The organism is Actinoplanes sp. L3-i22 (assembly GCF_019704555.1).
Taxonomy (GTDB): domain Bacteria; phylum Actinomycetota; class Actinomycetes; order Mycobacteriales; family Micromonosporaceae; genus Actinoplanes.
Window position 1 is genome coordinate 8853045 of record NZ_AP024745.1, and the last position, 229201, is coordinate 9082245.

Annotated in this window: 196 protein-coding genes, 22 tRNA genes and 1 riboswitch (2 of these 219 only partly in view); of the genes, 94 read left to right on the plus strand and 124 right to left on the minus strand. The window is 71.7% G+C overall.

Annotation, left to right across the window (positions count from 1 at the left end; all coding sequences use genetic code 11):
• On the plus strand, window positions 1–244 hold the 3' portion of the coding sequence (locus L3i22_RS39710) for a 4-oxalomesaconate tautomerase (RefSeq protein WP_221322608.1). It extends 833 nt beyond the left edge of the window; the window shows 244 of its 1077 coding nt (coding positions 834–1077); its start codon lies beyond the left edge, outside the window; its stop codon occupies window positions 242–244.
• Window positions 237–1202, plus strand: a complete 966-nt coding sequence (locus L3i22_RS39715) for a VOC family protein (RefSeq protein WP_221322609.1) — start codon at window positions 237–239, stop codon at window positions 1200–1202. Before L3i22_RS39710 ends, L3i22_RS39715 begins: the two co-directional genes overlap by 8 nt.
• Before the next feature lie 4 nt (window positions 1203–1206).
• Here L3i22_RS39715 and L3i22_RS39720 read toward each other — a convergent pair whose 3' ends face one another.
• On the minus strand, window positions 1207–1833 hold the full coding sequence (locus tag L3i22_RS39720; RefSeq protein ID WP_221322610.1) for a GntR family transcriptional regulator: 627 nt from the start codon (window positions 1831–1833) through the stop codon (window positions 1207–1209).
• A gap of 226 nt (window positions 1834–2059) precedes the next feature.
• Here L3i22_RS39720 and L3i22_RS39725 point away from each other — a divergent pair, with 226 nt between their 5' ends.
• Complete coding sequence (locus L3i22_RS39725) at window positions 2060–3382, plus strand: aromatic acid/H+ symport family MFS transporter (protein ID WP_221322611.1); 1323 nt, start codon at window positions 2060–2062, stop codon at window positions 3380–3382.
• Window positions 3383–3746: 364 nt separating this feature from the next.
• Window positions 3747–5423, plus strand: coding sequence for a tannase/feruloyl esterase family alpha/beta hydrolase (locus L3i22_RS39730; protein WP_255657519.1), 1677 nt, complete (start codon window positions 3747–3749; stop codon window positions 5421–5423).
• A gap of 78 nt (window positions 5424–5501) precedes the next feature.
• Here the strand turns inward: L3i22_RS39730 and L3i22_RS39735 are convergent, their stop codons facing one another.
• Complete coding sequence (locus L3i22_RS39735; RefSeq protein WP_221322612.1) at window positions 5502–6266, minus strand: alpha/beta fold hydrolase; 765 nt, start codon at window positions 6264–6266, stop codon at window positions 5502–5504.
• Window positions 6267–6338: 72 nt separating this feature from the next.
• Between L3i22_RS39735 and L3i22_RS39740 the strand changes: the two genes are divergently transcribed.
• The gene (locus tag L3i22_RS39740) at window positions 6339–7295 is read left to right on the plus strand and encodes a LysR family transcriptional regulator (RefSeq protein ID WP_221322613.1); all 957 of its coding nucleotides are present in this window, start codon (window positions 6339–6341) and stop codon (window positions 7293–7295) included.
• On the opposite strand, the gene L3i22_RS39745 is transcribed toward L3i22_RS39740, so the two are convergent.
• Entirely contained in the window at window positions 7279–8076 is a 798-nt protein-coding gene (locus tag L3i22_RS39745; protein WP_255657520.1) for an SDR family oxidoreductase, read from the minus strand. The genes L3i22_RS39740 and L3i22_RS39745 overlap by 17 nt on opposite strands.
• A gap of 64 nt (window positions 8077–8140) precedes the next feature.
• Here L3i22_RS39745 and L3i22_RS39750 point away from each other — a divergent pair, with 64 nt between their 5' ends.
• Window positions 8141–8722: a TetR family transcriptional regulator gene (locus L3i22_RS39750; RefSeq protein ID WP_221322615.1), complete on the plus strand. Its 582-nt coding sequence runs from the start codon at window positions 8141–8143 to the stop codon at window positions 8720–8722.
• Here the strand turns inward: L3i22_RS39750 and L3i22_RS39755 are convergent.
• From L3i22_RS39755 to L3i22_RS39795, 9 genes are all read right to left on the minus strand, one after another.
• Window positions 8719–8997: a hypothetical protein gene (locus tag L3i22_RS39755; protein ID WP_221322616.1), complete on the minus strand. Its 279-nt coding sequence runs from the start codon at window positions 8995–8997 to the stop codon at window positions 8719–8721. The genes L3i22_RS39750 and L3i22_RS39755 overlap by 4 nt on opposite strands.
• A 108-nt stretch (window positions 8998–9105) precedes the next feature.
• Window positions 9106–10266: a VWA domain-containing protein gene (locus L3i22_RS39760; RefSeq protein ID WP_255657521.1), complete on the minus strand. Its 1161-nt coding sequence runs from the start codon at window positions 10264–10266 to the stop codon at window positions 9106–9108.
• A 13-nt stretch (window positions 10267–10279) separates the two neighbouring features.
• Window positions 10280–10960 (minus strand): SRPBCC family protein, encoded by a 681-nt coding sequence (locus L3i22_RS39765; protein WP_221322618.1) that lies wholly within the window; start codon window positions 10958–10960, stop codon window positions 10280–10282.
• Window positions 10957–11835 (minus strand): MoxR family ATPase, encoded by an 879-nt coding sequence (locus tag L3i22_RS39770; protein ID WP_221322619.1) that lies wholly within the window; start codon window positions 11833–11835, stop codon window positions 10957–10959. Before L3i22_RS39770 ends, L3i22_RS39765 begins: the two co-directional genes overlap by 4 nt.
• Window positions 11832–12407, minus strand: coding sequence for an NTP transferase domain-containing protein (locus L3i22_RS39775; RefSeq protein ID WP_221322620.1), 576 nt, complete (start codon window positions 12405–12407; stop codon window positions 11832–11834). Before L3i22_RS39775 ends, L3i22_RS39770 begins: the two co-directional genes overlap by 4 nt.
• Window positions 12407–13351 carry an XdhC family protein gene (locus L3i22_RS39780; RefSeq protein WP_255657522.1) on the minus strand — a complete coding sequence of 315 codons (945 nt, stop codon included), beginning with the start codon at window positions 13349–13351 and terminating at the stop codon, window positions 12407–12409. Before L3i22_RS39780 ends, L3i22_RS39775 begins: the two co-directional genes overlap by 1 nt.
• Window positions 13312–15675 (minus strand): aerobic carbon-monoxide dehydrogenase large subunit, encoded by a 2364-nt coding sequence (locus tag L3i22_RS39785; protein WP_221322621.1) that lies wholly within the window; start codon window positions 15673–15675, stop codon window positions 13312–13314. The genes L3i22_RS39780 and L3i22_RS39785 overlap by 40 nt, the downstream gene beginning before the upstream one ends.
• Complete coding sequence (locus tag L3i22_RS39790) at window positions 15672–16142, minus strand: (2Fe-2S)-binding protein (protein WP_221322622.1); 471 nt, start codon at window positions 16140–16142, stop codon at window positions 15672–15674. Before L3i22_RS39790 ends, L3i22_RS39785 begins: the two co-directional genes overlap by 4 nt.
• A gap of 4 nt (window positions 16143–16146) precedes the next feature.
• On the minus strand, window positions 16147–17049 hold the full coding sequence (locus tag L3i22_RS39795) for a xanthine dehydrogenase family protein subunit M (protein WP_370644283.1): 903 nt from the start codon (window positions 17047–17049) through the stop codon (window positions 16147–16149).
• A 131-nt stretch (window positions 17050–17180) separates the two neighbouring features.
• On the opposite strand from L3i22_RS39795, the gene L3i22_RS39800 reads away from it, so the two are divergent.
• A complete protein-coding gene (locus tag L3i22_RS39800; protein ID WP_221322624.1) occupies window positions 17181–18245 on the plus strand; it encodes an XdhC family protein in 1065 nt (354 codons plus the stop codon).
• A 308-nt stretch (window positions 18246–18553) separates the two neighbouring features.
• Here L3i22_RS39800 and L3i22_RS39805 read toward each other — a convergent pair whose 3' ends face one another.
• Window positions 18554–19096, minus strand: a complete 543-nt coding sequence (locus L3i22_RS39805; protein WP_221322625.1) for a YciI family protein — start codon at window positions 19094–19096, stop codon at window positions 18554–18556.
• Window positions 19097–19153: 57 nt separating this feature from the next.
• Here L3i22_RS39805 and L3i22_RS39810 point away from each other — a divergent pair, with 57 nt between their 5' ends.
• A complete protein-coding gene (locus L3i22_RS39810) occupies window positions 19154–20032 on the plus strand; it encodes a hypothetical protein (RefSeq protein ID WP_221322626.1) in 879 nt (292 codons plus the stop codon).
• Window positions 20033–20041: 9 nt separating this feature from the next.
• Entirely contained in the window at window positions 20042–22261 is a 2220-nt protein-coding gene (locus tag L3i22_RS39815) for a cation-translocating P-type ATPase (protein ID WP_221322627.1), read from the plus strand.
• Window positions 22262–22461: 200 nt separating this feature from the next.
• On the opposite strand, the gene tuf is transcribed toward L3i22_RS39815, so the two are convergent.
• From tuf to L3i22_RS39830, 3 genes are all read right to left on the minus strand, one after another.
• Window positions 22462–23652: an elongation factor Tu gene (gene tuf / locus L3i22_RS39820; protein ID WP_221322628.1), complete on the minus strand. Its 1191-nt coding sequence runs from the start codon at window positions 23650–23652 to the stop codon at window positions 22462–22464.
• Window positions 23653–23916: 264 nt separating this feature from the next.
• Window positions 23917–25317 (minus strand): stress response protein, encoded by a 1401-nt coding sequence (locus L3i22_RS39825; protein ID WP_221322629.1) that lies wholly within the window; start codon window positions 25315–25317, stop codon window positions 23917–23919.
• Between the two features lie 204 nt (window positions 25318–25521).
• Complete coding sequence (locus L3i22_RS39830; RefSeq protein WP_221322630.1) at window positions 25522–26304, minus strand: hypothetical protein; 783 nt, start codon at window positions 26302–26304, stop codon at window positions 25522–25524.
• A gap of 95 nt (window positions 26305–26399) precedes the next feature.
• Between L3i22_RS39830 and L3i22_RS39835 the strand changes: the two genes are divergently transcribed.
• Window positions 26400–27005, plus strand: a complete 606-nt coding sequence (locus L3i22_RS39835) for an exonuclease (RefSeq protein ID WP_221322631.1) — start codon at window positions 26400–26402, stop codon at window positions 27003–27005.
• Between the two features lie 10 nt (window positions 27006–27015).
• Window positions 27016–27972, plus strand: coding sequence for a DUF1152 domain-containing protein (locus tag L3i22_RS39840; protein WP_221322632.1), 957 nt, complete (start codon window positions 27016–27018; stop codon window positions 27970–27972).
• Here L3i22_RS39840 and L3i22_RS39845 read toward each other — a convergent pair.
• The 7 genes from L3i22_RS39845 to L3i22_RS39875 all read right to left on the minus strand — a co-directional run bounded on the left by L3i22_RS39845 (window position 27969) and on the right by L3i22_RS39875 (window position 36461).
• Window positions 27969–28520 (minus strand): DinB family protein, encoded by a 552-nt coding sequence (locus tag L3i22_RS39845; protein ID WP_221322633.1) that lies wholly within the window; start codon window positions 28518–28520, stop codon window positions 27969–27971. The two genes, L3i22_RS39840 and L3i22_RS39845, sit on opposite strands and share 4 nt — an antisense overlap.
• On the minus strand, window positions 28517–30151 hold the full coding sequence (locus L3i22_RS54460; RefSeq protein WP_221322634.1) for an ABC transporter ATP-binding protein: 1635 nt from the start codon (window positions 30149–30151) through the stop codon (window positions 28517–28519). Before L3i22_RS54460 ends, L3i22_RS39845 begins: the two co-directional genes overlap by 4 nt.
• A complete protein-coding gene (locus L3i22_RS39855; protein ID WP_221322635.1) occupies window positions 30148–31137 on the minus strand; it encodes an ABC transporter permease in 990 nt (329 codons plus the stop codon). Before L3i22_RS39855 ends, L3i22_RS54460 begins: the two co-directional genes overlap by 4 nt.
• On the minus strand, window positions 31134–32048 hold the full coding sequence (locus tag L3i22_RS39860) for an ABC transporter permease (protein WP_255657523.1): 915 nt from the start codon (window positions 32046–32048) through the stop codon (window positions 31134–31136). The genes L3i22_RS39855 and L3i22_RS39860 overlap by 4 nt, the downstream gene beginning before the upstream one ends.
• On the minus strand, window positions 32045–33739 hold the full coding sequence (locus tag L3i22_RS39865; protein WP_221322636.1) for an ABC transporter substrate-binding protein: 1695 nt from the start codon (window positions 33737–33739) through the stop codon (window positions 32045–32047). Before L3i22_RS39865 ends, L3i22_RS39860 begins: the two co-directional genes overlap by 4 nt.
• Window positions 33740–33825: 86 nt before the next feature.
• A complete protein-coding gene (locus L3i22_RS39870) occupies window positions 33826–36051 on the minus strand; it encodes a family 43 glycosylhydrolase (protein ID WP_221322637.1) in 2226 nt (741 codons plus the stop codon).
• Between the two features lie 65 nt (window positions 36052–36116).
• Window positions 36117–36461, minus strand: a complete 345-nt coding sequence (locus L3i22_RS39875; protein WP_221322638.1) for a nuclear transport factor 2 family protein — start codon at window positions 36459–36461, stop codon at window positions 36117–36119.
• A 267-nt stretch (window positions 36462–36728) separates the two neighbouring features.
• Here L3i22_RS39875 and L3i22_RS39880 point away from each other — a divergent pair, with 267 nt between their 5' ends.
• The 4 genes from L3i22_RS39880 to L3i22_RS39895 all read left to right on the plus strand — a co-directional run bounded on the left by L3i22_RS39880 (window position 36729) and on the right by L3i22_RS39895 (window position 39485).
• Entirely contained in the window at window positions 36729–37358 is a 630-nt protein-coding gene (locus L3i22_RS39880; protein ID WP_221322639.1) for a DUF4360 domain-containing protein, read from the plus strand.
• Window positions 37359–37397: 39 nt separating this feature from the next.
• Window positions 37398–37754 (plus strand): PadR family transcriptional regulator, encoded by a 357-nt coding sequence (locus L3i22_RS39885; RefSeq protein WP_221322640.1) that lies wholly within the window; start codon window positions 37398–37400, stop codon window positions 37752–37754.
• Entirely contained in the window at window positions 37754–38299 is a 546-nt protein-coding gene (locus tag L3i22_RS39890; RefSeq protein ID WP_221322641.1) for a hypothetical protein, read from the plus strand. Before L3i22_RS39885 ends, L3i22_RS39890 begins: the two co-directional genes overlap by 1 nt.
• Window positions 38300–38435: 136 nt before the next feature.
• Window positions 38436–39485 carry a glycoside hydrolase family 26 protein gene (locus tag L3i22_RS39895; protein WP_255657524.1) on the plus strand — a complete coding sequence of 350 codons (1050 nt, stop codon included), beginning with the start codon at window positions 38436–38438 and terminating at the stop codon, window positions 39483–39485.
• A gap of 608 nt (window positions 39486–40093) precedes the next feature.
• Here L3i22_RS39895 and L3i22_RS39900 read toward each other — a convergent pair.
• On the minus strand, window positions 40094–40903 hold the full coding sequence (locus tag L3i22_RS39900) for a hypothetical protein (protein ID WP_221322643.1): 810 nt from the start codon (window positions 40901–40903) through the stop codon (window positions 40094–40096).
• Window positions 40904–41114: 211 nt separating this feature from the next.
• On the opposite strand from L3i22_RS39900, the gene L3i22_RS39905 reads away from it, so the two are divergent.
• From L3i22_RS39905 to L3i22_RS39930, 6 genes are all read left to right on the plus strand, one after another.
• The gene (locus L3i22_RS39905; RefSeq protein ID WP_221322644.1) at window positions 41115–41693 is read left to right on the plus strand and encodes a copper resistance CopC family protein; all 579 of its coding nucleotides are present in this window, start codon (window positions 41115–41117) and stop codon (window positions 41691–41693) included.
• A 51-nt stretch (window positions 41694–41744) separates the two neighbouring features.
• Window positions 41745–42482 carry a GntR family transcriptional regulator gene (locus tag L3i22_RS39910; RefSeq protein WP_221322645.1) on the plus strand — a complete coding sequence of 246 codons (738 nt, stop codon included), beginning with the start codon at window positions 41745–41747 and terminating at the stop codon, window positions 42480–42482.
• A 168-nt stretch (window positions 42483–42650) separates the two neighbouring features.
• Entirely contained in the window at window positions 42651–43493 is an 843-nt protein-coding gene (locus L3i22_RS39915) for a CDP-alcohol phosphatidyltransferase family protein (protein WP_221322646.1), read from the plus strand.
• Between the two features lie 260 nt (window positions 43494–43753).
• Window positions 43754–45973: a carbohydrate-binding module family 20 domain-containing protein gene (locus L3i22_RS39920; RefSeq protein ID WP_221322647.1), complete on the plus strand. Its 2220-nt coding sequence runs from the start codon at window positions 43754–43756 to the stop codon at window positions 45971–45973.
• A 99-nt stretch (window positions 45974–46072) separates the two neighbouring features.
• Window positions 46073–46369, plus strand: coding sequence for a hypothetical protein (locus L3i22_RS39925; protein ID WP_221322648.1), 297 nt, complete (start codon window positions 46073–46075; stop codon window positions 46367–46369).
• Between the two features lie 52 nt (window positions 46370–46421).
• Window positions 46422–47009, plus strand: coding sequence for a TetR/AcrR family transcriptional regulator (locus L3i22_RS39930; protein WP_221322649.1), 588 nt, complete (start codon window positions 46422–46424; stop codon window positions 47007–47009).
• Between the two features lie 77 nt (window positions 47010–47086).
• Here L3i22_RS39930 and L3i22_RS39935 read toward each other — a convergent pair whose 3' ends face one another.
• Genes L3i22_RS39935 through L3i22_RS39945 form a run of 3 tightly spaced genes read right to left on the minus strand, consistent with a single transcriptional unit; the run spans window position 47087 to window position 51130 of the window.
• Window positions 47087–48784, minus strand: coding sequence for a glycerol-3-phosphate dehydrogenase/oxidase (locus L3i22_RS39935; protein WP_221322650.1), 1698 nt, complete (start codon window positions 48782–48784; stop codon window positions 47087–47089).
• Window positions 48784–50301 carry a glycerol kinase GlpK gene (gene glpK / locus L3i22_RS39940; protein WP_221322651.1) on the minus strand — a complete coding sequence of 506 codons (1518 nt, stop codon included), beginning with the start codon at window positions 50299–50301 and terminating at the stop codon, window positions 48784–48786. The genes L3i22_RS39935 and glpK (L3i22_RS39940) overlap by 1 nt, the downstream gene beginning before the upstream one ends.
• Entirely contained in the window at window positions 50294–51130 is an 837-nt protein-coding gene (locus L3i22_RS39945) for an MIP/aquaporin family protein (RefSeq protein WP_221322652.1), read from the minus strand. The genes glpK (L3i22_RS39940) and L3i22_RS39945 overlap by 8 nt, the downstream gene beginning before the upstream one ends.
• Window positions 51131–51260: 130 nt before the next feature.
• Here L3i22_RS39945 and L3i22_RS39950 point away from each other — a divergent pair, with 130 nt between their 5' ends.
• A complete protein-coding gene (locus L3i22_RS39950; RefSeq protein ID WP_221322653.1) occupies window positions 51261–52016 on the plus strand; it encodes an IclR family transcriptional regulator in 756 nt (251 codons plus the stop codon).
• A gap of 12 nt (window positions 52017–52028) precedes the next feature.
• Window positions 52029–53522 (plus strand): glycerol kinase GlpK, encoded by a 1494-nt coding sequence (gene glpK / locus L3i22_RS39955; protein WP_221322654.1) that lies wholly within the window; start codon window positions 52029–52031, stop codon window positions 53520–53522.
• 8 nt (window positions 53523–53530) lie between these two features.
• Here the strand turns inward: glpK (L3i22_RS39955) and L3i22_RS39960 are convergent, their stop codons facing one another.
• Window positions 53531–53758: a zinc ribbon domain-containing protein gene (locus tag L3i22_RS39960; RefSeq protein ID WP_221322655.1), complete on the minus strand. Its 228-nt coding sequence runs from the start codon at window positions 53756–53758 to the stop codon at window positions 53531–53533.
• 41 nt (window positions 53759–53799) lie between these two features.
• Here L3i22_RS39960 and L3i22_RS39965 point away from each other — a divergent pair, with 41 nt between their 5' ends.
• From L3i22_RS39965 to L3i22_RS39975, 3 genes are all read left to right on the plus strand, one after another.
• The gene (locus L3i22_RS39965; protein ID WP_221322656.1) at window positions 53800–54489 is read left to right on the plus strand and encodes a hypothetical protein; all 690 of its coding nucleotides are present in this window, start codon (window positions 53800–53802) and stop codon (window positions 54487–54489) included.
• A 248-nt stretch (window positions 54490–54737) separates the two neighbouring features.
• A complete protein-coding gene (locus L3i22_RS39970) occupies window positions 54738–55403 on the plus strand; it encodes an NADPH-dependent F420 reductase (protein WP_221322657.1) in 666 nt (221 codons plus the stop codon).
• A gap of 326 nt (window positions 55404–55729) precedes the next feature.
• Window positions 55730–56590 (plus strand): hypothetical protein, encoded by an 861-nt coding sequence (locus L3i22_RS39975; RefSeq protein WP_221322658.1) that lies wholly within the window; start codon window positions 55730–55732, stop codon window positions 56588–56590.
• 168 nt (window positions 56591–56758) lie between these two features.
• Here L3i22_RS39975 and L3i22_RS39980 read toward each other — a convergent pair whose 3' ends face one another.
• Complete coding sequence (locus tag L3i22_RS39980; protein ID WP_221322659.1) at window positions 56759–57259, minus strand: hypothetical protein; 501 nt, start codon at window positions 57257–57259, stop codon at window positions 56759–56761.
• A 93-nt stretch (window positions 57260–57352) separates the two neighbouring features.
• Here L3i22_RS39980 and L3i22_RS39985 point away from each other — a divergent pair, with 93 nt between their 5' ends.
• Window positions 57353–57955 carry a lipoprotein gene (locus L3i22_RS39985; protein ID WP_221322660.1) on the plus strand — a complete coding sequence of 201 codons (603 nt, stop codon included), beginning with the start codon at window positions 57353–57355 and terminating at the stop codon, window positions 57953–57955.
• Here L3i22_RS39985 and L3i22_RS39990 read toward each other — a convergent pair.
• Window positions 57952–60627 (minus strand): S8 family serine peptidase, encoded by a 2676-nt coding sequence (locus L3i22_RS39990; RefSeq protein ID WP_221322661.1) that lies wholly within the window; start codon window positions 60625–60627, stop codon window positions 57952–57954. The genes L3i22_RS39985 and L3i22_RS39990 overlap by 4 nt on opposite strands.
• Before the next feature lie 204 nt (window positions 60628–60831).
• Window positions 60832–61956 carry a GNAT family N-acetyltransferase gene (locus L3i22_RS39995; protein ID WP_255657525.1) on the minus strand — a complete coding sequence of 375 codons (1125 nt, stop codon included), beginning with the start codon at window positions 61954–61956 and terminating at the stop codon, window positions 60832–60834.
• Window positions 61957–62026: 70 nt separating this feature from the next.
• On the opposite strand from L3i22_RS39995, the gene L3i22_RS40000 reads away from it, so the two are divergent.
• The 13 genes from L3i22_RS40000 to L3i22_RS40060 all read left to right on the plus strand — a co-directional run bounded on the left by L3i22_RS40000 (window position 62027) and on the right by L3i22_RS40060 (window position 79263).
• The gene (locus L3i22_RS40000; RefSeq protein ID WP_221322662.1) at window positions 62027–62797 is read left to right on the plus strand and encodes a polysaccharide deacetylase family protein; all 771 of its coding nucleotides are present in this window, start codon (window positions 62027–62029) and stop codon (window positions 62795–62797) included.
• A complete protein-coding gene (locus tag L3i22_RS40005; RefSeq protein WP_221322663.1) occupies window positions 62790–63938 on the plus strand; it encodes an aminotransferase class I/II-fold pyridoxal phosphate-dependent enzyme in 1149 nt (382 codons plus the stop codon). Before L3i22_RS40000 ends, L3i22_RS40005 begins: the two co-directional genes overlap by 8 nt.
• A 6-nt stretch (window positions 63939–63944) precedes the next feature.
• On the plus strand, window positions 63945–65153 hold the full coding sequence (locus L3i22_RS40010) for a glycosyltransferase family 4 protein (RefSeq protein ID WP_221322664.1): 1209 nt from the start codon (window positions 63945–63947) through the stop codon (window positions 65151–65153).
• Between the two features lie 12 nt (window positions 65154–65165).
• A complete protein-coding gene (locus L3i22_RS40015; protein WP_221322665.1) occupies window positions 65166–66671 on the plus strand; it encodes a polysaccharide biosynthesis tyrosine autokinase in 1506 nt (501 codons plus the stop codon).
• On the plus strand, window positions 66664–67935 hold the full coding sequence (locus L3i22_RS40020; RefSeq protein WP_255657526.1) for a lipopolysaccharide biosynthesis protein: 1272 nt from the start codon (window positions 66664–66666) through the stop codon (window positions 67933–67935). The genes L3i22_RS40015 and L3i22_RS40020 overlap by 8 nt, the downstream gene beginning before the upstream one ends.
• Window positions 67932–69143, plus strand: a complete 1212-nt coding sequence (locus tag L3i22_RS40025) for an O-antigen ligase (RefSeq protein WP_221322666.1) — start codon at window positions 67932–67934, stop codon at window positions 69141–69143. Before L3i22_RS40020 ends, L3i22_RS40025 begins: the two co-directional genes overlap by 4 nt.
• Window positions 69140–70285, plus strand: coding sequence for a hypothetical protein (locus L3i22_RS40030; RefSeq protein WP_221322667.1), 1146 nt, complete (start codon window positions 69140–69142; stop codon window positions 70283–70285). The genes L3i22_RS40025 and L3i22_RS40030 overlap by 4 nt, the downstream gene beginning before the upstream one ends.
• Window positions 70286–70295: 10 nt before the next feature.
• Window positions 70296–71318, plus strand: a complete 1023-nt coding sequence (locus L3i22_RS40035) for a GNAT family N-acetyltransferase (protein WP_221322668.1) — start codon at window positions 70296–70298, stop codon at window positions 71316–71318.
• Between the two features lie 12 nt (window positions 71319–71330).
• Complete coding sequence (locus L3i22_RS40040) at window positions 71331–72539, plus strand: FAD-dependent monooxygenase (RefSeq protein WP_221322669.1); 1209 nt, start codon at window positions 71331–71333, stop codon at window positions 72537–72539.
• A gap of 25 nt (window positions 72540–72564) precedes the next feature.
• Window positions 72565–73578, plus strand: coding sequence for a GNAT family N-acetyltransferase (locus tag L3i22_RS40045; RefSeq protein WP_221322670.1), 1014 nt, complete (start codon window positions 72565–72567; stop codon window positions 73576–73578).
• A gap of 45 nt (window positions 73579–73623) precedes the next feature.
• Complete coding sequence (locus L3i22_RS40050; RefSeq protein WP_221322671.1) at window positions 73624–75075, plus strand: GGDEF domain-containing protein; 1452 nt, start codon at window positions 73624–73626, stop codon at window positions 75073–75075.
• Window positions 75076–75082: 7 nt separating this feature from the next.
• Window positions 75083–78313 (plus strand): hypothetical protein, encoded by a 3231-nt coding sequence (locus L3i22_RS40055; RefSeq protein WP_255657527.1) that lies wholly within the window; start codon window positions 75083–75085, stop codon window positions 78311–78313.
• 140 nt (window positions 78314–78453) lie between these two features.
• Window positions 78454–79263 (plus strand): intradiol ring-cleavage dioxygenase, encoded by an 810-nt coding sequence (locus L3i22_RS40060; RefSeq protein ID WP_221322673.1) that lies wholly within the window; start codon window positions 78454–78456, stop codon window positions 79261–79263.
• A 58-nt stretch (window positions 79264–79321) separates the two neighbouring features.
• On the opposite strand, the gene fdhA is transcribed toward L3i22_RS40060, so the two are convergent.
• Complete coding sequence (gene fdhA / locus L3i22_RS40065; protein WP_370644284.1) at window positions 79322–80518, minus strand: formaldehyde dehydrogenase, glutathione-independent; 1197 nt, start codon at window positions 80516–80518, stop codon at window positions 79322–79324.
• 166 nt (window positions 80519–80684) lie between these two features.
• On the opposite strand from fdhA, the gene L3i22_RS40070 reads away from it, so the two are divergent.
• Both L3i22_RS40070 and L3i22_RS40075 read left to right on the plus strand, forming a co-directional pair.
• Entirely contained in the window at window positions 80685–81590 is a 906-nt protein-coding gene (locus L3i22_RS40070) for a WD40 repeat domain-containing protein (RefSeq protein WP_221322675.1), read from the plus strand.
• 1 nt (window position 81591) lies between these two features.
• Window positions 81592–82575: a magnesium transporter CorA family protein gene (locus tag L3i22_RS40075; protein WP_221322676.1), complete on the plus strand. Its 984-nt coding sequence runs from the start codon at window positions 81592–81594 to the stop codon at window positions 82573–82575.
• Between the two features lies 1 nt (window position 82576).
• On the opposite strand, the gene L3i22_RS40080 is transcribed toward L3i22_RS40075, so the two are convergent.
• Entirely contained in the window at window positions 82577–83416 is an 840-nt protein-coding gene (locus L3i22_RS40080; RefSeq protein WP_221322677.1) for a chlorophyllase, read from the minus strand.
• Between the two features lie 324 nt (window positions 83417–83740).
• Between L3i22_RS40080 and L3i22_RS40085 the strand changes: the two genes are divergently transcribed.
• From L3i22_RS40085 to L3i22_RS40095, 3 genes are all read left to right on the plus strand, one after another.
• Window positions 83741–84181, plus strand: a complete 441-nt coding sequence (locus tag L3i22_RS40085; RefSeq protein WP_221322678.1) for a hypothetical protein — start codon at window positions 83741–83743, stop codon at window positions 84179–84181.
• Window positions 84178–86130 (plus strand): M48 family metalloprotease, encoded by a 1953-nt coding sequence (locus L3i22_RS40090; protein WP_221322679.1) that lies wholly within the window; start codon window positions 84178–84180, stop codon window positions 86128–86130. Before L3i22_RS40085 ends, L3i22_RS40090 begins: the two co-directional genes overlap by 4 nt.
• A gap of 208 nt (window positions 86131–86338) precedes the next feature.
• Entirely contained in the window at window positions 86339–87520 is a 1182-nt protein-coding gene (locus tag L3i22_RS40095; RefSeq protein ID WP_221322680.1) for a PQQ-binding-like beta-propeller repeat protein, read from the plus strand.
• A 63-nt stretch (window positions 87521–87583) separates the two neighbouring features.
• On the opposite strand, the gene L3i22_RS40100 is transcribed toward L3i22_RS40095, so the two are convergent.
• From L3i22_RS40100 to L3i22_RS40120, 5 genes are read right to left on the minus strand one after another with little or no spacing between them, the layout of a single operon-like run.
• Complete coding sequence (locus L3i22_RS40100; protein WP_221322681.1) at window positions 87584–88819, minus strand: hypothetical protein; 1236 nt, start codon at window positions 88817–88819, stop codon at window positions 87584–87586.
• 37 nt (window positions 88820–88856) lie between these two features.
• A complete protein-coding gene (locus tag L3i22_RS40105; protein WP_255657529.1) occupies window positions 88857–89993 on the minus strand; it encodes a hypothetical protein in 1137 nt (378 codons plus the stop codon).
• Window positions 89983–90642 (minus strand): sugar transferase, encoded by a 660-nt coding sequence (locus tag L3i22_RS40110; RefSeq protein WP_221322682.1) that lies wholly within the window; start codon window positions 90640–90642, stop codon window positions 89983–89985. Before L3i22_RS40110 ends, L3i22_RS40105 begins: the two co-directional genes overlap by 11 nt.
• Window positions 90643–90653: 11 nt before the next feature.
• Complete coding sequence (locus tag L3i22_RS40115; protein ID WP_221322683.1) at window positions 90654–91910, minus strand: nucleotide sugar dehydrogenase; 1257 nt, start codon at window positions 91908–91910, stop codon at window positions 90654–90656.
• 59 nt (window positions 91911–91969) lie between these two features.
• The gene (locus tag L3i22_RS40120; RefSeq protein WP_221322684.1) at window positions 91970–93910 is read right to left on the minus strand and encodes a nucleoside-diphosphate sugar epimerase/dehydratase; all 1941 of its coding nucleotides are present in this window, start codon (window positions 93908–93910) and stop codon (window positions 91970–91972) included.
• Between the two features lie 400 nt (window positions 93911–94310).
• On the opposite strand from L3i22_RS40120, the gene L3i22_RS40125 reads away from it, so the two are divergent.
• A complete protein-coding gene (locus L3i22_RS40125) occupies window positions 94311–95435 on the plus strand; it encodes a glycosyltransferase (protein ID WP_255657530.1) in 1125 nt (374 codons plus the stop codon).
• On the opposite strand, the gene L3i22_RS40130 is transcribed toward L3i22_RS40125, so the two are convergent.
• The 3 genes from L3i22_RS40130 to L3i22_RS40140 form a co-directional block, all read right to left on the minus strand.
• Window positions 95368–95931, minus strand: a complete 564-nt coding sequence (locus tag L3i22_RS40130) for a VanZ family protein (RefSeq protein ID WP_221322686.1) — start codon at window positions 95929–95931, stop codon at window positions 95368–95370. The genes L3i22_RS40125 and L3i22_RS40130 overlap by 68 nt on opposite strands.
• 271 nt (window positions 95932–96202) lie before the next feature.
• The gene (locus L3i22_RS40135; protein ID WP_221322687.1) at window positions 96203–96808 is read right to left on the minus strand and encodes a response regulator transcription factor; all 606 of its coding nucleotides are present in this window, start codon (window positions 96806–96808) and stop codon (window positions 96203–96205) included.
• Window positions 96809–97730: 922 nt separating this feature from the next.
• Complete coding sequence (locus tag L3i22_RS40140) at window positions 97731–98345, minus strand: CPBP family intramembrane glutamic endopeptidase (protein WP_221322688.1); 615 nt, start codon at window positions 98343–98345, stop codon at window positions 97731–97733.
• Window positions 98346–98589: 244 nt separating this feature from the next.
• On the opposite strand from L3i22_RS40140, the gene fusA reads away from it, so the two are divergent.
• Window positions 98590–100500, plus strand: coding sequence for an elongation factor G (gene fusA / locus L3i22_RS40145; protein WP_221322689.1), 1911 nt, complete (start codon window positions 98590–98592; stop codon window positions 100498–100500).
• 56 nt (window positions 100501–100556) lie between these two features.
• On the opposite strand, the gene L3i22_RS40150 is transcribed toward fusA, so the two are convergent.
• Complete coding sequence (locus L3i22_RS40150) at window positions 100557–101540, minus strand: hypothetical protein (RefSeq protein WP_221322690.1); 984 nt, start codon at window positions 101538–101540, stop codon at window positions 100557–100559.
• A 196-nt stretch (window positions 101541–101736) separates the two neighbouring features.
• Between L3i22_RS40150 and L3i22_RS40155 the strand changes: the two genes are divergently transcribed.
• Together L3i22_RS40155 and L3i22_RS40160 are read left to right on the plus strand one after the other, a co-directional pair.
• The gene (locus L3i22_RS40155; RefSeq protein WP_221322691.1) at window positions 101737–102915 is read left to right on the plus strand and encodes a sensor histidine kinase; all 1179 of its coding nucleotides are present in this window, start codon (window positions 101737–101739) and stop codon (window positions 102913–102915) included.
• A complete protein-coding gene (locus L3i22_RS40160; protein ID WP_221322692.1) occupies window positions 102834–103508 on the plus strand; it encodes a response regulator transcription factor in 675 nt (224 codons plus the stop codon). The genes L3i22_RS40155 and L3i22_RS40160 overlap by 82 nt, the downstream gene beginning before the upstream one ends.
• A gap of 296 nt (window positions 103509–103804) precedes the next feature.
• Here L3i22_RS40160 and L3i22_RS40165 read toward each other — a convergent pair whose 3' ends face one another.
• The 24 genes from L3i22_RS40165 to L3i22_RS40280 form a co-directional block, all read right to left on the minus strand.
• Window positions 103805–104227, minus strand: coding sequence for a hypothetical protein (locus L3i22_RS40165; RefSeq protein ID WP_221322693.1), 423 nt, complete (start codon window positions 104225–104227; stop codon window positions 103805–103807).
• A 284-nt stretch (window positions 104228–104511) separates the two neighbouring features.
• Window positions 104512–104584, minus strand: a tRNA-Arg gene (locus L3i22_RS40170).
• A gap of 180 nt (window positions 104585–104764) precedes the next feature.
• A tRNA-His gene (locus tag L3i22_RS40175) sits at window positions 104765–104837 on the minus strand.
• A 2-nt stretch (window positions 104838–104839) separates the two neighbouring features.
• Window positions 104840–104911: transfer RNA gene (locus L3i22_RS40180), tRNA-Val, on the minus strand.
• Window positions 104912–104951: 40 nt separating this feature from the next.
• Window positions 104952–105036, minus strand: a tRNA-Ser gene (locus tag L3i22_RS40185).
• A gap of 41 nt (window positions 105037–105077) precedes the next feature.
• A tRNA-Glu gene (locus L3i22_RS40190) sits at window positions 105078–105152 on the minus strand.
• A gap of 5 nt (window positions 105153–105157) precedes the next feature.
• A tRNA-Val gene (locus L3i22_RS40195) sits at window positions 105158–105229 on the minus strand.
• A tRNA-Met gene (locus tag L3i22_RS40200) sits at window positions 105230–105308 on the minus strand.
• Window positions 105309–105310: 2 nt separating this feature from the next.
• Window positions 105311–105383, minus strand: a tRNA-Lys gene (locus tag L3i22_RS40205).
• Window positions 105384–105388: 5 nt separating this feature from the next.
• Window positions 105389–105477: transfer RNA gene (locus L3i22_RS40210), tRNA-Ser, on the minus strand.
• 11 nt (window positions 105478–105488) lie between these two features.
• Window positions 105489–105563, minus strand: a tRNA-Pro gene (locus L3i22_RS40215).
• A 40-nt stretch (window positions 105564–105603) separates the two neighbouring features.
• Window positions 105604–105678, minus strand: a tRNA-Pro gene (locus L3i22_RS40220).
• A gap of 4 nt (window positions 105679–105682) precedes the next feature.
• A tRNA-Ile gene (locus tag L3i22_RS40225) sits at window positions 105683–105756 on the minus strand.
• Between the two features lie 6 nt (window positions 105757–105762).
• Window positions 105763–105855 (minus strand) — tRNA-Ser (locus L3i22_RS40230).
• A gap of 4 nt (window positions 105856–105859) precedes the next feature.
• A tRNA-Asp gene (locus L3i22_RS40235) sits at window positions 105860–105931 on the minus strand.
• Between the two features lie 67 nt (window positions 105932–105998).
• Window positions 105999–106072: transfer RNA gene (locus tag L3i22_RS40240), tRNA-Ala, on the minus strand.
• A gap of 11 nt (window positions 106073–106083) precedes the next feature.
• Window positions 106084–106157, minus strand: a tRNA-Leu gene (locus L3i22_RS40245).
• Between the two features lie 19 nt (window positions 106158–106176).
• Window positions 106177–106249: transfer RNA gene (locus L3i22_RS40250), tRNA-Thr, on the minus strand.
• A 12-nt stretch (window positions 106250–106261) separates the two neighbouring features.
• Window positions 106262–106335: transfer RNA gene (locus L3i22_RS40255), tRNA-Gln, on the minus strand.
• Between the two features lie 18 nt (window positions 106336–106353).
• Window positions 106354–106426 (minus strand) — tRNA-Gly (locus L3i22_RS40260).
• A gap of 4 nt (window positions 106427–106430) precedes the next feature.
• Window positions 106431–106505: transfer RNA gene (locus L3i22_RS40265), tRNA-Glu, on the minus strand.
• Between the two features lie 44 nt (window positions 106506–106549).
• Window positions 106550–106622, minus strand: a tRNA-Arg gene (locus L3i22_RS40270).
• 98 nt (window positions 106623–106720) lie between these two features.
• A tRNA-Trp gene (locus L3i22_RS40275) sits at window positions 106721–106792 on the minus strand.
• Window positions 106793–107344: 552 nt separating this feature from the next.
• On the minus strand, window positions 107345–108781 hold the full coding sequence (locus L3i22_RS40280) for an MFS transporter (protein ID WP_221322694.1): 1437 nt from the start codon (window positions 108779–108781) through the stop codon (window positions 107345–107347).
• A 74-nt stretch (window positions 108782–108855) separates the two neighbouring features.
• Between L3i22_RS40280 and L3i22_RS40285 the strand changes: the two genes are divergently transcribed.
• Window positions 108856–109416, plus strand: a complete 561-nt coding sequence (locus tag L3i22_RS40285; RefSeq protein ID WP_221322695.1) for a TetR/AcrR family transcriptional regulator — start codon at window positions 108856–108858, stop codon at window positions 109414–109416.
• 364 nt (window positions 109417–109780) lie between these two features.
• Here L3i22_RS40285 and L3i22_RS40290 read toward each other — a convergent pair whose 3' ends face one another.
• From L3i22_RS40290 to L3i22_RS40310, 5 genes are all read right to left on the minus strand, one after another.
• Window positions 109781–111373 carry a YncE family protein gene (locus L3i22_RS40290; RefSeq protein ID WP_221322696.1) on the minus strand — a complete coding sequence of 531 codons (1593 nt, stop codon included), beginning with the start codon at window positions 111371–111373 and terminating at the stop codon, window positions 109781–109783.
• On the minus strand, window positions 111348–111833 hold the full coding sequence (locus L3i22_RS40295) for a lysoplasmalogenase (protein ID WP_255657531.1): 486 nt from the start codon (window positions 111831–111833) through the stop codon (window positions 111348–111350). Before L3i22_RS40295 ends, L3i22_RS40290 begins: the two co-directional genes overlap by 26 nt.
• Window positions 111834–111971: 138 nt before the next feature.
• On the minus strand, window positions 111972–112793 hold the full coding sequence (locus L3i22_RS40300; protein ID WP_221322697.1) for a sterol desaturase family protein: 822 nt from the start codon (window positions 112791–112793) through the stop codon (window positions 111972–111974).
• Window positions 112790–113473 carry a FadR/GntR family transcriptional regulator gene (locus L3i22_RS40305; RefSeq protein WP_221322698.1) on the minus strand — a complete coding sequence of 228 codons (684 nt, stop codon included), beginning with the start codon at window positions 113471–113473 and terminating at the stop codon, window positions 112790–112792. Before L3i22_RS40305 ends, L3i22_RS40300 begins: the two co-directional genes overlap by 4 nt.
• Window positions 113474–113523: 50 nt before the next feature.
• On the minus strand, window positions 113524–114594 hold the full coding sequence (locus L3i22_RS40310; protein ID WP_221322699.1) for a hypothetical protein: 1071 nt from the start codon (window positions 114592–114594) through the stop codon (window positions 113524–113526).
• A 114-nt stretch (window positions 114595–114708) separates the two neighbouring features.
• Between L3i22_RS40310 and L3i22_RS40315 the strand changes: the two genes are divergently transcribed.
• Both L3i22_RS40315 and L3i22_RS40320 read left to right on the plus strand, forming a co-directional pair.
• The gene (locus tag L3i22_RS40315; RefSeq protein ID WP_221322700.1) at window positions 114709–115914 is read left to right on the plus strand and encodes a hypothetical protein; all 1206 of its coding nucleotides are present in this window, start codon (window positions 114709–114711) and stop codon (window positions 115912–115914) included.
• Window positions 115915–115922: 8 nt separating this feature from the next.
• Window positions 115923–117614, plus strand: coding sequence for a carbohydrate-binding protein (locus L3i22_RS40320; RefSeq protein WP_221322701.1), 1692 nt, complete (start codon window positions 115923–115925; stop codon window positions 117612–117614).
• 96 nt (window positions 117615–117710) lie between these two features.
• Here the strand turns inward: L3i22_RS40320 and L3i22_RS40325 are convergent, their stop codons facing one another.
• The 5 genes from L3i22_RS40325 to L3i22_RS40345 all read right to left on the minus strand — a co-directional run bounded on the left by L3i22_RS40325 (window position 117711) and on the right by L3i22_RS40345 (window position 123516).
• Window positions 117711–118820, minus strand: coding sequence for a hypothetical protein (locus L3i22_RS40325; protein ID WP_221322702.1), 1110 nt, complete (start codon window positions 118818–118820; stop codon window positions 117711–117713).
• Window positions 118821–118961: 141 nt separating this feature from the next.
• Window positions 118962–120503: a glycoside hydrolase family 43 protein gene (locus tag L3i22_RS40330; RefSeq protein WP_221322703.1), complete on the minus strand. Its 1542-nt coding sequence runs from the start codon at window positions 120501–120503 to the stop codon at window positions 118962–118964.
• Between the two features lie 6 nt (window positions 120504–120509).
• Entirely contained in the window at window positions 120510–121334 is an 825-nt protein-coding gene (locus L3i22_RS40335) for a carbohydrate ABC transporter permease (RefSeq protein WP_221322704.1), read from the minus strand.
• Window positions 121334–122221 carry a carbohydrate ABC transporter permease gene (locus tag L3i22_RS40340; protein WP_221322705.1) on the minus strand — a complete coding sequence of 296 codons (888 nt, stop codon included), beginning with the start codon at window positions 122219–122221 and terminating at the stop codon, window positions 121334–121336. Before L3i22_RS40340 ends, L3i22_RS40335 begins: the two co-directional genes overlap by 1 nt.
• Window positions 122218–123516 (minus strand): ABC transporter substrate-binding protein, encoded by a 1299-nt coding sequence (locus L3i22_RS40345; protein ID WP_221322706.1) that lies wholly within the window; start codon window positions 123514–123516, stop codon window positions 122218–122220. The genes L3i22_RS40340 and L3i22_RS40345 overlap by 4 nt, the downstream gene beginning before the upstream one ends.
• Window positions 123517–123627: 111 nt before the next feature.
• Here L3i22_RS40345 and L3i22_RS40350 point away from each other — a divergent pair, with 111 nt between their 5' ends.
• A complete protein-coding gene (locus L3i22_RS40350) occupies window positions 123628–124647 on the plus strand; it encodes a LacI family DNA-binding transcriptional regulator (protein ID WP_255657532.1) in 1020 nt (339 codons plus the stop codon).
• On the opposite strand, the gene L3i22_RS40355 is transcribed toward L3i22_RS40350, so the two are convergent.
• Entirely contained in the window at window positions 124552–126828 is a 2277-nt protein-coding gene (locus L3i22_RS40355; protein WP_255657533.1) for a bifunctional diguanylate cyclase/phosphodiesterase, read from the minus strand. The two genes, L3i22_RS40350 and L3i22_RS40355, sit on opposite strands and share 96 nt — an antisense overlap.
• A gap of 61 nt (window positions 126829–126889) precedes the next feature.
• Between L3i22_RS40355 and L3i22_RS40360 the strand changes: the two genes are divergently transcribed.
• Window positions 126890–128392 (plus strand): GGDEF domain-containing protein, encoded by a 1503-nt coding sequence (locus tag L3i22_RS40360; RefSeq protein ID WP_221322708.1) that lies wholly within the window; start codon window positions 126890–126892, stop codon window positions 128390–128392.
• A gap of 3 nt (window positions 128393–128395) precedes the next feature.
• On the opposite strand, the gene L3i22_RS40365 is transcribed toward L3i22_RS40360, so the two are convergent.
• Window positions 128396–129268 carry a helix-turn-helix transcriptional regulator gene (locus tag L3i22_RS40365; RefSeq protein WP_255658751.1) on the minus strand — a complete coding sequence of 291 codons (873 nt, stop codon included), beginning with the start codon at window positions 129266–129268 and terminating at the stop codon, window positions 128396–128398.
• A 20-nt stretch (window positions 129269–129288) separates the two neighbouring features.
• Window positions 129289–129519, minus strand: coding sequence for a hypothetical protein (locus L3i22_RS40370; protein WP_255657534.1), 231 nt, complete (start codon window positions 129517–129519; stop codon window positions 129289–129291).
• A 323-nt stretch (window positions 129520–129842) separates the two neighbouring features.
• Between L3i22_RS40370 and L3i22_RS40375 the strand changes: the two genes are divergently transcribed.
• Together L3i22_RS40375 and L3i22_RS40380 are read left to right on the plus strand one after the other, a co-directional pair.
• Window positions 129843–130061, plus strand: coding sequence for a hypothetical protein (locus L3i22_RS40375; RefSeq protein WP_221322710.1), 219 nt, complete (start codon window positions 129843–129845; stop codon window positions 130059–130061).
• 42 nt (window positions 130062–130103) lie between these two features.
• Window positions 130104–130367, plus strand: a complete 264-nt coding sequence (locus L3i22_RS40380) for a hypothetical protein (protein ID WP_221322711.1) — start codon at window positions 130104–130106, stop codon at window positions 130365–130367.
• Here the strand turns inward: L3i22_RS40380 and L3i22_RS40385 are convergent.
• Both L3i22_RS40385 and L3i22_RS40390 read right to left on the minus strand, forming a co-directional pair.
• Window positions 130322–130990 carry a response regulator gene (locus L3i22_RS40385; RefSeq protein ID WP_221322712.1) on the minus strand — a complete coding sequence of 223 codons (669 nt, stop codon included), beginning with the start codon at window positions 130988–130990 and terminating at the stop codon, window positions 130322–130324. The two genes, L3i22_RS40380 and L3i22_RS40385, sit on opposite strands and share 46 nt — an antisense overlap.
• Window positions 130987–132552, minus strand: a complete 1566-nt coding sequence (locus L3i22_RS40390) for a sensor histidine kinase (RefSeq protein ID WP_221322713.1) — start codon at window positions 132550–132552, stop codon at window positions 130987–130989. Before L3i22_RS40390 ends, L3i22_RS40385 begins: the two co-directional genes overlap by 4 nt.
• Before the next feature lie 85 nt (window positions 132553–132637).
• On the opposite strand from L3i22_RS40390, the gene L3i22_RS40395 reads away from it, so the two are divergent.
• The 3 genes from L3i22_RS40395 to L3i22_RS40405 all read left to right on the plus strand — a co-directional run bounded on the left by L3i22_RS40395 (window position 132638) and on the right by L3i22_RS40405 (window position 136047).
• Window positions 132638–134065 carry a cation:dicarboxylate symporter family transporter gene (locus L3i22_RS40395; protein WP_221322714.1) on the plus strand — a complete coding sequence of 476 codons (1428 nt, stop codon included), beginning with the start codon at window positions 132638–132640 and terminating at the stop codon, window positions 134063–134065.
• 180 nt (window positions 134066–134245) lie between these two features.
• A complete protein-coding gene (locus L3i22_RS40400; RefSeq protein WP_221322715.1) occupies window positions 134246–135229 on the plus strand; it encodes an ATP-binding cassette domain-containing protein in 984 nt (327 codons plus the stop codon).
• A complete protein-coding gene (locus tag L3i22_RS40405; RefSeq protein ID WP_221322716.1) occupies window positions 135226–136047 on the plus strand; it encodes an ABC transporter permease in 822 nt (273 codons plus the stop codon). The genes L3i22_RS40400 and L3i22_RS40405 overlap by 4 nt, the downstream gene beginning before the upstream one ends.
• Here the strand turns inward: L3i22_RS40405 and L3i22_RS40410 are convergent, their stop codons facing one another.
• The 3 genes from L3i22_RS40410 to L3i22_RS40420 all read right to left on the minus strand — a co-directional run bounded on the left by L3i22_RS40410 (window position 136048) and on the right by L3i22_RS40420 (window position 141903).
• A complete protein-coding gene (locus tag L3i22_RS40410; protein WP_221322717.1) occupies window positions 136048–139515 on the minus strand; it encodes a BTAD domain-containing putative transcriptional regulator in 3468 nt (1155 codons plus the stop codon). It lies immediately after the preceding gene.
• A 610-nt stretch (window positions 139516–140125) separates the two neighbouring features.
• Window positions 140126–140788 carry a response regulator transcription factor gene (locus L3i22_RS40415; protein ID WP_221322718.1) on the minus strand — a complete coding sequence of 221 codons (663 nt, stop codon included), beginning with the start codon at window positions 140786–140788 and terminating at the stop codon, window positions 140126–140128.
• Window positions 140785–141903 (minus strand): sensor histidine kinase, encoded by a 1119-nt coding sequence (locus L3i22_RS40420; RefSeq protein ID WP_221322719.1) that lies wholly within the window; start codon window positions 141901–141903, stop codon window positions 140785–140787. The genes L3i22_RS40415 and L3i22_RS40420 overlap by 4 nt, the downstream gene beginning before the upstream one ends.
• 90 nt (window positions 141904–141993) lie before the next feature.
• Between L3i22_RS40420 and L3i22_RS54015 the strand changes: the two genes are divergently transcribed.
• On the plus strand, window positions 141994–143205 hold the full coding sequence (locus L3i22_RS54015; protein ID WP_255657535.1) for an alkaline phosphatase family protein: 1212 nt from the start codon (window positions 141994–141996) through the stop codon (window positions 143203–143205).
• Entirely contained in the window at window positions 143166–143984 is an 819-nt protein-coding gene (locus tag L3i22_RS54020; RefSeq protein ID WP_255657536.1) for a phospholipase domain-containing protein, read from the plus strand. Before L3i22_RS54015 ends, L3i22_RS54020 begins: the two co-directional genes overlap by 40 nt.
• An 18-nt stretch (window positions 143985–144002) precedes the next feature.
• On the opposite strand, the gene L3i22_RS40430 is transcribed toward L3i22_RS54020, so the two are convergent.
• The gene (locus L3i22_RS40430; RefSeq protein WP_221322720.1) at window positions 144003–145295 is read right to left on the minus strand and encodes a hypothetical protein; all 1293 of its coding nucleotides are present in this window, start codon (window positions 145293–145295) and stop codon (window positions 144003–144005) included.
• Between the two features lie 184 nt (window positions 145296–145479).
• Here L3i22_RS40430 and L3i22_RS40435 point away from each other — a divergent pair, with 184 nt between their 5' ends.
• Both L3i22_RS40435 and L3i22_RS40440 read left to right on the plus strand, forming a co-directional pair.
• Window positions 145480–145698, plus strand: coding sequence for a PLD nuclease N-terminal domain-containing protein (locus L3i22_RS40435; protein WP_221322721.1), 219 nt, complete (start codon window positions 145480–145482; stop codon window positions 145696–145698).
• 68 nt (window positions 145699–145766) lie between these two features.
• Entirely contained in the window at window positions 145767–146192 is a 426-nt protein-coding gene (locus L3i22_RS40440; protein WP_221322722.1) for a PRC-barrel domain-containing protein, read from the plus strand.
• Here L3i22_RS40440 and L3i22_RS40445 read toward each other — a convergent pair.
• From L3i22_RS40445 to L3i22_RS40465, 5 genes are all read right to left on the minus strand, one after another.
• Window positions 146180–147901 carry an ABC transporter ATP-binding protein gene (locus L3i22_RS40445; RefSeq protein ID WP_221322723.1) on the minus strand — a complete coding sequence of 574 codons (1722 nt, stop codon included), beginning with the start codon at window positions 147899–147901 and terminating at the stop codon, window positions 146180–146182. The genes L3i22_RS40440 and L3i22_RS40445 overlap by 13 nt on opposite strands.
• Window positions 147898–149451, minus strand: coding sequence for an ABC transporter ATP-binding protein (locus L3i22_RS40450; protein ID WP_255658752.1), 1554 nt, complete (start codon window positions 149449–149451; stop codon window positions 147898–147900). The genes L3i22_RS40445 and L3i22_RS40450 overlap by 4 nt, the downstream gene beginning before the upstream one ends.
• 186 nt (window positions 149452–149637) lie before the next feature.
• The gene (locus L3i22_RS40455) at window positions 149638–150165 is read right to left on the minus strand and encodes a GNAT family N-acetyltransferase (protein ID WP_221322725.1); all 528 of its coding nucleotides are present in this window, start codon (window positions 150163–150165) and stop codon (window positions 149638–149640) included.
• 14 nt (window positions 150166–150179) lie between these two features.
• Window positions 150180–151550: a pyridoxal-dependent decarboxylase gene (locus L3i22_RS40460; protein WP_221322726.1), complete on the minus strand. Its 1371-nt coding sequence runs from the start codon at window positions 151548–151550 to the stop codon at window positions 150180–150182.
• Window positions 151551–151611: 61 nt separating this feature from the next.
• Window positions 151612–152034 carry a hypothetical protein gene (locus L3i22_RS40465; RefSeq protein ID WP_255658753.1) on the minus strand — a complete coding sequence of 141 codons (423 nt, stop codon included), beginning with the start codon at window positions 152032–152034 and terminating at the stop codon, window positions 151612–151614.
• 111 nt (window positions 152035–152145) lie between these two features.
• Here L3i22_RS40465 and L3i22_RS40470 point away from each other — a divergent pair, with 111 nt between their 5' ends.
• Window positions 152146–152832, plus strand: coding sequence for a response regulator transcription factor (locus tag L3i22_RS40470; protein WP_221322727.1), 687 nt, complete (start codon window positions 152146–152148; stop codon window positions 152830–152832).
• Complete coding sequence (locus L3i22_RS40475; RefSeq protein ID WP_221322728.1) at window positions 152829–154088, plus strand: HAMP domain-containing sensor histidine kinase; 1260 nt, start codon at window positions 152829–152831, stop codon at window positions 154086–154088. The genes L3i22_RS40470 and L3i22_RS40475 overlap by 4 nt, the downstream gene beginning before the upstream one ends.
• Window positions 154089–154292: 204 nt before the next feature.
• Here L3i22_RS40475 and L3i22_RS40480 read toward each other — a convergent pair whose 3' ends face one another.
• From L3i22_RS40480 to L3i22_RS40490, 3 genes are all read right to left on the minus strand, one after another.
• On the minus strand, window positions 154293–154862 hold the full coding sequence (locus tag L3i22_RS40480) for a hypothetical protein (RefSeq protein ID WP_221330390.1): 570 nt from the start codon (window positions 154860–154862) through the stop codon (window positions 154293–154295).
• A 212-nt stretch (window positions 154863–155074) separates the two neighbouring features.
• Window positions 155075–155740: a response regulator transcription factor gene (locus tag L3i22_RS40485; protein ID WP_221322729.1), complete on the minus strand. Its 666-nt coding sequence runs from the start codon at window positions 155738–155740 to the stop codon at window positions 155075–155077.
• Window positions 155728–157029, minus strand: a complete 1302-nt coding sequence (locus tag L3i22_RS40490) for a sensor histidine kinase (RefSeq protein WP_255657538.1) — start codon at window positions 157027–157029, stop codon at window positions 155728–155730. The genes L3i22_RS40485 and L3i22_RS40490 overlap by 13 nt, the downstream gene beginning before the upstream one ends.
• 177 nt (window positions 157030–157206) lie before the next feature.
• On the opposite strand from L3i22_RS40490, the gene L3i22_RS40495 reads away from it, so the two are divergent.
• The 4 genes from L3i22_RS40495 (at window position 157207) to L3i22_RS40510 (ending at window position 163046) form a co-directional block, all read left to right on the plus strand.
• Window positions 157207–157722, plus strand: coding sequence for a PadR family transcriptional regulator (locus L3i22_RS40495; RefSeq protein WP_221322730.1), 516 nt, complete (start codon window positions 157207–157209; stop codon window positions 157720–157722).
• Entirely contained in the window at window positions 157719–159092 is a 1374-nt protein-coding gene (locus L3i22_RS40500; RefSeq protein WP_255657539.1) for a DHA2 family efflux MFS transporter permease subunit, read from the plus strand. Before L3i22_RS40495 ends, L3i22_RS40500 begins: the two co-directional genes overlap by 4 nt.
• A gap of 181 nt (window positions 159093–159273) precedes the next feature.
• Window positions 159274–160092 (plus strand): triacylglycerol lipase, encoded by an 819-nt coding sequence (locus tag L3i22_RS40505; RefSeq protein WP_255657540.1) that lies wholly within the window; start codon window positions 159274–159276, stop codon window positions 160090–160092.
• Window positions 160093–161183: 1091 nt separating this feature from the next.
• Entirely contained in the window at window positions 161184–163046 is a 1863-nt protein-coding gene (locus L3i22_RS40510; RefSeq protein WP_221322732.1) for an ABC transporter ATP-binding protein, read from the plus strand.
• A gap of 47 nt (window positions 163047–163093) precedes the next feature.
• On the opposite strand, the gene L3i22_RS40515 is transcribed toward L3i22_RS40510, so the two are convergent.
• From L3i22_RS40515 to L3i22_RS40525, 3 genes are read right to left on the minus strand one after another with little or no spacing between them, the layout of a single operon-like run.
• Window positions 163094–164290: an FAD-dependent monooxygenase gene (locus L3i22_RS40515; protein WP_221322733.1), complete on the minus strand. Its 1197-nt coding sequence runs from the start codon at window positions 164288–164290 to the stop codon at window positions 163094–163096.
• A gap of 37 nt (window positions 164291–164327) precedes the next feature.
• The gene (locus L3i22_RS40520) at window positions 164328–164975 is read right to left on the minus strand and encodes a VC0807 family protein (RefSeq protein ID WP_221322734.1); all 648 of its coding nucleotides are present in this window, start codon (window positions 164973–164975) and stop codon (window positions 164328–164330) included.
• Complete coding sequence (locus tag L3i22_RS40525) at window positions 164972–165568, minus strand: TetR/AcrR family transcriptional regulator (RefSeq protein WP_221322735.1); 597 nt, start codon at window positions 165566–165568, stop codon at window positions 164972–164974. Before L3i22_RS40525 ends, L3i22_RS40520 begins: the two co-directional genes overlap by 4 nt.
• Before the next feature lie 138 nt (window positions 165569–165706).
• Between L3i22_RS40525 and L3i22_RS40530 the strand changes: the two genes are divergently transcribed.
• Window positions 165707–166144: a nitroreductase family deazaflavin-dependent oxidoreductase gene (locus L3i22_RS40530; protein ID WP_221322736.1), complete on the plus strand. Its 438-nt coding sequence runs from the start codon at window positions 165707–165709 to the stop codon at window positions 166142–166144.
• Between the two features lie 27 nt (window positions 166145–166171).
• On the opposite strand, the gene L3i22_RS40535 is transcribed toward L3i22_RS40530, so the two are convergent.
• Window positions 166172–166627: an LGFP repeat-containing protein gene (locus L3i22_RS40535; RefSeq protein WP_221322737.1), complete on the minus strand. Its 456-nt coding sequence runs from the start codon at window positions 166625–166627 to the stop codon at window positions 166172–166174.
• Between the two features lie 171 nt (window positions 166628–166798).
• Here L3i22_RS40535 and L3i22_RS54465 point away from each other — a divergent pair, with 171 nt between their 5' ends.
• A complete protein-coding gene (locus L3i22_RS54465; RefSeq protein WP_304523440.1) occupies window positions 166799–168496 on the plus strand; it encodes a serine/threonine-protein kinase in 1698 nt (565 codons plus the stop codon).
• A gap of 40 nt (window positions 168497–168536) precedes the next feature.
• On the plus strand, window positions 168537–169322 hold the full coding sequence (locus L3i22_RS40545) for a GGDEF domain-containing protein (protein WP_221322738.1): 786 nt from the start codon (window positions 168537–168539) through the stop codon (window positions 169320–169322).
• Between the two features lie 3 nt (window positions 169323–169325).
• Here the strand turns inward: L3i22_RS40545 and L3i22_RS40550 are convergent, their stop codons facing one another.
• From L3i22_RS40550 to L3i22_RS40575, 6 genes are all read right to left on the minus strand, one after another.
• Window positions 169326–171335 (minus strand): alpha/beta fold hydrolase, encoded by a 2010-nt coding sequence (locus L3i22_RS40550; RefSeq protein WP_221322739.1) that lies wholly within the window; start codon window positions 171333–171335, stop codon window positions 169326–169328.
• A 69-nt stretch (window positions 171336–171404) separates the two neighbouring features.
• Window positions 171405–172058: a PepSY domain-containing protein gene (locus tag L3i22_RS40555; protein ID WP_221322740.1), complete on the minus strand. Its 654-nt coding sequence runs from the start codon at window positions 172056–172058 to the stop codon at window positions 171405–171407.
• Window positions 172059–172140: 82 nt separating this feature from the next.
• Complete coding sequence (locus tag L3i22_RS40560; RefSeq protein WP_221322741.1) at window positions 172141–172677, minus strand: hypothetical protein; 537 nt, start codon at window positions 172675–172677, stop codon at window positions 172141–172143.
• 44 nt (window positions 172678–172721) lie between these two features.
• Complete coding sequence (locus L3i22_RS40565; protein WP_221322742.1) at window positions 172722–173909, minus strand: aminotransferase class V-fold PLP-dependent enzyme; 1188 nt, start codon at window positions 173907–173909, stop codon at window positions 172722–172724.
• The gene (locus tag L3i22_RS40570; RefSeq protein ID WP_221322743.1) at window positions 173896–175212 is read right to left on the minus strand and encodes a pyridoxal-phosphate dependent enzyme; all 1317 of its coding nucleotides are present in this window, start codon (window positions 175210–175212) and stop codon (window positions 173896–173898) included. Before L3i22_RS40570 ends, L3i22_RS40565 begins: the two co-directional genes overlap by 14 nt.
• Window positions 175209–176639 carry an alanine racemase gene (locus tag L3i22_RS40575; protein WP_221322744.1) on the minus strand — a complete coding sequence of 477 codons (1431 nt, stop codon included), beginning with the start codon at window positions 176637–176639 and terminating at the stop codon, window positions 175209–175211. The genes L3i22_RS40570 and L3i22_RS40575 overlap by 4 nt, the downstream gene beginning before the upstream one ends.
• 182 nt (window positions 176640–176821) lie before the next feature.
• Between L3i22_RS40575 and L3i22_RS40580 the strand changes: the two genes are divergently transcribed.
• The gene (locus L3i22_RS40580) at window positions 176822–178006 is read left to right on the plus strand and encodes an MFS transporter (RefSeq protein WP_221322745.1); all 1185 of its coding nucleotides are present in this window, start codon (window positions 176822–176824) and stop codon (window positions 178004–178006) included.
• A gap of 478 nt (window positions 178007–178484) precedes the next feature.
• Here the strand turns inward: L3i22_RS40580 and L3i22_RS40585 are convergent, their stop codons facing one another.
• Window positions 178485–179513, minus strand: coding sequence for a pectinesterase family protein (locus L3i22_RS40585; protein WP_221322746.1), 1029 nt, complete (start codon window positions 179511–179513; stop codon window positions 178485–178487).
• A gap of 219 nt (window positions 179514–179732) precedes the next feature.
• On the opposite strand from L3i22_RS40585, the gene L3i22_RS40590 reads away from it, so the two are divergent.
• A complete protein-coding gene (locus L3i22_RS40590; RefSeq protein WP_221322747.1) occupies window positions 179733–180422 on the plus strand; it encodes a hypothetical protein in 690 nt (229 codons plus the stop codon).
• Between the two features lie 82 nt (window positions 180423–180504).
• Window positions 180505–181728 carry a cytochrome P450 gene (locus tag L3i22_RS40595; protein ID WP_221322748.1) on the plus strand — a complete coding sequence of 408 codons (1224 nt, stop codon included), beginning with the start codon at window positions 180505–180507 and terminating at the stop codon, window positions 181726–181728.
• Between the two features lie 19 nt (window positions 181729–181747).
• Here L3i22_RS40595 and L3i22_RS40600 read toward each other — a convergent pair whose 3' ends face one another.
• From L3i22_RS40600 to L3i22_RS40625, 6 genes are all read right to left on the minus strand, one after another.
• Window positions 181748–182977 carry a beta-ketoacyl synthase gene (locus L3i22_RS40600; protein ID WP_221322749.1) on the minus strand — a complete coding sequence of 410 codons (1230 nt, stop codon included), beginning with the start codon at window positions 182975–182977 and terminating at the stop codon, window positions 181748–181750.
• Window positions 182974–183270 carry an acyl carrier protein gene (locus tag L3i22_RS40605; protein ID WP_221322750.1) on the minus strand — a complete coding sequence of 99 codons (297 nt, stop codon included), beginning with the start codon at window positions 183268–183270 and terminating at the stop codon, window positions 182974–182976. The genes L3i22_RS40600 and L3i22_RS40605 overlap by 4 nt, the downstream gene beginning before the upstream one ends.
• 74 nt (window positions 183271–183344) lie before the next feature.
• Window positions 183345–184364, minus strand: coding sequence for a sulfotransferase (locus tag L3i22_RS40610; RefSeq protein WP_221322751.1), 1020 nt, complete (start codon window positions 184362–184364; stop codon window positions 183345–183347).
• Between the two features lie 198 nt (window positions 184365–184562).
• A complete protein-coding gene (locus tag L3i22_RS40615; protein ID WP_221322752.1) occupies window positions 184563–185006 on the minus strand; it encodes a DUF6114 domain-containing protein in 444 nt (147 codons plus the stop codon).
• Window positions 185007–185008: 2 nt separating this feature from the next.
• Window positions 185009–185614: a DUF6230 family protein gene (locus tag L3i22_RS40620; protein ID WP_221322753.1), complete on the minus strand. Its 606-nt coding sequence runs from the start codon at window positions 185612–185614 to the stop codon at window positions 185009–185011.
• 140 nt (window positions 185615–185754) lie between these two features.
• On the minus strand, window positions 185755–186486 hold the full coding sequence (locus tag L3i22_RS40625) for a TetR/AcrR family transcriptional regulator (RefSeq protein ID WP_221322754.1): 732 nt from the start codon (window positions 186484–186486) through the stop codon (window positions 185755–185757).
• Between the two features lie 173 nt (window positions 186487–186659).
• Here L3i22_RS40625 and L3i22_RS40630 point away from each other — a divergent pair, with 173 nt between their 5' ends.
• Both L3i22_RS40630 and L3i22_RS40635 read left to right on the plus strand, forming a co-directional pair.
• Window positions 186660–187556 carry a hypothetical protein gene (locus tag L3i22_RS40630; RefSeq protein WP_221322755.1) on the plus strand — a complete coding sequence of 299 codons (897 nt, stop codon included), beginning with the start codon at window positions 186660–186662 and terminating at the stop codon, window positions 187554–187556.
• A 15-nt stretch (window positions 187557–187571) separates the two neighbouring features.
• The gene (locus tag L3i22_RS40635) at window positions 187572–188228 is read left to right on the plus strand and encodes a Tat pathway signal sequence domain protein (protein WP_221322756.1); all 657 of its coding nucleotides are present in this window, start codon (window positions 187572–187574) and stop codon (window positions 188226–188228) included.
• A gap of 219 nt (window positions 188229–188447) precedes the next feature.
• Here L3i22_RS40635 and L3i22_RS40640 read toward each other — a convergent pair whose 3' ends face one another.
• Window positions 188448–189236 carry an SAM-dependent methyltransferase gene (locus L3i22_RS40640; RefSeq protein ID WP_221322757.1) on the minus strand — a complete coding sequence of 263 codons (789 nt, stop codon included), beginning with the start codon at window positions 189234–189236 and terminating at the stop codon, window positions 188448–188450.
• Window positions 189237–189314: 78 nt separating this feature from the next.
• Window positions 189315–189608, minus strand: a complete 294-nt coding sequence (locus L3i22_RS40645) for a hypothetical protein (protein ID WP_221322758.1) — start codon at window positions 189606–189608, stop codon at window positions 189315–189317.
• Between the two features lie 296 nt (window positions 189609–189904).
• Here L3i22_RS40645 and L3i22_RS40650 point away from each other — a divergent pair, with 296 nt between their 5' ends.
• The 3 genes from L3i22_RS40650 to L3i22_RS40660 all read left to right on the plus strand — a co-directional run bounded on the left by L3i22_RS40650 (window position 189905) and on the right by L3i22_RS40660 (window position 193010).
• Window positions 189905–190588, plus strand: a complete 684-nt coding sequence (locus tag L3i22_RS40650; protein WP_221322759.1) for a hypothetical protein — start codon at window positions 189905–189907, stop codon at window positions 190586–190588.
• Between the two features lie 200 nt (window positions 190589–190788).
• Window positions 190789–191643: a hypothetical protein gene (locus tag L3i22_RS40655; RefSeq protein ID WP_221322760.1), complete on the plus strand. Its 855-nt coding sequence runs from the start codon at window positions 190789–190791 to the stop codon at window positions 191641–191643.
• Window positions 191613–193010 carry a glycoside hydrolase family 43 protein gene (locus tag L3i22_RS40660; protein ID WP_255657541.1) on the plus strand — a complete coding sequence of 466 codons (1398 nt, stop codon included), beginning with the start codon at window positions 191613–191615 and terminating at the stop codon, window positions 193008–193010. Before L3i22_RS40655 ends, L3i22_RS40660 begins: the two co-directional genes overlap by 31 nt.
• 859 nt (window positions 193011–193869) lie before the next feature.
• Here the strand turns inward: L3i22_RS40660 and L3i22_RS40665 are convergent.
• Window positions 193870–196869, minus strand: coding sequence for a LuxR family transcriptional regulator (locus L3i22_RS40665; RefSeq protein ID WP_255657542.1), 3000 nt, complete (start codon window positions 196867–196869; stop codon window positions 193870–193872).
• A complete protein-coding gene (locus L3i22_RS40670) occupies window positions 196863–197318 on the minus strand; it encodes a VOC family protein (protein WP_221322761.1) in 456 nt (151 codons plus the stop codon). The genes L3i22_RS40665 and L3i22_RS40670 overlap by 7 nt, the downstream gene beginning before the upstream one ends.
• A gap of 350 nt (window positions 197319–197668) precedes the next feature.
• Window positions 197669–197847: riboswitch (cyclic di-AMP (ydaO/yuaA leader) on the plus strand.
• Between L3i22_RS40670 and L3i22_RS54470 the strand changes: the two genes are divergently transcribed.
• Window positions 197848–198390 (plus strand): transglycosylase family protein, encoded by a 543-nt coding sequence (locus tag L3i22_RS54470; protein ID WP_221322762.1) that lies wholly within the window; start codon window positions 197848–197850, stop codon window positions 198388–198390.
• Window positions 198391–198405: 15 nt separating this feature from the next.
• On the opposite strand, the gene L3i22_RS40680 is transcribed toward L3i22_RS54470, so the two are convergent.
• A complete protein-coding gene (locus tag L3i22_RS40680; RefSeq protein WP_221322763.1) occupies window positions 198406–199470 on the minus strand; it encodes a hypothetical protein in 1065 nt (354 codons plus the stop codon).
• A gap of 82 nt (window positions 199471–199552) precedes the next feature.
• On the opposite strand from L3i22_RS40680, the gene L3i22_RS40685 reads away from it, so the two are divergent.
• The 6 genes from L3i22_RS40685 (at window position 199553) to L3i22_RS40710 (ending at window position 210007) form a co-directional block, all read left to right on the plus strand.
• Entirely contained in the window at window positions 199553–202423 is a 2871-nt protein-coding gene (locus L3i22_RS40685; protein ID WP_221322764.1) for a GH92 family glycosyl hydrolase, read from the plus strand.
• A gap of 97 nt (window positions 202424–202520) precedes the next feature.
• Entirely contained in the window at window positions 202521–202916 is a 396-nt protein-coding gene (locus L3i22_RS40690) for a PadR family transcriptional regulator (protein ID WP_221322765.1), read from the plus strand.
• Window positions 202913–204112, plus strand: a complete 1200-nt coding sequence (locus tag L3i22_RS40695; RefSeq protein WP_221322766.1) for a hypothetical protein — start codon at window positions 202913–202915, stop codon at window positions 204110–204112. Before L3i22_RS40690 ends, L3i22_RS40695 begins: the two co-directional genes overlap by 4 nt.
• Before the next feature lie 387 nt (window positions 204113–204499).
• A complete protein-coding gene (locus L3i22_RS40700; RefSeq protein ID WP_221322767.1) occupies window positions 204500–205135 on the plus strand; it encodes a hypothetical protein in 636 nt (211 codons plus the stop codon).
• Window positions 205136–205632: 497 nt separating this feature from the next.
• Window positions 205633–205932, plus strand: a complete 300-nt coding sequence (locus L3i22_RS40705; protein WP_255657543.1) for a CU044_2847 family protein — start codon at window positions 205633–205635, stop codon at window positions 205930–205932.
• Between the two features lie 7 nt (window positions 205933–205939).
• Entirely contained in the window at window positions 205940–210007 is a 4068-nt protein-coding gene (locus L3i22_RS40710; RefSeq protein ID WP_221322769.1) for a trypsin-like peptidase domain-containing protein, read from the plus strand.
• Window positions 210008–210173: 166 nt separating this feature from the next.
• Here L3i22_RS40710 and glpK (L3i22_RS40715) read toward each other — a convergent pair whose 3' ends face one another.
• On the minus strand, window positions 210174–211667 hold the full coding sequence (glpK, locus tag L3i22_RS40715) for a glycerol kinase GlpK (RefSeq protein WP_221322770.1): 1494 nt from the start codon (window positions 211665–211667) through the stop codon (window positions 210174–210176).
• A complete protein-coding gene (locus L3i22_RS40720; RefSeq protein ID WP_221322771.1) occupies window positions 211664–212425 on the minus strand; it encodes an IclR family transcriptional regulator in 762 nt (253 codons plus the stop codon). The genes glpK (L3i22_RS40715) and L3i22_RS40720 overlap by 4 nt, the downstream gene beginning before the upstream one ends.
• A 109-nt stretch (window positions 212426–212534) precedes the next feature.
• Here L3i22_RS40720 and glpK (L3i22_RS40725) point away from each other — a divergent pair, with 109 nt between their 5' ends.
• Both glpK (L3i22_RS40725) and L3i22_RS40730 read left to right on the plus strand, forming a co-directional pair.
• A complete protein-coding gene (glpK, locus tag L3i22_RS40725) occupies window positions 212535–213998 on the plus strand; it encodes a glycerol kinase GlpK (protein ID WP_221322772.1) in 1464 nt (487 codons plus the stop codon).
• A 12-nt stretch (window positions 213999–214010) separates the two neighbouring features.
• Window positions 214011–215726 carry a glycerol-3-phosphate dehydrogenase/oxidase gene (locus L3i22_RS40730; protein ID WP_221322773.1) on the plus strand — a complete coding sequence of 572 codons (1716 nt, stop codon included), beginning with the start codon at window positions 214011–214013 and terminating at the stop codon, window positions 215724–215726.
• Between the two features lie 5 nt (window positions 215727–215731).
• On the opposite strand, the gene L3i22_RS40735 is transcribed toward L3i22_RS40730, so the two are convergent.
• Window positions 215732–217198, minus strand: coding sequence for a GGDEF domain-containing protein (locus tag L3i22_RS40735; protein WP_221322774.1), 1467 nt, complete (start codon window positions 217196–217198; stop codon window positions 215732–215734).
• A gap of 56 nt (window positions 217199–217254) precedes the next feature.
• On the opposite strand from L3i22_RS40735, the gene L3i22_RS40740 reads away from it, so the two are divergent.
• Window positions 217255–218031 (plus strand): NYN domain-containing protein, encoded by a 777-nt coding sequence (locus L3i22_RS40740; RefSeq protein ID WP_221322775.1) that lies wholly within the window; start codon window positions 217255–217257, stop codon window positions 218029–218031.
• 22 nt (window positions 218032–218053) lie between these two features.
• Here L3i22_RS40740 and L3i22_RS40745 read toward each other — a convergent pair whose 3' ends face one another.
• Both L3i22_RS40745 and L3i22_RS40750 read right to left on the minus strand, forming a co-directional pair.
• The gene (locus tag L3i22_RS40745; protein WP_221322776.1) at window positions 218054–218470 is read right to left on the minus strand and encodes a hypothetical protein; all 417 of its coding nucleotides are present in this window, start codon (window positions 218468–218470) and stop codon (window positions 218054–218056) included.
• Between the two features lie 25 nt (window positions 218471–218495).
• Window positions 218496–219086: a PilZ domain-containing protein gene (locus L3i22_RS40750; RefSeq protein ID WP_221322777.1), complete on the minus strand. Its 591-nt coding sequence runs from the start codon at window positions 219084–219086 to the stop codon at window positions 218496–218498.
• Between the two features lie 153 nt (window positions 219087–219239).
• Between L3i22_RS40750 and L3i22_RS40755 the strand changes: the two genes are divergently transcribed.
• The 3 genes from L3i22_RS40755 to L3i22_RS40765 are packed head-to-tail and all read left to right on the plus strand — an operon-like array spanning window position 219240 to window position 221095.
• A complete protein-coding gene (locus L3i22_RS40755; RefSeq protein WP_221322778.1) occupies window positions 219240–219932 on the plus strand; it encodes a Panacea domain-containing protein in 693 nt (230 codons plus the stop codon).
• On the plus strand, window positions 219907–220569 hold the full coding sequence (locus tag L3i22_RS40760; RefSeq protein ID WP_221322779.1) for a hypothetical protein: 663 nt from the start codon (window positions 219907–219909) through the stop codon (window positions 220567–220569). The genes L3i22_RS40755 and L3i22_RS40760 overlap by 26 nt, the downstream gene beginning before the upstream one ends.
• A 46-nt stretch (window positions 220570–220615) precedes the next feature.
• Entirely contained in the window at window positions 220616–221095 is a 480-nt protein-coding gene (locus tag L3i22_RS40765; protein ID WP_221322780.1) for a phosphoribosyltransferase, read from the plus strand.
• Here L3i22_RS40765 and L3i22_RS40770 read toward each other — a convergent pair.
• Window positions 221082–221864, minus strand: a complete 783-nt coding sequence (locus tag L3i22_RS40770; RefSeq protein WP_221322781.1) for a polysaccharide lyase family 7 protein — start codon at window positions 221862–221864, stop codon at window positions 221082–221084. The two genes, L3i22_RS40765 and L3i22_RS40770, sit on opposite strands and share 14 nt — an antisense overlap.
• A gap of 352 nt (window positions 221865–222216) precedes the next feature.
• Window positions 222217–223152, minus strand: coding sequence for a hypothetical protein (locus L3i22_RS40775; protein ID WP_221322782.1), 936 nt, complete (start codon window positions 223150–223152; stop codon window positions 222217–222219).
• Between the two features lie 188 nt (window positions 223153–223340).
• Between L3i22_RS40775 and L3i22_RS40780 the strand changes: the two genes are divergently transcribed.
• The gene (locus tag L3i22_RS40780; protein WP_221322783.1) at window positions 223341–224717 is read left to right on the plus strand and encodes a glucose-6-phosphate dehydrogenase; all 1377 of its coding nucleotides are present in this window, start codon (window positions 223341–223343) and stop codon (window positions 224715–224717) included.
• 111 nt (window positions 224718–224828) lie between these two features.
• Here the strand turns inward: L3i22_RS40780 and L3i22_RS40785 are convergent, their stop codons facing one another.
• On the minus strand, window positions 224829–226742 hold the full coding sequence (locus L3i22_RS40785) for a potassium transporter Kup (RefSeq protein WP_221322784.1): 1914 nt from the start codon (window positions 226740–226742) through the stop codon (window positions 224829–224831).
• A gap of 22 nt (window positions 226743–226764) precedes the next feature.
• A protein-coding gene (locus tag L3i22_RS40790) for a LuxR family transcriptional regulator (RefSeq protein WP_221322785.1) crosses the window boundary here: on the minus strand, window positions 226765–229201 show its 3' portion. 170 nt of this gene lie beyond the right edge of the window; only the last 2437 of its 2607 coding nucleotides appear in the window; its start codon lies off the right edge, out of view — the gene reads right to left on this strand; its stop codon occupies window positions 226765–226767.

Here is a 229201-nt window from a genome sequence, read left to right on the forward strand (position 1 = left end):
CGGGGTGCTGGCCGCGGTGAGTGTGGGGACGGCTGCCGCCGTACCGGGAAGCGTCTGTTTCTTGAAAGATCTTCCGGAGACGATCCGGCTGGAACATCCGACCGGCTTCTACGACGTGGTGATCGACGTCGACGCGGCCGGTGCCGAGATCACGGTCGGTCGCTCGGCGATCGTGAGCACCGCCCGCCTGCTCCTCGACGGGCAGGTCCACCCCCGTACGCAGGAGGAATTTGATCATGGGTGAAAAGCTTCGCGACGTCGCGCACGTCTCCGCGGTCGAGCTGTTCACGCCGGTGCTCGACGAGACCGTGCGGTTCTTCACCGACCAGATGGCGATGGAGGTGGTGGACCGTCGCGGCGACAGCGTCTACCTGCACACCTGGGACGACTACGAGCGGTTCTCGCTGAAGGTGACCGCCGCGGGCACCTCCGGCATCGGCCGGCTGTGGCTGCGCGCGCGCAGCCCGGAGGCGCTGGAGCGGCGGGTCGCCGAGATCGAGCGCGCCGGGCTCGGCGAGGGGTGGAGCAAGGACGAGCCGGCGTACGGGCCGGTGTACCACTTCACCGATCCGGACGGCCACCGGTTCGGGCTCTACTGGGAGACGCAGCGCTACGTCGCCTCCGACGAGACCCGGCCGTCGCTGAAGAACCAGGCCGCGAGGTTCCCCGGCCGCGGTTCCAACGTGCGGCGCCTGGACCACGTCAACTTCCTGGCCCGGGACGTGCCGGCGAACGAGACGTTCGTCAGCGAGGTGCTCACCGGGCGGGCCAGCGAGCAGATCGTGCTGGACAGCGGGGTGAAGGCGGCGATCTGGTACACGTTCAGCGACAAGTCCTACGACGTCGTCTACACCCGCGACTGGACCGGCTCGACCGGGCGGCTGCACCACATCGCGTTCGCCACCGACACCCGCGAGGACATCCTGCGGGCCGCGGACGTGTTCCTGGAGGCCGGCGTGCACATCGAGACCGGGCCGCACAAACACGCCATTCAGCAAACCTTCTTCCTGTACGTCTATGAGCCCGGCGGCAACCGCATCGAGCTCTGCAACGCCGGTGCCCGTCTGCTGCTCGCCCCGGACCACGAGGTGGTCACCTGGACCGAGGCGGAGCGGGCGAAGGGCCAGGCCTGGGGCCTGAAGACGATCGAGACGTTCCACACGCACGGGACGCCGCCGGTCGCCGAGGCGGAGTGGGCCTGATCCGCTAGGGCATGTCGTCGAGGCTGGTCAGGACCTCGATCACGCTGGCGATGTGCGCCCGCATCGCCAGCTCGGCGGCCTTCGGATCCCGCGCCCGGATCGCCGCGACGATCGCCTCGTGCTGCGGCAGGGACTGCTGCGGGCGGCCCGGCACCAGCGCCAGCATGATCTGGTGGCGCGCCTGCTGGGCCTTCAGCGTGTCGATCAACCGGTCCGCGGTGCCGTGCGCGGCGATCGTCCGGACCAGCGCGTGCAGCCGCTGGTTGAGGTCGCTGTAGCGGCGGTGCTCGCCGGTCTCCACCGCGCGCCGCATCAGCAGGGCGATCTCGTCCAGCTCGGCGGCCTGCTCGGCGGTGACCCGCTCAGCGGCGTGCGCGGCGACCAGGCCCTCCAGGACCATCCGCACCTGGGTGATCTCGATCGTCTCGGCCAGACTGATCTTGCGGACCACCGCGCCCCGGTTGCGCTGGATCTCCACCAGGCCCTCGGCGGCCATGTCCTGCAGCGCCAGCCGGACGGTGAACCGGCTCGCGCCGAGCCGCTCGATCAGCTGGGCCTCGACCAGCCGTTCGCCGGGCAGGTAGGCGCCGGTCAGGATCGCCTCGCGCAGGGCGTCGCGCGCGCTGGTCATCGGTCCCCCGTTATGGATTGCACAGCCGGAGCACAGCCGGCGGCCTCGTCGTGACCGGTACGATACCGCGCCCCCGCCAGCCCAATTCAAATCGTCAACAATCGCTGTGCCGGCAAGGCATGCTGGGACACAGGCTGGACTTACGGCCGAAACTGATTGTTGACAATCCTGCGAACAACCAGCACGATCCGGTGACGCGCACCACTCCCCCGAGAGGAAGCCCCGGATGTCCTCCAGTTCCGTCATCACCGCCGGGCGCGGCAACCGGCTCGCCCGGCTGGTCGTCGCCATCTGCTGGCTCGTCGTCCTGTTCGACGGCGTCGACCTGTTCATCTACGGCGCCGTGCTGCCCGGCATGCTCGACGACCGGTCGCTCGGCCTGACCCCGGCGATGGCCGGCGGGCTGGGCAGCTACGCGACCTTCGGCATGCTGATCGGCGCGGTCGCCTCCGGGCCGCTCACCGACCGGCTCGGCCGCAAGGCGATCATCATCGCGGACACCGTGATCTTCTCCCTGGCGTCGGTGGCCTGCGCGGTCGCGCCCAGCATCGGTGCGTTCGGCTGGGCCCGGTTCGTCGCCGGGCTGGGCCTGGGCGGCCTGCTGCCGATCGCGCTCACCCTGGTCGCCGAGTACGCCCCGACCGGCCGGCGCAACCTGATGATCGGCTCCCTGATGACCGCCCACCAGGTCGGCGGCATCGTGGCCGGCAGCCTCGGGCTCTACCTGCTGAACAACCACGGGTGGCGCTCGGCGTACTGGGTCGGGGTGCTGCCGCTGTTCATCGCGGTGCCGCTGATCGCCAAGTTCCTGCCCGAGTCGCTGAGCTTCCTGGTCGCCCGCGGCCGCACCGAGGAGGCCCGGGCGCTCGCCGCCCGCTACGAGGTCGACGTGCCGGACCCGGCGGCCACCCGGACCGGCAGCAAGCTGGACAGCGTCATCGACCTGTTCCGCGAGGGCCGCTGGCGGCCGACCCTGCTGTTCTGGATCACCTCGTTCGGCGGGCTGCTCCTGGTCTACGGCGTCAACACCTGGCTGCCGACGATGATGCGCGCCCAGGGCTACAACCTCGGCTCGTCGCTCGCCTTCCTGATCGTGATCAACCTGGGTGGCGTGCTCGGCATGCTGATCGCCGGCCGGGTCGCCGACCGGTTCGGGGCGGTGCCGGTCGCGGCCGTCTGGTTCGCGCTCACCGCGGTCGGCGTCTACCTGCTCGGCGTGCACACGCCGCTGGCGGTCACCTACGCGGTGGTCTTCCTGGCCGGCGTCTTCCTGTTCAGCGCGCAGACCATGGTGTACGCCGCGGTCACCGCCCGCTACGGCGACGCGAGCCGGGCGACCGCGGTGGGCTCGGCGGCCGGGATCGGGCGCTTCGGCGCGGTCTTCGGGCCGTGGCTCGGCGGGCAGCTGGTCGCCGCCGGGAACCAGGGGTGGGGGTTCACGGCGTTCGCCGTCACCGCCGTGCTGGCCACGGTGTTCGTCCTGCTCGCCGGTGCGGCGAGCCGGAACGCGGTGACCGCCGGCGCCGGCGCCCCGGTGCCCGTGCACTGATCGTCGTGCCCGCCGGCCCGCTTCGCGACCGCGCGAGGCGGGCCGGTTCGGTTCGCCGTACCGTCGCAAGCCCGAACCTCAGGAAAAAGCGGCCCGGCGGCGCGGCGGATTGTCGGCACCGAGCCCACCCCGCGCTGCACTGGATCATCGACAATCCAGCACGCACGGCCAACGAGAGTGGATCAAGCTGGCGCTTCGCGTGATCTGGATTGTTGACAATTCTGGTCGCCATCTTGTTTCCGGGGTGTATCGAGACTTATCGTTTGGCACACCTCCTGGCGCCAGGGATGTCATCAACGTCGATCGACGGGAGCTCCCGCATGTCCTCTGCGACCAACCCCACGCCACTCCGCCGGCGGTCCCGGTGAGGCCGGCGGTCCCGGTGATCCGGCCGGTCCGCACCCTCGCGCTGATCGCGGCCGCCCTGCTGGCCCTGACCACGCTGGTGCCCGGCGGCGCGACCGCCGCCCCGCGCGCCCGCGAGCTCGCCCCGCTGCTGCCCGTCATCGACTGCGCCGCGGTCCCCGGACTCGATCTGACCGGCGTGACCGACGCCCCGGTCACCATCAAGTCGGCGACCGTGACCAGCGCGAACGCGCCCGCGCCCTACTGCGCGGTGACCGGGACGATCGCCCCGGCGGACACCTTCGTGATGCGCCTGCCGGTCAACGGCTGGACCCAGCGCTACCTGCAGACCGGCTGCGGCGGGCTGTGCGGGAGCGCCAACATCGGCTACACCCAGGCGGCGAGCTGCGAGCCGGTCGCGGACGGGACGATCGCCAGCGCCACCACCGACATGGGTCACCAGGGACTCAACGACGGCTCGTGGGCGGCGGACAACCCGCAGGCGCTGATCGACTTCGCGTACCGGGGCGTGCACGTCACCTCGCAGGTGGCGCAGGAGCTGATCAAGCGGTTCTACGGGCGGTCGGCGGCGTACAGCTACTTCGACGGGTGCTCGGACGGCGGGCGCGAGGCGCTGATGGAGGCGCAGCGGTACCCGGACGACTTCGACGGGATCGCGGCCGGGGCGCCGGCCAGCAACATCGTCGTGCAGAACACGTACCACCACGCGTGGAACGTGCTCGCCAACCAGGACGCGAACGGGAACTACCTCCTGCTCGCCGACAAGCTGCCGCTGATCCACTCCGCCGTGCTGCACCAGTGCGACAGCCTGGACGGGGTGGTCGACGGTGTGCTCGACGACCCGCGGAACTGCCGCTTCGACCCGCGGACGCTGGTCTGCGCGGACACCGCCAACTGCCTGACCGCGGCGCAGGCGGCGGTGGTCGAGCGGCTGCACGACGGCGCGACCGACGGGCACGGCCGGCGCCTGGAGCAGGAGATCTCCCACGAGTGGGGCTCCGAGCTGGACTGGACGCTGTTCGTCCCGGCGAAGCAGGGCGACGTGACGTTCAGTGAGAACATCGCGCTGTCGTTCCTGCGCTACCTCGCCTACCGCAACGTGGCGAACCCGTCGTACCAGCTCACCGACCTCGAGTTCACGATGGCCTCGTTCCGGAAGACGGTGCAGACCTCCGACTACCTGTCCGCGACCGATCCGGATCTGAGCCGGTTCCGGCGCGGCGGCGGGAAGCTGCTGCTCTGGCACGGCTGGTCCGACCAGCACATCTCACCGCAGGCGACGCTGAACTACTGGGACGCGATGCGGCGGACGATGGGGTCCCGGGCGGTGGACGGCTTCGCCAAGCTGTACCTGCTTCCCGGCATGGCGCACTGCGGCGGCGGGCTCGGGCCGAACAGCTTCGACGTGCTCACCCCGGTGATGAACTGGGTCGAGTCCGGCACCGCGCCCGGGAGGATCGTCGCGTCGATGACCGGACGGACCCGGCCGGTCTTCCCGTATCCGCAGGTGGCCCGCTACGACGGCACCGGCAGCACCGATGACCAGGCGAACTTCGTGGCGGTGACGCCGCGGCGGGAGTCCACGGTCGGGTATGCGTGGGCCGGGGCCTGGCTCTACTCGCACGGCTACCAGAAGACGTGCCGCGCGGTGAACGGCAAGCTCGTCTGCGGTTAGCGCCTTCGGCAGGATCAACATCATTGGTGGGTACGGGCGTGCGCCGCGGCCGTACCCACCAATGCGGTGAGCCCGGCGTCAGGCGCCGAGGAAGCCGGTGAGGGTGGGGATGAACGTCGGCGCGCGCAGCGCCGACATGTGATCCCCGGGAACCGTGTGCAGCACCGCGCCCGGGATCGCGCCGGCCAGGACCGCCGGGCGGGTGGCGAGCGGATCCGACTCACCGGCCAGCACCAGGGTCGGCGCCTTGATCATCTCCAGCGGGATCGGCGCGGCGTGGACCGCGGCCGCCTGCGCGGCCAGGGCCAGCCGGTCGCCGCCGACCGCCTCGACGAACTGCCGGAAGCCGGCCGCCGCCGGATCGGTGACCGACGACGGGTCGTCGGTGCGCAGCGCGTGCAGCAGGCGGTCGCCGCCGATCACCCGGGTGTCCAGCCCGCCGACCTCGACCACCCCGGCACCGACCCCGCCGACGACCAGGCGGCGGACCCGCGGGTCGCGGATCGTGGTGAGCAGCGCGACGATCGCGCCCATCGAATAGCCGACCAGATCGACCTCGGTGATGCCGAGCAGGTCCAGCAGCGCGATCACGTCGCCGGCCATCCGGGACTCGCCGTAGAGCGCCGGGTCGTGCGGCTTGCCGGACCGGCCGTGTCCGCGCGCGTCGATCGCGACCACCCGGCGGCCGGCCCCGGTCAGCGCGGCGACCACGCCGGGCAGCACCCAGTTGGTCCGGCCGTCGGCGATGAAGCCGTGGTGCAGCAGCACCGGCGGAAGATCGGACGGGTTCTCCCAGAGCTCGTAGAAGATCTCCACGCCATCGGCGGATCGGAAGGTCGACATGCCGAGATCATTCCGCATGTGCGCTAGATTTCGGGAGAGCTTCCGGTCACTCCATAGGGGGATGGCAGGGTTGTGACGCCCACCCAGTTACGTGCGTACTCCGCGGTCGTCCGCCTCGGCTCCGTCAAGCTGGCCGCCGCCCACCTCGAGGTCTCCGAGGCGGCCGTCTCGCTCCACATCGGACAACTCCGCAAGGAGCTCGGCGACCAGCTCTTCACCCGTACCTCGTCCGGGCTGGCGTTCACCCCGGGCGGGCTGCGCCTGGCCAGCCGGGCCGCCGAGCTGCTCGGCCTACAGGACATCACGGTGCTGGAGGTGAGCGCGGCCGGGCGCGGGCGGCGGCTGCTGCGGGTCGGCGCGTCCAGCCTGTTCGCCGAGCACGCCGCGCCCGGGCTGATCGAGCTGTTCGCCGGGCGCGCCGCCGACCTGGACGTGGAGCTGAGCGTGCGCAGCCCGGCCACGTTCGCCGCGCTGCTGCAGACCCGGACCATCGACATCGCGATCGGGCCGGCCCCGAGCCTGCCGGACGCCACGGTCAGCGGGCGACCGGTGATGAACTACCGGATCGTGCTGGTCGCCGGGCCGGAGCACCCGCTCGCCGGGACCCGCCCGTCGGCCGGGCAACTGCGCGAGCAGACGTGGCTGCTCGGGCCGTCCGCGGCGGCCGACGGCGGGGCGATCCGGACGCTGCTGCGGCGGCTGGCGGTGCCCGACGAGCGTCAGCAGATCTTCCAGAGTCATGCGGCCGCGCTCGAAGAGGCGAAACGGGGGCGTGGGGTGGCCGCGGCGCTCTCGTTCACGGTGGCTCCGGAGGTTCGGCAGGGGCGGCTGGTGCAGTTCAGCGGGCCGTGGACCGCGGTGGATCAGGTCTGGCACGCGTACACGCTGAGCGAGCGGGGGGCGCCGGCGGCGGCCGCGGAGCTGGCCCGGTTCGCGGCGACACCGCGGGCGCTGCAGGCGATGATCCGCGGGGCCGGGGTGCACGTGGGGCGTTTCCGGCCCTCGGTGCACGTCACACTCTGGAGCTGACTTCGGTCGCTGCCCAGGATCGGTCCATCATCATGCCGACCACCCGGGTGACCAGGCGCCGGCTGGCGAATCGGCCGGCGAGCGCGGACGCCTTGTTCAGCGCGCCGGTCACCACGACCGGCGGCGGGTTGCGCCGCTCCACCGCGCGCAGCGCCCGCTCGACCACCTGGTCGGCCCGCATCCGCCGGGTGCCGCCGTCCGCCCCCTGGCCGGCGACCTCGAAGAACTCGGTCTCGGTCGCGCCCGGGCAGATCGCCAGCACGCGCAGCCGCGAGTCCCGGTTCTCGTACCAGAGCGCCTCGGTGAAGCTCAGCACGAACGCCTTCGTCGCGGCGTAGACGGCCATCCGCGGACTGGGCTGGAACGCCACCACGCTGGCCAGGTTGATCAGGAAGCCGTCGCCGGCCCGGAGCCGGTCGAGGAACGCGTGCGTGATGCTGACCAGGCTGGACACGTTCAGCATGACCTCGGCGTCGACGTGCGCCGCGTCCCGCTCGTGGAACAGCCGCTGGGCGCCGAAGCCGGCGTTGTTGATCAGGCTGGTGACGGTCACGCCGGCCGCGTCGACGGCGGCGCTGAGCTTGGCGCCGGCCTCCGGGACGGCCAGGTCCATGGCGATCGTGGTCACCCGGACGCCGGTCAGCTCGGCGGCCAGCCGCTCCAGCCGGTCGGCGCGGCGGGCGACGAGCACCAGGTCATCGCCGCGGGCGGCGAGGCGGCGGGCGAACTCGGCGCCGAGGCCCGCGCTCGCACCGGTGATCAGAACGGTCTGCTTCTTCATGGTCGGCATCGTATGCCTACTTGGCACTCAGTGCCAACCAGTCACCGACTGCTAGGGTGGGGGCATGACGCTCTGGAACCGCACCCGCCAGGCGGTCTACGACGAGATCGCGGGCACGGCGATGGAGATGTTCCTGACCCGCGGCTTCGAGGCGACGACGATCGACGACATCGCCCGGGCCGCCGGGATCTCGCGGCGCTCCTTCTTCCGGTACTTCGGCACCAAGGAGGACATCGTCCTCGGCGACGTGGCCGGCAAGGGCGAGCTGGCGGCCCGGGCCCTCGCCGACCGGCCGGACGGCGAGGATCCGTGGACGGCGCTGCGGAACGCGTTCCACGTCAGCAAGGACGCGGCCTACGACCCGGCGACCATGCTCAAGATCTTCACGATGATGTATGAGACGCCCTCGCTGCGCGCCCGGCACATCGAGAAACACCTGCAGTGGCAGGCCGCGCTGGTCCCGGAGCTGCGGCGCCGGCTCGGCGCCGATCCGGCAGACCCCTTGGACGTCCGGGCGGAGGCGCTCGTCGCCTGCGCGATCACCTGCCTGGACGTGGCCGGCGAGGCGTGGACCCGGTCGAAGGGCGCGGTCCCGCTGGAGGACCTGTTCGACTCGGCGGCCGACGCGCTCCGCCCGGGCCCCTAGTACCAGGTCGAGACGTCGATCCCGAACCCGTGGACGACGGCGGCCAGCGCGATCGCGATGACCAGGGCGGCCCCGATCAGCACGCCGACCGAGACCAGGGCCGCGGTCAGGGCCTTGCCGATGCCGCCCAGCTCGCCCGCGAGCACCTGTGCGGTGGTCGGGCGGGACCAGGTCATCGGCGGGTAGGTGGCGCTCGGACCGACTCCGGCCGGCCGGGTGATGTCGCCCCGGATCCGGGCGCGGGCGGGGGTGGCGGGGGTCTGCTGCTGCTCCATGACGGCGCCTCCTTGGCAACCAACTTGCTCTACTCGGAGCATGCGCCGCCGGCGCCCCGAACGTCTCGTGCGTTCGGTCATAAAATGTCGTCTCAAATCGTGCAATAACTACAGAGCCAGCGTCGCCCGGACCGCGGTGGTGAGATCCCCGAACGTCGCGGCCGGAAGCATCAGGTCGCAGAACGGCAGCGCCGCCGACATCCCGGCCACCGCCGGGGCGAATCCGTGCGTGCCGGCCCGTGGATTGAGCCACACGACCCGGTGCGCCCGGCGCCTCAGCCGGGACATCGCGGCGGTCATCTGCTCGGGTGGGTCGCTGTCCCAGCCGTCCGAGGCGATCAGGACCAGGGCGCCGCGCACCGTGTCGCCGTGGTGCGAGTCCAGCAGCGCGACGAGGTTCGAGGCGATCCGGGTGCCGCCGAACCGGTCGGTCGCCGCCGACGACGCGCGCTCGATCGCCTCCCGCGCCGACGGCCGGCGCAGCGCCGGGGTCAGCCGGGTCAGCGTCGTCGCGAACGCGAACACCTCGGCCGCGGTGACCGTGGTGAACGCCCGCATCAGGTGCAGGTAGGCGGCGGTCTGCGCGCGCATCGAAGCACTCACGTCGCAGAGCAGCACGGCCCGGCGCGGCCGTCGCACCGGACGCTCACGGACCAGCGTGACCGGCTCGAACGCGGTCCGGCGGGACTGCGCGACGGTGTGCCGCAACGAGATCCGGGGACCGCGCGCGTCGACCGCACGACGACGGCCGCGCCGGTGCGGCCAGTGGTGCAGCTCGGCGGCCAGGGCCCCGGCGAGGGCGTCGAGCTGCGCGGAGTCGAGTTCGTCGAACGGCCGCTCGGCGAGCGCGGCAAGAGCTTCCGGGCGCATTTCCGGTACGGCCGGCTCCTCGCCCCCGACCTCATCCCGCGCCGCCACCGGCGTCGGCAGCATCGCCCACGGCAACCCGCCGTCCGCACTGCCCCGGGCCGTCGCGCCGGGCAGCGGCAGCTGCACCTCGTCCTCGCGCCGCGCGCCCGGCGCCGACTCCCGGGTCAGCGGCAGCGGCACCGCGTCGTCGAACACGGCGGCGAACACGCCCTCGAACGCGGCCAGGTCGGCCTCGCGGCGCACCAGCGTCACCCGGGCCACCCAGTAGATCTCCGCCCGGGAGCCGGCCGGGACGACCCCCAGCCCCCGGATGAGATCGTCGGTCTCGGTCAGCCCGGCCGACAGCCCGGCCCGCCGGCACCGCGCCACGAAGGCCACCGCGAAGGCGGCCCGGTCCACCCCGCGCAGCACCTCAGCGACGGCCCACCAGCCAGACCACTACGGCGACGGCCACCACCGCGCCGACCGCCACCGGGATGAGGCGCTTGTAGACCGACCCGCCGGCTACCGCGAGCAGATCAAGCGGCGCGTCGTCCGAAGCGACCGCCGGAACAGCCGCGGCGGGCGCGACGGGAGCGGGAGCCGGAGCCGGGGAGTCGGTGACCCCGGTGGTCACCGGAACCGGGGTGGTGACGGTGGGCGAGGGCAGATCAGCGGCCAGCTTCGCCTCCAGATTCGCGGCGAACTGGGTCAGCAGCTTCGCCGAGATCTCCTTGATCATGCCGCTGCCGAACTGGGCCAGCTTCCCGGTGATCTTCAGGTCGGTGTCCACGCTCACCCGGGTGGCGTCGCCGTCCGGGGTCAGCACCGCGGTGACCACCGCCGCCGCGTTGCCCGCCGAGCGCGGGTCCCGGCCCTTGGCGTCGATCACCGCGCGGTAGCCCTCGGCGTCCTTCGCGGTGAACCGGGCCGTACCGGTGAACTCCGAGATCACCGGGCCCACCTTGACCTTCACCTTGCCCCGGTAGTCGTCGCCGTCGACCCCGGTGAGCTGGGCGCCCGGCAGGCAGGGGGCGATCCCGGCCAGATCGGTCAGCACCTCCCAGGCCCGGTCGATCGAGGTGGGCACGGTGAACTCGTTCGTGATCTTCACGGTTGTTCTCCAAGCGGAGCGGCGGACGGAGGGAGGGCGGCGACGACGGCGCGCCGGTCGGCCGGGGTCTTCGCGATGGTGCCGATGGTCTGCGGGACCAGCGGCTCGACCAGCTCGGTGACGCCGAGCGCGGCCAGCGCCGACACCCAGTCGATGGTCTCGGCGAGGCCGGGCGCCTTGTCCAGGTCGAGCCCGCGGACCCGCCCGACGAACGCCGTGGTGTCCCGGATCAGCGGCTCGACCGCGCCCGGCACGGCCCGCCGGACGATCGCCGCCGCCCGCGCCGGCCCGGGGAACTCGATCCAGTGGTAGAGGCACCGCCGGCGCAGCGCGTCGTGCAGGTCCCGGCTGTGGTTCGAGGTCAGCACCACGACCGGCGGGCGGGTGGCGGCGAACGTGCCCAGCTCCGGGATGGTGATCGCGGCCTCCCCGAGGAACTCGAAGAGCAGCGCCTCGAACTCGTCGTCGGCCCGGTCGATCTCGTCGATCAGCAGCACCGGCGGCCGCGGCCCGGCGTGCCGGACGGCCCGCAGGATGGCCCGCTCCTGCAGGAAGTCGGCGGTGAACAGGTCCGCGTCGTCGAGCCGGTCCCCGCGCGCCTCGGCGAGCCGGATCGCGAGGAGCTGCCGCTGGTAGTTCCACTCGTAGAGCGCCTCGGACGCGGTCAGGCCCTCGTAGCACTGCAGCCGGATCAGCGGGGTGTCCAGGGCGAGCGCGAGCGCCTTGGCCGCGGCCGTCTTCCCGACCCCGGGCTCCCCTTCGAGCAGCAGCGGCTTGCCCAGGCGCAGCGCCAGGAACACCGCCATCGCCAGCCCGTCGTCGACCAGGTAGTCGACCGCGTCGAGCCGGGCGCGGACCTCCTCGTACGAGTTCACCGCCGGTCCTCCCCGAGCAGCCGCTCGTAGTCCTCGCGGGTGTCCACGTCGATCGGCACCGGGCCGTCGACCGGCACCTCGGTCACCGCGAAGCGCCCGGAGTGCAGCAGCTTCCACACCGCCTTGTCGCCGTGCAGCCCGGCCAGCTCGGCGAAGACCGGCCGCTGGAACAGGAACGGGTGCCCGAGCCCGTCGGCGTACCGGCACACGCCGATCGGGGTGTCCACGGCGGCGACCCGGCGGGCGTCGGACGGGCGGACCCGGGGCTGGTCGCCCAGCAGGAGCAGCAGGCGATCGGTGGTCACGAACGGGACGGCCGACCGGATCGACGACCCGCAGCCGGTGCCGAAATCCGGGTTCTCGATCACCCGTACGCCGGCAAGGTCCACCGTGGCCCGGATCGCCGCCGCCGAACCGCCCAGGGTGACCAGCAGCTCCGCGCAGCCGCAGGCGCGCGCGGTGTCCAGCGTCGCGTCGAGCAGGGTCCGCCCGCGGAACGGCAGCAGCTGCTTGGCCTCGCCGAGCCGCCGGGAGCCGCCCGCCGCCAGGACCAGCGCGGAAACCGGTGCCATCAGGCCGCCGTGTGCTTCTTCAGGCAGCCGGGGCAGCAGTACCAGAAGTCGGCGCCGCCGACCACGGCGTGCGGGGTGTCCGGGCCGATCAGCACGGTCATGCCGCAGATCGGGTCCACCGCCTGCCGCGAAGCCTCGATCTCCTGCGGCACGGGGGGACCTATGGAGAGAAGCTCCGCGGCAGGGGCCGCCGGAGACGCGGGGGCGGCCAGGCCACCGGTCCGCATCTCCCGGACGATCTCGGCGAGGACCGACAGGGCGATTTCTTTCGGGGTACGGGCACCGATGGCCAACCCTGGATGAGTACGGATCCGGGCCCGCTCCGGATCGGTGAGCTCCATCGCATCGAGCACCACCGCGCCCCGCTTGTGGCTGGCGATCAGCGCGAGGTACGGCACCCCGGCATCCAGCGCGCCGCGCAGCGCCGCCTCCTCGTCGCGCCCGAGCCCGGCGACGACCGCCGCGGTCACCCCGCCGAACCCGGTCGCGGCGACCTCGAAGTCGAGGAACGCGGCGAGCTCGCGAATCGCCGTACCGATCGGAGTTGATCCTTGAACCGCGACCAACGGGCGCGGAAGGACCGGCCGCAGGAAGATCTCCACGGCGCCGCCGGAGTGGCAGGGGTTGACCGCGATCCGCGCGCCGGGCGCCTCCGGGAACGCCTCGGCATCCTCCGGCAGCACCCTGAGCAGCAGACTGTTGCCGTCCTTGAGGGTGTCGAGGGCGGCGACGCGGACCGAGGTCTCGGCGCAGACCCCGCCGACGAAGCCCTCGATCGAGCCGTCGGCGAGGATCACCGCGTCGTCGCCGGCCCGGGCCGAGGTGGGTTCCTGGGCCCGGACGACGGTGGCGTGCACGAACGGGAGCCGGGCCGCGGTCAGCTGGGAGACGCGTTCGGCGAGCATCAGATCGGCGGGGTCGAGCGGCCGCGCATGGCCTCCCACACGCGCGACGGGGTGAGCGGCATGTCGGCGTGCCGGACGCCGTACGGCTTGAGCGCGTCCATCACCGCGTTGACGATCGCCGGCGGCGAGCCGACGGTGGCCGACTCCCCCACCCCCTTGGCGCCGATCGGATGATGCGGCGACGGGGTGACGGTGAACCCGGTCTCCCAGTCCGGCACCTCCAGCGCGGTCGGGATCAGGTAGTCCATCAGGGACGCGCCGAGGCAGTTGCCGTCCTCGTCGAACGCGATCATCTCCATCAGGGCCATCCCGACGCCGTCGGTGAGCCCGCCGTGCACCTGCCCCTCGATGATCATCGGGTTGATCCGGGTGCCGCAGTCGTCGACCGCGATGAACCGGCGCACCTTCACCTCGGCGGTGCCCGGGTCGATGTCGACGACGCAGAGGTACGCCCCGTGCGGGTAGGTCAGGTTCGACGGGTTGTAGCAGATCTGGGCTTCGAGCGCGCCCTCCAGACCCTCCGGCAGGTCGCCGGCGCCGTGCGCGCGCATGGCGATCTCCTGGATCGTGACGGCCTTGCCGGGGTCGCCCTTGACCTGGAAACTCCCCTTGATCCACTCCAGGTCGGCGACGGTCACCTCGAGCATCGACGACGCGATCAGCTGCGCCTTGTCGCGGACCTTGCGGGCGACCAGCGCGGCCGCGGCGCCGGAGACCGGGGTGGAGCGGCTGCCGTAGGTGCCGAGCCCGAACGGCGTGTTGTCGGTGTCGCCGTGCACCACGTCGATGTCGTCCGGCGGGATGCCCAGCTCCTCCGCGACGATCTGCGCGAACGTCGTCTCGTGGCCCTGCCCCTGGGTCTGCACCGACAGCCGGACCACGGCCTTGCCGGTCGGATGGACCCGCAGCTCACAGCCGTCGGCCATGCCCAGGCCGAGGATGTCCATGTGCTTGCGCGGGCCGGCCCCGACCGCCTCGGTGAAGAACGCGATGCCGATCCCCATCAGCTCGCCGCGGGCCCGCTTCTCGGCCTGCTCGCGGCGCAGCTCGTCGTAGCCGGCCATCTCCATCGCCAGGCGCATGGTCGGCTCGTAGTCGCCGGAGTCGTACACCCAGCCGGTCTTCGTCGTGTACGGGAACTGCTCGGGCCGGATGAAGTTCTTCAGCCGCAGCTCGGCCGGGTCCATGCCGAGCTCGTCGGCGAGGCAGTCGACGATGCGTTCGACCAGGTAGACGGCCTCGGTGATGCGGAACGAGCAGGCGTACGCGACCCCGCCGGGCGCCTTGTTCGTGTAGACCGCGGTCATCTTGCAGTACGCGGCCTCGATGTCATAACTGCCGGTGAACACGCCGAAGAAGCCGGCCGGGTACTTGACCGGCGCCGCGGTGCCGTTGAACGCGCCGTGGTCGGCCAGCACGTTCGTCCGGATGGCCAGGATCTTGCCCTCGCGCGTCGCGGCGATCTCGCCGCGCATGATGTAGTCGCGGGCGAACCCGGTGCTGATCAGGTTCTCCGAGCGGTCCTCCATCCACTTCACCGGCTTGCCGGTGACGATCGAGCCGACGATCGCGCAGACGTAACCGGGGTAGATCGGCACCTTGTTGCCGAAGCCGCCGCCGATGTCCGGCGAGATCACCTGGATCTTGTGCTCGGGGATGCCGGCCACGATCGCGTAGAGGGTGCGGTGCGCGTGCGGCGCCTGCGTCGTCGACCAGAGCTTGAGCCTCCCCTCGACCGGATCGAAATCGGCCACCGCGCCGCACGTCTCCATCGGGGCGGGGTGCACCCGCGGGTAGACGATGTCCTGCTGGACGACCACGTCGGCGGCGGCGAAGACCCGCTCGGTCTCGTCGGCGTCGCCGGTCTCCCAGTCGAAGCAGTGATTGTTCGTCTTGCCCTGCAGGTCGTCGCGGATCAGCGGCGCGTCCGGTTCGAGGGCCTTGCGGACGTCGATGACCGGGTCCAGTACGTCGTACTCGACGTCGATCAGTTCGAGGGCGTCCCGGGCCCGGTAGCGGTCCTCGGCGACCACGACCGCGACCTCCTGGCCCTGGAAGCGGACCTTGTCGGTGGCGAGCACGGCCTGCACGTCGTTGGAGAGCGTGGGCATCCAGGCCAGGCCGAGGCCCGCCAGCGTCTCGCCGGTGATGACCGCCTTGACGCCCGGGGACGCCTCGGCCGCGGTGGTGTCGACGCTGACGATCCGGGCGTGCGCGAACGGCGAGCGCAGGATCGCCATGTGCAGCATGCCCGGGAGCTGGACGTCGTCGGTGTAGTGGCCACGGCCCCGCAGGAATCGAGGATCCTCTTTGCGGAGCATCCGGCCGTAGCCGATCGGCTTCTGATCATTGGTGGTCGTCATGCCTTCACCGCCTCCGCGGCCGCGGCCCACCGCACCGAACGGACGATCGACGCGTAGCCGGTGCATCGGCAGATCTGCCCGGAGATCGCCTCCCGGATCTCGCCCTCCGACGGATCCGGATTGCGGTCCAGCAGCGCCCGGCAGGTCATCAGCATGCCCGGCGTGCAGAAGCCGCACTGCAACCCGTGGCACTGCCGGAACCCCTCCTGGATCGGGTCCAGCTCGGCGCCCTTGGCAAGACCTTCGACGGTACGGACCTCGTGCCCACCCGCCATCGCGGCGAGCACCGTGCACGACTTGACCGGCTCGCCGTCCAGCCACACCACGCAGGTCCCGCAGTTGCTGGTGTCGCAGCCCCAGTGCGTGCCGGTCAGGCCGAGCGTGTCCCGCAGGAAGTGCACGAGCAGCAGCCGGCCCTCGATCTCCCGGGTGACCTCGGTGTCGTTGACGATCATGGTGACCTGCATGGACTCAGCCCCTAGCTCGTTCGACGGCCTTGCGCAGGGTTCGTTTGGTGAGCTCGTGCGCCAGGTGACGCTTGTAGTCCTCGGTGCCGCGCTGGTCGGTGACCGGGTCGCAGGAACGGGCGGCGATCGCCCCGGCCGCCTCGTACAGCTCCTCGGCCGGCTCGTGACCGCGCAGCGCGGCGCTGATCTCCGGGATGCCGGTGGTGTTCGGCCCGACCGCGGCCAGGCCCACCCGGGCGTCCACGATCGTCCCGTCGTCACCCAGCCAGACCGCCGAGCCGGCCGAGACGACCGCCCAGTCGCCGGCCCGGCGCTCCACCTTCGCGTACGCGCTGCCGCACCGGTCCGGCTTGAACGGGAGCCGGATCTCGGTGAGGATCTCGTTCTCCGCGACGGCCGTCTCGTACGGCCCGACGTGGAACTCCTCCATCGACACCACCCGCTCGGCGCCGCCCGGCCCGCGGATCACGCAGCTCGCGTCGAGCGTGGTGCAGACCGCGGACAGATCCTCGGACGGGTCCGCCTGGCAGAGCGAGCCGCCCAGCGTGCCACGGTTGCGGACGACCGGGTCGGCGATCACCCGCTCGGCGTCCCGGAAGATCGGGAAGACCGCGGCCAGCTCGTCCGACTCCAGCAGCTCGCGGTGCCGGGTCATCGCGCCGATCCGCACGTGACTGCCGTCGAACCGGAGATAGCCCAGCTCGGCGTGCAGATCGTTGATGTCGATCAGGTACTCGAAGTTCGCCAGCCGGAGCTTCATCATCGGCAGCAGACTGTGCCCGCCGGCCACCAGACGGGCCGACCCGCCGAGCCGTTCCAGCAGGTCGATCGCCTGGTCCACGCTTGTCGCACGCTCATATTCGAATGGAGCCGGCACCTGCACGCCGCACCTCCCCCTTCCAACCACCCGTGATGCGGAAGAGAACCTTTCCAAATTTGCCGAAAACCTCTCGCGCCCCGCGTCCAAAGTCAACAGTCACCTAAGCGATCTATTAATCAGCCGTTGACGATTGTTGCGGGCTCAAGCAGTGTTCCGGCATGCGCGACATCGTGGACGGTCTGGCCGCCTGGCGTGCCGCCGGGCGAGAGTTCGCGGTGGCCACCGTCGTGCGCACGTGGCAGTCCGCGCCGCGCCCGCCGGGAGCCGCGATGGCGGTCGACGAGCACGGTTCGGTGCTCGGCAGCATCTCCGGCGGCTGCGTCGAGGGAGCGGTCCACGAGGCCGCCACAGAGACCATCAAAACCGGAAAACCACAATTGCTGACGTACGGCGTGAGCGACGGCGACGCCTTCACGGTCGGCCTCACCTGCGGCGGCACGATCGAAGTCCTGATCCAGCCGAGCAGCGCCCTGACCGACCTCGACGCCGTCCTGGCCGACATCGCAGCCGGCCGCCAGGTCGCCACAGCCACCATCCCCGGCGCCCAGGTGACCATCCGCCCCGGCGTGACCGACGCCGTACCGCGAGTCTCTGGAACCCTGGGCGAAGCGGACCTGGACCGGGCCGCGTCTCTGCAGGCCGCAGGCATGTTGGCGCAGGGCCGCACCGGTCTAGTGCAAGCCTGCGACCGCGAGGTCTTCGTCCAGTCGTTCACGACCCCGCCCCGGATGATCGTCTTCGGCGCGATCGACTTCGCGGCGGCGGTCGCCCGGATCGGCAAGTTCCTGGGCTACCGCGTGACGGTCTGCGACGCACGCCCGGTGTTCGCCACCCCGGCCCGCTTCCCGGAAGCCGACGAGGTGATCGTCGACTGGCCCCACCGGTACCTCGCGTCCACCCGGATCGACGCCCGGACCGTGCTCTGCGTACTCACCCACGACCCGAAGTTCGACGTCCCCCTGCTGGAGGTCGCCCTGCGCACCCCGGCCGCCTACATCGGCGCGATGGGCAGCCGCCGCACCTGCGCCGACCGCATCGACCGCCTCCGCGCGAACGGCGTCACCGAGCCCGCCCTGTCCCGCCTCCGCGCCCCGATCGGTCTCGACCTCGGCGCCCGCACCCCGGAGGAGACCGCGATCGCCGTCGCCTCCGAGATCATCGCCCTCTCCTGGGGCGGGTCCGGCTCCCCTCTCACCACCTTGACCACCCCGATCCACGGGTAGCCGACCGGCCGTGAGGAGCGCCTCCACTGCCCGGTGGCGCTCCTCACGACCTCGCCACCCCGGACCGCCGCCCCACCCCGGACCGCCGCCCCACTCCGGACCGCCGCCCCACTCCGGACCGCCGCCCCACTCCGGACCGCCGCCCCACTCCGGACCGCCGCCCCACTCCGGACCGCTGCCCCACCCTCACGCCAGCACCCCCTCTCCAAGCCCCGCGGCCACCCCGCTCTCACCCCTGCCCCCAGCTCCAAGCCGAGCGGCCACCCCGCTCTCACCCCGGCACCCCGCTCCAAGCCGGGCGGCCACGCTCACCCCGGGCGGCCGCCGAAGGTCCACGTGTGCACCTCGACGGCGGCGTACCGGCCGGCGGTCAGAATCTCGCGGGCCTCGACCGGCGAGGCCGCACTGACCAGCGCGGCCGTACCCAGCCACTGCGAGCCGTCGTCCGAGAGCAGCGGGCCGTAGGCGATCAGCGCGGCGCCGGCCGGCGGGTCCAGATCCGCGGCCGGACCCGCGGACAGACCCAGGACCAGGAAATACGGCCCACCGTCGCGGCCGGGCGGGAAGTCCCACATGGTCCGGCCGAGGCGGTTCTCCCAGCGGCGGATCAGCACGTCCCGATACGCCCCGGCCTGGTAGCCCGGCTCGTCGAAGGCGAACGCGCGGGCCGCCGCCGCGTCCGGCAGGGTGAGGACGTGCAGGCTGCCGGTCAGCGTGTCGCCCTCGAACGTGGGACCCCGGGCGATCATCGCGCCGGCGAAGCCGTCCATATACCCCCAGTGCGCCTCTCGCAGGGCGAATCGCAGGTCACCCGAGCCGGGCCGGTCACGGTGGTAACAGAGGAACTCCACGGCGGCGATCATATCCGGCTCATTGGTACCCCCCAGGGGTATGTGTATGGTGGAGGTATGAAGACTTCGGTGCGGCTCATCGCGTACGCCACGGGATTGATCGTGGTTTTCGCAGGCGCCGCGGGTGCCGGTCGGGCCTTCGGGCCGGCGGGGAAACCGGCGCCGGCGCACACCGAGGCGCACGCGGTCGCCGACGAGCACGCCGGGCACGAGGCGACCGTGCTGCCCGCGGGGTTGCAGGTCACCCAGGCCGGATACACATTGAGTCCGCTGACCACATTGTTCATGTCAGGTAAGACGCAGACGTTCGCGTTCCGGATTCTCGGACCGGACGGACGTTCCGTGACGCAGTTCACCCCCGAGCACGGAACCGAGCTGCACCTGATCGTCGTCCGGCAGGACATGAGTGGCTATCAGCATCTGCACCCGGTCCGGGCCGCCGACGGCACCTGGTCGGCGCCGGTGACCATTCGCGAGCCGGGGGCCTATCGCGCCTTCGCCGACTTCACGCCCCGCGCCCGCGCGGAGAACATGGTGCTCGGCGTCGACCTGACCGCCCCCGGTGACTACCAGCCCCGCCTGCTGCCGCAGCCCACCTGGGAGACCACCGTCGACGGCTACACCGTGACCCGGGCCGGCGAGCCCCAGTCCGGCGCCGCCTCCTGGCTGACCGTCTCGGTGAGCAGAAACGGTCAGCCGGTGACCCTGGAGCCCTATCTGGGCTCGTTCGGCCACCTGGTCGCGCTGCGCCAGGGCGACCTCGCCTACCTGCACATGCATCCGCAGGCCGGCACCCCCGCCGGGCCGGACGTCACGGTGAACGCGGACGTGCCCTCCACCGGGGCCTATCGATTGTTCTTCGAGTTCCAGCACGGCGGGAAGGTGCATCTCGCCGAGTTCACCGCCGTCACCGGCGCCGGCCACACCCACAACTGAGGATCCGCGATGATTGTCGAGCTTGAGATCGGCGGGATGACCTGCGCGTCCTGCGCCTCGCGGATCGAGAAGAAGCTGAACCGGATGGACGGCGTCAGCGCCTCGGTCAACTACGCCACGGAGAAGGCTTCGGTGACCGCGCCGGCGGGCGTGACCGTGGCCGACCTGATCGCGACGGTCGAAAAGACGGGCTATACAGCCGCGCTGCCGACCGCCGAGCCGGAGCAACCGGAGACGTCGGATCCGCTGCGGACCCGGCTGCTGATCTCCGCCCTGCTCAGCCTCCCGGTGATCGTGCTGGCCATGGTCCCGGCCTGGCAGTTCACCTACTGGCAGTGGCTGTCGCTGACCCTGGCCGCCCCGGTCGTCGTCTACGGAGGCTGGCCGTTCCACCGAGCCGCCTGGACCAACCTCCGGCACGGCGCGGCCACCATGGACACGCTGATCTCGCTCGGCACGCTCGCCGCGTTCGGCTGGTCGCTGTGGGCGCTGTTCCTGGGCACGGCCGGCGAGCCGGGCATGACCCACCCGTTCCGCCTGGACATCGCCCGCACCGACGGCGCCGGCAACATCTACCTGGAAGCGGCCGCCGGCGTCACCACGTTCCTGCTGGCCGGCCGGTATTTCGAGGCCCGGGCCAAGCGCCGTGCCGGCTCCGCGCTGCGCGCGCTGCTGGAGATGGGCGCCAAGGACGTCGCGGTGCTGCGCGAGGCGCACGAGATCCGGGTCCCGATCGACAGCCTGGCCGTCGGTGACCGCTTCGTGGTCCGCCCGGGGGAGAAGATCGCCACCGACGGCGTCGTCGAGGACGGGTCGTCCGCGGTCGACGAGTCGATGCTGACCGGCGAGAGCATGCCGGTCGAGGTGGCCCCGGGCGCCACCGTGACCGGCGGCACGGTCAACGCCGGCGGCCGCCTGATCGTCCGGGCCACCCGGGTCGGCGCGGAGACCCAGTTGGCCCAGATGGCCCGGCTGGTCGAGCAGGCCCAGACCGGCAAGGCCAGCGTGCAGCGCCTCGCCGACCGGATCTCCGGCGTCTTCGTCCCGATCGTGATCGGGCTCGCGGTCGCCACGCTGGGCTGGTGGTTCGGCACCGGCGCCGGCTGGACGTCCGCGTTCACCGCCGCGGTGGCCGTCCTGATCATCGCCTGCCCGTGCGCCCTGGGCCTGGCCACCCCGACGGCGCTGCTGGTCGGAACCGGTCGCGGCGCCCAGCTCGGCATCCTGATCAAGGGACCGGAGGCGCTCGAGTCCACCCGCCGCGTCGACACGATCGTCCTGGACAAGACCGGCACGGTGACCACCGGGCAGATGGCCCTGGCCGCCGTCCGCCCCACCTCCGGCCAGGATCCGGCCGAGCTGCTCCAGCTGGCCGCGGCGGTCGAGTCCGCTTCCGAACACCCGATCGCCAAGGCGATCGCCACCGAGCTGGCTGCGCCGGTCACGGTGGGCGATTTCACCAGCTTCGCCGGATTTGGGGTACGTGGTGAGGTAACCGGCCGCGACGTCCTGGCCGGCCGGATCGCCCTGCTGGAGCGGGCGGGCTGGACCATCCCGGCCGAGGTCACGGCGGCCGTCGACGCAGAGGAGTCGGCCGGCCGGACAGCGATCGTCGCCGGCTGGGACGGCGCGGCCCGCGGCGTCCTGGCGGTCGCCGACACGGTCAAGCCGACCAGCCGGGCGGCCGTCGCCGGCCTGCGGAAACTCGGCCTGACCCCGATCCTGCTGACCGGGGACAACGAGCGGGTCGCCCGGACGGTGGCCGCCGAGGTCGGGATCGACGAGGTGATCGCCGAGGTCCTGCCGGCCGACAAGGTCGCGGTGATCGAGCGCCTGCAGAAGTCCGGCAAGGTGGTCGCGATGGTCGGCGACGGCGTCAACGACGCGGCCGCGCTGGCCCAGGCCGACCTGGGGCTGGCCATGGGCACCGGCACCGACGTGGCGATCGAGGCGTCCGACCTGACCCTGGTCCGCGGCGACCTGACGGTGGCGGTCGACGCGATCCGCCTGTCCCGCCGGACGTTGCGCATCATCCAGGGCAACCTGTTCTGGGCGTTCGCCTACAACGTGGCCGCGCTCCCACTGGCCGCCGCCGGCCTGCTGAACCCGATGATCGCCGGCGCCGCGATGGCCTTCTCCTCGGTCTTCGTCGTGGCCAACAGCCTCCGCCTGCGCACCTTCACCCCGGCCAGCGCCCGCCTGGCCCTCACCGCCACCTCCGAGCACTGACAAACGCGGCACGGCGCCGGCCCATCGTGCTGCGGACCGGCGCCGCGCGACGTGACGGCGCGCGACGGGATGGCGCGCGACGGGATGGCGCGCGACGGACCTCGCGCCATTTGTGCGGGACGTGGAAGGCCCGGTCTCGCAACGTGCTGCCGGGACGCGGAAGGCCCGGTCCCGCAACGTGCTGCGGGACCGGGCGTTTCCTAGTCGAGCAGTTCGGTGACGGTGCCGGCGGCGACCGTGCGGTTGCCCTCGCGGACCGCGAAGCCGAGGCCGACCTCCAGCGCGACCGGCTTGCCCAGCCGGACCGTCACGGCGTCCAGCGTGTCGCCCGGCATGACCAGGTCCCGGTCGCCCAGGTCCATCCCGCCGGACACGTCCGTCGTGTGGAAGTAGAACTGCGGACGATAGTTCGCCTCGAACGGGGTGTGCCGCCCGCCCTCAGCCGCCGTCAAGGCGTACATCCGAGCCTGGAACGCCATGTGCGGACGCACCGAACCCGGCGCCGCGAGCACCTGGCCCCGCTCGACCTGGTCCCGCTTGACACCGCGCAGCAGCACCGCCGCGTTGTCGCCGGCCTGCGCCGACTCCAGCACCTTGCCGAACGTCTCCAGCCCGGTCGCGACGCTGGTCAGCGTCGGCCCGAGGCCGACGATCTCGACCTGCTCTCCGGCCCGGAGCTCGCCCCGCTCGACCTTGCCGGTGACGACCGTGCCCCGCCCGCTGATCGAGAGCACGTTCTCGATCGGCATCAGGAACGGCTCGACCAGCGAACGCTCCGGGATCGGCACGTACGCGTCGACCGCGTCGAGCAGCTCGACGATCGAACCGACCCAGCGCGGGTCGCCCTCGAGCGCCTTGAGCGCGCTGACCCGGATCACCGGCACCTCGTCGCCGGGGAACCCGTACTCGGACAGCAGCTCCCGGACCTCGAGCTCGACCAGGTCGAGCAGCTCCGGGTCGTCCGCCATGTCGCTCTTGTTCAACGCCACCACCAGGTGCGGGACGCCGACCCGCTGGGCGAGCAGCACGTGCTCGCGGGTCTGCGGCATCGAGCCGTCCTGGGCGGACACGACCAGGATCGCGCCGTCCACCTGCGCCGCCCCCGTGATCATGTTCTTCACGTAGTCGGCGTGGCCGGGCATGTCGACGTGGGCGTAGTGCCGTCCCGCGGTCTCGTACTCGACGTGCGCGATGGTGATGGTGATGCCCCGGGCGGCCTCTTCCGGCGCCTTGTCGATCCCCTCGAACGCGACGTACCGGTTGGCGACCGGGTCGCGGTCGGCGAGGACCTTGGTGATCGCGGCGGTCAGGGTCGTCTTCCCGTGGTCGACGTGGCCCATCGTGCCGATGTTGAGGTGGGGCTTCGTACGGATGAATTGGCTCTTGGCCATGGGTCTTTGTTCTTCCTCACTGGATGCGAGGCAAGGGGTGGAACGCGCGCCACTGCCAACCGGCGCACGCGAGAACCGCGCACGACAAAGCCGACCCTTCCCCGGGCTCTCCCGCTTGGTGGGGAAGGGTCAGAGTCGCGTATCAGCGCCGGTGAAAAGAAGAACGCACGCGGGAGCCACCGTGGGAGGCAGCTGCAGACCGGGCGCGAACATGAGGAGCACGTTAGCCCTCAACCACCGACCCCGCGACCGTATTTCCTCCGGTCAGGGCAGCGCCGCCAGGCCGTCCTGAACAGCTGGGACAGGCTGCGGTGCGGCCGCTCCGGGCACCGGGTCGTCCTGGGACGACAGCGCGGTGGAGACCAGCGCCGCCGGCACCGGCTCAACCGCGACGGCGTCCTCGACCGAACGCATTTTCGGCGGCGCCGGCATCCACGGCTTGAGGTTCTGGATGACCTGGCCGTAGAAGTCGTCGATCGCGTCCAGCACCGAGTCGATGAACGCTCCTCGCCCGCGTCCGCGCTTCGTGCCCGCCGCCGAGGTCAGCGCCACGCGGAAGGTCCGGAGGTCCTTGGCCGGATCGGCGATCAGTATTGCCGGGTTCTCCCGGACCACCCGGAGCAGCTCGGCGTTCCCCGCGCCTCGGGCGTGCGCGGCGTAGGACTCCAGCCGGACCGTCTCCGGCGCGTCCTTCAACTGACGGACCAGCCAGTTCACCCGGGTCGTCGGCCGCCCTTCGCGGGGCGCCTCCACATCGATGTGGCAGGTGATCCGGGCGGCACGCAGGTCCGCGGTGACCGAGAGCGTGCCCACCGCGCCCGGAATCCGCAACGCCGCTGTCATGGTGCCGGTCGCGGCGAGCTGACTGACCGCCGCTTGCGTGCGGATCACCGGCTCGGCCAGTTCCTTGCGCGTCAACGCCGGGATGACGTCCGTGCCCAATTGCCGCCCGAGCCGCAACCCCGCGTAGCGCACCAGGGCGTCGAACCGCCCGGCGATCTCCGGTACCGCCGCATCCGTCGGCCGGAGCGTTCCGGCGCCGACCGATTCCCGCACGGGCACCCACGACGATCCCATGTCGCTGAATTCCAGGGCGCCGGACTTCGGGTGCTCCAGATAGCGGATCAGCTCACCGAGGATCCACGCCTGGTCGGGGTCCGCGACACCGCGATACTCCTTCTGCATCACCGCCACGGTCAGCACTTCGGACCAGGGGATGTGGTGCAGCGCGACCTTTTTCAACTTGCGCTTGTCGATCCGTGTCGGGTGCTGTCCGGCCATCGGCGGAATCTCGTTCGAGACCGTGATGAGCGCGTCGAAGCCCTGCTCCCGTGCGATGTCGAGATATCGCTCCAACTGCTCGGACTGCAGCTCGTTCGACCCGGTTTTGACCTCGACCAGCGCCGTCCACTGCCGTTGGCCCCGGGTCACCCGGATCAGGCCGTCCGGAAAGGACTTTCCGTCACCGAGCGTGAACGGAACCTCGATGTAGGTCTGCACCGTGCCGGCCGGCGCCCCGTAGGGCTGGGTCAACGCCCGCCCGAACTCCCGGACCGCGCTCATCACCGCGAGCAGCGCCGAGGTCGCCCGGCGCTCCTGTTCATCGGCCCCATTGATCCCCGACGTCGGAATCAATCTCGCGGCGTGCCAGCTCTCTTCCGCCATGGTCACTCCTCGTCACAAAAGATTCACGCAATTTACAACCGGCGTGAGGCGCGGAGCGGACGGTTGCGACTGCCGATCATCCAGTTCTGATTCGCCGTGTCGCTGTGGTCCACTGTGAACGGTGGAGGCATCACCGGGCCGGAGAGCGGATAGCGAAAAGGGCGGCGCCGAAGCGCCGCCCTTTCCCGAACAGACAAACCGCGGTCAGCCGCCGATGGATTTGAGGGCCGAGTCGGACATCTCGATCGTCTGGGCCTTGGCCGGTGCGGCCACCGTGACCTTCGAGCCGATGTCCGAGTAGATGGCGTCGACCTTGCCGGCGCCCTGGGCGACCGAGTCCATGTCCAGCGACATCCGGCTCAGGTTCCCGTCGCCGTCGACCTCGGCCGTGAACGGCACCTGGGTGGTCTTGCCGGCGAGGCCCTTGAGCATCTCCGCGGTCGCGGTCGGCGATTTGGTGATGTCGATCGTGCCGGCGAACTTGCCGTCGCCGGTCTTCTTGACGTCGGTGCTGGACTCCAGCATCTTCGCGGAGTTGCGCGGGTCGTTCTTCTCCAGGCTGAGCGCGCTGGTGGCCGGCATCTTGCTGGCGTCGAGGTGCATCCACTTGGTGCCGAAGCTCTTCGCGGCGGCGCCGCCGACCTTCACGTAGAGGTCGGTGCCGATCTGGCGGACGCTGATGTCGCCGAAGCCGGCCAGCGCCATGGTCATGTCGACGACCCGGTTCGGGGTGTCGAAGGCGCCCTCGCCGGTCATCCCGCCGGTCATCGTCATGTGGATCTTGCCGCTGGAGCTGGTGAGCTTGGTGGCGGCCGCGGCCAGCTCCTTCGACGCGTCGCTCGGCGCGCCGGCGGTCGACTCGACGGCCGGGGCGCCCGCGGAGGCCCCCGCGCCGGTGGTGGCCGGGGTGTCCTTGGCGGTGCAGGCGCTGAGACCGGCGAGCGCCACCAGGGCGGCACCCGTGACAGCCAGGCGTCGGATCCTCATCGTCATGCTTCTCCGTCCGTAGGCATCGGCCGCTCACCATAGTCCGTGCCATCAATTCGGTCGCCCATGGGCGGACCGGACCGTAGGGTGCCGGCATGGCACGCGCGGAGGTCTACGTCAGCACCGACGTCGAGACGGACGGGCCGATCCCCGGGCCGCACTCCATGCTGAGCCTCGGCTCGGCGGCATATGTCGAGGACGGCACGCTGATCGACACGTTCAGTGCCAACCTCGACACGCTCCCCGGGGCGTCCGGGCACCCGGCGACGATGAAGTGGTGGGCGACCCAGCCGGCCGCCTGGGCGGCCTGCCGGAAGGATCCGGAGGACCCGGCCGTCGCGCTGGAGCGGTACCGCGGATGGCTCGAGACGCTGCCGGGTCGGCCGGTTTTTGTCGGATATCCGGCAGGCTTCGATTTCACCTTCGTGTACTGGTACCTGATCCGGTTCACCGGGGTCAGCCCGTTCTCGCACTCCGCGCTGGACATCAAATCCTATGCGATGGCCGTGCTCGGCACGGATTTCCGGGCCACCGTCAAGCGGGCCATGCCGCGGCGCTGGTTCGGCGATTTCCCGCACAGTCACGTCGCGCTGGACGACGCGATCGAGCAGGGCGCGCTGTTCTGCGCGATGCTCGCCGAGAATCGGAAAAGAGCCAAAAAGCAGCAAGACGATTTCGACGTACGGCCATTGCCCGGTTGATCATTGACCGGTGACAAATCTGGCCGTCCCGCCCCTGTTCGCCGCCCTGTCCACCGCCCGCCGGGTGCTGATCGCCGGCGCCGGCGGTGGCTTCGACGTCTACGCCGGTCTGCCGCTGGCCCTCGCCCTGCGTGCCGCCGGGACCGAGGTGCACCTGGCCAACCTGTCCTTCTCCGAGCTGGAGCTGGTCGACCAAGAGTCGTGGATCCACGATCGCGTGGTCGAGGTGACGCCGGCGACGGCGAGCCCGGACTGGTACTTCCCGGAGGGCACGCTCGCCCGCTGGCTGGCCGCGCACGACATGCCGTCGACCGTCTACGCGTTCCCGCCGCTGGGCGTGCAGACCCTGCGCGAGGCGTACCAGTTCCTGATCGACCGGCTGCAGCTGGACGCGATCGTGCTGGTCGACGGCGGCACCGACATCCTGTGCCGCGGCGACGAGAACGGGGTCGGCACCCCGGTGGAGGACCTCACCAGCCTCGGCGCGGTGACCGCCCTGGACGTGCCGGTGAAGCTGGTGACCTGCCTGGGCTTCGGGATCGACGCGTATCACGGGGTGAACCACGTGCAGGTGCTGGAGAACCTGGCCGCGCTGGACCGGGCGGGCGGCTATCTGGGCGCCCTGTCGATTCCCGGGTCCAGCCCGGAGGCGGTCCTCTACCGGGACGCGGTCGCGCACGCCGCGAAGCACACGCCGGACCGGCCGAGCATCGTGAACGGCCAGATCGCGGCGGCGCTGGCCGGCGAGTTCGGCGACGTCCAGTTCACCCGGCGGACCAGCGGCAGCGCGCTGTTCGTGAACCCGCTGATGGCCATGTATTTCACGGTCGACCTGGACAAACTGGCCGCCCGCTGCCTCTACCTGGACCGGATCGAGAACACCGTCGGCCGCCGCCAGGTGATCACCCGCATCGAGGCGTTCCGCAACGAGGTCACCGTCCGGACCCCGCGCGGGTATCCCCACTAGCCCTGGGGTTTCCAACCGGCCGGCGGGTCCTCGCCGGTGCGGCCGTCGACCGCCTCGCGCAGCAGGTCCGCGTGCCCGGTGTGCCGGGCGTACTCCTCCAGCAGGTCGAACAGCAGGCGGCGCAGGGTGACCGGCTCCCCGGCCGGCCCGGTGAGGTGCACCGGCCGGTCGAGGCCGCCGTCGGCCAGCGCCGCCGTGTACCGCTCGCGCGCCGCCGCGACCGCGGAGTCCCACAGGGCGTAGAGCTCCCGCGGCGAGTCGTCCGCCGCCGACCGGAAGTCCCAGCCGTCGCCGTCCAGGGCCGGCCGCCAGCGGTCGCCCGGCGACGTGCCGCCGAGTTTCCACGTCGAGTGGTAGTCCTCGACCAGGGCGAGGTGCTTGAGCAGCCCGCCCAGCGTCAGCGTCGACGCCCCGACCGTCACGGTCAGCTGGGCGGCGTCGAGCCCGTCGGCCTTCCACCGGAACGTCGCCCGCTGCCGGTCGATCGCGCCCAGCAGATGCTCGATCTCGGTCCCGGCGAGCGGCGGTTCCCACCAGTAGTCGGTCATTCGGACACGGTAGTGGGAATCGCCGCCGCCGTGGGGGCCGCTCCGGCGGCCGGGGAGGCCCCGGCGGTGCGCAGCGCCCGCAGCCGCCGGGCCTGGGCCGGATCGGTCACCGGGACGGCGGCCAGCAGTTCCTTCGTGTACGCGTGCCGCGGGTGTTCGTACACCTCGGAGGTTTTTCCGATCTCGACGACCACGCCGTCCTTGAGCACCGCGACCCGATCGGCGATCCGGCGCAGCACGGCCAGGTCGTGCGAGACGAAGACCAGGGACAGCCCGAGCTCCGCGCGCAACTCTTCGAGCAGGGCGAGGACCTGCGCCTGGGTGGTCACGTCGAGCGAGGAGACCGGCTCGTCGCAGACGATCAGGCGCGGGGACGGGGCGACCGCGCGGGCGATCCCGACCCGCTGGCGCATGCCGCCGGAGAGCTGGTGCGGGTAGCGATCGTATTCGGACGCGGACAGCCCGACCCGTTCCAGCAGGTGCTCGACCCGGGCGCGCGGATCGCGGACCCCGGACAGCCGCAGCGGGTCGGCGATGCTCTCGCCGATGGTCCGCCGCGGGTTGAGCGAGGACAGCGGGTCCTGGAAGACCATCTGCACCGACCGGCCGCGCCGCCGCGCGATGTCCACGCCGTCGAAGGTGATCTTCCCGGAGCTGGGCGGGATCAGGCCGACCATCATCCGGGCCAGGGTGGTCTTGCCGGTGCCGGACTCGCCGACGATCCCGAGCGTCTCCCCCGCGTGCACGTCGAGGGTCACGCCGTCGACCGCGCGAACCGGCGGCGGCTTGCGGAACGACCCGCGTCGCGCCTGCGGAAAGTGCTTGCGTACGTCGTCCACCCGCAGCAGCGGCGCCCCCGGCTCGAAGTCCCGGCTGCCGGGCTTGGGCACCGCGTCCAGCAGCGCCCGGGTGTACTCGTGGGCCGGCGCGAGCAGCACCGACTCGGTGGCGCCCGACTCCACCGCCCGCCCGTCGCGCATCACGATCACCGAGTCGGTCGACCCGGCCACCACGCCGAGGTCGTGGCTGATCAGCAGCAGCGCCGCCCCGGTCGTCGCCCGCACCTCGTCGAGCAGGTCGAGGATCTGGGCCTGCACGGTCACGTCGAGTGCGGTGGTCGGCTCGTCGGCGACGATCAGCCGCGGCCGGCAGGCGATCGCCATCGCGATCAGCGCGCGCTGCCGCATCCCGCCGGAGAACTGGTGCGGGTACGCCCCGGCCCGGCGCGCCGGATCCGGGATGTGCACCTGCCCGAGCACCTCGACGGCGCGGTCCCGGGCGGCGCGCCGGGACGCCCCGGTGTGCAGCCGGTACACCTCGGCGATCTGCGAGCCGATGGTCTGGAACGGGTTCAGCGCGGTGAGCGGCTCCTGGAACACCATCGAGATCTGGGCGCCGCGGATCTGCTTCCAGTCCGGGGCGCCGGCTAAATCCGTACCGTCGAAATCGATTTTGCCGTTGACCTTGCCGCTGGTCAGGCCGAGCAGGGCGAGAGCGGCGGTGCTCTTGCCGGAGCCGGACTCGCCGACGATGCCGAGCGAGCCACCGGCCGGCAGCGCGAAGGAGAGCCCGTCGACGGCCGGCTTGTCGCCGAACGAGATCCGCAGGTCTTCCACGTTCAACAGAGTCATCGGAGCTGCACCCGGGGGTCGACGGCGGCGTAGAGGAGGTCGGCGGCGGCGTTCGCGATCACGATGATCAGGCCGGTGAGCAGGGTGACCCCGACGACCACCGGCAGGTCGATCTGGTTCACCGCGCCGACCAGCAGCTGGCCGACGCCGGGCAGGCCGAACATGGTCTCGGTGAGCACCGCGCTGGTCATGATCGAGGCGACGTCCACCGCGGTCAGCGTGACCAGCGGCAGCAGCGCCCCGCGCAGGGCCCGGCGCCAGAGGATCCGGCGCTCCGGGATGCCGTAGGCCCGGGCGGTGCGGATGTGGTCCTCGGCCAGGCTCTCCTGCAGTCCGGCCCGGGTCAGCCGGGCGTAGGCGGCGCTCTGGATCACCGCGAGGGCGATCCACGGCAGGAGCAGGTTCTGCGCCCAGAGCAGCGGATCGGTGGTGAACGGGACGTACTGCGGGAACGGCAGCCACTGCAGGCGGACGCAGAACAGCAGGAGCAGCAGCAGGCCGACCAGGAAGACCGGGATCGCGTAGCCGGCCAGGACCAGGCCGTTGACGACCCGGTCGAGCCAGCGGTACCGGCGCAGCCCGGAGAGCAGGCCGGCGCCGATCCCGACGATCAGCGAGAGGATCTCGGCGCCGAGCGCCAGCGAGAACGAGACCGGGATCCGGTCCACCAGCAGCGTGGTGACCGGCTGCGAGGTCTCGAAGGAGTAGCCGAGGCAGGGCGCCGGGCAGTGCCGCACGTCCGGGCCGAGCGAGTAGTCCCGGCCGGCGAAGATGCCCTGCAGGAAGTGCCAGTACTGGGTCAGCACCGGGTCGGCCAGCCCCATCGCGGCGCGCACGTCGGCGAGCCGTTCCGGGGTGCAGCCCTTGCCGCAGGCCAGCACGGCCGGGTCGCTGGGGGCGAGGTAGAACAGCAGGTAGATCAGGGCGGACAGGGCGAGCAGCACGATCACGCCGCCCAGGACCCGGCGGCCGAGGTAGCCGATCATCGCAACGCCTCCCGCTGCCGCGGGTCGAGCACGCGGCGCAAACCGTTGGCGACCAGGACGAACGAGAGCAGGGTGAGGAACAAGAGCAACCCCGGGAGGAAGACGTACGTCGGGTCGGCCCGGAACCAGGTCGTCGCGCTGGACAGCATCTGGCCCCAGGACGGGGTGGGCGGGCGCACGCCCACGCCCAGGAAGGACAGCCCGGCCTCCATCACCATGTTGGTCGGCAGCAGCAGGGCGGCGTAGGTGAGCACCGGCGCGGTCAGGCCGGGCAGGATCTCCCGCCGGGCGACCCGCCACCAGGGCGCGCCGGAGACCTGGGCCGCGGCCACGTAGTCGCGGGTGCGCAGGGTCAGCGTCTCGCCGCGGCTGATCCGGGCGGTGCCACCCCAGTTGAGCAGCGCGATCACGCCGGCCAGAATCAACGGGCGGGGCCAGTCCGGCGGCACGATGGCGAGCAGCGAGATCGCCAGGACCAGCGCCGGGACGGCGAGGACCAGGTCGATGACGCGGCTGAGCCCGGCGTCGGCCCAGCGCCCGCCGAGCCCGGCGGCGGTCCCGACCGAGACCCCGATCAGGACCTGCAGGAACGTGGCGCTCACCGCGACACCGACGGACACCTGCGCGCCGTAGACCAGCCGGGCGAACAGGTCGCGGCCGGTGCCGGGCTCGACGCCGAGCCAGTGCTCGCCGCTGATCCCGCCGAACGAGCCGATCGGCACCCCGCCGCGGGCCGAGTCGAGCAGCGTGTCGTGGTACGTCGTGTAGTCCTGCCCGGCCAGCGCGGCCAGCAGCGGGGCGGTGATCGCGACCAGCACCATGAGGCCGGCGATCACCGCGCCGAACCGGAAACCGCGGTCCCGCCGCAGGGCGGCGAGCGCCCTGGACGGGACCGGCGGAGCGGTCGTCACTTGACCGAGATCCGGGCGATGTCGAGCTGCCCGCGCCACCCGTCGGCGTACGCGTTCCTGACGTTCTTGCCGACCAGGTAGACGTCCTTCTCGTGGGTCAGCGGGATGACCAGCGCCAGCTTGCCGAGCTTGGCGTCCAGCGCGCCCCAGCGGGCGGCCGCCGCGGCCGGGTCGGTCAGCGCGTTGATCGCGTCGATCTCGGCGTTCGTCTCCGGGTCGTTGTACTGCGCCAGGTTGAAGTTGCCGCCCGCGGTGATGATCTGCCGGCCGTCGAAGATCGGGATCAGGAACGGGCCGCCGGACGGCCAGTCGGCACCCCAGGTGGCCAGCGACAGGCCGGGCTGGGTGGCCGGCTTGCCGGTGACGTCGCGGTAGGTGGCGGTGTCGATCGCGGTCAGCTTGACCGTGACGCCGGCCTGCTTGAACGCCTCCTGGATGGCGGAGGCGACCTTCGGGCCGATGCCCTCGCTGTCGTCGTTCTCGTAGGCGAGCTCGATCGACAGGTTGCTCAGGCCGGCCTCGGCGAGGACCTGCTTGGCCTGGTCCGGGGCGCCGCCGTCACCGGCCGGGAAGAAGTCGTACGGCTGGTAGCCGAGCGCCTTCTGCGGGGGCAGGAACGTGGTCGACGGGCCGACCACCGCGGAGCCGCCGAGCGCGTTGACCACCGAGGTGCGGTTGATCGCGTAGGAGAGCGCCTCGCGGACCTTCGGGTTGTCGAACGGCGCCTTCTTGGTGTTGAAGGCCAGGTAGGTCGTCGACGGGAACTCCCCGCGGGTGACCCGCTTGTCCAGCTCGGAGCCGGTGCCCAGCTGCGCGAGCTGCTCCGGGCCGACGACCGCGTCGGTGGTGACCGCGCTCGCGTCCGCGCCGGCCCCGGTGACCAGGCGCTGGTTGATCACCGCGGAGTCCAGGCCGGAGGTGACCTCGATCCGGTCCGGGCAGGCGTAGCGCAGCTCGTCGATCTTCTGCGACCAGTGCGTGTTGCGGACCAGGACCAGGGACTTCTTCGGCTCGTACGACTCGACCTGGTACGGCCCCGAGGAGATCGGGTGCTTCTCGTAGTCCACACCGGTGTCCTTGGCCTTCGGGACCGGCGCGAACTGGGTGGCGGTGGCCAGGAACGGGAAGTCGCCCTCGGGCTTGCTCAGCTTGAAGACGATCGTCTTGTCGTCCGGCGTCTCGATCGACTTGATGCCGTCGGGCTGCTTGTACGGCCCCTGGTAGCTCGCCGCGTCCTGCAGCCAGTCGCGCAGGTAGGGCGCACCGCCGGGCAGCTCGGGGGCGAACGAGCGCTCGATGCCGTACTTCACGTCGGCCGCCGTGATCGGCGTCCCGTCCTCGAACCGGATGCCGTCGCGCAAGTGGTAGGTCCAGGTCTTCGCGCCGTCGGACGGTGTGCCGAGGTCGGTCGCCAGGTCCGGGGCGGGCTTGGTCCCGGCCTCGCCGGCCTGCCGGTTGCGCGTGGTCAGCGTGCGGAACAGCAGCGACGGGAGGTTGCCACCGCCGGAGGTGTAGAGCCGCGCCGGGTCGAGGTGGTTGATCCCACCCTGGTTGAGGACCGTGAGCGTGCCGCCCTGGCAGGTCGCCGGGTCGAAGGCCGCGTTCGAGGTGGTGGTGTCGCCACCGCCTCCGCCTTGGCAGCCGGCGAGTAGCACGGTCGCGGAAAGGACAGCGGGTACCAATTTACGCATGCGCGGAAACCTAGCGGATCGATAGGCAATGTGCACTATCCCCGCAACAATCGATGCAAATCGTTTAAATTTCCGACCCGCCGAGATCATCGGTAGGTCCGGACGTAGTCGAACGAGGCCGTCGCGCCGCTCGCGTTCATCGAGACCAGGCCGATCCGGTACGCCCCGGTGTGCGCCAGCGTCCACGTCCCGCCCCAGGTCCAGGTCGTGCCGTCGACACTGGACGCCTCGCGGACCTCGTCCTCACCGTTCGCCGCGTCGTAGTGGTACCGCAGCCGCAGCCAGGTCGTCCCGGCCGCCGGCCCGCCGAAGATCGGCGCGTTCGCCACCACGGCCCCGCGCTCGCCCTCCTTGCCGAACTCCACCTGGTGTGTCACCTCGCTCGTCCCGGCCAGCGGCAGCACCGAGTGCGCGAGCTTGAACCACCGATCGTCGTTCTGGTAGAGCACCAGCCCGGCCTGCTGGTTCCCGCGCGTCCCGTCGAAGGTCAGCTTCGTCTCGACCGTGAAGTCGCCCGCCGGCGCGTCCCGGACCAGCACCGACGCGGTGTTCGTGGTGGTGTAGAGCTCGGCGTTCTGGGTCGGCCAGGCCAGCGCGCCGCCGGTCAGCACGGTGTCGTTCGTTCCCCGGATCCAGCTCCACGCCGGGTCCGTGCCGGTGAACTCGTCCGAGTAGGCGGGCAGCTGCGCGCCCAGCACCGGGTCGGCGACCCGCTGGGTCACCGGCCGGTAGAGCGCGGTCGCGCCGAGGTTGTCCGCGGCGGCGCCGGCCGCGGTGGCCGACGCGCCGATCCGGCCGGTCAGCGGCACGGCGGCGGGCAGCGTCAACGAGACCGTGGCGACCGCGTCGCGCAGGCGGTCCGCGGAGACCTCCACGGTCAGGTTCCGGCCGCGCCGCTCCGCGGCGACGTTGTGCCAGGTGCCGAACGAGAACCCGGCGGGCAGGGCCGCCGTCCGGTCACTGCGCTTTCCCCGTACGGTGGTGGCCACGTCCAGCCGGTTCGACGCCGGGTCGAGCCACGCGACCACGTGGTTGCGCTCGTCGGTGTAGCTGATCACCAGTCCCGCGCCGGCGCGGACGTCACCTTCGACCCGTACGTCGCCGGAAGCGGCCCGGGCACTCAGCGAGAAGGACGCCTTCGCAGCGGTCAGATAGTCGCCGGAGTCCGGATCGACGGCCGAAGGCCAGGTCGTGTCCCAGCCGGTACGCGCGTCGACGGCCGGCGTGGTGACCGGCGCGGCCTGCGGCGTGTCGGACGGACCGGCCCCGGCCCGGACCACCGGCCAGCCGTCGATCCAGTCGAGCCGGTCGATCAGCAGCGGGCGTCTGGTGAGGTTGAGAGTGGCCCCGTTCGCGCCGGTGACCGGCCCGAAGTCCGGGTCGGCGGACGAGATGCCGTGGTAGACGAGCCAGTCCTGACCGGCCAGGTCGGTGGCGATCGCGTTGTGCCCGGGTCCGATCCAGCGGTTCCCGTTCGCGCTCAGGACGATGCCGTCCTTGCTGGTCAGCGCCATCAGGTCGAGGCCGCTCGGGGTGACGAACGGGCCGCGCGGGCTGGTCGAGCGGCCCACCTTGACGGTGTAGCCGCTGAACGCGCCGTCGCAGCAGCCGGCGTCGGAGAAGAACAGGTAGTAGAAGCCGCCGCGGTGCACCACGAACGAGCCCTCGGCCCGGCGCCCCCGGCCGACCTGGGTGACCGCGCCGACCCGGGCCGTCGCGTCCGCGCTGAGCTGCTGCACGCAGAGCGTGTCGTAGCTGCCCCAGTAGAGGTAGTTGGTGCCGTCGGTGTCGGTGAACAGCGCCTGGTCGATGGTCCCGGTCGGGCAGCCGCTGTCGGCCGGTTTCACGAGCAGCCCGTGATCGGTCCACGGGCCGAGCGGCGTCGCCCCGGTGAGCAGCGCGACGCCGCCGTTGGACAGCGCGTAGGTCAGGTAGTAGCCGCCGTCGAGGTAGCGGATGTCCGGCGCCCAGGCCCGGGTGCCGCTGGCCCAGTAGGACGGCTTACCGGTCAGGGCGTACACGTCCTGCCGGTAGGTCCAGTGCACGAGGTCCGGCGAGGACAGGATCGGCAGGATGTGCTCGCCGGTCTCCCCCTGGCTGTTGAAGATCGGGTTGGTGGTCCCGTACGCGTACCAGGAACCGTCCTTCCCTTTGATCACCGCCGGATCCGGAAAGGTGTCGACGGTCCCGGCACTGACCGGATTCGTGTAGACGGACGTGGTCGGGGCGGTCTCCACGGCCCGGGCTCCGGTGGGCGGCGTCAGACTCACGACCGCCAGCACCAGGAGCGCCAGACCAGCACGCGTTTTCATGTCCGGAAGGTAGGTCTGCCCGAATTCTTCCGGCAACGATCCGGCATATTCACAGCTGTTACAGGTCAGACCTGATCGGGGGCGGTGGCCGGCTGGGAGACGTCCCAGTGCTCGACGATCAGGTCGCCGTCGAAGCGCCAGATGTCGACGACCGCCTCGCCAGGGCCGCCGTCCGCCGGGGTCAGCAGGTAGTGGGCGACCACGAACTGGTCGTCCGCGATCACCCGCCGCAGGTCCAGGGTCGAGGTGCCGATCGGGCCGTTGACGGTGGCGTCGATGAAGCCGTCCTTGTCCCGCGGGGTGGCCGGGTCGTGGTTGACGAAGTCGTCCCGGATGACCTCCCGCAGCACCTCCACGTCACCGGCGGCGAATCGGCCGAACGCGTCCAGGAAAATGTCCTTGATGGTCATGCTCCGCACGATGTCATCGAAACGGCGGCCGCGTCGATTACCTCAGCGGTAACCATGTGCCCATAGCACCGCACCGCCGCTAATGCGGCGAAACCGCGCATCTCTGACCGGACGGCCGGGACACCGATGCTCCAATCGGACAAATGGCAGCGGGTCGGGCCGCGATGTCACCCCATTCGGACCGGGCGAATCGTACGTTTCCCTTGCGGCGCCCCGACCATTCCGGGGCGCCATTCCCGTTCACCTTTTCTCATCCGGAGGACATCGATGCTGAGCACTCTCACCGCGGGCGCCCTGCTCTTCACGTCGGCGATCGTGCCGTCCACCCAGTGGCACGGCGCCCCGCCACCGCAGGATCGGATGGTCATCGACGTGGTGGCCGCGAACGGCTCCGGTTGCCCGGGCGACACCGCGAAGATCCAGGTCTCGCCGGACAACACCGCGTTCACGGTGACCTACAGCGAGTTCATCGCCCAGGCCGGGCCGAGCGCGCGGGCCACCGACGCCCGCCGCAACTGCCAGATGGCGCTGGACGTGCACGTGCCGTCCGGCTACACGTACGCGGTCGCGGGCGCCGACTACCGCGGATACGGCCACCTGGAGAAGGGGGCGGCCGGCTCGGAGACGGCGTCCTACTACTTCCAGGGCGAGCCGCACACGACCCGGATCCGGCACGACTTCTACGGCTGGATGGACTCCGACTGGCAGCAGTCGGACCGGGTCGAGGTGGGGTCGATGTCATTCCTGGACTGCGGCGAGCAGCGCTACCTGAACGTGAACACCGAGCTGCGGGTCAGCGGCGGCCCGTCGGTGCGCAAGGCCACCAGCTTCCTGACGATGGACTCCTCGGACGGCAGCCTGGAGACGCTGTACCACGTGGCCTGGCGCCGGTGCTGACTACTTGACATTAACTAGTACTGGCCTAAGTATAGGAGTGTGCCGGAAAGCCACGATCCACAACTGCTCAAGGGCGTCCTGTCGCTCCTGCTCCTGCACCTGCTGGCCGAGCGGGAGTCGTACGGCTACGAGGTGGTCCAGCGGCTGCAGGCCGCCGGGTTCGCCGACGTGCTGGAGGGCAGCGTCTACCCGGCGCTGAACCGCCTGCTCCGCGAGGGCCGGGTGGAGACCCGCCTGGTGCCGTCACCGGGCGGGCCCGCCCGCAAGTACTACCGGCTCACCGCCGAGGGCGAACAGGCCCTCGGCGACGCCGCCGCCGCCTGGGACCGGCACGTCGCCGGGGTCCAGGCGGTCCTCGCCCGCCCACTACCTCAACCCCGCGAAGGGACCCCGTGATGACGATCGGAATTGTCGACCGGCTGCGCGTCGAACGCCTGGTCTGGACGCTCGACCAGCAGCTCTACGACCTGCCCCGGGCCCGGCGGATCGCCACCCGCCGCGAGGTCCGGGCGAACCTGCTGGAAGCCGCCGCGGACGTCGGCACGACCGAGGCGCTGCGCCGGCTCGGGGGCAGCCGCGGCCTGGCCGAGCAGTACCTGGTGGCCGAGTTCGGCGACCGGCCCCGGTGGTCGTGGATCGGCGCGGCCTACGCGGCCGGACTCACCCCGCTGCTGCTCAACTACCTGCTCAGCGAGGCGACCAACGCGTTCGCGGACGGGGTGCGGGCGGCGCACGGCAGCGGGACGTTCGCCTACGCCGGGGTGGCCTACCTGCAGAGCGCCCAGACCGTCACCGTGAGCGGCTCGGACGTGCAGCTCAGCGGCGGGGCGTGGACTCCGTTGACGTACGCCATCTGGCTTTTGATCGTGATCTTCGCCGGACGTCTCTGGCGCCTGTTCCGGCGGAGTTCTCAAGTGCCGGTGACCGCTTCCGATAGCTGACCCCGAGCGCTTCAGCGGTCCGGTGAACAGCAACCGGCGGGCACCTTTGCGGGCACCGTCGTGACAACTCCGTTCCCGGAATCTTCTCTCCATGCCCGGCGGGCAACACCGCCGGACAACATGGGGGAGATTCACTGTGAAGCGCTCGTCGCTCCGCAAGACCGTACTGACGCTGGCCGCTCTCGTCGCCGGAATCGGCGCCGGGATGACGGCCACGCCGGCCCAGGCCTCGCCGGACGCCGCGCACTGCACCACCGGCGCCAAGCTCATCCCCACCTGCGGCGTGCTGTGGGGCGCGGCGGCCGGCGGCTTCACCGGCAAGCCGCGCGACGCCGAGCACCGCAACTGGGAGAAGCTCTCCGGCCGCACGGCGACGATCTTCCACACGTACCACAAGGGTGACGAGAAGTTCCCGACCGACGCCGAGATCGCGATGGCCCGCGACAAGGCGCACCCGCGGGTGCTGCTGCTGAACTGGCGCGTCGAGTACGGCTCGACCTGGGCCGGCGTCGCCGCGGGCAAGGAGGACAAGCGGATCGACGCGTTCGCCGCCCGCCTCAAGAGCAAGTTCAACGAGAAGTTCTACCTGGTCCTGAACCACGAGCCGGAGGACGACGTCCGCACCGACCCGAAGTCGGGCATGACCGCCAAGGACTTCGCCAAGTCGTTCCGGCACGTGATCCAGCGGCTGCGCGCCCAGGGCGCGTCGAACGCGGTCAGCGTCGTCGCGTACATGGGCAACGAGAAGTGGATGGCCCAGTCCTGGTGGAAGGACCTCTACCCGGGCAACGACGTCGTCGACTGGATCGGCCTGGACTCGTACGTCTCCGCGGAGAAGAACTACTACCACGCCGGCGTCTTCAAGGACCTGCTCGACCGTAAGGCCAAGACCGCCGGCTCGCAGGGCTGGTACGACTGGGCCACCAAGAACCACCCGGGCAAGCCGATCATGGTCGCCGAGTGGGGCGCGTACCACCGCGTCGGCAAGGTCGTCGACAAGGCCGCGCAGTTCAACAGCGTCCTGCCGGAGCTCGCCAAGCGGCCCGCGATCAAGGCGATCGTCTACTTCGACACGAAGAAGGACCTGTTCGGCGACCGCGACATCAGCATCGACAGCACGCCGGCGTCGCTTGCCGCTTTCCGCAAGCTTGCCGCGAACCCGCTGTTCAACGTTACTGTCCGCTGAATCCAGCACGGAAACGAGCCGCCCGGCCTCCCGGGCGGCTCATTCCCGTTCCCAGCGACTCCCGCACCGATTCCCGGCCGGGACGCCGCTGCCCTCCGCGCCACCGTCTTTCCGCGCTGTCGGCCTCCGCGCCGGCGCCTTCCGCGCCACCGCTTCGCTATCCCGCTGAAGATCAACTTCAAGATCTTCATTGCCTCGGTCCGCCGGGGTACAGATCGTCGCTCCCGCGGGGACCCTTCCGGGCTTCGCAAGGGCGCGGGGCGCCCAAAACGCAAAGCCCTCCAGGGCGACGTCCGCGGGTGGTTGCGGTTTACTGCAAAACCCAGACGAAGCCCGAAGCCCTCGGGCACGACTAGCTCAAAAATCGCGGCCCTGCCACTTATCCACACCAGTCGCTCGTCCACAGGCCCAAAGCATGATCACGGGAATCCGCGCCACAATTACGGCAGAGGCGGTGGCCCCCCTTTGGGTTGGGCGGGCCCTGCTCGCCGCTGGGCCGGGCAAGCCCTGCACACCGCCGGGCTGGGCGGGCACCGCACGCCGCCGGACCGGGCGGGCACCGCACGCAGCCCGCGCCGCCGCCGAGATGGCGGGGCGCGGGCTGGCGATCAGCTGGAGGCGGTCGGGGCGGGGACGGCGGCGCTCGGGGCGGTGCTGGGCGGGGTTCCGTTGTTGGTGCCGCCGTTGTTGGTGCCGCCGCGGGGGCCCGGGGCTCGCTGGCCGGGGCCGAAGTTTCCGCGGTCGCGGTTGCTTCCGGGGGCGTTGTTGCCGAAGCCGTTGGCGCCTGGGCCGAAACGGTCGCCGCCGCGGCCCGGCTGGCTGTGGTGGTCGCCGCCGCGGTGGTGGCCGAAGATCGCGCCGCCGACGGCGGTCAGGCCGGCGCCCAGCACGCAACCGATCAGCAGGGCGGCGACGGTGGCCAGGATCGGGATCCGGCGGCCGCGCCAGGAGCCGCGCGGGCCACGGGGGCCGCGGGGCGGGCCGGCCGGGACGTAGGCGAGGCCCGGCGGCGGGGGCGGGAGCTGGCTCCCGGAGTCGTCGGCCGCGACGTAGGCCCAGCCCGGCGGGGGCGGCGGCACGGTCGGACCGGCGGCGGTGGCGGCCGTCTGGTCGGCCGGGTGCACGGGCTGGTCGGCGGCGACGTGCGTGGAGTAGGCGGCCTCCGCGGGCACCGGGACGGTCGCGGCAGCGGGAGCCGCAGTCGCCGGGGTGGCCGCGGGCGTTGCGAACGCTTCCGTGACCGGGGTGGTCGCGGGCGTTTCCACGGCCGGGGCCGCGGTGGGGGTGGCGGGCATTTCCACGGTGGAGGTGGCGGGGGTTTCCGCGGTGGTGGGCTGGACTGGGATGGGGGCTGTTGGGGGCTCGGCGTCCGCTGGGGGCGGGGTCGCGGGGCGGTGGGTGGGGTTCTCGTCGGTCATCGGGGACTCCGTGTTCGGTCGCGAGGCATGAGCGCCCGGTACGAGAATCGCTCGCGTACCTGTGATGTGCGCCATCGGCGCGTAAGAAACGGCTAAGAGCTGCTCCGCCCGTACGGCGAAATCGGGGTGAAAAGGCGGCGAAGCCGCTGGGAACCAATCGGCCTCGTGTGTCGACTAACCGGCAACCCGACGAGAGAGATCTACTGACGCCATGACGAAACGTCTTCTGCTTGTCCTCGCCGCTGTGGTCGCGGTGCTGATCCCGGCCGTGCCGGCGGCCGCGCACAATCCGCTCGTCGAGGCGGCGCCGGCGAAGAACGCGACGGTGAAGACGGCGCCGACCGTCGTCAAGCTGACCTTTCTGGAGAAGCTGGACGCGGGCTCGACCAAGCTGACCGTCGCCGGTCCGGACGGTCCGGCCGCCGGGGCCGATCCGGTGGTGAGCGGGAAGTCGGTCTCGGTCAGCTTCGCCGAGGGGCTGGCGAACGGGAAGTACACGGTCGCCTACCAGCTGACCGCGGACGACGGTGACGTGATCAAGAGTTCGTACACGTTCACGGTGGCCGCGCCGGTGGCGTCCGCCGCGCCGACCTCGGACGCGCCAAGCGTCGCGCCGACGAGCGCCGCCGCTACCGCGACCGTCGTCGCCACGGTCGCTCAGGACGTCGAGCCGGCTGACGACGGGAACGGGCCGTGGCTGGGCCTGATCGCCGGGATCGGCATCCTGGCGCTGGCCGGCGCCGCGATCTTCGTCTTCGTCCGGCGACGGAGGAACGCGCCCGGCGCTTGATCGCGATCGACGATCTGAAGGCCGGCCGGCCCGGGACCTATCATCGGGCCGGTGACGATCGAGGCGGTCCGCGGGGGTGTCCCCGAGCACGGCCGGGTCCCGAAGTACTACGTGGTCAAGGGTCAGCTGCTCAACCTGCTGGCCGAGCTCGGCGAGGGGACCCCGCTCCCCGCCGAGCGGGACCTGGCGGCGGCGTACGGCGTGGCACGCTCCACCCTGCGGCAGGCGATCAGCGAGCTGACCATGGAGGGGCGGCTGCGGGCGTACCGCGGCCGGGGCACGTTCGTCGCCGCGCCGAAACTGGTCCAGCCGCTGGCGCTGCGCGGTTACACCGAGGCGCTGCGGGAGATGGGCCGCAACCCGGGCCGCCGGGTGGTGACCGTGGAGACGGTGCCGGCCGGCCCGCTCGCCGGCGAGCTCGGCATCGGCGCGACCGACGAGGTGCTGCACCTGGAGCGGGTGCTGCTCGCCGACGGCGAGCAGCTGGGCCTGGAGAGCACGTACCTGCCGGTGGACCGGTTCCCCGGCCTGATGGACGGCTACGACGGCACCGGTTCGCTGTACCAGCACATGAGCGAGCGGTACGGCCTGATCTACGCCTCGGCCGTGGAGCGGATCGAGACCGTGCTGGCCAGCCCGCGTGAGGCGATGCTGCTGGGCACGAACCCGGCCCAGCCGATGCTGCTGATGCGGCGCGTCTCGGCGGACCCGGCCGGCCGGCCGATCGAGCGGGTCCGCTCCCTCTACCGCGGCGACCGCATCGGCTTCGAGACCAGGCTCACCGGCTGACCCAGGGTCGCCGGACCGTTACCGCAGGTAGATCGACTGCTCGCGAGGCGGCCGGCCCGGCGCTCCCCGCGATGGCGGTTGACAGCGCGATGGTGTTGGATGGCCCCCACCAGTAAACGCGCCGTTATGGCGACGTTCACCTTCCCTCGGGTGGAGAGAAACACAGACATGGCAGAGCGTCACTCGCTCGCGGTGATCCGCGAACGCACCTACAAGGCCGGGGACGCCTGGTGGACCGTCTGGCTGGTCGACCCGTTGGCGGCCCGGCTGGTGTGGCTGGTCTCGCCGTGGCGGTGGGTGACGCCGAACCGGATCACCGTCGCGGCGTTCGTGGTCGGGGCCGGCTCGGCGGCCGCCTTCTACCAGTTCACCTACGCCTGGCTGTTCGTCGGCGCGGTGCTCTATCACCTGAGCTTCGTGCTCGACTGCATCGACGGCAAGATCGCCCGGCTGAACGGGACCGGCTCGGTCTTCGGCGCCTGGCTGGACTACGTGTTCGACCGGCTGCGCGTGCTGGTGTGCGCGATCGGCCTGTTCGGCGGGGGCTACCACGCGACCCACGACTTCGTCTATCTGTGGCTGGCGCTCGCGGTCATCTTCCTCGACATGTTCCGCTATCTGAACGCGCTGGAGACCAGCAAGGTCAAGAGCGACATGCAGAGCCGGCTCGTGGCGGCCGGCGCGGAGCCCGCCTCGATGGACGGTGAGAACCCCGGCGAGGCGCTGCAGGGCGACTTCCGCCAGAAGTTCGGCCGGTTCGCCCAGTTCCGGGAGTTCCTGCTGCGCAACCGGATCCGGGTGCACGTGTTCAGCGGCATCGAGTTCATGATGTTCGTCTTCATCGTCGCCCCGGTGGTGAACCAGGTGAAGCTGGTGACGATCGCGTCCTGCGCGCTGATGCTCGTGTTCGAGCTGCTGCTGGTCTACAAGCTGTGGACGCACACGCAGACGTTCGCCCGGCGACTGGCCAAGCTGGAGCGGGCAGAGAGCCTGGAGACCACGTCGGTCTGACGCACCACCCCGCACGTAAGGCGCCCCCTGTTCGCAGGGGGCGCCTTTCTTTTTGGACACACAGCGTTCGATCTCTTTACGAGGCTGACATGGCTTGGTAACTTCCTGAAACAAGTTGCAAGGACTTGCAGAGACATCGGCCCCCACCTGTGGGCTGCGGCAGGGCCTCACCAGGCGATACCAGCTCATCCCCGCTGGCGAGACCTGCGACGACACCCCTGAAAGAAGTTTCACCACCCGTCCCCACAGAAAGCGCCCCCATGAAGAGAAGAACCCGCACCCTGCTGCTCGGGTCGGTGACCAGCCTCGCGCTGGCCGCCGCCGGCCTGGTCGGCGTCAGCCTGGCCACCACCGCCAGCGCCGCCTCGACCCTCAACAACAGCGACGTGACCGCGAACCTGTGGGAGTGGAACTTCGACTCCATCGCGGCCGCCTGCACCAGCCAGCTCGGCCCGGCCGGGTACGGCGCCGTCCAGGTCGCCCCGCCGCAGGAGTCGGTCACGCTCGCCTCGACGAGCGACGGCTCGCACCCGTGGTGGGAGGTCTACCAGCCGGTCTCCTACAACATCACCGGGCGTCTGGGGACGCAGGCCGAGTTCACCAGCATGGTCACCGCGTGTCACAACGCCGGCGTCCGGGTCTACGTGGACGCGGTGATCAACCACATGGCCGGCTCGAACAACACCGTGACCACCGGGTACGGCGGCTCCACGTTCAGCCCGAGCGGATACTCGTACCCGGCCGTGCCGTACTCGTACAGCGACTTCCACCACCCGAACGACGGCTACTGCGCCGACGACGACGGTGTGATCGACGACTACAGCAACGCCGCCGAGGTGCAGAACTGCGAGCTGGTCGCGCTCTCCGACCTGAAGTCGCAGGACAGCGGGGTCCGTACGAAGATCGCCGGGTACCTGAACAAGCTGGTCGACTGGGGTGTCGACGGGTTCCGGGTGGACGCCGCCAAGCACATGGCCGCCGGCGACCTGTCCGCGATCAAGGGCCTGCTGCACGCCACCACCGCCGAGGGTGTGGCGCCGTACTTCGCCCAGGAGGTGATGCCGGGCGGCAGTGGGGACATCGCCCCGTCCGCGTACACCGGGATCGGCGATGTGCTCGGCTTCTCCTACGCGTACGGGCTGAAGACCCAGTTCGCGAACGGCACGCTGTCCAACCTGTCCGGCATCCCGTCGTGGAGCCTGGACGCGTCCAGCGCGCTGACCGCGGCCATGGTCACCAACCACGACCTGGAGCGCAACGGCTCGACGCTGCGCTACCAGGACGGCTCGACGTACACGCTGGCGAACTACTTCCTGCTCGCCTACCCGTACGGCCAGCCGTTCCTCTACGACGGATTCGCGTTCTCCACCTCGGCGACCGGCGCCTCGCCGCCGGCCGACTCGAACGGCTACGTCGCCGACACCAGCTGCTCGAACAGCGCGTGGCAGTGCTCCACCCAGAGCACCGGCGTCAAGGGCATGGTCGGCTGGCACAACGCCACCCAGTCCGTCACCACCGTCTCGAACTGGACGAACACCGCGAGCAACATCATCGGGTTCAGCCGTGGCTCGCTCGGCTGGTTCGGCGTGAACCGCTCCGGCAGCGCGTCGACCGCGACGTACACCACCGGCCTGGCCGCCGGCACCTACTGTGACCGGATCACCGGCGGGGCCACCACCAGCGGCTGCGCGGGCACCACGATCACCGTCGCCGGCGGTACCGCGTCGGTGACCATCCCGGCGAACGGCGCGGTCGCGATCGACGTCAATGCGAAGTCGGGTGGCGGCACCACCACCAGCCCGACCGTCAGCCCGACGACCAGCGCGTCGGCCAGCCCGTCGGCGTCGGTGTCGGTCTCGCCGACCACCAGCCCGACCAGTTCCACCGGCACGGTGCAGGCGACCTTCAACGTCTACGCCACCACGACCAGCGGCACCAGCGTCTACGTCGTCGGCTCGAACGCCGCCCTGGGCGGCTGGGACACCTCGAAGGCGGTGGCGCTGAGCGCGAGCGGCTATCCGATCTGGACGTCGGCCGTCGCGGTCCCGTCCGGCAGCAGCTTCGAGTACAAGTACCTCAAGAAGGACGCGTCCGGGAACGTGACCTGGGAGAGCAACGCCAACCGCGCGGTGACCACCGGGACCTCGGCGGTGGCCTTCAACAACAGCTTCGGCGTGGCGAACGCGAGCGCGACCGCGGTCACGTTCAACGAGTCGGCGACGGTCAGCACTGGTCAGACCGTCTACGTGGTCGGCTCGATCGGGTCGCTGGGCAGCTGGAACACCGCGGACGCGATCCCGCTGACCGCGACGAGTTCGTCGGCTTGGAGCCGGGCGGTGATCGTCCCGCAGAGCACCAGCTTCGAGTACAAGTACCTGAAGAAGGACGCGGCCGGCACGGTGACCTGGGAGTCCGGCAGCAACCGGACGTACTCGACGGGCACCGCGACGGCGTACACGGTCAGCGACACCTGGAAGTAAATAACGAGTTTGTCTCACCCGCGGGCCCGCACACCCTGTGCGGGCCCGCCATTCGTTAAACCGCACATGACCGACCAAATCACCATAAATCGTCACTACATGACCCCGGCCGACGTGCGCTCCCAGCTCGCCGACATCCGCCGGGTAGTGGCCGCGCTACCGATGTCGCCGCACGTCAAGGCGGCCGGCCGGCACGATCTGGACATCGCCGAGTCGGCGCTGAACGAGGACATCCCGGACGAGCCCCGGATCGCCCTCGCCGTGCACAGCCTGACCCAGACGCTGGTCCGGGCCGGCGCGATCACCCGGGCCGGCCGCGCCCTGCACGACCCGCTCACCGTGCTCGGCGCGTGGCTCGGCCCGCAGGGGCTGCCGATCACCCGCATGCTGGACTGAGGCAGGGCAGGGGGTGGAGCACCGGGAAACCCGCTGCGTCAGACTTGCGGGCGTGACCTCCAGCTCCACCCCGCCCCGGCGCCGGGACGCGGCCCGCACCCGGCAGCTGCTGCTCGACGCCGCACGCCGCCGGTTCGCCACCGACGGGTACGCGGAGACCACGGTCCGCGACATCGCCGACGAGGCCGGCGTCAACGTCGCGCTGATCAGCCGGTATTTCGAGTCCAAGGAGGGCCTGTTCGAGGCGGCCCTCACCGCGAGCTTCACCGAGCTGCGCGCCGCGGCCGGGGACGTCACCCCCGGCGAGGTCCCGGAGACGATCGCCCGCCAGGCGGTCGGCCAGAGCACGGCCGGCGGCCCGAGCCACAGCCTGCTGCTGATCCTGCGCTCGTCCGGCGACGAGCGCGCCGACCGGATCCGGCTGCGCTTCCTGCAGATGTTCGCCGAGAAGATGGCCAAGGCCGCCTCGCTGCAGGGCGGCGATCCGGACATCCTGCGCGCCCAGGTCCTGCTCTCCACCGCGATCGGCCTCACGCTGCTCCGCGCGACAAACCTCGAACCCCTGGCCTCCGCCTCGGCCGAGGAGCTGACCATCCCACTGCGCGACGTGGTCGAGGCATTGATCAAAAAACCTGCTTAGGTACGGCGTGAGCACCGCCCCGCCCGCACCGCCGGGCCTGCCACAGGACTGTGCTCACGGCGTACCCAAGGATGGTTTTATGAAAGGCGGACCGGGACCACCTCCGGGGCGCCGAGCCGGGCGGCGTCGGCCGTCTCGTCGTCCTGCTGCTCCTGGGAGGCGCGCTCCGCCTCGACCCGCAGGCGGTAGTTCTCCACCTCGCGATCGCGCTGCTCCGCGGTCCAGCCCAGGACCCGGCCCATCAGCTCGGCGGCCTCGGCGGCGGAGACCGTGCCCCGGTCGAACGTCTCGATCGAGATCCGGGTCCGGCGGGTCAGCACGTCCACCAGGTGCCGCGCGCCCTCGGCCGCCGCCGCGTAGACGACCTCGGCCCGCAGGTAGTCGTCGGCCCCGTCGAGCGGGCGGGCCAGCGACGGATCCTCCTTGATCAGCTCCAGCAGGTCCCGGATCAGCGAGCCGTAGCGGCCGAGCAGGTGCTCGACCCGGGCCACGTGCAGGCCGGACTCCGCGGCGATCAGGCCGCGCCGGTTCCACAGCGCCTGGAAGCCCTCCGCGCCGACCAGCGGCACCCGGTCGGTGCAGCAGCGGGCGACCGGCCGGTTCAGGTTGAACACGCACGCGTCCACCGCGTCCTTGGCCATCACCCGATAGGTCGTGTACTTGCCGCCGGCCACCACGACCAGCCCCGGCACCGGGCTGCCGACCATGTGCTCGCGGGACAGCTTCGACGTCGACTCCGACTCGCCGGACAGCAGCGGCCGCAACCCGGCGTAGACGCCCTGCACGTCGGCCCGTTCCAGCGGCCGCGCGAGCACCTTGTTGACCTCGGTGAGCAGGTAGTCGATGTCCTTCGCGGACGCCGCCGGATGCGCCTTGTCGAGCGCCCAGTCGGTGTCGGTGGTGCCGACGATCCAGTGCCGGCCCCACGGGATCACGAACAGCACGCTGGTCGCGGTCCGCAGGATCAGCCCGGTCGACGACTGGATCCGGTCGCGCGGGACGACCAGGTGGATGCCCTTGGACGCGCGGACGTGGAACTGCCCCCGCTCGCCGACCAGCGACTGGGTCTCGTCGGTCCACACCCCGGACGCGTTGATCACCTGCTGGGCGCGGATCTCGAAGGTGTGGCCGTGCTCCAGGTCGCGGGCGGTGACCCCGGTGACCCGCTCCCCCTCGCGCAGGAAGCCGGTCACCTCGACCCGGTTGGCCACGTGCGCGCCGTAGGCGGCCGCGGTCCGGGCCAGGAACATCGTGTGCCGGGCGTCGTCGAGCTGCCCGTCGTAGTACTGCAACGCCCCGACCAGCGACTCCTTGCGCAGCGCCGGGCAGGCCCGGAGCGCGCCGCGCCGGGTCAGGTGCCGATGCCGGGGCAGGCTGCCGGACCAGGCCATGGTGTCGTAGAGGGTGACACCGGCCCCGGCGTAGAGCCGCTCCCACCCGCGGTGCTTGAGCGGGTAGAGGAAGCGCACCGGGCGGGCCAGGTGCGGGGCGAGGCGGGACAGGATCAGCCCCCGTTCCCGCAACGCCTCCCGGACCAGCCCGAAATCGAGCATCTCCAGGTAGCGCAGGCCGCCGTGGATCAGCTTGCTGGACCGGGAGGAGGTACCCGAGGCGAAGTCGCGCGCCTCGACCAGTCCCACGGAGAGTCCCCGGGTGACCGCGTCGAGGGCGCAACCCGCCCCGACCACTCCCCCACCGATCACGAGCACGTCGACCTCGGCCCCCGCGAGGGAGATCAGGGCGGCGTCCCGGGATGACGGTGAGAGCACTGACATCAGTCCACATCCACCCAGTCGAGAGTGCGCTGAACCGCCTTCTTCCAGCGGCCGTACCCGGTCTCGCGCTGCTCCCCCGACCAGGTCGGCTGCCAGCGCTGCGACTCGTTCCAGTTCTCCCGCAGCTCGTCGGTCGACTTCCAGAAGCCGACCGCCAGACCCGCCGCGTACGCCGCGCCGAGCGCCGTGGTCTCGGCGACCACCGGCCGGCTCACCGGCACCCCGAGCACGTCCGCCTGGATCTGCATGGCCAGGTTGTTGACGGTGATCCCGCCGTCCACCTTGAGCACGTCCAGCGTCACGCCGGAGTCCTGCGCCATCGCGTCGACCACGTCCCGGGTCTGGTAGCAGATCGACTCGAGGGTGGCCCGGGCGATGTGCGCGTCGGTGTTGAACCGGGACAGCCCGACGATCGCGCCCCGCGCGTCGGACCGCCAGTAGGGCGCGAACAGCCCGGAGAACGCCGGCACGAAGTAGACGCCGCCGTTGTCCGGCACCTGCGCCGCCAGGGTCTCGCTCTCGTCCGCGGACTTGATGATGTGCAGCTGGTCGCGCAGCCACTGCACGGCCGAGCCGGTGACCGCGATCGAGCCCTCCAGGGCGTAGACCGGGGCGGCGTCGCCGAACTTGTAGCAGACCGTGGTGAGCAGCCCGTTCTCCGAGCGCACCAGGTTCGTGCCGGTGTTCAGCAGCATGAAGTTGCCGGTGCCGTAGGTGTTCTTGGCCTCGCCGGGCGCGAAGCAGACCTGCCCGACGGTGGCCGCCTGCTGGTCGCCGAGGTCCCCGGTGAGCGGCACGTCCCCGCCGAGCGGCCCGTCGATGTGCGCGGTGCCGTAGGTGTTCGGGTCGGACGACGGCCGGATCTCCGGGAGCATCCGCCGCGGGATGTTGAAGAACGACAGCAGCTCGTCGTCCCAGTCCAGGGTCTCCAGGTTCATCAGCATGGTCCGGCTGGCGTTGGTCACGTCGGTGACGTGGTTCCCGCCGTTCGTCCCGCCGGTGATGTTCCACAGCAGCCACGAGTCGGTGTTGCCGAAGATCGCGTCGCCCCGCTCGGCGGCCTCCCGGACGCCGTCGACGTTCTCCAGGATCCACTGGATCTTGCCGCCGGAGAAGTACGTGGCCGGCGGCAGTCCCGCCTTGCGCCGGATCACGTCGCCCCGGCCGTCCCGGTCCAGCGCCGAGGCGATCCGGTCGGTCCGGGTGTCCTGCCAGACGATCGCGTTGTAGTAGGGCCGGCCGGTGCGCCGGTCCCACACCACGGTGGTCTCCCGCTGGTTGGTGATGCCGACCGCGGCCAGGTCGCTCGCGCTCAGGTTCGCCTTCTGCATCGCGGTCCGCACCACCGCGACCGTGCGCTCCCAGATCTCGATCGGGTTGTGCTCGACCCAGCCGGCCTGCGGCAGGATCTGCTCGTGCTCGAGCTGGTGGCGGGCCACCTCGTTGCCGCCATGGTCGAAGATCATGAAACGGGTGCTGGTCGTGCCCTGGTCCACGGCTCCGACGAAGTCAGCCACGGTTCGCCTCCACACTGTCGCGCGCTGTCGGGATCTCGCCCACCTCTTGGGGCTCGGCCGACGGCAGGAATCGTCCGATCAGAGTCTGATACAGACCGGCTCCCAGGACACCACCGATGATCGGTCCCACGATCGGTATCCAGAAGTAGAGATAGCCGGTCTGATCGCGGAACGCGTTCTCATACCCGGTGAAGAAGCTGGCCAGCCGGGGTCCGAAGTCACGGGCCGGGTTGATCGCGTAGCCGGCGTCGGTGCCCCAGGCCATCCCGATCCCGACCACCAGCAGGCCGATCACGAACGGGCCGAGGTTCGCGCCGGGCGCGGTGTTGGCCATGTCGGTGAGCGCGAGGATCACGAAGAGCAGGATCGCCGTGCCGATGATCTGGTCGCGGAACGCGCCCCACTCACCGACCGGCAGCGTGCCGTTGCCCGGCAGCGTCGAGAAGACCCCCTGGGTCTTGATCGTCAGCCCGGGGTCCTTGGCGTTGAGCACCTCGGTGTAGTTCCAGCGCACCAGCAGCGCGGCGACGAACGCGCCGAGGAACTGGGCCAGCGCGTAGGGCGCCACCTTGCGCCAGGAGAAGCCCTTGAAGACGGCGAGCGCGATGGTCACCGCCGGGTTGAGGTGGGCGCCGCTGAGCCGCGCCGCGACGTACACGCCGAGGGTGACGCCCAGGCCCCAGGCCCAGGCGATGCTGTCGTGATCCCCGATGCCCCCGGCGACCACCTGCGCCACCACCCCGCAGCCGAACAGGATCAGAATCATGGTGCCGGCGAACTCCGCCGCGAGTTCACCCACCAGTCCAGGAACTTTGAGTCGTGCGGCCATGCTCCCTCCTAGGTCTTGCTTCGATGTCCTGGACGCTAGGAAGGCCGGGAGGGACAGGCAACGAACGTCGGTCGGCATTGTCGAACATCAATTACGGCGCGTCGTATCGCGAACGCATAGAGTTCGAAACATGCCGGGAACAGTGCAGTCCATCGAGCGAGCGGCCGCGATCCTGCGGATGCTCGCCGGCGGGCCGGGCCGGCTCGGGCTCAGTGAGATCGCCCGATCTCTCGACCTGGCCAAAGGAACAACCCACGGCATCCTGCGTACGTTGCAGGGCGTCGGCTTCGTCGAACAGGACCGCGGCTCCGGGCAGTACCAGCTCGGCGCGGCCCTGCTCCACCTCGGAACGAGCTACCTGGACATCAACGAGCTGCGGTCCCGCTCGATCAACTGGGCGGATCCGCTGGCCGCGCGCAGCGGCGAGGCCGTCCGGATCGGGACCGTCCTGGAGGGACAGGTGCTGATCGTGCACCACGTGTTCCGGCCGGACGACACGTTCCAGACGCTCGAGGTGGGGGCGCTGCTGCCGTTGCACGCGACCGCGCTGGGGAAGGTGTTGCTGGCCTACCGCGCCGGCGCGCTGGATACCGACCTGTCCGCGTATACGCGTAAGACCCTGGCCACGCCGCGCGAGCTGGCGACGGCGCTGGAACAGGTCCGGGAGAGCGGCTGGGCCGCCGACGTCGAGGAGTTCACCCTCGGCCAGGCGGCGGTCGCCGCGCCGATCCGCGGCTACGGCGGCCTGGTGATCGGCGCCATCGGCGTCTCCGGACAAGTCGACCGGATCTGCGACAGCCATTACGCACCACGCCCGCACCTGGTCGCCGGCGTGCGGGACGCGGCACGGGCGATCTCCCGGGAAATGGGAGCCGCCCGGCAATAGAGGGGGATCATCATGGCGGAACGCTTCGTGGTCGCGATCGACCAGGGCACGACCTCAACCCGCTGCATCGTCTTCGACCGGCGCGGGCAGTTGGTCTCCCTGGCCCAGCAGGAGCACAAACAGCACTTCCCGAAGCCGGGCTGGGTCGAGCACGACGCCATGGAGATCTGGCGCAACGTGGAACGCCTCGCGCCGCTGGCGCTGCGCCGGGCCGGGATCACCCTGGACCAGGTGGCCGCGGTCGGCATCGCCAACCAGCGGGAGACCACGGTGATCTGGGACCGGGCGACCGGCGTACCGGTCGGGCGGGCGATCATCTGGCAGGACACCCGGACCGATGCGCTGGTGCACGCGCTGTCGTCGTCGTTCGACGCCGGCCACCTCGCCGACATTTCCGGTCTGCCGCTCGCGACCTATTTTTCCGGGCCGCGGCTGCGCTGGATGCTCGACCACACCCCCGGGCTGCAGGCGCGCGCCGAACGCGGCGAGGTCCTCTGCGGAACCATGGAGACCTGGCTGATCTGGAACATGACCCGCGGCGCGCACGTCACCGACGTGACCAACGCCAGCCGCACGATGCTGCTCGACGTGCACAAGCTCGACTGGTCGGCCGAGGCGCTCGACTTCTTCGGGATACCCCGCGCGATGCTGCCGGAGGTGCGGGCTTCGATCGGCGCCTTCGGCACCGCTTGCGAGGCATTTCCCGGGGTACGGATCGGGGCCGCGCTCGGCGACCAGCAGGCCGCCCTGTTCGGGCAGACCTGTTTCACGCCCGGGGAGGCCAAGTGCACGTACGGCACCGGCAGCTTCCTGCTCCTGAACACCGGCACCGAGCTGGTCAAGCCGGGACACGGGCTGCTCAGCACGGTCGCCTACCAGGTCGCCGGCTCGCCGGCCTGCTACGCGCTGGAGGGCTCGATCGCGATGACCGGCTCGCTCGTCCAGTGGTTCCGCGACCAGCTGGAGCTGATCTCCAGCGCGCCGGAGATCGAGACCCTGGCCCGGACCGTGGCGGACAACGGCGGCTGCTACATCGTGCCGGCGTTCTCCGGGCTGTACGCGCCGCACTGGCGCTCCGAGGCACGTGGCGTGATCGTCGGGCTGACCTCGTACATCACCAAGGGTCACCTGGCCCGGGCGGTGCTGGAGGCGACCGCCTGGCAGACCCGGGAGGTGGTCGACGCGATGAACGCGACCTCCGGCCTGGCCCTGACGACCCTGAAGGTGGACGGCGGGATGACCGCGGACAACCTGCTCATGCAGATGATCGCGGACGTGCTCGACGTGCCGGTGGTCCGGCCGCTGGCCGTCGAGACGGTGTCGCTCGGCGCGGCGTACGCGGCCGGGCTCGCCGTCGGGTACTGGCCGGACCTGGACGGGCTGCGGCAGAACTGGCACATCGCCGGGCAGTGGATGCCGGCGATGGACCCCGGGCTGCGCGACGCGGAATACACCAACTGGCGGCGCGCGGTCGAGCGCACCTTCGACTGGATCCAGCCTGCCTGAAAAACTTTCTAGGCGTACGACGGGGAGCGCTCGACGGTGCGCAGGGCCATGCAGTGCCCGCAGCGCAGCAGGTGCTTCCGGGGCTGGACCGGGAAGAGCGGGACGAAGAACAGGGTGAACCGGGTGGTCCGCGCGAACCGGGCCTGCGGGGCGGTCCAGCCGCAGATCTCGCAGGTCAGGATGCGGGTGTCGAGCGGTTCGTCACGGGTGCGGAGGCCGAACAGCAGGAAGAACATGTCTCCAGCGTGACACCGCCCGCCAAACCAGCCTGTCGCCCATGACGGTGCAGGAGTTCGGGGTGCGGCTCGCGGCGGCCGGCTGGGCGAGCGATTTGCTCGTCGCCGGGTCGCTGGCCACCGGGGACTACACGGCCGGCGTCAGCGACCTCGATCTGGTCGCCGTCGTGCCGTCGGTGCCCGGATCCGAGCAGATCGCGGCGGTGCACGCCGGGGTCGATCCGGCGCTCAACCTGGGCTGTGTGTACGTCGCGGAGGACCGGATCGGGGACCTCGGCGCGGAACATCCCACCTGGACCCACGGGGTGCTGGTGTGGCGGATCCTCTCCGGGGTCACCCGGGCCGAGCTGGTCCGGCACGGGTACGCGGTGTTCGGGCGGGCGCCGGGCGCGCTCCTGCCGGCGATGAGCGACGACGACATCCGGGCGGCGGCGCGGGCCGAGCTGACCGGGTACTGGGCGTGGGCCGGGCGGCGGCCGTGGATCTTCCTCGATCCGGGGCTGGCCGATCTCGCGCTGACCTCGATGGCGCGGGGGCGGCACTCGCTCGCGCACGGCTCGCTGCTGACGAAGTCCGCGGCGATCTCGGCGGCGGCCGCCCCGGCCTGGCTGGTCGGCCAGCTGCGGGCGCGCCGCCAGGGGCGCCCGGCCCGGTCGCCGCGCCTGCGGACGGCCTGGCTGGCGTGGCGCGACGTCCGTCGCACGGTCGCCCTCGCTTCCCGTCGGGCCTGACGGGTTTGCGGGTTTCGGGTTTTCGGGTTTTCGGACCGCAACCACCCTCGGACGTCGCCCTTTCGGGTCTCGTGTTCTGGGCGCCCCGGCGCCCTTGCGAGGCCCGGAAGGGTCCCCGCGGGAGCGACGATCAGTTATTGGCCGCAGCATAGGCAATCAAGAATTTGATCTTGAGGTTTGTAGTGTGCCGAGGGTCACGAATGGCGCCGCACCGGAATCGGCTCGGTGGGGGGCGGGTTCGCGGTGATATGACGACGATCGGACTTATCGGTAGTGGGAACATCGGCGGAACGGTGGCGCGGCTGGCCGTGGCTGCCGGGTACGACGTGGTGCTGAGCAACTCCCGCGGGCCGGAGACGCTGCGGGAACTCGTCGCGGAGCTCGGGCCGAAGGCGCGCGCCGCGACCGCTGCCGAGGCGGCGGCGGACGGCGACATCGTGGTGGTGACCGTGCCGCTGAAGGCGTATGCCGACGTGCCGGCCGGGCCGCTCGCGGGCAAGGTCGTGATCGACACGAACAACTACTACCCGGAGCGGGACGGGCGGATCGCGGCGCTGGACAACGACGAGTCGACCACCGGCGAGCTGCTGCAGCGGCACCTTCCGGAGAGCAAGGTGGTGAAGGGCTTCAACAACATCTGGTTCCAGCACCTGGCTCAGCTGGGCCGGCCGGCCGGGTCGCCGGAGCGGAGCGCGCTGCCGATCGCCGGGGACGACGCGGCGGCGAAGCTGGTGGTCACCGAGCTGCTGGACGCGATCGGGTACGACGCGGTGGACGTCGGGCCGCTCGCCGAGAACTGGCGGACCCAGCGGGACACTCCGGTCTATGTCGGGACGTACGGGCCGTACGGCGGCGCGGGGGTGCCGGCGGGCGCGGACGTGGTGCGGGCGGCGGTCGCCGAGGCGAAGCGCTGAACCACCGGCCGGGCCCGGCGCGGCCCGGCCTCCCAGCGGCAGCCTTCCGATCGCCGGGCGCGACGGCGGGACGCGGCAGCCTTCCGATCGCCGGGCGCGACGGCGGGACGCGGCGGCCTTCCGATCGCCGGGCGCGGCAGCCTTCCGATCGCCGGGCGCGGCGGCCTTCAGGCGGCGGGCGCGGCGGCCTTCCGGTGGCGGGGCGCGGCGGCCTTCCGGTGGCGGGGCGCGGCGGGCGGAAATTGAGCCGAAGCGGGAATCACGGAATGGGGCGGGGCGTGCGACACTGGCGCGCGGATCGCCGCTCTGCCCCCTGAGGACCGGTAATGCGAAAGCGCCTCGCCGCTGCCATGATCGCTATTCTTCCCGCTGCCGGAATGGTCGCGGCCTGCGCGCACACGGAAAGCAGTGGATCGAATACCGGGGCGACGCCGAATCCGGCCGGGACGGCCGAGATCCGCAGCAGCGCATCGGCCGAAGTGGACAACGTGCTGTTCAGCGCGCCGGCGCCGGTGGCCGCGACGGTGCGCTGCACGAGCGGGAGCTGGCTCTACGTGACGACGACCGGGGTGCCCTATCCGTCGACGTCGGGATATGTGCGATCCGGGGCGGTGGCGCAGGCCGGGTCGGCGCCGGCCTGTGATCCGGCGATTCTGGCCCGATATCCGCAGCTGCCGGGCAGCCTCACGCTGCGGCCGGGCGCGGCTCGGGAAAATGAATTCTGGTACGCGGTGCAGCTGCGCGATTTCCCGCCCGGCACCAGCTATACCGTGGCGTGTTACGAGGACGACAACGCATTCGGGACATTCACCGCGCGGACCGACACCGGCGGGAACGCATTCCGGGACGACGGTTGTCGCTCGCTCGGCGGGACGCGGCACTGGGTGCGGATCGGGCCGTACCGGTCGGCGGTCGTCGAGTGGCCGGCCGCCACGCCCGGCACCTCGAAGGCCGGCCGGCCGCCGAGCCGGAAGCCGCAGAGCCGGGCGACCACTCCGGCGCTGCCGCCGTTCCGGCCGCCGACGACCGGGAAGCCGATCATCCCGACCGGGCCGGTCACGCCGCCACCGCCGATCAGTGACGACGATCCGGCCGACGAGCAGCAGCACGGCCAGGACCGGCAGCAGCAGCCGGCGACGGTTGAGCACGGCCGGGGCGCGGGCGCCGACCACACCGGCGGCCGGTGACGGGAAAGACGGGCAGCGGGCGGCGGGCGGCGGGCGGCGGGCGGCGGGCGGCGGGCGGCGGGCGGCGGGCGGCGAAGGATGGCCGGTGACGGGAGCCGCCGGCAAAGGAAAGACCGAAGCCCGTGACCGGCGGACCGGGCACGGGCTTCGGCGGGCGACGGGCCTGTCTCAGAGGTTGATCTTGACGCCGGCGGTCTTGCAGGCCGCGGCGAGCTCGGTGGCCGACTTCTCGAAGGCCGGGTCCTCCAGCGCGGTCATCGGGTCGGCCGCCGCGGCGGTCTTCGCCGCGATCCCGGCGAGCTCCTTCGCGTTGGTGGCGATCTCGCCGGCGCCGGAGCCGGCCGCGGCGGTCACGCCGGCCGCGAACTCCTCGAGCATCTTCTTCGCCTCGGCCGGCGCGAAGTCGCCGTCCTTGGTGGCGGCGAGCAGCGAGGCCTTCATCGCCTCACCGGCCTTGCCGGTCTCCTCGCAGACCGTCTTGTCCGAGGCGCCACCGGCGGCGGCCGCGGTCGTGGCGGCGGCTGACGGGGCGGGCGGGGCCGACGCGGCGGTGGCGGCGACGGAGGCGGCCGACGTCGTGCCGGCCTCGGTCTTGTCGTCCTCCGAGCAGGCGGCCAGGCTCAGGACGGCGGCGGTGAACAGGACGGCGGAGGTAATCCGGGTGCGCATCACGGCGCGTACGGTAATCGACACTCCGTGCAAGATCAACTTTGTTTACCTCACATCGACCCCGCTGACCTGGGAACCTATACTCCCGTTCCTGTGAAGATCCTGTGCCGTACCACCTCCCTGGCCGCTCTCGCCGCACTCGCCCTGACCGGCTGCGACACCGACGACAAGCACACCCCGGACCCGGCGGCGCCGTCCGCACCGGCGGTCGCGGCGGCCGGGCCCCGGGTCGGCGCGACCGGCAGCGGCTGTGCACTGCCGGTCACCTTCGGCCTCGTCACGGACTGGAAGCCGAAGCAGGTCACCGTCACCGCGGGTGACCCACTGGCCGAGCTGGCGAAGAAAGGCCCGTTCACGATGGCCTGTGAGATCGACGCGAAGCCGGCCGGCAACCTCGGTTTCCTGCGGGTCTGGACCGGGGCGCCGGCCGGCCTCCGGCCCAGCCTGGAAGCGTTCATCGGCACGAAGGCCGAGCAATCCGAATTCACCGAACTGCGGGTCGGCGACCAGCCCGCGCTCGAGGTCGACTACCGGCAGAAGAGCGAGCTCGACGATTCCCTGGAGCCGGAGCGCGCGTTCGTCGTCGACACCGGCAAGGGTCTGGTCCTGATCTCCTTGGACAGTTTCGACGGCGACGAGCACCAGGCGATGCTGCCCGCCTACGAGCTGGCCCGGACCAGTCTCGCCATCGCCTAGCGGAAATCGTCATGGGTCACGTATTGACCCGTGTGCGGGGTGGTCGTGGTGCGATTCGGGCCGGTCTCCCACTCCACCGAGCCGTCCGGATTCCGGATCAGGTATTTGAACTCGACCGCGGTGTCCGGGGGCAGGCTCGCGCTCCCGGACCAGGTCGGATAGCCGTCCGCGGTGAGCGGGAGCGCCTTCGCCGGGTCCCATCCGCCCAGCTCGGCGACGTTGCCGGCGACGTAGACCTGCTGGCCCCAGACGGTTTCCCGGTGCACGTTGAAAACCGCGGCGATCCGGTTCGGCGTCCCCGGGTGAAAGGTCAGACCCAGGCCTTCGGCCAGAGACGATTGAGCGTACGAGTAAGCCAGCCCCACCGTTCCGTCCGCGTTCTCGATCCCGATCGTCGCGCTGTTCCCGCCCGTCCGTTCCCCGTGGAGATCCCGGTACCGATACGTCACCCGCCCGTCCCGGTGCAGGATCGCGCTGATCGACAGGCGCTGCGTCTCGTCGCCGAAGAATCGCACGCCACGCCATTCCACGACGAACGTGTCCGCGTCCGCCGCGGTGTAGACGCCCGCCGCGTCGTCCACGTAGAGGTCGTCCCAGAACGGGTAGAGCGCGTCATTCGGGATCGCCGCGTCCGGCAGGGCGGTGTTGCCGTAGGCGTAGGTCTCCTGGGCGAAGCCGATCACCCCGTTCGTGCTCACCCAGGCATGATCGTGAACGGTCCCGTAGAACGGCATCGCGAACGGCAGGGTCACCTCCGCCGCACCGTCGTCGCCGCTGAGGTCCAGCCGCGTGACACCGGCCCGGTACGGCTCCTCGGCGGGCGTGCAGCCGTACCCCCAAGCGTCTCTGGTCGAAGCCAGGGCGAAGTCGGCCGTGAGGTCCCCGCTGACCGTGATTGATCGGCTCGCGGCGGCGGCGCAGCCGCCCAGCGGCGCGACCGTGAGCTGGTAGTCGCCGTGCGGCGCGGCCAGCCGGAAGACGCCGCCGGCATCAGTGGTGACCGCGACCGGTGTGCCCGCGAGGGCGACCGACGCACCCGGCGCGGGCACCCCGCCGATGCGGACCGTCCCGCTCACGATCCCGGCCGCGCTCGCCGTCAACGGCACGTCCGCCGACACGGTCGCGTCGGCGGCCACGGTGACGCCGGCCCGGTGGGTGTCATAGCCGAAAGCGGTCACGCGCAGCTCGTAGGAGCCGGCCGGGAGACGGCCGAACCGGTAGCCGCCGTCGGCGGAGCTGGTGGCCGTGCGTGACGCCGGTCCGGTCACCGTGATCGTCGCGCCGCCGACCGGCCCGCCGGTCCCGGTCACCGTGCCGGCCAGCGTCCCGGTCGCGGTGGTCGCCAGGCTGACCGCGGCCCACGCGTCGAGCCGCCCCTCGCCGAACACGTTGTTGTCCGCGGCCGTCCCGCCGCACGACGTGTCGGCGGCGTCGGCCGCGGTCACGTCGAGGATCTCCCGGGTCGCGGCCACGTCCCGGCGCAGCGCCGGCGCGGCCGCCCAGATCAGCGCCACCGTCGCGGCGGTGTGCGGGGAGGCCATCGAGGTGCCGCTGTACGACGCGTATCCGCCGGTCGGCACGCTGGAGCGGACGTCGACCCCGGGCGCGGCCAGGTCGGGTTTGGTCCCGCCGTCCTGCCCGGTGCCGCGGCTGGAGAACGGGGCGATCGCGTCGTTCACGTCGAACGCGCCGGACGAGTAGACGCCGGTGTACGACCCGGGCGTGGTCGCGGTGGCGCAGCCCGGCCCGGAGTTGCCGTTGGCGAACGCGGTGAAGATGCCGGCCGCGGTCCACGCCCGGACCACGTCGGAGTACCACGGGTCGAACCCGGACGCGCCGCCCCACGAGTTGTTCACGATGTCCGGCGCCAGGTCGGGTCGCGGGTTCGCGCCGCTCAGGTCGGTCGGCGCGACGATCCACTGGCCGGCGGCGAGCAGCGCGGACGCCGAGCAGGACATCGACTCGCAGCCCTTCGCGGCGATCCAGGTCGCGCCCGGGGCGACGCCGATGCCGTCCGCGCCGACCATCGTGCCCATGGTGTGCGTGCCGTGCCCGGCGTTGTCGCACGGGGCGTCGCCGGGGCAGGTGTGGGTGGGGTCGTACCAGTTGTAGTCGTGCCGGTAGGTGCCGTCGGGCTGCCGGCCGCGGTAGGCGCCGGCGAGCGCGGGGTGGTCGAACTGGACGCCGGTGTCCACGTTGGCGATCACCAGGCCCCGGCCGGTGTCGCCCCTCTCGGCCCAGACCCGGGGCGCGCCGATCCGGTCGATGTTCCACTCGTTGCCCTGCACCCCGGCCCGGGTCGTGCCGGCCAGCGGCGCGGGCAGGACGACCGGGGTGTCCGCGACGATCGCCTTGACGTCCGGGCGGGCGGCGATCCGCCGGCGGAGCTTCGCATCGCCGGTGACCTTGACGGTGTCGGCGATCCAGTACGTCTCGAAGGGCGCCCCGCGGTCGGTGAGCAACTCGCGCAGGCCGGCCTGGTGCGCCCGCGCGCCGGCCCGCGCGGCCTGGACGACGGCTCGCGCCCGGGCCGCCCTGGTCGGCGCGGCGCGGGCCGGGCCGAAGTCGGTTTTGTCCCGCATCAATACCCAGAAGGTTTCCGCGGGAGCGGTGCGGGCGGCGGCGGCGTTCGCGGGCCCGGCCCCGGCCACCGCGGCCAGAATGATCGCCACGGATATCCAGCGTCTTGTCGTCAGCACGAGCAGCGACGCTATTTACGAGTCCCGATCGCTGCAAGTTCTTTCATCGTTTGCAGCGTGTTTCAGCAATCCGACGACCCGGTGAACCCGCAGCGTGGGGCGGTTGATCGAACAACCGCCCCACAGATGGCGAAAATCAATCCGGCCTCGATGACACTATTGTTTCAACGTCTTTCATCACCTTGTCATCGCGGCCGGATCGTTGAACCGGGTCAGCCGGGCGGCGGTCCGCTGCTTGAGGGCGTAGGCCTGCTTGGCGGTGTCGCGGAGCTTGGCGACCAGGGGCGAGCGGGACTGGCGGGCCCACGGGACGGCGACCTCGGTGGTGCCGTACTTCGCCTTGTACGCGTTGCCGCCGACGAAGTCGAACTCGGTGACGCCGCGCGCCTTGGCCAGCCGCAGCGCGTGCCAGATCAGCGCCTCGTTGGGGCGCAGGTGCTGATGCTCGCGGTAGCTGGCGCCGCCCCAGAAGTACATCGTGCGGTGGTACCACGGCAGCACCGCGGTGGCGATGCACCGGCCGTCGGCGTCCCGCGCGCGCAGCAGGCTGATCCGGCCGGCCGGAGCGAGATGTCGGATCAACGACTTCACCCGTTCCACGGAATAGGTCGGCACCAGATTCTGTTTCGCGAAAACGTCGCGCAATTGATCGTAGAATTCGTCGGCGAATAACGGATCGGCGTCCGCCTCTTCGATGATCACCCCCGACTTGGCGGCCTTGCGGATATTGCGGCGGCAGGCGCTGGCCATCGCGCCGAAGAGGGCGTCCTCGTCCGGGCCCAGGTCGATCACCGCGGTGGGCGCGGCGTCCCAGCGCAGGCCCAGACCGGACAGGTCGGCCTCGGTCGCGCCCCGGTCGCGCACCTCGAGGTGGGCGCAGCCGAGATCGTCGAACGCGAACCGGGTCAGCGCCCGCAGCGCGTCCCTCCGGGACACCCCCGGCTGCAGGTTGAAGCCCAGGTAGGAGGTGGTCCAGCCGGCCATCGGGCTGCCCAGGATGCGCAGGCCGTACCGCCGGGTGAGCAGACCGGTGAAGTGGCCCACCGTAGTGCCGCCCTCGCTGACCGTGGCGAGCAGGGGTTCGGCGCGCTGGCACTCGGCCACGAACGCCAGCCATTCGGGAGTGTGGAAGATGAGGCGGTCCTGGTAGGTGGCGCGGTCGGCGTGGAGGGCGGGCGCCGGCTCCACCCGCTGCAGTCGAAGCATCCGTTCGGCCCCGATCGAATTAGGCGTTGAAGGCGGATGATGCCCCGACGAACGGCCATTCCGCAAGGCCCGGAAGGACCATTCGATAATTGACATGAATCATCTTCGTGTTCAGCGTGACAATTGCTACTGCCGCCCGCCGCTATCCATTTGCCAAGGTAATGACATGGAGACGCCGACGGCCATCAAGCGACGTCTGAACGAACTGGGCCTGCGCCGCCGCCTGCGGGCCCGGCCCCGGGCGCAGGGCCGGGTGCTGGCGCCGGCCGGGCTGTTCCGCCGCCTGCCCAGCGCGCCCGGGCTGTACTTCCCCTTCTACCACGACGTGCTGCCCGAGTACGCCGGCGATCTGCGGCACCACCTGCGCACGCTGCGCCGGGTCGGCCCGATGGTCAGCTGGGACGACGCGCTCGCGGTGCTGGCCGGGAAGCAGCCGCTGACCGGGCCGGTGTTCTGCCTCTCCTTCGACGACGCCCACCTGAGCTGGCGCGACGTGGTCGTCCCGGTGCTGCGCGAGCTCGCCGTGCCGGCCACGTTCTTCCTGACCACCGGCATGGTCGGCCGGCCCGGCAACCTGACCTGGAACGACTGCCGGGAGATCCGGGACGCCGGGTTCGCGTTCGGGTCGCACTCGGTCAGCCACCCGCGGCTGGCCGATCAGGGTGACGCCGACGCGCGGCGGGAGATCGTGGACTCGAAACGGGAGATCGAGGACGAGCTCGGGGCCGAGGTGCGGGACTTCGCCGCGCCGTACGGATATCCGAACGTCGACTTCACCGAACGGGACGTGCTCGCCGCGATGGAGTCGGGGTACCGCAGCTTCGCCACCACGCTGCGCCCGGCCATGCACGCCGGCGACTCCCCGATGTGGATCTGCCGGCAGGGGTTGCACCCGGCCTGGCCGATCATGGCGGTACGGACCCGGGTCCATGACTGAGCCGGCCAAGCAGCAGCCCCGGATCTACCTCTCCCCGCCGGACGTCACCGACCTGGAACGCAAGCTGCTGCTGGCGGCGTTCGACTCGAACTGGGTGGCGCCGGTCGGACCGGATCTCGACGCGTTCGAGGCCCGCTGCGCCGAGCTGACCGGGGTCCGGCACGCGGTCGCGCTGAGCAGCGGCACCGCGGCGCTGCACCTGGCCCTGATCGCGGCCGGGGTGCGGCGCGGCGACACCGTGCTGGTCCCGTCGTTCACGTTCGCCGCCACCGCCAACGCGGTGATGTACCTGGGCGCCCGCCCGGTCTTCCTGGACAGCACCCCGGAGAGCTGGAACGTCGACCCGCAGATCCTCGCCGACGAGCTGCGCGGCCGGGCGGTCCGCGGCCAGCTGCCGCGCGCGGTGATCACGGTGGACATGTACGGGCAGTGCGCCGACTACGGGCCGATCGCGGACGCCTGCGACCGGTACGGGATCCCGCTGATCGAGGACGCCGCGGAGGCGCTCGGCGCCACCTACCGGGGCCGGCCGGCCGGGTCGTTCGGGCTGGCCGGGGTGCTCTCCTTCAACGGCAACAAGATCGCCACCACCGGGGGCGGCGGGGTGCTGGTGACCGACGACGGCTCGGTCGCCAAGCAGGTCCGGCACCTGGCCACCCAGGCCCGCGAGCCGGTGCCGCACTACGAGCACCGGACGATCGGCTACAACTACCGGCTCAGCAACCTGCTGGCCGCGGTCGGGCGGGGCCAGTTGCAGCGGCTGCCGCAGCTGATCGAGGCGCGACGGGTGACCGGCGAGCACTACCGGGCGGCGCTCGGTGACCTGCCCGGCGTGACCTTCCAGCCGGTGGCGTCCTACGGCGTACCGAATCGGTGGTTGACCTGTCTTCTCCTGGAATCCGGACTACGGGACCGGATCATCCACGAGCTCGAGAAGGTGAACATCGAGGCCCGGCCGACCTGGAAGCCGATGCACCTGCAGCCGGCCTATCAGGACTGCGTGATGCGCGGCGGCGCGGTCAGCGCCGACCTGTTCCACCGCGGGCTGTGCCTGCCCAGCGGTTCCGCCCTCACCGGGCACGACCGGGAACGCGTCGTGGCCGCCGTCCGCTCGGTTGCCGCCGGGCGAGAGAAGGGGTGACGGCGGATGCGCGTCGTCTACATCCACCAGTACTACTGCAATCCCGGGATGGCCGGGGGCATCCGCTCCTATGAGCAGGCCCGGCGGCTGGTGGCCCGGGGACACACCGTCGACGTGATCACCACCGACATCACCCCCGGCGACCGTCAACTGGGCTGGACGGTCACCCACGAGGACGGGGTGACCGTCCACTGGTTCAAGATCCCCTACAACAACCACATGTCCTATGCCCGGCGGCTCCGCGCCTTCGCCGAGTTCATGCTGCTCGCCACCGTGCGGGCGACCCGGCTGAAAGCGGACCTGGTGTTCGCCACCAGCACGCCGCTCACCGTCGCGGTACCCGGTGTACTCGCCGCAAGGCTGCGCCGGGTGCCGTTCGTCTTCGAGGTCCGGGACCTGTGGCCGGAGGTCCCGATCGAGATGGGCGCGCTGCGCAACCCGCTCGCCCGCAAGCTGGCCGGCGGGCTGGCGAACTTCGCCTACCGCAACGCCAGCGAGGTGGTCGCCCTCTCCCCCGGCATGGCCGCCGGGGTCACCAGGCGGCGGCCCGGCACCTCGGTCACCGTGGTGCCGAACGCCGCCGACCTGGACCTGTTCCACGTCGACCCGGCCCAGGTCAAACGGTTCCGGAACGAGCACCGGTGGCTCGGCGACCGGCCGCTGATCGTCTACACCGGCGCGCTGGGCGCGGTCAACGGCGTCGACTACCTGGTGCACGCCGCCAAGCGGATGCGCGAGCTCGACCCCGGCATCCAGGTGTTGATCGTCGGCCACGGCCGGGAGTGGGAGAGCACCGGCAAGCTCGCCGCCGAGCTCGGGCTGCTCGACGAGACCGTCCGGATGTGGGAAAAGGTGCCCAAGTCGGAGCTGCCGGTGATCCTCGGCGCCGCGACCATGTCGACCAGCATGGTCCGCCCGATCCGCGGCCTCTGGGACAACTCGGCGAACAAGTTCTTCGACGCCCTCGCCGCGGAACGCCCGATCGCGATCAACTACGGCGGCTGGCAGGCCGACCTGCTGACCGAGACGTCGGCCGGGCTGGTGCTCGACCCGTACGACGCGGACGGCGCCGGCGAGGTGCTGGCCACCCACGTCCGCGACGAGGACTGGCTGGTCAAGGCGCGGGCCGCGGCCTACCGCCTAGCGGTGGAGGAGTTCTCGCGGGACCTGCTGTTCGAACGGTTCGAAGCGGTGCTGACCAGGTCCGCGGCCTGAGACGGGGGATTCATGGAACTGCGCGCGTACCTCCGGGCCTGCCGCCGCCGATGGCTCTGGCTGGTGGTCCCGGTGCTGCTGGCCGCGGCGATCGCCGGTGGGCTGACGGTGGCCGCGAAACCCGCCTACCAGTCGTCGATGATCCTGTTCGTCTCGGCCGGCACCGGCGACCCGGACGCCGAGGCCCGCCGGCTCAACTCCTACATCGCGCTGCTCACCGGCCCGCGGGTGGCCCAGGGCGTGGTCACCAAGCTCGGGCCCGAGCAGGTCACCGCCGACCAGGTGCGCAAGAGCCTGGCCGCGCAGGTCAGCGAGGGCACCGACCTGCTGCAGATCTCCGCCACCGACCCGTCCGCCGCGAAGAGCCGGGCGATCGTCACCACCGCCGCCGACGTGCTGGTCACGCTCGCCAAGCAGATCGCGCCGGCGAACCCGGCGGACGGCGGGCCGGCCCCGAACATCTCCGTCCTGCAGGACGCCGAGACCGTCCGGCAGCCGAGCAACCTGGCCCGCAACGCCGGCTTCGCCGCGGTGCTCGGCCTGCTGATCGGCGCGATCGCGGTGGCGATCCGGGAGGCGGCCGGCCGGACCGTGGCCGAGGAGGACGACCTGCGCCGGCTCGGCCTGGGGACGGTCGGGGTGATCTCGCTGGACGGCCGCGACGGCCGCGGCGACCACCCCGACCAGGCGCTGGCCGAGGCGTTCCGGCGACTGCGCAGCCTGCTGCCGGCGATCACCGACGGCCGGCGGGGCAACCCGCGGGGCCGGGCGCTGATGCTGGCCGGGTCCGGGCGCAAGGAGGGCACCACCGCGATCAGCTGCGGGCTGGCGATCGCGCTGGCCGAGACCGGGGCCCGGGTGGTGCTGGTCGACGCGAACCTGCGCTCGCCCGGGGTGGGCCGGTTCCTCTCGCTCGACCCGGTGCCCGGGCTCGCCGAGGTGCTCTCCGGCACCGCGCACGTGCCGGACGTGCTGCGCGAGTCGCTGAACGGGCGGCTCACCGTGCTGCCGGCCGGCGAGCACGTGCCGGACCCGGGCGGGCTGCTCGCCTCGCCGCGGCTGCCGGCCACGGTCCGCACCCTGACCGAGCGCTTCGACGTGGTGCTGGTCGACGCGCCGCCGCTGAACGGCCCGGCCGACGCCGCGGTGCTCGGCGCGGTCACCGACAGCGCGCTGCTGGTCGTGCGGGCCAACAAGACCCGGACCGCGGACGTCGAGCGCTCGCTGGAGCTGCTCGAGAAGATCGGCGCGAAGGTGGCCGGCGCGGTCCTCAACGCCCTGCCGCGCAAGCTGCCCACCGGCCACGCGTGGGCGGCCGCCGCCCAGGTGCCGCCGGCCGAGCTGCTGATCCCGCTGGACGAGCCGGACCAGCCGGACGCGCCGGCCCCGGTCAGCACCCCGCCGGCGCCGCGCACCCCCAACGGTGTGGTCCGCGGCCGGGCCCGGGTGGTCAAGGCCGCGCTGGCCGCGGGCGAGGACGAGCCGGCCGAGCCAGAGGAGCCGGAGAAAGGTGAGTGAGCTGACCGGGGTCGCCCCACGCCGCGCCGATCCGCTCGGGTTCGTGCGCGGGCAGCTCCGCGAGTCCTACATCCAGCTGCTGGCCTCGCAGGTGCTCACCGGCGTGGTGGCGCTCGCCGCGAACATCCTGATGGTCCGGTCGATGACCCCGACCCATCGCGGTGAGGTCGCGCTGCTGCTCCAGGTGGTGTACCTGGCGACCCAGGTGCTGCTGCTCGGGACCGAGCGCAGCTTCGTGGCGAATTACCACAACGTCGCGCCCGGGCCGGCCGTCCGGGCGTACGGGAAACTGCTGTTGATCCCGATCCTGGCCGGACTGGCCGGGGCGGTGGTCTTCACGGTGGCCTCGCCGCACCACCGCAACCCCGGGCCGCAGATCGTCGCGCTGCTCGTCGTCTACACGATCGTCGAGGCGTCGGCGCTGGCCAGCCGGTCGGTCGCGATCGCGGTCGGCCGGGTCCGGGACTTCATGATCTGCCGGGTGCTGGAGTCGGTGCTGCTGCTGGGCATGCTGATCGGCCTCTACGTCACGCACACCTCGCACCCGGAGACCTGGTTCCTGGCGTACGTCTTCGCCGGCGCGATCCCGACCGTCGCCTACCTGGTCATCTGGCTGCGCCTGCCCCCGGACCCGGACGCCGCCCCGGCCCGCCGCGAGCTGAACCGCCAGGTCCGCCGGGAGGGCCTGTCGCTGTTCCCGGCCGCGATCTCGAACATGGCCATGCTGCGCATCGACCGCCTGGTGATCCCGGCGCTCGCCTCGACCGCCGCGCTCGGCCTCTACACCAGTGTCGCGACCATGACCGAGCTGCTGGCCTGGCCGGTCCGCGCCTACGCCGACTCCCGGCTGGGCCGGTGGCGGGCCGCGCACAACGACGGCGCCCTGCAGGCCCGCCCGATCGTGCTGGCCGCGGCGGTCTACTCGCTGGTCGTGGTCCCGTTCGCGGCCGGCGGGCTGTACCTGCTGATCGTGCCGGTCTTCGGCCACGAGTACGCCCCGGCCAAGGAGGTCGTGCTGCCGCTGGTGGTGGCCGCCGGGCTGTACGCGGTCTCCCGGGTCAGCCTCGGCCTGCTGATCGCCAAGGGGCACAGCAGCCTGGTCTCGGTCGCCGAGATCACCGGGTTCGCGGTCAGCTTCGCGGTGTACCTGCTGCTCATCCCGCGGGTGGGGATCCTCGGCGCGGCCTACGGCTCGCTCGCCGGGTACGGGTCCTGCCTGGTCTTCGCCCTGATCACCACGTACTTCGTGAGAGAGCGGGCATGAAGCGGATCTTCCTGGCTCCCGGGTTGCTGCTGGTCCTGATCGCGATCGGCGGACGGTTCACCCTGGACCGGGCCGGCTTCCCGGACCTGGCCTGGGTGGACCTGCGGGTGGTCGGGCTGGCGTTCGCCCTCGTGGCGCTGCTGGTCGACTTGAGTCTGCGCCGGACGAAGACCGACAAGCGGCACGAGGGCTGGCTGGTCGCCACGCTGCTGTTCTTCCTCTTCCAGATCGCCTCGGCACTCTGGGCGCCGGCCGCGTCCCGGATCGGCCCGCAGACCCTGGACCTGGTCCTGCTCGGGGTGCTCACGCTGGCGTTCTACTACTGGACGCTGGGCGATCCGGACCGCGCCATCGGCTACATGTTCCAGTTGCTCTTCGTCGCCGCGATCGTCTTCGCGCTCGCCGCGATCTTCATCAACGGCCCCGGCGAGCAGGGCCGCTACTCGGCGTTCGGCGGCGGGCCGAACGTCTTCGTCCGGATCGAGATCCTCGGCGTGATCAGCGCGATCGCGATGTTCATGTCCTCCCGCCGGTGGCTGCCGCTGCTGGTCACGCCGCTGTTCCTGCTGGCCGCGGTGCTGTCCGGCTCGCGGGCCGGGCTGATGGCCGGTGGCGCGGTCGGCCTGGCCGCGCTCTGGAAGATCCGGCACCGGCTCAAGGCCGGCCCGGTGCTGGCGGCCGGGATCTTCCTGGTCACCGCGGGCGTGGTGATCTGGTTCTCGGCACCGCCGGCGTTCACCAGCCTGTTCGAGGAACGATTCGTCCAGCAGACCGTGCAGGAGCAGTACCTGTCGGACCGGACCGACATCTGGGCGGCCGCGATCCGGATGGCCGTCGAGCACCCGGTGGCCGGCGCCGGGCTGGACGGCTTCTACGGCCTGATCGGTGTGAACCAGATGGTCGAGTACCCACACAACTATGTGCTGGCGGTGGCCGCCGAGGGTGGACTGATCGGCCTCGGGCTGCTGGCCTGCGCGGTCATACTGTGGGCGAGGACCGTACGCGGTGGCGGCGCCCGTCCGCAGATGACCGGGCTAGCCGTGGCGGCGGCCGTATTCGTGGCGCTGAGCAGCCTGTTCTCCGGCGACTACTACGACGCCCGGCTCTTCTGGATCTTCGCCGCGATGGCCGCCGCGGCCGCGGTAGCGCGGGCCCGGACGGTTCCGGCCGCCGCGCCCGCCCGCGAGAAAGAGGCGGTAAGACCATGACAACCCACTACAAGCGGCGCACCGTGCTGCTGCTCGGCGTCACCTCGGTGGTGGCGGCGACGGTGGCCGAGAGCGCGGCCCGGCCGTGCGCCGCACGACCGCTGCCCGAGGACCGGGTGGCCCCGGCGGCGCTCCCGTCGGTGACCGTGAAGCTCAAGCCGATCAGCTACTGGGCCGGGGTGTTCGAGCAGAGCTGGGACTACCAGGCGGAGACCGCGCAGCCGCTGAGCCGGTCGCGGGACAGTCAGGACCACTACGATCTGGCGTACACGCTGGACGGCAACATCGCGATGTTCCGGGCCACCGGGACGACCCGCTACCTGGACCGGGCGCTGGCCTACGTGGAGAACGTGGTCGACGCGTCGTCGCCGTCCACGACGCTGGGGCGCAGCACGTTCCGTGACCGGTACCGCGGCTGGGGGTCCAGCAAGTCCGGGCAGGGTGGTGACGAGGTGCCGCTCTACGAGAGCTACTTCTGGCGGTACGCCACCCAGTTGCTCGTCGCGATGCGGCAGAACACCCGGGTCTGGGCGAACGCCGCCTACCGCGCCCGCTACGACAAGCTGCTCGCCTTCGCCGAGGTCGACATCTTCGAGAAGTGGTACACCCGGGGCGCCGCGGAGAGCATCTACCGGGAGCGCACGCACATGGCCGCGCACTGGGCGCTGATCTCGCTGAACCTGGGCCAGCTCACCGCGGACGCCGCCCGGCGCACCCGGTACCGGCAGGTGCTGACCACGATCGGCGCCCAGATCCGCAACCAGATGACCCGCAACCCGGTCGAGCCGACCGCGTACTTCTGGAGCGACGTGTGGGGCTCGACCCGCCGGCCCGGGCAGGACGTGGGGCACGGCAACGGCGTGATGGCGTACGTGGTGGAGGCCCGCGACCAGGGCACCACCTGGAACTCGGCGGACATGACCGCGTTCGGCAGCCTGCTCTCCCGGGTGATCTGGCCGGGCGGGACCACGTACCGCGAGTTCGTCGACGGGACCGGCCGGGACAACGGCTGGATCGCCGACGGGTTCGTCAAGCTCGGCCGCTACGACCCGAACCTCCAGCACCGCCTGGAGTCCTACCAGGTGGTCAACGATCAGTTCGCCGCGAACATGGCGCTCAACGCAAAGATCCTGCGCGCGTGAGGAGTTGTAGATGACGGCATCGCTGCTCGAACCGGCGGCCCGGGAGTGGAAGGAGGCGCTGGCCCACGTCGCGCACGACATGTACCACGTGCCCGACTACGTCGTCCTCGATGCCCGGTTGTACGGCGGCACCCCGGCCGCGTTCCACTTCGAGCGGGGTGCCCGGCGGTTGCTGATCCCGCTGATCGTCCGGGAGATCCCCGGCTCCGAGTTGCGGGACGCGCTGTCGCCGTACGGCTACCCCGGTCCGGTCAGCGATGCCGCTCCCGGTGACACCCTGTTCTGGCGTGCGGCCTGCGAGGCGCTCGCCGACACGATGCGGGCGGCCGGGATCGTCTCGGTCTTCGTCCGCCTGCACCCGCTGCTGAACGCGCCGTCGCCGGTGCTCGGCGAGGCCGGCGCGCTGGTCCGGCACGGCGAGACGGTCTCGATGGACCTGACCGTCAGCGTCGAGGAGATGTGGCAGCAGACCCGCAGCGACCACCGCAACCACATCAACCGGGCGAAACGCGCCGGCACCCAGGTCGTCTTCGACGACTGGGGCCGGCTGGCCGAGTGGGTCGAGGTCTATCACGACAACATGCGGCGCGTCGGGGCCGCGGATTACTACTTCTTCACGTACAAGCATCTGGCCGCGCTGCACGACGCGGTCGGGGACCGGATGCACCTCGCCGTCGCGCTGGAGGACGGCGAGGTGGTCGGGGGCAACACCTTCTTCGAGTACGACGGGATCGCCACCGGATACGTCTCGTCCACCCGGCGGGCCCGCGGCCGGTACGCCGACGAGCTGCTCTACGACTCGGTCCGGCGCTGGTGCAAGGACCGGGGCGCGGAGATCTTCCACCTGGGCGGGGGCAAGGGCGGGGCGAACGACTCGCTCTTCTCCTACAAGGCCGGCTTCTCGCCCAGCCGGCACCCGTTCCACACCTGGCGCATGGTGACGGACCAAACGGCGTACGCCCGATTGGTCCTTGATCGAAAGCCGGAAGCGGACCCGGCGGATCTCACCGGCGTCTTTCCCTCGTATCGATAAGGAGCGCGTGCCATGCGGATCACCTGCGTCGGCGGCGGACCCGCCGGTCTGTACTTCGCGGTGCTGGCCAAGCTGGCCGACCCGGCCCGGGACGTCACCGTGCTGGAGCGCAATCCGGCCGGCGTCACCTACGGCTGGGGTGTGGTCTTCTGGGACGACCTGCTCGACGACCTCTTCCGGTACGACCCGGTCAGCGCCGCCCGGATCTGGGACGCGGCCTATAAATGGGACGAGTACGAGGTGCACGCGGCCGGGAAACCGGTCAGCTTCCTCGGCGGCTACGGCTTCAGCCTGGGCCGCCACAAGCTCCTGGAGATCCTCGGCGACCGGGCCCGCGAGCTCGGCGTGACCATTCGGTACTCCGACGACCTGACCGATCCCGATCAGCTGCCGGCGGCCGACCTGATCGTCGCCTGCGACGGCGCCGGGTCCCGGATCCGGGACAGCGCCGCGGAGCACTTCGGCGCGCAGGTGGAGACCGGCCGCAACAAGTACATCTGGCTCGGCACCCCGCACGTGTTCCGCACGTTCACGTTCGGCTTCGAGGAGACCGAGGCCGGCTGGATCTGGTTCCACGCCTACCCGTTCGCCGCGGGCGCCAGCACGTTCATCGTGGAGTGCACCCCGGAGACCTGGTCCGGGCTGGGCTTGGACCGGATGGACTCGGCGGCCGGCAACGCCCGGCTGCAGGAGATCTTCAAGCGGCACCTGGACGGCCACCCGCTCGACGACGCCGGGCGGGGCTGGCTGAACTTCCGGCGGGTCACCGCCGAACGCTGGGACCACGGCAACGTGGTGCTGATGGGCGACGCCGCCCACACCACCCACTTCGCCATCGGCTCCGGCACCAAGCTGGCGATGCAGGACGCGATGGCGCTGGCGGACGCCGTCGCCCTGCTCCCGGCGAAGAGCGGGAACCTGTCGGCCGCCCTGGAGCAGTACGAGCACCGCCGCAAGGTGGCGCTCGCCCCGCTGCAGCGCGCGGCGCGAGCCAGCAGCGCCTGGTTCGAGCGGATGCCGGAGTACGCGGATCTGCCGGCCAAGCGGTTCTCGTACGCCCTGTCCGACCGGCGCGGTGAGTATCCGGCGTGGCGGTACCTGCTGCACATGTCGACACAGGGCGCGGTTCCGCGCACGATGTTGCGCTGGACCCTGAGCGCGCGGCGCTGGAACCGCGCGCGCCGGCGGCCGCCGCGCAGCCTGAGCGCCGCCGTCCCCTAGACGACAACTTAATCGAGGAGTACCGATGGCCGAAGGTGCCCTGCTGGAACCCGACGACACCGCGTGGGCCGAGGCACTGGACCGCACCCGGCACGACATCTACCACCTACCCGAGTACGCACGTCTCGACGCCCGGCTCTCGGGCGGCGAGGCGACCGCGTTCCGCTACGACGAGGGCGGCCACGTCCTGCTCCTCCCCCTCGTGCTGCGCCCGGTGCCGGAGACCGGGCTGATCGACGCGACCTCGCCGTACGGCTACCCCGGCCCGGTCAGCGACGTGCGGCCGGTCGACACCGGGTTCTGGGCGCGCGCCGCCCGGGCCATGGTCGAGCTGCTCGGCACGTACGGGATCGTCACCACGTTCGTCCGGCTGAACCCGCTGCTACCGGCGCCGCGGGTGTCGCTGGAGACGGTCGGCACCGTGGTCGGGCACGGCGAGACCGTCTCGATCGACCTGACGCTCAGCCCCGAGCAGCTCTGGGCGGACACCCACCGCAGTCATCGCAACCAGATCGGCAAGGCGCGGCGGGCCGGGGTGGAGGTGGTCTTCGGGGACTGGGCGCGGTACGACGCGTGGATCGACACGTACCACGCGACGATGCGCCGGGTAGGCGCGCGCGACTTCTACTTCTTCGCCCGGGAGTACTTCGGCGAGCTGCGGGACGCGCTCGGCGGGCACCTGCACCTGGCCACCGCGGTCCGCGACGGCGAGGTGCTGGGCGGCAACCTCTTCTTCGAGTACGACGGGATGATGCACACCCATCTCCAGTCGACCCGGGACGGGGTGATCTTCCACGCCGACAAGCTGCTCTACCACGAGGTGCGCTCGTGGGGGCGGGAACGCGGCAACCGGGTGTTCCACCTCGGCGGCGGGGTGGGCGGGGTGGACGACTCGCTGTTCCGGTACAAGGCGGCGTTCGGGTCGGGCCGGCAGGAGTTCCACACCTGGCGGCTGATCACCGATCCGGGGGCGTTCGAGGAGCTGGCCGGGGCGGTCACGGCGGAGACGCTGGGTGGGCGGTTCCCGCCGTACCGATGACGGGTTTGCCTCAGGTGGCCGCGGCCCGGACCGATGGTTGCGGACATGGTGCAGAGGCGAAGAGCGGCGGGTATCGCCGCCATCCTGTTCGTCGCCGTGTACCTGCTGCTGGTCCGGGTGCTCCCGTTCCCGGCGCTGGTGGCCGGCCGGATCAGTCAGTCCGCGCTGGTCGTGGCCGGGCTGACGGTGACCGTCGTCTGGGCGCGGGCCGCGCGCCGGGCGACCGGCCGGATGCGCGTCGGGCTCACCCTCTGGAGCGTCGCGGCCCTGGCCTGGGCCGGCGGCGAGGCGATCTGGGTGGTCCAGGGCTGGGCGACCGGCCTGGCGCCGGTGGTGTCGATCGCGAACGCCTGCTTCGCGGTCACCATCGTCGCCACCCCGCTGGCCTCGGTGCTGCTGGTCGGCCGGCTCTCGGCCAGCCTGCGCACGCTCTTCGACGCGCTGATGATCGGCACGTCGCTGTTCTTCGTGGTGTGGGCGCTGATCCTCGGCCCGGCGCACCGGTCCGGGGACACGAACCTGGGCACCGTGATCTACGCGCTCGCCGACGTGGTGGTGCTCAGCCTGGTGCTCCTGCTGCTGGCCGACTCCGGGCCGGCGCTGCGGACCCCGCTGGAGATCTCCGCGATCGGCATCGTGGTGATGTTCGCGGCCGACTCCACCTACGCCTACCAGACGGTCGCCGGGACCTACCGGTTCGGGGCGCTGCCGGACCTGCTGTGGCTGGTCGCGTTCGGCGTCATCGCGGTCGGCGCGCCGCACCGGTCCGAGCTGCGCGGCGTGACCCGGGTCAGCGACGGCGGGCGGCCGCGGGCGTACCTGCCGTACGTGCCGTTCCTGCTGGCCCTGGTCACCGGCGTCGCGATGCAGGCCACCCGCCAGGAGATGGACCGGGTGCTGGCGATGCTCAGCATGACGCTGACCGCGCTGGTGGTGCTCCGGCAGATGCTCATCCTCGGCGACAACCGCCGTCTCACCCGGCAGCTCTCCGCGCTCGTCGACGACCTGCGCTACCGGGCCGACCACGACGCGCTGACCGGGCTGGCGAACCGGTCCCGCTTCGAGGAGTGCGCCGAGCAGGCGCTGCTGCCGGGCGCGCCCGGGCCGGTGTCGCTGCTGCTCATCGACCTGGACGGGTTCAAGCCGGTGAACGACACGTACGGCCACCACAGCGGGGACCGGGTGCTGGCCGAGGTGGCCCGCCGGCTGACCGCGGCGGCCGGGCCCGGTGACCTGGTGGCCCGGGTCGGCGGCGACGAGTTCGCGGTGCTGACCGTGACCGACCCGGGGCCGGTCGCCGACCGGGTGCTGGCGGCGTTCCGGGCGGCGTTCGACGTGGGCGACGAGACCGCGGTGATCGGCGCCAGCATCGGGGTGACCTCGGCCCGGCCCGGCGGACACGGGGTCGGGCAACTGGTCCGCGACGCCGACGCGGCCATGTACGAGGCGAAGCGCGGCGGCCGTAACAACGTGGTGACCGCCGCCCGCGTCGCATGATCACATGATGGCCATGCGTTTACTGGAGTCGCTCGACCCGCTGCCCTACCGGAAGCGGATGCGCCACCTCGCCGCCTGGGCGCGGACCGCCCCCGACCGGGCCGAGGTCTGCGCGGAGCTGCGCGCCGGTGACGCGTACCAGCGGCACCTCGCGCTGGTCGCGGCCCAGGTGGCCGGGGACACCGCGGCCGTCGACGCGGCGACCCACGATCCGCTGCCGGCGCTGCGATCGCTCGCGCTCACCGCGGCGCTGCGGGCCGGGCGGCTCACCGGCCCGGTCACCGAGCTGGCCGCCGTCGACCGGCGCAGCCTGCGCCGGGCGCTGCGGCGCGCGCCCGCGCCGGACCTCGCGGACGCGCTGATCGGCGAGATCCGGGCCCGCTTCGGCGATCGGGAGGCGGCCGCACTTCTGCCGGCCTGCGGCGCTTCGACGGTACGGGCGTTGCTCCCCGCCCTGGCGCACGCGGCCAATCTGGTGGTCATCGCCCGGCGCCACCCCACCGTGTTCGCCGGCTACGCGACCGGACTGCTGGACGCCGCCGCCACCCTGGCGGACCGCGACCTCCAGTGGCACCGGATCGCCCGGGCGGTGCTGGTCCTCGACCCCGAACAGGCGCTCGACCTGCTGGAACGCTACGCGCCGGCGGACGGCCTGACCGATCTCGGACCGCTCGCCAAACACTCCCCGGCCCGGGTCGCCGCCCTGCTCACCGCGCCCGCCCGGGCCGGCCGGCTGCGGACGCGGACCCTGCCGCCCGGGCTGCTACGGCGGCTCGCCACGCTGCCCGACCACGAGCTGGCGCCGCTGGCCCGGCGGCTTCCCAAGATCGCGCCGCTGCTGCGGGCGCTGCCGCCGGGCCGGCGGGCGGCGATCTACCAGGCTTCGCTGGCCGACGTCGATCCGGCGCGGCACATTCCGGCGTACGAGGTCCTGGAGCTGCTGCCGGCCGCCGACCGGATCCGGGAGGTGCGGCGGATGCTCGCCCTCGACCGGGTCCGCCAGAGCGAGGAGTGGACGCTCGACCTGACCGCGTACCTGGCCTGGCCGGACGTCGTCGCATCGGAGGAGATCGCGCTGCGCTCCGGGGACGCGGGCGAGCGGGCGAAGGCGTACACCCGGCTGGCCGGGGCGGCCGGGCGATCCCGGGACCCGGCGGCCGTGGCCGCGCTGGTCACCCGGCTCACCCGGCTGCGCAACGAGCAGGATCCGGTCCGGACGGCCGCGCTGACCGGGCTGGCCGGCGTGGCCCGCCTGCTCACCGCGGCGTCGGCGGCCGAGCTGACCACCGTCACCACCGACGCGATCGAGGCGCGGGACACCTCGGCCGGCGCCACGGCCGCGCTGAGCCGGCTCGCCACCGCGACGTTGCGGCACCACGTCGACGTGGCCGACCTGCGGGACTGGGCGCTGCTCACCATCGACCTGCTGAGCTCGGCGGCGACCGTGCCGACCCTGCACCGCTTCGACCGGGTGCTGCGCCGCGGCCAGGAGACGATGGTCTTCGACCGGCTCCGCCCGTGGGTCGAGGCCAACCTGGAGCGGGGCCGGTACGCGCCGCTGTTCGCCGTCACCGACGCGCTCGGGCAGCGGGCCCACCGGCTGCCCGGGCTGCAGGAGCTGCTGGGCCGCGCGGCCGGGCCGGACACCCTGCCGTGGGTGGCCGAGGCCGCGATCACCCGCTGGCTGGCGGACCCTCGCTTCCGCGACCAGCGGGTCGGCGAGGTGCTCGCGGCGGACCCGTCCGCGGTGCGACTCGGGCCGGTCTGGGACGTGGTCGCGAACCGGCGTACCGACCTGCTCGACGACGTGCTCGGCGGCTCGCGGGCGGGCCGGTTCGCCGACCGCCGGTCGATGTGGATGCCCGGCTGGATCCGGCACCCGCAGCGGTGGCTGCCCCGGCAGCAGGCGGCCCTCCTGGCGCAGCTCGCCGCCGCGATCGCCGACTCCGGCGCCGACCGGTGGCCGCGGACCGCCTCGGTGACGGCCGCCGCGCGGCTCGGCGCGGCCGGGCGGGAGCTGGTGCTGCGCTACGTGGACTCGCCCGAGGTCCCGATCGCCGAGGCCGCGCTGGGTGCGCTGGTCTGGACCGACCGGCCGGACCTGGCGCTGCCGGTGCTGCTCGCGCACGCCGGCGACGACCGGGCCCGGGTGGCGATCTACGCCGCCGCGCGGGCCGCCACGTTCGTCCCGCCGGCCACCCTCGCTCCCCCGTTCGAGGCGCTCCTCGACCCGGCCGCCGGCGCCAAGGTGACCAGCCGGAAGGAGGCCGTGCGGATCCTGGCCCAGCACGGCCCGCCGGGCACGATGGACCGGCTGCTCGACGCGTATCTGGCGCCGGGCCAGCACCGGGACGTCCGGGCCGCGATCACCGGCGCCGCCCGGCAGCGGCTCGACGCCGAGGCGAGCTGGACGATCCTGGACCGGGCCGTCGCGGGCAGCCGCGAGGAGCGCCGGGCCGTGCTAAGCACGCTGCCGTCCGCGATCCCCGCCGCCCACCGCGCCCGGTATGCCGCCCTGATCGTCGCCGCCTGCCGTGCCGACCACCGGGAGGTCCGCGCGGTCGCGTTCGGCCAGTTGCACAGCTGGGCGGGGTGGACCGGCGACGTCACCGAGCTGGTCGTGGACCGGCTCACCGACCTGGGCGAGCGGCTGGTCAACATCGCGGCCTCGGGTCTGCTGCGCGCCGCCGGAGGCGGCGCGCTGGGCCTGGCACTCGATCGGCTGACCGCGAGGGCGGATCCGGATGCCCAGCCCGGCAATGACCTGCCGGCTCGGCGACGGGTCGAGACCCTGGCGGACGCGGCCGGCATCCACGGCAGCCGGCTGTCGCCCGGCGCCGACCGGTCCGCCCTGGTCGCCGCGCTGCGGGGCCTGGTGGCCCGGCCCGGCTACCGGACCGTCGGGCTGGCCGCACTGGTCCGGATCGGGCAGCTGGACAACCTGATGGAGATCGCCGACCAGTGCGCCGGACGCCCGGTGGTCGCGGTCCACCTCGCCGAGCGGGTCGGGGCGCGGCTCAACGGTGTTCCGGCGCTGGCCGAGCCGGCCGTCCTGCAGGAGCTGATCGAGCGGCTGATCTGGCGTGGGGACCTGGCGGCCGGGTTGTTCGCCGGGCGGCTGGTCCGGGCCGGCGCCGGGTTCGGCTGGGCGGGGCGGTGGCGGGACCTGGTGGTGGCGCTGCGGTCGCACCCCGACCCGGACGTTCGCGACGACGCGGTCACCATCTCGATGAACTGAGCTCCGGCGCCGTAACCGGATCGGTATGACCCAAGAAATATGCCGCCGGAGCGACCGGCGGAGATCAACCACAGGTCATTCATAGACTTCGATGTTTTGCTACTCGCCGTCCTCAGTCCCCCATCAGTTGAGGTGAAGAGATGCAAGACAACGACGCCTACGTACGCGAGGTGCACGACAAAGGACTGCAGTTCGACCTGCCCACGATGTCCCGGCGGCGGATGCTGACGGTGGCCGGCGGGGTCGGCGCGGCCGCGGTGATCGGCGGCGGCCTGGCCGGGGGCGGCGCGGCCGATGCCGCCGCGGCCGCCGCGTGCCTGGCCGAGGTCGAGTCGGAGACCGCCGGGCCCTACCCGGCCGACGGCTCCAACGGGCCCGACGTCCGGGTCCAGTCCGGGATCGTGCGCAGCGACATCCGGTCCAGCTTCGGCACGTCGACGACCACCGCGCCGGGTGTGCCGCTGCAGTTCTCGCTCACCGTGCAGAACCTGGCCTGCAGCCTGGTCTCCGGGGCGGCGATCTACGCCTGGCACTGCGACCGGGCCGGCCGTTACTCGCTGTACTCGTCCGGGGTGACCAACGAGAACTACCTGCGCGGCATCCAGGTGACGAACTCGTCCGGCGTGGCCACCTTCACCAGCATCTTCCCGGGCTGCTACTCGGGGCGCTGGCCGCACATCCACTTCGAGGTGTACTCGTCGCTGGCCGCGGCGACCAGCGGTGCCGGGCCGATCCGGAAGACGTCGCAGATCGCGCTGCCGCAGGCGGTGTCCCAGACGGTGTACTCCAGCGCCACCGGGTACTCCGCCAGCGTGACCAACCTGAGCCGGATCAGCCTGGCCACCGACATGGTGTTCCGGGACGACCTGGCGGCCCGCGAGATGGCCACGGTGACCGGTTCGGTGTCGGCCGGCTACGTGGCGAACCTGACCATCTCGGTCAACCTGTGAGAGTCGACCGGTGAGAGCGGGGCCCCGCCTACCGGGCAGCCGGCGGGGCCCCTTCGCCTCATCTGCGGACCATGCCGTGCGGGTCGATCACGTACTTGCGGGCCGCGCCCTGGTCGAACTCCTGATAGCCGCGCGGGGCCTCGTCGAGCGGGATCGGGGTCGCGTTGACGTTCTTCGCGATCTGCACCCGGTCGTGCAGGATCGCCATCATCAGCCCGTGGTGGTACTTCATCACCGGGCACTGGCCGGTGACGAACGAGTGCGACTTCGCCCAGCCCAGGCCGAGGCGCAGGGAGAGCGAGCCGACCTTCGCGGCCTCGTCGACACCGCCCGGGTCGCCGGTGACGTAGAGGCCCGGGATGCCGATCCCGCCGCCGGCCCGGGTCAGGTCCATCAGCGAGTTCAGCACCGACGCCGGCTGCTCGGTCTGCGAGTCCCGCCCGTGCCCGCGCGCCTCGAAGCCGACCGCGTCGACGGCGCAGTCGACCAGCGCCTGCCCGATCGCCGGGGCGTCCCGGCCGAGGATCTGCTGCACCTGCTCGGCCGGCTCGCCACGGGACACGTTGACCGTCTCGCAGCCGAAGCTGCGGGCCTGCGCGAGCCGCTCCTCGTTCAGGTCGCCGACGATCACGACGGCCGCGCCGAGCAGGAACGCCGAGCTGGCCGCGGCCAGGCCGACCGGGCCGGCGCCGGCGATGTAGACCGTCGAGCCGGTGGTCACGCCCGCGCTCACACAGCCGTGGTAGCCGGTCGGGAAGATGTCCGAGAGCATCGTCAGGTCGAGGATCTTCTCCAGCGCCTGCTCCCGGTCCGGGAAGCGGAGCAGGTTCCAGTCGGCGTACGGGACCATCACGTACTCCGCCTGGCCGCCGACCCAGCCGCCCATGTCGACGTAGCCGTACGCCGAGCCGGGCCGGTCCGGGTTCACGTTGAGGCAGACCCCGGTCCGGCGCTCCTTGCAGTTGCGGCAGCGCCCGCACGAGATGTTGAACGGCACCGAGACGATGTCACCGACCTTGGCGAACTCGACGTCCGGCCCGACGTCGACGATCTCCCCGGTGATCTCGTGCCCCAGGACCAGGCCCTCCGGGGCGGTGGTCCGGCCACGCACCATGTGCTGGTCACTGCCGCAGATGTTGGTGGTGACCGTCTTCAGGATGGCGCCGTGCGGGGTACGCCGTCCGACGTTCAGCTTGTTGACGCCGGGGCCGTCCTTCACCTCGTACGCCGGGTACTCGATGTCCTGGATCGTCACGCGACCGGGACCCTGGTAGACAACGGCTCTGTTGCCCATGGTCATCTCCCATCGTCGGGTTGACTCAAGGCCGATATTTCTCGTCTGTCCGCCGAATTTGAACCCTCGGTACTTGGCAAGGCGCGTCGAAAAACCCATTGCGCTCATTCAATGGCATCATCCGGTCGTGATCATCGATGCGCTGCATCTGACGACGCTGCCGCTGGACGGCGTCGACATGCTGCTCTCCTCCGACGGCACGACGATCCAGGTCCACGACCCGCGGACCGGCCAGCTGGTCAGCTCGTCCGCGCCGTTCACCAAGATCAACGAGATCGCCGCGGTCCCGACCGGGTGGCGCGACCCGCTGATCGCGGTCAGTGCCGACGAGAGCCTGTCCTGGCTGAACCCGCGGACCGGCGAGCCCGCGTTCCTGCCCGACAAGTCGGCCCTCGTCTTCCCGCTGGCGACCTGGGCCGGGACGCTGATCGCCGGGTCCGGGCACCCGCCGTACCCGCTGCTGCGCTGGGACGCCGGGACCGGCACCCGGCTGGAGCCGCTCGGCGTGCACCGGGACCAGGTCACCGCGATCACCGTGCTGAACCAGCTGGACCAGCCGGACGTGCCGGTGATCTGCGCCGGCGACCGGAGCGGCTCGGTGCGCCGCTGGAACCCGCGTACCGGCGCGCAGATCGGCCCGGCGCTGGACGTCGGCGACGAGGTGATCGGGGCGATCACGCCGGTGTCACTGCCGGACGGGCGGCAGCTGATCGCCGCGGCGACCGCCGACCTGTACCGGTGGGACGCGATCACCGGCGAGGCGATCGGCGCGCCGGTGGTGATCGACAGCTACGCGGTCGGGTCGTTGACCGCGGTCGAGGTCAACGGGCGTCCGCAACTGATCACCGTCGGGCACGATCAGGTCGTGCACCGCTGGGACGCGGAGACCGGCGAGCGCGTCGGCGAGGCGGCGCCCGGCCGGTGCGCCACCGTGCTGCACCACTACGGCCAGCTGACCTTGGCCATCGGTACCCTCGACGGCAAGGTCGAGCTGCGACCGCTGGGCCAGACACATCCCGACCGACGGGTCTGACATGGACCTCTGGTTGATCACCGCCGACGGCCTGACCGGGCATCCGATCGACCAGCTGCCCGATCTGCTCGCCGCCGGCCAGGGCGTGGTCTGGGTCGACATCCCGGTCTGCGACGAGGCCGCGGTCCGGGTGCTGACCGAGGTCTTCTGCTTCCACCCGCAGGCCGTGCGGGACAGCGCCGAGCGCAACCGGGTGCCGAAGGTGCACGTCTACACCGATCACGCGTTCGTCGTGCTGCACGCGCCCGAGCTGGGCGCCAACGGGCACGTGCACTACGTCGAGCTGGACCAGTTCATCGGGCCGAACTACCTGGTCACCGTGCACGGCCCGGTCAACCCGGCGGTGCCCGCGGAATCCGCGCTCCGGGAAACCCACGAGGTGCTGCGGCGGCTCAGGGCGGGCCGCTTCCGTCCGGCTTCCGGCTGGGAGCTTTCGTACGGCGTGGTCGCGGCCCTGTCCCGCCGCCTGGAGGAGTTCATCGAGCACCAGACCGAGCTCGTCTGGCAGCTGGAGCAGCGGGTGACCAGTGGCCATCTGGGCAACCCGGAGAAGTTCCTCGACGAGATGTTCCGCGCCCGCCACGGTCTGATCGCGGTCCGGGCGATGGGGGCGCTCGGGCGGGAGATCTACGGCCGGCTCGCCACCATCAACCGGACCGTGCCGCCCGAGGCCCGGCCGCTGCTCGACGACATCGTCGACCAGTTCGCCCGGGTGTACGGCGTGGCCGACAGCCAGAAGGAGTACCTGCAGGGCGTGATCGAGTTCTACCGCACCCGCAGCGACACCAAGATGACCGTGGCGGCCGAGCGACTGGCCGTGATCGCCGTGGTCACGCTGCCGATCACGGCCCTGTCGTCGGTCTTCGGGATGAACCTCATCGTGAACCAGGGCACGAGTTATCCCTGGCTGAGCGTGGTGCTGGTGTTGATGGCGGTGATGTCGGCGCTGCTGCTGGTCTGGGCCAAGCGCCGCGGCTGGTGGTGACCTATTTCGTGTCGAGCCGGCCGAGCGACCCGGCCGTCATCGTCTCGCCGCGCAGGAACGCCGTGGTCACCCGCTGGATCAGGGCGACCCGCTCCGGGCTCTCGTCGGTGGTCTCGGTGCTGAGGTAGCCGTTGATCCCGCCGAGCGAGTGCTCCGCGCCGTGCACGGTCAGTAGCGTGCGGATGCCCGGGCTGAGCGCGTACGCCTCGGTGAACCACTCCGGGCCGACCGGGCTCAGCATCGACTGGTCCTTGTCGCCGGCCACCAGCAGGGCCGGGGTGGTCAGGCGGCTGAAGTCCGGGTTCATGAACGGGAAGTGCTCGGCCGCGAACGGGGTCAGCTTCGCGCCGCCGGTGCCGGTCAGCGCGAGCAGGACACCGGCCTTGACCCGCGGGTCGGTGCGGTCCTCGTCGAGGCCCTCGACCCGGGCGCCGAGCAGCATGCTCACCGACTGGGCGCCCCACGAGTGCCCGGCGACCGCGATCCGGTCCCGGTCCAGGCGACCGGCCAGCCCGGGGACCGCCGCCTCGACGACGTCCAGGTGGTCGAGGACGCGGACCAGGTCGTCGACCCGGTGCCGCCAGATGTCCGGGTAGCGCGGGTCGCCGGGCGCGACGGTCAGCGCGCGGGAGTCGAGGTGGGTGGGCTGGATCACCGCGAAGCCGTGCTCGCTCCAGAAGTCGGTGAGCGGGGCGTAGCCGTCCATCGACTGGCTGAAGCCGTGCGAGAAGACGATGACCGGCAGGTGGTCGCCGGCCAGTGGGGCGGTGACGCGCACCTGAAGGTCGTCGCCGCGGCCGGGGGACGGCAGCGTGACCGGGCGTACCGAGATGACGCTCATGGGACTCTCCTTGATCCGGAACTGTGTTCCGCTTGGCTCGGTTGAAAGATACGGAACCTAGTTCCGTTTCGCAAGGAGAGGTCGGCCACGTGGGGTGGCGGACCGCCGGACGCGCAACGCGCGGCCGGGGCGCGGCGGACCGCCGGGCCGCGTTTTTCGGTGGCGGCGGGCGGTTCAGGTCCGTACCGCCGAGGGTTTTGGTCCTCGATGGGCTGAACCCGGCAGCGAATCGGGCGCTATTCCGGGGATTTCGCGGGTTTCACGAACCTGCGATCAACACCGCCGCCGTGCCACCTTCGCAGCCTGCGACGCGGAGGGAGACGGATGTTCGGCCGACGGCTCGAGCTGGACGCGACGGTGGTCGCGATCGCCACCGACGTGGTGACCGAGAACTACCCGGACGAGATCGGGATGCTCGCCGAGATCCGGACCCCGCCCCGGGCCTACCGGCTGCGGGCTCCGGTCGGGATGGGCGTCGAGCTGGCCGCCGTGACGCCGGTGCTGCTGTCCGCGCTGACGTTCGTGGCCGGCGCCGCCGCCACCCCGCTGATCGAAGGACTCAGCACCGCGGCCGGCGAACGGCTGGCCCGGGTGTTCCGGCCCGCGCCGGAGCCGGTGCCGGCCACCGCCGAACCGGACTGGTCCGAGATCATCGCGCTGCTCGCGGCCCTGCTGATCGAGCGGGGCATGCGACCCGACCTGGCCGGACAGGTCGCCGCGCAGGCGGTCGAGGCGATGCGCCGCCGCGACGGGCAGGCCGGATGACCCGGATGCCGTCGCCCGGGGCGGCCCGCTACGGCCTGATCGCCCTGCTGCTCGCGGCAACCGGCCTGTTCGCCGGGCAGAGCACCTATGCGGCGCTGCACGGGCGGGCCTACCTGACCGTCGTCCAACACTGCGAGACCACCACCGAGAGCTATCCGGCCTTCGTCCGGTGTATCGCTCCGGTGGAAGGGCAGAAGACGTGGTACGGCGCCGGCGGGGCCCTCGCCGTGCTGCTGCTCGGCCTGGCGCTGATGCCGCTGCTGCCGTACCGGTTGCTGCGCCGGGCCGGGCCGTTGCGCCGGGCCGAGGCCGCGATCACCGAGCGCGCCGGGCTCGCCGCGCGGCGGGCCGGCCTGCGCCGGACCCCGGTCGTGCTGGTCGGCGGCTGGCGCCTGCGGGAGCCGTTCACCGTCCGGGTGCTCTCCGGCATCCGGATCATCGTCCCGCCGGGCCTGCGCCGGCTGCCGCCCGAGCAGATCGACGCGGTGCTCGCGCACGAGATGTCGCACGTCCGGGCCGGGGACGTGACCCTGGTCTGGCTGACCCGGGGGCTGTGGTGGGCGTTGCTCCCGGCCCTGGTGCTGCCGCAGTTCCTGACGTTCGGCCGGCCGATCCTGCAAGAACCGCGGGTGCTCGTCGAGGCGCCGCTCGAGATCGCCCGGGCGATCTTCGGCCACGCCTCCTTCTGGAACAACGCGCTGCGCGCCACGGTGCTGCTGGTCGTGGCCGCGGTCGTCGCGTCGTCGGTGCTGCGCTCCCGCGAGCACGAGGCCGACCTGGCGACCGGCGCGCCCGGCCTGGTGCCCCTGCTGAGCGGGCAACCGGCCCGGCCCCGCCGATGGTGGCAGGCGGCCGGCCGGCTGACCGCGACGCACCCGTCCGCACGGCGCCGCATCGCCGCGCTGCACGACCCGGCCCGCACCACCGAGCTGCGGACCGTCGACGCCGCCGCGGTCGGACTCCTGGCCGCGATGGCGATCCCGGCGCTGAACCTGTCGGTCCCGATCCGCGCCGAGGGCTCGATCTGGATCAACGCCACCCACCTCACCGGCCTGATCACCGCCCTGATGATCGCGCCGGCCTGGGGCATCGCGCTGTGGCGGGCCGCGCTGGCCGCGGAGGTGACCGGCCGCCCGATCCGGCTGCGCCGCACCACCCTGGCGCTGGCCGCCGCCACCGCGGCCGGCCTGGTCGCGAACCTGGGAGCGCTGCCGGGCGGCGCCGGCGCCGGTTTCTACGGCAGCGCCGCCATGCTGCTCTGCACCCCGGTGACGGTCGGCGGCGCCGCGGCGCTCAGCGGCATCCTGGCCCGCACCCTGGCCCGCCGCCGCGCCGGCGCGCCCTGGCCGGCCCCGGCCTGGCGGGCGATCGTCCTGCTCAACGTCGTGCTGTTCACCGGCGCCCTGTGGCTCGGCCCGGACGCCGCCGCGATGATCACCGCCCGGGGGCTGGGCGGGCTGGCCCAGTTCGTCACGTTCAGCGGGTACTACCAGGGGTGCGCGGCCGGGGTCGCCCTGCTCGGGCTGCTGTCCGCCCGCTGGTCCTGGCATCGCCCCACCCGCCGCCGGCTGCTCGCGGCGACCGCGCTGGTGGTGGTGCCGGCGGTCGCCGCGCTGGCGGTGCGCTGGCTGGTCCTGACCACCCCGGCCGGGCCGAACGAGGTCGTCTATCGGGACTTCTGGGCGGCGCTGGCGGCCAGTTCGGTCGTGCTGGCCGTCCTGCTCGCCGTGCGCGGGCCGCGCGGCCTGGTTCCCGGGCTGGCCCTCGCCCCGGTGGCGAACCTGCTGGTCTCGGCGGCGATCTGGATCCGCTACCTGCCCATCTGGGACAACGTCTGGACGGCCGGCTGGGGCTGCCTGACCGGCTCGCTGGCGATGCTCGCGCCGGCGTTCCTGCTGGCCGCCCTGCTCTCCTCGATCACCGAACTCCGCCGCCGCCCGACCCATTAGCCCGCCGCAAAACGAAAGCCCGGCCGCCGCAAAACGAAAACCCAAGAGCCGCAAATCGAAAACCCGCGACGGTACGGCGGTGGCCACGCGCCCGCCCCGAGCCGGATGACTCCGCGGTCTGCGGCGGCTCGGCGATCGACTGCTGGCGCTTCCGGTCAGCGCTCTCCGGCCGACGCCGCGGGTTGTCCAGATCGACAAGGATGAGCGGGTGCCCCGCCGACTCCTGACGCTGCTGCTGCCGTTCGTCCTGCTCGCGCTCACCGGCTGCTTCGCCGACAGCGGCCCCCGCCTGAGCAGCGACGTCGAGCTGACCGAGCGCTGGCGGATGCCGAACCCGGTGCCCGCCGACGGCCGGTGGCACTTCACCGACGGCCCGCTGATCGGCGAGGGCCGCCGCCTGGCCTCGGTCGACCTGCGCGACGGCAAGCTGTCCTGGGCGGTGGACCTGCCCGCCGGGTACGCCATCACCGGCGCCCACCCGGTGTTCCGCGTCGGACCCGCGGTGATCCTGGCCGGCGACGACGAGGTCCGCGCCCTCGCCGCCGCGAACGGCAGCACGCTCTGGGAGCGCAAGCTGACCGCGCACGCCGAGCTCGCCCACGACGACCAGCGGCTGATCACGGCGGCCGGCGGTGAGCTGGCCGGGTTCGGCGTCGCGGACGGCAAGCCGCTCTGGACCCGCCGGCTCACCGAACGGGTCACGCTGCACGCCGGCGGGGCGTACTGCGCCTGCGTCTACCTGCTCGGCGCCCGCACGATCAGCCGGGTCTCCACGGTGGACGGCCGGACCACGTGGGAGCTGCCCCGCCCGCCGGGGGCCACCCCACTGCTGTTCCCGCTCGTCGACCGGCTCGTCGTGGTCATCCCGCCGGCCGCGCCGGCCTGTCGCGGCACGTTCCGCGGGGTCGCGATCGGGGTGGAGGTGTGGCGCCTCGACGTACCGTGGCGGGACGCCGGCCGGGCCGCCGCGCCGTGCACGTTCGATCCGGCGCGGATCGTCGACTCGGGGTTCGAGCTCGGCCTGCCCGGGGCCGGGGTGCTCGGTCCGCTCGGCGTGCTGCGGGCCGAGCCGCTCGACGCGGGCGAATATCTGCTGGGTGACGACAGCGCCGAGCTGACCTGGACGCCCGGGGTCGGCTATCGGTCCCGGCGGTACCGGGATCGCGGGGTCGCCTCGGTGCCGCCGCCGGACGACGGGAAGCCGTGGGCGACCCAGGTCGAGTCGCTGTGGTTGCTGCGGTCGGGGTCGGGGCTCGCGCTCTACAACCCCTACGAACACGACGTTCGATGGAAATATCCGAAAAATACCCCGACGCTGACCGACGTCGAGAACCGCCTGGTCTACCTGGACGGCCCCGACCTGGTCGCCATCGGCCCACCCCCACTCTGAGCCGGCTTCTTCAAAACCGCCAAACCGCCGCGCCGTCAAAACCGGCACACCGCCAAAACGACTCTAAGCCGCGTCCTGATCCCGCCGCTGCGCCGGAATGATCAGATCCCGATGGCGAGCCGGCCGCCGGCTGGCCGGCAACTGCGGCCCGGGCCGCGCCGGCCAGATCCGCTGCGGCCGATCAGCGATCTTCGGCCGGTCACGCGGCACCAGCGTCCGGTCCGGCGGGATCCAGATCGGCAGCGGCGCCCACGACGGCCCCCACCAGATGATCGTCCCGTAGCCCCGGACCAGCGGCGGCTGCAGCGCCGGCCACCGCGCCTCGATCGGGATCGCGAGCCGCCACGCCTCCATCGGGACGAGCGACGTGACCGGGTGGCCGGGCGCCCCGAGCAGGATCGGCAGCGGCGGCGCGGGCAGCGCGTGCGGCTCGGCCCCGGCCGGCAGGGCGTGCGGGTCGGCGGGTTCGAGCGTGGCCGTCGCCGGCGCGCTGGCCAGCACGATCGCGCAGGCCACGGTGATCAGCGCGGCGGCCAGGGCGACCGGCCACCAGCCGGGCCGGACCGTGTCGCCGAGGATGGTCAGCGCGATCACCGACGGGGCGATCACCTCGCCGGTCCAGTGCACCGCGGTGACCCGGCCGACGTCGCCGTGCTGGAGGGCGTTCGCATACATGATCATGCCGTTGGCGGCGAAGACCAGCAGCACGTAGGTGAGCGGCTCGCTGAAGATGGTCATCGCGGCCGAGCCGACCGTGGTCATCTGGTCGTCGGGCAGGTGCAGCGCGCGCCCGCCGAGGGCGGCGGCGCCGACCGAGAGGCCACCGATCGACGCGATCAGCCCCGGGGACCCGATCTTGGTGGCGGCGACGCCGAGGATCAGCACGACGACCAGGGCGACGACGAACCCGAGCCGGAGTTGGAGCGACGCGGCGACGACGTGCTGCTGGCCGGCCGACAGGGCCAGCCCGCCGAGCGCGCAGATCGTCACCACGATCGCCACCACGTCGCGTTTGCGCAGCTGGGACCCGAGGAACGCCCAGGCCGCGAACGCCGTGATGGCCAGCGACCCGGCCAGGACCGACTCGACCAGGTAGACCGCCAGCTCGCGCAGCGCGATCATCGACCCGAGCCAGGCCATCATGTCCAGCGCGATGCCGATCAGGTAGAGCGGATGCCCCAGGGTGGAGACCGCGCCGGTGCTGCGCCGGGCGCCGACGGCCTGCAGGATCGAGCCGGCGGCGTAGCAGAGCGAGCCGAAGACGGCGATCCCCAGCGCGAACCAGCCACCGCCGGTCATCGCGATCGACCGCCGTCACCAAGGGTGCAGGACGCTCTCACGCCCTGATGATATGGCCGGTCCTCGATTCGCGCGAGACCTGCGAAGTGACCACTTCGGCCAGCCGCGAAACATCCACTGAGCTGCACCGATGATCAACTGGCAGGGTGATCATGCGGTCGGCCAGCGCGGCCGCCTCCTCGTCGCCGCTCCACCATCCGGCCCGGTCCTGCCGCCAGTGCACCGGTGCGTAGATCCCGTTCCGGGCCAGGGTCGCCGCCAGCAGATCGCGCTCCCCCGAGGAGCCCAGCACGAGCTGCACCCGGAAGGGCGCGGAGACCACATTCCAGTCAAGACCGAGAACCACGGCATTTCCCGTACGGCCGTCCAGCGCGTCCCGCAGAGCATGCGCGTTCCGGCTGCTCGCCGCGCGGATCCCGGGCACGTCCAGCAGCGGCAGCACGGCCCGGGTGACCGTGCTGACCGGCCCGGCGCTGCCGAGCAGCGTCCCCTCGCCCTGGCGTTGCAGCGCGCGGAAACTCTCCTTCGGCACCGGCTGCCCGTCCAGCCACCCGCCCTTGAGCAGCATCGCGGCGAGCTTCTGGGCCGCGCCCGGGCTCTCCGGGCCCTCCGGGCGGGGCAGGTCGAGCCCGGCCGGCGACCACAGCAGGCCGCCGTCCGGCAACGGCAGGGTCTTGCGGAGCGATGCCACGGCGTACGTCGCCATGCTGTTCCGCGCCCACGGGCCGAGCGGATCGTGCGAGTGGTCCTCGACCACCGGAATCCCGGGGTTGGCCCGCATCCAGGCGTTCCACGGCAGCGGGTCGTCCCAGCCGAAGAGGTTCTGGGCGAGCACCACGTCCCCGGGCCGGGTCCGCAGCGTCTCCCACCGCGGCCCGCGCCCGTCCGGCAGGTGCCGGTAGAAGGTCACCGGCAGGCACCCGGCGAGCGCCTCGGCCACCCCGGTGCAGAAGTACGACGGCACGTGCAGCCGCCCCTTCGGCCGCAGCTGCCGCAGCAGCGCGAGCAGCGCCCCGCACCCGGTCGCGAACAGCTCCCGGCGGTCCGGCAGCCGGTCCGGCGCGCCGCCGGTCAGCAGGCCCGGGTCCCAGTGGAACTCGGAGCCGATCTCCCGCGGCCCGCCGTCGCCCGAGCGGGGCGCCGGGACGTGCCGGTGGGCCGGTTCAGACCGCACGGCTGAGGTCCTGGGTGGACTCGCCGACGGCCCGGCCGATGTTGAGCGTGTCCACGTGCACCGGCGGCTCGCCCCGGTTCAGCCCGGTGAACGTCCGCCACACGATCTTCAGGTCCAGCCACGGCGACCAGTTGTCGATGTACCAGCGGTCCAGCACGAACCGGGCCGGCCAGTCGATGTCGTCCCGGCCGTTGACCTGCGCCCACCCGGTGATCCCGGGCCGCACCTCGAGACGCCGCGCGTCCTCCGGCGAGTAGTTCGCGACCTGCGGCAGCACGTCCGGGCGCGGCCCGACCAGGTTCATCTGCCCGCGCAGCACGTTGAGCAGCTGGGGCAGCTCGTCCAGGCTGGTCCGGCGCAGGATCTTCCCGCACCGGGTGATCCGCGGGTCGTCCGCCAGCAGGCCGAACGGGTCGGCCATGCCGAGCTGCGCGCTCATCGCGACGCTGTTGTGGACCATCGAGCGGAACTTGAGCATCCGGAACGGCCGGCGGTTCCGCCCGGCCCGGTCCTGGACGAAGAGCACGCCCTTGCCGTCGGCGATCCGGACCCAGAGCGCGACGCCCAGGATCAGCGGGGCCAGCAGGAGCAGGGCGATCAGGGCGACGAATTGGTTGAGTAGGTTCCAGGTCGGGCGCAGGAGGTCCACGATTCCCCCGTTCAGATCGATTCCACGGTGGTTCCGGTGAGGCGGTGGCGGGTGTCCAGGACGTACCGGGCGTGCTCCACCACCAGGTCCAGGTCGAAGGCGTCGTGGTCGGCGAGCAGGACCACGGCGTCGGCGTCGGCCACCTGCTCGGCGGTCAGCGCGACCCGGGTGACCCGCTGGTCGACCCGGGTGTCCTCGACCACGTGCGGGTCCGCGGCGCGGACCTCGGCGCCCATCTCCAGCAGCAGGGCGGCAACCCTGCGGGCCGGCGACTCCCGGGCGTCCCCGCTGTTCTTCTTGTAGGCCAGTCCGAGCAGCAGCACCGTGGATCCGTTGACCGCCTTGCGGCGGTGATTCAGACCCACGACCAGCCGGCGTACGACGTAGTCCGGCATGTGGTTGTTGATGTCGTTGGCCAGTTCCACGAACCGGAAGCTCTGCCCGAGCGTCCGCTGCACCCGCCAGGACAGGTAGGACGGGTCGATCGGCAGGCAGTGCCCGCCGACCCCGGGCCCGGGCACGAACCGCATGTACCCGAACGGCTTGGACGACGCCGCGTCGATCGCCTCCCAGACGTCGATGCCGAGGTCGTGCGCGTACACCGCGAGCTCGTTGACCAGCGCGATGTTGACGTGCCGGAAGGTGTTCTCGAGCAGCTTGGCCAGCTCGGCCACCTTGGGGTCGGAGACCGGCACGGTCGTCTCCACCACCGAGTCGTAGAAGGCCCGCACCTTCGCCAGCGACGCCGGGTTGATCCCGGAGACCACCTTCGGCGTGGTGGCCAGGTGCCACTGCCGGTTGCCCGGGTCGATCCGCTCCGGGCTGTACCCGAGGTGGAAGTCCTCGCCGGCGATCAGCCCGGAGCCCTCCTCCAGCAGCGGGCCGACCAGCTCGGTGGTGGTGCCGGGATAGGTGGTCGACTCCAGCGCGACGGTCGCGCCGGGTCGCAGGTAGCGGGCCAGGGTGCGGGCCGACTCCTCGATGTAGCGCAGGTCCGGGGTGCCGTCGCGCAACGGGGTGGGCACCGCGATCACCGCGATGTCGAAGCCGGCGCAGGCCCGCGGGTCCGACGACGGCAGGAACTTCCCGCCGGCCAGGACCTGCTGGAGCTGCTCGGAGGTGATGTCGTCGACGTAGGACTCGCCGGCCGCGAGCCGCTTGATCCGCTCGTCGTCGACGTCGAAGCCGACCACGGTGTGCCCGACCTCGGCCGCCCGGACCGCGAGGGGCAGTCCGACATAGCCCTGGCCGGCGATGACTACCCGCATCGGGACGCTTCCCTTCGTACGCAAATCGGATTTTGATCGTGGTTTTCGGCCCGAAGGGGTCATGGGTGCCGGCCCAGGCGCATGGTGAACTCGGCCTGGCGCTTGCCGACCCGGCCGCCGGGGCGCGGCTGCGGCGCCGGAATCCGGCCGGGCAGCGCGGGACTCTCCGCGAGCCAGCGCAGCACCGCGATCAGGTCCTCGCGCGGCGACGACGGGTCGAGCAGCGAGAGCACCGCCCCGTCCAGCGGCGGCACCGGGGCCTGCGAGATCAGCGGATGGTTCGGCCGGTGATCCGGCTCGTCCGGGCCGAGCAGCACCTCGGCGAGCTTCTCGCCGGGCCGCAGTCCGGTGTAGACGATCTGGATGTGCCGGCCGGCACTCGCCGCGATCCGCCGGGCCACGTCGGCGATCCGCACCGGCTCGCCCATGTCCAGCACCAGCACCTCGCCGTGGCTCTCCAGCGCGCCGGCCTGCACGACCAGCCGGACCGCCTCCTGCACGGTCATGAAGTACCGGTTGACCTCGGGGTCGGTGACCGTGATCGGCCCGCCCGCCTCGACCTGCGCGGCGAACGCGGTAAGCACCGAGCCGCGGCTGCCGAGCACGTTGCCGAACCGGACGCTGGTGTACGTGCCGGGCGCGGCCGCGTCGGCGGCCGCGGTGAGCCGCTCGGTGATCCGCTTGGAGTAGCCGAGCACGCTGCACGGGTCGGCGGCCTTGTCGGTGGAGATGTTGACCAGCCGGTCGACGTTGTGCCGGATCGCGGTCTGCAGGATCTGGTACGTGCCGATGATGTTGGTCTTGAGCGCCTCGGACGGGTGCATCTCCAGCAGCGGCAGGTGCTTGAGCGCCGCGGCGTGGAACACCACGTGCGGCCGGTGCTCGGCGAACACCTCGTCGAGCCGCTGCTGGTCGCGGATGTCGGCGACGACCAGGTTGCGGTCGTCGAGCATGCCCCGGCCGTCCAGCGACAGCTGCACCGCGTGCAGGCCGGACTCGTCCCGGTCGAGCATCACCAGGCTGGCCGGGTTGAACCGGGCGACCTGCCGGCACAGCTCCGAGCCGATCGAGCCGCCGGCCCCGGTGACCAGCACCCGCCGGCCCTGCAGATAACCGGAGACCGCGGCCAGGTCGATGGTGATCTCCCGGCGGCCGAGCAGGTCGGCGTGGCTGACCGGCCGGATGTCCTCGACGCTGACCGTGCGCCCGAACAGCTCGACCACCCGCGGCACCACCTTGACGTCCACGTTCAGCGGCGCGGCCAGCTCGGTCAGCGACCGGATCAGCGAGGCGTCCGCGCTCGGGATCGCGATCACCACGGTGTCCGCCCGGAAGCGGCGCACCACCTCGGCCATCGCGTGCCGGGTGCCGGCCACCTTCACGCCCATCACCTGCCGGGCGCGCTTGGTCGGGTCGTCGTCGAGCAGGGCGACCGGCACGTACGGGCTGGACGGGCTCCGCAGCATCGCCCGGATCACCTGGGTGGCGCCCTCCCCGGCGCCCATCACCACGACCCGGCTGCCGGGCTCGGGGCTCGGCCTCAGCCGCTGGTCGTGCAGCAGCCGCACGGCGTACCGGACGCCGGCCGCGAGCACCAGCCCGATCAGGCCGGCCCCGATGATCGCCGAGCGCGGCACCAGCCGGCCGAGCAGCGTGTCCAGCACGAACACCAGCGGGGTGGTGACCGCCGCGGTCTTGGCCAGGGCCAGGATCTCCTCGAAGCAGCCGTAGGACCAGCGGCCGGTGTAGAGGCCGAACTGGATGCCGGCGGCGGTGTGCACCAGCGCGGCGACCAGGGCCAGCTCGACCAGTCCGGGTCCGTTGAGCCACTGCAGGTGCCCGTCGTGGCGCAGCAGGGTGGCGATGAGCAGGGCGGTGGCCAGGGCCAGCGCGTCGGCGCCGGCCCGGGCTGCTCGGCCGGGCAGCGCCGCGCGGAACCACGGCGTCGCCCGGCTCGGCCACTCGCCGGCAGCAGAGTCCGTGGCCGGGTGTGTTCGCATGGGATTCCCCCTCGTAGGATCCTCACTCGGCGGGAAACAGAGCCAGCCCGCGAAATCGCTTTCAGGCCGGAGACAAATCGAATATCGAGCCATTCGCGAGTTTCAGACTTCCAGTTGTCGCGGTGCTGTTGCAGTAGCAATTGTCATGGGCTACGTGAATCCCGCTCATGTTCTGGAATTTCCGCAGGACGGGCCCTCGATCACCATTTACGGACGCCATTCGGCCCGGCAATCACAGCCATTCGGCGGAGCATGTCATATTGATGGTGAAGGATCATCACATTACATATGACATCTGCGACTTACGCTTCACCCGACATTGGGGCACCGTTTCCGCAGGAGCCGTCGCAAGCGTTCTGTCGACTATGCGACTGGGGGAACGACGATGAGGGTGCTGCACGTGATCAGCACTGCGGCGGAGGGCGGCGCCGAACATCAGCTCCGGCTGCTGCTGCGCCGCCTGCCCCACGACAGCGAGGTGGTCACGCTCTCCCCACCCGGCACCGAGGCCCGGGCCATCCAGGCCGGCGGGACCCCGGTGCACGAGCTGACCACCGCCTGCGACCGGGACCTGTCGGCGATCGTCCGGCTGCGCCGCCTGATCCGCCGCGGCCACTACGACCTGGTCCACACCCACCTGTACCGGGCGTGCGTGCAGGGCCGGATCGCCGCCCGGCTGGCCGGCGTCCCGCACGTGGTCGCCACCGAACACCACCTCGGCCGCCCCGGCGCCACCCGGCTCGGCCCGCTCTACCTGCTCAGCGAGCGGCTCGGCGAGATGACGATCGCGGCCACCAGCACGGTCGCCGACCGGCTGCGCGGCTGGGGCGTCCCGGACGAGCGGATCGCCACCATCCCGCGCGCCATCGACCCGTCCGAATACCGTTTCGACCCCGCGCTGCGCACCGCCGCCCGCGCCCGGCTCGGCGTCGCCGACGACGTACCGGTGATCGGCGTGACCGGCCGGCTCACCCCGGCCAAACGCTTCGACCTGCTGATCCGCGCGATCGCCGAGGTGCCCGCGGCGGTCCTGCTGCTGGTCGGCGACGGCCCGGCCCGCCCCGCCCTGGAACAGCTCGCGATCATCGAGGACGTCGCCGACCGGGTGCTGTTCACCGGCGCGGTCCGGCACCCGCGCGAGATGCTCTGCGCGATGGACGTCTTCGCCTCCCCCGACCAGAACACCTGGGGGCTCGCGGTGCTCGAGGCGATCGCGGCCGGCCTGCCCGCGGTCTACGCCGCGTGCGCGCCGCTGGAGGAACGGGCCGCCGCCCGGCTCCCGGTCCGCGGCACCCACCGGCTCTCCCCGCACGACCGGGAGTCACTGCCCCGGACCCTGCGCGCGGAAGCCCTCTGCTTCGCCGAACGCCGCGGCGCCCGGCTGCCGGCCCGCACCGCCGGCCTGCGCTACGACGCCGACCACCTGGCCGCCGCCGTCGAGCAGGTCTACGAACGGGTCACCCTGACCGAGCCGGCTCCCGGGCCGTTCCGAACACCAGGCTGCGGACGCGCTCCGAACGCATGAGCCGATGCCACGCCACGAACCCGAAAATCGTGCCGATGGTGTTCGAGAGCAGGTCGTTCACATCCGCCCAGCGGTTCCCGTGCACGGTCAGAATCATCACCAGCTGGGTGATCTCGATGCACAGACTGAGCAGGAACCCGATCCGCACCACCCGCAGCTTGTCCGCGATGCCGAAATTCACGTGCAGCAGCGCGGCCAGCGGCAGCGTCATCATCATGTTCAGCACGAAGTCCCGCCGCCGCATGCTCAGCGTCGGGATCAGCAGAATCCGATAGGTCTCCGGCGGCCCGGCATCCGGCCCCCAGGCCAGGTGCATCGGCAGCATCGTCGCGCCGAGGACGGCCAGCCCGTACCAGGTCAGGGCCCAGACGGCGAGCAGGCGGCGGGTGCTGAGCTGCCCGCGGCGGCGCAGCCAGAGGTAGGACAGCACCATCAGGATGCCACCCAGCGGCAGCAGCACCGGCAACGCCGGCACCTCGAACTGTTCACCACGCATCGAAACCCACGCTACGCGACCCCGTCACGGCCTTCCCATGATCCGCCGGTAGATCCGGTGCTCACTCCAAACCAAGATCAAATTCTTTATTGCCTCGGTCCGCCGGGGTACAGATCGTCGCTCCCGCGGGGACCCTTCCGGGCCTCGCAAGGGCGCGGGGCGCCCAGAACACGAGACCCTCCAGGGCGACGTCCGAGGGTGGGCACGGTTTCAAAGGACCCACGCAACCCGACTGCCACCCCAACCCCCAGCCGCGCCTCCCGGCCCCGGGTCAGCGGAGCCAGCCCTCTTTGCGCGCGATGCGAATGGCGTCCAGGCGATTGCGGGCCCCGGTCTTGGCGATCACCGCGGAAAGGTAATTCCGCACGGTACCCCCGGAAAGGTAAAGGCGACCCGCGATCTCCTTCACCGACTCGCCCTCCGCGGCCAGCCCGAGCACCTCCAACTCCCGGGTACTCAGCCCCCGATCGGTGTTCAGCGACGCGGCCTGCAGCATCGGCGACACCACCCGCTCCCCCGCCGCGAGCCGGCGCACGGACTCCGCCAGCGACGACGACGCGGCACTCTTGAGCAGAAAGTTCAGCCCCCCGTTCCACCGCCGGGGCGGCAGCATCCCCCGCTTCGACGGATCACAGAGCAGCAGCATCGCGCAGGACGGAATCGCGGTGTGCAACTCGTCCGCCATCGGAAGGACCTGACTCACCATGTACTCGGTGTCGATCACGATCACCGCGGGCCAGAGCTGAGCGGCACGCTGGGCGAGCTCCGGGTTGATCGGCAGCGTGGTGACGTAGTGCATGTCCGGTTCGGTCTCCAGGAACGTGCGCACCGGGACGCCGAAGTACCCCTCGTCTCTCACCACCAGGACCCGGATCATCACACCACCCTCGTCGACGGGCGCCCGGCCCGAGGCCGGGCGCCGACCCCGTCTGGAACCCTCGACGCACTAATTCTTAGATGACTCGTGGCCCATTCTGCGAGTACCGCACAAGTCGATCCGATAAAGATCTTTAACGGCACGACACAGCGCAGGTCATAACGCATTAGTGCCACCACCGACGAGCGCGAGGCACGTAGATAACGTAACCGCCCGAAACCCCGTACGCACGTTCTGTCGGCCGTTCGACGGAGTCAAGTCCACCAGATCAACGAATCCACCGACCGAAACGTGCAAGTCACCCCCCGGTTACCCGCAGGAAATTAGCTCCAAAGCCCACTAATTCCGCATTTTCCGGACATTCACTTTCACATTCCAACCACCCCCCAATCCCCAATATCATTCACATCCCCAAACCAATCCCAAATTCCCCCACCACCCCCGACCGATTCCGATCACCAACAATCGATCACTCCCCAAACCCCCCCATCCCCCACCCCCACAAAACCAGCCGCAGAGCCAGACCACCCAAGACCCACCCCACCCGGCCCGGCCCAGCGCGGCCCAGCGCGGCCCAGCGCGGCCCAGCGCGGCCCAGCGCGGCCCAGCGCGGCCCAGCGCGGCGCGACCCAGCGCGGCGCGGCGCGGCCCAGCGCGGCCCAGCGCGGCGCGGCCCAGCGCGGCGCGGCCCAGCGCGGCGCGGCGCGGCCCAGCGCGGCGCGGCGCGGCCCAGCGCGGCGCGGCGCGGCCCAGCGCGGCGCGGCGCGGCCCAGCGCGGCGCGGCCCAGCGCGGCGCGGCGCGACCCAGCGCAGCGCGGCGCGACCCAGCGGTGCTGGCCACGGTCGCGGCGAGGATCGATATGAGCGCGCCGACGGCCCTGATCCCGGCATCTTGAGAACGGCGGCGCCGAGCCCGGCCCCGTTATCCCCCTCCCGACGGTGCCGCTTTCCACTGATCAACATCTCGGGAGACGCGCGCCGCGGCCAGCACGCCCAGCCCGTCGGCGGCCCAGTGCACGAGCGCCGGAGCGACCAGGCCGCCCCCGACCGCCCGCAGCAGCCCGAGGACCACGCCGGCCACCCCGGTGACGATCGCGTCTGTCCACGGCCGCCCCGGGGCGAGATGCCAGAGCCCGAAGAGCACCGCGGTCACGCCGGTCGCCCAGATCGGACCGTGATCACGGTCGATCAGCCCCCACAGCACACCGCGAAACGCGACCTCCTCAAAGACGACCGTGGCCAGCGGAACCGACACCAGAGCGGTGAACCACGGACGGGGGTAGGACACCCGAAAGAGCCGACGAGCAGCCGGAACCCGGACCGCGACGGCGTACCCGATCGCGACGACGGCGACTCCACCCAGGCCGTACCCCAAGCCGGAAAGCCTGAGCCCCGCCTGGCTCGAGGTGAGGCCGGAGACCGCGATGAGCAGCGCCGCGGCCGCAGGCCCGGTGATGGGCTGGGCCCAGCCCGGACCGAACCGCGCCCAGATCCGGACCGCGACGATGATCGCCAGAACCGCGATGAGGACGCCCACCGCCTCACCGTAAATCGGTCGACGCCATTGCGCCCGCCGGGTAATTTCGACGCGACCACGACAGGAAAGGGGGACCCGATCATGTGGACCCCCGTGTCGCGATTCGACCTGATCCTCGTGTCTGGTGTGCCCGGTCCCGGCCGCGCCACCGGGGCTGGACGTCCCTGACCGCCTGGTAGTTCTCTCGCCGGCGGCCGGGTGGGCGCACGTCCACGACCGATCGGAATCGAAAGAACGAACCATCATGCGTGTCCGCAATCTCGGCATTCTCGCCCACGTCGACGCCGGCAAGACCACACTCACCGAGCGCATTCTCTTCGCTACCGGCATGACCCACAAAAAGGGCGAGGTGCACGACGGTACGACCGTCACCGACTTCGATCCACAGGAGCGCGACCGTGGGATCACCATCTTCGCCGCGGCCGTCAGCTGCGACTGGGCCGGTCACCGGCTCAACCTGATCGACACGCCCGGCCACGTCGACTTCTCCGACGAGGTGGAGCGGTCGCTGCGCGTGCTGGACGGCGCGGTCGCCGTGTTCGACGGGGTGGCCGGGGTCGAGCCGCAGTCCGAGGCGGTGTGGCGGGCGGCGGATCGCTACGGCGTGCCGCGGATCGCGTTCGTCAACAAGCTGGACCGCGCGGGTGCGTCGCTGCCGGCGGTGGTGGAGTCCATCCGGGAGAAGCTCGACGTCGTCCCGCTGGTCGTCCAGTTGCCGATCGGCAGCGAGGGCTCCTTCCGCGGTGTGGTCGACCTGGTCCGCATGCGGACGATGACGTGGGTTGACGGGGTCATGTCCGAGGAATCGGACACCTCGGTGGAGACTCGTGCCGCACGCCGCGCTCTCGAAGAGCAGGTCGCCGCCATGCACCCGGCCGCGTTGGAGGAGTTGGGCGGCATTTCCGACGACACCCTGCGGACGGCGCTCCGGGACCTCACCGCCGGCGGCGAGGCGACGGTCGTCCTCTGCGGCTCCGCCTACCGCAACAAGGGCATCGAGCCCCTGCTCGACGCCATCGTCGATTACCTCCCGGCGCCCACCGGCGACGCGGAGAACGATCTGGCCGCCCTGGTCTTCAAGGTGCACACCACGAGGACCGGCCGGCTCACCTACCTCCGCCTCTACGACGGCGCGATCGCGAAAGGAGACACCGTGTGGGACGCGGGCTCGGGCCGTACCGAAAGAATCGCCCGCATCCTGCGGGTCCAGGCCGACCGGCACACCGAGATCGACCGGGCCGTGGCCGGGGACATCGTCGCCGTCGCCGGGGTGAAGTCCGCCCAGGTGGGGGCCACGTTCTCCACCCGGGCGCGCCCGGTCACGCTGGAGGCGCCGCGGATCACCGAACCGCTGGTCTCGGTCGCTGTCGAGGCCCGCACGCGGCTCGACGCGCAGCGCCTGCCGCAGGCGCTGGCCGCGTTGGCCGAGGAGGACCCGTCGTTGTCCGTCCGCGTCGACGCGGAGACCGGCCAGACCCTGCTGTCCGGTCTGGGTGAGCTGCATCTGGAGGTCGCGGTGGAGAAGCTCCGGCAGCGCACCGGCCTGACCGTCACGACCGGGCGCCCGCAGGTGGCCTACCGGGAGACCGTCCGGAGCGGTGTGACCGGCCTGCTTTACCGGCACGTGAAGCAGGACGGTGGCGCCGGCCAGTTCGCGCACGTCGTGCTGGACGTCGCGCCCGGCGAGGGCTTCACCTTCCGGTCCGCGGTGACCGGCGGGCGGGTTCCGGCCGAGTACATCCGGGCGGTCGAGGCGGGCTGCCGGGAGGCGCTCGCCACGGGCCCGCTCGGCGGTCACCCGGTGGTCGGCCTGCGGGTCACGCTCACCGACGGGCAGACCCACCCGAAGGACTCGTCCGAGCTGGCGTTCCGGACCGCCGGCAAGCTGGGCCTGCGCGCGGCGCTCCGCGCCTGCGCGATCGACGTGCTCGAGCCGGTCGCGGAGGTCACGGTCAGTGCCCCGGCGGAGACGCTGGGCGCGGTCCTCGGCGACCTCGCGGCCCGGCGCGGCCAGGTCACCGATTCGGCGGTACGGACGGTGACCGCGCTCGTGCCGCTGGCCGAGTTGTTCGGCTATGCGACACGGTTGCTCAGCCGTACCCACGGGCGCGGCACGTTCACCACCCGCCCGGCCGGTTACCGCCCGGCGGCGTGAGCTGTCGACGGGTCCCGGTGCGTCCCGCGCACCGGGACCCGTCTCCCCCGTCCGGCTCATCCGACGGCCTCGAGCTCGGCCGGGTGAGCCGGCGTCATGGCACGCATCCGCCGGGCGACGTACCAGAGGATCCCCAGCGCCGCGAGGGCGTAGACGATGTGACTGGCCAGGTCGAGCAGGCCGGTCGCACTGTGCATGAAGAAGGTGTGCCACGAGTAGGTGAGCAGCGCCCCCGCCACGATCGCGTACCGATGCCACGGGCCCCACGCCGCCCGCCGCGACCAGACGCCGACGAGCGTGAACGTCCCGGCGATCGCCACCAGCATCGCGGTGACCCCGGCCCAGGTCGGCAGCCACGACATCGTCACGCTCATGAAGATCGCCCCGCCGGCGATCCCGGTGGCGAACACCACCCACGGGCTCGGCACCGCTCCCGGCCGGCCGCCGGCCGGCCTGGGCAGCAGGAACGCGACCACGATCAGCACCAGCGCGACGGCCGTGATGACGAGCGCCTGCTTCGGCGACTCCAGGAAGCCGTGGCTCAGACTCGGGTCGGTCCGCGTGCTGTTCCACATCGCGAACCCACCGGCCAGCATCAGTACCGCGGCCACCGTCACGCCGAGCCGGCCCAGCCACGGCTCGGTCCGCCGCGAGCTGCCCTGCTCGACCAGCGCGATCGGCACGCTGATGCTCCACACCATGTGCAACGTGGCCACGAAGATCACCCAAGGCGCGGCGGTGCCGAGAGCCGGAATATAGCCCGGATCGAGCAGATGCTGGTCCAGATAGTCCTTGTTGACCAGGGACTGGGTGACCAACCCCTCCTCCAGCACGCCGTAGGCGAGCCCCAGCATGATCATCGTCGGCCAGCCCCGGCCGGTGCGCCGGGCCACCTCGCGGATCAGCACCGCCGCACCGCCGTACATCGGGGCGAAGACGATGATCAACGGCAGCAGGTTGAGTGCGAAGTCGCCGAGGAAGAACTCGCCGACCAGCGGGGCGAGGAAGAAGAGCGCGAAGACCGGCGTTCGGCGTCGCATCAGCGTGGTCCTTTCGGCGAGCGGATCGATGCGGCAAACGCTAGATCCGGCCGGCGGGCCGCGCGTCGGACCGAGGTCTGAACTTCGCCTTCATCCCTGGGGTCGACAATGGACGATCTTGTACACCCCTGGGTGGACGCCGGGGTTCAGACCTCGGTCCGACGCCGGCGGCTGCCCTGGAAAGTACGGTGTGCGTGTGTCCGAGACTCCGCATCGCATCGGCCCCGAGTGGGCGTGGGCCCTGAACGCCGGGCGTGCCATCACGCTCGTCGTGCTGGCCGCCGCCACCGTTGCGCTCGCCGCGCCGGAGCACCGTCTGCTCGCGGTGGGCGCCCTGACAATCAGTCTGTGCGGCTCGGCGTACGGCTTGCGCCACGGCCCCGAGCAGTGGGTCCAGCGCCTGATCGGCCTGGCCCTGTTCGCCGCCGGCGGGGTCACCCTGCTCGCCGTGGACGGTCGCGCACCCGGCTGGCTGGCCTGCGGCGTCGCGATCATCGCCGGGCTGGCCCGGCTCCCGGCCCGGGCCGGGCTGATCTTCGCCGGCACGGTCGTCGTCGCCACCTGCCTCGCGCCCCTGGCCCGCGGCGACGACCGGGACGTCCCGCTGATGGCCGCGATCTGCGGGGCCGCCCTGGTCGTCGCCGTGGTGGTGAGCGGCGCGCGGAACCGCGCGGTCACCGCCGAGCAGCTCCTCGACGCCGAGCAGTCGGCCCGCGAGTCCGGCGCCGAACGGGACCGGCTCGCCGAGCGGCAGCGGATCGCCCGGGAGATCCACGACATCCTGGCGCACACCCTCTCCGCCCAGTCCGTCCAGTTGGAGGGTGCCCGCCTGCTGCTCGACCGCGGCGCCGACCCCGCGGACGTGCGGGAGCGCATCGTGATCGCGCAGCGGATGGCGCGGGACGGCCTGGAGCAGACCCGCCGGGCCGTGCAGTCGCTACGCGGCGACGCCCGGCCACTGACCGAGGTCCTGCGCGCGCTGGCCGGCGACGCCGACGCGAGATATGCGGAGTCCGGCACGCCGTGGCCGCTGCCCCCGCCGGCCGCCCTCACCGTGGAACGCGCCGTCCAGGAGGGCCTGACCAACGCCCGGAAATATGCTCCCGGCGCGACCGTCACGGTGACCGTCGCCTACGCGGAGGACGCTCTGCGGGTGGAGGTGCGGGACTCCGGCGCGACGACCCCGCCGGTCGAGCCACCCGGCGGCGGCTACGGCCTCACCGGCATGCGCGAACGCGCGGCGCTGATCGGCGCCGACCTGCTCACCGGACCGGACGGAAAGGGATACCGGATATGTCTGACGCTGCCCAGGAGCGGCCCCTCCGCGTCGTCGTCGCCGACGATCAGCGCATGGTCCGCGACGGCATCCAGCTGATGCTCTCGCTGGTCGGCGGCGTCGACGTGGTGCGGCTGGCCGCCGACGGCAACGAGGCGGTCGCCGCCGTCGCCGCGTGCGATCCGGACGTCGTGCTGATGGACCTGCGCATGCCGAACTGCGACGGGGTGACCGCCACCCGCCGGATCCGGGCCGAGCATCCGCGCACCCAGGTGGTCGTGCTGACCACGTTCGCCGACGACACCGACGTGTTCGACGCGCTGCGGGCCGGCGCCCGCGGCTACCTGACGAAGGACGCCGGCGCCGAGGAGGTGGAACGCGCCCTGCGCCGGGTCGCCGCCGGCCACGCCGACCTGGATCCGTCCGTCCAGCGCCGGCTGCTCGGCTGGCTCCCCGACCGGCCCGCGTCGTCGCCCGCCGGGGGTGGTCCGGCTCCGGACGGGCTGACCGATCGGGAGTTGGACGTGCTGCGCCTGATCGGCAACGGCCTGTCGAACGGGGAGATCGCCACGCACCTGCACGTCTCCGAGTCCACGGTGAAGACCCACGTGAACCACCTGTTCGCGAAGATCCGGGTCCGCGACCGAGCGCAGGCCGTCACCTACGCCTTCCGCAACGGCATCGCCTCCTGACCACCGCCACCCGACCAGCACGCGAGCGCCCGGGCCGGGCACCGCCCGGGTGCAGGCCGGGCAAAGGCGGGCCCGCATCCGGGCGAGGGCGGGCAGGGCGCTGCACGAAGGCGAACCGCGCGCCGCGCGCCGCGCGAAGGCGAACCGCGCGCCGCGCGAAGGCGAACCGCGCGCCGCGAAAACGGACCGCGCGCCGCACGAAGGCCGACCGCACGCCGCGCGAGGGCGGACCGGTCTCGGAGGAGCGGGACGGCCGGGAGATCAAGCGGCCTCTGAGGAGCGCGGCGGCCGGGAGGTCAGGCGGCGGTGACTCCGGCTGTTGTCACCGGCGGCTCGGTGGGGCCGAGGTGGAGCTCCGTGCGGGCAGGCTCGACCGGGAGCGGCGCCGCGCCGGCGCCGGATTTCGGCAGCGGGCGGCGGGGGTGGACCCGGCCCGAGCTGCCGCCGCGCCCCGGATAGACCAGCAGCCCGTTGATCGGATCAGGCACCGCGTCCAGCGCGGCCCGGACCGCGGGAAGCGCGTGGAACTCCGCGAAACGCTCGTCGGCGCGGAACGCGATCTCGAAGAGCACACCCCACGAATGGCGATGCCACTCCCAGTCATAGGCCCCGTGCGTCACGGCGGCCTCGACCAGCGCGTTGCCGAATGAATCCTGCCAGCGGGCGGCGGAGGACCGCGGCCCGTCGAATACCTCGATCGACCACCAGTGCAGCTCCATGCGATCCAATGTACGACCGGATCGCACCCGCGAACGGGCCAGATTTTCACGGTCACAGGCCCGAGCGCCGAGCCGGACAAGCCACATCACAGGCCCCACTCCCGAACCTGACAAGCCACATCACAGGCCCGGCACCGAACCCGGCAAGCCACGCCACAGGCCCGATCCCGAACCGGACAAAGCCACGTCGCAGGCCCCGGTGTCGAACCGGGCAAGCCACCCTTATGAGGGGCGGGCGGGCGCCGGCCCGCCTGCGATGACCCCACAGTGGATGCCACATATCGTGCCCCCGGCTGGACTCGAACCAGCGACCCCGGCGCTCGGAACGCCGTGCTCTCTCCACTGAGCTACGAAGGCGGGTGCGCGCCCGTATGAAAGCGGGCGCGCAAACGTCCCCGGCTGAAATCCGGGAACGCGGGCGGCGCGGCCTTTCGGCAGAACGCGCCACCGGAAGAAGCGCAGTACGCGCCTCCAGAAAGCAGGAAAACCAGCACGCGAACCGTTCGCCCCCGAGACGACGGGCCACGTGCCAAAAAGGGTGCCGGGCCGGATTCGAACCGAGCGCCTTCCGGATCCACAGTCCGGTGCTCTACCGCTGAGCTACCAGCACCGTGCCCGAACCAGGGATCGAACCTGGGACCTCCCCGCTGTGACCGGGGCGCTCTCCCGCTGAGCTATCCGGGCGGGAAAATCCACGACGCCGTCCGCGAGGGAAAGCGCACCGCGGAGGAGGTGGGATTCGAACCCACGGGACCCTCCCGGGCCCACGCCGATTCCAGCGGCGATTCCGAAGCCAGGCCGGCTCCTCCAAGACAAAAAACCCCAAACCGATTGCGACGTACGCCGTAAGCAGCGCGGACGGGATTCGAACCCGCACATGCCCTGGGTGAAAACCAGGTGACTCTCCCTATTCGTCCACCGCGCCATGCGTGCCTCGAGCTGGTGTCGAACCAGCGGCCTCCGCCTTGTCATGGCGGCGCTCTCCCCCTGAGCTACCGAGACTGGGAGCAGGGGCGGGATTCGAACCCACGATTTCCGGCTTATGAGACCGGCGAGGACGACCGAACTCCTCCACCCTGCACGTGCGCCGCCAGGGACTCGAACCCCGAACCCGCTGCTTAAGAGGCAGCTGCTCTACCCATTGAGCTAGCGGCGCGTAGACGGAAACGGCGCGATTCGAACGCGCACGAGGCATCTCTGCCTCCAACCGCTTTCGAAGCGGCGGCCGGCACCCATCGGCTGGCGTTTCCACAGAACTACGTCGGATCGGCCGGATTCGAACCGGCGTCCTCTCGCTCCCGAAGCGAGCGCGCTGACCAAGCTGCGCCACGACCCGTTGCACAAAAACCAAAAACCACGACCGACTGCATGAAACGTCGGGATGGCGGGATTCGAACCCACGGCCCCCGGTACCCAAGACCGGTGCGCTGACCAAGCTGCGCCACATCCCGAGAGTGTCGCCGGGTGGGCTCGAACCACCGGCCTCCGCCTTATCAGGGCGGCGCTCCAACCGACTGAGCTACGGCGACACGTTGCGGAGAGTGAGAGATTCGAACTCTCGGTGGGGGCCGGAGCCCCCACTGCGGATTAGCAATCCGCCGCCTTAGACCGGACTCGGCCAACTCTCCGAGGCGCCCTGTGCCGGGATCGAACCGGCGACCTCGCGCTCGACAGGCGCTTGCTCTTCCACTGAGCTAACAAGGCAAAACTGAGCTGACAAGGCAAACTGCGCTAACAGGCTGACCAGGCAGCATGTGCTGACAAGGCAACGTGGACCCGGCCGGATTCGAACCGGCCGCCTCCGCTGTGCGAGAGCGGCGCTCTACCAGAATGAGCTACGAGCCCTTGGACGTACGTACCCGGAGCGCGATTCGAACGCGCACTTCCACCGTTCTGAGCGGTGTGCCTCCTGCCGTTGGGCTACCCGGGCGGGACAAACAATGGTGCAGAGCCGGAGGCGGGACTCGAACCCGCTGCCTCTCGATTACGAAACGAGTGCACGACCAGTCGTGCTCCACCGGCATGATGACGTCGCTGCGGGCGGAGGATTCGAACCTCCAACCTTCCGGTTCAGAGCCGGATATGCTGCCGAATTGCACCAGCCCGCATCACATGAGTAAATTCAGAGTGGTTACCGGGATTTGAACCCGGGACCTCCGCCATGGCGAGGCGGCGCTCTTCCCGCTGAGCTACAACCACATCGTCGCCCGTCCGGGGGTCGAACCCGGTCTTCCGGATTGAGAGTCCGGTGGTCTAACCTTCCGCAGCCTCACGGGCGCTGCTCACGACGTACCCAATAATGGTTTTGATTTTGATGTGACGTGTCCCCGGAGAGATTTGAACTCCCGACCCCCAGGTTCGTAGCCTGGTGCTCTTTCCGCTGAGCTACGGAGACATGATGGTGTTCGCCGGCCGCCGGCGGCAGTGCTGCCGACGGCCGGAACATCAAGATATGTGTCATCCACTGTGGAGTTGTCAAAGAGCATGACGAAGCACGGGCAGCAGGATTCGAACCCGCAACCAACAGTTTTGGAGGCTGTTGCTCTACCGTTGAGCTACACCCGTAGGGGAAAAGAAAAACCGCCCGGTCCCGGATCGGGAGGGCGGCTGACCGACGCTAGCGGAATTGCTAGCCTCGCCACCACTCCGGACCACTCTTCGGTTCACGGTGAACCGGCAGATCCATGATCAGACTCATCCGGGGCTGACCCGATCGCGCCGCGACGCCCTCGGCTCGCAGCGTCTCGCGCTGCGGCTTGCTGGAGGTTTGCCACCGCATGATCTTCACCCCTTCCCTGATCGTTTCGCCGCCCGGCCTTTCGGCCCGCCCGGCTCGCTTGTGATGACTACGTTAAGCCGTCGTGCCAAGACCGGCAACGCAATTAATCGCCGAATCTGAAATTGATCGAGTTCACCGGCCGACCGGGCCGGACCGGACCCGCTGCCGCCGCCCCCTATGCGTCCGGGGTGAAGTTAGGCTACCCTAACTTCACCCCGGAGGGGCGCACGAAAAAGCGGCACGGTCATGGCCGCATGCGGCCGTGACCGTGGATGGAGCAGACGCCGGGCCCCGCTGCCCGGGGCCCGGCGTCTTCAATTTCTCGTGGATCCCGGAGCTCAGACCTCGACCGGGGTGAGCTCCGGCAGCACCGCGGGCGTCGCGGGGACGGCCGTCGTCCGGCGCCCGGCCGGGACCAGCAGCGCGACCAGGAAGGCCAGCGCGCTGGCGACCGCGAGCAGCAGGAACGCCTCGGTGTAGCCGGACTCGGCGGGCAGCCCCTGCGGGCCGACGTGCCCGGTCACCACCGAGCTGACCACCGCGGTGCCGATCGAGGCGCCGATCGTCCGGATGTTGGTGTTCATCCCGCTCGCCACGCCGGTCTGGTGCATCGGCACGGCCTGCACGATCAGGTTGATCATCGAGGAGTAGAGCAGCCCGAGCCCGATGCCGAAGACGCCACCGGTGACCGCGACGACGGCCCGGCTGTCGTGGCTGAGCGCGAGGGTGAGCGCGGCCAGCGTGCCGAGCCCGGCACCGATCAGGAGCTGCGCCTTGTTGCTGACCCAGCGGGTGAGCGGGCCGCTGATCGAGCCGAACACCGCCATCGTCGCCATCATCGGCAGCATCAGCAGGCCGGCGGTGGTCACGCTGGCGCCGAAGCCGTAGCCGGTGCTCGCCGGGACCTGCATGAGCTGCGGCAGGAACGCGAAGACGCCGAACATCGCGGCGCCGAACAGCAGCGACACCAGGTTGGTCGTCCAGACCGCCGGCAGGCGCATCATCCGCATGTCGATCAGCGGCTCGGCGGAGCGCAGCTCGGTCGCCATCCAGCCGGCGAAGAAGATCAGGGCAAGAGCAAACAGGATTAGCGTACGGCCGGAGGCCCAGCCCCAGGTCGCGCCCTTGCTCAGCGGCAGCAGCAGAGCGACCAGCCAGCCGGCGAGCAGCACCGCGGAGAACCAGTTGATCCGCCCGCGGGCGCCCGTGGGGGACGCCGGGATCACCCGCCAGGCCGCGACGGCGACCAGGGTGACGGCGATCATCGGGATCCAGAACAGCCAGCGCCAGTCCAGCCAGCCGACGATCGGGCCGGCCAGGACGATGCCGAGCCCACTGCCGCTGGCGATGACCGCGGCCAGGATGCCGATCGCCGAGGAGACCCGGTGCGGCGGGTAGACGTCCCGGATGATGCCGAACGAGACCGGGAAGACTGCGGCGCCGAGGCCCTGCACGACGCGGGCCGCGATGAGCACGGTCACGTTCGGGGCGATCGCGGCGAGCAGGCAGCCCAGCGCGATGGCGCCGAGCGCGACCAGCAGCGTGCGGTCCTTGCCGATCATGTCGGCGATCCGGCCCATCAGCGGGGTGGCCACCGAGGCGGCCAGCAACCAGGCGGTCAGCACCCAGGTGACCGTGCCGGGGGTGGTGTGCAGGTCCTGCTGGATGGTCGGCAGCACCGGGGTGACCAGTGACTGCATGAGGGCGAACGCGGCGGCCGCTGCGGCCAGCACCGTAAAGGTGACACGCGGGGTCGCCTGGTAAAGTCGAGGCATGCCTCCAGATTAGTGGAGGACCCCCTCCGGTTAGCAACTGGATTACCGGTGCGGGTGATGTGAGGAGGGTCTCGATGCCTGACGTGCCGGTCGCGGCGCGACGCCCCCAGCGGGCCGACGCGCGGCGCAACTACGACGCGCTGCTCGCCGCCGCCCGCGACATCTTCGCCGAGAGCAGCACGGACGCCTCGCTCGAAGAGATCGCCCGGCGGGCCGGCGTGGGCATCGGCACGCTCTACCGGAACTTCCCGACCCGGCGCGACCTGTTCGAGGCCGTCTACGTCGAGGAGATCAACCAGCTCAGCGCGGCCGCGCTCGCCGTCGCCGACCAGCCGCCGTGGGAGGCGCTGCGGACCTGGCTGGACCGCTTCGTGCAGTACGTGGTGACCAAGCGCGCCGTGGTCGACGCGCTGAACCGCGAGTCGGAGCTGTTCAAGTCGTGCCGCGTCACCATGTACGCGGCCGGGGAGCCGCTGATGGACCGGGCGCGCGCGGCCGGCGAGGTCCGCCCGGAAGCCAGCTTCGACGACGTCCTGCGCATGATCTCCGGCCTGGTCTCCGGCACGTTCGTGGACGAGGAGCAGCGCGCCCGGGTGCTGGATTTCGCCCTGGACGGCATCCGCAACCGCGGCTGAACACCCGGGCGACCGCCCGCCGCAGCCTGCTGCCCGCGGCCCGACAAGTGCCCCGGGTCCGATCGAGCCGGCCGCTGCAGACCGCAGCCCGGCACATGCCCTGTCCCGACCCAGCCGAGCCGAGCCGCCCGACGCGGACCGCAGCTGCGACCGCGACGCCGGCGATCCCGGCTGATCCTCAGCGGTGTCTCCGGGCGCCCGATGCACCCCCGAAATCAGCCGAGTCGGCGCGGCCCGCTCATGATCTTGAGACTGGCGACCGACACAACCCACCCACCCCACAAGGGGGAGCGCCCAACGTCCATTGTCGCAAGGGCGGCCATGATCAGGTGGGTGGGCTGTGGACAGAGCGCCGGTGTGGATATCAATCCACGACAAAGCTCGGTGAGGTAATAGACGGCGACGCTCCCCCGCTCGAGTCCGCCGCCGCGCGGGCCACGAAGCGGAACAGCACCTTCTTCGTGCCGCGCTTCATGACGATGCCGAGGATCCCGTCGCTTTCCGCCGTGATCACTCCCGCGCCGTCGCTCTTCCACGACTTCCCGCTCTTGTGCTGCAACGTCACGGTCACCTTCGCGGCCCGGGCGGGCAGCACCCGGAACGCGGCCAGGACCGCGCTCACCGACTTGTAGTGGACGACGCCCTTCTTGCTGGTCCCGCGCAGCATCGTGACCGACATCAGCGACGGCGTCTTGAACGTGGCGGTGCCCGACGAGGCCAGGTATGTGGCGTCGGCGCTGGTGGTCGCGGTGACGGTGCCGTTGCCGCGGGCCGGCACGGTCACGGTCGCCACGCCGGACGTGTTCGTGGTCGCCTTGCGCGTGGTGGTCGCGCCGGCCTGGGTGACCGCCACGGACACGGCTGCTTTCGGGCGCTGCGGCGCCCGTACCGTAATCGTCAGGTTTTTGCCGTAGGCCTTCGCCGCCGCGACCGTGACCGACACGGTGGTCTTGACCTGGCCGGCGGTCGGCGTCGCGACCAGGTAGGCGGTCGTGGCCGGGCCGTCCTGCGCGAGCGAATAGATCGTCGACCCGTCCGCGGACCAGGACGCCTCGTGCGCGAGGCTGCGGTACGACGTCGTGCCGGCCGGCTCGGCCCGGACGACCGTCTCGCCGGTGGACGCGTCGAAGATGTGCACGGCACGGGCGTCGTACATGGCGTTGAGGATGCCGGCGAAGCGTTTCTCGTCCGGAGCCCAGGCGACCGCGTCGGGGTAGGCGCCGGTGGTGAACCGGCCGGCCAGGGTCATCGTCGTGGTGTCGTAGCGGGCCACGCCGTACCCGTTGGAGTAGTCGGTCGCGATCACCTGGCTGCCGTCGGCGGACATCTCGGCGTCGTAGACGAACTGGCCGAACTCCACCTGCGCGACCTTGGTCAGCAGGCCGTCGTCACCGATCGTGTAGCCGGTCATGCCGGCGGTGGAGTCGGTCGCGTAGGCGACGAGGTGGCTCCCGGCCGCGGTCACCGCGTCGATCGACGAGTCGGCGAGCACGCTCTTGTCGGTGTGGTCGGTCAGGTCGAGCCGGCCCACCCCGCCGGAGCTGTCTCCGCAGGTGTAGGCGTAGTACAGCGCGTCGTCGACCACCGACGACTTGCCGGGGCAGCCCTGCGACGTCCACGAGTCGAGCACCTCGCCGGCCGCCGACACCTGGGCGATCTTGTTGGCGCTCGACTCGGAGACGTAGACGGTGTCGCCGTCCGCGCTCGGGGTCAGCCCTTTCGCGCCGAACAGGCCGGTCACGGTCTTGTGGACCTGCCCGGTCGGGGACGTGATCAGGACGCTGTTGCCGGCCGCGATCCACACCTCGGAGCCGACCGTGAGCACGTCGGTCGCGGTCTCGGTGGTCGGCAGGGCGTGGCGGATCGGGCTGGTCGACGCCGGGTCGGCCTGCGCGGCAGCGGGGACGGCAAGCGCCCCGGCAACCAGGACGCTACCGATCAGAACTTGACATCTCATATCCCTCGGTTCGGAGGGCCGGCTTCGGAACTGAGCCGCTGACGATCAACGCGAGCGCCGCCGCGTAGGTCGTCATCACCAGCACGCCGGCCGCCGGCAGGTGGATTCCTGCTGCTCCGATGCCGATCAGCAGGTCGGAGACGAGGAACAACGCGCCCCCGGCGGCGGTGCGGCGGGAGACTCCGACGGCTGCGGCGGCCATCGCGGACAGCGCGAGGCTGTAGATCAGAATCGGTCCGCGGAGCGCGCCGAGGTGGTTCCAGAGCAGGGCATTAACCAAGATCCAGACTAGACCGTACGTCGCAAATGCCCAGATTTTTGGTGTCGCCGCCCGAAGGAAGGCGGTGAGGAAGCAGAGCTGTGCGCCGAGAAAGAACCCCATCCCGGCGAGGAACGTGGCCTGTCCCGGGATCAGCAGGGCGATGTCGCCGAGGAACGCGAAGACCAGGCCGGCCGTCAAGGAGGGCGCGACGAGTGACCGGAAACCAGATCAGGATCGGCGCGAGCAGCGGCTTGGCCACCCACTGGACCGGCGTCCAGCCCGCCGCCACCGCGACCACCTCGACGAGCGCGACCAGCCCGAACAGCCCGAACGGGATCACGGCTGCCAGCCCGGGCGGCCGAACACGTAGCCGAGCCGGTGCCGCCAGGAGACGGCCGAGCGCAGGTCCCGCCAGATCGCGGCGTACTCGTGGGTCGCCACCTTGAGCGGGTTGTACGTGGTCAGGTTCGTCGTCAGGCCGTACCTGACGGTCTCCCCCTCGGGCTCGAAACTGCGGAACATCCGGTCCCAGATGATCAGGATGCCGCCGTAGTTCCGGTCCAGGTAGGGGTCGTTGGAGCCGTGGTGCACCCGGTGGTGCGAGGGCGTGTTGAAGAACCACTCGACCGGCCGCCACATCCGGTTGATCCGCTCGGTGTGCAGGAAGAACTGGTACGCCAGGCTGATCGACTGCTGCAGGAAGATCATCCACGGCGGGAACCCGAGCACGGCCAGCCCGAGCCAGAACGGCGTCGCGGTCATCGGCGTCCAGCTCTGCCGCAGCGCGGTGGACAGGTTGAAGAACTGGCTGGAGTGGTGCACGACGTGCCCGGCCCAGAACACCCGGACCTCGTGGTGCAGCCGGTGGAACCAGTAGTAGGCGAAGTCGTCGGCGAAGAACAGCAGCACCCAGACCCACCAGTCGTGCGCGTCGAGCTTGAACGGGCTCAGCACGTACAGCCCGGCGAAGGCGACCGCGGTGAGCAGCTTCCACGGGATGCCGATCACCTGACTGCCCGCGCCCATCGACAGGCTTGTCGCGGTGTCCCGGGTCTCGTAGCCGCGCTCCTCGTCGTCCGGCAGGAACCGGAACGACAGCGCCTCCATGACGATGAGCAGCAGGAACGCCGGTATGGCGTAGACGACGGCGGGGATCAACGGACGTTCTCCTTCGCGTGCAGGAGGCCGCGCGCGACCTGCTCGGCCTCGGCGGCTTCGCCGGCCTCGATCAATGCGGCGAGCTTGCGGTGGGCGGCGACGTTCAACAACTCTTCGGTACGCAGGTGGGTCGGCACGTGCCCGACGGCCAGGGTCCCGGCGGTGAGGCTGTTGAAGGCCAGCAGGTACGCGATGTTCCCGGAGCCCTCGACGATGCGCCGCCAGACCAGCAGGTCGGCCGGCCCCATCAGGGCCAGGTCGGGCACCGCCGCCGCGTAGATCTCGACCGCGGCGACGACGTCGCGCCGGGCCTCGGAGGTCGCGCGGAGGGCGCACAGCCGGGCGGCGTCGGCCCCGATCGTCGCCCGCATCTCCAGCACGTCCCGGGACAGCGTCTCGACCGGCAGCACGTCACCGGCCATGGCCAGGTCGAGCCCGGCGTGCTCCCGCCAGTCGAGGACCCGGGTGGCGCCGCCCTGACTGACCTTGACCAGGCCGAGCTGCTGCAGCCGGCGCAGCGCCTCGCGGATCGCGTGCCGGTTGACCTCGAACGTGGTGGCCAGCTCACGCTCGCTGGGCAGCGCGTCGCCGGCCGGGTAGCGGCCGCCGACGATGGCGTCGCGGAGCCGGCCGAACACGTGGTCGGAGACGGACTGCCGGGGTGCGGGATCGAAGTCCATGCGCGGCAGTGTGCCCCGCCACACGTCAACCCGTCAACTGGTTGGACCAGTCAGTCTCGCCCGCCGAGCCAGCGCGGCCGGCGCCGCCCGGGCCGCCGCTTGCGGCCGCCCCCGGCGTGCCGGATCAGCACCGCCCGGCCCGCCGCCTTGTCGTCGGCGGTCGCCCCCGGCGTGAACAGCAGCAGGAACGCCAGCGACACCTCGATGGTCACCGGCCGCCAGGCGCGCACCGCGGCGTCCAGCCGCTCCCGGACCAGCGCCCGGACCTCGGCCCGCGCCTGCGGCTCCACCTGGTAGGTCGCGGTGACCAGGGCGAACAGCGCCGCGTCGGTGACCCAGTCCTCGACCCCGAAGGCCAGGTCGACCAGCACCCGCCGCCGGGTGGACGTGGCCCACGGCTCGTCCTTCGCGTGGTGCAGGATGCCCAGGCACACCCACGGCTGCAGCCGCCGGTACCAGTGCAGCGGGTCCTCCGTGGCCAGGAACCGGTTGGCCGCGTTGTCCGGCGGTTCCGGCGCGTGCGCGAGCAGGCCGAGCAGGTCGTCCAGCGGCAGCTCACCCAGCGGCGTGGCCGCGCCGTAGGCGGACAGCAGCGACGGCCACGGCCCGTCGGCGACCTGGTGCAGGATCCGGATCGCCTCGGCCGACGGCGCGGGCACGGCCGACTCGGGCTCGCTGCCCCGGTAGCGCCAGACGGCAAACTCGCCCGGGCGGGCCGGCACCCGCAGATCCGGCGCCGGGAACGCCTTGACCTCGATGACGATCGGGCCGGCCGCCCGCTGGACCGCGGCCAGCGCACTGGCCGGCTCCCCCGCCGACAGCACGAGCCGCGCGGCGTCGACGTTCTCGCCCTTCGCCCGCCGCAGCACCACCTCGGTGCCGATCCGGACGGCGACCTCGTTCGCCATCGGCACCAGGTTGAGCCAGAGCCGCTCCTGGCAGGCCATCGCGAAAATCAGCTCGGTGGCCGCGCACGCGCCCGGGTCATCGACGATCGCGACCAGGTCGGCCACGTCGCCGGCGTCCCGGAACCGGAGCGCGTGACGCGCGGCGTCCGGATGCGAGAACTGCGGGTCCTCGATGAGTTCGCGCAGCCTGAGTTCCACGTTTTCCCAGATCACGGCCGGGAGCATAGTTGATCATCAACGGCCGGCGGCGCCCGGTGGTTCCGGAAATATTACCGGCTTGTTTCGAAAACTGTTCGGGATTCGTCGATGCGTTCGTACGGTTCCGGCATGTTGCGAAGATGGGTGGCCGCCGTCGCGGCGCTGACCACGGTGGCACTCGGTGTGGCGACACCGGCCGCCGCCTCGACCTTCACGCCGGCCGACGGCAGCCGGCTGCTGTTCATCGGGCAGTCCACCACGGCCGCCTGGAACGACTACACGTCGACCGCGCAGGCGCCGGCCGGCGGCTCGGTGTATTACGAGGTCAAGTCCGGCAACTGGGTCAACGACGGGCACCGGCAGTACGCCGAGCTGCTCGCGTCCCAGGGGAAGTCGGTGCAGATCGGGGTGTCCTGGAAGGACAATCCGCCCGGCTTCACCGGTGGCGACGAGAACGCCAAGGCGGCGCGGTCCCGGCAGGTCACCGCGGAGCTCGGGGCCGGTCAGTACACCGCGCAGTTCGACCGGCTGATCGCGTTCGTCAACCAGTACCCGCGGGCGAAGTTCTTCCTGCGGCTCGACTACGAGGTGTCCAGTTTCTACCACTGCACGGATGCGAGCTGCACGTCGTACAAAAGCGCGTTTGCTCGTTTGAAGGGTTTGATCGATGCCCGGAAGCGGCAGGACAACGTCGCCTACGTGTTCCACCCGGTGCGCGGGGAATTCGAGCAGCTGTACCCGGGTGACGCGGTGGTCGACTGGATCGGGGTGTCGATCTTCGCGCACGAGCTGTGCCTGCCGATCTACGACAACGGCTATCGGTACAACGGCACGCCGCCGCAGAACTACGACGTCGGCGCGCTGCAGTGCCGGAACGCGTACCTCGGGAAGGATCAGTTCGGGAACCCGGCCGCCGTCTGGCAGAACTTCGACTACGACGGCAACGTCCTGAAGATGATGCGGTTCGCCAAGGACCACGGCAAACCGATGATCGTCGCCGAGTCCGGGATGATGAACTTCACCGACAACGGCTCGGACACCCGCGGCCTGGAGGCCGCCCGCGGCGACCTGTGGGTCAAGCGGCTCTTCGGCCTGATGAGCTATCGCGGGCCGATCCCCAACGAGTCCGGCACCTATGACCTGAGTCAGGTCATCAGGGCCGCGGTCTACATCGACCTGGACTTCCGGTACGGCTGGGACGGCATCGCCGACGGCAGCTTCGACTTCCCGGTCAACTCGACGTGGTTCGTCGACGGGCGCCTCTCCCAGTACGCGAACGCCCGCTCCTCGTTCTGCGCGGGCCTCACCGCGCAGCGTTTCACCACCCCCTGTTAAGGATCTCGATGAAGAAGAGACTGGCCGCCGTCGCGGCCATAGCCGTCGCGGCTCTGGCCGTCCCCCTCCTCTCCTCCCCCGCCGAGGCCGCGATCAGCGGCCCGAACCTCCCGGCCGGCAACAAGGTGCTGTTCCTGGCCGGTCAGACCACCCCGGACCTGGCCGCCTACAAGTCGCAGGTGCTCGACGTCGACGCCGGTTTCCCCAAGCCGGGCGGCGTCACCATGTACACCAACATCTCGCCGAACGCCTGCAACGGGCTCACCGCCACCTGTGACCTCAACGGCAACGTGTTCAACTTCGACCAGACGCTGGCCCAGTACCCGGGCGCCGCGCTGGCCGTCGGGCTCTACCTCGCGGACAGCCCGGGCTGCAACAACCAGCCGCTGCGGGCGATCATCAACCGGCCGGACGCGGACATCGCCGGGGCGCTCGGCGCGCAGTACCGGCAGAACCTGGACAACCTGATCACCTACCTGAAGAACACCGGCCGGGCCGTCTACCTGCGCGTCGGCTACGAGTTCGACGGGCCGTGGAACTGCTACAACGCGGACTTCTACAAGGCCGCGTTCCGGGTGGTGAAGCAGCGGATCACCGCGCTCGGCGCGAGCAACGTGGCGACCGTGTGGCAGAGCGCCAGCTACGTCAAGGACGGGGCGCCGGAGTACAAGCAGGACTTCTCCAACCCGAGCCACCTGGCCGACTGGTATCCGGGCGACGACGTCGTGGACTGGGTCGCGATGAGCACGTTCTACTGGGACGCGACGTACCGCAAACACCAGTGGGCCTGTGACACCCCGACCAGTTCCCCGGGCGTGCTCTACGACCGGGTGCTGAACTTCGCCCGCGCGCACGGCAAGCCGGCGATGATCGCGGAGTCGACGCCGCAGGGCTACCGGACCTCGGCGCTCGACTCGTCCTGCGTCAACGTGAACAACCGGGTCGCACTGGGCAGCGGGGCCGAGCTGGCCGGCTGGTACGACCAGTACTTCGGGTACATCAACGCGAACACCGACGTGCTGCGCGCGGTCTCCTACATCAACAGCGACTGGGAGGCGATCAAGCAGTTCAACTGCCCGGTCGGCGCGACCGCGGGCTCGCCGAACTGCACCGACGGGTACTGGGGTGACAGCCGGATCCAGGACAACGCGACGATCCGGGCGAACTTCAAGCGCGAGCTGCAGAACTCGATCTTCGTGAACGGGACGCTCGCCGGCCGCGGGGTCGATTGGGGCAGTGGCGTCCCGACAAATCCGACTTCATCCCCGACGCCGACGCCGTCCACCTCTACTCCCCCGGCCACCGGCGGCCGCGACGCGTTCGCCACGATCGAGGCCGAGGGCCCGGACTCGCAGAGCGGCACCCAGGTGATCGGCGGCAACCGGCTCGGCTCGCTGAACACCGGCGACTGGGCCCGCTACGACCGCATCACTTTCGGTCACACCCCGAACCTGGTAACCTTCCGGTACTCGTCTGCGCGCGCCACCAACCAGGCGTTCACGCTGGAGTTCCACGCCGGCTCGGCGACCGGCCCGGTGATCGCCGCGCCCGGGGTGCTCGGCACCGGCTCGACCGGGACGTTCAAGGAGCTCGCCTTCAACGTCGGCAACCTGCCGGCCGGCACCACCTCGATCACCGTCGTCCCGCGCGCCAACGAGACCACCGACATCCTCGAGCTCGACTGGTTCCGCTTCTCCTGACCACCGACGGAAAGACCGAAACCCCTGCTTGGGTACGGGATGAGCCGACGCTCGCCCGAGCCGCTCCGCACCGGGAGCGACTCGGGCGAGCACTGCTCAGCGACCGCCCAGCCACCGCGGCCAGCGCCGCTCCCGCGAGCGCCCACCCGCCCGGGGCCGCGCGGCCGGAGCCGGCGCCTCGTCCTCGGCGGAGTCCTCCGCGAGCCGCTCCAGGATCGCCGTCGCCAGGCCGCGATCGTCCCCGGTCGCGCCCGGCGTGATCAGCATCAGGTGCGCCAGCGACCCCCAGATCGTCACCGGCCGCGGCGCCTCGGTGGCCGCGTCCAGCCGATCCCGGACCAGCTGCCGCACCTCGGCCCGCAGCCCGGACTCCCGGTAGGCGGCGGTGACCAGCGCGAACAGCGCCGCGTCGGAGACCCAGTCCTCGACCCCGAAGGCCAGATCGACCAGCACCTGACGGCGGGTCGACGTCGCCCACGGCTCGTCCGTGCGGTGGTGCAGGATGCCCAGGCAGACCCAGGGCTGCAGCAGCCGGTACCAGTACGCCGGGTCGGACTTCGCCAGCACCTGGTAGCGCGGTACGTCCGGCGCCTGCGGCGGGTGCACGAGCAGCCCGAGCAGGTCGTCCAGGGGCAGGTCACCGAGCGGCTCGGCCTGAACATGACCGGACAGCGGGGAGGCCCACGGCTCCGCGCCGACCTGGTACAGCACCCGGACCGCCTCGCGGGACGGGGCGAACACCGCCGGCTCCGCCTCGACCCCCTGGTAGCGCCAGACGGCGTACCGGCCGGGGCGCAGCGGGACGCGCATGTCCGGCGCGGCGAACTCGGCGATCCCGATCTTCACCGGCCCGCCCGCGGCCCGCTCGAACGCGGCGAGCGCGCTGGCCGGCTCCCCGCCGGAGAGCCCCAGCTCGTGGATCTCGGCGCTCTCGCCGTCCGCGCGCCGCCGGGCGATCTCCCGGCTGATGTTGATCACGGCTTCCTCGGGCATCGGCACCCAGTTCAGCCAGGTCCGCTTCTCACCGGCCATCGCGAACAGCAGGTCGGTGGTCCCGCAGCCGTGCGGATCGTCGGCGATCGCGACCAGATCGTCGACCGCACCGGACTCCCGGAACCGCAGCGCGTGCCGCGCGGCCTCCCGGTGCGGAAAATCCGGGTTCCCGGCAAGCTCCTGAAGCCGCTCTTCCACGCTTTCCCCAGCCATGGCGCGTGAGCTTAGTTGATCAGAACGCCCCTCGTCGGCCTGCTTCCCTCAAGATCAAACCCCGGCTCCGGTACGCCCCGAAAACGCCCGCCCCCACGCAACTCGCGCGGGCGGCGGGCGTGGGAAGCGGGCGGATGTGGGTCAGGCCGGGTGGTAGTGGGCGTCGGAGAACTCGGCCGGGAGCGACTCGCCGGTCAGGTCCTGGGCCCAGAGGCCGACGAACGTGCCGGTGAATCCCCAGGTCAGAGCGTTCTCGCCGTCGGATTCGTGGGCGTGTTCGTCGGAGAGGGTGCTCGCGTCGAACGGCCCCCAGGTGGTCGAGCCGTAGGCGGCGGTCAGTGTTCCGTCGTCGAAATCCAGGCGGAACCGGGCCGGGCCGGACACCGGGACCGCCGGGCCGTGCGAGCGCAGCCGCCCGCGGGTGCACGAGGTCACCTCGGCGACCGGGCCGCCGTCCCAGCCGATCCGCAGGAAGTACCAGTTGCGGCTGTTGTAGTAGGCGACGATCCCGGCCATCTGCTGGAACCCGGACGGTTCGAAGTCGACGGTCGCCTCGAACGACGCCCGGGTGTGCTGGACCCGCCGGGCGAGCAGGCTCTCCCCGGCCCGGGACGACGGCGGCCGGCCGCCGAGGAGCCGGACCCGGCCCGGATCAAGAACGGTCAGCCAGGACGGGTCGGCCGGCCGCCGCAGGGTGTTCCAGTGCGGTCCGGTGAAGTCTTCCGGGGCGGCCGGCCACGGATGGGCCGGCAGGTCCGGACCGGTCACCACGTCGTGCGGGACGCCGCCGGCGATCCGCGGCCAGCCGTCGTCGGTCCAGGTGACCCGCTGGACGGCGGTCTCCCGGCCGAGCACGCACCGGCCGCGCGGCGCGCTCAGCGGCCGGCCGGCCAGGTGCGCGAAGAACCACTCGCCGGCCGGGGTCTCGACCAGGCTGCCGTGACCGGCCTTCTGCAGGGCCAGGTCGGGCCGGTGCACCGCGGTGAGCAGCGGGCCGGCCGGGTCCGTCTCGTACGGCCCGAGCAGCCGCCGCGACCGCGCGACCGTCGCCTGGTGGAACCACTCGGTGCCACCCTCCGCGGTGACCAGGTAGTACCAGCCGTCCCGCCGGTACACGTGCGGGCCCTCGGTCATGCCGGCGGCGGTCCCGCCGTACACCTGATGGGGTTTGCCCAGCAGTTTGCCGGTGGCCCGGTCCAGCTCCTGGGCGATGATCCCGGCCGCCCAGGGGTGCCCGGGCCGCCAGTCGACCTGGTTGGACAGCAGCCAGGAGCGGCCGTCGTCGTCGTGGAACAGCGACGGGTCGAAGCCGCGGGCGTGCAGCGGCACCGGGTCGGACCAGGGTCCGTCGATGCTCGGCGCGGTGACCAGGTAGTTCGGCGTGTCGAAGAAGCCGGTGTAGCCGCCGACGTTCGTGAACACCAGGTGGAACAGCCCGTCGGCCCAGGTCAGGCACGGCGCCCAGACCCCGCCGGAGTCCGGGACGCCGGCCAGGTCGAGCAGCCGGCGGACGGACAGCACGCCGCCCAACGGCCGCCAGTGCACCAGGTCCCGGGAGTGGTGCAGGCGGACCCCGGGGTACCACTCGAACGTCGAGGTGGCCAGGTAGTAGTCGGCGCCGACGCGCAGGATCGACGGGTCCGGGTGGAATCCGGGCAGGACAGGATTGTGGATCTCGGGCACCGGCGGCTACTTTCCGAAGCCGGCCGCGAGCCCGCTGAGCAGGTGCCGGCGGCCGAACAGGTACAGGGCGAGGACCGGCAGCGCGGAGAGCACGACCGCGGCCATCAGTCCGGGCACGTTCGTGCCGTACTGGCTCTGGAACTTCCACAGGCCCAGGGTGAGCACGCGCTGCTCGTCGCTCTGGGTGAGCACGAGCGGGAACAGGAAGCCGTTCCAGGCGCCCAGGCCGACGAAGATGCCGACGCTGACCAGTCCCGGCCGGGACAGCGGCAGGACGAGCCGGGTGAAGATCCGGCCGCTGGCGGCGCCGTCGACGGTCATCGCCTCGTACAGCTCGCCGGGGATGTCGCGCAGCGTGCTGGTCAGCACGACGATCGCGATCGGCAGCGAGAACGCGGCGGTCGGCAGGATCACCGCGAGCAGCGAGTCGTACAGCTGCAGTCGCGTGATGATCAGGTAGATCGGCACGATGACGGCCTGGGCCGGGACGGCCAGCCCGAGCAGGAAGACGTTGAACGCGATCTTCAGCTGCCGGCTGGGGTTGCGGACGATCGCGTACGCCGCCGGCAGCGCCACCCCGAGCACCACCGCGACCGTGCCGAACGCCACGATCAGGCTGTTGACCAGGTACGTGGTGAAGCCGAGCTCGAACAGCGAGGTGAAGTTCCCCAGCGTGGGGCGGGTCGGCAGGTCGAGCGGGCCCTGTTCGATGTACGCGTCCTGGGTCCGGAACCCGGTGATCACCACGAAGTAGATCGGGACGGCGACGATGATCAGCCAAACGGTGGCGAGCACGCCGGCCGGCACGTTCGCCCGGTTTTTTCCTGACATCACGCTCCCTCCCGATCGCTGGCCATCCGGTGATAGCCGGTGGACCGGACCACGACCACCGACAACGCGGTGCCGACCGCGACCAGCAGCACCGCGAGGACGCTGGCGTAGCCCATGTCGAAGCCGACGAAGCCCTTGATGTACATGTGCAGCGGCAGCACCCGGGTCGCGGTGCCCGGCCCGCCGTTGGTCATCAGCAGAATCATTTCGAAGTACGTCAGTGAGCCCACCAGCATCAGCACCGAGCTCGCGATGATCGTGTTCCGCAACTGCGGCAGCGTGATCGCGAAGAACTGCCGCACCCCCGTTGCCCCGTCGATCTGCGCGGCCTCGTAGAGCGACCGCGGGATCTGCCGGGTCGCCGACTGGTAGAGCAGGGTGTGGAACGGCACGAACTGCCAGGCCACGACGAACGCGACGACGTAGAGCGCGTGGTCCGAGCCGAGGAAGTTGCCGTCGGCGAATCCGACGTATTTGCCGTAGTCGGCGGCCAGGCCGAAGTTCGGGTCGAGCAGCGACACGAAGGTCAGCGAGATGGCCGCGGTGGACAGCAGCAGCGGCAGGAAGAACAGCGTCGACAGCGCCGCCCGGCCGCGCTGCGGGCCGGCCGCCCAGACCCCGATGAGCAGGGCGAGCGGGGTCTGCAGCAGCCAGGAGACGACGGTCAGGGTGACCGTCTTGACGATGCCGTTGACCAGGTCCGGGTCGTCGGTGATCGACTTCCAGTTGTCCAGGCCGATCCACTGCGGGTCGCCGAGGCCGTTCCACTTGGTGAAGCTGAGGTAGACCACCGCGAAGACCGGCAGGATGCCGAGCGCGAGGAAGAAGAGAACCGCGGGCGCGGCCCAGGTGAACCCGGGCCGCTCCCGGCGTGCCGCCGCGATCATTTGACCTTGGCCATGTTGCCGGCGAACTCGTCCGGCGTGATCTTGTTGATGAACAGCTTCTGCAGGTTGGTCAGCAGTTCGGCGCTGACCGACGGGCTGAGCGCCTGGTCCCAGGACTGGGTGAAGCTGGGGGCGCCGGCGACCAGGTCGTAGGTGAACGTGGTGAACTCGGAGTTCGGCTTCGCCTTCAGGGTCGCCTCGATGCCCTTGACCGGCGGCACCTGGCCGGCCTCGATCAGGCCGTTGATGTAGGCGTCCGAGGTCAGCGACTTGGCCAGGAAGTCGGTGGCGACCGCCTTGTTCTTCGACCCGGCGTTGATCGAGTAGTAGTTGCTCGGGTTGCCCACGACCGCCTTCGGGTCACCGGCGCCGCCCTCGTAGGCCGGAAAGCCCACGTAGCCGAGCTTGCCGTCGGTGATGAACTTCGGGTTCGCGTCCTTCTGCACCGAGTAGTCCCAGGTACCCATCAGGTGCATGGCCGCCTTGCCGGTGGCGAACAGCTTCGACGCGCCCTGGTTGTCGTAGTTGACCGAGGCGTAGTTGGAGCCGAACGCGCCCCGCTTGACCAGGTTCTGGATCTCCCCGAGGGACTTGACGACCGCCGGGTCGGTCCAGGCGCCGTCCCGGCCGTCGACGATCGCCTTGAACTTGTCCACGCCGCCGATCCGGTCCAGCAGATACTCCAGCCACATCAGCTCGGTCCAGCCCTGGGAGCCGGCCAGCGCGATCGGCGTGATCCCCTTCGACTTGAAGACATCGATCAAATTCAGGAGCTCGGCGTACGTCGTCGGCGGCTGCACGCCGGCCTTGGCGAACACGTCCTTGTTGATGAACAGGACCACCGGCAGCACCCCGATCATCGGCAGGCCGTACTGCTTGCCGCCGACCTTGCCGACGTCCATGACGCTGGGCAGGAACTTGTCGGTCAGTCCGGGGTTCTTGGCGAGCAGGTCGTCGAGCGGCTCGACCTGCTTGGCGTCGACGAACTGCTTGAGGTTGCCGCCGCCCCAGTTGAAGAAGACGTCCGGCGCCTGCGGCGAGCCCATCGCCACCTGCAGCTTCTGCTTGTACGCGTCGTTGACGTAGGTGACCAGCTTGACGTTGTCGCCGGTGCCGGCGTTGAAGTCGGCGATGCTCCGGGTCGCGATCGGGTTGACCGCGGCGTCCTCCAGGGCCCACACCTGCACGTCGGCGCCGGCCGCGCCGGACCCGGTGCCCGGGCCGGAGTTGCCGCACGCGGAGGCGAGGGTCAGCACCGCGGAGGCGGCGACCACTTTCAGAACGGTTCTGCGCATGGTTATCGAAATCTTTCGGAGAGGTTTCGGTGCTCATCAGCGGCGGTGTAACGTGCCGATCACATGGCATGCCATCGATCCGGGCAAGACTTTTCGAAACATGGGGGAAACGTGGAGTCGAGTCGGCGGCCGACCCTGACCGAGATCGCCCGGGAGGCCAACGTGGCGATCTCGACCGTGTCGAAGGTGCTCAACGGGCACACCGACGTGGCGCCGACGACCCGGCGGACGATCGAGAAACTGATCACCGAGCGCGGCTATCAGCGGCCCCGGACGGCGCGGCGGGCCGGGCGGCGCACCGACCTGATCGACCTGGTGATCAACCAGCTGGACAGCGTCTGGGGGCTGTCGATCCTGTCCGGGGTGGAGGAGGTGATCGAGGAGGCCGGGCTCAGCCTGGTGGTGTCCTCGGTGCACAACCGGCAGTCGCTGACCCGGCGCTGGATCGACTCGCTGCTGGCCCGCGGCTCGGAGGGGGCGATCCTGGTGCTCTCCGAGCTGACCGTGCAGCAGCGCGCCGACCTGGAGCGGCGCGGGCTGCCGTTCGTGGTGGTGGACGGGGTGAGCCAGCCGCCGCCGGAGGTCCCGTCGATCGGCGCGACGAACTTCGCCGGCGGGTACGCGGCCGCCGAGCACCTGATCCAGCTCGGGCACACCCGGATCGCCGCGATCGGCGGGCCGGAGCAGTTGCAGTGCACCCGCGCCCGGATCGCCGGGTACCGGGCCGCGCTGGACACCGCCGGGCTGACCGCCGACCGGCAGCTGGTGCGTTACAGCAACTTCCAGCACGAGGGCGGGCTGCAGGCCACCGCGTCGCTGCTGGAGCTCGCCGACCGCCCGACGGCGATCTTCGCGGGCAGCGATCAGCAGGCCACCGGGGTCTACGAGGCGTTGCGCCGGGCCGGGCTGCGCATCCCCGGCGACGTCAGCGTGGTCGGCTTCGACGACCTGAACTTCGCCCAGTGGACCGCGCCGCCACTGACCACCGTCCGGCAGCCGCTGCACGAGATGGGCGTGGCCGCCGCCCGCACGCTGCTACGCCTGATCCACGGTGAGCGGCTGGAGTCCACCCGGATCGAGCTGGCCACCGAGCTGGTCGTCCGGGCCAGCACCGCCCGAGTCGCGGAATGACGGCTCGGGCACCGGCTTGCCGAACAGGTAGCCCTGGGCGTACTCGTAGCCGAGTTCGCGCAGGTAGTTCGCCTGTTCCTCGGTCTCCACGCCCTCCGCGACGGCCCGCAGGCCCAGCCCCTTGCTGACGTGGATCAGCGCGTCGACGATCACTGCCCGGCCGCCGCCCGCGGTGATCTCGTCGACGAACGACTTGTCCACCTTCAGCACGTCCACCGGGACGGTGCGCAGCAGGCCCAGCGACGAGTGCCCGGTGCCGAAGTCGTCCAGCGCGATCCGCACCCCGGTCTCGTGCAGGGTCTCCACCGCGTGCACCGCGGTGCCGCCGCCGAACAGCGCGGTCTCGGTCACCTCGACCAGCAGCTCGGCCGGCTCCATGCCGCACTCGGCGATGATCCCGGCGACCACCTCGGGGAAGCCGGGCTCGCTCAGCTGCCGGGCGGAGACGTTCACGCTGATGTAGCTGGGCGCGTGCCGGCCCAGCTCGTGCCGCCAGGCCGCGAACTTCCAGCACGACGTACGCATGACGAACTCGCCCAGCTCCACGATCAGCCCGTTGTCCTCGGCGACCGGCACGAAGTCGACCGGGCTGACCATCCCGCGGACCGGGTGGTGCCAGCGGACCAGCGCCTCGCACGCCCGGAACCGCCCGGTGTCCAGGTCCACGATCGGCTGGTAGACCACCCGGAAGTCGCCGTCGTCCAGGCTGTGCCGCAGGTCCGCGCCGAGCTGGGCGGTGGCGTCGGACCGCGCGTCGAGCTCGGCGGTGTACACCATCAGCTGGCTGCCGGCGGCCTTCGCGGCGTACCGGGCGGTGTCCGCGCGGCGCACCAGCTCGGACACCGGCACCGCCCCGCACTCCAGGCTGTCGGCCACCCCGAGCCGCGCGTTGAGCAGCAGCTCGTGCTCGCCGGAGACGATCGGCCGGCGCAGCAGGTCCATCAGCCGGGTGACCACCGCGTCGCCCTCGCCGGCCCGGGTGTCCAGGGCCAGCACGGCGAACTCGTCGGCGCCCATCCGGGCCACCGCGTCGCCCTCCCGCAGCGAGGCGCGCAGCAGCGTCGCCACCGCGGCCAGCGCCTGGTCCCCGGCGGCCCGGCCGAGCCGGTCGTTGACGTGCTTGAACCCGGCCAGGTCGACCATGATCAGCCGGCACGGGCCGGTCGCGACGCCCTTGATCGCCTCCTCCTCGAACGCGCGCCGGTTCGGCAGGCCGGTCAGGTCGTCGCGCATGGCCAGGTCGTGCAGCCGCCGGGCCTGGCTGTGCGCCCGCGCGATGTACCCGGACATCCGGGTCACCACCAGCACGAACAGCGCCATCGAGCCGATCCCGACGGCGAGCCAGCTGGTCGCGCCGGTGCCGCGCTCGCCCTGCACCAGCAGGATCGCCGGCACCATCAGCATCGAGGCAAGCAGCGCCAGCAGCCGGCTCCAGCCGAGACTGTCGCCCTCCTCGGCCGGCAGCAGGGTCGGCGACGGGTGGATCGCGGCGGCCGCCCAGCAGACGTAGGCGAGCAGGTAGCCGCCGTAGACGAACGACCCCCAGGAGTACATCGCCGCCGGCAGCAGCGTGTACACGGTGTTGCAGGTCAGGGTGACCACGCCGCCGACGGTGAGCAGCCACATCCCGGCGGTCCGCGGGCCCCGGCGCAGCAGCATCGGCACCAGCAGCGCGCAGAGCAGCACGCCCATCGTCGGGTAGCCCGCGGTCACCGCCCGGGCCAGCGCCGGCTGGCTGTCGTCGACCACGATCGGCTCGATCACGAACGTCCAGTACGCGATGCCGACGCTGATCGCCACGATCGCCGAGTCGATCAGGTTGCCCGACCAGAACGGCCCGCGTCTCCGGGTCAGCAGGAACAGCGCGATCACCAGCAGCGGATAGGCGCCCAGGTAGAACGCGTCGGCCCAGGACGGGTACGTGCCTTCGCCCTGCACCGCGTAGACCAGGTCACCGGCCACCCAGGTGACCACCCCGGCCGCGAAGATGTACCAGGCCGGCTGCTGGTCGCGGTGCCGGCGGCGGGCGCCGACCACCATCACGGTGCACGCCGCGAACGACAGCAGCGTGGAGCACACCACCGCGGGCACGCCGTAGGGCAGCAGCGACCAGCCGGCCGCGACGGCCGCGCCGCCCACCAGCCAGGCGAGCCACCACGGGGGACGCCGCAGACCCGTCACATCCGGTCAGTTCGGCATGTGACCCGCAAAGTTGAGCGCAACGCTCAAGTACGTCCGACCGATGCCGATCCGGCATCGAGTGAGCGTCCCGACCCCGGCCCGGCTGGCCACCCGCGCCTGTCTGGCCCTGTTCGCCGTGGCGCTGACCACGTTCGTGGTCTGGCCGGTGCACCCGTTCGGGCCGGCCTGGCTGCTCTGGATCACCATCCCCGGGTACGGGCCCCTGCTCGCGACGGTCTTCTGGCTGCTCTCCCGCCACGCCGGGCTGCCCGCGCCGACCCGCGCGTTCTGGCGACGGCTGACCCCGGTGCCGCTGCTGGTCGGGGCCGGGCAGACCGCGCAGGCGGTGGACGTGCTCGGGCATCCGGAGGCGCGGGCCTCCTACACCGGGCCGATCACGCTGTTCCTGCACGGGCTCGCGCTGCTGGTGCTCTGCCACGCCCTGGTCCGGCTGCCGACCGGGGGCCGGCAGGCCGGGGCGGCCACCCGGGTCGCCCTCGACGCCGGCACCGTCGCCCTCGCCTCGGCCGTGTTCATCTGGCACTTCAGCACCCGGCGCGCGCTCGGCGCCGGCCTCACGCCGGCCGTCGCGGCCTCCCTCGGGCTCTGCGTGCTCGCCGTCCTGGCGGTGTTCGCGCTGGCCAAGGTGGTGCTCGGGGAGTACTCGGCGCTGGATGCCCGGGGCCTGCGGCTGCTCGCGGCGGCGGTCCTCATCGGCACCCTGGCCCCGATGTTCCAGCCGCTGATCGTGCACCTCGACCCGCGGCTGTACGTGGCCCAGATCCACCTGCCGGCGGTGTTCTGCCTGGGCGCGATGGCCGCCGAGGCGCAGTGGGGCGCGCCGGTCGCCGCGCGCTCGCGTCGCCGGCGGCGCCCGTACAGCCTGCTGCCGTACCTGGCGGTCGCCGCCGTGGACGCCCTGCTGCTGTGGTCCGCGGTGGCCGACCGCTCCGACATGATCGCGGTCGCGTTCAGCGGGGTCCTGCTGACCGCGGTGGTCGCCACCCGCCAGGCCGGCACGCTGCGCGACAACGCCCGTCTGCTGTCCGAACTCGATCACGCGGCCACCCACGACGCGCTGACCGGGCTCGGCAACCGGGCCCTGTTCCAGCAGCGCCTGGCGGCCGCTCTGGAGGACGGGCCGGTCCGGGTGGCGGTGCTCGACCTGGACGCGTTCAAACAGGTCAACGACGTGCACGGGCACGAGGCCGGCGACCTGCTGCTGACCGCGGTCGGCCACGCCCTGTCCGCCGCGATCCGCCCCGGCGACACCGCCGCCCGCCTCGGCGGCGACGAGTTCGTCCTGCTCCTACCGGCCGCTCACGCGCCCCCGCCCGCCGCACCGCGCACCGCCGACCAGGAGGCTGCCGCGGTCGTCGAGCGGGTGATCGCGGCCCTGGCCGCCCCGGTCACCTTCCACGGCACGCCGCTCGACATCCGGGTGAGCATCGGCGTCGCCACCGCCGTCCCGGGCGACGACCCGGTAACCGTCATCCGCCGGGCCGACCACGCCATGTACGCCGCGAAAAAGCTCCCCGGCACCGCCTGGCTCGCCGCGGCATGACTGTCAGGCCGGCCGGGTCAGCTTCTCGACGTAGTACGCCTCGTACCGAGCCAGGATCGGCTCGATGTCGGTGGTGGCCGCCTGCTCAAACCCCTCGAACACCCGCCCGTACTGCCGGACGACGTTGCCACCGCGCGAGAACAGGCCGGTGTTGTAGGTCTCGATGACGACCATGTCCTCGTCGAAGATGGTGAAACCGAGCTGCGGCGGAATCGGCGTCGGCACCTCCTCCGGGACCACCGCGAAGCGCACGTTGGGTCGGTGCGCGAGCTCGCGGAGGTGACTGAGCTGCTCGATCATCGACGCCGGCGGGCAAATCCGGGTGCGCAGCACCGCCTCAGTGATCACGATCCGGAACGTGATCCCGGTGTCGGCAATGACCTCCTGACGCTCGGTCCGTGCGGTGATCGCCCGGGAGAGCTCGCGCTCGTCGCCGTCCGACTGCACCACGCGCTGGAACGACATCAGGGTGGCGCGCATGTAGCTTCCGGTCTGCACCAGCCCGGGCAGGACCGCCGGCTGGAAGTCGCGGATCTCCTTCGCCGAGAACTCCCACTCGGCGACGCCACGCTGCCGGTTGGCCAGCCCGGCCGCGGCCGGCCTCCACTCGGTCATCCGGTCGTGTGCCTGTTCGGCCCGCCGGCGCAGGTCATCGATCGTGGCCTCGTCGGCCTCCAGGGCGCGCGCGATGGCGACGACGTCGGCCGGGGCCGGCGGGCCACCGTCCTCCCGCTCGATACGCGAGATCTTCGGCTGGCTCATGCCGACCATCGCGCCCAGCGTGGAACCATTGATCTTCCGGCTCCGGCGCATCCGGCCCAGAATCGTGCCGACCGATTCGTCCTGCCCTCCGGGTGCACCCGAATGCGCCGTCACCAGCTTCTTCCGCTCGGTCGTCAAGAAAGATTGCGCAGGGCCTCGGCCAACAGCTCCGCAGGGATCTCCACCAGCATCTCGCCGTCCGGCACATCGACCCCCGCCTGGCGGGCGGGAACGACGTAACCCTGGACGACCAGAGAGCCGGACCCGGTTCGATAGATGGTCGGGCACGCGCCCGATGTACAGCTGTTGGCCACGACGGTCAAGGACATGTTTTCCGGAACGGTCGCGGGGATGTTTTCAGTCACGGTAAAGACTAAATCATGGATTGCGTTAGAGAAAGCTAGGAGCACCGAAATACGCCCCTTTTGCGGGACGATGCTGCGCGCGTCCGCGGGATTACACCTGACTAGCTTTCGGCTGGAACGCCTGAGTGAAGGAACCGGCACTCCAGTTGAGCTGTACCGGCGGGTTCACAGACGCGGCGACCTGAACCACGACGCTCGGATTCATCAGCGATCACGCTCAGCAAGAATATATTCACGACTGGTGAATAGACCGTAGACGCCGGCTCGGCCGGGAACACACACTCGATGGAGTCACCTGACCACTCGAAGCCCTGGTGGTGCTCATGACCCAGCTGTCGCTGTCGGACCTGTCGCTTGCCGGTGACCGGTCCACGCTCTACCTCGCCCTGGCCGGGATCTGCCTGATCATCGGCCTCCGCTACCTGAAACGCGCCCTGGAGCCGTTCGGCGCGGTTCTCGAGGCGGCCGCGGCGGCCGCCATCGTCGCCTTCGCTCTCGGGGTCGGCCTGATCCTGCTGCTGGCCGCGATCGCCGTGCGCTGACCGCATCCATCGCCGTTCGCCGACCGGATCGGAGCGGAGCCCATGAATTTCCTCGTCATCGCCGCGCTAGTGGCCGCCCTCGTCGCGTTCTTCCTGGTGACCGAGCTGCTGGCCGCGGCCCTGCCCCTGCTGATCGTCATCGTTCTCGTCCCGGCCCACGAGCGGCCGGCCCTGGCCGCGCTGGTCGCGGCCACCGATCACCGCCGGCGGCTGCGGCTGTGGCCCGCGCTGCGGACCGCGGTCGCCACCCGGCGCAGGCTTCAGGCCGGGCGGTATTCCACCTCCGGGCGGCCCGGGCCGCCGTAGCGCGGGGTGCGGGCGGCCCGGCCGGACTCGGCCAGGTGCTCCAGGTAGCGGCGGGCGGTGACCCGGGACGTGCCGGTGCGGGCGGCGACCTCGGCCGCGGACAGGCCCGGCGACGCGCGCAACGCGGTCAGGATCAGGTCGAACGTGGCCGCGTCCAGGCCCTTCGGGAGCGTGTCGGGCGGGCTGCCGCGCAGGGTGGAGAAGACCCGGTCGATCTCGTGCTGGGCGGCCGCCTCGGTCGACTCGACGAGCTGGGCGCGGTAGCGGGCGTACCGGTCCAGCTTGTCGCGGAACGCGGCGAACGTGAACGGCTTCAGCAGGTAGTGCGTCACGCCCAGGGCCACCGCCTGCCGGACCATCGCCAGGTCGCGGGTGGACGTGACGGCGAGGACGTCCGCACCGCTGCCGGCCGCGCGCAGCGTGCGGGCCAGGTCCAGGCCGTGCCGGTCGGGCAGGTTCAGATCCAGCAGAACAAGATCCACTTCTTGGGTACGGAGGACCCCCATCGCCTCCCGGGCGGTGTGCGCCACCCCCACCACCGCGAAGCCGTCGATCCGCTCGGTGTAGGCGCGATGGGCCTCGGCGATCAACGGCTCGTCGTCGACGACCAGCACCCGGATCATCGGACGGCCGCTCGGCGGGCGGTGGGCAGCCGTACCGTGAGAATCGCGCCGCCGCCCGGCGCCGAGGAGATCGCGTAACCACCGCCGTGCCGTTCGGCGATCTGCCGGACCAGGGACAACCCGATGCCGCGGCCGGCGCCCGGCTTGGTCGACCAGCCGCGCAGGAACGCCGAGGCGGCCTGCTCCGGGGTCAGGCCCGGGCCGGTGTCGCTGACCTCGACGACCACCTCGTCCTCCTCCTGCCGGACCAGCACCCGCACCCGCCGCGGCGAGCCGGACGGCACCCCGGCGACCGCCTCCAGCGCGTTGTCGACCAGGTTGCCGGCGACCGTGAGCAGATCACGAGACGGCAGCCGCGCATCGTTCATCTGTGAGTCCGGGTCCACAGTGAGCTCGACGCCGCGCTCGGCGGCCTGCGCGGACTTGCCGAGCAGCAGCGCGGCCAGGGCCGGCTCGCGGACCGCGCCGACCACCTGGTCGGTGAGCTGCTGGGCGAGCGCGAGCTCTTCGGTGCCGAGCCGGACCGCCTCCTCCGGCCGGCCGAGCTCGACCAGGGTCAGCACGGTGTGCAGCCGGTTCGCGGCCTCGTGCGCCTGGGCCCGCAGCGCCTCGGTCAGGCCGCGCACCGAGTCCAGCTCGCCGGTCAGCTGCCGCAGCTCGGTGTGGTCGCGCAGGGTGAGCACACTGCCCCGGGAGTCGTGGGTGAAGCGGCGGCTGGCGACCAGGATCCGGTCGCCGGTCAGGATCGGCTCGTCCACCATGGCGCGTGGCTCGGCGAGCAGGCCGGCCACCTCGGCGGGCAGGTCGGCCGGGCCGTCGAGCGGGACGCCGAGCAGCCGCCGGGCCTCGTCGTTGATCAGCTCGACCCGCCCGTCGCGGCCGGCCACCACCAGGCCCTCGCGGACCGAGTGCAGGACCGCGTCGTAGTACTCGTACATGCTGGTCATCTCGGCCGGGCCGAGCCCGTGGGTCTGCCGGCCCAGGCGGCGGCTCAGCGCCCACGCGCCGGCCGCGGCCAGCAGCAGCGCCGCGGCGGTGCCGGTGGCGACCGCCGGGAACTGGGCGACCAGGGCCCGGTTGATCGCCGCGGTCCGGATCCCGACCGAGACCAGGCCGACGATCGCGCCCGCCTCGTCGCGGATCGGCACCACCGTGCGCCACGAGTCGCCGAGGCTGCCCGGGTACTCCTCGACGACCGTGCCACCGGCCAGCGCGCCGGCCACCGAGCCGGCGAACGGGTGGCCGATCAGGGCGGGCGTCGGATGCGTGTAGCGGGTGCGGTCCGGCGCCATCACGACGACGAAGTCGGTGCTGGTTGCTTTGCGCGTGGCCTCGGCGTACGGCTGCAGGGTCTTGCTCGGATCTTCCGAACGCAACGCGGTGACCACTTCGGGCGAGTGCGCGATCGTCTCGGCCACCGCGGTGACCTGGCCGATCGCGGCGTTGCGGGCGTCCCGCTGGGCGAGCAGCACCGCGCCGGTCGTGCAGACCGCCACCAACAGCGTCACGACCAGCACCTGCAGCGCGAACAGCTGCCGCGCGATACTCCACCGACGGGTCATGGGCGGGCCATCCTGACGTTTCAAGCCGATGAACAGAATGACCGTAATCGTGATCCAGGCTGAGACCTAGACCACAGTCACGGCCATGAAGGATCGCACCCGCTACCTGTACCCGGCCGTGATCGTGGCCGTCCTCCTCGGCATCGCCGTCGGCCTGCTCGCACCGGACACGGCGGTGGAGCTCAAGCCGATCGGCACCGGATTCGTCAACCTGATCAAGATGATGATCAGCCCGGTCATCTTCTGCACGCTCGTGCTCGGCGTCGGCTCGGTCCGCAAGGCCGCCAAGGTCGGCAAGGTCGGCGGCCTCACCCTCGGCTACTTCCTGATCATGTCGACGGTCGCGCTGGCCATCGGCCTGATCGTCGGCAACATCATCCACCCCGGCGCCGGCCTGCACCTGGACGCCTCGGTCGCCGCGGCCGGCCAGAAGCAGGTCAGCGACACCGCCAGTGAGACCACCGCCGACTTCATCCTCGGCATCATCCCGACCACCCTGGTCTCCCCGCTGGTCGGCAACGAGGTGCTGCAGACGCTGCTGGTCGCGCTGCTGATCGGCTTCGCGCTGCAGTCGATGGGCGAGCGGGCCCAGCCGGTGCTCACCGCGATCGGGGCGTTCCAGCGCCTGGTCTTCCGGGTTCTGGCGATGCTGATGTGGCTGGCTCCGATCGGCGCGTTCGGCGCGATCGCCGCGGTGGTCGGCTCGGCCGGCGTGGACGCGCTGATCAGCCTGGCGCAGATCATGCTCGGCTTCTACCTGACCTGTGCGATCTTCGTGTTCGCGGTACTCGGCCCACTGCTCTGGGTGGTCGCCCGGGTCAACATCTGGCGGCTGTTCCGCTACCTGGGCCGGGAGTTCCTGCTGATCCTGTCGACCTCCTCGTCCGAGTCGGCGCTGCCCCGCCTGATCGCCAAGATGGAGCACGTCGGCGTGAGCAAGCCGGTGGTCGGCATCGCGGTGCCGACCGGGTACTCGTTCAACCTGGACGGCACGGCGATCTACCTGACCATGGCGTCGCTGTTCATCGCCCAGGCGATGGACAAGCCACTCTCCATCGGCGAGCAGATCTCCCTGCTCCTCTTCATGATCATCGCGTCGAAGGGGGCCGCCGGGGTCACCGGCGCCGGCCTGGCCACCCTGGCCGGCGGCCTGCAGACGCACCGGCCGGAGCTGGTCGACGGGGTCGGGCTGATCGTCGGCATCGACCGGTTCATGTCCGAGGCGCGGGCACTGACCAACTTCGCCGGCAACGCCATCGCGACCGTGCTGATCGGGGTCTGGACCAAGGAGTTCGACCGGGAGAAGGCGGAGCTGGTGCTCAGCGGCCACGACCCGTTCGACGAGGCGACGATGCTCGACGACGCCCACGCCCCGTCCCCCGCCGCCGCTTCCACCTCGGCCTCCGCCCCGGTCGCCGCCGGCACCTCGGCCACCGCCGCCTCCGCCCCGGCCACCGCCGGCGGCACCGAGGCCGCCGGCACCGCCGCGCCGTCCGGAACAAAAGGGATTTAAACCCTAAAACACGATTTGGGTACGGCGTTCCGCGCGCGCCCCGCACACGACGACGGACCTGACAGCTCGCTGGCACGGCTCCCCCGGCCCCTCGGGGAGCCGTGCCAGCGCCATGTGCGAAACATGCCAGCGCCCTCCCGCAACCTGATCCTCGACAACGGATGAGGGGGAGCGAGAATCGTGGACGATCTCGTGGTGCGCGCCGAGGGGTTGCGCAAACGCTTCGGCAAGACACAGGCGCTCGACGGGGTGGACCTGGCCATGCGCCGGGGCACGGTGCTCGGCGTGCTGGGGCCCAACGGGGCCGGCAAGACCACCGCCGTCCGGGTGCTGGCCACCCTGCTGCGCCCGGACTCGGGCACCGCGTTCGTGGCCGGCATCGACGTGCTGCGCGAGCCGCAGAAGGTCCGCCGCCGGATCGGCCTGACCGGGCAGTACGCGTCGGTCGACGAGGACCTGACCGGCACCCAGAACCTGGTGCTGATCGGCAAGCTGCTGGACCTGACCACCCGGGACGCCCGGAAGCGGGCCGCCGAGCTGCTCGAATGGTTCGACCTGACCGAGGCGGCGGGGCGCCCGGCCAAGACGTACTCCGGTGGCATGCGCCGCCGCCTCGACCTGGCCGCCAGCCTCGTCGGCCACCCCGAGGTGATCTTCCTGGACGAGCCGACCACCGGCCTCGACCCGGCCAAGCGCGAGGACATGTGGGGCGTCGTGCGCACCCAGGTCGCGCAGGGTTCCAGCGTGCTGCTCACCACGCAGTACCTGGAGGAGGCCGACGCCCTGGCCGACGAGATCGTCGTGGTGAACCACGGCAAGGTGATCGCCCAGGACACCCCGGACGGGCTCAAGCGCCGGGTCGGCGGGCAGACCCTGCGCATCCGGCCGGCCGACGTGAACCGGCTGCCCGAGGTGCTGCAGATCCTCGACCAGGTCGCCTCCCCCGGCACCAACGCCGCGCCGGACACCGCCTCGGGATCCCGGCCCGGCGCCGCGTCGGTGCCGGTGACCTCGGACCGCGCCCTCGACGACGTGATCCCGGCGCTGCGCCGGGCCGGCATCGAGGTCAACGAGTTCGGCCTGCACCTGCCCAGCCTCGACGAGGTGTTCCACACGCTCACCGGCGGTGGCGAGAAAGAGAAGAAGACGGAGGCGCTGGTATGAGCACCGCAGTTCTGGACGACGCACCCATCCGCCTGGACACGCCCCGCGGGGGATCGTTCCTCGCGCTGGTCCGGCACAGCGGCGCGCTCGCCAAGCGCAGCCTGATCAAGACCGTGCGCACGCCCGAGGCGCTGATCGACGTGACCATCCAGCCGGTCATCTTCCTGCTGATGTTCACCTACCTGTTCGGCGGCGCCATCGCCGGCGGCGACCGGCACGCCTACCTGCAGTTCCTGCTGCCCGGCATGCTCGGTCAGTCGCTCGCCATGGGCGGCATCGCGCTCGGCCAGAACCTCAACGCCGACATCGAGAAGGGGGTCTTCGACCGGTTCCGGTCGCTGCCGGTCTCCCGGTCGGCGCCCCTGGTCGGCGCGGTCATGGCGGACATCGTCCGCTACCTCACGGTGTGCGTGGTGACCCTGGGCATCGGCGCGGTGATGGGCTTCCGGATCCAGACCGACGCCCCGGCCACCCTGGCCGCGGTGGCCCTGGCCGTCGGCTTCGGCCTCTGCTTCGGCTGGATCTCGGTCTGGGTCGGCATGATCGTGCGCACCTCGGGCGCCGTGCAGGGCGTGATGTTCCTGCTGGTCTTCCCGCTCTCGTTCGGCAGCAACGTGTTCGTGGCGACCGAGACCCTGCCCGGCTGGCTGCAGGCCTTCGTCAAGGTCAACCCGATCACGCACCTGGTCGGGGCGGAACGCGGCCTGCTGATCGGCGGGCCGGTCGCCCACCACCTGTTGATGACCCTGGCCTGGATGGCCGGCCTGCTGGTGGTCTTCGTGCCGCTGGCCCTGCGCGCTTACAACAAGCGCACCTGATTAACCCTCCAAAGCACGCAGCTGGCCCGGGTTCACCCGGGCCAGCGCTGTCGTCGGGTCCAGGGCCCAGCCAGCCGCGTACGCCTCGGCGAACCCGTCGTCGCCCAGCGCCGCCCGGTTCCGCCGGGTCAGCTCGGCCACCTGCAGGTCGGTCGGGTCGTGCGAACCCCGCAACCGGGCCGCCGCGCCCAGCAGCTGCGCCGCCTCCCGGGGCCGGCCGACCAGGTCCGCCAGCCCGGCCGCACCCACCGCGACCAGCGACAGGATCGGCATGTCCCGGGTCTCCTGGGCCGCCGCGTACGACAGGACCAGCGCCTTCTCCGCCCGCACCGGATCACCCCGGCGCAGCGCGAGCGTGGCCCGCACCCCCTCGATGATCGCGGTGCCGTGGTCGCCGTTCATGAAGTCGGGCCCGCCCGTCCGGAGGCCGACCTCGGCCCGCCCGAGCAGCTCCTCGGCCCGGTCCAGATCGCCCAGGGTGACCATCATCCCGGCCTCCAGGGCGTCGATGAGCAGCATCATCTCCGGCGACGTGGCCCGCTCGGCCCGCACCCGCGCGCCGGTCAGCGCCGCGATCGCCTCGGCCGGCTCGCCGCGCCGCAGATGCAGGTCGGCCGCCCGCAGGTCGATGAAGATCTCGTCACCCAGGTCGAGCGAGCCGAACTCGCCGGCCAGCGACCTCGCCGCGGTCAGATCGGCCAGGGCGCCGTCCAGGTCACCGTCGTACTGCCGGAGCAGCGCCCGCAACGGCAGCACGGTCGCCTGCCCCCACCGGTCACCGGCCGCCCGGAACCCGGCCAGCGCGGCCGTCACGTCGACCCGGACCTGCTGGACGTCGCCGTTGTTCTCGGCCACCTGGGCCCGGAACAGCTGCGCCAGCGCGGCCACCCACGCGTCCGGCCCGTCCACCAGCTGATTCATCCGGGCCTGGGCGGCGTCCCGCTCGTCGGCCATGAACAGCACCACCGCGGACAGCGCCCCGACCAGCCCGGGCAGCTCCGGATGCGACATCAGCCGGCCGGACAGCGCCCGCAGCCGGTCCTGTCGCTGCTGGACGGTCTCGGCCATCATCACCACCTCGGAGCCCACCCGGTTGAGCGTGAGCACCGCCTCGGCGCAGTCGGCGACCAGCCGGCTCCGCTCCCCCGGCAGCTTCAGCGCCTCGTGCAGCCAGAACGCGGCGTCGGCGTGCCGGCCGAACATCTGCCAGTACCACACCAGGCTCAGCGCCAGCCGGGTCGCGCCGTCCGCGTCCCCCTCGTCGCACAGGTGGCGCAGGGCGGCCAGCGCGTTGTCGTACTCCGCGCGCAGCACGACCAGCGCGTCCAGCTGCTCGGCGGTGCGCAGCCGCGGATCGTGCTCGGCGACCAGGTCGGACAGGTAGCCAGCGGCCAGCCGCCGGGCCCCGGTCAGCGAGCCCTGGGAGGCGAGCTGGTCGATCCCGTACTCCCGCAGGGTCTCCAGCATCCGGTACCGGCCGTCCGGCGTGCGCTGCAGCAGCGACTTGTCGACCAGCGCGGCCAGCAGATCCGGGATCAGCCCGGCCGGCACCCCGGCGTCCGCGCAGACCGCCGTCGCCGAACCCGCGGTCACCCCGCCGGGCAGCACCGACACCCGCTCCGCCACGGTCCGCTCGCCGGCGGCCAGCAGCTCCCAGCTCCACGCGATCACCGCGCGCAGCGTCCGGTGCCGCGGCAGCGCCGTCCGGCTGCCGGTGGTGAGCAGGCGGAACCGGTCGTCCAGGCCGTCGGCCAGCTCGCGCAGCCCGAGCGTGCGCAGCCGGGCCGCGGCCAGCTCCAGCGCCAGCGGCAGGCCGTCCAGCCGGCGCACGATCTGCACCACGTCGGCCACCGTCGTGTCGTCCACCTCGAACCCGGGCAGCACCGCGGCGGCCCGCTCGGCGAACAGTCGCACCGCCGGCGACCGCCGGGCCTGGTCCGGCGCGCCCGGCTCGGGCATCCCCAGCGGCCCGAGCGGCACCAGCGCCTCGCCGTCCACCGCCAGCGGCTCGCGGCTGGTCGCCAGGATCCGCAGCCCCGGGCAGCGCACCAGCAGCGCCGTCGCCAGGTGCGCGACCGCGTCGATCAGGTGCTCGCAGTTGTCCACCAGGAACAGGCACTCGCGCGTCGCGAACTGGTCGACCAGCACGTCCAGGTCGGTGCGCCCCTCCGGCCGCAGCCCCGAACCCCCCTCGAAGATCGCCGAGGCGCGCAGCCCGGTCGCGGTCACCACGGCCGCCGGCAGCTCGGCCGGCGCGGTCACCGCCGCCAGGTCGATCAGCCAGACCCCGTCCCGGAACTCCCCGCGCCGGCGCCGCGCCGCCTGCGTCGCCAGCCGCGTCTTCCCGGCGCCGCCGGGCCCCAGCACGGTGATCAGCCGCCCCACCGCCAGCAGGGCGTCGACCCGGGCAAGATCGGCCTCACGGCCGATAAAGCTGGTCAGTGGTTCCGGCAGGTTGCTCGCCGCCGGCTTGCTCTCGTTCCGAGACACACCATTCGCCGGTACGGCCTCGGCCCCGCGCCCCACCCGGGCCGTTCCCTCGGGACCAGCCGCCTCGTCCGCAGCCGCCGCCTCGCCCAGCCCGGTGCTCGCCCCACCCCGCCCGGCGCCCGCCGCACCCCGCCCGGTGCCCGCCGCGCCCAGCCCGGCGTTCGCCGTGCCCCGCCCGGTGCTTGCCGCGCCGTTTCCCGGCCCGGCGCTCATTTCGGAAATGTCGGAACCGCGCAGCAGGCGCAAGTGCCGCTCCCGCAACGCCGCCCCCGGATCCGCCCCGAGCCGATCCGCGACCTCTTCCCGGACCTGCTCATACAGCGCGAGCGCGTCCGCCTGCCGCCCCTGGGCCGCGAGCGTGTCCATCAGCAGCCCGGTGACCCGCTCGTCCAGCGGATGTTCCTCGAGCAGCCGGGTGAGCCGCCCCTCGGCCGCATCGAACCGCCCGAGCAGCAGATCCGTCTCGGCCACGTCGGCCAGCGCCGAGCCGACCGACCGGCCCAGCCGCACCCCGACCGCCTCGGCCACCGCGCCGACCTCGGCCACCATCGGCCCGCGCACCAGCTCGACGGCCGCCCCGAGCAGCTCGGCGGCCCCGGCCACGTCCCCGGCCCGCAGCTTCTGCCGCCCGCTCCCGGCCAGCCGCTCGAACCGGATCACGTCCACGTCGTCGTCGCCCACCGCGAGCCGGTAGCCACCCTCGTCCTGGGTCACCGCGTCGGCGTCCCCGAGCACCCGGCGCAGCCGCGACACCAGCGACTGCAGCGCGTTCGCCGGATCGGCCGGCCGGTCCAGCGGCCACAGCGAGTCCACCAGCGCCCCGGCCCCGACCGGCCGCCCGGCCGCCAGCGCCAGCCGCACGAGCAGCCCGCGAAGCCTCGCCCCCGGCACCGCGAGATCGGCCGCACCCCGCCCGACCCGCAACCCCCCGAACAGCTCCACCCGCAACCGCCCGGCACCCTCCCCGTGCTCGCTCACGCAGCGATCCTCTCGCGCCCGCCCCACCCACACCAAACCGTTTCCCCACCCACCCCCTCAACCCGACCTCAGCCCCCACTCAGCCAACCCAACCGCCCAGCCCCACCCAGCCCAGCCCCACCCAGCCCAGCGCAGCCCCACCCAGCCCCACCCAGCCCCACCCAGCCCCGCCGAGCCCCGCCGAGCCCCGCCGAGCCTCGGCCCACCCCGCGGCCTCCGCCCCGCCGAGCCCAGACTCGGCCCACCCCGCGGCCTCCGCCCCGCCCGGCCCCGCCCGGCCCGGCCAGCCTCGGCCCACCCAGCCCCGCCTCCGCCCTGCCCGGCCCGCTTGGCCTTCGCCCGCCGCGCCCCGCCGCGCCCCGCCGCGCCCAGCCGCGCCCCGCCGCGCCCAGCCGCGCCCCGCCGCGCCCAGCCGCGCCCCGCCCCGCCGCGCCCAGCCCAGCCCGGCCGCCCGGCTTCTGCTCGCCACACCGCCCCATGCCGCCCCGCAGCGCCGCCGCGAGCGCCCCGTCAAGTCAAGGCCTCTAAGGCATCCTAGGAGGCTAGCCTGAATCCAACGCAGCAGCTCGGGAGGTGCGAAGCCGGCAAAACCCGCGGGAAGAGCGCCGCGTCAGGGGGCGCCGACGAGACCTGACTGATAGGCCAGGATCACGGCCTGCACCCGGTCACGCAACGCGAGCTTGGTCAGGATCCGCGAGACGTAGGTCTTCACCGTCTCCTGCCCGATCACCATCTGCCCGGCGATCTCCGCATTGGACAACCCCTCCGCGATCAGCCGGAACACTTCCAGCTCCCGCGGCGTGAGCACCGCCAGCCGCTCGTCCAACCCCGGCGCCGAAGCCCGGACCCGATCGCCGAACCGCCCGACCAGCCCCCGGGTCACCGCCGGCGCGAGCAGCGCCTCGCCCCGGGCCACGGTCCGGATCCCGTCGATCAGCTCGGCCGGCTGCGCGTCCTTGAGCAGGAACCCACTGGCCCCGGCCCGCAGCGCCGCATAGACGTATTTGTCCAGGTTGAACGTGGTCACCACGAGCACCTTGATCGGGTCGGCGACATCCGGCCCGGCCAGCCGCCGGGTCGCCTCGATCCCGTCGAGCACCGGCATCTGGATGTCCATCACCACGACGTCGGGCCGCAGCCGGTGCGCGAGCTGCACCCCCGACTCCCCGTCGGACGCCTCGCCGACCACCTCGAGGTCCGGCTGGAGTCCGAAAACGGTCACGAACCCGGCCCGGATCAGCGCCTGGTCGTCGCAGACCAGCACCCGGATCACGCGCCGGCCCCGAGCGGCAGCCGAACCCGTACGGTGAAATCGCCTTGGGGGTTTCCGGTGGCCTCGAAGGTGCCGCCGAAGACCTTGACCCGCTCGCCCAGCCCGGTCAGGCCGCGCCCGGGCACCACCGCGCCGCGGAAGGAACCTTCGGTGACCACCTCGATCTCGGTTCCTTCCGTCGCGTGCCGCACCCGCACCCGGGTGGGTCGTCCCTGCGCGTGCTTCACCGCGTTGGTCAGCCCCTCCTGCACCACCCGGTAGATCGCCAGCCCGAGTCCGCCGTCCGGGCCGGGCCCGCCCTCCTCGGCGAAGTCGACCGGTTGCCCGGCCCGGCGCATCCGCTCGACCAGGTCGGTCACGCGGCCGGGCTCGTGCTCGGCGAGGGCGTTCCCGTCCAGGACGCCGAGCAGCCGCCGCAGCTCGGTCAGCGCCTCCCGCCCGCTCCGGCCGACCGCGGCGATCCCGTCGGCGGCGCGCGCCGCGTCGGCGGTGACGAGCAGCCCGGCCATGTCGGCCTGCACCACCATCGCGGTGACGTGGTGGGTGACCACGTCGTGCAGTTCCCGCGCGATCCGGCCCCGCTCGTCACTGATCGCCAGGCGCACGCTGGCCTCCCGTTTCCGCAGCTCGTCGTGCTGTCGCGAGCGCACCCACGCGCCCGCGCCCCAGCACGCCGCGAGCACCACGAAGAACGTCGCGTAGTTGATCACGTGCTCGGTCGAGCCCCGCTCGTGCAGCGCGATCGCGAGCGCCACGTAGCCGGCCACCCCGGCCGCGGCCACCTCCCGGCGGAACCGCTCCTGGTGCGCGCCGACGCTGTAGAGCACGAGCAGCAGCGCCATCCCGGCGATCGTCACCGGATAGCCGCCGAGCTGGTAGACGCCCCAGGCGAGCCCACCGGCCGCGAGGCTGACCGCCGGCCAGCGTCGGCGCGGCACCAGGGCCAGGGCCTGGATCACCAGCAGCCCGAGGCTGAGCCCGGTGGCGCCGTGCAGGTGCAGTTCACCGATCTGGAGGCCGAGCTCGGCGAGGCCGGGCACGAACGCGGCGACGATCAGCAACCCGGCGCCGACGGCGTCCCGGACCATCGGGCTCAGCCCTCTCCACCAGCGCACGAGGAGGAAGCTTAGTCGCCCCGAGAATGGCGTCATCAACACCCGTAAATGTCACCGCGGGGCTACCTTCGGTGCATAGCGTCCGCGGCCGTGGCCAGCGTGGATCGTCGCAAGTTTCTGCAGATGCTGGGCATGCCGGCGATAGCCGCCGCCATGCCCACGGGCCTCGAGAAGGCCCTCGCCATCCCGGCGAACAATCGCACCGGGTCGATTCAGGACGTCGAGCACGTCATCTTCCTGATGCAGGAGAACCGTTCGTTCGATCACTACTTCGGCACGCTCCGCGGCGTCCGCGGGTTCGCCGACCCGCACCCGGCGCGCAAGCCGTCCGGCGAGTCCGTGTGGCACCAGGACGGGCTGCTGCCGTTCCGGCCGGACGTCGAGGACCTGGGCGGCACCTTCCTCCCGGATCCGCCGCACGGGTGGGACGACACGCACGCCGCCTGGAACGCCGGGCGGTACGACAAGTGGGTGCCCAACAAGGGCGTGCAGACCATGACCCACCACACCCGGGCGGATCTGCCCTACCACTTCGCGCTCGCGGACGCGTTCACGGTCTGCGACAACTACCACTGCTCGCTGCTCGGCCCGACCGACCCGAACCGCTACCACATGTGGTCCGGCTGGGTCGGCAACGACGGCCGGGGTGGCGGCCCGGTGATCACCAACGCCGAGGCCGGCTACGACTGGACCACCTATCCGGAGCGGCTGGAGGAGGCCGGCGTCTCGTGGAAGGTGTACCAGGACGTCGGGCTCGGCCTGACCGCCGCCGGGTACTGGGGCTGGACCTCGGACCCGTTCATCGGCAACTACGGCGACAACGCCCTGCTCTACTTCCACCAGTACCAGAACGCGCAGCCCGGGGACCCGCTCGCGGACAAGGCGAAGACCGGCACCGAGGTGAACGAGCTCGGCCGCAGCCCCGAGCAGCTGCTCGCCGACTTCCGTAAGGACGTGGAGAACGGGACGCTGCCGGAGGTCTCCTGGATCGTCGCGCCGGAGGCGTACACCGAGCACCCGAACTGGGAGCCGCACTACGGCGCCTGGTACGTCTCGCAGGTCATCGACATCCTGGCGGCGAACCCGGCGATCTGGTCGAAGATGGCGCTGTTCGTCACGTACGACGAGGAGGGTGGTTTCTTCGATCACCTCGTCCCGCCGACGCCGGACCCGGCGCGCTCGACCGTCTCCACGGCCGACGAACTCTACGGAGGCGGGGCGGGCACCAGGCCGGGCCGTACGGATTCGGCATCCGCGTCCCGATGCTCGTCGTCTCCCCGTGGACCCGCGGCGGCTGGGTGAACTCGCAGGCGTTCGACCACACCTCACTGATCCGGTTCCTGGAGCGCCGCTTCGGGATCGCCGAGCCGAACATCACCCCGTGGCGGCGGGCCGTCGCCGGCGATCTGACCAGCGCGTTCGACTTCACGACGCCGAATCGTCGCCCGGTCGACCTGCCCGAGACGGCGCAGTTCAAGCCGGCCGAGCTGACCCGGCAGCCGGACGAGATCCCGGTCCCGCCGGCCGATCCGGAGCTGCCGGCGCAGGAGCGCGGCGTCCGGCCGGCCCGGGCGCTGCCCTACACCCTGCACGCGGACGCGACCGCCGACACCATCGAACTGCACAACATCGGAAAATCAACGGCGGTTTTCGGCGTACGGCCGTCGGGCGCCGACCCGAGGTCCTTCACGGTCGAACCCGGCAAGCATCTGATCAGCGGGTTCACCAGCGACGACGTCGAGGTGCACGGGCCGAACGGGTTCTACCGCCGGTTCCGCCGCGGCGACGTCAAGCTGGTGGTGCGGGCCCGCTACGACGAGCGCCGGGACACCGTCCTGCTGGAGATCCGCAACAACGGCCGGAGCCACGCCCAGGTCACCGTCGCGGACCGGTACACCCGGCACGCGGCCACCCTGAGCCTGCGCCCCGGCACCACCCGGACCTCGCAGATCGACGCGAGCCGCACGCACGGCTGGTACGACGTCACGGTCACCTCGGGCAGCACCGTGACGCAGTACGCCGGCCACCTGGAGAACGGTACGGACAGCATCACCGACCCGGGCATGGGCGGCCTGATCTGAGCACCGGCACGGCCTGCCTCAGAGCTGGGACCGGATCCAGCCGAGGCAGGCCTTGTCCACCTCCGCGAACGGGGTGCCGAACGCGCTCGCCGAGGCCTCGTCGTCGGACTTGCCGTCGCGGGCCATCGCGCTCACGAACGCCACCATCTTCTGCTCGCCGTACTTCGTGGCCAGGCAGTCGACGGCGAAATGTCCGTACCCGTAATAGGCATTGATCTTTTTCGGATCGTCCCAGTCGAGCGACGGCACCTCGATGCCCCGCGGCGCGGCCGAGGACCCGACGAGCTGCCGGACGGCGGCCTTGCGCGGCGACTGCGCGGCGTGGCGCGGGTAGTGCCCGATGTACTCGGCGACGCCCTCGGTCAGCCACTCCTCGTGCACGTCGAAGACCAGCTTCTTGCCGGTGTCGTTGCGGTTGCCGAGCGAGACGACGTGCCCCATCTCGTGCTGGATGGTGTCGGCCAGCTCGGCGCGGGTCCGGTTGCCGCTCATCTTGATCATGATCTCGCTCTGCACGTCGTTGATCGCGACGGTCAGGCCGATCACGCCGTTCTCCCGCGACATCGAGCTGTTGAACCAGCGCTTCCACTGCTTGTCGTCGGCGAGGTAGACCCGGTAGCGCTGCTGCGGATTGCGGAACTCGCCGGCGAACCGGTCGGCGAAGACCGCGGCCTTCTCGGCCACCTCGAGCGCCTCCTTCGCCCGGCCCGCGACCGCCGGGGCGGCCGCGACGGTGACCCGGTTGCCGTCCGCCACGACCAGGTCGCCGGCCTGCCACGGCATCGGCTCGCGCGACTTCTCCGCCCGGTCCGCGAACACGCTGGTGATCAGGAACTTCCCGGCCACCTGCTGGAACGAGAAGGTCTCCTTGATCCGCGGCGCGCCCAGGTCGATCCCGTCCTCCGGCAGGATGTCCGGGCAGCTCGGCAGGCTGAAGCAGAAGCCGGAGTAGATCGTGTCGCTGAACTGGGTGTCGGCCGCCCCGACAAAGGGCTTGTTGCCGCGCGCGTAGGCGAACTGGCTGACGTGCAGCGCCCGGAGCACCTTGAAACGCTTCCGGAAGTACGCCACGGTGTCGGTCTGCGCCGGATCGACCGGCGCCAGCCAGCCGGCCTCGTCGCCACCGATCAGCGCCGCCGCCTGCCCCTGCAGCATCGCCATCACGGCATCCGCCGGGCCGCCGGCCGCCGCGTCCACCGCACTCGCCGCGCCGGCCTTCGCACCCGCGGCCTTCACCTCCGCCGCCGACGTGGCCGCCGCCGGCACCTCGCCGCCGCCCCGGCCGAACACCACCACGAGCACGCCGGTCACGGCCAGAATCCCGATCACCGCGGCGGCGACCAGCCTTCGTCGCGGTCCGCCCGGGGGCACGGCAGGCGATTGCTCCGGTACGGGCTCCGGCCGCGCCGCCCTGATCCCATGCTCACTCATCGCTCCCCCAAAACCCGCACGCATCGCCGACCATGGATCTAACCCGATGCGCTAGGTTCACGCCATGGCCCAGAAGAAGACGTGGCACGACCTGTCCCGCGGTCAGCAGCGCGCCATCCTCGTCATCGGCGCCGCCGAGCTGGTGGTCACCACGATCGCCGCGATCGACCTGATCCGCCGCCCGGCCGACCGGATCCGCGGCCCGAAGCCGGCCTGGTTCCCGGCCCTGGCCGTCCAGCCGTTCGGCCCCCTCGCCTACCTGCGCTGGGGCCGTCGCCGCTGATCAGCCGGGTGTGCGAAATGCCGGGATCGGGTATCCCTCCGGTAGCCAGTACCAGGGAGGCGAGTGCGATGACGACCCCGAGCAGCAGCATCGAGCTGATCAAGTTGAGTGACAGCGACCGGATGGTCGGTGATCCGGCCGAGGACATCCGCGGGCGCACGGTCCAGGACCGGGACGGCAATGACCTGGGCCGGGTCGACGACCTGCTGATCGACCCGGAGGAGCAGAAGGTCCGGATGCTGCACGTGGCGCACGGCGGCATCCTGGGCTTCGGCGCGACCTCGTCCTACGTCCCGATCGAGGCGATCCGGGCGATCGACGACGACGTCGTGCACGTGGCCGAGCCGAAGCAGATCGTGGCCGGGGCGCCGCGCTACGACCCGGAGCTGATCGACGCCACCGAGTACTACAACGAGCTGTACCGGCATTACGGCTACGCGCCGTTCTGGAGCAACGGCTACATCTACCCGGGCTATCCGTACTACCGCATCTGATCGGCCCGGTGCCAAGAGCGCCACAGCGCGGCGTAGGGCCCGCCGGCGGCGAGCAGCTCGTCGTGCGTGCCGAGCTCGATGATCCGCCCGTCGTCCATCACGGCCACCCGGTCGGCGTCGTGGGCGGTCTGCAGGCGGTGCGCGATGGCGATCACGGTCCGGCCGTGCAGCACCGCCGCCAGGGCCCGTTCCGCGTCCCGGGCGGCGGTCGGGTCGAGCAGCGCGGTCGCCTCGTCCAGGATGACCGTGTGCGGGCCGGCCAGCAGCACCCGGGCCAGCGCGAGCTGCTGGGCCTGCGCCCCGTCCGGCGGCAGCGCCCCGAGGTCGCGGTCCAGGTCGCCGGCCCAGTCCGCGCCGACCGTGGCCAGCGCGCGGCGCAGCTCGTCGTCCGGGGCGGCCACCATCAGGTTGTCGCGCACCGACTCGCGGAACACGTGCAGCTCCTGGGTGACCAGCACGACCTGGGTGCGCAGCTGCTCCGGCGGCAGGTCGGCGATCGGCACGCCACCAGCGGTGACGGTGCCGGCCGTGGGGTGGTCGACGCCGGCCAGCAGACGGGCCAGGGTGGACTTGCCGGCCCCGGAGAGTCCGACGATGGCGAGGCGCTCCCCCGGCCGTACCGTCAGATCGATGTCGTGCAGAACGTCGCGGCCGGCGTCGTAGGCGAAGCGGACGCCGCGCACCTCGATCCGGTCGCCATCCGGAAGTGATCCGATGGTGGTCGGCGCCGCCGGCGCCGCGGCCAGGCCCTCGACCCGGGCGAACGACGCGGCCGCCGCCTGCAGCTGCTCGATCCGGATCAGCAGCGTGTCCAGCGGATTGACCAGCTGACGCAGGTAGAGCACGGCCGCCCCGACCGTCCCCAGGCTGACCCGGTGCTCCATGTAGAGCCACCCGCCGAGCAGCAGCACCAGCACCACGGGCACCGCGTAGGAGACCTCCACGACCGGGAAGAACACGGTACGCAGGCCGAGCGTGATCATCCTGGTCCGGCGGGTGTCGTCGATCGCCGCGTGCCCGGCCGCGAGCCGCCGGTCGGCCAGCCCGAACGCCTCGATGGTCCGCGCGCCCGAGGTGTTCGCGGCCAGCTCCTCGGCCAGCCACGAGTTGGCCGCGCCCTCGCGCAGGTACGCGTCCCGGGCGCGGCGCAGGTACCACCGGGTGACGAACCAGACGCCGGAGAGGCCGAGCACCCCGGCCGTGCCGAGCAGCGGGTTCAGCACCAGCACCGCGACGATGATGAACACCATCTCGACCAGGCCGATCAGGATCTGCGGCAGCACGTCCCGCAGCGTGCCGGCGACCGCGTCGACGTCGGTGGTGCCGCGGGCCGCCAGGTCACCGGCGGGCACCCGCTCGACGACCGAGGCCGGCAGCGCCAGCGCACGGCGCAGGAACGTCTCGCGGATCCGGGCCGAGGTGCGCTCGCCGAAACGGTAGGCGAGCGCCAGCGCCCAGCGCGACAGCAGCGTCTGGGCGACCGCGCAGGCCAGCACGGCCAGCGCCAGCCGGTCGACGGCGTGCACGCCACCGCCGGCGGACACCGTGTCGATCACCCGGCCGAGCAGCCACGGGGCGCCCAGGCCGGCGATCGCGGCCAGCGAGTTGAGCCCGACCATCGCGGCGACCGACCGCTTGTCGGCGGCGATCAGCCGCAGCGTGGCCTTGACGACCAGTTTCTGATCGGCGATCGGGAGCGCGGCGCTCATCCTTCCGCCTCCTCGCCGAACACCCGGGTGACCAGGGTGCGGTAGCCGGGCTCGGCGGCCAGCAGCTCGCGGTGCGTGCCGGTCGCGGCGACCCGCCCGCCGACCAGGTAGTGCACGGTGTCGGCGCGGTCCAGCAGCACCGGCGAGGTGGTCGCCACGACCGTGCCCTGCCCGGCCCGCGCGGCGGCGAGCCGCTCGGCGATCGCCGTCTCGGTGTGCGCGTCGACCGCCGAGGTCGGCTCGGCGAGCAGCAGCATCTCCGGGTCGGCGTAGAGCGCGCGGGCCAGCCGGAGCCGCTGCCGCTGGCCGCCGGAGAGGTTGCGGCCACCCCACTCGACCGGGCGGTCCAGGTCGGTGGCGACGTCGTGGGCCACCGCGGTGTCGATCGCGGCCCGGATCAGGTCGTCGTCGGGCTCGTGCCGGCCGGCGACCACGTCGCGCAGCGGGCCGGCGAACAGGTCGGCGCCGTTCTCGGCGACCAGGATCCGCTCGCGCACCACGTCCCGCGCGATCTCGTCGAGCCGCAGATCCGCCCAGGTCGTGGCGGCCGGCAGGTAGCGGCCGAGCCGGTCGAGCACCTCGGTCGCGTCGGCCGGGCGGACACCGGCCAGCGCGGTGAGCCGGCCGGGCTCGGCGGTCACGCCCGAGTCGGGGTCGTGCAGGCCGGCCGGGCCGGGTGGACCGGCGCCGCCGGCCGGGTCGTCGAGCGGCAGGTTCAGGAAGCCGGTGACGCGGCGGGCGGCGACCAGGCCGTACGTCAGGTCGAAGCCGCAGAAGATCAGCACGCTGACCGGGATGACCAGCATCGCGGTGTAGCCGTAGACCGCGATCAGCTGCCCGGCGCTGATCTCGCCGGTCGCCGCCATCCGCGCGGCCACCCAGATCACCACGGCCAGGAACACCATCGGCAGGCCGTCGCCGAGCGCGTTGACCCAGCTGGACGGACGGCCCACCCGGTAGCCCTGGTCGCGCAGCCGGGACGACTCCCGCACGTAGCGGGCCAGGTGGGTGGCGCTGCCGCCGAGCCCGTTCAGCACGCGCAGCCCGCCGACCACGTCGACCAGCCGGGCGTTGAGCGTGCCCTGCCGCTCCCGGTACCGCGAGCCGGCCCGCTGGGTGCCCCGCAGCAACGGGCCGACCAGCACGCCGAGCGCCGGGACGCCGATCAGCACGACCAGGGCGAGCTGCGGGGACGTGCGGTGCAGCAGGGTGGCGATCACCGCGCAGGCCACGATCGAGGCGACGCCGATGCCCCCGACGTTCATCGCCCGGCCGATCAGCCACACGTCGGAGATGCCGATCGTGACCACCTCGCCGGCGGTGATCCGGCGGGGCAGCGCGGCGCCGAGCCGGGTGGCGTGGGTGAGCACCTGGTCGGCGGTGCGCAGGGCGGCGGCGATCCGCAGCTTGGTCATGCTGCGGTGGCGCATGATGCCCAGGCCGGCGCCGGCCAGCCCGCACGCGAGCACGCCGGCGGACCAGCCGATCAGCGGGCCGGCCTGGCGCGCGGTGATGCCGCGGTCGATGGCCTGGGAGATCAGGTACGGCATCGCGGCGAGGCTGAGGAACCACAGCGACCCGAACAGCGCGCCGAGCGCGACCCGGCCCTTGAGCTGTCGTGTCAGCCACCACAGGTATCGACCGGGTCCCCGTTCCACACCGGACATCCTGCCGTCACCGGCACCCGCCCGGAACCGATTTATCCGGCTTGCGGCAGCGGGCTACGTCACATCCGGTCAGTCCAGGATGCGCCGCATGCGCAGGCTGCGGATGTGGTCGTCCTCGCGGGACAGGTCCGCCTGCACCGTCTCCACCGGCTGGAACCCGCGCGCCCGGTAGAACCCGATCCCGGCGCCGTCGCCGAGGAACACCGACAGCCACATCTCGGTCCCACCGGCCGCCCGGACCTGCTCGGTGACCCGCTCCAGCAGCAGGGTGCCCAGCCCGCGGGCGCGCTCGGCCGGCTCCAGGTAGATCAGGTGCAGCTCGCCGACGCCCGGCCCGGTCATCCCGCCGCCGGCCGCGCCGACCAGCCGCCCGTCCTCCTCGGCCACCTGGTACCCGAACCACTTCGGCGGGTTCGCCGGCACCTGCCGGGCCACCCGCGCCGACCCGAAGTAGATGTCCACGGTCCGGTCGATGTAGCCGGGCGGCAGCAGCTCCCGGTACGCCGCCCGATACGCCGAGGTGCAGATGTCCGCGATCCGATCCGCATCGGCGCTGGTCGCGGATCGGGCAACGGCGGTCAACGATGATCGAGGCACGACGACACCCTAGATCACTCCGCGAGGACCTCCCGGAGGACGGCGAGCACCCGGTCGACGTCCCCGTCCCGGGTGCGCCAGTTGCTGAACGCGGCCCGCAGCGCCGGCCCACCCCCATGAACGGTCGGCGTCAGGAACGCCTCACCCGAGGCCGCGACGGCCTTCAGGATCGCTTCCACGTCACCCTCAACCCCAAAACACACGACATTGAGACGTACGGGCGAAAGCAGCCGAACCCCGGGCAGGGTCGCCACCTCCGCGCCGAAGCGACGGGCCAGCGCGACGTTCCGCGCCACGATCTCGCGGTGCCCGTCGGCGCCGTAGGCGGCCAGCGCGAACCAGGCGGACAACGCGCGCAGCCGCCGCGAGTTCTCCGGCGTCAGGTGGAACGGGTCCGGGTCGGGGCCGGGCGCGGTCAGGTAGGCGGCGGCGTTCTGGAACACGCTGACCTGCAGGTCCTGACGCCGGGTGAACTGGACCGCGGCGTCGTACGGGACGTTGAGCCACTTGTGCAGGTCGATGCAGATCGAGTCGGCCAGGTCCAGGCCGTCGACCAGGTGCCGGTGCTCCGCGGTCAGCGCGGCGAACCCGCCGAACGCGGCGTCGACGTGCAGCCAGAAGTCGTGCCTGCCCTTCAGCGCGGCGATCGCCCGCAGGTCGTCGAAGTCGACGGTGTTGACCGTGCCGGCGTTGGCGACCACGATCGCCGGACCCACGGTCTCGGACAGGCACCGGTCCAGCTCGGCGACGTCGACCGCCTCGCGATCGGGTTGAACCGGCACGATCCGGAGCTGGTCGCGGCCGATGCCGAGGATCGACAACGCCTTGTAGACGCTGGAGTGCGGCGCGCCGGACAGGACCGTGATGTCACCCAGGGCGGTGACCCCCTGCCGGGCGACGCTGACGCCCTTGCGTTCGCCGAGCCACTCCCGGCCGATCGCCAGGCCGACGGTGTTCGACATGGTCGCGCCGGTTACGAACGTACCGTCGAAATCGTCTTTCAAATGGAAGAGGGACCGCAGCCATCCGACCGTCTCGCGCTCCAGATCGACCGCCGACGAGCCCACGCGGGCGCTCGCGTTCTGGTCGAACGTGCCGGTCAGCCAGTCGCCCAGCAGCGCGGCGGGCGTCGCGCCGCCGGTGACGAAGCCCAGGTAGCGCGGGCCGGCGCTGCCGGAGAAACCGGGCGCCCAGCGCTCCCGGAACACCTCCAGGGCCTGCGCGGCGCCGAGGCCGGCCGCCGGGAGCGGCACCGGGTCGAAAGCCGGCGGCGGCACCGCGGCCGGCCGGTCGTCGAGGCCGTCCAGGACGCCGGCCGCGTAGTCACGCGCGGCGGTCAGCAGGTCGGGCAGGTCCGCGAGGTCAGCGGCGAGGCGAGGGTCCACCAGGGCACGGTAGGCGGCCGGCGGCGGTGCCGTCGCGGTCCACTTCAGCGGGCCTGGCCCGTCAGTCGTCGTTGCGTTCGGTGACCAGCGGGGTGCCGCCGGAGCAGCTCAGCTTGACCTTCACGCGGTCGTGGTTGTCCCGGACACTGCGGAACTCGCCCTCGCGGACCTGCTTCTCGTGCACGGCGAAGCCCTGCGCCGGCGACATCGAGACGATCCCGTCGCAGTCGGCGACCACCGTCCCGCCCCGGGTCCGGAACGAGCTCTCCGCGCTGCCGGTCGCCGGCGACGGCCCGATCGAGGCGGCCACACTCGCGGTCGGCGTCGCGGACACCTCGGACAGCGCCCGCTCGACGTCCGCCTCGCTCATCGTGTCGGCTTCCCGGCCGGTCAGGCCGACCAGGCCGATCCCGACCACCCCGACCAGCACCGCGAGGGCGGCTGCCACCAGCCACCCCGCGACGATCACCGCACGCTGCCCCATCGAACTCACCGGGCCACTATGCGCCCGGCTTCGCTAAGCCGCCCCCGGGACACGGATAAGGGACGGTTAAGAACGCCCCGGACGCCCGGGACGAGCGGTTACCGTGCAGCCGTGGCGAGACTCCTGCTGATCGAGGACGATCCGGCTATCCGGAACACCCTGCTGCGTGCCCTGCGCGACCGCGGGCACGCGGTGGCCGCGTCGCCGGCCGCGATGGACGGCCTGCAGACCGCGCTCGCCGAGCGACCGGATCTGATCGTCCTGGACCTCGGCCTGCCCGACCTGGACGGACGGGAACTGCTGCGGATGCTGCGGGCGGTCAGCCGGATCCCGGTGATCATCGCGACCGCCCGGGACGAGGAGACCGAGATGGTCCGGCTCCTGGACGCGGGCGCCGACGACTACGTGGTGAAGCCGTTCACCGCCGCGCAGCTCGACGCGCGGATCCGGGCGGTGCTGCGGCGTGGCCCGTCGTCGGACGGTGGCGCCGACCCGGCGCTGGTCGTCGGCGGGCTGCGGATCGACCTCGGCGCGCGGGAGGTGACCCTGGACGGCGCCGCGGTCGACCTCACCCCGCGCGAGTTCGACCTGCTGCACCACCTCGCGCAGCGGGCCGGGCAGGTGGTCACCAAGCGGGAGCTGCTCAGCGAGGTGTGGCAGGTGCCGTACGGCGGCGCGGACAAGACCGTCGACGTGCACCTGTCCTGGCTGCGGCGCAAGCTCGGGGAGACCGCGCAGGAGCCGCGCTACCTGCACACCGTGCGCGGGGTCGGGGTCAAGCTGAGCGAGCCGGCGTGAGGGCGCGACTGACCCTGCTGGTCGCGGCGACCACGGTGCTCGTCCTGCTGGCGTTCCTGGTGCCGATCGCGCTGCTGCTCCGGCAGGTCGCCCACGACCAGGCGCTGAACCGGGCGAACGCGGTGATCCAGGCGATCGTGCCGCTCGCCGGGGGTGACGTGGGGGCGCTGGGGCTGGCGGTGACGGCCACCGCCGTACCGGTGACGGTCTTTCTCCCGGACGGCAGCCAGGTCGGCGCACCGGCCACCGCGACCCCCGCGGTCCGGCTGGCCGCGGCCGGCGGCCAGGCCCTGACCGTGGCCACCGGCGCCGGACGGGAACTGGTCGTCCCGGTCGTCGGCGCCACCGGGACAAGCGTCGTGCGCGCCGAGGTCACCGACGCCGAACTGGCCCGCGGCGTGTCCCGGTCCTGGCTCACCCTGGCCGGGCTCGGCGCCGCACTGCTCCTGCTCGGCCTGCTCGTCGCGGACCGGCTGGCCCGCACGATCACCGCCCCGATCACCCAGCTCAGCGAGGTCTCCCACCGGCTGGCCGGGGCCGAGCTGACCGCCCGGGCCGCCCCCGCCGGGCCGCCGGAACTGCGCGAGGTGGCCGGGGCGCTCAACCACCTCGCCGGGCGCATCCAGGACCTGCTCGCCGCGGAACGGGAACGGGTCGCCGACCTGTCGCACCGGCTGCGCACGCCGCTGACCGCGCTACGCCTGGAGGCCGAGTCGCTGCGGGACCCGGACGAGGCGGTGCGGGTGGCGTCGGCGGCCGACGGGGTGGCCCGCGCGGTCACCGCGGTCATCCAGCAGGCCCGGCGCGACGTCACCGCGCCGTCCGCGGGGTGCGACGCGACCGCGGTGGTGACCGATCGGGTGGCGTTCTGGCGGGTCCTCGCCGAGGACACCGGGCGGGTGGTGACCCAGTCCCTGCCGGACCGGCCACTGCCGGTCGCGGTGGCCGCCGACGATCTGGCGGCGGCGCTGGACGCGCTGCTCGGGAACGTGTTCGCGCACACGCCGGACGAGACGCCGTTCTCGGTCACGCTGGCCGGGCAGCCGGGGGGCGGCGCGATCCTGACCGTCGCGGACGAGGGGCCGGGCTTTCCGGCGGCCGCGGCCGAGCGCGGTGCCTCGGGCGGCGACTCGACCGGGCTGGGGCTGGACATCGCCCGCCAGATCGCGGCGTCATTCCAGCTCAGCGGCGGCCCGGGCGGTGCGGTGGTCACGCTTTCACTCGCCCCGGCCCCACCTCTCCCACCTCCGTCTTAACCCTCCCCGCCTCCCCGCCTCCCCGCAGTCGCCTCCCCGCAGTCGCCTCCCCGCAGTCGCCTCCCCGCAGTCGCCTCCCCGCAGTCGCCCTCTCCGCCCCCGGCCCGGGCCGCCCACCGCACGTATTGCGGCATCTCGGCGGCACCGCGACGCGCGGCGACACCTCGGCGGCTCTGCGCCATGCGCTGCGGTCGGGGCGGCGAGTCAGAGCAGGTCGCGCCAGAACGGGACGGTGGCTTCGGGCTCGGTGTCGCCCCAGGTCGCGGATCCGAACTCGTGGCCGATCCAGTCGGCGAGGTCCAGGCCGTAGTAGATGATGTCGGTCTGCCAGACCGAGAGCACCGGGTGACCGGCGTGCCCGGGCCCGGCCGGCAGGTAGCGATGCCCGTAGACCGGCACCAGCGCCGGGACCTCGGCGAGCCGGGCCTTCGCGGTCCGCCCCGCTTCGGACTTGGACTTCGGGCGCGGACCCCAGTCGTCGTGCCAGTAGCCGTTGCTCTTGACGTCGAAGAGCACGCCCTCGACCGGCCAGGCGAGCGCCTCGCGGAGCTTGGCGGGCTTGCCGTTTCGCCAGTCCGGCCACGGCTCCTGATGGGCGGAGATCACGCCCGGGATCGCCGGCTCGGGGCGGGTGTTGACCGGCAGCCCGGCGGCCAGGAACGCCCGGTGGTCCGGCGCGAACACGAACCCGAACTCCGCCTCGACCCGATCGAACTCGGCGTCGCTGAGCCCCGTCGCGACGTCGCAGACAGACCGCTGCCGAAGCCGGCGCATCGCCTCGGCACCAAGCCGGCGACCGGCATCAGCCGTCGTCACCGGAGGTCACCGCACTCAGGGCCGACGGAACGCCACCGAAGCCGGCGCATAGCCTCGGCGCCGCGGCGGTGAGCGGCGTCAGGCGCCGTCATGGGAAGTCACCGCGCCCAGGGCAGGCGGGACGCCATTGAGGCCGGCGCATCGCCTCGGTGCCGCGGCGGTGAGCGGCGTCAGGCGTCGTCATGGGAGGTCACCGCGCCCAGGTAGGTGAGCACGGCCCGGACGCGACGGTTGGTGTCGTCGTCGGGGTGCAGGTTCAGCTTGGCGAAGATCGTCGTGGTGTATTTGCTGATCGCGCCCTCGCTGAGGAACAGCCGGGCCGCGATCGCGGTGTTGGAGATGCCCTCGGCCATCAGCGCGAGGACCTGGCGTTCCCGCTCGGTGAGGGCGTCGAGCGGGTCGGCGCGGCGCGGGCGGCCCAGGAGCTTGGCGACGACCGCCGGGTCGAGCGCGGTGCCGCCGTTGGCGACCCGGGTCAGCGAGTCCATGAAGTCGTCGGCGTCGATGACCCGCTCCTTGAGCTGGTACCCCACGCCGCCGTGCTCGTCGGCGAGCAGCTCGCGGGCGTAGAGCTGCTCGACGTGCTGGGACAGGATCAGCACCGGCAGGCCGGGGATCTCCCGGCGGGCGGCCAGCGCCGCCTGGAGCCCCTCGTCGGAGAAGGTCGGAGGCAGCCGGACGTCCAGGATCGCGACGTCGGGACGCTCGCCGAGCAGGGCCTCGAGGGCGGCCGGACCACTGTCGACGGCGGCGACCACCTCGTGGCCGTAGGCCTGGAGGAGGCGGACCAGCCCGTCACGGAGCAGGAACAGGTCTTCGGCGATCACAACACGCATGGCACCGACACCGTAGCGCGCGTGGGCCCGCCCTCGGGACTCCGGATCTCCAGCCGGCCGCCGAACGCGGCCACCCGGCGCCGGATCCCGGCCAGCCCGGAGCCGGGCGAGGCCGGGGAGATGCCGCCGACGCCGTCGTCGGTCACCCGCGCGACCAGGGTCTCCTCACCGTATTCCAGGTCGACCGTCACGTGGCTCGCGTGGGCGTGCTTGGCCACGTTCGCCAGCAGCTCGGCGACGGCGAAGTAGATCGCGGACTCCAGCGGCCGCTCCGGGCGGGCCGGGACCGCGGCGTGCACCTCGACCTCGACCGGGACATCCAGCGCGAGGGCCCGGACCGCGTCGACCAGGCCGCGCTCGACCAGGACCGGCGGGTTGATGCCGCGGACCAGCGACCGCAGCTCCTCCAGGGCGGCCTTCGACGAGGCGCGGGCGTCGGCGAGGATCACCTTCGCCGCTTCCGGGTCGGCGTCGACCATCCGCTCGGCGGCCTGCATGGACATGCCCATCGCGACCAGCCGGGCCTGCGCGCCGTCGTGCAGGCCGCGCTCGATGCGCTCCAACTCGGCGGCCTGCGTCTCGGTCAGGTCGGCCTGGATCGTCTCCAGCTCCCGCACGCGCCGGCCGAGGCGGGTCCCCGCGTTCGGCCCGAGGAAACGCTCCGCGACCGGCTGGAAGATCAGCCAGGCGAGCGGCGCGACCGCCAGGGCGGCCAGCAAGATCAAGATCCCGATCACGGTACGGCCGTAGAGCACCGACCCGAGCCCGGCGACCAGCCCGGCCAGGGGCAGCGCCGTCACCGGGAACACGGTCACGCCCGCCACGACCGCCCACAATCCGTCCCACTTGACCTGCGGGTCGTGGAAGCGGGCGTTCATCCGGGCCCGGCGGCGCGCCTCCCGTTCGGACTTGTGGTACTCCACCCCGTCCCACCAGAACCCGGTCGCCATCCGGGTGACCGGGGACGGCCCTCGATAGTCGACGGCCAGGTCGAGGCCGAGCCAGCGGCTCGCTCGGCGCCGCGCGGCCTGGGCCAGGGGCCGGCTGGTCAGCGCGTGCGTCATCCACAGTGCCCCGGCGAGCCAGAGCAGGACCGCGACGGTCTGGCCGACCCCGACCGCGATCCGGCCGATCAGCGGCGCACCCGGCCCCGGGCTCCACGTCCCGGCGAACAGCGCCCCGCCCCACCCGACGGCCACCGCGACGAGCGGCAGCACGCAGGTCAGCGCGGCCAGCGTCAGCGATCGATAGAGCCCGGCCCCGATCCGGCCCGGTATTCGTGTCAGCACCGCACTGCCCTCCCCCGTTCGTTCGGCGATACGGAGAAGTTACGGCTGCCGGGCCGCTCGCCGACACCAGGCAGGCCTCCCAATGGGGTGGGGTTGTCCCCACCGGGGCCGGCCCCACCCGGGGCCGGAGCATGGATTGACTTGCTTCGTCCAGCGTAACCTAGGTTAGAGTGGACTATGTTCCTCGACATCCTGATCCTCGTTCACCTGCGGGGCGCGCCGATCCACGGCTACGAGCTCAAGCGCAAGGTCTCCGAGACCACGGCAGTGGCGCTGAACAACAACACGCTCTATCCCGCGCTGCGCCGGTTCGAGGCGGCCGGCGCGGTGACCAGGACCGCCGAGCAGCAGACCGGGCGGCCGCCACGGCACGTCTACGAGATCACCGCGGTCGGCCTGGAGCTGCTGCACGACATGATCGCCGAGCTGCCGCCGGAGCTGGCCGGCGACGAGCCCGAGTTCCTCACCCGGCTCGGCCTGTTCGAAGAGCTCACGCCGGACGAGCGGGCCGCCGTGCTGGACGCGCGCGACCGGGCGCTGGCCACCGCGCTCGACCATCTGACCCGGCAGGCCGCGCGCGCCGAGGGCAGCCGGCACAACCGGGACTGGGGCAGCCTGGTCGCCACCGAGCTGATCGCCCGCACCGAGCGCGAGCGCGCCTGGCTCGACGAGTTGAAACGGAGATCCGCGTGACCGAGACTGCACAGCGTCTGAGCGGCCCCGCCCAACTCGGGCTGATGATCGGCCCGGTGCTGACCATGGTGGACTCCAGCATCGTCAACGTCGCCGTCGCGGACATCGCACGGGAGCTGCACACCGGGCTGGACGGGGTGCAGTGGGTGGTCAGCGGCTATCTGCTGGCGCTCGCGGCCGGGCTGGCGGCGTCCGCCTACCTGGCTCGGCGGTTCGGTGCGCTCACGACGTACCAAATCGCCTTGATTGGTTTTGTCGCCGCGTCAGCGGCCTGCGCCGCAGCCCCCAGCGTTCCGATTCTGATCGCCTGCCGCGTGGCCCAGGGTCTGCTCGGCGCACCGCTCGTGCCGCTCGCGATGACCCTGCTGCTGGGCCGGCAGGGCGCCGCGCGGCGCATCCCGATCGCAACCGGCCTGCTGTTCTTTCTCGCCCCGGCGCTCGGGCCGACGCTCGGCGGCGTGCTCGTCGCGGCCGGTGGCTGGCCCTGGATCTTCCTGGTCAACGTGCCGGTCGGCCTGATCGGGCTGCTCGCCCTGCGGCGCGTCCCGGCCGACGCCGCGCCGCCCGGGGATCCGGCGGCCCGCTTCGATCCGATCGGTCTCGCGCTGCTCGCGGCAGGTTTGACCCTCGCGCTGTACGGGGTCAGTCGCGCCCCGATCGCCAGCTGGAACAGTCCGATAGTGATCGGCACAATCGGGGGTGGGCTGGCGCTGCTCGGCGGCTATCTGCGGTGGGCGCGGCGGCGCGCGCAACCCGCCGTCGACCTCGCGCTGCTGCGCCACGGGCAGTCCCGGCTCGCGCTCGGGCTCAGCGTGGTGTCGTCCGTGGTGGCCTACGCGGCGGTCTTCCTGCTGCCGGTCTTCACCCAGGCCGTGCAGGGACATTCCACGCTGGCCACCGGTCTGGCGCTGCTCCCGCAAGGTCTGATCACCGGCGTCGGCACCGCGCTGGGGCAACGGCTGGCCACCCGGATCTCGGTACGGACGCTGGTCACCGCCGGGTTCGTGGTGCTCGCCGCGACGAGTGCCGGGCTGCTGCTCCTGCACGCGGACACGCCGCTGTGGGTGACCGCGGTGATCCTCTCCGGGCGGGCCGTGGCGATCGGGTTCGGGATCACGCCGTTGCTGTTCGCGATGCTCGGCCCGCTCGACGACGGGCAGCTGGCGGACGGGACCACGGTGTTCAACATCGCGCAGCGGCTGGGTGGGGCGCTCGGGGTGAGCCTGCTCGCGACCACGTATGCGGCGTTTTCTCGGACGACTGATCCGGTGACCGGTTTTCATCACATTGGAGTGATCCTTACCGGAATCGCGCTCGGGGCGGCGGCGTTTGCGTTGTTCCTCGCGCCGGTCCGGCAACCGAGGTCGTAGCTGGATCGTTTCGGACGACGTGAGCCTCCCGATCTTGTTGTCTGTCGCGATGTTGGCGGTGCCCGCGTCGGTGCCGTCCGTGCCGTCGGTTTCCGCATCATCGGCGTCCGCATCGCTTGCGGCCGTGCCGGTCAGGGCTGCTTCCGCGGAGCCGGGGCTGTGGTGCACCGGGAATCCGGCGGTGAGCGCCCGCGCCGGGCGGACGCCGGTTCTGCTGATCCACGGCACCACGTCCAACTCGCGGGCGAACTTCTCCTGGAACTGGGATCGCGCGTTCGACGCCGAGGGCCGGGCGCACTGCGACGTCGACCTGCCCGACAGCGGCAACGGCGACATCCAGATCGCCGCGGAACATGTGGTGCGGGCGATCCGGTATCTGCACCATGCTTCCGGTACGAAGATCGACCTGGTCGGGCACAGTCAGGGCGGGATGATCGGGCGCTGGGCGATGAAGTACTACCCGGACACCCGTCACATGATCGACGACTATGTCTCGCTCGCCGCGTCGAACCATGGGACCCAGGAGTTCGTCGTGCAGTGTGCGGCGCAGACGGTCTGCTCGGCGGCGTACTGGCAGCAGCGGGCCGGGTCACGATTCCTGGACGCGCTGAACGAGGGGCCGGAGACGTGGCCGGGGGTCAGTTACACGCAGCTCTATACGCGGTATGACGAGATCATTCTGCCGTACCGGTTGTCGGCGCTGCCGGGTGCGCCGAACGTCAGCAACCTTGCCGTTCAGGAGCTGTGCCCGCTGGAGACTGTTGAGCACTTCGGGATGGCGTATGACAATGCTGCCTGGCTGCTCGGTATGGATGCGATCCGGCATCCTGGGCCGGCTCGGCTGGGTCGGGTCAGCCGGGCGAGCTGTGGGTGGCCGTTGATGCCGGGGGTGGATCCGTTGCGGTTTCCGGCTAACTCGGCGGCGGCGCTGGCTCAGAGTGCCAAGTCCATGCTGGTTACCCCGCAGCTCGCGGGTGAGCCGGCGCTGCGGCGGTTTTAGCTGCGACGGTTTTAGCTGCGGCGCTTTACTCGCCGGGCCGGTTGGGCTGCCGGCGGGCCGGTTCGGCCGCTGCCACGCCGGTTCCGCCGCCGCAACGCCGCTTCACCTGCCACGCCGCTTCAGCCGCTACACCGCTTCGGCCGCAGTCGCGCTGCTTCGGCCGCGGCCGTGGCATTTCCAAGCAGGCCCGGGCCTCGGGCCTTGGCCCGCAGCCTCGGGAAGCTCCGGTTTCGCCGGCTCTCGCCTCGTCCAAACTGCGCCGGAATCGCCCCCACAGACCCCGCCCACCAGGGGGCTGACCGCCACCGACCATTCTCCCGGAAATGGGCAAGATCCCGCGGGCGGCCTGTGGATAACCGGCCAGTGTGGATAACCGCAAATGATCATGAAAACGCGATCTAATCGAGGGCGAGGCCAGCACCCTCCGCCACTTCGAGGACTGGCCTCCGGTGCGGGACGGCGCGACGAAGCAACGGCATCCGCGATGCGGGCCGGCACAGCGCGGGTCGAGGCTGCGCAAGACGGCGCAGTGCGGCGCGTGGCGTGGTGTGGCGGCGCGAGCAGCGAATGCCAGCGCGAGGCGAGGCGGCCCGAGGCGAGGCGGCCCGTGGAAGCTCGGGGCCGGACCGGGCGCCGCGAGGCGAGGTGGGCCCCTCGACGCCACAGCGCGCGGCACGGCAAGGCGCAGCGCGGCGCGGGTGCGGCGCGGGTGCGACGCGGCGCGGGTGCGACGCGGCGCGGGTGCGACGCGGCGCGGGTGCGACGCGGCGCGGGTGCGACGCGGCGCGGGTGGGGTGGAACGGCTCGGGGTGAGTGCGGTGGTGGGAGGTGTGCGTGGGGTTTGGGTTGGTTTGGGTTGGGTTGGACCGTGAGTGGTGTCGGACGTCGCCCTGTAGGGCTTTGCGTTTTGGGCGCCCCGCGCCCTTGCGAAGCCCGGAAGGGTCCCCGCGGGAGCGACGATCTGTACCCCGGCGGACACGGGCAATGAAGAATTTGATCTTGAAGGGAGGACGCGCAGCGCGGAATTTGATCTTTGTTGGTGGGATTAATCGACTTGACCTCAACCGAGGATGAAGTGGCACGGTGCCGGCATGAGCATGGAGATGGCCGCCTGGAATTCGATGTATCACGCGATGCACCAGCAGAACGACAAGCGACCGTTCTCGCTGGCAACTCTCAGACGTATAGCGGTGTTCGCCCAGCCGCACAGATCGGCGCTGACCGGGTTTCTGCTGATCAGCATCGTGACCGCGGTGTTGACGGTGGCCAGTCCGGTGCTTGCCGGGCGGGTCGTCGACGGGATCGTGGACGGGGCGGACACCAGTCTCGTCGTCTGGCTCGCCGTGGCGATCGCGGTGGTGTCGCTCGGGGAGTCCGCGCTGGGGCTGGTGCAGCGGTGGTTCTCGTCGCGGATCGGCGAGGGGCTGATCCTCGATCTGCGGACCGCGGTCTTCGATCACGTGCAGCGGATGCCTGTCGCCTTCTTCACCCGGACGCGGACCGGGGCGCTGGTCAGCCGGCTCAACAACGACGTGATCGGGGCGCAGCGGGCGTTCAGCGACACCCTGTCGGGCGTGGCGGGGAACCTGGTGACGCTGATCCTGACGCTGATCGTGATGATCGGCATCAGCTGGCAGATCACCCTGCTGGCGCTGGTGCTGCTGCCGATCTTCGTGTGGCCGGCGCGGCGGATGGGCGGGCGGCTCGCCAAGCTGGAGCGGGAGGCGGCGGAGCACAACGCGGCGATGAACACGCAGATGACCGAGCGGTTCTCGGCGCCGGGGGCGACGCTGGTGAAGCTGTACGGGCGGCCGGACGCCGAGTCGGCCGAGTTCGCGGCGCGGGCGCGGCGGGTGCGGGACATCGGGGTGCGGACCGCGATGACGCAGTCGATCTTCCTGACCGCGCTGGTGTCGGTGTCCGGGCTGGCGATCGCCCTGGTCTACGGGCTGGGCGGGTACTACGCGCTGCGCGGCACGCTCGACCCGGGCAACGTGGTGGCGCTGGCGATCCTGCTGACCCGGCTCTACGCGCCGCTGACGTCGCTGGCCAGCGCCCGGGTCGAGGTGATGAGTGCGCTGGTCAGCTTCGAGCGGGTGTTCGAGGTGCTGGACCTGAAGCCGCTGATCGAGGAGAGCCCGGACGCGCGGACGGTGCCGGACGGGCCGGTGTCGGTGGAGTTCGACGCGGTGCGGTTCGCGTATCCGGCGGCGGACAAGGTGTCGCTGGCCTCACTCGAGGAGGTCGCGACGCTGGACACGCGGGGTGGGGAGGAGGTCCTGCACGGCGTGTCGTTCAAGGCCGAGCCGGGGCAGATGATCGCGCTCGTCGGGTCGTCCGGCGCGGGGAAGTCGACGATGGCGAGTCTGCTGCCGCGGCTCTACGACGCGGGCGCGGGGACGGTGCGGCTGGCCGGGGTGGACGTCCGTGATCTGACCGCGGCCTCGCTGCGCGCCACGCTCGGCCTGGTCACCCAGGACGGGCACCTGTTCCACGAGTCGGTCCGGGCGAATCTGCTGCTCGCCCAGCCGGAGGCGACCGAGGAGGAGATCTGGGCGGTGCTGCGCCGGGCGCACATCGCCGACCTGGTGGCGTCGCTGCCGGACGGGCTGGACACGGTGGTCGGCGAGCGCGGCTACCGGCTCTCCGGCGGGGAGCGGCAGCGGCTCACCATCGCCCGGCTGCTGCTGGCCCGGCCGCGGGTGGTCGTCCTGGACGAGGCGACCGCGCATCTCGACTCGACGTCCGAGCAGGCCGTGCAGGCGGCGCTCGGGGAGGCGCTGGCCGGCCGGACCGCGGTGGTGATCGCGCACCGGTTGTCCACGGTCCGGGCCGCCGACCAGATCCTGGTGATCGAGGAGGGACGGGTGGTGGAGCGGGGCACCCATGCCGAGCTGCTCTCGGTGGGCGGCCGCTACCAGGAGCTCTACGACACGCAGTTCGCGGCAGCTTAGAAGGAGCGACAGCTTAGAAGGAGCGACAGCTTAGAAGGAGCGACAGCTTAGAAAGAACGGAAGCCGTCCGGGCGGACGTGGACGCCGTCGATCACCCGGCGGCGTCCGTGCCGCAGCAGGCGATGGTCGAGGCCGGGAATCCGGTCGCCGTGGTCGAGCCCGGCCACCCGCGCGGCCAGCGCCCGCCCGTCGACCATCTCCGCGAACACCGCACGCAGCGCGGCCACGTCCTCGTCCGGCACGAACAGCACGCCCTGTGCCCGCGACGACTGCAGGACGCGCGCGGCGACCGGATGCCGCTCCGCGTGATAGGTGTCGAGCAGTTCGTCGCCGGCCTCGCCCCGGATCACCTCGGCCAGCTTCCACCCCAGGTTGAACGCGTCCTGCAGCCCGAGATTGAGCCCCTGCCCACCGGCCGGCGAGTGGACGTGCGCCGCGTCCCCGGCGAGGAACACCCGTCCTGACCGATAGTGCTCAGCCTGCCGGGTGGTGTCGGTGAAGCGGCTCGCCCACCGCACGGCCCCGAGGACCAAGCCGTCACGGGCCAGCGCCTCGGCGAGTTCCCGGTCCGGGATCGGGTCGTCGCGCCCGGCCGCCATCTGCGCCGGCCCGGCCGCGAGCATCCGGTAGACCCCGTCCCCGAGCGGCAGCACGGTCAGCATCCCGTCACCCTCCGGGGCCGGCAGCTCCCACCCGGACGGCCCGCCGCCGGCCAGCGTGACGTCCGCGACCAGCGCACACACCCGTGCGTCCCGACCAGGAAAGGCAACACCCGATTGCTTTCGTACGGCACTACGCGCCCCGTCGCAGCCCACCAGGAACCCCGCCCGCTCCCCGCCGGCCGTCACGCCCGCCGCGTCCTGGGTGAACCCGCTCAGGGGTGTCCCGTACCGGATCTCGGCCCCGAGCGACACCGCCCACCGAGCCAGCCGCTCCTCCACCCGGGCCTGCGGGATCCCGATCTGGTACGGGTACGGCGTGTCCAATTCTGCATAGTCCAGCGGGATCCCGGCGAAGTGCCCGCGCGGCAGCAGCACCGGCGCCTCGGCCAGGATGTCGTCGAGCAGTCCCCGCGAGGCGAGCACCTCTGCCGAGCGGGGCTGCAGGTTGAGCGCCTTGGACTGTCCGCTGCGCGCGGTCAGCGCCTCCAGGACGAGCACCCGGGCGCCGCCGAGCGCGAGCTCCCCGGCGAGCATCAGCCCGGTCGGCCCGGCGCCCGCCACGATCACGTCATAGCCGGTCATGCCGCAGCCCCGCCCTCTCGGTGAGCGCCATAGCCGCTCATGCCCGCAGGTCCGCCTTCCGGGTGTAGTAGAGGTGGAAGATCAGAGTCGGGGCGAGGATCACCGGCCAGCTGACGTTCAGCACGGCCGGCGCCAGGTCGAGCGGCAACAGGTACGCCGCGAGCAGCGTGACGACCACGTTGACCACGCTGGCGCAACCCCAGACGAAGGTGATCACCCGCAGGCCGTGCCGGAACCGCGGGTCGGTGTCCCACTTGCCCTCCCAGGCCCGCAGCCCGTCCGGACCGACCTTGGTCAGCACGAACGCGCGGATCAGGTACATCAGCGCGGGCCGGCCGATCCACACCGAGGCGAGCAGCCAGATGCCGATCAGGCCGCCGAGCAGCCCACCCCAGGCATCCCGGATCAGCATGGTGCGCGGGTCCCCGGTCAGCGCCGAGACGCCCACGCTGAGCGCGACCGCGGAGAGCACGAAGAGCGCCAGGTAGTCGACCCGGCGGGAGTGCGCGAACCGGACGATCACCACGCCGGCCGGCACCACCGCGGAGAGCAGCAGCGACCACCACTGGTCGACGCCGGCCGCGCGCAGGCCGTAGAAGACGACGAGCGGCAGCCCGAAGTCGATGATCATCGGGACGAGGAGCGCGAACCGGGACGGGGATCGTCGGGCGACGGCCATGGTCATGCCGGGTCCTTCCGGGTGGCGCGGGTGAAGAGCTCGACGAGCTCGGCCGCGTAGGCGTGCGGGTCCAGGTCGGGGGTGTTCGCCGCGGCGTCGATCGCCGAGCGCAGCGTGACGGCCATGACGACCGGGTCGAAGGAGCGGAACTCGCCCGCCGCCTGCCCCTCGCGGAACATCGTGGCCAGCCGGGCGACCGGGTCGTCGACGTCGGTGGGGCGGACCAGCGGGGTGCCGTCCTCGGTGCGGGCGGCCGCGGCGATCTCGATGACCGCCCGGATCGCGGTCGGGTGCTCGGCGATGAATTGGAGATTCGCTTCGATGTACGCCGTGAGCAGCTCGACCCGCCCGTCGGCCGCCCGCAGCCGCTTGCCCATCTGCTCGCCCGCCTCGGTCAGCACCGCGGCGACGACCGCCCGCACCAGGTCGGCCTTGTCGTCGAAGTGGTAGGAGATCAGCCGGGTGCTGCTGATCCCGGCGCGCTTGGCGATCCGGGCGAACGACGCGTTGCCATAGCCCAGCTCCGCGATGGTGTCGATCGCGGCCGTGACGATCTGAGCCCGCCGCGCGCTCGTCGCCACCGTCTCGTTTACTCGCATGAGTAAATTTTTACTCGACCGGGTAACAGCCGTCAAGCCTCATCGATTTGCGAGAGCACTGCTCTTGACGGAGAGCGGCTGTCCGGTGTTCACTGTTATCAGGCGAGAGCAGTGCTCTCCTCAACATCGGAGGACGACATGCGATACCTGGCTCCCAAGCGCGCGGTCAACGTCTTCAACGACGCCGCCAAGTGGCTCACCGCCCGCGGCATCAGCCTGATGGGCAGCCGCGTGCTGGCCGTCCGCGGGCGCAAGAGCGGCGAGGTCCGCACCACGATCGTCAACCTGTTCACCTACCAGGGCGAGCAGTACCTGCTGGCGCCGCGCGGGCACACCCAGTGGGTGCGCAACCTGCGGGCCGCCGGCGAGGGCGAGCTGCGGCTCGGGCGGCGCGCGCAGCACTTCGTGCCGGTCGAGGTCGCGGACCCCGAGAAGCCCGAGCTGATCCGGCTCTACCTGCGCAAGTGGGCGTGGGAGACGGGCGCGTTCTTCGACGGGCTCAAGGCCGACTCCCCGCAGGCCGACATCGAGGCAGCCGCCCCCGGCTTCCCGGTCTTCCGCATCGTCAACAGCTGAGGCAACGCCTGAAGCGGCCGACAAAGATCAGCAGACCGCGCTGACCCGGCCGTCGTTCCAGCGCCAGATCGTCCCGTGCTGGAAGTGCTGGTAGCGGCCCTTGCGATCGGGCGTGTCCGACTCCTCGTCGACCGGGTAGCCGATGCACCCGGCCTCACCCCGATTGCCCTGCCACAGGTCGAGGATCCGCCCGCCGACGACATGCGCCCCGGTCGCCTTCGACCAGTAGATCGAGCCCCCGTCGAACTGCTGCATCCGGCCACCGCCGTGCGCCGACTGCTCGATGCCGAGCGGGCAGCCCAGCCGGCCCTTGTCCTCGCCGAGCGCCACGTACTTCGCCAGGATCCCGCCGTGCACCCGGAGCCGGCAGTAGGTCGCGCTCTTGTCCGAGGACTTGCTCTCGTCGGCCGGCGCGGGCGTGGCGCCGCACATCGCCACGGCGGCGAGACCGAGCGCGACCGCCGTCAATGCTCCGAGTTTCATAAAGTCATCCAGAGGGGGTCGTCTCGGCTGATACACGACATTCGTACCATTTCGTATTTGTCGGAGGGCAACTTTGGCCCCATGATCAGTCCGTGGCGCCGCGTGGTCGGGAGACTCACGCCGTACCCCCGCAAGGGTTTGATTTTGGGGTTGGCCGATTAACATGGCCCGGTGCTCGCTCCCGGAATCGTGCTCAACGGCCGCTATCAGCTGACCCATTCCATCGCGGCCGGTGGGATGGGCGAGGTGTGGCGTGGCCGCGACCTGATGCTGCAGCGCGACATTGCGGTGAAAGTGCTGCTCCCGGCGTTGATGAATGACCGCGAGTTCATCACCCGCTTCCGTTCCGAGGCGCGGATGCTGGCCCAGCTGCGGCACCCCGGGATCGTGCAGGTCTACGACTACGGCGCGGACGCGGTGGTCGGCAACGACCGCTTCGACTACCTGGTGATGGAGTTCATCGAGGGCACCTCGCTGTCCGCGAAGATCCAGCAGGCCGGGCGGCTGAACCCGGCCGAGACGATGTCGATCGTGGCCGGGATGGCCGAGGCGCTGCACACCGCGCACCAGTCGGGCATCATCCACCGCGACGTGAAGCCGGGAAACCTGCTGGTCCGGCCGGGTGGCGCGCTCGTGCTGGTCGACTTCGGCATCGCCCGGTCGGTCGGGATCACCGGGATCACCAGCACCAACGTGGTGCTGGGTTCGGTCAGCTACATGGCGCCGGAGCAGGCCGAGGGCAAGCCGGTCACGGCCGCCACCGATGTCTACGCGCTGGGCGCGGTCGCCTACGCCTGCCTGACCGGGCGCCCGCCCTACGTCGGCGACAACCAGCTCGTCGTGCTCGGCCAGCTGGTGCACGGGCCGTTGCCGGTGCTGCCGCCGGACGTGCCGCGCGGGGTGGCCCAGGTCGTCCTGCGGGCGCTGGCCAAGGACCCGGCCCAGCGTTTCCCGAGTGGCGCCGCGCTGGCCGACGCGGCCCGCAACGCACTCCGGGCTCCGGCCGCGCCGCCGGCTCCGCCCGGCAATTGGGGCACCTCGACGGTACGGGCGCAGCCCGCCCCGTATGGCGCCACCCCGCCCCCGCCCAACCGTCCCTGGTCCGGAGCCGCCGCCGTCCCGCAGCCGCCCGCGGACGACTGGTCGACCGGCGCCCAGCGTGCCGACACCGGCTGGAACACCGGGGCGCAGCGCGCCGACACCGGCTGGAACACCGGGGCCCAGCGGGCCGAGCCGATCGAGGAGCCCCCCAGGAAGCGCAACCTGGCGCTGGTCGCGAGCGCCGTCGGCCTGGTCCTGATCGGCGCCGGCGTGCTGTGGGCGGTCGTCTCGAACGGGACCGACAAGCCCGGCCCGGCCGCCGCCGCGGAAGGCCCCCAGCAGCCCGGCCCGCTGACCAGCCCGTCGCACAAGGGCGGCCGGAAGAGCCCGACTCCCACCAAACGGCCCGCGACCGAGCCGACCGGGGACACGGAGCTGCCGAACGAGGACGAGACCAGCGCGCCGGCGCCGGACGAGACCGAGGAGACCAACAAGTTCACCCCGGCCCAGGTCTGCGGCGACGACTACGAGGTGGTCGACCAGAAGAACCTGAAGTCCGACGCGGGCGTCACCAAGGGCCGGGTCTACCTGCTCTACCGCGCGGCCGACGGGTCGAACTGCGTGGTCACGCTGCGCACCGCCGGGCTCGCCAAGAAGGCGGCCGCCTCGGCGTACCTGCAGGTGCAGGGCAAGGACCGGGTGACCGACGCCGGCCAGACGCAGTACTACTCCGGGCCGGTCGAGGCGATCGCGCTGAACACCTGCGTCAAGTGGGGTGGCTCGGTGGGCGCGCTGACCTTCGACAGCGAGTTCACGCACTGCGGATAGTTTTCCTCAACCGTCGCCGGCGGCCGCCGATCTGGGCGGCATGACCGGCGGAGAGGTACGAGGGAAGGCGTTGGCCCGGGCCGTGGTGCTCGGTCTCGCGCTGGGTGTGTGCGCGCTCGCCGGCCTGGCCGGCCTCGGGATCACCGACCGGTGGGCGATCGGCGGGGTGCTCGCCGCCGACCTGCTGCTCGTGGCCGCCTGCGCCTACCTGCTGTTCCCCGCCTCGGACGAGGAGCCGGCCGAGGTCGTCCCGCCGATCGACGGGCTGACCGGCCTGCCGAACCGGGCCGCGATGATGGCCCGGGTCGAGCGGACCCTGCCGGTCGCCGACTCCGACCAGGAGCCGGCCGGCCTGGTCGTGCTCGACCTGGACGACCTCACCGACGTCAACGACACCCTCGGCCGGCGGACCGGCGACCTGCTGCTGCAATCGGTGGCGGCCCGGCTGCTCGGCGCGGTCCGCGACACCGACCTGGTCGCCCGGATCGGCGACGACGAGTTCGCGGTGCTGCTCCCCCAGGTCGGCTCGGCGCGCGGCGGTCTGGAGGCCGCCCGCCGGCTGCTCGACGCGGTCCAGGGCCCGGCCGACCTGGACGGCTTCCAGGTGCGCATCAACGCGGCGGTCGGCTGCGCGGTCTACCCGGTCCACGCGGCCACCCCGACCGAGCTGTTCCAGCGGGCCGAGGCGGCGATGCGCTACGCGAAGCAGTCCCGCACGCACGCCGCCCTCTACGAGGTCGGCCTGGAGGGCGACCTGGCCCCGCGCAAGAACCCCACCGCCGCCGTCCCCACCCGCGAGAAGCGCCCCGCCCTCCCCTTCCGCTGAGGGTCAGCCCAGCAGCTCGGGGCGGTGCCAGGGCTGTTTGTGGACGTGGTGGGCGAGGAAGGCGAAGACCGTCTCGTACCAGACCGCCGCGTGTCCCGGGGTCAGGATCCAGTGGTTCTCGTCCGGGAAGAACAGGAACTTGTGCGGGGTGGCGCCGTCCTCGGCCGTCGAGCGGGAGAGCAGGTCCCACCACAGGCGCAGGCCCTCGCCGATCGGGACGCGGTAGTCCTTGTCGCCGTGGATGACCAGCATCGGGGTGGTGATCTCGTCGGCGAAGCGGTGCGGTGAGTTGGCCAGCTGCGCCTCGGGGGTCATCTCGCGCGCCCAGTAGAACGCCACGTCGGTGGTCGCCCACATCTGGTCGAGCGCCCACAGCGAGGCGTGCGTGACGATCGCGGTGAAGCGATCGGTGTGCCCGGCGATCCAGTTCGCCATGTAGCCGCCGAAGCTGCCGCCCATCGCCGCGGTCCGGCTGTCGTCGATGTCGTCGCGCTGCTCGGCGGCGTCGGTCAGGGTCATCAGGTCGGTGTACGGCGCGTCCCCCCAGGTCCCCCAGCCGCGCCGGATGAACTCGTGGCCGTAGCCGGTCGACAGCGCCGGGTCGGGCAGCAGCACCGCGTAGCCACGGGACACCGCGAGCCACGGGCACCACCGCCACGACCAGGAGTTCCACGACGAGACCGGCCCGCCGTGGATCCACAGCAGCAGCGGGGCGGGCGCGTCCGGGCCGGCGCCGGCGGGCAGCGCGAGCCAGGCGCGCAGCCGGGTGCCGTCGGCCGCCGTGGTGATCACCTCGGTCAGCGTGCCGGGCAGTTCCAGCGGCTCGGCCGGGCCGGGCAGCGGGGTGATCGTGCCGTCGAACCCGATCCGCACCGGGGCCGCCGGGCTGTCGATCGCCGCGCGCAGCGCGTAGACGAACCGCCCGTCCGGCGCCACCTCGAAGTCCGTGTACGCCCCGTCGTCGCCGGTCAACCGGGTGACCTCGCCGGTCGTGGCGTCCACCCGCCACAGCGGCGAGCGGCCGTCGTGGTCGGCGTTGACGATCAGCGCGGCGCCGTCCGGCGTCCAGCGCGCCGAGGACGGCAGCCGGTCCCACTCCGCGGTCAGCGGCCGGGCCGGGCCGCCGGCCAGCGGGAGCACGGCCAGCCAGCCGTCGCCGGGGTCGGTCGCGGTGGACCGGCGGTAGACGATGACGGCGACCCGGGTGCCGTCCGGCGAGATGCGGGCGAACTCGAACTCGTGGCCGGGTTCGGCGGCCAGGGGCCGGCGCTCGCCGGTCGCCACGTCGATCGTGACGAGCGTCGACCGGCGCGAGCCGGCCGGTTCGCCCACGGTCCAGGTCGCCACCACGGTACGGCCGTCCGGCGTCACGTCCCAGATCGCCTCGTCGCTGAGCGCGCCGCCGACGTGCCCGGTCAGGTCGCGCGGTTCCGCGCCGAGCGGGCCGGCGAGCAGCCGCACCCGGTCCGGCCCGAACGCGTGATCCCAGTAGCGGATCGGATAGTCCTCGTAGAGCACCGCGTTCACGCCGGCGTCCTTGCGTCGCTCGCGGGCCGCCTTGTCGTCCGCGGCGTCGGCGGCCGACGGCATCATCGGCGAGCCGAACAGCACCGTCCCGGACGCGGCGACCACCGCGCCACGCACGCCGCCGGGCGGGGCGGCGATCACCCGGGCGTCGCCGCCACCGGCCGGGAGCAGCCACAACGCGGTCACCGGCGGCTCCGCGGGGTCGGCCGACGGGTCCGGGCGGGCCGAGGTGAACAGCACGTCGCCGGCGGCGGTGAACCCGGCCGGGGTCTCGCCCTTGTCGCTGTGGGTCAGCCGCCGGGCCGGGCGCGTCCCGTCCGGATCGACCTCCCACAGCGCGCCGGTGTAGCGATTCTTCTTGCGGTCCGGCGTGCCGACGCCGACGACGATCCGGCGGCCGTCCGGGGAGAGCCGCAGCCCGGCGACCCGGGGCAGGCTGACGTAGGCGGCGAGGTCGGCGAGCGGCGACGGGGAATCGAAGATCACGAAAACCTTTTTATCACCGTACGGCGTCAGGCGGCGGCCGTGATTCGTGGACCGCCGCCGCCGGCCGGCTCAGTCGTCCGAGCCGTGGCCACCGCTGCCGTGGTCGTCGCCACCCTTGTCGTCGCCACCGCGGCCCCGGCCACCGTGGTCGTCCCCGGCCTCGGCCGTGCGGTTGCCACCGTTGTCGTCGCCGGCCTCGGTCTTGCGCGTCCGGGTGCCGCCGTTGTCGTCCCCGGCCTCAGTCTTACGGGTGCGCGTGCCGCCCTTGTCGTCGCCGGCCTCGGTGTGCCGGCCGTGGTCGTCGGCGCGCGACGACGAGGAGGAGTGCGGGGTGGCGGAGGCGCTCGGCGAGGCGGACGGGGATACCCGCAGGTCGGCGCCGTCCTTGGTGCGGTGCCGCAGCACCTCCCCGGTGGCCCGGTCCACGTCGACGTCGTGCTCCACGCCGGCGAGCAGCACGTCGACCGACCAGACCGGGCGGCCGTGCTCGGTCTCCCGCTCGACGGACTCGACGGAGCCGCCGCCGACCACCCGGATCGCGATCTCCTTGGCCGCGTCGACACCCACGGCGACGGCGGAATCCCGTACCCCGGAAGCGGTTGACGAGGCCGACGGCGAAGCCGAGGCGGAGAAGCCACCGTCGGCCGCCATCGCGGTGCCGGCGACACCGAGCGCGGCGAGCGCGCCGGTGGCCACGAAGACAGCAGTACGAATCTTGAACATTGCGGAACCTCCTGGTCGTTCGGACCAGCAAACAATCGCTGTCGGAGGCCTATCCGCACGCTGTCCGACCGTTAAGGCCCGGCTAAGACCGGCTGGGATAGATGCCGATCCAGCTCTGCGGGGCGTACGCCCGGACCGCCTCCTCGACCTGGGCGATCGCGTCCTCCGGGATCGCCAGACGCTGCCGCGCCGAGGGCAGGCCGACGCGCGGCACGGTCGCGTCGGCCGGCGTCAGCCCGGGCAGGCGGTCCGTGAGGTCCACGCCCGGGTTCGGGAACAGCTCCAGGACGTAACCCGTGCTGCGGGAGCTCGCCGGGCCCTGGAAGCCGACACCGACGCCGGCCAGGTCGTCCCACGGGATGCCCTGGACGCCTGTCGCATCGACGGTGATCCCGCTCTTGCGCAACTTCTTCGGCGCGCGGGTCAGCAGCGCGAGGAGCGCGAGGCCGGCGACGATCGTCCAGAACAAGGCCCCTTCGCGGCTGCCCGGGCGGTCCCCGTGCTTCAGGTGGTGCTCCGGGTCGATGGCGCCGAGGCCGGCGAACACCGTGAAGAACGCGGCGAACAGCATGGCGCCCACCCAGTTCCGGAACTCTCCCTTACGGAAGTCGATATACACCCCGGCGAGAGTAGTGGCCGGCGTCGAGCTCCGGGGGCCCGTGGTCAGGCCGCGTTCAGGGTGGTGAGGCGAGTCAGCAGGTGCTCGATCTCGGCCGGCGTGTTGTGGACGTGCAGGCTGACCCGTACCGAAGAAGTCTTTTCGCCTTGATCGCCCTGGCAGTGACCGTCGGCGCGGACCAGGAAGCCGTCGGCGGCCAGGATGAAGCCCAGGTCGTGGGAGCCGATCGTGCGGTGGCGGAACGTCACGATGCCCTGCCGGCGCTCGACCGGGGCGTCCGCGGCCAGGCTGGTCTGGCAGCCGAGCACCTGGTAGGCGTCCAGCGCGGACAGTCCCGCGGTGAGCCGGGCGCCCAGGTCCCGGGTCCAGCGGGCGATCCGGTCCGGGCCGGCCGCGGCCAGCCAGTCCAGCGCGGCGGCCAGGCTGACGATCCCGGCGGTGTTCGGCGTGCCGTGCCAGCCGGCCGGGGTGTAGGCCGGGCCGCGCCGGTCGCGCGACCAGATCGCGCCGGTGCCGGGCAGCGCCATCGCCTTGTGGCCGGAGAAGACCAGGAAGTCCACGTCCAGCTCGGCGAGCGAGATCGGCAGGTGGCCGACGCTCTGCGCGGCGTCCAGGCAGATCGGCACGTCCGGGCCGGCCGCCGCGCGCAGTCGTGGCACGTGCATGTCGTTGCCGTAGACGTGGTGCACGTGGGTCGCCGCGATCAGCCTGGTCCGCGGCGTGACCAGGGCGGCGAGGCGGGCCGCGTCGTAGTCGTGGGCGGCGTCGTAGGGCATCGGGACCAGCGTCACCCGGGCGCCGCGGGAGCGGGCCAGCGCGGCCGCCTCCTGCCACGGGACGATGTTGGCGTGGTGGTCGGCGTGCGGGACGACGATCTCGTCGCCGTCGCGCAGTTGCGGGGCGAGCCAGTCGCGGGCGACCGCGCGCAGGCCCTCGGTGGCGCCGCTGACGAAGTGGACCCCGGTCCGGTCCGGTTCCGGGTCGCCGAGGAACTCGCGCAGCCGGTCCCGGGCCCGCTCGACGCGGGCGGTGGTGCGGGTGGCCCACGGGTAGGCGCCGCGGGCGGCGTTCGCGTTCTCGCCGGTCAGGTACCCGAGCACGGCGTCCAGGACGGGTTGCGGCTTCTGCGCGGTGGCGGCGCTGTCCAGGTACGCCACGCCCGGGTGCGCGGTGACGATCGGGAACTGGGCGCGCAGCTCCCGCTGCCAGGCGGTCAGCTCAGTCGCGGACAAGCTCGGCTCCGGCGTCGCGCCACGCGATGACCCCGCCGGCCAGCGAGCGCACGTCCGGGTGCCCCATCCGGGTGAGCAGGGCCGCGTAGCGGGCGGACTTCTCGCCGACCGGGCAGACCAGCAGGACCGGGCGGCGGCCGCTGAACGGCAGGCCGGCGTGCAGCAGGTCGGCGAACGCCTCGTCGACGATGTTGATCGAGCCGGCCAGGTGCAGGGCCTGGAACGCGTACGGGTTGCGCAGGTCCACCACGAGCGCCCCGGTCTCCTCGATCCACCGCTGCGCGTCCGGCACCGCGATCTCCGGCGCCGCGCCGACCTCGGCGTCGGTGAGCGTGCGGGTGGAGTTGCGCCGGGGCGGGCGGCCGAACAGCTCGGGGCGGCGGTCCCGGACGTACGAGAGGTAGCTCTCGACCCGGTCGCAGACGATGAACACCGCGGTCCGGCGCCCGGTGAGACCGGCGTCGACCGTACGCAGGAAGCGGACCGCCCCGGCGAACGCGCCGCCGCCGGTCGGCCCGGTCAGGATCCCGCACCGGCGGACCAGGGTGAGCAGGCCGTCCACCGCCTCCTCCGCGGTGATCGTCTCCAGCGCGTCGTAGACGCCCGGGTCGAAGAGCCCGACCTCGTGCACCTCGTCGATGGTCCGGATCCCGGGGATGAAGTCGCTCTTCGCCGCGACCAGGCCGATCACCCCGACGTCCGGGTTGTGCTGCCGCAGCACCCGGGCCACGCCGGTCGACGAGCCGGCCGTGCCGACGCAGGCGACGAACCAGTCCGGGGCCCGGCCGTCCAGGTCCTTGACGATCTCCGGGCCGGTGCCGTGCACGTGGGCGTCCACGTTGCGCTGGTTGAAGTACTGATCGGTGTGCAGGTAGCCGGTCTGCTCCAGGGCCAGCTGCCGGTGCATCCGGGAGAGCGGGTCGTCGGTGTCGGCCGGGTCCAGGCACTCGGACCGGCCGGGCAGCTCGTCGATCTCGGCGCCGAGCAGGAGCAGCAGCTCCTTGATCTCGGGCACCTTCATCCGGTTGGTGACGCTCTTGAACGGCAGCCCGCGCATCCCGGCCAGCAGCGCCAGGGCCTTGGCGGTGTTGCCGCTGGACAGCTCGACCAGGGTGTCGCCGGGCGCGGCCCGGTCCAGCAGCGGGCCGGCCATGTGCCAGGCGGCCCGGTCCTTCACCGAGCCGAACGGGTTGAGCAGCTCCAGCTTGGCGTACAGGTCGATGTTGGCCAGGCCGTGCACGGCCGGATCGATGCGCACCAGGGGCGTGTCGCCGATCGCCTCGGTGATGTCGTCGTGTCTCACAAAGTCTCCTGCCGGGAATGCACGGGCCAGTACTGCTCGTCGAGGCACCAGCGGCGCAGGCCGCCGGACTGGTACACCGCGACCTTGCGGGCGACCGGCTGGTGCAGGGCGTTCGTGGCGCTGAAGTCCATGAAGTAGCCGGCCGTGTTGACGAAGGCGAGCAGGTCGCCGGGGCGCGGCACGATCGGCAGGAACACCTTGCGGCGGGTGATCAGATCGGTCTCCAGGCAGAGGTTGCCGAGCAGGTAGACGCCGGCCGGGCCGGCGCGGCGCTCCCCGGTCCGCGGGATCACGACCGGGTCCATCAGGACGCCGTGTTCCTCCAGGCTGACGTCGCGGGCGTTGAGGTCGAGCCGGACCCGGTCGTCGTCGACCGTGAGCACCCGGGCCAGGATCAGGCCGCACTGGTCCAGCAGGGCGCGGCCGGGTTCGACGTCCAGGTCGTACATGTGGTCCAGCAGCAGCTCGCCGAGGGGCAGGCCGTGCTCGGGCGCGGGGGTGCGCAGCAGCCGGTCCAGATAGGCCGCGCCGGCGACCGGACGGTACGCCGGATAGACCGCGAGGTTTCCGCGCAGCGTGCCGTTCTCGGCGCGCAGGCCGTACCCGTGGCCGTCCCAGGTCATCGGCGGGCGGCGGCCGAGGACCGCCTGGCCGAGCTCGGTCGTCCAGCGTTCCCACTCGGCGCCGTCGGCCAGATAGTTGACGCCGAAGCCGCCGCCGATGTCCAGCGACCGGGGCCGCAGCCCGCGCGCCCGGCAGGCGTCCAGCGCGGCCAGGCCACCCTCCAGGGCGACCGCCTTCTCGGCCAGCCCGACGGTGTCCAGGTGGTAGGCGATCCCGGTCAGCTCCACCTGGTCGGCCCGCTTTTCCACCAGGTCGAGCAGGTCGGCCAGCTCGCCGGCCGGGGTCCCGAACCGGCTGCGCCGGGTCAGCACCCGCACCCCGGCCGAGGCGAAACCGGTCAGCCGCAGCGTGACCGGCACCCGCGGCAGCCGGTGGCCGGCCACGATGCCGGCCAGCTCGGCCAACTCGTCGGCGGAATCGACGCTGACCGTCACCCCGGTGCGGGCGGCCAGCCAGAGGAACTCCCGGTTCTTCGGACCGGTGGCGACGATCCGGTCCGGGGTGAACCCGGCGCTCAGCGCGTGTTGCAACTCGCCGAGCGAGGCCACGTCGGCGCCGGCGTCACCGGCGGCCAGTTCGCGCAGCAGGGCGCTGGAACGGTTGGCCTTGTGCGCGTAGTAGAGACGGCCCGACAGCCGGTGCCGGCGGAACGTCTCGCGGAAGGCGGCGACGTTTTTCGGCACCCGTTGCGGCAGGACCAGGGCCAGTGGGGAACCCAGCGCGTCGAGCAGTTCGGCCAGGTAGTCGCGGTCGTCGAGCAGGGACTGAATGGTCGGGTCGATTCTCGGCGTGAGACTGAGCATCTGCGTCTCCCGTATTTACCGGCACTTTTCTCAACGTATCCGACAGCGGGTTTAATCGCCAGCAACGGAAAGAGTGAAATCGCGTCAATACATTTGTCCATGATTTGTTATATGAGCATTTGACAATTCATTCATTCCCGGGCGGGGTTGCAAACCGTACGTACGTCTTGTTAGATCGGGACATGCGTGTGCTGCTCCTCGCCACGCTGGTGAACGCGTTCGGCAACGGCGCGTACCTGACCACCAGCGTGCTGTTCCTGACCACGGTCGCCGGGCTGAGCCCCGCGGCGATCGCCACCGGGCTCAGCGCGGGCGCGGCCGCCGGCGTGCTGGCCATGACCCCGCTCGGCTACGTCGCCGACCGCTACGGGCCGAAACGGCTGTCCATCCTGTCCATGATCGTGCTCGCCGGGGCGTACGCGGCGCTGCTCACGGTGCGCTCGCTGCTGCCGTTCGTGCTGCTCTCCTGCGTGATCGCGGTGGCGACCGCACTGGTCAAGGGCGCCACCGGGGCACTCGCCGCCGAGGGCCGGCTGACCATGCGGGCGAAGCTGCGCACCGTGACGAACGCCGGCATCGGCCTGGGCACCCTGGCCGGCAGCGTTCCGCTGCTGATTCACACCCCTTCGGCGTACGTCGTGATCCCCCTGCTCGACGCGGTCACGTTCCTCCTCGCCGCCGCCCTGCTCACCCGGGTCCCACCGGTCGCGCCGCAGGTGACCCCGGCCGGCGGGCCACGCCTGGTGGCCCTGCGCGACCGGCCGTTCCTGGCCTTCGCCGCGCTCGACGGGCTGCTCTCCAGCACCTACAACGACCTGTTCAGCATCGGTCTGCCGCTGTGGCTGGCGACCGGGGCGCACGCGCCGCTCTGGCTGATCTCGGTGGCTCTGGTGCTCAACACGGCCGGGTGCGTGCTGCTGCAGGTCCGGATGGCCGGCGGGATCGACGGCCTGCCCGCGGCCCGCCGGGTGGCGCTGCGCGGCACCACGGTGATCGCCCTGTCCTGCGGCATCCTGGCGGCCACCGCCGGACGCCCGCCCTGGGTGGCCGGCGCGCTGATCACGGTCGCCGCGGTGGTGCACGTGCTCGGCGAGCTCTGGCTGTCGACCGGGAGCTGGGGGATCATCTTCGAGCTGGCGCCGCCGTGGGCGCACGGGCAGTACCAGGGCACGTACTTCGCCGGGCGCGGGTTGGGTGACATGATCGCGCCGCCGCTGGTCACGGCGTGCGTGCTGGGCCTGCACGCCGGCGGGTGGCTGGTGCTCGGGGGCCTGTTCGCCCTCGGTGGGCTGCTCTATTCGCCGGTGACCCGCTGGGCCGCCCGAACCCGCCCCACCGCTACCCAGCCAACCCCACTCCCCGCCTGACCCAGCCCACCCCGCCCCACCCGCATCGCACCACCACCCGCCCGGACCGCCCGGACCCGGACCGCCCAGACCCGGACCGCCCGGACCGCCCGGACCGCCCGGACCGCCCGGACCGCGCGCGACGCTGCGGCCCGCTCCAGGCTCGCAGCGCGGAGCCCGGGCCCGGCTGGTCCTCAGTGCTGTCTCAACCCACCCGAAGCAACCCTCAGCGCCAGCCGAGAGTTGGCGGCGCGCGGCGGGCTGGAGTGGGCCGCCGCCACGCGTCGGCCCGCCTCGAGCCACCGCCGCGCGGCGTGCGCATCCCACGGTCCGGCCGGCCTGCGGCGCGCGCACCCCACGGTCCGGCTGGCCCGCAGCGCGCGCACCCCACGGTCCGGCTGGCCCGCGGCGTGCGCACCTCACGGTCCGGCTGGCGTGCGGCGCGCGCCGCAGCGCACGGACGGCCGTGCGCTGGGGTGGTTACGAGCAGTGGGGGTGGTTACGCGCAGTGCGGGGACCAGTCGCCGAGGAAGTCCGGGATCCTGGTGGTGGCGGCTTCGGCGGGGGTGAGCTGGGGGCGGTCCGCGGACACGATCGCGCCGGGGCCGTAGTTGCGGTACTCCGCGAGGCGGGCGTCGCGCCACGGCCAGGTGCCGAAGTCGCTCCACGCGGTCGCGCCGATGTGGGCGCCGATCCACGAGTCGCGGATGATCGTCTGGCCGATCGCGTTCGGGTCGTTGCTCGGGTGCCACGGGCGGCCGAGGAAGACCGTGCCGGCCGGCGCGTCCGAGGTCAGCCGGCACCGCTCGAACAGCAGGCCGTGCGGGTTGGCCAGGTCGGTGCTGGGCGCGGTCACGTACCCGTTGGGGCTGCTCCCACGGTCCAGCGAGTGGATCCGGCAGTGATCGAAAACGGCCGTGGCGCGCCCGAAGATGAAGTCGACGTCGCCCTCGACGTAGCAGTCGCGGAAGTACGTGCGGGCGATCACCCCGGCCGCGGTGCTGTTCACGTAGAGGGTGTCCTGATTGGCCAGGAACCGGACCCGGTCGAAGGCCAGCCGGTCCGCGCGGGTCAGCACGGCGACCGCCTGCCGGTTGGCGATCTCCGGGTGCGCGGCCTCGTCGAACAGGTTCGCGAAGGTCAGGTTGCCGGCCCGGAAGTCGGCGCCGTTGAGCGTGACGGACGCGCTGCCGGAGGTGCCCCACGGGGTGCCGTCCGGCTTGAGGGTGCCGTTGGCGCGGTCGTCGGCGATCACCACGTCGCCGGGCGCGCGCCCGAGGCCGCGGAACTCCAGGAACGTCCGGTCGGCCGGCACGATCACCTGGCCGGAATAAATTCCAGGGCGAAAGCCGATGACGTACGGCGTGGTCGCCCCGGCCGGCGCGGCGTCGACCACGGCCTGGACCGCGGTGCCGGGCTCGACGATCACATCCGGTCGCCGGGAGGCCGCCCGGGCCGGGGTGGACCAGGTGACGGCGGCGGCCGCTCCGACACCGGCGGAAAGTTCGAGGAAGGTACGTCGGCGCATCATGGCCTCCCGGCCCGAGCAGGGGGAAAGGGCTTTCCTCCGAGGCACGTTAGGCGCACTGATCCAGATTCGTCAATCACCTTCGGCGTAACACACCGGCAATCTCCGTGATAGCTTGAGCGACACACCGTATCGACCAGCGCCGATGACCCATCCCCCATCGTCGAAGCGCTTCGACGAGCCGGCCACCGGCGCTGCCATCCCCCGAGGAGGCGCCACGTGCGCAAACTACGGATCACCCTGTCCCTCTGGATCGCCGCCGCGCTGCTGTTCGTCGCGCCGCAGGCCGCCCACGCGGCGGTCTGGGGCTCGTCGGACCAGTGGGCCACCTGGAGCAACGGCGGCTACACGCTCTACAACAACATCTGGGGCAGCGGCGCCGGCCCGCAGAGCATCTGGGCGAACTCGTACAGCAACTGGGGTGTCTGGGCCAACCACCCGAACACCGGCGGGGTCAAGGCGTACCCGAACGCCAGCAAGGCCGTGAACAAGAAGCTCAGCGCGCTGGGCAGCGCGACCAGCAGCTTCAACGTGACGGTGCCGGGCAGCGGGGCGTACACGACCGCGTACGACATCTGGGCCAACAGCAACGCGTACGAGATCATGCTCTGGATGAACAAGCAGGGCGCGGTCGGCCCGCTCGGCTCGCTGCAGACCTCGGTCACGGTCGGTGGTCACTCGTGGAACGTCTACAGCGGATCGAACGGCGCGAACGCGGTGTTCTCCTTCGTCCGCACCAGTAACACCAGCTCCGGCACGGTCGACATCAAGGCGATCATGAACTGGATCAAGAACCGCGGCTGGTTCGGTGACGTCACGCTGGGCAACATCCAATTCGGGTACGAGATCACCTCGTCCAGCGGCGGCCTGAACTTCGTCACCAACAGCTACTCGGCCTCGGCGAGCTGACCTCGCACCACCCGTACAGCATGCCGGCCCCGCCCGGGTCGGCAAGCTGTACGTTTAGTCCGTTTTGGTGAACTATGTCCGAATGACTCTTGAGGCCACCTTCGGTACCGACGACTACGCCCGAGATCCCGGCGGGGAACTGCGCGAGCTGCGCGAGGCGGGTCCGGTGCACCGCGTGGAGCTGCCCGGCTATCCGCCCCTCTACCTGGTGCCCCGCCACCAGGAGGCGCGTGAGCTGTTCACCGACGCCCGGCTGCGCAAGACCCGGCCGCGGCTGCCCTCGGCCGAGCCCGACCCCGGCCCGGGACCCGAGGGCATCTACGTCGTCGGCCGCCAGCTGCTGAGCACCGACGACGGCGAGCACCAGCGCCTGCGCCGGCTGCTCACCGGCTGGTGGTCGCGGGCCGCGGCGGCCCGCTGGCCGGAGATCATCGAGCGGCACACCGCCGACCTGCTGGACGGGCTCGCCGCCGGCCCGGCCGAGACCGATCTGGTCGCCGCGTTCACCCGGCCGCTGCCCCTGCGGATCCTGGCCGACGTGCTCGGCGTCCCGCGCACCGAGGTCCCCGCGTTGCAGGAGGCGCTGCACGTGGTGACCGGCAGCGCCGCCCCGGACTGCCCGCAGCTGCGCGCGGCGCACGCCGACCTGGCCGTCACCTGGTTCCGGCTGGCCAAGGAGCACGCCGGCGAGGACACCCTGCTGGGCATGCTCGGGCTGGCCCGGCAGGAGCGGGAGATCACCCTGGTCGAGCTGACCTCGCTGCTGACCATGCTGCTGGTGGCCGGCGCGCACTCGATGTCGATGTTCTTCCCCCGGGCGGTGCTGCTGCTCTCCGGCCCGCCGCCGGTGAGCGACTCGGGCTACTCCGGCGGGGCCGATCTCACGGCGGCGCTGACCGGCGACGACCCGGCCGCGCAGGAGGCGGTGGCCGAGGAGCTGTTCCGGCTGTGCGCGCCGTTCCCGCTGGCCAGCCACCGCTACGCGACCGAGGACCTGAACCTGTGGGGTACGCCGGTGCCGGCCGGCTCGCTGGTCCTGCCGGCGGTCGCCGCCGCCAACCGGGACCCGCGCGCCTACGCCGAGCCGGAGCGGGCCTGCCCGGGCCGGCGCCAGGCCGAGCCCCGGCACCTGTCGTTCGGGCACGGGGTGCACTACTGCCTGGGCGCGACCCTGGCCCGGCAGCAGGCGAGGATCGCGCTGGCCCGGCTCTACCAGCGCTTCCCTCGGCTGTCCGTGACCGGCGCGGCCACCTGGCGCAACTACGTGGTGCCGGAGCCGACCGCGCTGCCGGTCCGGCTCACGTAGCGCCCGCCGGCGGGCCGGCTCACGCGGGGCTGAAGACCAGCGCCGCGTTCTGCCCGCCGAACCCGAACGACGTGCTGACCGCCGGTGCCCGGCGAACCTGGCGGGGCCGGCCGGTCACCACGTTCAGGTCGATCGCCGGGTCGAGCTTGTCCAGGTTCGCGATCGGCGGGAGCAGGCCGCGCTCCAGCGACATCACCACGCCGGCCGCCTCGATCGCCCCGGCCGCGCCCATCGCGTGCCCGAGCACGCCCTTGAACGCGGTGACCGGCGGCGCCAGCGGCCCGAACACCTCGCCGAGCGCCCCGGCCTCGGCCACGTCGTTCATCGGCGTGCTGGTGGCGTGGGCGTTCACGTGGCCGATGTCGGCCGGTTCCAGGCCGGCGTCGGCCAGCGCGGCCCGGATCGCCCGGATCGCGCCGCGGCCCTCCGGGTGCGGGGCGGTGATGTGGTGCGCGTCGGCCGAGGCGCCGTAGCCGGACAGGTACGCGCGCACCCGCGCGCCCCGGGCCCGGGCGTCGGCGGCCCGCTCCAGGACCAGGATCCCGGCCCCCTCGCCGAGCACGAACCCGTCCCGGTCGAGGTCGAACGGCCGGGACGCCAGGTCCGGCTCGTCGCCCCGGGTGGAGAGTGCCCCGATCCGGGCGAACGACGCGGCCGAGGTCCGGCTGCGGCCGGACTCCGCGCCACCGGCGATCACCACGTCGCAGGCGCCGGAGAGCAGCATGTCCCGGGCCACCCCGAGCGCGTGCGCGCCGGAGGCGCAGGCGCTGCTCACCGTGAAGCACGGTCCCTGGGTGCCGAGGTCCAGGGCGGCCTCGGCGGCGGCCATGTTCGGCAGGGTCCGCGGCAGGGCGAACGGCGAGACCCGGTCCGGCAGTCCCTCCAGGACCATCTCCACCGCGGCCTCGGTGCCGCTCATGCTGCTGGCACCGACCCCGAGCACGACCCCCACCCGCTCGGCCGGCCAGCGGCCCGGGCCCAGGCCGGCGTCGGCGACGGCCTCCCGGGCGGCGGCCACGGCGAACCGGCCGAACGGGTCGAGCCGCCGGTTGAGCCGGTGCCCGAGCAGGGCGACCCCGTCGAAGTCGGTGACCCGGCAGCTGAACGCGACCGGCAGGCCGGTCAGCTCCATGTCCAGGGCGGCCACCGACCGGCCTTCGAGCAGCCCCGCCCAGGTGGCCGCGGCGCCCACCCCGGCCGGGGTGACCAGGCCGAGCCCGGTCACCGCCACCGCCGCGCGGGCGCTCACCGGTCCCCGGCCAGAACCGCCCCGGTCACCATCCGGACCTCGGTGCCGCTCTGCTCGCCGTCGCGCAGGTTCTCCAGCGTGGCGACGATCTCGCCGATCGTGGTCCGGAACGTGACCACGCCCTCGTCGAGCCGCTTGACCCCGGTCTCCTCCTGCAGCAGCAGACCGAACTCGAGGATCGACAGCGAGTCGAGTTCCAGCTGCTCCAGGGTGGTCTCCGGGGTGACCCGGGCCGGCTCGACGCCGAAGTGCTCTTCCAGGTTGCGCAGGACGATCTGGTATGCGGAGTGCATGTTCCAGCACCTTTCATTCGTGAATCGGGTCATTCGTGAATCGGGTCATTCGTGAATCGGGGAGAGTGCCTCGGTCACGCGACGTGGCCGAGGCGGTGCAGCACCGCCTGCCCGAGCAGGCAGGAGCGGTGCAGTTCGCGGCGTTGCCGCTCGGGGAGGGTGCCGGCGGTTCCGGTGCGCCCCGGCCGGACCGAGCCGGCCGCCTCGCGCAGCCAGGCCGGGTCCGGGTCGAAGCCGCCGAAGCGGGCCAGGTCGGTCAGGTGCCGGGCCGGGTCGGCGACCAGGTCCCGGTAGCTCAGTGCCAGCAGGCGGTCGGCGGGCAGCGCGGCCAGTTCCCGCTCCGCCTCGTAGAGCAGCACGCTCCAGAGCCGGCCGTACCGGGCGAGCGGGATCGGGTGGCCGAGCGCCGCCGCGGTGAACCGGCCGGGCAGGAAGGCGGCCAGATCCGCGGGCAGCTCGGTCTCGCCCCGGGGCCGGCGGCGCATCTCGAGGGTCTGCGCGCCGAGCGCGAACGCCGGGTGCCGGCTCATCGACAGCGCGGTGTCCGGGCCGTCGCGGTGCAGGTGGACCACCCGGGCGTCGGGGAAGATCCGCAGCAGGGTGCCGAGCATCCGCAGCGAGCCGCCGCTGCGCTCGACGATCACCCGGCGGCCCAGGCGGGCGGCCAGGTGCGCGAACAGCCGCCGGTACTGGGTCTCGGCCGGGGCCGGCGTCCAGTGCGGCACCTCGGCGGCGAGCTCGTCGTAGAGCGCGTCCGGGTCGTCGGTCAGGTGCGGCAGGGTCAGCAGGCCGATCGCCGGGACGCCGGTCTCCGGGCTGAACCGGCCGCGGTCGAACGGGTAGTGGTGCTCACGGACCGCGACCCGGTGCCGGACCAGCTCGGCGATGCCCGGGTCGAGTGCGCCGAGCAGCTCCCAGAACCGGGCGCCGCTGACCTCGCCGGGGATCAGCGGCACGTGCACGGCGGTGAACAGCTCGCTGACGCTGAGCACGTCCGGGTGCCGGGCGAGCATCTCGGAGACCATGGTGGAGCCGCAGCGCCCGGTCCCGGTGACGATCACCGGGGGTGGGCTCGCAGGGTGGGTACGGCGCATCGGCTCTCCTGGAGCGGCGAGTAACGAATGACAAGCCGGACCAGCATCGCAATTTAGACATAACGTGACAAACCGGACACGCCGAACGGGCGAAGCTGGCATGCGACGACGCTCGTGGGGGCGTCGGCTATGTCCGTACCGTAATAAAAAGTCTCGCAGCCGGCGCCGAAGGGATCGGCGCCCGCCGCGATCGGTTTTCTATTCCGAAGGTGGCGCCTCCGGCGGCGGCTCCTGGGGGGCCAGGTCGCCGCCGGGCGCGTCGGCGACCGGGGCCCAGGCGAAGGCCAGCGCCGCGCCCACCAGGGTCAGCAGCAGGCCGAAGACGAACCCGCCCATGTTCGAGGTGAGCCAGGAGCCGAGCGCGCAGAGCATCGCGATCAGCGAATAGAAGATCCGCTGAGCCGGGTTGAACCAGAGCAGCAGCCCGAGCAGGATGATCACGTACGGCACCAGGTAGCCGATGAAGTTCTGCATCCCGACGTGCAGCACCACGCCCAGCGGCGCCCACACCGTCAACAGGATCTCCACCCCGCCGAGCAGCACGAACAGGCCACCCCAGAACGGCCGGGAGCGGCGCCACCCGCGCCAGACCCGCCAGGCGCGAGCGCCCGGCGAGGCCCGATGACGCACGATGCCGGACATGCTCAGCAGCCGTCGCCGGTGAACGACATCCGCAGGTTGGGCAGGTGGAACGTGGCCGCCGTGGTGGCGTAGTTGTTCTGCCGCAGGTTGGTCAGCGTGACCTCGTCGGCCTGCTGACCGAAGACGCCGATCGCGCCCTTCTTGCCGGGCACCGCGTCCAGCGTGCTGGAGTCCCGGCCGATCTCGATCGCGTTGAAGTCGGCGTTCGCGGTGATCAGGTCGGAGTCGACGACCAGCGTGTCGGCGGTGACCTTGTTGCTCGCGCTGCCCGCGGAGATCTTCAGGTTGATGCCGCCGAGCGCGATGCTCTGGCACAGCCCGTCGAGCTGGGCGTCGCGGATCGCCGAGACGATGACGAGCACCTGGCCGCCGGTGTCACCCTCGTTGGGGCTGCCCGGTTCCATGTGGTCCATCTCCGCGTACTGCTCGAAGCCGTAGCCGTGCAGCTTGGGCGAGGTGACCGTGAACGGCATGCCGGAGATCGAGAAGGAAGCCGCGAGCACCCCCTGCCCGGTCAGCAGCACCAGACCGGCGGTGGCCGCGAGGCCGCCGAGCAGCATCGCGGTGAACCGGCGCCACCGGGTGCGGCCGTGCGGTGTGACGGACATGCGCTCTCCTTTGCGGGCGTTGTCGCCGGTCACGGCACTGCGGATGCCGCACCGGCGTGGCTATTTGCACATCTCGATGGATTTCGGCGAAGTTACGCCGCAGTAACGAGAGGCGTCAAGCGCTGAGGCCCGCATTCCAGTCAGTGAAAAACCTCGCCGGTATCTGATACCGCGCACGGCGCGACCACCCGCGCGCCGCCGGCCTGCGCGGACAGCTCGGTGGCGGCCGCGTCCCGGCCCACGAACGGCGCCATCATGAAATAGCTGAGCATCGGCAGCAGCTGCGGCAGCTCGGCGACCCGGCCCGCCGAGACGTGGCCGTAGATCGTCGAGTAGACGCCGCCGACCACGGTGTCGACCAGACCCTCCGGCACGTCCGGCGCCTCGGCGAAGAACCGGGCGAAGCGGCCCAGCAGCTCGGTGCGGTCGCTCCGGGCCAGCGGGCCGGCCGCGTCGATCTCCACGATCGCCATCGTGGCGAACGCCGGGACGCTGGTCAGCACGTCGAGCAGCACCTTCAGCGCGGCCCGCGCCCCGGCGCGCCAGTCCCCGGCGGCGGCGTACGCGTCGTCCATCATCCGCAGCACCACCTGCGTCCCGTGCCGGTAGGTGTCCAGGAACGCGTCCTCCTTGCCGGCGAACAGCGCGTAGAACGCCGGACGGGTCACCCCGGCCGCGGTGCAGATGTCGCTGACCCGGGCATTGACGTAGCCCTTCTCCGCGACCGTGTGCACCAGCGCGTCGTAGAGGCGTTCCCGCTGGGTCGCGGCCACCGCCTCGGGCGTCATCGAGCGCGGGCCGCGTTTGATCGCCCGGGCCGGATCCCGGCCGGGACGGGCGCCCGGCAGCGGGCTGATTACGGAATTCGTCATCGTCGTCCCTCAATGTCTTGACATGACATACCGCTGGGGTTTCTTATACCGTCAGGTACGGATCGATGGTGCACGAGGCGGGTCACACCAGTATCGCCTCCCGCTCAAGCCCCCGGAACGCTGCGGAAACGGCCGGGCCCCGTCCCAACGAGGTTTTCCGAAGGAGTGACGCCATGACAGCGTCACGGCTGAAATCCGCCCTGGTCATGATCGCCTCCGCAGCCGCGGTCGTGGCCCTCACCCCGGCACCCGCCCACGCCGCCGCCTACGACGGGCTGGAGAACTGCCCGCTCACCTCGGCGACCATGAAGGACCCGGCGAACCTACAGGTCGGCTGCGTCCAGTCGATCACCAACGGCGGCAGCGTCACGATCGGCTCCAACGTCGTGCCGTTCGACAGCCCGATCACCGTCCAGTTCGGCGTCTACTGGCCGGCGTCCGCGCCGACCCGCGAATTCCCGGACGGCTCGGTCGCCAACGTCTACTCGACCGTGCCCGCCGCCAAGGGCAAGACCCTGGTCGCCAAGCCGCTGCAGGTCACCATCCCCGGCATCGCCAACATCATCCCGGGCGTGACGAGCGTCTTCGCCCAGGTGGAGCTGGCCGGGCCGATCACCGACTTCGTGCCGCTGGCCACCGGCGAGAACACCCCGGTCTTCGTGCTGCCGATCAAGCTGCACCTGTACAACGCGCTGTTCGGCACCAAGTGCTACATCGGCTCGGACAGCACCCCGATCACATTCAGCCCGACCACCGGCACGACCAGCCCGCCGCCGCCGAACCAGCCGGCGACCGGGGACTCGGGCACCATCACCATCGAGCCGGACGCGAACGGGTACCAGACGCTCGGCGTGGGCTTCACCGGCGCGACGCTGCTGGACAACGCCTACGCCGTACCGAAAGCGAATGGTTGTGGGTTGATCCCCGGCAGCCTCGACGCGCTGATCAACCTCGCGTTCGGCCTGCCCAGCGCCGCCGGCAAGAACGCCGTGGTGTTCAGCGGCAACAACACCACCTTCGCCCTGTCCCCCAGCCTCGACGACCTCACCCAGGCGCTCGCCGCCTCCTAGGAAAGGTGCACCCCCATGCACAAGAACCGCATCGCCGCCGCCGTCATGACCGGCGCCGCCGTGTCCCTGCTGCTCGCCGCCCCGGCGCTGGCCGACGACGCCACCGTGCTGACCACCGACACGCTGGCCGGCCCGGCCGTCGCCGTCGGTGACACCATCTCGGCCTCGATCGTCAGCGGCGCCCAGGCCGTCTTCGCCACCGCCGCCGGCGGCGCCAACGGCATGAAGTGCAACACCTCCAGCTTCAGCGCCGTCGTGAACGACAACCCGGCCGCGCCCGGCGCCGCCGCGCTCGGCTCCACCCTGGCCGTGTCCAACTGCACGATCACCGGCGTGCCCGGGGTGACCGGCGTCAACAGCGTGGCGATCAGCAACCAGCCCTACGCCACTACGGTCGCCAGCGACGGGACCGTCACGGTCACCGGCACGGCCACCGCGCCGATCTCCGCGACGCTCAACCTGAAGACCCTGCTCGGCTCGGTGACCTGCGTCTTCGTCGCCAACGGCAACAGCATCAGCGGCGTCGCCGACAACACCGACAACTCGATCAGCTTCACCGACCAGCAGTTCAACAAGAGCACCGGGCCGGCGGCGTGCGTGGCCAACGGCTTCTTCTCGGCCAAGTACACGCCGGTGGTGACGTCCGCGTCCGCGCCGGTCTTCGTCAACTGACGCTTCGTCAACTGACGGACCGCCGGCGCCGCCGTTCCCCCACGGCCGGCGCCGGCCCCCGGTTCCTCAGGGTTTCCTCCACGGCCCTGAGCCGGCTCTCAGCGCCAGCCGACGCGTCGCCACGGCTGGCGCTGAGGGCCGTAGCCGCTCTTGGCGGGCGGTGCTCACGCCGTAGCCGCTCTTGGCGGGCGGTGCTCACGCCGTACGCAAAGAAGGGTTTCAGGGTTTTCGGGCTACTCCGCCGTAGAGGGCGACCTGGGCGTCGGTGAAGGGCGACTCGGCCTCCGGGCGCCAGCGCAGGATCGGGACCACGCCCGGCTCGACCAGATCGAGGCCGTCGAAGAACGTGGCGACCTCGTCGCGCGAGCGCAACCGGGCGGGAATGCCCTGCGCCCGCATCACCTCGGTGAACCGGGCCCAGGCGGCCGGGTCGTGATCGGCGGTGATGTGCGAGAGCACCAGGTAGCTGCCGCTCGGCACGGCGTCCAGGATCGTCTGGACGACCTCGGCCGGCCGGTCCTCGTCGGTCAGGAAGTGCAGGACCGCGAAGAGCAGCACCCCGACCGGCCGCGTCAGGTCGAGGGTCGCCCGCAGCGCGGGCGCGGCCAGGATCTCGGCCGGCCGCCGCAGATCGCCGTCCACGTAGGCCGTCCGGCCCGGCGGCGAGCTGGTCAGCAGCGCGCGGGCATGCGCCAGCACGAGCTGGTCGTTGTCGGCGTAGACGATCCGCGCCGCCGGGTTCTCCGCCTGGGCCACCTCGTGCACGTTCGGCGAGGTGGGCAGCCCGGTCCCGATGTCCAGGAACTGGTCGATGCCCGGGGCGGCCAGGAACCGCACGGTCCGGCGCAGGAACGCCCGGTTCTCCCGGGGCGCGGTCGCGGCGTTCGGGTTGACCTTGAGGCCCTGCTCGGCGGCGGCCCGATCGGCGGCGAAGTTGTCCTTGCCGCCCAGCAGCACGTCGTAGACGCGAGCCGGGTGCGGCCTCCCGGTGTCCAGCGGCTCGGTCACGGTGCCTCCCCCAACGGATTCGATTGTCCATGGAGGATAGGCCGTCCCGGCTCGTGCCGTCGGCCCCCGGACGGGGCCTCAGCTCTTGCCGTCGGCTTCCAGTTGGCGGCGCAGGCGGCGCTCGTGCAGGCGGCGCCAGCGGTCGTAGACCTCGGCCGCGGCGACGGCCGGCTCGGCGGCCCGGCCGGCCTTCCACTGGCGCGGCAGGAAGGCCTCGGCGCCGGCCCACAGCAGCTCACTCATCGGGACCGTACCGCCGTGCAGCTTCATCAGCTCGGCGGCCACCGCGACCGCGTGATCGCTGCGGCGCCACACCTCGACCATCGACTGACCGTGCAACAGGTCGTCGTAGTCCTGCGGGTTCAGCTCCATCCCGGCCCCCTCACCGTGTGTAACCGTCTGCCGACTGGCGTGTTGCCGGAGGGCGCGGTGCCGAGAAGTCCGAGATCAACAGGCCTAAGCGGTACACCCTGCTGGGATGGACGATTCCTGTCAAGGTCGGAGGTCACCTCACGGCATCCTGATGCGAAACAGTCATCTGTACGGTCAGTGACATCCCGGGCTCAAGCCTCTGACCGGATGCGGACACGCGAATCGCCCGGACGGTGCGGAAACGACCGTTCGGTGGACCACCGGCGAGCGATTACCGGCTGACCAGGATCGACCTAATGTTCTTTCTCGTCGGATCTCGTTCAGCGACGGCAAGGAGCACCGTCATCGCCACCACACCACAGCCCGCCGGGCACGCCTGCCGCATCGCCGTCGTCGGTCAGGACCGCGCCGGCCTCCTCCTCGCCCGGACGGCGGTGACCGCCGGGCACACCGTCGTCGGCTTCGACGCCGATCCGGAGCTGATAGCCAGACTGCGCGCGGGGCGGTCACCGCTCGGCGACGACCTGGTGGCCATGCACGAGACCGGGCGCTACCACGTGACCGGCGATCCGGACTGGCTCGCCGAGTGCACCGTCTACCTGGTCACCTCGCCGGTCCCGCTGCGGCGCGGGCAGCCGGACCTGACGCCGGTGCTGGCGGCCGCGGACACGATCGGCGGGCACCTGCGGAGTCAGGATCTGGTCGTGCTGGAGTCGTGGGTCGCCCCCGGCACCACCCGCGGCGTCTTCCAGGACGCCCTCGCCGCCCGCAGCAGCGCCCGGTACCTGCTGGCCTTCTCGCCGCAGCGTGACCGGCAGCTCAACGGCCGGGCGAAGCTGATCGGCGGGGTGGACCGCCGGTCGACGCTTGCCGCGTCGGCGTTCTACCGCACCATGCACGACGTGGTGGTGGCCTGCACGACCGCCGAGGAGGCGGAGGCGGCGAACCTCCAGGCCGCGGCCGAGCGCCACTCCGCCTGAATCCGCGCACCGTCCACTTCGCGCCCGGCGGCCCCGAAAACGGGCCGCCGGGCGTCCTTGACAGCGCCGCAATCTGAGCGCAATCATTCAGAAACTTCGAATCGCGGATGACCACACCCCAGGTCATACCGTGCACTTCCTTCTGCGCAACACCCCTGCTCGCGCTGAATTGTTAGCGCTAACAGCAATGAAGGAGACGCATGCGCCGCATCATCACCGCCGTCCTCGCCCTGGTCCTCGGCGCGCTGGCCCTCCCCCAGCCGGCCGCCGCCGCGACCACCCTGATCTACGCCACGTTCAAGGGCGACGCGGCCGCCGACGAGGAACTCTGGATCTACCAGTCGACCGACGGCGGCACCAGCTACAGCACCCTGACCGACACCAACTTCCACGGCCCGACCGGTGTCCTGCGCGACCCGAGCATCGTCAAGCGCAACGGCGTCTACTACGCCGCCTACACCGTCCAGTCCTGGACCACGACCAGCAGCTACTTCAACATCGCGTCCAGCACCAACCTGACGACGTGGACGAACATCGCGAGCATCCCGGCCGGGATCTCGGGCGCCAACTACACCTGGGCGCCGGAGTTCTACGTCGAGGGCAGCACCGTCAAGCTGATCACCAGCGTCGCGTCGACGTCCTGCTCGTTCTGCTTCCGCCCGTACGTCTACACGGCCCAGAACACCGCGCTGACCTCCTGGAGCGGCCCGGCGCAGATGTGGGGCCTGGGCACCAACCACATCGACACGTTCGTGGTGAAGTCCGGGAGCACCTGGCACGCGTTCACCAAGAACGAGACGACCAAGTACATCGAACACTGGACGACCACCGCGAACCTCACCGAGGGCTGGGTGAACAAGGGCACCCTGTTCGCGTCCGGCTACGAGGGACCGTCGCTGGTCCAGCTCGACAACGGCTCCTGGCGGATGTACGTCGACCACTACAGCGCGGGCGACGGCATCTACACCGCGACCAGCTCCGACCTGAACAACTGGAGCGGCCTCAGCAAGATCACCTGCTCGGGGTGCCGGCACGGAACGGCGATCGCGAAGTGAAGCGCCGGACCCTGATCGCCGGCACGGCTGGCACCGCCGCCTCACTGATCCTGCCCGGCGCCGCGCAGGCCGCGACCTACTCCGGGTACGCGATGGCGTACTTCACCGAGTCCCCGTCGATGACCGCCGCCAACTACGGCCTGCACCTGGCGGTCAGCAGCGACGGCCTGAACTGGACCCCGCTGAACCAGAACAACGCGGTGGCCACCCCGACCGCCGGCAGCCTGGGCCTGCGGGACCCGTTCCTGCTGCGCAAACAGGACGGCACGTTCGTCGTGCTGGCCACCGACCTGTACGGCACCGACTGGTCGTACCAGAGCCAGTACCTGCACGTCTGGGACTCGGCGGACCTGCGCACGTTCACCGGTTACCGGCGGATCAAGGTGCACTCGCTGGCCACCCACGCCTGGGCGCCGGAGGCGTTCTGGGACGCGTCGCGCGGCCAGTACGCGATCGTCTACTCCGCGGTCAACGGCACCGGCCACAACGTCCTGATGATCAACTACACCAGCGACTTCGTGACCGCGTCCGCGAACGCGGTCTTCTACGACCCCGGCTACGACGCGATCGACGGGTCCTTCGTCACCGTGAACGGTGTCAACTACATGTACTACAAGAACAACACAAACAGCACATTATTGGGTACGAAGTCAGCATCGCTCAACGCCGGCACGTTCAGCCTCTACACGTCGGCGATCACGCCCGGCCGTGGCGTCGAGGCGCCCCAGATCAGCAAGTCGAACACGTCCGACACCTGGTACATGTGGGGCGACACGTGGAGCCCCAACGGCCGCTTCTTCTGCTGGTCGAGCACGAACGTGGCGGGCGGGTCGTGGTCGCTGCTCAACGACCGGTCCTACACCCAGCCGCTGAACTCCAAGCACTGCGGCATCGTGCCGATCACCGCCGGAGAGCTGTCCAACCTGACGGCCAAGTGGGGCGCGCCGGCCTGGAACCGGGTCAAGTCGTACAACTATCCGGACCGCTACATCCGGCACAGCAACAGTGTGGGGCGGATCGACGCTTATCCGTTCGATCCGTACCAGGATCAGCTCTGGACCCTGGTTCCCGGCCTGGCCGACTCCTCGGGCGTCTCGTTCCGGTCGGTCAACTATCCGGACCGGTATCTGCGGCACAGCAACTACGCGATGGTCCTGAGCGCGAACGACGGCGGCAGCACGTTCAACGCGGACGCCACGTTCTACAAGGCGGCCGGGTTCGCGGATTCGTCGTGGACGTCGTTCCGGTCCTACAACTATCCGGATCGGTATCTGCGGCACAGCAACTATGTGCTGCGCATCGATCCGATCACCAGCAGCTCCGCCACTACCGACAAGCAGGACGCCACGTTCCGCGTCGGTTACTGAGCCCCATCCCCACATCCCGGCCCGGCGTTCCCCCCAAGCGCCGGGCCGGGCCCTTTCCCGCGCCGAGCCCTTCCCGGCGCCGGCCCCTTTCCGGCGCCGAAGTCTGGCCGGCTCCTCTCCGGCGCCGAAGTCGGTGGTGTCTCCGGTCGTCGCCGTCGCCGTCGTCGTCGCGCCGATCTCGCCTCCGGCGCCGGGCCCGCTCCACCGCCGGAGCCGCGCGAGGCCGCAGCCACTCCCGACCGCCGCCGGGCCACACACTCCCGACCGCCGCCGCGCCACGCACCACCACCGCCGCCGCGCCACGCACCGCCGCTGCCGCCGCACCACGCACCGCCGCCGCCCCACTCACCGCCGCCGCCACGCGCTCCCGATCGCCGCCGCGCCGCCCAGCCCCGGCTGGGTGCTCTGGGGCGCCTCGTGACGCTGAGACAACCCTGAGCATCAGCCGGAAACCGCGGCTCGCGCCGCCCGCCGGAGCGGGCCGCGACGCGGCGCGCGGGGCGGCGCAGGCCCGCTCGGACGCAGGCCCGCTCGGACGCAGGCCAGCCCGGGCGCAGGCCAGCCCGGGCGCAGGCCAGCCCGGGCGCAGGCCAGCCCGGGCGCAGGCCAGCCCGGGCGCAGGCCAGCCCGGGCGCAGGCCAGCCCGGGCGCAGGCCAGCCCGATGTAAGGCCCCTCAGGCGCAGGTCAACCCGGGTATAGGGCCGTATGGGGGTAGGGCCGCGTGGGCAGGGGCCCGCCCTCCCAGGGGGGCCACCGCCTCTGGCTTAATCATCGCCGAAAGGGCCAAGATCATGCCGAAGGCCTGTGGACAGAGCTCCAGTGTGGATAACTCCAACCGCCCAGCACGGCGGCATACGATCAGGCAGGACGACCCACGGCGGCGGGAAGCTCCCGGCGGGACGTGATGCCCAGCTTCGTGAAGATCTTTCGGAGGTGCCATTCGACGGTTCGCGGGCTCAGGAACAGGACCGCGCCGATCTCCGGGTTCGTGCGGCCGGCCGCGGCCAGCCGGGCGATCTGCGACTCCTGCGCGGTCAGCTCCTCGCGGGTGCCGGTGCTGCGCTTGCGGACGGTTTCGCCGGTGGCGGTCAGCTCCCGGCCGGCCCGCTCGGCGAACGCTTCCGCGCCCATGGTGCTGAAGGCCTCGTACGCCGGCCGCAGTTGATCTCTTGCCTCGGCGCGCCGGTTCGCGCGGCGCAGCCACTCGCCGTAGAGCAGCCTGGCCCGGGCCAGCAACAGCTTGTGCCGGCCGGCGGCGAACTGCTCGACCGCGGTGCGGTAGTCGTCCTCGCCGTCGTCCACCAGCGCGTCGGCCAGCGCCCGGGTGCCGTGCGCCCACGGTGTCGCGAGTCCGGCGGTGCGGGCGACGAGGCGGTCCCGGGCCTGCTTGGCGACGTCCGAGCCGGAGCGGACGGCCGCTTCGACGAGTTCGCCGAGCGACCATTGCAGGACGGCCAGGTCCTCGTGCGCGGCGGCGTCCTGGGCGGCGGTCAGTGCGGCCGCGTAGTCGCCGTGCCCGTTGTGCAGCACCGCGCGGCTGTATCCGGCGACGCCGAGCAGCCAGCCGACGCCTCCGGCCCGGGCCTCCCGGGACAGTTCGTCGATCAAGGCAAGGGCTTCTTCGGTACGGCCACGGTAGGCGGCCAGGATGCTGCCGCTGGCCGGGTGTGGGGCGGGGCCGGTCGCGCGAGCCAGCGCGGCGGCCTCGTCGATCAGGTCGGACGCGTCGGCGAACCGGCCGGCGTAGATCAGCGCGGTGGATCGGAAGGTGAGCACGCTGGGCAGCCGGGAGAGGGCGCCGGCGGCGCGGGCGAAGGTGACGGCCTGTTCGGTGCGGTCCTGGAACGCTTCGTCGTCCCAGACCTCGTGGACCATCATTCCGGTGAGCCAGAGCAGGTCGAGTTCGTTGTCGGCGGGGACCGCGGCGAGGGCCCGCTGGAACGCGGGGACGGCGGCCGCGTGCCCGTCCCGCACCCAGATGATCAGCGCCGCGAGCAGCAGCCCAGCCGGCTCAGCGCCAGCGCCGGCCGCGGCGGCGGTGGCGGTGGCAGCGGCGGCGGTGGCGGTGGCAGCGGCGGTGGCAGTGGCAGCGAGAGAGTCAGCGGCAGCGGCGGGAGGGCCGACGGCAGCGGCGGCGAGAGAGTCAGCGGCGGCGGGAGGGCCGGCGGCAGCGGGGCGGGTGCCGGCGGGGAGAGCGTCGGCCGCGGAGAAGGAGCCGGCGGCGAGGGGATCGGCTGCGGCGTAGGAACCAGCGGCGATAGAGCCTGCGGGGAGAGAGCCTGCGGAGAGGGAGTTGGCGGCGGCGTTGACGGCGTGGCGGAGGTCGTCGCCGCCGAGGCGGCCGGCGTTGATCGCCGCGCCGACCGCGGACAGATAGGTCTCCCGGGCGGCGACCGGATCCAGGCTCTCCAGCCGGGCCGCGGCGGCCAGCAGCGGCGGCACGATCTCGCGCCCGGTGTTCAGCACGAACGCGATCTGGGCCCGGAGCCGCTCCACGGTGGCTTGCTGGATCGCGTCGAGCGGCTCCTGCTCCACCGCCGCGAGCAGGCCGGGGACCAGCGCCGCGGCACCCGAGGCGAGCCGGGCCGTGGCCGCGGCCAGCAGCCGGGAGGCGCGCGGCCCGGGTTCCGGGGTGAGTTCGGCGGCCCGTTCCAGGAACGCGGCCGCGGCGGCGCGCCCACCGCGGGCGAGCGCGCGGCCGGCCGAGTTCTCCAGCTCCGCGGCGACCGACGAGTCGGGGCCGATCGCGGCGTGCCCGCGGTGCCAGGCGCGCCGGTCCGGGTCCTCGGCGGCGTCGGTGACCTCGGCCAGCGCGCGGTGCACGGCGCGCAGTTCGGCCGGGTCGGCGCCGTGCCAGGCGGCGGAGCGGGCCAGCGGGTGCCGGAAGCGGACCCGGGCGCCGATCTCGACCAGGCCGGCGGCTTCGGCTGGGCCGGCCGCGTCCGGGCTGACGCCGAGTTGCTCGGCGGCGCGCCAGAGCAGCGGCACGTTGCCGACCGGTTCGACGGCGGCGGCCAGCAGCAGGGTGCGGCTGGCCGCGGGCAGCGCCGCGATCCGCCGTTTGAAGCCGTCCTCGAGGTGGCTCGCCACGGTGGTCGCCGCCGGGATGCCGAAGAGGTGGCTCGCCGTGGTGGTGGCGGCCGGGATGCCGAAGCCGAAGGCCGGGTCCATCTCGCGGGGCAGTTCGAGCAGGGCCAGCGGGTTGCCGCGGGTCTCGGCGACGATCCGGTCGCGGACCCGGGCGTCGACCAGGCCGGGCAGTACGGTGTCCAGCAGCGCCCGGGCGTCGGCTTCCGGCAGGCCTTCGACGAGCAGTTCGGGCAGGCCGGTGAGCAGGGTGTCGTCGGCCGGGGTGCGGGCCGCGAAGACCAGGGCGACGGATTCGGCGTCGAGCCGGCGGGCCACGAAGGTCAGGATCACCTCGGACATCCGGTCCAGCCACTGCGCGTCGTCGACGACCACGACGAGCGGCTGGTCGACGGCGGCCTCGGCGAGCAGGCCGAGCACGGCCAGGCCGATCAGCAGCGCTTCGGGCGGTTGGCCGGCGCTGAGGCCGAACGCGGTGGAGAGCGCGACCCGCTGCGGCTCGGGGAGCCGGTCCAGGTACGGCAGCAGCGGCGCGACCAGCTGCTGCAGCGCGGAGTAGGCCAGCTCGGTCTCCGGCTCGACGCCGGCGGCACGGACGACCCGGGTGGCCGGGGCCTGCCCGACCAGGTAGTCGAGCAGCGCGGACTTGCCGGTGCCGGCCTCGCCGCGCAGGACCAGGACCCGGCTCTGGCCCGATCGGACGTCGCGGATCAAGCGTTCGAGCTGGTCACGTTCGCGGGACCGGCCTCGGAGTCCGACTGAGCTCAGCACGCTGGGAGCGTACCTGGCGCCCGTTCGGTGACCTCCTGCAGCAGATAGCCGTTGCCGTCCGGATCGGTGAACGAGGCGAACGACCCGTAGGACAAACGCCCTGGATACAGGCCCGGTACCCGCTTCTCGGTGCCCGCATGGTGGAACACGCCGTCCGCGTCGTGGAAGATCTCACTGACCCGCACGCCCCGGCCGGTCAGCTCGGCGCGGGCCTCCTCGATGTCGCGGACGATCAGGTGCACGTTCTCCATCGAGCCGGGCGCGGCGGTGCCGATCCCGGTCCCGAACGCGATCGAGCAGGGCGAGCCGGGCGGGGTGAACTGCACCACCCGGTAGTCCGGGCCGCACACGTAGTCGAGGTCCTCGCGCCAGCCGAGCTGGTTGTAGAACCGCTTGGCCCGATCGATATCGGTCACCGGCACCGCGATCAGCTCCAGCCGATAGTGCATGGCTCAGATCCCGCGGAAACGGGCGGTGCCGCGCGGAACGCCGGGGGCGATCACCACCACATCGAAGGTTCGCATGGCGCAAATACTGGCCCGCCGGTCCGACTGATCGAGCCCGGGACTTGCCCTGGCCTTCGGTGCCCGGGTACCCGGGCGATCACGGCGGGTATGCGGCTGACTCGGGCGCGCTTGTCGTCGTACCCAAGCAAATGCCGTTGTTTTTTGGGTTTTATCCGGCACGAACAAGATCAAATCGGTCGAATAGCGTGAAGAGCGTCACTATCCGGGGCGAAAAACTTGGTCGATGGGCCGCCGGTGTGGTTACCGTCGGTCGTCCCGCGATGGCGGGCACTGTGGACGGTCCGCCGAATCCTGCCGCCGATCCACGGACACGAATCGAAAGGCAGGAGCGGGGGACCCACTTCCGGCGCGATGTTGGAGCTCGCGCCTCGGGGTGAAGCCGCGTGTGACGCGGCCGGGCCACTCTGCCCGAACCCGACAGCTCACCTCGCAGGCGTCGAGGAGAAAACCCATGTCTCGGATCGGTAGACGAACGCGCCTTGCTGCCCTCGGCCTGATTCTCGCGGGCGGAGTCATCCTCGCCCCGGCGGCCCCGGCCAGCGCCGCAAGTGTCAATTGGGACAAGCTCGCGCAGTGCGAGTCCGGCGGCAGGTGGCACATCAACACCGGTAACGGGTATTACGGCGGCCTGCAGTTCAGCCGCAGCACGTGGACGGCGAACGGCGGCGGGAAGTACGCGAAGACCGCGGACAAGGCCACCAAGGCCGAGCAGATCGCGATCGCGAAGAAGTTGTACGCCAAGCGGGGCCTGAGCCCGTGGCCGGTGTGCGGCAAGAAGGCCGGCGTGAAGATCTCCTCGCCGGCGAAGAAGAAGACCACCAAGAAGTCCACGAAGTCGAACGGGAAGACCTACGTCGTCAAGTCCGGCGACACGCTCGCCAAGATCGCCGCGCGCTACCACGTCAAGGGCGGCTGGCGCACGCTCTACAAGGTCAACAAGAAGGTGCTGAGCTCGCCGAACCGGATCTATCCCGGTCAGCGGATCAAGCTCTGATCCGGCGCGGCCGGGTCATCCGAGGTACCGGCTGATCCCCGGATCCAGCTGAACGGTGACCCGGCCGTTGCGGTCCCAGCGCTCCAGCGTCCACCAGTTGCCCTGCCGGCGGACCGTGACCTGAACGTTCGCGGACTCGCCGTGCCAGGCCTTGCCGCCCGCAGAGACGCCGTACTTCGCGCGGGCGAACATGCCGACCTTGGTCAGGGCAGCGCACGCGCGGCAGCGGCCGTCCTCGGTGACGACGCAGTCGCCGCAGGCCGCGCCCTGGCACAGCCGGCACGGGCGGACCGCCTCCGGGCAGGCCGGGCAGGTCGAGCGCAGGCAGTGCGTGCACCAGTCCAGCCGGCCGGCCAGGTGGTGGTTGCGGCAGGCCTGCAGGGTGCTGTGCGCGACGCCGGTGACGTCGTCGACGACGTACCCCTGCCGGATTCCCGGCGCCACGTCGTAGAGGATCGGCACCTGGAAGCCGTCGGCGAGCTCCCAGGTCTCGGCGACCCGCAGCCCGACCGCGATCCGGACCACCTCGGCGGGCCGGCGGCGCAACCGCCGCAGCAGCTCGGCGGTCAGCTCCTCGGGCAGGTCGAGCGGCGCGGCCGGGGCCTGCGCGGCCGGGGCGCCGACCGCCTGCCGGGCCTCGGCGGGCTCCATCTCCTCCCCCGGCGGATGCTCGACGATCCGCGGGACGACCAGCTGCTGCACCCGGCGGGCGCCCTGGACCTGCACGCCGGTGAACTCCTCGCCCCGGGTCACCGCGGTGACGTCGGCGAGCCGGTGCGGCGCGAGCAGGGTGGCGCCGACCATGCCGCGGTTCATGTCGCCGGGGGACTTGCTCAGGCCGTGCCAGGCCGGCCGGGCGCCGTCGCGCCGGACGCCGAGCTGCGCGTGGCGGCCGACCCGGGCGAGCACGGCCTCCCACGGGCCGAGCGCGGCGTGGGCGACGACCTCCGGCTCGGGCTGCCAGTCCTCGGCGGCCCAGCCGGCCCGATCGCCGGGCTCCTGCCACTCGGCGACCGTCTCCGAGCTGTGGATTCCGCGCCCATCGATGCCGGTGTTCTCATCGAGGATCAGGCGGCTCACGCTATGCGATCTTACTCGGGCGACGCTTGCGCGATGACTTATCGACATGCGCCGGTCCTTTCCGGACAGCAGGATCATCGAAATGATTAGCTTTCCGTCCAGAAGGGCGCTGCTGGCCGCGACGCTCGGGCCGGTGCTGTCCCTGACAGCGCTGGCCGTGCCCGCCTCCGCCGCGGAGCTGTCCGCCTTCGACGCGGTGAACCAGTTCATCGGCACCGAGTTGGACACCACGCAGAACAAGAGCAACGACGCGTACGGCAACACGTTCCCCGGCGCGGCGGTGCCGTTCGGCATGGTGCAGCCGAGCCCGACCACGTACAAGGCGGGCAACGCGCAGGTCGGCGAGAAGGGCGGATACGAATACACCGCGAGCCTGATCCGCGGATTCGGGATGACCCGCTACTCCGGCACCGGGTGCACCGGGCGGTTCGGCGGCTACGAGTTCCCCACCATCCCGTACGCCGGGGATGTCCTGCCGGTCAATCCGTCGGCCGACGTCAAGGGCTACTACCTGGGCTTCGACCACGCCAACGAGGTGTCGCAGCCGGGCTACTACAAGGTCGGGCTGGACAACGGGGTGACCGCGGAGCTGACCGCCACCGCGCGGACCTCGGTGAGCCGATTCGCCTTCACCGACAAGGCGACGCTCATCCTGGACGTCTCGGGGCAGAACAACCGGTCGTTCGGCAGCGAGATCACCATCGACCCGGCGACCCGGACGGTCTCCGGCTGGATGTTCGGCGCCGACGTGTGCGACGTGGGCAACACCTACAAGGCGTACTTCTCGACGACCTACGACAAGCCGTTCGCCTCGTTCGGGACGTGGAACGACGCCGATCTGGCCGCGGGCAGCACGCACGCGATCAAGGCCGGGACCGACACGAGCGTCGACTACCGGCACGACACCGGCGGCTGGGTGACGTTCCGGCCCGGCACGAAGGTGACCGCGAAGACCGGTTTCAGCTACGTCAGCGTCGAGAACGCGGCCCTCAATCGCGACAAGGAAACATCAAAGGACAATTTCGACGACGTACGTCGTGAAGCTCGAAAATCGTGGAAGGAAGCGCTCGGCACGATCGACGCGCACGGTGGCGACACCGCCCAGCGAACGTCTTTCTACACCGCGCTCTACCACGCGTACCTGCAGCCCAACGTCCGTGAGGACGTGAACGGGCAGTACGTCGGCTTCGACGGGCTGGCGCACCAGGTCGACCGCGGGCACCACTTCTACCGCAACATCAACTTCGCCGGCTCCGGCTGGGACATGTACCGCAGCCAGGCCCAACTGCTCGCGCTGACGTTCCCGAAGGTGGCGAACGACATCCAGCGCTCGATCGTCGCGATGGTCCAGCAGACCGGCCGGTGGGCGCCCGGCGCGGCCCGCATGCAGGGCGACAACTACCAGGTCATCCTGGCGACCCTGGACGACATGGGGGCCACCGACTACGACCGCAAGGCCGCGCTGGCGTCGATGATCGCGACCCAGAAGCTGCCCGCGACCTCGACCACCCGCAGCGACGCCTACCAGTACTTCTCGACCGGGCTGATCGAGAACCGCAAGGGCGACTTCGCGACCTCCCGGGTCCTGGAGTACTCGGTCGACGACTTCGCGATCGCGCAGCTGGCGTCCCGGCTCGGGGACTCGGCGAACGCGGACTTCTTCCAGGCTCGCGCGCAGAACTGGATGAACGTCTTCGACCCGGTCACCCAGCACATCCGCCCGCGCGAGCGGACCGGCTTCGACCGCTCGTTCGACCTGCGGGTCCGCGAGGACGGCGCCGGGCGCGGCCAGTTCAACCAGTCCACCGGCTACCAGTACGGCTGGATGGTCCCGCAGAACCTGTCGACGCTGATCGGCAAGCGCGGCGGCGTGGCGGCGGCGAAGACCCAGCTGGACACGCTGATGGCGCAGCTGGACGCCGGGGCGTACACGCAGACCGGCAACTACCTGTCGAACCAGGCCGCGTTCAACACCCCGTGGGTCTACAACTGGCTGCGGTCGCCAGCGTCGACCGCCGACGTGCTCCGGCGCGCCGTGTCGGAAATGTACGACACCACCCCGTCCGGCCTGCCGGGCAACGACGACCAGGGATCGCTGAGCTCCTGGTACGTGTTCGCGCAGCTGGGCTTCTACCCGGCGATCTACGGCACCGGCGACCTGGTGATCAGCGGGCCGATGTTCGCCAGCGTCAAGATCGACCCGATCGGCGGCGGAAACCGCATCAAGATCAAAACCAAGGGCATCGGACGGTACGTCGGTGGATTGCGCGTGAACGGTGTTTCCCACTCGGCGAACTGGGTCGACGCGTCGTTCGCCCGGCACGGCGGGACACTCGCCTTCACCATGTCGGAGACGCCCGGCACCTGGGGCACCGGCGACGCCGACGTCCCGCCGTCCTACACCGCCGGCGCGGACGCCCGCAACAACGCCGGCACCACGCCGGACGGGCAGGGCAACCTGGGCTCGATGGACCTCAGTGACTGGTCGCTGTCGCGCACCGCGCTCGCCGCCGCCGGCGCCACCCCGGGCGCGGCGCTCCCCGTCGCCGGCGTCACCTTCACCTGGCCGTCGGCCCCGGCCGGCACCCCGGACAACTGGATCCCGCACGGCCAGCGGATCGCCGTCGGCAAGGCCGGGACCAGCGTGTCCTTCCTCGGCCTGGCCACCAACGGCCCGGCCACCGGCACCGCGACCGTCCAGTACACGGACGGGACGTCCCAGCCGGTGACGGTGACCTTCGGCGACTGGGCGGGTGCCGTCCCGGCCGGCAACGTCGAGGCCATCGCGCTGCAGGGCCGTAACAACGTCAACGGCACGGCCGGCACGGGCACGTTCCGCGTCCTCGCCACCACGCCGGTCGCCCTGGACCCGGCGAAGACCGTCGCCGCGGTCGTCCTGCCCGAGTCCACCAACCAGGGCATCATGCACGTCTTCGACGTCGCGGTGTCCTGACCGAGCGGTCCCCCTCCGGCAGGCACGCCCTGCCGGAGGGCCCCACCCCGCATAGGTCGGTTGACGATATATATCGGCGGATGTAGCGTTCCGGGCCATGCAGGAACCGACGTTTCTCATCCTCGCCGCGCTGGCGGCCCAGCCGAGGCACGGCTACGGCATCGTCCAGGCGGTCGCCGTCCTCTCCGCGGACGAGGTGAAGCTGAAGCCGGGCACCCTCTACGGCGCCCTCGACCGGCTCGCCGAGCAGGGTCTGATCGAGGTCGATCACGAGGAGGCGGTGGAGGGGCGCCTGCGCCGCTACTACCGGCTCACCGCCGACGGCGCCGTCGCGCTCGCCGCGGAGATCGCCCGGCTGGACCGGCGGGCCTCGGCCGCCCGCGAAGAGCTGCGGCATCGGCCCGCCTTCGGCCGCAGCATCCTGGGCGGCGTCGCAGGCCGCACCATCCTGGGCGGCGTCGCAGGCCGCACCATCCTGGGCGGCGTCGCATGACCGGCGAGACGTGGCCGGCCGGGGACGCCCGGCTGGAGCGGCGCTATCGGCTGCTGCTGCGGGCGTACTCCGGGTGGTACCGCCGCCGGCACGGCACCGAGCTGATCACCACGCTGCTGGAGATGGCCGAGCCGGGCCGCTCGCGGCCGTCCCGCGCGGACGCCTGGCACCTGATCACCAGCGGTCTCCGGCAGCGCTTCCGGCTCCCGTCCGGTCGGCCGTTCGCGCTGGTCGCCGCAGTACTGGTGACGGCGGCGCTGGGCGTCGCCGGCGCGGCCGCCGGCAGCTGGCTCGGCGCGCGGACGTTCGCGGACCTGCCCACCCCGGCGGCCGCGCAGGACATTCTGGACACCGCGGTCACCGACCCGGCCGACCTCCACGAGGCTCCGCGGTCCTGGAGCCAGCCGGGCAGCGCCGACTTCGTCCAGTTCATGGCGTTCCCGCGGGCCCAGGACCCGGGGCCGGTGCCGACCTGGACCGTCGAGCAGGCCCGCGACGGCCTGGTCGCCGCCGGATGGAAGATCAAAGAATTTACGGTACGACCGATCCCCGTCCTGGACGGCACCAACCGCATCGCGCCGAACGCCGACCTGGTCACGAGCACGACCGTGTACGCCGACCCGGCCGCTCCGCCGATCGCGACGTTCGCGAACCCGCACCGCTATGCGGTCCTGACCGCCGAGCGCGACGGCCTGATCCTGCACGCGACGGCGACCGACGCGGTGGGCGGCAACACCGCCGACCCGGCCGCACAGGTCTACCGGGGCGGCGTCAACGGCAAGATCTTCGCCGCGCGTACCGTCGCCTACCTGCCGTTGACCGTCGCCGGGGCGCTGCTCGGGGCGCTCGCCGGCTGGTTGCTGTCCGCCGCCTGCGCCTACCGGGTGCGGCCGATGAGCCAGGTTCGCCGCCGGACGACGGCCGAGCTCACCGCCATCGCCCTCGCCGCGTGGGTGCTGCCGGCCTTCGCCATCGTTCGGGAGGGTGCCCTGCTCGCCGCGAATCTCGGCGTCGACCAGCCGGTCCACACGCTGCACTCGGTCCTGCGGCCGGGCTGGTGGTATCTGGACAGCCTGCCCGCCTGGCTGACCCCGATCTGCGCGATCACCGCCGTGGTGGTGGGCCTGCTGGGCCTGATCAGCACCGGAGGTCGCTCACCCAGCCGTCCTGATCGAGCACTCACCCAGCCGTCCTGATCGGGCGATCGTCCAGCCATCCGGCTCCGGGCGCTCTCCCAGCCGGGCTGACTCGGGGGTGCTGACGACTCCGGCGATCGCCCCACCCTGGCGACAAGGGTGTGTGGACGATCGCCGGAGTTGTCGACCTCGACCGGTCCCGCGCGGGTGCCGTGGGGCGCCCGCGGCGGGGCCGGGAAGTGCGACGCTGAACCAAGATTGAGATGCGGGAATGCGCTTTCCCCGACAAGGTACGTCAACAATTTGGAAACGTCAATCGACGACTTCTTGCCCGGCGAAGGCACACTCGTCAATGGATTCGCGGCTCGCCGCGCCCGGGCGGTGAACCGGGGCCGCGACCCGGCGGTACTCCTGTGTGACCAGTCGGACCAGTTGAAGAGGTGCCCTATGACGTACCCCGACCCGACCGCCGGGCCCAGCTACTCCCCGCCGGCCTACGAGCCGCCCACATACCAGCCCCCGGCCTACGAGCCGCCCACGTATCCGGCCCCGCCCGCCCCGCGCCAGCCGACGCCGCCGCAGACCGCCGCCCCGCAGCCGTCCGCGCCGCCGAACTACGGCCAGCCCCCGACCGCCCCGCCGAACTACGGCCCGCCGCCGACCACTCCGCCGAGCTACGGCCCGCCCTCGAGCTACGGCCAGCCGCCGACCGCCCCGCCGAACTATGGCCCGCAGTCGACCGCGCCCGGTCAGTACGGTCCGCCCGGTCAGTACAGCTCGCCCGGTCAGTTCGGTCCGCCGCAGGGCGCCGGGCCGCTGGGCGCTCCCCCGGCGATGCCCTACCAGCGTTGGTCCGGCGACGCCCCGCACGACTCGGCCCAGCACCAGATCAACCTCGCCGAAGCCGCCTCCCGCGGCAAGCGCGACATCACCGTCGGCGCGATCTGGTTCGCGGTCGGCGGCCTCATCACGCTCGCCACGATGGCCTCGGACGCCACGGTCTACGTCGTCGCGTGGGGCCCGATGGCCTACGGCGTCTTCCGCATCATCAAGGGCGTCCTCGCCGTCCGCCGCGCCGGCTGAGCACGGCTTCACCGGTCCTGGCGCGTCGTCCCAGCAGAGCCGTCACGACGCGCCGGCCGGCCACCACATCACATGCCTGGCACGTCATCCCACCAGCATCGACTCGACGCCCCGCCCGGCCACCGCACGGCCGGGACCTGACGGGCCGTCGCCGTGGCCCTGACGAGTTCACCGCTCAGCCGCCGCAGTGCGGCCATCAATATTGATCCGATCGCCATCAAGATCAGCGTTACGGCCCGTGCCGCCCGACCACCTGTTGGAGAATTATGGTGGCCGATGCAATAGCTGCCGATGACCACATACACAAGACGCTGATCGGCGTCATTAGCCGCCGCGCTCACTGCTTATACCTAAACCAGCGTTCTGACCGATCTGCCTGCCTGCCAGGCCGGGGCAAAAGCAAAAATTGTTCTCGCCGCTGCGCGGGTCCGGCAAGGCCAGGACCGTTACAGTGGTTTATCCGACGATGGTGAGGGGCGGCGACTCCGTTGGCGAATGTGGCGAGGTACCTCGTCGGTGACGAGAAATCGGTAGAGATCGAGATCTCGGCTGTGGACGGCTTCGTCCCTGCAGGTGTGGGCGAGGTCGCTGGATATGTGCGTGATGCGATCGAGCCAGCCGTGGCGGCCGCTCGGGTGGTGCTGGACAGGGTCGCCGATCTCGCGCCCCGGGGTGTCGAGGTCAAATTCGGGGTCAAGGTGACCGGCACCGCTAACTGGGTGGTTGCCAAGGCCGCTACCGAAGGCAATTTCGAGATCACCCTGAAGTGGGAGCCGTCCGCCGCATTGCCGGCGTGAGGTTCCCGTGACTGAGCGACCAGCCGGTCCGATCGACAGCTGGACCACGGCGATCTATGTCGGCACGGAAGCGCAGCATCCGAAGGGCGCGGGCGTCGTCATCGACGTGCGTCGCGTGCTCACCTGCGCTCATGTGGTGAAGGGCGCGCGGCCGGAGGATGTGTCGGTAGCCTTCCCCAAGGCCGGCCTGCCGGCCGGGACACGCCATCGCGTGGTCAATATCGAAGTTGGCGGGCCTGCGGACATCGTCGATGTCGCGGTCCTCACCCTCGAGCAGCCCGTGCCTGCCGAGGTGGCGCCGGCACGGCTGCGGTGCCCCACAGCCACCGACCTTCTCGACGACCAGTGGTGGGCCTTCGGCTTTCCCGGAGGGGACGTGTTCGGAGACGAGGCGTTCGGCGTAGTAGGCGCTGGCCTGGCCTACGGCTGGGTGCGTCTCGACACCACATCGCGGTACGTGGTCGAGCCTGGGTTCAGTGGTGCCGGCATGTGGTCGACCGGGTATGAGGCAGTTGTCGGACTGGTCGGTCAGGCGCGGCCAACGGGTGACCACAAGGGTGATGCCAGAGCGCTGACGTTGCGGCAGGTCGACCTAGAACTCCCGGAACACAAGCTGGGCGACCTGGCCCGCTGGTCGGCCACCGCGGCTGGGGAGACGGCACTCGCGGCGTGGGGCTGGGCCCTCCCCCAGGACCCGGAGGCCGGGCGTCACTGGCGGCCGAGGGCTAGGGGTGTGAGCGTCGACAGCGAGCGGGGTCATCGCTTCAAGGGCCGCCGCCAGGCCCTGTCGGAGATCACGGCTTGGCTCGATCGACCGGCGTCCGACCGGCGCGTGCTGGTGGTCACCGGCTCGCCGGGCGTAGGGAAATCCGCCGTCCTGGGCAGAATAGTCACCACCGCCGACACGGAGATCCGTTCCGCCCTGCCGGTCGACGACGATGGTGTGAAGGCCACCCTGGGGTCGGTGGCATGCGCTGTACACGCCAAGGGCAAGACGGCGCTCGAGATCGCGGCAGAGATCGCACGGGCCGCGTCGGTTGTAATACCACAGCGCGTTGACGATCTACTCCCGGCGCTGCGGATTGTTTTGGAGGACCGCAGGCTCCGCTTCAACCTTGTCCTTGACGCGCTGGACGAGGCTGCCAGCCCGGGCGAGGCCCGGGCCGTCGTGAGCGGAATTGTGCTACCGCTTGCGCAAACGTGCGCGGATATCGGGGCCCAGGTGGTCGTGGGCACCCGTCGGCGCGACGATGAGGGCGATCTCTTACGTGCCTTCACCGACGCGACCACGATAATCGACCTCGACCAGCCCAGCTACTTCGCCGAGCGCGACCTCGTCGACTATGTACTGGCAACCCTGCAGATGGTCGGAGACGAACGGCACGATAACCCGTACGCCCGGGACGAGACGGCGAATTCGGTGGCCGAGCGGATAGCCTCGCTGGCTCGGCGCAACTTTCTGGTGGCCGGACTGGTCGCGCGTACACACGGGATGCACGATCAGAAACCGGTGGCGGTAGCCGAGCTGAACTTCACACCCACGGTCGACGCAGCGTTGGAAGGCTACGTGCAGCGGCTTCCGCAGGTCGGCACCGTCGGCGCGATGCAGGCGCTTACGATTCTCGCCTACGCCGAGGCCCCCGGTTTGCCGGTTTCGCTGTGGCGAATGGGCCTGGAGGCCTTCGGCACCACGGTCACCGACGACAAATTGATCTCTTTCGCACGCTCGTCCGCGGCGAACTTTCTCGTGGAAACCAGCGGCGGGCCGTCGACACCCACGTTCCGGCTCTTCCATCAGGCCCTCAACGATGCCCTCCTGCGCGCACGCGACGACCGGGCGTCCCGCGCCGAAGACCAGCGACGGCTGACGCGCCGGTGGGCCGCTTACGGCCGTTCGACCGGGTGGACATCAGCCGCACGCTACCTCCTGCGCACCTTGCCGGCACATGCAGACCAGGCCGACATGGTTGACGATCTACTCGTTGACCGCGACTACGTCGTTCGGGCCGACCTGCACCGGCTCGTACCGGTCAGCTCTCACGCGGTCTCCGAGGTGAGTGCTCGGCGGGCCCGCCTACTCCAGCTGACGCCGCACGCGGCCACCGCAGAGCCAGGCGTACGGGCCGCGATGTTCACCGTCACCGAGGCACTCGAGGATCTGGGAGACGACTTCCGTGACATGCCCGGCCTGCCCTATCGGGCGTTGTGGGCCGATGCCGTTCCCAGTATCGAACGCGCCGTCCTCGCCAGCCACACGGGCTTCGTTCTGGCCGTCTGCCGAGCCGACATCGGGGATCGGACGATGTTGGCCACCGCCGGATACGACTGCACCATTCGGCTTTGGGACACCGCTGCTGGACAGACCGAACTACTCCTGGACGGTCACGAGGGTCCGATTCGCGGAATCTGCGCCGCACAGGTCGACGGCGACCTACGGCTGATCTCTGCCTCCAACGACGGCACGGTGCGGATCTGGAACATCACCACCGGCAAGTCCGACCGTATCCTTCGTGGGCACGACGGGATCGTACGGGCGGTCTGTGCCGTTAACACTGGCCAGCATGACCTGGTCGTCTCCGCAGGCGACGACGGCACTGTCCGGGTGTGGAACGTGACGACCGACCAATACGAGTCCGTACTGCGCGGTCATGACGGACCTGTGACCGGTCTCTGCACGATTGCCGTCGGCGGCAACTCGTTCGTCGCCTCGGCGGGAGACGACGGCACCGTCCGGATATGGAGCTTGGGATTCGGCGCCGACAAAATGGTGCGCACCGGCCAAGGGCGACTACGCGCATTGTGCGCAGTCAATTTATCTGGCCGAGCACTACTCGCGACAGCCGGCACCGACCAAGACGTCCGACTCTGGGACGCGGTCACTCTTCAGCCTGCCGGAATCTTCTCCAACGAGACTCCTGGCATCCTCGGCGGCCTCTGCCAGATCCGGATCGGCAGCATCCCGCACCTGGCAGCGGCCGGCGACGATCATGTAATCCGGCTCTGGAGTCTCATCGACCACAGTCCTCCCCGTCATCTGAAGGGCCACACCGGTGCGGTGAATGCAGTCGCCGCGATATCCACGGGCGGTGTGGAGATACTCGCGTCCGGAAGCGGCGACCGCACGGTTCGCCTCTGGGACACAGAGGTGACCGAGGCCTCCTCTTCACGGGAGAGTTCGTCGACGGAGCTGCGCGGTATCAATGCCGTCTGCGCGGTGGGTCCTTCGCACAAAGGTCTTTTCGCAGTCGGCCACGCCAACGGCGACTTGGAGCTCCGAGACCGCCGAACGGGCACACCGACTACTAGGATCAGGTTCACGTCGGGCATTAGCACCCTCTTCCCCGTCGAGATCGATGGCCGCAACCTGATAGCCGTAGGCCTCGCCGACCGCAAGCTCGTCTTTTTCGACACTGAAACAGGAGATGAGCGCGATTCAGGCGCGCAATGTCCTCTTACCATGCGTGGTGAAATCTCGGCTTGCGCCGTTCTGGTCGGCGGACGGTTGCTGGTCGCCACTGCGAGGTGGTCCAGAGTCCACTTATGGGATCCGGTCGCTCGTCACGAGACGATTCTGACCGCTCAGGGCGCAAATTTGCTAGCGGTGATCTGCCCCGCCGGACCGGCAGAGAAACCGTTGTTGGCCGTCGGCGGCTCGGGCGACGGATATGTGTGGCTCTGGAATCCAGCAACGGGTGCGATGGTGCATCAACTGGATGGGGAAAGGCCTACAAGCGCGCTTTGCTCGCTTCACGCTGGTGGCCGCGACCTACTGGTATCTGGCGCGCTCGACGGCAGCATCCGGGTCTGGGACACCGCGAAAGGTGACTGTGTGGCCACCCTCGTCGGCCACACCAGCGGCGTCAGGGCGTTGTGCTCGATCAAGCACAAAGGGAAGCCGGCGATCGCGTCCGTGGGATACGACCGGATCCTGCGCCTGTGGGACCCGCTCACTGGATCGCAGCAAGCCGTCATCCCGATACACCATCCCGCATACGCCTGTATCCAGGTCGGCGACTCGCTGATCCTGGCCCTCAGCGCCGGTCTCCTGGGCCTCCAGACCGACCTCCAAACCTAGTCTTGTCTTAACCTTCATGCGGTTCTGCCTGCTGTTTCACGGTGTTGTGATTGGACAGAGAGGCGGCCTTCGGACTCACCTCGCCTGTATGCCGGACACCGCCTGGCAATAAACGGACACCGCCAGATTCCTCCCAACGGCAACCACATGGCCGATGCCAACCGCGTCAGTGTGGATAACCGGTTTCCTCACTGAAGAAGACGGCCGCGGCGACGGCGCGGCGCCAGGTCGCGTGGCCGGCCGCGCGGTCGGCCGGCGACATCTTCGGGGCCCAGCCCGCCGCCCGGTGCCGGTTGCCGCGCAGGTCACGCAGGTCCGACCAGTAACCGACGGCCAGCCCGGCCGCGTACGCCGCGCCCAGTGACACCGTCTCGGCGACCATCGGGCGGGACACCGGCACGTCGAGGACGTCCGCCACGATCTGCATCAGCAGGTTGTCCGCGGTCATCCCGCCGTCGACATTCAGCGCGCTCAGCGCCAGCCCCGAGTCCGCGTTCATCGCGTCGACCACGTCGCGGGTCTGCCAGGCGGTCGCCTCGAGGACCGCGCGGGCCAGGTGCGCCTTGGTGATGTACGAGGTCAGCCCGACGATCACCCCGCGCGTGTCGCTGCGCCAGTGCGGGGCGAACAGGCCGGCGAACGCGGGCACGATGTAGCACCCGCCGTTGTCCGCGACGCTCGCCGCCAGCGTCTCGATCTCGGCCGGGGTGCCGATCAGCCCGAGCCCGTCGCGCATCCACTGGACCAGCGAGCCGGTGATCGCGATCGATCCCTCCAACGCGAAGACCGGGGCCGCGGCGCCGATCCGGTAGCCGACCGTGGTGATCAACCCGTGGGTCGAGCGGACCGGTTCGGTTCCGGTGTTGAGAAGAAGAAAACCGCCTGTTCCGTACGTACATTTCGCGTCCCCGGGCGCAAAGCACGTCTGCCCGAACAGCGCCGCCTGCTGGTCCCCGATCGCCGCGGCGATCGGCACCCCGTCCAGCGCGGTCCCGTAGATCTCCGCCGACGAGCGAATGGCCGGCAGCATCGCGGCCGGAATGCCGAACAGTGCCAGCAGTTCCGGGTCCCATTCCAGGGTCGCCAGGTTCATCAGCTGGGTGCGGCTGGCATTTGTCACGTCGGTCACGTGCAGCCCGCCGGTCAGATTCCAGATCAGCCAGCTGTCCATCGTGCCGAACAGGATCTCGCCGCGTTCGGCGCGAGTCCGCAGCCCGGGAAGGTTCGCCAGCAGCCATTGCACCTTGGTGGCGGAGAAATAGGTGGCCGCCGGAAGCCCGGTTTTCGCCCGCAGCATTTCCGAGTCGAGCGCGGCCACCGCCGGCGCGGTCCGGGTGTCCTGCCAGACGATCGCGGGCGCGACCGGCTTTCCGGTGGCCCGGTCCCACAGGACCACGGTCTCGCGCTGGTTGGCGATGCCGATCGCGGCGATCCGGTCCGCGGTCAGGCCCGCGTCGTGCAGTGCCCGGCTGATGAGTTTGGGCACGTCACGCCAGATCCGCGCGGCGTCGTGCTCGACCCAGCCGGGCTGCGGGTAGGACTGCGGATGTTCCGCGCGGGCCACCGCGACGACGGTGGCCCGCCGGTCGAAGACGATGCACCGGGTCGACGTGGTGCCCTGGTCGATCGCCAGGATGTAGCGGTCGGCCCGGGAGGTCACGGCTCGACCAGGGCGCGGGAGATCGAGCGGGCGGCGGCCACGACGTAGTCGACCAGGGCGGGGCGGGCCTGCCGCCGGGTGTCGCAGAGCCGCTCGACCGGCCCGCTGATCCCGATCGCGCCGGCGACGAGGCCGCCGAACGTGCGCAGTGGCGCGGCGATCCCGGCGCGGCCGGCCTGCCATTCCTCGACCGATAGAGACCAGCCCTGGGCGCGGGTCTCGGTGAGCGCACGGGTGAGGGCTTGCCGGGTGGTCACGGTCCTTCGGGTGTACGCCGTCAGCCCGCCCGCGGCAACGTCGTCCGCGGCCGCGGCCTGGTAGGCGAGCAGCACCTTGCCCAGCGCGGTGGCGTGCGCGGGCACGACGCTGCCGGTGTCCATCGACTGGGCCGAGTCGTCCGGGCGGAACACGTGGTGCACGACCAGCACGCCCTGCTCGCGCAGCGCGCCGACGTGCACCTCCTCGCCGCTGCGCGAGGCCAGCGTGTCGGCCCAGTTCAGCGCGCGGGCGCGCAGCTCGTTGGCGTCCAGGCCGGTGGAGCCGAGGTCGAGCAGCCCGCGGCCCAGCCGGTAGCGGGCGGTGCGCGGGTCCTGCTCGGCGAAACCGATGTGTGTCAACGTACGCAAAATGCTCTGTGCCGTTGATTTTGGCAGGCCGAGGGCGTCGGCGATCTCCTTGACCCGCAGCCGGCCGGGGCCGGTGGCGAGCAGGCGCAGGACCGCCGAGGACCGTTCGATGGACTGGATCAGGCCGGGCATCGTGCGACATTGTCGCACGCTCGGCGTTGCCGCGGGCGATTTCGCTTCCTAACGTCGCGGCCAGAGCGCAAACAACAGCAAGCACTCGGCGCGGGCAGAGGAGGACAACGTGGCGGACTTCGTCGGCGCGATCGATCAGGGGACCACCAGCTCGCGCTTCATGATCTTCGACCGGAACGGATCAGAGATCGCCCGGCGCCAGGTCGAGCACCGGCAGCTGCTGCCGGCGGCCGGCCGGGTCGAGCACGACGCGCGCGAGATCTGGGAGAACGTCCGCAAGACGATGGACGCGGCGCTGGCCGACGCCGGTCTGGTCGCGGCCGACCTGGCGGCGATCGGGATCGCGAACCAGCGGGAGACGGTCGTGCTCTGGGAGCGCGCCACCGGCGAGCCGGTCGCCCCGGCGATCGTCTGGCAGGACACCCGGACCGCCGCCGATCTCAAGGATCTGGACGCGGAACTGCTGCGCGAACGGACCGGACTGCCGCCGGCCACGTATTTCTCCGCGACGAAAGTGCGCTGGCTGCTCGACGATCAGCCCGGGCTGCGGAAAAGAGCCGAACGCGGCGAGGTGCTGTTCGGGACGATCGACAGCTGGCTGATCTGGAATCTGACCGGCGGCGGGCTGCACATCACCGACGTGACAAATGCCAGCCGCACCCAGCTGATGAATCTGGCGACCCTGGAATGGGACCCGGAACTGCTGGCGCTGTTCGACATCCCGGCCGCGATGCTGCCGGCCATTCGCTCCTCGGCGGAGGTCTACGGCGAGGCGCTGGGCACGGTTCCGCTGGCCGCGGCGATCGGGGATCAGCAGGCGGCGCTGTTCGGGCAGACGTGCTTTGCGCCCGGGGACGCGAAATGTACGTACGGGACAGGGAATTTTGTTCTTCTCAACACCGGAACCACGCCGGTGCGCTCGACGCACGGTCTGCTGACCACCGTCGCCTACAAATTCAAGAACCAATTGCCGGTGTACGCCCTGGAGGGCTCCGTCGCGGCGAGCGGCTCGGCGATCCAGTGGCTGCGCGACCAGCTCGGCATCCTGGACAGCGCGGCGGACAGCGAGACCCTGGCCGCCAGCGTCGAGGACAGCGCCGGGGTGTGCTTCGTGCCGGCGTTCTCCGGTCTGTTCGCGCCCTACTGGCGGCCGGACGCGCGGGCCGCGATCGTCGGGCTGTCCCGGTTCCACACCGCCGCGCACATCACCCGGGCCGCGCTCGAGGCGATCTGCCACCAGACCCGCGACGTGGTCGTGGCGATGGCCCGCGACTCCGGCACCGAACTCGACTGTCTGCAGGTGGACGGCGGGGTGACCGCGAACGCGCTGTGCATGCAGCTGCAGGCCGACATCCTCGGCGTGCCGGTCCGCCGGCCGGCGGTCGCCGAGACCACGGCGCTCGGCGCGGCCTACGCGGCCGGGCTGGCCGTCGGGTTCTGGCGCTCCGAGGACGAGCTGCGCGCCCACCGCCGGGAGGCGCGGGTCTGGCAGCCGACGTGGCCGGCCGCACGACGTACCGAATCCATCGACCGCTGGAACAAGGCCGTCAGCCGCACCCTCGACTGGGTCTAGGAAGGATCTGTCATGAACACCGGAAAGATCTCATCGCAGTCGCGCGCGGCCGCCCTGACGGCCATGGCAAGTGAAGAGCTCGACGTGCTGGTGGTCGGCGCCGGCGTGGTCGGGGCGGGCGCGGCCCTGGACGCGGCGACCCGCGGCCTGAGCGTCGGCCTGCTGGAGGCTCGGGACTTCGCCAGCGGCACGTCCAGCCGGTCCAGCAAGCTGATCCACGGCGGCCTGCGCTACCTGGAGATGCTCGACTTCGCGCTGGTCCGGGAGGCGCTCAAGGAACGCGGCCTGCTGATCAACCGGCTCGCCCCGCACCTGGTCCGGCCGGTGCCGTTCCTCTACCCGCTGCAGCACCGCGCGTGGGAGCGGCTCTACGTGGGCGCCGGCATCGCGCTCTACGACACCCTGGCGCTGGCCGGCAGCGGCGGCGTGGGCGTGCCGATGCACCGGCACCTGAGCCGGACCGAGGCGCTGCGGGCGTTCCCGTCGCTGCGGCCGGAGTCGCTGGTCGGCGCGATCCGCTACTACGACGCGCAGGTCGACGACGCGCGGCACACCATGTTCCTGGTCCGCACGGCCGCCGCCAACGGCGCGCAGGTGGCCTCGCGCACCGAGGTCGTCGGCTTCCTGCGGGAGGACCGCCGGGTGGTCGGGGTCCGGGCCCGCGACGCCGAGACCGGGCAGGAGATCGAGATCCGGGCGCGCACCGTGATCAACGCGACCGGTGTGTGGACCGGGGACAGCCAGGCGCTGCTCGACGGCGAGCGCGGCCAGTTCCGGATCACCGCCAGCAAGGGCATCCACATCGTGGTGCCGCGCGAGAAGATCGCCGGGCACACCGGGATGATCCTGCGGACCGAGAAGAGCGTGCTGTTCGTGATCCCGTGGGACCACCACTGGATCATCGGCACCACCGACACCAAGTGGGAGCTGGACAAGGCGCACCCGGCGGCGTCCCGGGCCGACGTCGACTACCTGCTCGACGAGGTCAACAAGACCCTGGCCACGCCGCTGACCAGGGAAGACGTTCAGGGCGTGTACGCCGGACTGCGCCCGCTGCTGTCGGCGCAGGCGGACAGCACGGCCAAGCTGTCGCGCGAGCACGCGGTCGGCACGCCGGCGCCCGGGATGGTGGTGGTCGCCGGCGGCAAGTACACGACGTACCGGGTGATGGCCAAGGACGCGGTGGACGCCGCGGTCGGACAGCTGGACACCCGGGTGCCGGCGTCGTGCACCGAGCACGTGCCGCTGCTCGGCGCGGACGGCTACCGCGCGGCGTGGAACCGGCGGGCGCAGCTGGCCCGGGCCCACAAGCTGCCGGTGTTCCGGATCGAGCACCTGCTGCGCCGCTACGGGACGATGCTCGACGAGGTGCTGGCGCTGGTCGCGGCCGACCCGGTGCTCGGCGAGCCGCTGGACGGGGCGTCCGGGTATCTCAAGGCCGAGGTCGTCTACGCGGCCAGCCACGAAGGGGCCCGGCATCTCGAGGACGTGCTGACCCGCCGTACCCGGATCTCGATCGAAACGCCGGACCGCGGCGTCGCCGCGGCCCGGACCACCGCGCGGTTGATCGCCGGCCACCTCGGCTGGGACGACGCCGACGCCGAGCGGGAGATCGACCTGTACGAGGCCCGGGTGGTCGCCGAGCTCGCCGCCCAGGAACAGCCGGACGACGAGAGCGCCGACGCCACCCGCCGCAAGGCCGGCGACGTCGCGCCGCTGGCCGCCTGAGCCCCTCAGACGGGCACCGCGGCGGCGCGGCGGCCGGGGCGGGTGGACTTGATCGCGTACATCGACTCGTCCGCCCGCCGCAGCAGCGCGTCCACCGACACATCGCCCGGCTCGCGCAGGCCCACCCCGACGCTCGCGCCGATGCGCACCTGGTGGCCGAGGATCAGGAACGGCTCGGCCAGCCGCTCGGTCAGCCGCCGGCCCAGCTCCTCGGCCTCGGACCGGTCGGTCACACCGGGCATCAGCACGGCGAACTCGTCGCCGCCGAGGCGGGCCACCAGATCCGGCTCCCGGGTCTCGGCCCGCAGCAGCCGGCCGACCTCGACCAGCAGCGCGTCCCCGGCGGCGTGCCCGTGCCGGTCGTTGACCGGCTTGAAGCCGTCCAGGTCCAGGTAGAGCACGGCGAGCGGGCCGTCGTCGGCGGCCTCGGCGCTGTCCACGAACAGCGCACGGTTGGCCAGCCCGGTCAGCGGGTCGTGGTAGGCGAGATGGTGCAGCTCGCTCTCCCGGTCCCGCAGCTGGGCGACCACCCGGTGCAGGTCCCGGCTGAGCGCGGTGTTGTCCCGCAGCGCCACCATCTGCCGGGCCAGCACCAGCAGGATCACCGCGCCGAGCAGCATCGACGGGAACGCGGTGAGCCGCTGCCCGGAGGCGAGCAGGTCGGCGGCGGCCAGGATCGCCACCGCCAGCGGCGCGTACGGCATCCAGACCAGGATCGGCACGCTCTGCTCCGGGCGCTGCCGGGTCGCCGGCGCCCGGCGCGCGGCCAGCGCGATCAGGACGAACCCGGCGACCCAGCCGGTGTCGATCGGATCGCCGCAGGTGTAGGTGCTGTGCTGGTTGAGGTAGGCGAACCCGAGGTCGCCCACGCTGAGCGCGAGCGCGGCGGCCAGGATCAGCGCGGCCGTGGCCCGGTAGCCGGCCGCGGCCCGCGGCAGCAGGATCAGCGCGACCGCGGCCAGCAGCACGTCACTGAGCGGGTAGGCCAGCGACACCGCCTTGGCACCCGCGGTCAGGTTGCCCGCCCGGTACACCGGCTCGAGGACGAACGCCCAGCTCAGGAACAGCAGGGAGCCGGCGATGACGAGCCCGTCCAGCATCACCCGCAGCAGGCCGCGGCGCACCCCGAGGACCGCCACCATGCCGGCGACGGCGCCCGGCACCATCAGCAGGAAGCCGAAGTCGCCCAGGTTCGGGAACGGGGCGTGGCCCTGCCGGAACGTGACGTAGAACGCCCACACCGACTCGCCGAACGCCCAGCCGACCATGCCGAGCGCGAGGGCCGACCAGCCGTACCGGGCCCGCCCGGCGCACCGGCGCGCGGTGCCGGCGGCACTGGCCGCGGCGATCAGCGCGGAGAGGATCAGCACGCCGACGCTCAGGTTCGTGGCGGCCTGCGAACCCGACGGCAACACCCGCAACGCGATGAAGTGCCCGGCGACCAGGGCAACCCCGAGGAGAATGGCTCGCATCCCTTCGACCTTCGAGGGCTTCGGTTGCGGAACGGGTGTGGGTAAGGTCGTTTTCGATGAGTATCAGCAGTAGTGAGAGCAGCGCCGCGCGCCTGGCGGTGCTCGTCGACGCGGACAACGCCCAGCCGGCGATCGTCGAGGGGTTGCTGGCCGAGGTCGCCAAGTACGGGACGGCGCACGTCAAGCGCGCCTACGGCGACTGGACCGGGACGAACCTGCGCGGCTGGAAGGAGCACCTGCTCGCGTACAGCATCCAGCCGATCCAGCAGTTCGCGTACACCACCGGCAAGAACGCCACCGACGCGGCGATGGTGATCGACGCGATGGACCTGCTCTACTCCGGGCGCCTCGACGGATTCTGCATCGTCTCCAGTGACAGCGACTTCACCCGGCTGGCCGCGCGGATCCGGGAGTCCGGCCTGATCGTGTACGGCTTCGGCGAGCGCAAGACCCCGAAACCGTTCGTGGCGGCGTGCGACAAGTTCATCTACACCGAGAACCTGACCGCCCCGCACAGCCCGGCCGAGCCCGCCGACGCGCCCGCGGAGACCCGCACCCCGCTCTCCGGCGCCCGCCTGAAGTCGGACAGCGCGCTGGTCAACAAGCTCCGCAACGCGGTCGAGGCGGCCTCCGACGACGACGGCTGGGCGTCGCTGGCCGCGGCCGGCCACATCCTGATCAAGCAGAGCCCGGACTTCGACTCGCGGAACTGGGGCTACACCAAGCTCAGCGACCTGCTCGCGGCCACCGGGCTGTTCGAGTCGGAACGCCGCCCCACCGAGAAGGGCAAGACCGCGGTCATCTACGTCCGCGACCGCCGCCGCCGCTCCTGACCCCACCGCAGGTCCGCGCGGGTCACACCCGCCGCGGATCGCTGTGATCGCTGTGGCCGGTGTCCCGGTTCTGCCGGAGGCCGTCGAGGCGGGCCTGGGCGCGCTCGACCGCGGCCCGGGACCGCTCCAGGAACGCGTTGCTGCGGTCCAGCCGGGCGACCTCGCGGGCGAACGCGTCCTCGATTCCCTCGATCGGGTCGGGCTGCTCCGGCAGGACCGTCGACGCCCGCTGGTCGAGCACCCGCTCGCGGGCCACCTGCAGCGACTCCCGCTCGTTCGCCCGGGCCTCGCGCTGGTCGGCCGCCAGCAGCTGCTCGTCGAGGAGCTGCTCGCGGATCAGAACCAGACGCTCGCGCTCGGCGAGCGCCTGCTCGCGCAGGAGCAGGGCTTCCTCCCGGAGCTCCAGCTGCCGGTTGTCGAAGAAGAAGTCGGGAGGCACCACCCGATGATAGAAAGCGTTCCGGTCAGCGCGAAAGCACGTAGGCGGCAAGTGCCTTCGCGTCGCCCGCGTCGATCCACTCGAAGGTGCCGCGCAGCTGATCGGAGCGCTGGTCGACGGTAGCGACGGCGGCGGTCATCTCCCCCCAGGGCATCGTGACGTGCAGCAGGGTGCGCAGGATCGCACTGGGCAGGTGCGGCCGGCCGTCGTCGGCGGTGGCCCGCAGCAGCAGGCCACTGGTGGAGACGTCCTGCACGTGCCCGGCGACGGCGACCAGGCGCTCGGTGTCGCCGGTGTCGACCTGCGCGGTGCCGGACGCCGGATAGGAGCCGGGCCGGCGGGGCGAGTCGCGCCGCTGGACGACGCCGGTCGGGCTGTCGCCGAGCACAGTCATCAGGCCACCCCGCAGCTCCGCCTCGACCCAGGCGACGCCGGCGCTGCTGGTCAGCTCGAGGATGCCGTAGCGCCGGACGCCGGGCTCGTCGAGGCTGAGCACCGGCAGGGGTGGCAGGTCGGCGATGAAGGGCGCTTTCACCTCGGCGAGGCAGACCAGCGGGATCGCCTCCATCCCCTGGCAGCGCAGCGTGAGCGTGCTTCCGGCGGATACGGTGATCATCGTCTCCTCCTTGACTCTCCTCTGACGTTCTCACGCACAGCGGCTCCGCTGGGCCGGTTGCCGCAGACCGCACCGGATCAGCCCCTCGTGGGACGGTGACGGTCGGCTGTCGTCGTTAGGATCGGTGGTACGCCGACGGAGGGGAGGCCGGCCTTGCCGAACAACGCACACGACGTGGCGGCATCCGTGCTGGCTTTCGTCGGCCCGATGGAGGCCATGCGGCTGCAGAAACTCGTCTACTACAGCCAGGCGTGGCACCTCGCGCTCCTCGACGAGCCGCTCTTCACCGACACCATCCAGGCCTGGCGCGACGGTCCGGTCACGATGACGCTCTGGGACCAGCATCGCGGCCAGCGCACCGTCAGCAGTTGGCCGGCCGGCGACCCGGCACGCCTGAACGCCGCCGGCGCCCGGGTGGTGGAGTTGGTGTGCCAGGTCTACGGCGCGCTGTCCGGGGATGACCTTTCCGAACTGACGCACAACGAGCTTCCGTGGCGGGTCGCCCGTCAGGGGCTGCCCGATCATCAGCCCAGCCGGTCGACCATCCAGCCGGAGGAGATGAAGCGCTTCTACCGCCGGCGCTCCCTGGCCGGTCTACGGGTGGCCGACCTCGTCTCGGGCGCGCTCGAAGGCATTGCCGATCCGGAGATCAGCGCCGCCGAACGGAGTCAGATCCTGGCCGACATCCGCGCCGAGGCACGTCGCAGCGTCCCGGAAGAGCCGGATGACGCCACGCCGATCGTCTCCGTGGTCGGCACGGACTGCAGGCACGAGCAGCCGCCGCGGGTCGCGGCACGGATCGACCGGGAGCGCCCCCAGCGTGGCAGTGCAGCGCAGCGCGGCTGAACCCGACCTGCACACGGTCGTCTTCGACGTCAACATCCTGCTGGATGTCGCGGATCTGCTCGGGCCACCGTTCGCCTGGGAGAAATTCCGGGACACCGCGGCCCGGGAGAGCCGGTCACCCGTCCCCCACCCGACGGACAGACGCGTCGACAGTCTGCGGGCCGTCGCCCTGACCACGAGTGGCCGGTTCGCGGGACCGGAACTGCTGCAGGTCTGGACCTCTGATCACATCGACAGGTTGGTTGTCGCCAAGGCCACCCAGCCTCGTCATGGCGCGACCGCGGAGACCCGTGGTCTCGGCTGGTCCGCCGAGCACGCCGACGGTCTGCTGCACGACTTCGTCTATGACCTCGTGTTCGACATGACCGGTGGCGGTCGCATCGAGATCCTGGCGGTGGACGGGCATCCGCCACTCGACCACGAGGACGCCTGCGTGTTCACCACCGCGCTGCAGGCCGCCGACGACGCGGCTCCGCCGTCGATCAAGTACTGCGTGACCCGGGACCGCGCCTTCCGGCGGGCGCCGAATCTCCACCCCGATGTGTTGATCTTGCATCCGGACGAGTTCGTCATGCTGGTCCGGCGCTCACGTGGCGCCCTGGCCACAAGGAAGATGCGCCCCCCGTTCCTGCCGTGACGCGGTTGTTAGGGTTTGCCGCAAGATCGTCGGGACGGGGAGTGGGATGACCGAGCGGGAGACGCTGACCTGGGAGGCCTTCGGCCGGGTGGGGCGGGAGCTGGCGCAGGCGATCGCGGACGACGGCTTCCGGCCGGACCTGATCCTGGCGGTGGCCCGCGGCGGACTGTTCGCCGCCGGGTCGATCGGCTACGCGCTGGACGTGAAGAACACCCACCTGATCAACGTCGAGTTCTACACCGGGGTCGACGAGCGCCTGGACCTGCCGGTGATGCTGTCCCCGGTGCCGGACGCCGACGCGCTCAACGGCGCGCGCGTGCTGATCGTCGACGACGTGGCCGACACCGGGGCCACACTGAAACTGGTCCGGGACTTCTGCGCGGGGCACGCGGCCGAGGTGCGGACCGCGGTGATCTACGAGAAGTCGCAGTCCGAGGTGCAGTGCGATTTCGTGTGGGCCCGCACCGACAAGTGGATCAACTTTCCCTGGTCGAGCGAGCCCACCATCAGCGTCAGGAGTGCTTGACGGTCAGGCTGTAGAACTTGACCTTCGCGCCGTTGCTGGTGCTCTCCGAGGACGACTGGTTGTACGAGCCGGCCTTGAAGTACTGCTTGTACGGGTTGAACGAGGACGGGATCGAGTAACTGGTCTTCGTCCCGTTCACGGTCAGGTTGATGGTGTTGCCGGTGACGTTGATGACGTAGGTCCACTTCACGCCGAGCGCCACGTTGCCCACCAGGTGCAGGGTCTGCCCGCCGTCGGGCGAGTTCTCGGTGCCGAGGTAGATGTCGCCGTTGGGCCGGTAGTAGAGCTCCAGCAGCGGCTTGGTCGACGAGCCGCCGGAGCCCAGGTGCACCTGGCCGACGCAGACGTTCTTGGTCACCGAGACGATGCGCAGCTGGGCGGTGAGCGTGTGGTTGCCGGACAGGGTCCAGTCGGCGGCGCTGCCGTTGGTGTTCATCTCGCGGAACTCGGAGCGGGCGTAGTTGGAGTTCGGGGTGGTCACGCCCTTCTCCGGCGCCCAGAACGTCATCGAGCCGTCGTTCTTGTCGGTCCAGAAGTAGGCCGGGTTGCTGTAGCCGGTGGGGCCCTTGAGCTGCGCCGGCGAGATGGTGTCCGGCTTGCCGGGCGAGCCGGTGGGCAGCTGCAGCTGCCAGACCGACAGGTCGAAGTTCCCGCCGGGCGGCAGCGTCGGGTCGAGGGTGGCCGCGGACGCCGCGGTGATGCCGGCGACGCCCAGGCCGGTGACCACGACTGCGGAGAGAGCGACCGCGAGGAAGGTGCGTTTACGCATGTGGGGACCTCGATACGGGTGAGTGAGGGGCTTGCCGCGGGGGAATTGGCAAGTTGATTGCCAATAAATCAGGCGGCGTATGCCCGGTCAATCGATCGGCGAGGGTCAAACCCTTAAACAACCTTAAATATCGCCGTACGGCGATGAGCGCGCCCGTCATGTTGACGTGTTGACTCGACATGACGCAGTCAACGTGTTGAGTTGCCGCGTCCGTCAAGTGCAGTCAACAGTCCAGTCAACACGTCAACATGACAACGCGACGCCGACCCGGATCAAGTGATCCGAGCCGGCGTCGTGTCGATGGTCAGCGTCCGACGGACGTCAGCCGACGGTCGTCAGCGTCCGACGGACGTCAGCCGGCGATCGTCACGCCGAAGTTGGCGATGTTGGCCGAGTCGGTCTGGCCGGGGCCGCCGTTGAGGGTGAAGCGGACGATGCCGGGAGCCTGCGCCCCGGCCGTCGCCTCCGCGGGGGCGGTCACGGTCACGTCGTACGTCTGGGTCTCGCCCTCGGCGATCCGGCTGAAGATCAGGCAGCCCTCGGTGTTGTAGTCGGCCGGCACCGGGAAGTCGGTGCTCCCGCCGACGCACGGGCCCTCCGGCGTGATCCGCGGCCACGGGTCGAGCGTGTTCGGGGTGGCGACGTCGAAGTTGAGGTCGTGCTGCTTGGCGTCACCATCGCTGTGCAGGGTGACCGTGCTGTGCCCGGCGAACGTGCCGTCCTCCTGCCGGGTCAGCGTCGCGTCGGTCGCGGTGACGCTGAGCTTGGCGACGGTGTCCTGCACGTACGGACGGGGGTTGGTGGTCTTGCCCTTGGTCGAGCGGAAGACCGCGCCGAACGACGCCGTCTTGCCGGCCACCTCGACGGTGCCGAGCTCGGGCGCGATCTGGGCGTAGGGCTGCGGCTTGGCCGTCGACTTGAAGGCGAGCGTGATGACGCTGGTCGTGCCCGGCTGGACGGCGCTGGACAGCGAGCAGGACTGGATGTCCCGGTGGTCGGCCGTCTCGGCCAGGCCGCACGCCTCGGCGCCGACCTGGTTGACCCAGTCGAACGTGCCGGCGATCGGCTCGGTGAGGATGATCCCGCCGTTGTACGGCTCGGCCGTGGTGTTCTTGACCAGTACCTGGACGCTGCCGGTGTGGCCGTAGGGAGCGCCGGGATCGAGGATCAGGCGGTTGACGCTGACCGAAATCTTGCCGGCCGGTGCGGCCTGGGCGGCGACGCCACCGCCGAGAACGACGGATCCGGCGGCGAGGGCGACGACGCCCGCACGCATGAGTGTGCGCATGTTGAACTGCTCCTTATCGAAAACCCCGTGTGCCGGGTGAGCCCCGGCCGATCGACTGGGATCAACCTATTGACGGGTGGGACCCGACTCCCGGCGCGATCGTCCTATGTGGCACAAACCCGGGAGACAGTTCACACACGTACCGAAAACGTGTTTTGACCTTGGGTTTGATCGGGCAAGCTCGGCGCATGACGAACGACGGCTCCGCGCAAACGCTGCTGATCCTGGGCGCCTCCGGCGACCTGACCGCGCGACTGCTGCTGCCCGGGCTGGGCGCGCTGCTCGCGACCGGGGACGCGCCGCCGTTGACCCTGCTCGGCGCCGGCATCGACGACTGGGACGCCGAGCACTGGCGCAAGCGGGTCAGCGACGCGTTCGGGGAGCACCGCGACGCCGGGCAGGCCGCGCCGACCCTGGCCGGGACGCGGTACCGCAGCGCCGACGTGACCAAGGCCGACGACCTGCGCGCGCTGCTGGCGGACGCGGACGGCACCGTGTCGATCTTCTTCGCGCTGCCGCCGGCGATCACCGCGAAGGCGTGCGAGGCGCTGCTGGACGTGCAGCTCCCGGAGGGCACCCGGCTGGTGCTGGAGAAGCCGTTCGGGACCGGTGCCTCGTCGGCGGCGGCGCTGAACCGGCTGCTCACCCGGCTCGCGCCGGAGGAGAAGATACACCGGATCGACCACTTCCTCGGCAAGTCGACCGTGCTGAACATTCTCGGACTCCGGTTCGCCAACCGGATCTTCGAGCCGCTGCTCGGCTCGGAGCACGTGGAGAGCGTCGACATCGTCTTCGACGAGGATCTCGCGCTGGAGGGGCGGGCCGGGTACTACGACAAGGCCGGCGCGCTCGCCGACATGATCCAGAGCCACCTGCTGCAGATCCTCGCGCTGCTCACGATGGAGGCGCCGCAGTCGCTGGACCCGCAGGTGTTCCGGGACGCGACCGCCGAGGCGCTGCGGTCCACCCGGCTCTGGGGCGGGGATCCGGCGGCGTCCAGCCTGCGGGCCCGCTACAGCGCGGGGTCGTTGAACGGGCGGGATCTGCCGGCGTACACGCAGGAGAAGGACGTCGACCCGGCGCGGGAGACCGAGACGCTCGCCGAGCTGGTGCTGGCCGTCGACACGTGGCGCTGGGCGGGCGTGCCGTTCCGGCTGCGCTCCGGCAAGGCGGTCGCGAACAGCCGCAAGGAAGCGGTGGTCACGTTCAAGGAGCCGCAGCGGCTGCCGGACGGGCTGCACGGGCCGGACGGGCCGAACCGGCTGCGGATCGGTTTCGGACCGGACCGGCTCGAGCTGGACTTCACCGTCAACGGGCCGGGCGATCCGTTCACCCTGGACCCGATCACGCTGCGGGCCGACTTCGGTCCGGGAGAGCTTCCGCCGTACGGCGAGGTCCTGCGCGGCGTGTTCGAGGACGATCCGCTGCTGTCCGTGCGCGGCGACACCGCCGAGCAGTGCTGGCGCATCGTCGAGCCGGTCACCAAGGCCTGGCACGACGGGGGGGTGCCGATCGTGGAGTACCCGGCGGGCAGCGCCGGCCCGTCGAACTCCCTGCTGAGCTAGCCGGCTTCCCAGGCGGCGCCCGCCGCTGCTCACGGCAGCGGAGGCCGCCTGGCAAGCACACCCTGACCAGCAGGAACCGCAAGCAGCGGCAACAACCGAGAGCAGAGCGGGTCAGACCTCGATGTGCGAGCCCATGATGACGGTCCGGTCGCGGGGCAGGCGGAAGTGTTCGGCGGCGTCCGCGGTCAGGTACGACGTCGCGATGAACAGGCGTTTGCGCCAGGCCGCCATGGTCGGCGCGCTCCCCCGGCGCAGCTCGATCTTGGAGAGGAAGAACGACGCCTGGTCGATCTGCAGGCGGCCCTCGGTGCTCTCGTCGTCGAGGGTGCGCAGGGCGGGCAGCAGGTCCGGGGTCTCGGCGTAGCCGAAGCGCACCGTCACGTGGATGATCCCGTCGTCGGCGAAGCCCAGGCCGTCGACGACGGTCCGGCACTCGCCGGGCGCGATCCGCGGCACCGTCTCGATCTTGATGGCGCAGATCAGCACGTGCTCGTGGCGCACGTGGTTGTGCTCGACGTTGGCCCGCAGTGCCAGCGGCGCGGACTCGATGCCCCGGTTGAGGAAGACCGCCGTGCCGCCGACCTGGACCGTCCGGTCCGGGTCCGCCCGCAGCCCGGCGACGAAGTCGCGCAGCGAGCCCTCGTGCCGCCCGCGCTCCGCGGTGATCACCGCCCGGCCGCGCTGCCAGGTGGTCATGATGGTGAACGCGGTGAGCGCGATGAGCAGCGGCAGCCAGGCGCCGTGCACCAGCTTGGTCAGGTTCGCGCCGACGAACAGCAGGTCGACCAGGAGCAGGGCGGCCGCACCGGCGCCGAGCAGCCACGGCGGGGTGCGCCAGGTGTCCCGGGCGACCCGGAAGAACAGCAGCGTGGTGATGGTGATCGTGCCGGTCGCGGCCATCCCGTAGGCGTAGGCGAGCGCGGCCGACGAGCGGAACGCGAAGACCAGGGTGAGCACCGAGAACAGCAGCAGCCAGTTGATGAACGGGACGTAGATCTGCCCGATCGACGAGTCGGAGGTGTGCGCGATCCGCAGCCGGGGCAGGTAGCCGAGTTGCGCGGCCTGTGAGGTGACCGAGAACGCCCCGGTGATCACCGCCTGGGACGCGATCACCGTGGCCGCGGTGGCCAGCAGCACCAGCGGCAGCCGCGCCCACGCCGGCGCCAGCAGGAAGAACGGGCCGCTGAGGTTGGCGTGGTCGTCGAGGATCAGCGCGCCCTGCCCGAGGTAGCTGAGCACGCAGGCGGGCAGCGCCAGGAACAACCAGCCACGGCTGATCGCCTTGCGCCCGAAATGGCCCATGTCGGCGTACAGCGCCTCGGCGCCGGTCACCGCGAGCACGATCGCGGCCAGCGAGAAGAAGGCAATACCGAAATGCCCGAGCAAAAACCCGATGGCGTACGTCGGGGACAGCGCCCGCAGAATCCCGGGATGTCGCACGATCCCGCCGACGCCGAGCGCGCCGATCACCGTGAACCAGGTGACCATGATCGGGCCGAAGACCCGCCCGACCGCCGCCGTGCCGTGCCGCTGCACCAGGAACAGCAGCAGGATGATCACCGCGGTGCCGGGAACCACGAAGTCGCCCAGCGACGGCTCGACGATCCGCAGCCCCTCGACCGCGGAGAGCACCGAGATGGCCGGCGTGATCATGCTGTCGCCGAAGAACAGGGCGGCCCCGAAGATGCCGAGCGCGGCCAGCGCCATCGTGGTCCGCCGGGTGCGCTGGGCGCCGGCCCGGCGCAGCAGCGTGATCAGCGCCATGATGCCGCCCTCGCCGTCGTTGTCGGCGTGCAGGGCGAGCAGGATGTAGGTGACGGTCACGATGATCATCACGGACCAGAAGATCAGCGAGACGACGCCGTAGACGTTGTCGCTGCTCACCGGGACCGGGTGCGGATCCTCCGGGTTGAACACGGTCTGCAACGTGTAGATCGGGCTGGTCCCGATGTCGCCGAACACGACACCCAGCGCGCCGACCACCACGCCCAGACAGACTCGGTCACCCGCTGCGGCCCCGGACACATGATCGAGCCTACGGCCGCCGTCACCGCTCCGGGACGAGATCGCGCAGCTGGTGCCGCCCGGCGACGCCGAGCTTCGGATACGACCGGTACAGGTGCGACGCGACCGTGCGCGGGGACAGGAACAGCCGGTCGGCGATCTCCGCGTTGGTCAGACCGCGGGCGGCCAGCACGACGATCTCGCGCTGCTGGGTGGTCAGCCCGGCCAGCTTGTCCGGGGCGGCCGGCGCGGCGGCCACGCCACACGCGCGCAACTCCGCCTCGGCCCGCCGCGCCCACGGCGCCGCCCGCAGCCGCTGGAACGTCTCCAGGGCCTCGGCCAGCACCGGCTTGGCGTCGTTGATCCGGCGCTCGCGGCGCAGCCGTTCCCCCTGGTCGAGCCGGAGCTGGGCATGCTCGAACGGCCACTGCTCACCGGCCGGCTCCGGCTCGCCGATCGCCTCGCCGAGCAGGCCGCGGGCGCGGGCGGCGAGCTGCCGCAGCCGGGGGCTCGCCGCGGCGTCGAGGGGTGCCAGCGCCGGCCGCGGGAACGGGCGGCCGGTGCGGACCGCGGCCGCCGCCAGGTCGGCGATCCCCAGATACGACACCCGGTGGTGCAGTGGCTCGCCGTCGTCGTCGAACAGGTGCCGGAGCTGGGCGTACGCCGCCGGATAGGCGCCCCGGGCGAACGCCGCCAGACCCGCCACGTGCCGGGCCCGGGCGGTCGCCGCGCGGTACTCCATCGCGTCGGCGTTCGCCAGGTGCGCGCCCACCTCGACGTCCTCGCCGCGCAGCGCCCGCACCGCGGCGACGCACAGGTCGGCAGAGGCCGCGACGGGATCCATCCGGTACGCCGCCGCCGCGTCCCGCGCCTCCCGGGCCACCGAGAGCGCCTCGTCCCAGCGGCCGCTGTCGAAGCACGCCCACGGCAGCGCGGTCAGCACCCCGCCGCTGCCGCCACGCATCCCCGGCTCCCGCAGCCCGGCCAGGGCCTGGCGCAGCAGCCGCACGGCCAGGTCGGTCTCCTCCAGCAGCCACGCGGCCGAGCCGACCAGGGTCCGGTCCCGCGGCCCGGCGACCGCGATCCGGTGCAGCTCGGCGCGGGTCGAGGCGTGCTCGCCGGGCGCCTCGGCGCAGGCCCGCACCCACAGCCGCGCCTCGTCGCCGCCCGGCCCGGGCATCCGGTCGAGGGCGCGCAGCACCGCGCCGCGGTCGCCGGGTGTGCCGGAGCGGTGCGCGAGGGTCGCCGCGAACGCGAGCGCCGACCAGGCCGTGGCCGGCGCGGCGGCACCGGCCACCGACAGCAGGGTGTCCAGGGCGGTGGCGTGCTCACCGGACCAGACCTGCGCCCAGCCGATCCGCTGCCGGGCGGCGAGCCGCTGAGCCGGCTCGGCGGCGGACCGGGTCAGCACCCGGCCGGCCAGGTCACGGACCCAGTCGCCCTGGCCGGCGGCCTGCGCGTGACCGGCCGCGGCCAGCAGCCGGCGCACCTGATCGGTCTCGGACGGGCTCAGCGCGGCGGCCCGCTCCAGGACCCGGGCCGCCGCGGCCGCGCCACCGCGGCGTCGGGCGTGCGCGGCGCTCTCCTCGAGGCGGGCCGCGACCGTCTCGTCCGGTGCGCCGGCGGCGGCCGCGAGGTGCCACGCGTACCGGTCGGGCTGGTCGCGCACCGTCTCGGCGACCCGCCGGTGGGCCGCGGCCCGCTCCGCGAACGGGACCGCGTGGTAGACGGCCGCCCTGGTCAGCGGGTGGGTGAAGTGCAGTCCGGCGGCGTCGATCCGGATCAGCCCGGCCCGTTCGGCCGGGGCCGGCCGGTCCGGGCCGGTCACCCGGGCCGCCACCTCGGGACTGTCGGCGACCGCGGCCAGCAGCAGCGTGTCGCGGACCGGGCCGGGCAGCGCCTCGAACCGGACGGCCAGCAGCGCGGTGAGCCGGTCGGTGAGCGGGAGCGGCTCGGCGGCCCAGCGACGGGCGGCGGCCGGGTCGGCGGCGAGCGCCGCGGACAGCTCGATCAGGGCCAGCGGGTTGCCCGCGGCCTGGGCCAGGACCTGCTCCCGGGCCGGGCCGTAGGGCGGCGCCGGTTGCGCGTCGAGCAGCCGGCCGGCGTCCGCCGGGTCGAGCGGCTCGAGCCGGGTCCCGGGCAGGCCCGGCCCGAGCCCGGCCGGGTCCCGGGTGGCCAGCAGCACCACGATCGGCTCCAGTTCCAGGCGCCGGGCCGCGAAGGTCAGCGCGCCCAGCGACGCCGCGTCCAGCCACTGCGCGTCGTCGACGGTGACCAGCAGCGGGCCGTCCTCGGCCAGCGCGGCCAGCAGGGTGAGCACGGCCAGCCCGGTCAGCAGCGCGTCCGCCGGCACCGGGTCGTCGGTCAGCGCGAACGCGCCGAGCAGCGCCCGGGCCTGCCGCCCGGGCAGCGCCGGCACCCGGTCGAGGACCGGCCGCAGCAACTGGTGCAGCCCGGCGAAGGCCAGGTCCTGTTCGGAC

Bases quoted from the DNA above. Each gene is read 5' to 3' on its own strand.
- L3i22_RS40380 (WP_221322711.1), top strand. From the start codon at position 130,104: ATGAATTTCCTCGTCATCGCCGCGCTAGTGGCCGCCCTCGTCGCGTTC.
- L3i22_RS40530 (WP_221322736.1), top strand. From the start codon at position 165,707: ATGCGATACCTGGCTCCCAAGCGCGCGGTCAACGTCTTCAACGACGCC.
- L3i22_RS40750 (WP_221322777.1), bottom strand. From the start codon at position 219,086: ATGATCACCGTATCCGCCGGAAGCACGCTCACGCTGCGCTGCCAGGGG.
- L3i22_RS40135 (WP_221322687.1), bottom strand. From the start codon at position 96,808: ATGATCCGGGTCCTGGTGGTGAGAGACGAGGGGTACTTCGGCGTCCCG.
- L3i22_RS39920 (WP_221322647.1), top strand. From the start codon at position 43,754: ATGAAGAGAAGAACCCGCACCCTGCTGCTCGGGTCGGTGACCAGCCTC.
- L3i22_RS40120 (WP_221322684.1), bottom strand. From the start codon at position 93,910: ATGCGAACACACCCGGCCACGGACTCTGCTGCCGGCGAGTGGCCGAGC.
- L3i22_RS40030 (WP_221322667.1), top strand. From the start codon at position 69,140: ATGACAACCCACTACAAGCGGCGCACCGTGCTGCTGCTCGGCGTCACC.
- L3i22_RS39815 (WP_221322627.1), top strand. From the start codon at position 20,042: ATGATTGTCGAGCTTGAGATCGGCGGGATGACCTGCGCGTCCTGCGCC.
- L3i22_RS40305 (WP_221322698.1), bottom strand. From the start codon at position 113,473: ATGGACTTCGATCCCGCACCCCGGCAGTCCGTCTCCGACCACGTGTTC.
- L3i22_RS40160 (WP_221322692.1), top strand. From the start codon at position 102,834: ATGTCTGACGCTGCCCAGGAGCGGCCCCTCCGCGTCGTCGTCGCCGAC.
- L3i22_RS39835 (WP_221322631.1), top strand. From the start codon at position 26,400: ATGGCACGCGCGGAGGTCTACGTCAGCACCGACGTCGAGACGGACGGG.
- L3i22_RS39750 (WP_221322615.1), top strand. From the start codon at position 8,141: ATGACGCTCTGGAACCGCACCCGCCAGGCGGTCTACGACGAGATCGCG.
- L3i22_RS40165 (WP_221322693.1), bottom strand. From the start codon at position 104,227: ATGGAGCTGCACTGGTGGTCGATCGAGGTATTCGACGGGCCGCGGTCC.
- L3i22_RS40535 (WP_221322737.1), bottom strand. From the start codon at position 166,627: ATGAAACTCGGAGCATTGACGGCGGTCGCGCTCGGTCTCGCCGCCGTG.
- L3i22_RS40055 (WP_255657527.1), top strand. From the start codon at position 75,083: ATGGCCATGCGTTTACTGGAGTCGCTCGACCCGCTGCCCTACCGGAAG.
- L3i22_RS40115 (WP_221322683.1), bottom strand. From the start codon at position 91,910: ATGCGGGTAGTCATCGCCGGCCAGGGCTATGTCGGACTGCCCCTCGCG.
- L3i22_RS40345 (WP_221322706.1), bottom strand. From the start codon at position 123,516: ATGCGCAGAACCGTTCTGAAAGTGGTCGCCGCCTCCGCGGTGCTGACC.
- L3i22_RS39790 (WP_221322622.1), bottom strand. From the start codon at position 16,142: ATGCAGGTCACCATGATCGTCAACGACACCGAGGTCACCCGGGAGATC.
- L3i22_RS39935 (WP_221322650.1), bottom strand. From the start codon at position 48,784: ATGTCAGTGCTCTCACCGTCATCCCGGGACGCCGCCCTGATCTCCCTC.
- L3i22_RS40340 (WP_221322705.1), bottom strand. From the start codon at position 122,221: ATGATCGCGGCGGCACGCCGGGAGCGGCCCGGGTTCACCTGGGCCGCG.
- L3i22_RS54460 (WP_221322634.1), bottom strand. From the start codon at position 30,151: ATGACTCTGTTGAACGTGGAAGACCTGCGGATCTCGTTCGGCGACAAG.
- L3i22_RS40545 (WP_221322738.1), top strand. From the start codon at position 168,537: ATGACCGGCGGAGAGGTACGAGGGAAGGCGTTGGCCCGGGCCGTGGTG.
- L3i22_RS39745 (WP_255657520.1), bottom strand. From the start codon at position 8,076: ATGAAGAAGCAGACCGTTCTGATCACCGGTGCGAGCGCGGGCCTCGGC.
- L3i22_RS40050 (WP_221322671.1), top strand. From the start codon at position 73,624: ATGGTGCAGAGGCGAAGAGCGGCGGGTATCGCCGCCATCCTGTTCGTC.
- L3i22_RS40525 (WP_221322735.1), bottom strand. From the start codon at position 165,568: ATGCGAGTAAACGAGACGGTGGCGACGAGCGCGCGGCGGGCTCAGATC.
- L3i22_RS39900 (WP_221322643.1), bottom strand. From the start codon at position 40,903: ATGACCGACGAGAACCCCACCCACCGCCCCGCGACCCCGCCCCCAGCG.
- L3i22_RS40695 (WP_221322766.1), top strand. From the start codon at position 202,913: ATGACCGGCGAGACGTGGCCGGCCGGGGACGCCCGGCTGGAGCGGCGC.
- L3i22_RS40100 (WP_221322681.1), bottom strand. From the start codon at position 88,819: ATGACCGGCGGTGGCTGGTTCGCGCTGGGGATCGCCGTCTTCGGCTCG.
- L3i22_RS40625 (WP_221322754.1), bottom strand. From the start codon at position 186,486: ATGACGAATTCCGTAATCAGCCCGCTGCCGGGCGCCCGTCCCGGCCGG.
- L3i22_RS40005 (WP_221322663.1), top strand. From the start codon at position 62,790: ATGACTGAGCCGGCCAAGCAGCAGCCCCGGATCTACCTCTCCCCGCCG.
- L3i22_RS40290 (WP_221322696.1), bottom strand. From the start codon at position 111,373: ATGAGATGTCAAGTTCTGATCGGTAGCGTCCTGGTTGCCGGGGCGCTT.
- L3i22_RS40700 (WP_221322767.1), top strand. From the start codon at position 204,500: ATGACGTACCCCGACCCGACCGCCGGGCCCAGCTACTCCCCGCCGGCC.
- L3i22_RS40775 (WP_221322782.1), bottom strand. From the start codon at position 223,152: ATGCGCACACTCATGCGTGCGGGCGTCGTCGCCCTCGCCGCCGGATCC.
- L3i22_RS40670 (WP_221322761.1), bottom strand. From the start codon at position 197,318: ATGCACTATCGGCTGGAGCTGATCGCGGTGCCGGTGACCGATATCGAT.
- L3i22_RS39810 (WP_221322626.1), top strand. From the start codon at position 19,154: ATGAAGACTTCGGTGCGGCTCATCGCGTACGCCACGGGATTGATCGTG.
- L3i22_RS40150 (WP_221322690.1), bottom strand. From the start codon at position 101,540: ATGCGACGCCGAACGCCGGTCTTCGCGCTCTTCTTCCTCGCCCCGCTG.
- L3i22_RS40025 (WP_221322666.1), top strand. From the start codon at position 67,932: ATGAAGCGGATCTTCCTGGCTCCCGGGTTGCTGCTGGTCCTGATCGCG.
- L3i22_RS40335 (WP_221322704.1), bottom strand. From the start codon at position 121,334: ATGTCAGGAAAAAACCGGGCGAACGTGCCGGCCGGCGTGCTCGCCACC.
- L3i22_RS40285 (WP_221322695.1), top strand. From the start codon at position 108,856: ATGCCTGACGTGCCGGTCGCGGCGCGACGCCCCCAGCGGGCCGACGCG.
- L3i22_RS40730 (WP_221322773.1), top strand. From the start codon at position 214,011: ATGAACACCGGAAAGATCTCATCGCAGTCGCGCGCGGCCGCCCTGACG.
- L3i22_RS39845 (WP_221322633.1), bottom strand. From the start codon at position 28,520: ATGACCGACTACTGGTGGGAACCGCCGCTCGCCGGGACCGAGATCGAG.
- L3i22_RS40465 (WP_255658753.1), bottom strand. From the start codon at position 152,034: ATGGGGCAGCGTGCGGTGATCGTCGCGGGGTGGCTGGTGGCAGCCGCC.
- L3i22_RS40605 (WP_221322750.1), bottom strand. From the start codon at position 183,270: ATGCACTCCGCATACCAGATCGTCCTGCGCAACCTGGAAGAGCACTTC.
- fusA (WP_221322689.1), top strand. From the start codon at position 98,590: ATGCGTGTCCGCAATCTCGGCATTCTCGCCCACGTCGACGCCGGCAAG.
- L3i22_RS39775 (WP_221322620.1), bottom strand. From the start codon at position 12,407: ATGGCACCGGTTTCCGCGCTGGTCCTGGCGGCGGGCGGCTCCCGGCGG.
- L3i22_RS40040 (WP_221322669.1), top strand. From the start codon at position 71,331: ATGCGGATCACCTGCGTCGGCGGCGGACCCGCCGGTCTGTACTTCGCG.
- L3i22_RS40405 (WP_221322716.1), top strand. From the start codon at position 135,226: ATGAGCACCGCAGTTCTGGACGACGCACCCATCCGCCTGGACACGCCC.
- L3i22_RS39720 (WP_221322610.1), bottom strand. From the start codon at position 1,833: ATGACCAGCGCGCGCGACGCCCTGCGCGAGGCGATCCTGACCGGCGCC.
- L3i22_RS40440 (WP_221322722.1), top strand. From the start codon at position 145,767: ATGACGACCCCGAGCAGCAGCATCGAGCTGATCAAGTTGAGTGACAGC.
- L3i22_RS39975 (WP_221322658.1), top strand. From the start codon at position 55,730: ATGCGAAAGCGCCTCGCCGCTGCCATGATCGCTATTCTTCCCGCTGCC.
- L3i22_RS40620 (WP_221322753.1), bottom strand. From the start codon at position 185,614: ATGTCCGTCACACCGCACGGCCGCACCCGGTGGCGCCGGTTCACCGCG.
- L3i22_RS40360 (WP_221322708.1), top strand. From the start codon at position 126,890: ATGCCGATCCGGCATCGAGTGAGCGTCCCGACCCCGGCCCGGCTGGCC.
- L3i22_RS39880 (WP_221322639.1), top strand. From the start codon at position 36,729: ATGCTGAGCACTCTCACCGCGGGCGCCCTGCTCTTCACGTCGGCGATC.
- L3i22_RS40510 (WP_221322732.1), top strand. From the start codon at position 161,184: ATGAGCATGGAGATGGCCGCCTGGAATTCGATGTATCACGCGATGCAC.
- L3i22_RS40080 (WP_221322677.1), bottom strand. From the start codon at position 83,416: ATGAGCGTCATCTCGGTACGCCCGGTCACGCTGCCGTCCCCCGGCCGC.
- L3i22_RS39995 (WP_255657525.1), bottom strand. From the start codon at position 61,956: ATGTCAATTATCGAATGGTCCTTCCGGGCCTTGCGGAATGGCCGTTCG.
- L3i22_RS40090 (WP_221322679.1), top strand. From the start codon at position 84,178: ATGACCCGGATGCCGTCGCCCGGGGCGGCCCGCTACGGCCTGATCGCC.
- L3i22_RS39915 (WP_221322646.1), top strand. From the start codon at position 42,651: ATGGCAGAGCGTCACTCGCTCGCGGTGATCCGCGAACGCACCTACAAG.
- L3i22_RS40780 (WP_221322783.1), top strand. From the start codon at position 223,341: ATGACGAACGACGGCTCCGCGCAAACGCTGCTGATCCTGGGCGCCTCC.
- L3i22_RS40035 (WP_221322668.1), top strand. From the start codon at position 70,296: ATGACGGCATCGCTGCTCGAACCGGCGGCCCGGGAGTGGAAGGAGGCG.
- L3i22_RS40075 (WP_221322676.1), top strand. From the start codon at position 81,592: ATGGACCTCTGGTTGATCACCGCCGACGGCCTGACCGGGCATCCGATC.
- L3i22_RS39965 (WP_221322656.1), top strand. From the start codon at position 53,800: ATGACGGTGCAGGAGTTCGGGGTGCGGCTCGCGGCGGCCGGCTGGGCG.
- L3i22_RS40740 (WP_221322775.1), top strand. From the start codon at position 217,255: ATGAGTATCAGCAGTAGTGAGAGCAGCGCCGCGCGCCTGGCGGTGCTC.
- L3i22_RS40630 (WP_221322755.1), top strand. From the start codon at position 186,660: ATGACAGCGTCACGGCTGAAATCCGCCCTGGTCATGATCGCCTCCGCA.
- L3i22_RS40655 (WP_221322760.1), top strand. From the start codon at position 190,789: ATGCGCCGCATCATCACCGCCGTCCTCGCCCTGGTCCTCGGCGCGCTG.
- L3i22_RS40315 (WP_221322700.1), top strand. From the start codon at position 114,709: ATGTTGCGAAGATGGGTGGCCGCCGTCGCGGCGCTGACCACGGTGGCA.
- L3i22_RS40520 (WP_221322734.1), bottom strand. From the start codon at position 164,975: ATGACCATGGCCGTCGCCCGACGATCCCCGTCCCGGTTCGCGCTCCTC.
- L3i22_RS39945 (WP_221322652.1), bottom strand. From the start codon at position 51,130: ATGGCCGCACGACTCAAAGTTCCTGGACTGGTGGGTGAACTCGCGGCG.
- L3i22_RS40485 (WP_221322729.1), bottom strand. From the start codon at position 155,740: ATGCGTGTTGTGATCGCCGAAGACCTGTTCCTGCTCCGTGACGGGCTG.
- L3i22_RS40085 (WP_221322678.1), top strand. From the start codon at position 83,741: ATGTTCGGCCGACGGCTCGAGCTGGACGCGACGGTGGTCGCGATCGCC.
- L3i22_RS54020 (WP_255657536.1), top strand. From the start codon at position 143,166: ATGCTCGTCGTCTCCCCGTGGACCCGCGGCGGCTGGGTGAACTCGCAG.
- L3i22_RS40770 (WP_221322781.1), bottom strand. From the start codon at position 221,864: ATGCGTAAACGCACCTTCCTCGCGGTCGCTCTCTCCGCAGTCGTGGTC.
- L3i22_RS39755 (WP_221322616.1), bottom strand. From the start codon at position 8,997: ATGGAGCAGCAGCAGACCCCCGCCACCCCCGCCCGCGCCCGGATCCGG.
- L3i22_RS40765 (WP_221322780.1), top strand. From the start codon at position 220,616: ATGACCGAGCGGGAGACGCTGACCTGGGAGGCCTTCGGCCGGGTGGGG.
- L3i22_RS39715 (WP_221322609.1), top strand. From the start codon at position 237: ATGGGTGAAAAGCTTCGCGACGTCGCGCACGTCTCCGCGGTCGAGCTG.
- L3i22_RS39735 (WP_221322612.1), bottom strand. From the start codon at position 6,266: ATGTCGACCTTCCGATCCGCCGATGGCGTGGAGATCTTCTACGAGCTC.
- L3i22_RS39970 (WP_221322657.1), top strand. From the start codon at position 54,738: ATGACGACGATCGGACTTATCGGTAGTGGGAACATCGGCGGAACGGTG.
- L3i22_RS40320 (WP_221322701.1), top strand. From the start codon at position 115,923: ATGAAGAAGAGACTGGCCGCCGTCGCGGCCATAGCCGTCGCGGCTCTG.
- L3i22_RS40000 (WP_221322662.1), top strand. From the start codon at position 62,027: ATGGAGACGCCGACGGCCATCAAGCGACGTCTGAACGAACTGGGCCTG.
- L3i22_RS40690 (WP_221322765.1), top strand. From the start codon at position 202,521: ATGCAGGAACCGACGTTTCTCATCCTCGCCGCGCTGGCGGCCCAGCCG.
- L3i22_RS40685 (WP_221322764.1), top strand. From the start codon at position 199,553: ATGATTAGCTTTCCGTCCAGAAGGGCGCTGCTGGCCGCGACGCTCGGG.
- L3i22_RS39785 (WP_221322621.1), bottom strand. From the start codon at position 15,675: ATGACGACCACCAATGATCAGAAGCCGATCGGCTACGGCCGGATGCTC.
- L3i22_RS40555 (WP_221322740.1), bottom strand. From the start codon at position 172,058: ATGTTCAAGATTCGTACTGCTGTCTTCGTGGCCACCGGCGCGCTCGCC.
- glpK (WP_221322654.1), top strand. From the start codon at position 52,029: ATGGCGGAACGCTTCGTGGTCGCGATCGACCAGGGCACGACCTCAACC.
- L3i22_RS40650 (WP_221322759.1), top strand. From the start codon at position 189,905: ATGTTCTTTCTCGTCGGATCTCGTTCAGCGACGGCAAGGAGCACCGTC.
- L3i22_RS39925 (WP_221322648.1), top strand. From the start codon at position 46,073: ATGACCCCGGCCGACGTGCGCTCCCAGCTCGCCGACATCCGCCGGGTA.
- L3i22_RS39960 (WP_221322655.1), bottom strand. From the start codon at position 53,758: ATGTTCTTCCTGCTGTTCGGCCTCCGCACCCGTGACGAACCGCTCGAC.
- L3i22_RS40375 (WP_221322710.1), top strand. From the start codon at position 129,843: ATGACCCAGCTGTCGCTGTCGGACCTGTCGCTTGCCGGTGACCGGTCC.
- L3i22_RS40130 (WP_221322686.1), bottom strand. From the start codon at position 95,931: ATGCGTGGTGAACAGTTCGAGGTGCCGGCGTTGCCGGTGCTGCTGCCG.
- L3i22_RS40495 (WP_221322730.1), top strand. From the start codon at position 157,207: ATGTTCCTCGACATCCTGATCCTCGTTCACCTGCGGGGCGCGCCGATC.
- L3i22_RS39725 (WP_221322611.1), top strand. From the start codon at position 2,060: ATGTCCTCCAGTTCCGTCATCACCGCCGGGCGCGGCAACCGGCTCGCC.
- L3i22_RS40610 (WP_221322751.1), bottom strand. From the start codon at position 184,364: ATGCGCCGTACCCACCCTGCGAGCCCACCCCCGGTGATCGTCACCGGG.
- L3i22_RS40515 (WP_221322733.1), bottom strand. From the start codon at position 164,290: ATGACCGGCTATGACGTGATCGTGGCGGGCGCCGGGCCGACCGGGCTG.
- L3i22_RS40615 (WP_221322752.1), bottom strand. From the start codon at position 185,006: ATGTCCGGCATCGTGCGTCATCGGGCCTCGCCGGGCGCTCGCGCCTGG.
- L3i22_RS40480 (WP_221330390.1), bottom strand. From the start codon at position 154,862: ATGCGCCGGCTTCGGCAGCGGTCTGTCTGCGACGTCGCGACGGGGCTC.
- L3i22_RS39855 (WP_221322635.1), bottom strand. From the start codon at position 31,137: ATGATCGGCTACCTCGGCCGCCGGGTCCTGGGCGGCGTGATCGTGCTG.
- L3i22_RS40585 (WP_221322746.1), bottom strand. From the start codon at position 179,513: ATGCGCCGACGTACCTTCCTCGAACTTTCCGCCGGTGTCGGAGCGGCC.
- L3i22_RS40580 (WP_221322745.1), top strand. From the start codon at position 176,822: ATGCGTGTGCTGCTCCTCGCCACGCTGGTGAACGCGTTCGGCAACGGC.
- L3i22_RS39890 (WP_221322641.1), top strand. From the start codon at position 37,754: ATGACGATCGGAATTGTCGACCGGCTGCGCGTCGAACGCCTGGTCTGG.
- L3i22_RS40575 (WP_221322744.1), bottom strand. From the start codon at position 176,639: ATGCTCAGTCTCACGCCGAGAATCGACCCGACCATTCAGTCCCTGCTC.
- L3i22_RS39830 (WP_221322630.1), bottom strand. From the start codon at position 26,304: ATGAGGATCCGACGCCTGGCTGTCACGGGTGCCGCCCTGGTGGCGCTC.
- L3i22_RS40720 (WP_221322771.1), bottom strand. From the start codon at position 212,425: ATGCCCGGCCTGATCCAGTCCATCGAACGGTCCTCGGCGGTCCTGCGC.
- L3i22_RS54470 (WP_221322762.1), top strand. From the start codon at position 197,848: ATGTCTCGGATCGGTAGACGAACGCGCCTTGCTGCCCTCGGCCTGATT.
- L3i22_RS39825 (WP_221322629.1), bottom strand. From the start codon at position 25,317: ATGGCGGAAGAGAGCTGGCACGCCGCGAGATTGATTCCGACGTCGGGG.
- L3i22_RS39905 (WP_221322644.1), top strand. From the start codon at position 41,115: ATGACGAAACGTCTTCTGCTTGTCCTCGCCGCTGTGGTCGCGGTGCTG.
- L3i22_RS40635 (WP_221322756.1), top strand. From the start codon at position 187,572: ATGCACAAGAACCGCATCGCCGCCGCCGTCATGACCGGCGCCGCCGTG.
- L3i22_RS39865 (WP_221322636.1), bottom strand. From the start codon at position 33,739: ATGCGTAAATTGGTACCCGCTGTCCTTTCCGCGACCGTGCTACTCGCC.
- L3i22_RS40445 (WP_221322723.1), bottom strand. From the start codon at position 147,901: ATGAGCGCCGCGCTCCCGATCGCCGATCAGAAACTGGTCGTCAAGGCC.
- L3i22_RS40015 (WP_221322665.1), top strand. From the start codon at position 65,166: ATGGAACTGCGCGCGTACCTCCGGGCCTGCCGCCGCCGATGGCTCTGG.
- L3i22_RS40385 (WP_221322712.1), bottom strand. From the start codon at position 130,990: ATGATCCGGGTGCTGGTCGTCGACGACGAGCCGTTGATCGCCGAGGCC.
- L3i22_RS40595 (WP_221322748.1), top strand. From the start codon at position 180,505: ATGACTCTTGAGGCCACCTTCGGTACCGACGACTACGCCCGAGATCCC.
- L3i22_RS40395 (WP_221322714.1), top strand. From the start codon at position 132,638: ATGAAGGATCGCACCCGCTACCTGTACCCGGCCGTGATCGTGGCCGTC.
- L3i22_RS40010 (WP_221322664.1), top strand. From the start codon at position 63,945: ATGCGCGTCGTCTACATCCACCAGTACTACTGCAATCCCGGGATGGCC.
- tuf (WP_221322628.1), bottom strand. From the start codon at position 23,652: ATGGCCAAGAGCCAATTCATCCGTACGAAGCCCCACCTCAACATCGGC.
- L3i22_RS39875 (WP_221322638.1), bottom strand. From the start codon at position 36,461: ATGACCATCAAGGACATTTTCCTGGACGCGTTCGGCCGATTCGCCGCC.
- L3i22_RS40735 (WP_221322774.1), bottom strand. From the start codon at position 217,198: ATGCGAGCCATTCTCCTCGGGGTTGCCCTGGTCGCCGGGCACTTCATC.
- L3i22_RS39800 (WP_221322624.1), top strand. From the start codon at position 17,181: ATGCGCGACATCGTGGACGGTCTGGCCGCCTGGCGTGCCGCCGGGCGA.
- L3i22_RS39950 (WP_221322653.1), top strand. From the start codon at position 51,261: ATGCCGGGAACAGTGCAGTCCATCGAGCGAGCGGCCGCGATCCTGCGG.
- L3i22_RS40045 (WP_221322670.1), top strand. From the start codon at position 72,565: ATGGCCGAAGGTGCCCTGCTGGAACCCGACGACACCGCGTGGGCCGAG.
- L3i22_RS40280 (WP_221322694.1), bottom strand. From the start codon at position 108,781: ATGCCTCGACTTTACCAGGCGACCCCGCGTGTCACCTTTACGGTGCTG.
- L3i22_RS40435 (WP_221322721.1), top strand. From the start codon at position 145,480: ATGGCCCAGAAGAAGACGTGGCACGACCTGTCCCGCGGTCAGCAGCGC.
- L3i22_RS40325 (WP_221322702.1), bottom strand. From the start codon at position 118,820: ATGGCTGGGGAAAGCGTGGAAGAGCGGCTTCAGGAGCTTGCCGGGAAC.
- L3i22_RS40450 (WP_255658752.1), bottom strand. From the start codon at position 149,451: ATGCCGTACCTGATCTCCCAGGCCATCGACCGCGGCATCACCGCGCGC.
- L3i22_RS39870 (WP_221322637.1), bottom strand. From the start codon at position 36,051: ATGAAAACGCGTGCTGGTCTGGCGCTCCTGGTGCTGGCGGTCGTGAGT.
- L3i22_RS40645 (WP_221322758.1), bottom strand. From the start codon at position 189,608: ATGGAGCTGAACCCGCAGGACTACGACGACCTGTTGCACGGTCAGTCG.
- L3i22_RS40060 (WP_221322673.1), top strand. From the start codon at position 78,454: ATGCAAGACAACGACGCCTACGTACGCGAGGTGCACGACAAAGGACTG.
- L3i22_RS40390 (WP_221322713.1), bottom strand. From the start codon at position 132,552: ATGACCCGTCGGTGGAGTATCGCGCGGCAGCTGTTCGCGCTGCAGGTG.
- L3i22_RS39980 (WP_221322659.1), bottom strand. From the start codon at position 57,259: ATGCGCACCCGGATTACCTCCGCCGTCCTGTTCACCGCCGCCGTCCTG.